Raw genomic sequence first — 162,708 nt, forward strand, 5'->3', positions numbered from 1 at the left:
CACCCACCCAGCCCTCAGGCGGATCGCGCTGCCGGTCTGTGCGGACTTAGCGCACACGCTGGAGGCGCCGATGCGATCCATGCGTCCCGCAGACAGGCACGCCACCGCGCAAGCGCTCCTTGGCGCTGCGGGTGGATTAGCCTGATGGAGCGCCCGTCACGCGGCGGGCACTGCGAATGCGTGGCATTCGCTGCATCCGCCCCGAATGACGTGATTCACAACGCAATCGCTTGCCAGGGGTCGACGCCCCAGAAGCCGCCTGCCTTTGATCGCCTGGCTTACAAGGGCCGCAACCTTGCTTCAACGACGCAAGGACTTCCGCGCCGTCGCCAACCCGCTTCTACAAGCGGGCAAAACTTCATGACAAGTGCCCTTGTCGCTCCAATCCTCATGTGAAGCGATCCGGCTCCGTCAGATGGACCCTGGGCCCAAGCGGACAAGGATCAACTGCGTGCGAAAACAAATCCCCTTCGATCATGCGAATCGCGGCGACGATCCAACATGCCAAACCAGAACCGGACGCCACAGATCCGTTCGCGAAATCGCAGCAAATGGAACCCCAGAAACGACAAAAGCCAATCCGAAGATTGGCTTTTGCTTTAAAGGACTTGCGTCCCGCTGTTCTTTGGCTCCCCGACCTGGGCTCGAACCAGGGACCTACGGATTAACAGTCCGGCGCTCTACCGACTGAGCTATCGGGGAACAGCGAAGACCGCAAGTATAGACATATTTTTCGCCTGTGCAAGCGTGCTGTGGTGTTTCCGACCAATTCAGCGCGCAAATCGCGGGCTTTCAGCTGCGCATGTCGAGCCCGTTGTCAGCGCGGCCGACAGGCCATGCACTGAACGATTCGGTTACCCTTTCCCGCTTCGATACTCTGCATGGCTTGTCCATGAATGACCCGCTAAGTCGATCCCAACGCCTGCGCTCGCTTGGGGAGCCGATCAGCACTGAAAAGAAGTTGTCGTTCTTCGAGCGTCTGTCGTCGCTTCTGCTGCGCGAGCCGGAAGACCGCGAGCAATTGCTCGAAGTGCTCCACGCCGCCCACGATCGCGAACTCGTCGACGACGATGCGCTGTCGATGATGGAAGGCGTGCTCCAGGTCAGCGAACTGGCGGCGCGCGACATCATGGTTCAGCGCGCGCAGATGGACATGATCGACATTGCCGACCCGCTCGACAGCATCGTGCCCTTCGTGGTCGAGACGGCGCATTCGCGCTTTCCGGTGTTTGAAGGCGACCGCGACCGGGTCATCGGCATCCTGCTGGCCAAGGATCTGCTGCGCTGCTTCTCCAGCGGCTCGCCGCGCGATTTCGATCTGCGCGGCATCCTGCGGCCGGTGGTGTTCATTCCCGAGTCCAAGCGCCTCAATGTGCTGCTGCGCGACTTCCGCGCCAATCGCAACCATCAGGCGATCGTGGTCGACGAGTACGGCGGCGTCGCCGGCCTCATCACCATCGAGGATGTGCTGGAGCAGATCGTCGGCGACATCGAGGACGAGCACGACTTCCACGAGGACGACGACATGATCGTGCTGGCCGGCGAAGGCCGCTGGCGCGTGCGCGGTCTGACCGGCATCGACGACTTCAACGAGCGCTTCGGCACCCAGTTCGAGTCGGAGGACATCGACACCATCGGCGGCCTGGTCACCAACGAGCTGGGCCATGTGCCGCATCGCGGCGAGACGATCCGGCTCGGCCCGATCGCCTTCGAGGTGCTGCGTGCCGATGCGCGCCAGCTGCATGTGCTGCTGGTCGAGCCGCTGCCGCCGGATCAGCGGGCCGACGACTGACCGCCGCGCCCGGGGCTTCAAGCGCCGGGCTTCACGCCGCCCAGGCGCCGCAGCCCGGCACGGTGGCTGGCAAGTCAAGGCCGGGCCAGCGCCCGCAAGGCCTCACCAAGCTTCTCGCGATCCTTGCCGACGACGCTGGCCAGCGTCGCATCGTCGCCGACCAGCGTCACGCCAGCCTGAGCCAGCTGGCTGCGCGCCTGCTCGGCGGTCTTGCCGAACAGCGGCGCCACCGTGGCGATGGGCGCCCGCGCGATGGCCTGCATCGCCAGCGCCGGCGGCGACGCCTCGCTGGCGCCGCCCGGCAGCACGATGAAGCTGGCCAGCAGCAACGTCACGCAGGCACCGATCAGCGCCGGCCCCTTGCCCGGCAGCTGGAAATAGCGCTTGAGCGAAGCCCAGTTGACGAAGCCGTGCCCCGCGACCGCCGCGACCATGAACCAGCCGCCCCATTCGTGCACCGACTTCTGCAAGCCGCGGTCGAGGTGGAAGAACATCAGCAGCCCGGTTGCCGCCATCAGCGCGAAGGCGCCAATGGTCAGCGAGGTGGCCCATTCTCTTGTCAGCTTGTTCATGTGCTTGCAGTGGTGATGTGGATCGGTTGCGGCGGACATTGCCCGCCCCGAATGCTCCGCAGCCGGGATGTCTGCAATGCAAAACTGGCTGCGCGCATGTGAACCGATCCTTTCGGCCCGATCCAACTCACCCAGGTTTTACGCCATGACCGACAGCCTCCCCGCCCTGCCGCCCGACGCCCTGGCGCGCGTGCACCAACTGCTGGCCGGCGACGGCCGGGTGCTGCTCGGCTTGGCTGGCGCGCCGGGCAGCGGCAAGTCGACGCTGGCGCTGGCGCTGCAACAGGCGTTTGCCGAGCTGGCGGTGGTGGTGCCGATGGACGGCTTTCATCTGGCCAATGCCGAGCTGGCGCGGCTGGGCCGGGCCGGCCGCAAGGGCGCGCACGACACCTTCGACAGCGCCGGCTATGTGGCGCTGCTGGAGCGGCTGCGGCGGCAGCGCGCCGACGAAACCGTGTACGCGCCCGAGTTCCGGCGCGAGATCGAGGAGCCGGTGGCCGGCGCCATCGCGGTGCCGCCGCAGGCGCGGCTGGTGATTACCGAGGGCAACTATCTGCTGCTCGACGACGGCCACTGGGCCCGCGTGGCGGCGCTGCTGGACCAGCGCTGGTATGTCGAAGCCGACCCGGCGCTGCGGCTCGAACGGCTGGCCGGCCGGCATCGCCAGTTCGGGCGCAGCCAGGCGGCGGCGCTCGACTGGATTGCGCGCACCGACGAGCCGAATGCGCGGCTGATCGAGACCACGCGGGCGCGCGCCGACCATGTGTTCCGCTGGGACGCGCCCGCCGCCGGCTGAGGCCGGCCCGGCAGCAGTTCATCGCGCCGGGCCGCTGTGCGCGCCTGCGCGCCCGACGCGCCCCGGTCAGTCGCGCGCAAACGCCAGCAAATCCTCGTTGAGCTGCTGCTTGGCGGTCGCGGCCAGACCGTGGCCGCCGCCCGGATAGATCTTGAGCGTGCCGTTCTTCACCAGCTTGACCGCCAGCACGGCCGAGTTGGCGAGCGGCACGACCTGGTCGTCGTCGCCGTGGATGAACAGCGTCGGGATGGTCATGCGGCGCAAGTCTTCGGTGAAGTCGGTTTCCGAGAACTGGCGGATGCAGTCGAACTCGGCCTTGAGCGAGCCTTGCATGCCCATCAGCCAGAACGCGTCCTTCATGCCCTGCGACACCTTGGCGCCGGGCCGGTTGGCGCCGAAGAAGGGCTCGGTCAGGTCCTTGAAGAACTGCGAGCGGTCGGCCGCGACGGCGGCACGGATGCCGTCGAACACTTCCTTGGGCAGCGCATCCGGATAGGCGGCCGACTTCATCATCGTGGGCGGCACCGCGCCGACCAGCACCGCCTTGCCCACGCGCGCCGTGCCGTGGCGGCCGATGTAGCGCGCCACTTCGCCGCCGCCGGTGGAATGGCCCACGAGCACGGCGTTCTTCAGGTCGAGCGCGTCGATGAGCGCGGCCAGGTCGTCGGCATAGGTGTCCATGTCGTTGCCGTCCCAGGTCTGGCTCGAACGGCCGTGACCGCGCCGGTCGTGGGCGATCACGCGGAAGCCGTGCTGGCCCAGGAACATCATCTGGTCTTCCCAGGCGTCGGAAGTCAGCGGCCAGCCGTGCGAGAAGACGACCGGGCGGCCCTTGCCCCAGTCCTTGTAGAAGAGTTGCGCGCCGTCCTTCAGGGTGAGCGTGTGCATGGTCTTGCTCCGGTTCGGGGTGGATTGCGGGCTGGCACTGGCGGCGGCGGCCGGCAGGCTGATGGCTGCGGCAGCGAGTCCGGCGGTCGTCGAGAGCAACTGGCGCCGGGCGGTTTGCGCGGGCGCGCCCGATGAGTCTTTCTGCATGGCGTCTTTTCCTTGGTGTGGGGAGGCGTGCCGCCGCAGTGCCGGCAGCGTCGCCAAGGCTAGAAAGCGCCGGCCGCACCCGCCACGCCCGCAATACCGGCCGGCGCTAGGCCTTCGGGAGGAGGACGCCGGCCCGACCGGCGCCGATAATCGCGCGCTACCCCACCCGCTCCCGGACCCGACATGACGCTCTCGGCCGCCGCGCGCCGGCTGCTGTCGCGCAGCTGCTGCCTGCTCGCGCTGACCTGCGCCGCCCTGCCCGCGCAGGCGCTCGATCCGGCGCGCCGCCTGGCCCAGCTGCATCACACCGCCTGGCGCGCGCAGGACGGCGCGCCATCCGACATCGTGGCCATCGGCCAGACGCCCGACCGCTTCCTGTGGCTGGCGACGGTGGACGGCCTGTGGCGCTTCGACGGCCTGCGCTTCGAGCGCATCGACCTGGCCGGCGCCGACGCCCAGCGCTCGCAGAACCTGGCCGGGCTGCATGTGGCGGCCGACGGCTCGCTGTGGATCGGCCTGCGGCTGGGCGGCATCGTGCATCGCAGCGCGACGGAGACCGTCTGGTACGGCACCGACAGCGGCGCGCCCGACGGCAGCGTGTTCGCGCTCGCGCAGGACGGCGCCGGCCGCAGCTGGGCCGCCTCCAATCGCGGCCTGTTCCGGCTCGACGGCGAGCGCTGGAACCGCGTCGACGACCGCCTCGGCTATCCCGAGCGCTATGCCGGCGATGTGCGCCTGGACGCGGCCGGCACGCTCTGGGTCGCCGGGCGCGGGCGCTGGTATGCGCTGGCGCCCGGCGCCGAGCGCTTCGAGGCCCATCCCGAGTTCGACCGGGCCGAGGACGTGGACTTTGCCGCCGCGCCCGGCCCCTGGGTCTGGACCGGCGACCATCGGCTGCGCCAGCCCGGCGGCAATCCGCGCCAGCGCGCCGGCTGGCGCGCCGAGGCGAGCGGCGGCGGACTGATGCACGACCGCGACGGCGGCCTGTGGATCGGCAGCTACGACCGCGGCCTGCTGCGGCTGGCCGCGCCCGACAGCGCCGGCGCCCGGGTCGAAACCTTCGGCGCGCGCGACGGCCTCAGCAGCGACCGCGTGATGTCGTCGTTCGAGGACAGCGAGGGCAATCTGTGGTTCGGCACCGCCAACGGGCTCGACCGGCTGCGCGACAACCGGCTGGTGCTGGCGCCGTTCGCGCAGGGGCCGGATCTGGGCACGCTGGTGGCGGCCGGCGGCCCGGCGGTGCTGGCCGGCTCGATCCGGCACCGGCCGGTGCGCATCACGCCCGACGGCGCCAGCGCCGACCTGCCCGGCGACTACGCCGCCCATGCCACCACCTTCGGCGCCGCCTGGCGCGACGACGACGGCTCGGCCTGGTTTGGCGCCGTGCCCGAGCTCTATCACCTCGAAGCCGGCCGGCTGCGCCGCATCGACGCGCCGGCCGAGGTGCCGGCGCATCAGCCGGTGCAGGCGATCGCGCGCGACGCGCGGGGCTGCCTGATCGTCTCCTTCCTCGGCGCCGGCCTGTTCACCCGCTGCGCCGAGCGCTGGCAACCCGGCCCGGCGCTCGCGCCCGGCGAAAACGCAATGACGCTGCAACGCGGGCCCGACGGCGCGCTCTGGATCGGCAGCTCGGCCGGCCGGCTGCTGCGGCGCGACCGCGACGGCGGCGCCGACTTCGGCCCGGCCGACGGTCTGGCGCTCGGCAAGCTGCTCGCCATCCATGCGGCGCGCGACGGCCGCGTCTGGCTCGGCGGCAGCCTGGGCGCGGCGCTGCTCGACGGCGGCCGCATCGCGCCGCTGCGGCTGGCCGACGGCCCGGCGCCGCGCACCGTCTCGGCCATCGTCGCGGCGGCCGACGGCGATCTCTGGCTCAACGAAGCCGGCGGACTGCTGCGGCTGCCGGCGGCCCAGCTGGCGCGCGTGCCGAACGCGCCCGTCGATGCCGAGCGGCTCGACTGGCGCGACGGCCTGCGCGGCAACGTGCCCGAGGTGCGGCCGCTGCCGTCGGGCCTGCGCGCCGACGACGGCCGGCTCTGGTTCACGCGCAACAGCGCGATCTTCTGGCTCGACCCGGCGCGCCATCCGGCGCCCGCCGCGCCGCCGCCGGTCAGCATCACCCGGCTGGTTGCCGACGAGGTCGAGCTGCCGCTCGGCGCGGTCGGCGCCATTCCCGCCGGCACCCGCACCCTGCGCGTGAGCTATGCCGCGCCGGTCCTCGGCATGCCGGCGCGCACCCGCTACCGCGTGCGCCTGGGCGACGACAGCCAGCCCTGGGAAGCCGCCGGCGAACGCCAGGAAGCCACCTTCACCCGGCTCAGCCCGGGCCGGCACCGGCTGAGCGTGGTGGCCTTCGATCCCGGCCACTGGACCTCGGCGCCGGTCACGCTCGAGCTCGACGTGGCGCGCGCGCCCTACCAGACCGCCGCCTTCCGCGCCGGACTGGTCGCCGTGCTGATCGGCCTCGGCTGGCTGGCGCATGAATGGCGCATGCGGCGGCGCTGCGCCCGCATCCGCGAACGCATCGAGGCGCGGCTGCTGGAGCGCGAACGCATCGCGCGCGAGCTGCACGACACGCTCATGCAAAGCACGCTGGCGCTGTCGATGCAGCTCCAGGCCAGCCTCGAACTGCTGCCGCCCGGCGACCCGCTGCGCAGCGATTTCGCGCGCGCGCTCGACCAGGCCGATGCCACGCTGACCGAGGCGCGCGAGCGGGTGCAGGACCTGCGCCGCCATCAGGACGATGCCGAACTCGGCCTGGCGCTGCGTCAGGCGGTGCTGGAACTGCGCGGCGCCGCCGGCCAGCCCGAGGTGGTCGCGCAACGCAGCGGCCGCGAACGCCCGCTGCGCGAATCGATCCGCGCCGAGGCCTACCGGCTCGGCCTCGAAGCCGCGCACAACGCGCTGCGCCATGCCCGGGCGCGGCGGCTGCGCATCGTCACCGGCTATGGCCGCGCCGCCTTCACGCTCGCCATCGAGGACGACGGCGTGGGCATGCCGGCCAGCGCCCCGGCCGACGCCACGCGACCGCATTTCGGGCTGATCGGCCTGCATGAGCGCGCGGCCCAGATGGGCGGCCGGCTCGACATCGTCAGCGCGCCGGGCGCCGGCACCGCGATCCGGCTGCGGGTCGAGGCGCGCGGCGCCTATGAAAGCGGCGACTCGCCCTGGTTGCGCTGGTGGACCCGGCACCGGCGCCGGCAGCAGGCGCTGCTGGCCGGCGAGGACTGAGCGCCGGCCTCAGCCGGCCAGCCGGATGATTCCGCGCGTCAGCGCAATCGTCACCGCATGGGTGCGGTCGCGCGCATCGAGCTTGCCGAGGATGAGCTTGAGCCGCGACTTGATCGTCTCCTCCGACAGCGCCAGCCGCTGCCCGACCTCGCGATTGGTGAGGCCGCCGGCCACCAGCTCCAGCACGCGGATTTCGCGCTCGGTCAGCGCGTCCTGCAGCGCCAGTGCCGACACCTCGGCGGCCAGATCGGCCGGCAGCCAGCGCTGGCCGCGCGCGGCGCAGCGGATCGCATCGAGCAGCTCGGTGCGCAGCAGGCTCTTGAGCAGAAAGCCGGCCGCGCCGAGCCGCAGCGCGCGCCCGGCCTGCACATCGCTGCGGTAGGTGGTGAGCATGAGCACCCGCGCCTCGGGCACGGCGCGGCGGATCGCGCACATCGCCTCGATGCCGTCGATGCCGGGCAGCGCCAGGTCCATCAGTGTCACGTCGGGGCGCAGCGCGGCATGCGCGGCGATGGCCTCCTCGCCGCTGGCGGCCTCGCCGACCACGCACACATCGGCATGGCGCGAGAGCACGGCGGCAATGCCTTCGCGCAGCAGCGGATGGTCGTCGACGGTGAGGATGCGGATCGGCACGGGCAGGCAGCGGCAGAGGTTGGACAGACCGTGCGGCACCACGTCCGCCCGGCGGCAGCGGCAACTCTAGCCCCGGCGGCGGCGCACGCCGCCACGGTTACGGTGAGCGGCCGGATTTACCCCCGAACGGGGGAAAAATCCTCCCCCGGACGGGGCTGGCAGGCCGGCGCGGCCAGGGCAAGGATGCAGTCCGCACGGCAATCCGCCGTCCGCAGCCGCGCCGGCCGCCGCTGGCGTGCATCCAGGAGAACGACGATGACGACACCCCGGCTCACGACCGCCTCCGGCATTCCACTGGCCGACGACCAGAACTCGATCACCGCCGGCCCGCGCGGGCCGGTGCTGCTGCAGGACTTCGCGCTGATCGAGAAGCTCCAGCACTTCAACCGCGAGCGCATTCCCGAACGCGTGGTGCATGCCAAGGGCTCGGGCGCCTACGGCAGCTTCACGGTCACGCACGACATCACGCGCCACACCACCGCCCGGCTGTTCGGCGCCGTCGGCAAGGTCACCGACGTGTTCGCGCGCTTTTCCACCGTGGGCGGCGAGCGCGGCAGCGCCGACAGCGAACGCGATCCGCGCGGCTTTGCGCTGCGCTTCTATACCGAGGACGGCAACTGGGATCTGGTCGGCAACAACACGCCGATGTTCTTCATCAAGGACCCGATCAAGTTCCCCGACTTCGTCCACACGCAGAAGCGCGATCCGCAGACCAACCTCAAGTCGCCCACGATGATGTTCGACTTCTGGAGCCGCGCGCCCGAGTCGCTGCATCAGGTGACGATGCTGTTCAGCGACCGCGGCACGCCCGACGGCTATCGCCACATGGACGGCTTTGGCAGCCACACCTACAGCCTGATCGACGCCGGCGGTGCGCGGGTCTGGGTCAAGTGGCATTTCAAGACGCAGCAGGGCATCCGCAACCTCACCGGTCCGCAGGCCGCGCGGCTGGCCGGCGAAGACCCCGACCATGCCCAGCGCGACCTGTTCGACGCCATCGCGCGCGGCGACTTTCCGCGCTGGAACGTGTTCATCCAGGTGATGACCGAGGAAGCCCGGCTAGCCTGGGAGGCACGCACCGGCTGGAACGCCTTCGACCTGACCAAGGTCTGGCCGCATGCCGACTTTCCGCGCCAGCCGGTCGGCGTGCTGGAGCTCAACCGCAACCCGATCAACTATCACGCCGAGGTCGAGCAGGCCGCGTTCAGCCCGGCCAATGTGGTGCCGGGCCTGGGCCTGTCGCCCGACAAGATGTTGCAGGCGCGGCTGTTCGCCTATCACGACGCCCAGCTGCATCGCGTCGGCACCAATCATCAGCAGCTGCCGGTCAATCGGCCGCGCTGCCCGGTGCACAACCATCAGCGCGACGGCGCGATGGCCTTCGACAACGGCGGCGCGGCGCCCAACTACAACCCGGTCGAGGCCGGCGGCACGCAGCCGAGCGGCTTCGGTCACGGCGACCCCGGCTGGCCGGTGCAAGGCGTGGCCGGCCGTCACGACCCGCGCGGCCAGGACGACGACTTCACCCAGGCCGGCAACCTGTTCCGCCTGCTGCCGGCCGACGAGCGCCAGCGCCTGTGCGACAACCTGGCCGGTCCGCTCGCCAAGGTGGACACGACGATCCGCGAGCGCATGCTCGGCCTGCTCGACAAGGCCGACCCGGCCTACGGCGCCGGCGTGCGCGCGGCCGTCGCGGCGCGGCTCGCATGAACGCGGCGCGATCCGCCCTGGCGCGCGACAGCGCCCTGCCCGCCCTGCACCGCAGCCGCGTGCTGATTGCGCATGCCAGCCCGCTGCTCGCGGCCGGCCTGCAAGCCGCGCTGGCACCGGAGTTCGAGCTGATCGACACGCCGCCGGCCGGGCTTTGCGCGAGCGCGGCCGATGTGGTCATCGTCGACGAGCACGGCGCCGCCGACTGGAGCGCCGCGCGCTGCGCCGGCGCCGCGCAGGCGCCGCGCTGTCTGGTGGTGAGCCGCGATCTGCGCGGCGCCAGCGTGCGCCGGGCGCTGGAGCGCGGCGCCCACGGCTACGTCGGCATGGACAGCGCGCTGGCCGACATCGCGCACGCGGTGCACAGCCTCTGCCAGGGCCGGCGCTATCTGTGCGCGACCGCGTCGCTGCACATCGCCGACAGCTTTGCCGACGACGCGCTCACGCCGCGCGAGCTGGAAGTGCTGGAGCTGATCTGCGCCGGCCTGTGCAACAAGTCGATCGGGCTGCGGCTGGGCATTGCGCTCGGCACGGTGAAGGCACATGTGCGCACGGTGCTGGCCAAGCTCGGCGTGGCCAGCCGCACCCAGGCGATCGCGACGGCACAACGGCGCGGCCTGCTGCCCGACGACGAACTGGCCGAGGCGGCCCAAGGCGCGGACGCGGCAGCGGCAGACCCGGCGCCAAGGCCGCGCGCCCGGCCGGCCAAGCCGCCGGGCCGCCCGCTCAGCCCGAGCGCAGCGTCGGCGGCACCACGCCGGCCATCGCCGGCATGTGCTCGCGCATCAGCGCGATGAAGGCGCGCAGCCGCGCCGGCAGCCAGGGCGCCGGCGGATAGACCAGATGCACCGCCAGCGGCGCCGCCTGCCAGTCGGGCACCAGATGCAGCAGCCGGCCCTCGGCCAGATCGTCGACCACGGTCCAGGCCGAGACGATGGCCACGCCCAGGCCCGCGAGCGCCGCGCTGCGCAGCGCGAACAGGCTGTCGGTGGCCAGGCGCGGCGCGAAGGCCAGCTCGGCGACCGCGCCGCTGCCGGCGTGGCGCAGGCTGGTGGCGCGGTAGTAGTAGGTCTTGAGCGCCAGCCAGGGCAGCGCGCCGAGCGCATCGATGCCGGGCGGCACGCCGCCGCAGCATTCGGCAACGAGGGCCGGCGCCGCGACCACCACACGCGGCACCTCGGCCAGCCGGATCGCCACCAGCCCTTCGTCCTCGACCGGGCCGACATGGATCGCGCAATCGACGCCCTCGCGCGCGAAATCGGGCGCGCGGTCGTGCAGCAGCCATTCGATCGACACCTGCGGATGGGCGCGCAGGAAGGCCACCAGCGGCCCGATCAGCTGGCCCTGGCCAAACGCATGCGGCGCCACCACGCGCAGCGGGCCGCGCGCCACCTCGCCGCCGGCGCGCAGGTCTTCGGTCATCTCGGTCCAGCGCGCGACCAGATCGCGGCTGCTGGCGGCGCAGCGCGCGCCGTCCTCGGTCAGCGTCACGCCGCGCGTCGAGCGCTGGAACAGCCGCAGGCCGAGCAGACGTTCGAGCAGTTGCAGCCGCCGGCTCACCGTGGGCTGGGTGCTGCCCAGCCGCAGCGCGGCCGCCGACAGCGAGCCGGCATCGACCACGGCAAGAAAGGTTTGCAGCAGGCCGAGCCGGTCGACGCCGGCCTGGCTGGGGAAATCGGCTTCATCGGTCATGCGCCAAGCGTATAGCCCGTGTGCGGGCCGCGCGTCTACCGGCGCGCCGCTCCGGCACCGACACTGCGCGCATTCCTTCTGCGGAGATTCAAGCCATGTCAGCCATTCCCGTCACGCATGACACGCCTTCGAGCGGCCTGGTGCTGCTGCTGGCCTCCGGCGCCGGCCTCGCGGTCGCGTCGCTCTATTACAGCCAGCCGATCCTGGCCGATCTGGCGCGCGACCTGGGCGCCAGCCCGCGCCAGATCGGCGCCGTGCCGATGCTCACCCAGCTCGGCTATGCGCTCGGCATCCTGCTGCTCACGCCGCTCGGCGACCGCTTCGACCGGCGCCGCGTGATCCTGGTGAAGTCGGCGCTGCTCACGGCGGCGCTGCTGCTGAGCGCCGTGGCGCCGGGCATCGGCGCGCTGCTGGCGGCCAGCGCGGCGCTCGGTCTGGTCGCCACGCTGGCGCAGGACATCGTGCCGGCCGCCGCCGCGCTGGCGCCGGTGGCGGTGCGCGGCCGGGTGGTCGGCACGGTGATGACCGGGCTGCTGCTCGGCATCCTGCTGTCGCGCGTGGCCAGCGGCCTGATCGCGGCGCAATGGGGCTGGCGCACGGTGTATGCGGGCGCGGCGGCGAGCATCGTGCTGATCGGTCTGGCGTCGGCGCGCTGGCTGCCGTCGATTCCGCCGACCAGCACGCTGTCCTGGGGCCAGCTGCTGGCTTCGCTGGGCGGACTGTGGCGCCAGCAGCCCGAGCTGCGCCGCGCGGCGCTGGCGCAGGGGCTGCTGTCGCTCGGCTTCAGCGCCTTCTGGTCGACGCTGGCGGTGATGCTGCATGCCGACTTCGGCCTGGGCAGCGCGGCGGCCGGCGCGTTTGGCCTGGCCGGCGCGGCCGGTGCGCTGGCCGCGCCGCTGGCCGGCCGGCTGGCCGACAAGCGCGGCCCGGCGCGAGTCACGCGGCTGGGCGCCGGGCTGGCGGCGCTGGCCTTTGCGGCGATGGCGCTGATGCCGCTGCTGCCGGCGCCGCTGCGGCTGGCGCTCATCGTGGCCAGCGCGGTCGGCTTCGACTTCGGCATCCAGGCCACGCTGGTCGCGCATCAGACCATCGTCTACGGGCTCGATCCGGCGGCGCGCAGCCGGCTCAATGCGCTGCTGTTCGGCGGCGTGTTCCTGGGCATGGCGGCCGGCGCGGCGCTCGGCAGTCTGGCGCTGGCGAGCCTGGGCTGGATCGGCGTGGTGGCGCTGGCGACGGCCGCGAGCCTGGCGGCGCTGGCGGTGCGGCTGGCGCGCTGAAAAGGCGGGCCGGCAGCGGCGCCGCCCGCCGCCGGCATCCGCCCTTGGGACTAGCGCGCCTCGGCCCGGCATGCGATGCGGCGCCGGCCGCGCGCCAGCACGATGACCCGGTCCCTGCCCCTGGCGGCAGGCATCGCAACCACCGACGAGAGGTGTCTCATGGCCATCACCGCCCAGGCCGTCCCCGGCCCCCTGCTGCTCAGCCCCAAGGACCACACGCTCATCCTCATCGACTTCCAGTCGCAGATGGCCTTCGCCACGCATTCCATCGACGCCGTCCTGCTGCGCAACAACGCGGCGCTGGTGGCGAGCGGCGCAGCCGGCTTCGGCGTCTCGACCATCCTCACCACCGTGGCCGAGAAGAGCTTCTCGGGCCCGATGTTCGACGAGATCACCGCGCCCTTCCCCGGGCAGAAGCTGTTCGACCGCACCTCGATGAACACCTGGGAAGACGCCGCCGTGATCGGCGAGGTCAACCGACTCGGCAAGGAGCGCATCGTGCTGGCCGGGCTGTGGACCGGCGTCTGCATCGTCGGCCCGGCGCTGTCGGCAATCGCCCAGGGCTTCGAGGTCTACTTCATCGCCGATGCCTGCGGCGACGTGTCGGACGAGGCGCACGAGCGCGCCGTGGCCCGCATGATCCAGGCCGGCGCCCGCCCCATGACTTCGCTGCAATACCTGCTCGAACTCCAGCGCGACTGGGCCCGCAGCGAGACCTACGACTTCACCACCGGCGTGGCGCGCAAGTACGGCGGCGCCTACGGCCTCGGCGTCACCTACGCCAAGACCATGTTCAACGCGCACGAGGGCTGATCGGCCCAGGCCGCGCGAGGGCGCGGGCCCTGCCGGAGCGATCCGGCGGTGCCCGCGCCCTCGTTGTTTCAGCCGCGCGGCTTGTTGTCCTCGCGCGCCACCGGCGCGCAGGCCGGCAGCTGGCCGAACACATGCGGCTTCACCTGCTCGTGCAGCCAGCTCTGGCGCGCCGCCGGCGTGCCGAAGTGATCGCGGAAGAACGGCGGAATCTGCTCGCCGAGCAGGATGCCCAGCAGCCCGACCAGCGCCACCACCGGCGGCGCCGGCGAACGCACATTGAGCAGCGCATACACCACGCCGACGAGCAGCCCCGCGGCGAGCGAGGCGAGATAGGTCTTCATGCGGCCAACTCCGGAACAGAGAACGGGCCGGCCCCGGCGGCCGGCGCTGCGCGGCTTCGAGCCTGTGCCCGCGCCGGCCGGCGCCGAACCCCCGTCGGGCCGGCCGGCACTCGTCCGAAGGGACGATGCGCGCGCATCCGGCGCCACCTAGCCTGACCCGATGCCCATCCCGAGCGCCCAGCCATGACCACTCCCTCGCCCGACCTCGTCCTGTTCAACGGCCGCTTCACCACGCTCGACCGCGCCAATCCGCAGGCCAGCGCCGTCGCCATCGCCGACGGCCGCTTCGTGCGCGTGGGCGACGACGCCGAGGTGCTGGCGCTGGCCGGCCCGGCCACGCGCCGCATCGACCTGGGCGGCCGGCCGGTGCTGCCCGGCCTGATCGACAACCATCTGCACCTGATTCGCGGCGGGCTCAACTTCAACCTGGAGCTGCGCTGGGACGGCGTGCGCAGCCTGGCCGACGCGATGGCGATGCTGCGGGCCCAGGTGGCGATCACGCCGGCGCCGCAATGGGTGCGCGTGGTCGGCGGCTTTACCGAGCACCAGTTCGCCGAAAAGCGCCTGCCGACGCTCGACGAGCTGAACGCGGTCGCACCCGACACGCCGGTGTTCCTGCTCCATCTCTACGACCGCGCGCTGCTCAATGCGGCGGCCCTGCGCGCCGTCGGCTACGACCGCAACACCCAGGCGCCGCCCGGCTGCGAGATCGCCCACGACGCCGCCGGCAACCCGACCGGCCTGCTGCTGGCCAAGCCCAATGCCGCCATCCTCTACGCCACGCTGGCCAAGGGCCCGAAGCTGCCGCGCGAATACCAGGTGAACTCGACGCGCCACTTCATGCGCGAGCTGAACCGGCTCGGCGTCACCGGCGCCATCGATGCCGGCGGCGGCTTCCAGAACTATCCCGAGGACTACGAGGTGATCCGCGAACTGGCCGACGCCGGCCAGCTCACCGTGCGCCTGGCCTACAACCTGTTCACGCAAAAGCCCAAGGAGGAGAAGGCCGACTTCCTGCGCTGGGCCGCGTCGTCGACCTACAAGCAGGGCACGGACTACTTCCGCCACAACGGCGCCGGCGAAATGCTGGTGTTCTCGGCCGCCGACTTCGAGGACTTCCGCGAGCCGCGCCCCGAACTCGCGCCCGGCATGGAAGACGACCTCGAAGCCGTGGTCCGCGTGCTGGCCGAGAACCGCTGGCCCTGGCGCATGCACGCCACCTACGACGAGAGCATCGCGCGCGCGCTCGACGTGTTCGAGAAGGTGAACCGCGAGGTGCCGCTGGCCGGCCTCAACTGGTTCTTCGACCATGCCGAGACGATTTCGCAGCGCTCGATCGACCGGATTGCCGCGCTCGGCGGCGGCGTGGCGGTGCAGCACCGCATGGCCTATCAGGGCGAGTACTTCGTCGAGCGCTACGGCGCGCGCGCCGCCGAGGCGACGCCGCCGGTGCAGGCGATGCTGGCCTCGGGCATTCCGGTGTCGGCCGGCACCGATGCGACGCGCGTGGCCTCGTACAACCCGTGGGTGTCGCTGAGCTGGCTGGTCACGGGGCGCACCGTGGGCGGGCTTCAGCTCTACCCGCGCCATCTCTGCGTCGACCGCGACACCGCGCTGCGCATGTGGACCGAGAAGGTCACCTGGTTCTCGGCCGAGGAAGGCCGCAAGGGCCGCATCGAGGCCGGCCAGCTCGCCGACCTGATCGTGCCCGACCGCGATTTCTTCAGCTGCGCCGAGGCCGACATCGCCGACACCAGCGCCCTGCTCACGGTCGTGGGCGGGCGCGTGGTCTGGGGCGCGGGCGCCTTCGCCGGGCTGGACGAAGCGCCGCCGCCGGCCATGCCCGACTGGTCGCCGGTGCGGCGCTGGGGCGGCTACGGCGCCTGGGGCGAGGCCGACGGCGCGCCCTTGCAGGCCCGGCTCGACCGGCGCGCGCTGGCCGCCTGCGGCTGCGGCACGGCCTGCGGCGTGCACGGCCATGCGCACGGCAAGGCCTGGCTCGGCGCGGCGCCGACGAGCGACAGCGCCGGCTTCTGGGGCGCGCTCGGCTGCGCCTGCTGGGCGGTCTGAGCATGGGCGTCGATCTCTCGTCGCGCGGCGCGCGGCTGCTGCTGGTGCTGCTCACGGCGGCCTACTGGCAGGGCGGCGCGCTCAAGCTGCTCGACCACGCCGGCGCGGTCGCCGAGATGCAGCACTTCGGGCTGGCGCCGGCCGGGCTGTTCGCGGTCGCGGTGCCGGCCTTCGAGCTGCTGGCGGCGCTGGCGGTCATCCTCGGCCCCGGGCGCCGGCCGGCCGCCGTGGCGCTGGCGTTGTTCACGCTGGCCGCGTCGGTGCTGGCCAATCCGTTCTGGGCCCAGACCGGCCCCGGCCGCGCGATGACGATGAATGCCTTCTTCGAGCATCTGGGCCTGGTGGGCGGGCTGCTGCTGGTGGCGCACCGCCCGACCGACCGGGACCGCTGAATGCAGCCCGCCGGGTCGGATGCCGCCACGCTGTGCGGCCTGCCGGCCTGGGGATGGCTGGGCGGGCTGGCGGTGGCGCTGCTGCTGGCGGCGCTGGCCTGGCGCCGCCGGGCCGCGCGGCAGGCCGCCAGCGCCTGCCCGCCCGAGCTGCTCGACTTCGTGCTGCAAGGCTTGCAGGGGCTCACGCTCCAGCTGCATGCGATTTCGGAAGACCTGCCGGCCGGCACCGTCGCCCAGGGCCGGCTGCGCGAGCTGCTGCTGTCGGCCGATCAGCTGATCGCGCTTGGCGCGGACGCCCAGCCGGCGCTGCCGCCCGCCGCGCGCCGCATGGCGCAGCTGCATGTGGTGGCCGGCGTCAGCGACGGCGACCCGGCCTGGCTGAAGGCGGCGCTGCGGCGGTTCGAGGCCGCGCGCCGGCAGCGCTTCAGCGCCGCCGCCGGCGAAGTGCTGGAGGACATCGTGCGCGAGGCGCTGGCCGCCGACGACCGGTCGGGCCGGCTGTGCTTCGAGTTCATCGATCTGGGGACGGCGCTGTGCCTGCGCCTGCATCGCTGCGCCGGCGACAGCGCACCCGACGCACTCCCCGGCCCGAGCGGCACGGCCGACGACTGCGCGCTGCGGATCGCGGCGCTGGCGCGCACGCTCGGCGGCTCCAGCCATGCGCGCAACCTGGGCGCCGGCGGGCTCGATCTGACGATCGGCTTTCCGGCCGCGCGCTTGCAGGCGAGCGACCGGGCGCGCCGGCGCCGCTGATCAGAGCGAGCAGGCTTCCTTGCAGCTGGCGGCGGCCGAGCCGGCATCGGGCCCCGGTGTCGCTGCCGCCGGTCGGTCGGTCAGTGCGCCGGCCAGCGCGGCCAGCACGGCCAGGCGCCAGAACCAGCGCCGCAGCTGCGGCACTCGAATGCGGTCCATGTCTTGCCCTTTCGCGACCCGGGGTCGCGCGCGATCGAACATGGCCGCAGTGTCGGCAGCCGCGCGGCGCGGGTCTTGAAGCCTTGGCGCCGGCTTGAACGAAAGTGCGCTAGCCGCGCGCCGCGCGACGCCAGGCGCCGGGCGTGCAGCCGGTCGCGCGCGCGAACACCCGGGTGAAATGGCTCTGGTCGGCAAACCCGGCCTCGGCGGCAATCTCGGCCAGCGAACGGTCGCTGGCAGCCAGCAGGCCGCGCGCGCGCTCCACGCGCTGTTGCAGCAGCCACCGATGCGGCGTCTGGCCCAGGCTGTGCCGGAAGGCGCGGATGAAATGCGCCCGCGACAGCGCGCAGGCTTCGGCGACGGCGGCGATGCTGGTCGCGCCGCCGCCCGTCAGCAGCAGCTCGGTCGCGGTCGCCAGCTGGCTGCGCGACAGCCGGGCCGGCGCGGCCGGCGCCGGCGCTCGGCCCGGCCGCGCGAGCCGCAGGCCGATGGCAATGCCCAGTTGCTCGACGAACAGCGCCTCGTCCGGCCGGGGCCGGTCGAGCGCCGGCAGCAGCGCCTGCGCCAGATGGGTCAGCACATCGTCCTGCCGCAGCAGGCTGCAATCCGGCTGGCCGCCGCCGATGCGCTCGAAGAACTGCGGCGGGAATTCGATGAGCAGGAAGTCGAAGCCGCTGCAAATGTCGGCGCGGTAGTCGGCGCTGAAATCGCGCAGGTAGTAAGCGCCGCGCTGGAATTCGCAAGTGCGCGCGGCCCGTCCGCCGAGCACGCGGCGCCGATGGCCGGGCGCCAGCGACAGGCCGAACAGATGGCCGCGATCCGAGCCGTCGGTGGCGACATGGCCGAGCTGGCGGCTGTCGTGGCGCTTGCGATAGAGCCGCAGCTCGCCGGCCACGAGTTCGCGGTCGAGGCTCAGGCTCGACTGGCTGCAACCGAGCGAATCGGCCGGTCGCGGCGCGGGCAGCGATTGGGGCAGGACGGCGGCTTGAATGGGCATGCGGTTCTCCTTCCGGGGCCGCTGCGAAACGGCGCGCGACCGACCGGTGTCGACTGCGACCGAGCCTAACCGACACGGGTGACAGCGTGCCGCCGGTTGCAGGCGCCGACCTCAGAAGCCGAGCGCCAGCGTCAGCCGCGCCGAGCGCGGTTCGACCGGATGGAAATGCCGGTCGGCCACGCCCTCGGCCGGCTCGCCGGCCAGCCGCGATGCGTAGAAGTAGTCGATGTCGCTCGCCTTGCGGTCGAACAGATTGAACAGGTCGAGCGCGAGCCGCAGATCGGGCCCGAGGCGCCAGCCGAGCCGCACCGACGCCAGCGTGGTGCTGGCCGAGCGCACGCTGCCGTCCTCGACCAGCGGGCGCGGGCCGAAGTAGCGCAGCTGCATCTGGGCGCTGAACGGCCCGCGCTCGCCGGCGATGCCCAGGCTCGCCACCTTGTCGATGGCGCCCGGGATGCGGTCGCCTTCCGGCGCCGGCCCGCGATAGCGCGCGCGCGATGCCGACAGGTCGAGATCGACCGCCAGACCCTCGGCAGCGCGGTAGTGATTGCTCCATTCCACGCCGCTGCGGCGGCTGGCCCGGCTCGCTTCGGTATCGCCGGCATCGCCGACGAACACCAGCTCCGAGGCCAGGTCGAGCCGCCACAGCGCCAGCGAGCTTTGCAGGCCGTCGATCCATTCGCTGCGCGCGCCCAGCTCCAGCCCCTTGCTGCGCACCAGCGGCGTCACCGGGCTGGTGGGCGTGCCTTCGCGCGGCGCCACCGTCGCCACGGTGCCGCGCGCATCGTTGCTGTGAAAGCCGCTGCCGGCATTGGCGAACAGCTCGGTGCGCGCCCACGGCCCGGCCACGAAGGACAGCTTGGGCGAGGCCAGCGTGGCCGAGCGCGCGCCGCTGTTGCCGGCCACGCTGCTGCTCACGTCGAAGTCGGCATGGTCGACGCGCAGGCCGGCGATGCCGCGCAGCCAGGGCGCGAGCCGCAGCGTGGTCTCGCCGAAGGCGCTGGTGAGCGTCTGCCGCACCCGGCTTTCCTGCGTGGTGGCGGTGCGTTCGCGCGCCACGGTGCTGTAGAGCCCGACCGGATCGAGCCGGTCCTGGCGCAGTTGCAGGCCGAGCCGATGGGTGGCCGGCAGCCCGAACAGCGTGCCGCCCTCGAAGCCGCGCACCAGCGCGCCGCCCAGCACGCGGCGCCGCTCGGCCTGCTCGAACTGGTCGCCCTGCGCCGGGTTGTCGAGGAAGAAGGTGAAGTTGGAATACAGGTTCAGCCGCGAGCCGATCGCATAGGCGCTGGCCTGCCAGTCGCCGTCGTCGAGTTCGCGCCGGTGGTTGAACGACAGGCTGGCGCGCGCGCTGCGGCCGCCGTCGCTCGGGTCGAGGCTGCCGAAGCGGTCGAGCGCGCCGCTGGCCACGGCGCGCGCCGGAATCTGGTCGGTCGCGGTCCAGTGCGCGCGGTAGAGCATCGCGGTCGCGCTGGTCTGGCTGTCGCCGTCGCTGCGGCTCCAGCGCAGCAGGCCGCCAAACTTGGCAAAGCGTTCCGGCACGCGCCAGGGGCCATCGTTGCCGCCGACGTCGATGGCATAGAGCAGCGTGCCGTTGCGGCCGGCATCGGTCGCCGCCGCGTCGGCCGCGCCGAGCTCGATGGAATCGGCGAGCAGGCCGCGCCGGTAGCCGCCGCTGCCGGCCGTGAGCTGGGCCAGTCCGCGCGGCAGCCGATCCACCAGCGCAATCCGCGCGCTGCCGGCCGAGGCGAAATCGCCGTCCTCGGCCCGGTACGGCCCCTTGCGATAGTCGATGCGCCGGACCAGCTCGGGGCTGAGGAAGTTGAGATCGCTATAGCCCTGGCCGTGGGCATGCGTGGGCATGTTGACCGGCATGCCGTCGACCCAGGTGGCGAAGTCGGTGCCGTGGTCGAGATTGAAGCCGCGCAGGAACATCTGGTTGGCCTTGCCGTCGCCGCTGTGCTGGGTCACGACCACGCCGGGCACGAATTCGAGCAGCTCGCCGGTGCGCTGGAGCGGCCGGCTCTCGATCAGCGCGCCGGTCACCGCGCCTTCGCTCGCGGCATCCGAGCTGCCCACGCCGTTGTCGTAGTGGATGCGGAATTCGCGCCGGTCGAGCTGGGTTGCGGATTGCGCATGGGCCAGCGCCGGACCGGCCGACAGCAGGGCGATGAGCGTGAGACGCCAGGATGGGTTCATGTGCGCTTGTATGATGTTTTTCAAAAATCTCATATGAACGGCCGAAGCATCGCAGCTCCGGGCGCTGCCGTGGGCGTTTCAGGCGCCGGCGGCAGTCATGAGCGCGCCGGCCGGTGCGTAAAAGCCACTCACACGAAGCCCGCCGCCAGCCAGGGCGCCAGATCGAAGGCGCGCTCGACGAACCAGAGCGCCGCCAGCAGCGCAATCGCCGCCGAGCCGGCGCCGAACACGCCGCGCCGGTAGAAGCGCCCGTGCCGCAGCAGCAGCGCCAGCGGAAAGAAGCCCGCGACGATGGCCAGCTGCCCGACCTCCACCCCACCGTTGAAGCCGGCCAGCGACAGCGCCAGCGCGCCCGGCGCCAGGCCCAGCTCGCGCAGCGCGGTCGCAAAGCCGAAGCCGTGGATCAGCCCGAAGCCGAAGGCCGCCGTCCAGCGCCCGCGCCGCACCACCGGCCACAGGTTGTTGAGCGCCGCGAGCACGACCGTGAGCGCGATGGCCGACTCGACCAGCCGCGACGGCAGCGCAATCCAGCCGAGCACGGCGAGCGTGAGCGTCACCGAATGGGCGACGGTGAAGGCGGTGACGATCTTGAGCACGTCGACAAGCGCGGCGCGCGGCTCGGTCACGCCGCGCCAGCCGTCGGCGCCACGCACCAGCACCGAGCCGAGCAGCAGGCAGAGCAGGAACAGCACATGGTCGTAGCCGCGCCAGATGTGGGTCATGCCTTCGCGGCCGAATTGCAGCAGCGTGGCGAGGCCGTCGGTCTTGCCGCCGGCACGGTCGGCAAGCAGGCGCGGGCTGGCCGGCCCGAGCACCGCGCTGCGTTCGCTGCCGTCGGCCGCGATCAGCCGCACGATGCCGCGATGGCTCGGATCGGCGAGCGCGAACAGGCGATAGTCGACATCGGGCAGGCCGGCGCAGGCATAGCCGCGCTCGATGACGAGATAGGCGCCGTCGCTGTGGTTGTCGATGCGGTGCTCGGGCGGGCCGGCCGGCGTGCAGTCGCCGGCGCCGCCGTGCAGGCCGAGGCTGGCGAAGGCGAGCGCGTCGATGGCGCCGAGCTGCTCGCGCAATTCGCCCCAGCTGAGCTGGCCGTCGTCGTTGCCGTCGAGGCCGAGCTGGTTGTCGAGATCGCGCAGCGCGATGTCCCAGCGCAGTTGCAGGCGCGGGTCGGCGCCGGCGCGCAGCGTGAGATAGCTGTCGCTGGCCTTGTGCGCGGCGGCGGGCGCGGCCAGGCCAAGCAGCAGCGCGAATGCGAACAGCAGGCGGTTCATGCGGGCCTCCGGGCCGGCGTGGCGGCAAACGCGCCGAGCCGACGGTCGGCGATGCGGTTGCGGGCGATGAAGTCGCGCGCGTCGGCGAGCGCGGCGTCGGCGCCGTCGCAGCCCGGGCAGGCGGCGGCGCTGTCGATGAGCAGGCGCAGATCGGCCGGCTCGCGCTGCACGCGCCAGTTGCTGCGCGCAAGCGCCAGCGCGGCGCCGGGGTCGTCGGCCAGCGCGAGGCGGAAGCGCGCTTCCTCGCGCCGGTGCACGGTGTCGCCGCGCAGCCGGGCGGCGGCGAAGCGGTCGGCGAGGTCGGCGCGCGCGGTCTGCCAGCGCGGATCGCCGAGCGCGCGCCAGGCGATGCCGAGCCGCAGCAGCAGCGCATCGGCGCGGCGGTGGTCGTCGAGCAGGCGGGCGGCGTCGGCGGGCCGGCCGGCGTCGAGCAGGAAGTCGGCATAGGCGCCGAGGGTGTAGGCATCGCGGCCGGCGACAAGCGCGCGGCGGAAGGCGACGTCGGCGCGCGCACTGTCGCCCCGGCGCTCGGACATCTCGGCGTCGAGCAGCGCGAGCCAGCCGCCGTCGTCGTCGGCGGCGCGGCCCGGGCGGGCGTCGAGGTCGGCGCCGGCGAGCGCGGCCAGTTCGGCGGCGCCGCGTTCCGGCTCGCCGCGCAGGCTGGCGAGTTCGGCGCGTGCGGCACGGGCATAGCGCGCCGCGGCGGGCTGGTCGGCGAGCCGGTCGAGATCGCGTTGCGCCTCGTCATAGCGGCCCTGCACTTGCAGCACCGAGGCGCGCACCAGCCGCGCCTGGGCATCGTCGGGCGCGCTGCGCAGCACGGCATCGAGCGCGGCCAGCGCCGCATCGAAATCGTGATTGGCCTGAAGCAGGATGGCTTGCAGCACGCGCAACGGGCGCGGCGCGTCGGGCCGGTCGCGCCAGGGCGCGAGCGCGGCTTCGGCGGCGCCGAGAAAGCGCGGATCGCCATCGCGCCGCGCCAGGCCGATGGCGGCCTGGGCGGTGGCGGCGGCCAGCGCGGCGTCGTCGGGCCGCGCCGCGAGCCGATGCTTCATCAGCTTGTAGGCATGCAGGTCATCGTCGCGCGGCTGCTCGCGCAAGCGCTCGACGATGACGCTGTCGTTCGCCGGCAGCCAGGGCTCGGCCCCGGCGGCGCCGGCCAGCGCGAATTGCGCCGCGATGAAGGCGCCGAGCCACAGCGCCTCCACGGCCAGGCTGCGCAGCCGCGCCCGCGCGCTGCCGGCCGACGGCGCCGGCAACCGGCCGGCAGCGGTGCGGGGCTGGGGCTGCATCGCGGGCTCCGATCAGAGGGCGCCCGGCTCGGCGCTGTCGTCGCCGGGCGCCATGTCCTGGCCCAGCGCGATCGGCTCGCCGTCCTCGCTGGGCGCCAGTCTGGCGATGAAGCCGGCGAAGGCCTGGGCGCTGGCGAGCGCCGTGGCCGGCAGCGCGCTGGCGTCGGCCAGCGGCGCCGGATCGCTGCCGCCCGAGCCGCCGCAACCGGCCAGCAGCGCGGCTACCGCGAGCGCCGCCACAAAGATGCGTCTGGTTTGCATGTTCCCGGCTCCGGCGCGCATCAGTTGGCCTTGGCGCCGGCGAGCGGTGCCTTCAGGTAGGGAAAGCCGGTGTCGAAGAAGCCCGCATTGACCTCGGCGCCGTCGGTGTACGGCAGGCCGCCGGCCTTGGCATCGCCCGCCTTGCAGCCAAACACCGACGGTGCATCGAGCGTGCACAGCACGCCCATCGCCACCCGCAGCGTCGCATCGACCACGTCGTCGCCGGGCCGGCGGCCGTTGGGGAAGCCGGCGCTGTCGCTGGCCAGCACGCCCAGGCTGCGCTGCTGGTCGGCCGGCTTCGGCGCGATGGACGTGTTGAGCCGCAGCATCTCGGCCGGCGTCACCGACTTGGGCTGGTTCACGCCCTTGATGCCGGTGAGGAAGGTGGCAACGATGTCGGCGCGCGGCGTGCTGGTCGGCGCCGGCACGTTGAACAGGGCTTGCAGAATCGTCGGCAGCGTGGGGTTGGTGACGTAGGTGGCGAACTGGCCGTCGTTCTGCGGCCTGGAGGCGTTGAAGCGGTCCTTGTCCTTCAGCCCGATGACCAGCTCATTGACCAGCGGCATGCCGAGGCGCGACACCTGGGTCCAGGCGCCGCCGGTGAGTTCGGCGCGGTTGTTGCCGCTCGGCGTGGGATTGAGCAGCCGGCCCTGACGCAGGCTGGCGGTGGTCCAGCCGCCGATCACCGGATCGCCGTTGGCCACCAGGCAGGCGGTCGGGATTTCCAGCTCCAGCGCGGTCACGTTCTTGTAGGCGAGCTTGTCGGGATTGGCCGTCGGCGACCCCACCGGGTTCAGGTTGAACTGGTCGAAGGCCTGGCCCAGCGCCACCACGAACGGGTCCTTGCGCTGGCCCACGAACACCCGGCCCGGCCCGGCGGCGCAGCCCGGGATGTTGATGCTGTAGACGTACTGGCCGGCGTACTTGGCATAGGCCGCATCGCTGCCGAAGGTCTTGTCGCCGACATAGTCGAGCGGCTTGGTGAAGGTCTTGCTGCCGTCGGCCGCATTGGTCACGGCATCGCGCCGGCCGCCGCGCCGGTCGCCGCGCACGATGTCGAGCGTGAAGCTCTCATTCACGTTGATGCGCGAGCTGTCGCCGGCCGCCACGCTGCCCACCGTCGTCACCAGCGGGATGGCCACGTTGGCGCCGGCGATCGGCAGGCTCAGATCCTTGAGCGTGTTCTTGAAGCGGAACTGGAAGGTGATGTCTTCCTTGCCGTCGCCGGTGTTGTCGACGTGGATCTCGTAGAGCGCGTTGGGGTCGAGCGAGAAGTAGTTGGGGCCGCCATACGGGTCTTGCAGCGGCTCGTAGTCGGCGATGAGCGTGGTGTAGGCGGAGCGGCCCGACTCATAGCTCTGGAACATGTAGAAGTCGGTGCCGTCGACCTTGGGCGCGGTGGTGATGAACGGCGCCTCGCGGTGGCTCGATGCGAGCGCGCTGCCGGCGCCGGCCATGCCGATGGCGGCCAGTGCAATTGCGAGCGCGGCGCGCACCGGGCGACGCGAGGATTCCGGCAGCGCCGGGCAGCGGTTCTGAAGCAGGACGGGCATTGCAATCTCCGGGGGATCGGGCCCGCCGGGATGACGGGCCGCCTACCCGTCAATACGCAGCCACTGCATTTCCGGATGCACTTGCGAACATCGTGCAATCCCTTGCAACGCACCGGTCACAGATGACCGAGCGCGCCCGCATCGTCGGCGCCGTGCACAAAGAACAGCGCGCCGCCATCCGACATCACCTCGCCGTGAACCGCGCCCGCGTCCACGCTCTGGTAGTCGCCGGCGCAGACCAGGATGTCGCCGAAGTAGGCGTCGCCGTCGAGCATCACGCACTCCTCCAGCGCGGCATGGCCGTGGCCGGGGCAGACCGCGCCGGCCTCGAAGCGGTACAGGCGCGAGCTGTAGCCGTCGCGCGCCCAGAGCTTCTTCTCGCGCACGCCGGGCATGAAGTCGCGCCAGCCGTCGTCGCCGGCAAACACCGTGGTGGCGTGCTCGCGCGAGCCGGGCAGCCAGGCGCCGATGACTTCGCGCACCGCGCTGCCGTGGCTGCCGATGGCGGCGCCGCGCAGATAGATGAGCGCGCCGTCGGGCGACACCAGCCCCGAATGGCGGCTGCGCGCCGGCGCGACGTGATAGTCGCCGCGCCCGAGGCGCAGATCGCCCATCACCAGGCTGCCGCCGAGCACCACGCACTCTTCATGCTGGGCATGGCGGTGCGCCGGCAGCGTGGCGCCGGGCGCGAACTCGACCAGCAGCGAGCGCGCATCGGGCGTGTTGCGCAGCAGCTTGTAGCGCACGCCCTTCACATAGGGCTGCCAGCCGCCGTCGCGCCGGCGCACCGTGTGCACGCCGTGGCTGGCGGCACGGCTTTGCGCGGCGCGTTCGAGCAGGCGGGCACGCAGGGCGCCGGCCTGCGGCGCGGCCGGGACGATGGGCGCGAGCGCATCGGCCAGCAGGCCGGTGGCGAGTGCGTCGTCGGGCCGCGGTGCGGCCGGCTGGGGCGAGGAATTCAGGTCTTGGCTCATGGCGCGGATACGGCGGTGGCGAGGGTCTTGCGCAGTTGCAGCAGCGTCCGGCGCAGATGGGACTTGACGGTGCCGAGCGGCAATCCGGTGTGACTGGCGATCTCGTCGTGGGTGAGGCCCTGGAAGAAGGCCAGCGCGATCAGCTGGCGCGGCAGCGCATCGAGGCGGGCCAGCGCGGCATGCAGCACATGGCCGCTGCGGGTGGCGGCGAGCAGGTCCTGCGGATCGTCGGCGACCGCAGGGTCGGCGTCGGCCGGCGCGAGCTCGGCGGTGTCGGCGACGCATTCGGCGCGGTCGACGCGACGCAGCGCATCGAGGGCACGGCTGCGCGCGATGGTGAGCAGCCAGGCCAGCGCCGAGCCGCGCTCGGGATCGAAGCGCGGCGCCTGGCGCCAGACCTGCCAGAACGTGTCTTCGGCGACTTCCTCGGCGGTCTGGGCATTGCGCACGATGCGCAGCGCCAGGCCATGCACGCGGCCGACGGTGGCGTCGTAGAGCTCGGCCAGCGCCTGTTCATCGCGCTCGACGATGCGGGCGATCAGGCCGCAGAGCGCGGCCTCGTCGGCGGAACGCGGCAGCGCAGCGGCCAGCGCCAGCGTGGCGTCGTCGCGCGCTTCGGGCGGCGGTTCATCCTCGAACTCGGCAGTGCCGCAGCCGGCGAACGACGGACTGGGAAGGTCGGCGACCATGAACTCGCTCTCGCAGGGGAAGGTCGGGCGCAGCAGCAGGCGCGGGTCGATGTGGCGCCGCGCGCAGGGCGCCGACGGGCAGGCGGAAATCATGCACCGCCACCCGGCAGGGCTGCGCGCCTTGGCCGACGGCGCAACCGGCCGCGACGACCGGCGGCGGAGAAGGGAAACGGAAAGCTGGCTTGCATGGCAGAGGTCCTCGGGCTGGCGGGTCGGCCCGAATGGAGCCCCCTGCCCCAGTACGCGCGCCGCGCCGATCCGGATGCAGTCGGCCGGCCCTGGCGTCAGCGCCGCTGCAACACCAGCCCCAGCTCATGGCCGGCCGTGGGATGCACCACCCGCGCATACGGCGGCTTGGGCCAGTGCCAGCCGGCCTCGGGCAGCAGCGCGCGCATGGCGTTGATGTCGCAGTGATAGGGCGGGCCTTCGATCACGCCCTCGTCCACCGCCGCCGGCCGCAGCCGCTGCATGAACAGCGCGAACAGCCGACCGCCCGGCGCGAGCCAGCGCCCGAGCTGGGCCGCATAGGCGACCCAGTGCTCGGGATGCAGCGCGCACAGGCAGGTCTGCTCGTAGATGGCATCGAAGGGCGCGGCCGGCGCGTAGGCCAGCACGTCGGCCTGGATCACCTCGGCGCGCAGGCCGGCGGCCTGCAAGCGGGCGCGCGTGCTTGCCACCGCCGCCGGCGTGTAGTCGATGCCGGTCACCTCGAAGCCGCGCCGGGCCAGCTCGGCCACCTCCCAGCCGTTGCCGCAGCCGGGCACGGCGATGCGGCAGGGCGCGAGCGCGCCGCTGTCGAGCCAGTCGAGCAGCTGCGGGCTGGGACCGCCCCGGTCCCAGCCGGTCTGCTGCGTTGCGAAGCGTTGCTGCCAGAAGTCGGGCGTGGGGCCGGTCATGGTCGGTTCCGTGGGCGGGTGAGGAGTCGAATGCTGCATCAGCGGCGGGTCGCGATTTCGAAGGCGTAGCTCGCTTTCGCGCGTGCGAAGCCATTTGCCTCATAGAACCGATGCGCCGCCTCGCGCTGGGTGCCCGAGCGCAGGCGCACGCGTGCATAGCCGCGCGCGCCTGCCCACTCGACCGCATGCCGCAGCAAGGCGCGCCCCACGCCCCTGCCCCGACAGGCTTGCGTCACCACCAGCGCCTGCACTTCCGCATAGCCGTCGCTGGCAATGAGCCGCACGCCCTGCACCTGGCAAAGGCCGACCGGCAGGCGATCGAGGCAGGCGACAAAGGCGCATTGATCCGGCCATTGCTCCAGCTGAGTCAGCCGCCGGGCCACGTCCGCCGGCGTTGCGGGATAGCCAAGCTCTTCCAGCAGTCCCGCCGCCGCGACGGCGTCGTCGGCGGCGAGATTGCGTAGCGAGAGGATGTTCGGGGCAATGCTTGAAGTGGGCGGCATGGGGCGGCTGACGAGGTGAGATGAAGTGGCGCCGAACCGAGTCTGCCGCAGTCGACCGCGTCCAGCGCATCCTTTCCTCATCCGCCCACCGCGCCACCCAAGCCATGAACCCACGCCCGCTCCTGCTCGCCCTCGTCCTCGCGCTCGGCGCCTGCGCCAGCCTGCCCGGCAGCCGGACCGGGCCGCTCGCCGGGCGCGAGGTCGAGTACTTCGCCAGCCACCATGCGGCGCCGACGCTGGTGTTCGAGAGCGGTCTCGACGGGCGCATGGAGTGGTGGCGCGAGGTGCTGCCGGCGCTGTGCGGCGAGTTCAGCTGTCTGGCCTACAACCGGCCCGGGCTCGGCCGCAGTGCGCCGGCCGGCACGCCGCGCGACGCCGCCACCATCGTCGAGGAGCTGCGCGCGACCCTCGCCGCCGCGCGGCTCGGGCCGCCCTATGTGCTGGTCGGCCATTCGCTCGGCGGGCTGTATGCGCAGTACTTCGCGCGGCGCCATCCCGACGAGGTGGCGGCGCTGGTGCTGGTCGATTCGACCCATCCGCGCCAGACCGACGGCGACGGCGCGCTCGAGCGCCAGCCGCTGTGGGTGCGCGCGGCGCTCGGCGGGCTGGTCAGCGCCACCGGCAAGGCCGAGCTGGCCGAAATGCCGCGCAACCGCGACGAGCTGCTGGCGCTGCCGGCGCCGGCCGGGCTGCCGGTCACGGTGCTGAGCGCGGGCAAGGACGAGGACAGCGGCACGCCGGCCGGCCGTTATGCGGCGGCGCTGCGGCGCGACATCGCCGCGCTCTATCCGGGCTCGACGCAGCTGTGGGTCGACAGCGGCCACGGCATTCCGCTGGAAAAGCCGCAGGCGGTGATCGATGCGGTGCGGGCGGCGGCGACCGCGCGGCGCTAGCCGCGCGGCCACTCGGCCAGCCGGTGGCGCGGCTGCCGTCAGCCCAGCGCGGTCGCGATCACGCTGCCCATCGGCGTCGGCTCGGCATCGTTCTGATGCCACACGGCATTGACGGCCCACTCCTCCAGCCGCACCCGGTCGCGCTCGAAAATCATCATGTGCGTCGAGCCGCCGAACTCGAAATGCCCGATCTCGGTGCCGCGCTTGACGATCACCGGCTCGGCGCCGTTCTCGACGGTGAATCCGGGCGCGATCACGCAGGTCGAGACCTCGACCATGCCGATGCAGACCAGCGCCACATGGCCGCAGGTCTCGTGCTCGAAGATGAAGATGGCGCGCGCCGCGACATGGCCGAGATAGGGCTGCGACTCCGTGCCCTCCCAGGTGCCCTTGCCTTCGCGCTGCCAGGGCCGCTGCGCAAAATAGGTGCCCGGCTGGACCCAGGAATGCACCAGCTTGCCGTCGAGCGGGGCGCTCCAGCGGTGGTAATGCGTCGCCGACAGGAAGCCTTGATAAAGCTGGCCGCCCTCGAACTTGCGGGCCCAGCGCTCATGTCCGGCAAAGATGTCGAGCAGCGAATAATTGACATCCTTGACCCAGAATTCGGCCTGCGGACCCAGATTGTTTTCGTATTGCCACGGCGTGGTTTCGCAGCCGATATTGATCTGGTATTTCGCGTCGCCCTTGAACGGGCGGGCGCCCGGCACGAATTGGCGAATGAAGAAGGAATTCCAGGAATCGAAACCGTAGCCCGGCTGGCTGGCATCGTGAACCATCTGGTCCCACACCCCGGCTTTCCAGGCTGCGGCCGAAATCCAGGAGCCTTCCTTTTCGGGATCTTCGATATCGAGCTTGTCGAGCGAGGCGCCGCTTTTCAGGAAGGCATTCCAGGCATCGAGCACTTTCTTGAATTGCGCATTGAAAGTCGTGTCGTGGAACAGCGCGGTGCCGGACGGCGTCGCCATCGAGACCGCGAGCAGGCCGTTCATCGGTGTGCCGACCATCGCCGTGGTGTTGAACGCCGGCGAGGTCGTGACGATCTCGTTGAGGATCTCGAACAGGCTGTCGAAGCTCTCGATCCAGAGCGCGTCCCCGTCGCCGGCGATCTCGTGCCGGGCCTGCTCATCGAGCGAGCGCACGAACTCGTTGGACTCCTCGATCATCGACGTGACCCACATGCGGTACACGGCATGCCGGGTGACCCAGGCCTGGAATTCGGCGACCGCGGGGGTCATGGGCGTGAGGGTGCCGGCGGCCCTGCGCGCGGCGATCGACTTGCGCAGCGGCACCAGATAGCGCGCGGTGGCCCAGACCCGATTGGGCACCCAGAAACCCATTTGCACCGGACCGGCATTGGCGAGCGAAAGCAGATTCGACTGTTCGCCCTCGATGGGCGCTGGGTGATGGCTGGCCGGCAAGCCATTGCGGTCGGCGTGTGTCATGTCTCGTCCTCTTTTATTGCGCCGCCGCAATTGCGGCAAGCACTTGACCAGGGTTCAATCGTGAAAAATCGAACTGACCGGACTGGACATTTCGAAATCACGACAGTCGGGCATTTCGCTCGCAATTATTGAATTGCCAGCAGAAACTGCGAGGACAATACCCCCCGGCCAGCGGCGCGTTTCGGCCGCCGATCCGATGTAACCGTTACGCGGCATCCGGCATGACATTTCCAATTCACGGCAAATACCCCAATTGCCGGGCCGACCGATCGCTCGCGATTCGAATCGACAAAATGCGGAAATCGTCGGCGCGGAATCGATCGGCGCCGATCGGGCGGCGCGGGTCGACCGCCGTCGCCGCCAGGCGCTGGCGCGGCGCACATCCACCTCGTGCGAGAAGCCGCCGTGTGCCGGCGCGATGTCACGGGACGGTTCGCCTCGCCTCGGTGCCGGCCGCCCGATGCAGCACTTCGCGCAACCAGACACAGCCGGCATCGGCGTCCTGCGATGCCTTCCATTGCAACAGCTCGGTCAGCGGCGGCAGCGCGATCGGCATCGGCAATACCTGCAACGGCAGACGCTGGGCCAGCAACACCGCCAGACGTGCCGGCACCGTGGCGATGCAATCGGTGCTGACCACCACGTCTCCGAGCAGGTTGAAGCGCTCCACCACCGGACCGACACGACGCGTGAGCCCCATCTGCTGCAAGGCGCGCGTGTCCATCATCGATCCACGGCCCTCGGCCAGTTCGACGACCGCATGCAGCGATGTCCGGTACTGGAGCGCGCCGATGGCTTGGCGAACGGTCGGATGATCGATGCGCGCGATGCAGCGATAGTCGTCCACCATCAGCACCTCCGAGCGATGCCGCTCGGAATGGGCACCGGCCGGTACTACCGCAAAGTCGTACTGGCGTCGCTCCAGCGCCTCGGTCGTCGGCTGATCTTCGGCATTGACGGGCGTCGGCGTTGCGCGCAGCGAAAGCTGTACTCGCGGCGCCTCTTTTGCCAGCAGCGCGATCACGGCCGGCATCAGCACCGTGCTCGTGTAGTCCGACACCGCGATGCTGAAGCGGCGCGCGGTCGACGCCGGATCGAAGCTGGCCCGCGTGTGGGCAATCGTCTCGGCCTGTTGGAGCAGTTCGCGCACCGGGCCGGCCAGGCTCAGTGCCAGTTCGGTCGGCAGCATCGCGCCGGCCGAACGGACGAACAGCGGGTCGCCGAAGTACTCGCGCAGACGGGCCAGGGCGGCACTCAAGGCCGGCTGGCCGACGTTGAGTCGGGCCGCTGCCTTGCTGACGCTGCGGTGTTCCACCAGCGCATCGAACACCAGCAGCGCATTGAGATCGAGTCGATGCAGACGCATTCGGCGATTATCGATTCGGTTGATATTTTTCAGCAATACGTTCGATTTGCGCCGGCCAATCTGCCTCCCAACAATGCCTGCTTCCCCATGCAGGCCAAGAGGAGACAGAGACATGAATATCGATGGAATCAATATGTTGCCGGGCTGCGCCGAGTACCCGCTGAACCAGTGGTACGTGATCGCGTGGTCGGACGAGATCGCGCCGGGCAAGTCGCTGGCGCGCGATTGCTGCGAGGTGCCGCTCATCGTTTACCGCAGCCAGGCCGGCATCGCCCACGCGATGTTCAACCGCTGCCCGCACCGCGGAATGATGCTGACCAGCGCCACCGGGCGGGTCGAGGGCGACACCGTGCGCTGCGGATATCACGGCGTGCGGCTCGACTCGAACGGGCGGTGCGTCGAGGTACCGAGCGGCGGCCCGCTGCCCGCGAAGATGTGCGTGCGGACCTATCCGGTGGTCGAGAAATGGAAGTGGCTGTGGGTATGGATGGGCGACGCCCGCCTGGCCGATCCGGCCCTGATTCCCGATCACGAATACCTCGGCCTGGAAAACAGCCCGATGTTCAGCGAGCCGGGCATCCGCCTGTCGGTCAAGGCCAACTACCTGATGCCGCTGGAGAACCTGGTGGATGCCACGCACATCACCTATCTGCACCATGGCCTGATCGATTCCGGCAATGTGGCCGCCACCCCCAGCCAACTGGTCGTCGACGGCACTCGCGTCGCCTCGGTACGCCAGTTCAGCAACGAGCTGCTGCCGCCCATGCTGTGTGCCGCAATGGGCCTGAAGGGCAACCGCGTCAACCGCACGCTGACCCTGAGCGCCTTCGCCAATCATCTGTGCGAGATCCGCCAGGACTTCGTGGAAGTCGGCGACGAGCATGCGCCGCCAAAGCGCATCAACCTCATCGTGTCCATCACCCCCGCCCGGCGCACGCAGACCGACCACTTCGCGCTGTTCTCGACCAGCTTCCAGAACACGCATCCCGGGCGCTTCGACGACCTGCGCAATCTGCTGATGGAAGACGTCGTGGTGCTGGAAGAAATCCAGCAACTGTTCGAGCGCCTTGGTCATGCGCACGCGCCCGAGATCAGCATCAAGGCGGACGAAGGCAGCATCCGCAGCCGCCGCATCATCGCCGAGCTGATCCGGCGCGAGCGCCAGGCCGAGCCGGCAACCGCGCCGACGCATCGACAACCGGCATGAGGCGCGACATGGCGAACTCGCAAGACACCGTACTCATCTCGGGCGGCGGCATCAGCGGCCTGACCCTGGCCTGCGCCCTGCGCCGGCACGACATCCCGGTCGAACTCGTCGAACGCAAGTCCGACCTGTCCGACGACGGTGGCGTGGGCCTCTCCCTGGTCGGCAACGCCTTGCGCGCGCTGGACTCGATCGGCATCGCGCGCGCCCTGATCGCGCTGGGCTTGCCCGCCGACCATCTGGAGATCGCCACGCCCGAGGGCCGCGTGGTCGCCAGATCGTCGACCGACGAGCAGTGGGGTGACGGCATCCCGGGCCATTGCAGCATTTCACGGCCGGCGCTGCATCGGCTGCTGGCCGAGCGTGCGCGCAATGCCGGCGTGCGCATCCGCACCGGCCTGAGCATCGCCAGCAGTACGCCGGTGGGCGACTGCGTCGAGGTCGGCTTCTCGGACGGCGGCAGCGCTCGCTACCGGCTCTGCGTCGCGGCCGAAGGGCTCCATTCGGCGACCCGCGAACGGCTGTTTCCGGGGCTGCATCCCGCGCACTCCGGCCAGGCCTGCTGGCGCGCCCGCGTGCCGCGCCCGGCCGGGCTGCTGACGACGCGGATTCATTTCGGCGGCCGCCTTGGCGTGGTCGGCATCTGCCCCATCTCGCGCGATGACGCCTATCTGTATGTCGTCGAGGCTGCCGATGCCCGGCATCGCGAGGATGAAACCCGCACGCATCTGGCGCTGCGCGAACGGCTGACCGGTCACTACGGCGGGCTGGTCGCCGATCTGCTCGAGCATCTGACCGATCCGGCGCAGGTGAGCTATCGGCCGTTGCCGGTCTTCCTGCTGCCGGCACCCTGGTATCGCGATGGCGTCGTGTTCATCGGCGATGCCGCGCATGCCAATCCGCCGGTGCTGGCGCAGGGCGCGGCAATGGGCATCGAGGACGCCGTGGTGCTGGCCGAGGAACTCGCGTCCGCGCCGGCAAGCCTGGACGCCGCCCTCGCCGTGTTCATGGCGCGGCGCTTCGAACGGGTGCGCAATGTGGTCGAGACCTCCCGCGATCTGGCGCGCTGGCAGGTCGAGCAGCGCCGGGATGTGGACATCGGCGGCACGATGAAGCGGGTGGCCGTGGCCTTGACGGCGCCCATCTGAGCCCGCCGGACTGAAGCGCGACCGAGGGGTGACGGCGGCGGTCTCATGGCGGCGTCCTCCGCACCGGCCGCCGCCCTGCCCTCAGCCGCGCGCCTGCCCCAGCGCGGCCAGCACGAGCCGGCAGGCATCGCCGTCATGACGAAAGCCGGCCGCCTCGGCCAGCGGCGTGGCGAGCGGCGGATAGCGGCCGAAATTGGCTTCGAGCGCGGGATCGCTGCCCCAGCTCACCAGCCGGTCGACCGCCACGCCGAAGGCCGTGCCGACCGCGCCGGCCAGCGCGCCAAAGCTCAGGTGCAGCGCCGGCAGGGTGCAGACGCGCGGCTCGCCGAGCAGCGCGCCGTCGGCGGTCGCGGCATGCAGCAGGTTGTCGACGGTACACGGCACCGACATGAGCCAGGCCTGGCAATCGGCCGGGATCGGGCAGGCGAAGGGGCGACCGGCGGCCAGCTCGCGGATCAGGTCGCTCATGAAGGCCGACAGCAGGCCGCTCGGGCCGGCCGGCCGCGCGACGATGCCCGCGAGCCGCAGCGAGCGGCCGTCGATCCAGCCGCGCCGCGTGGCATCGGCGATGAGGATTTCGCAGGCGAGCTTGTGCGCGCCATAGCTGAGCCTGGGCCGGCACGGCGTGGCGTCGTCCACGCCCTGGGCCGGCAGCGGCGCGCCGAGCACGGCAATGGTGCTGGCGAACACGAAGACCGGCGCCGGCCGCGTGGCGGCTTGCAGCCGGGCCGCGTCGATCAGCGCGACCGTCGCATCGAGATTGACCTGGCGGCCGAGCAGCGGATCGCGCTCGGCCGCGCCGCCCGGCACGCTGGCCAGATGGAACACCAGATCCACCGGCGTGGCGAAGGCGGCGGCGATCGGCGCGGCGTCGGTGATGCTGCCGGCCAGCTGGACGACGCGCGCATCGGTGGCCGGCGCCGGAAAGCCGAGATCGAGCAGCGTGAGCCGGTCGAGCCCGGGCAGTGCGCCATCGAGCAGCCGTGCAACCAGGGCCTGGCCGACGAAACCCGCCGCGCCGGTGATGAGGACATGCATGTGCTTGGGGGCCGCAGGCCGCGGCAGGAATCGTCGGGAAGGCGATGCTAGGCCGGCAGTGCGCCGGCCAAAAATCGTTTGCGCCGATGCAGGCCATCGTCGCGACGAATGCCAGCGCGGCGCAGGCCGGCTCAGGCCGGTTGCGCCGTTGCCGGGGCTGCTGCGGCGGCGGCTTCGGCGGCGATCATGGCCTGCAATATCCGGCGTGCCCGCATGGCGGCCGCGTCGCCGGCCAGCAGCACCGGCTTGAGCGATTGCAGATCGTTGGTGCCCATGCGCCGTGCCACCGCTTCGACGATGGGCTTGTCCTCGTTCTGGAACGGCCCGCGCAGCGCCGCGATGTTCTGCGCCGCCAGCGTCTCGGCCATCGGCCCGAGCGCGCGCGGAAAGCCGATCGCGAAGAAGTAGTGCGTGCCGGTCTCGCTGGCCGGCGTGAACAGGTGGGCCGAAGGCGTGACGCGGCCTTGCTCGCGCGGCTGGCCGGCGACCGCCGCACCGGCCCACAGCGCAAGCTGGGCCGGCGCATTCCAGCGCACATCGAGCCAGCGATCGGCCCGCGCGCCCTCGGGAATGCCGAAGGCCTGGCGCAGAAACGGCGGCAGGTCGTCGTCAAGCATCGTGCGCCTGGACCAGACCGTGCTGCCGTCCTGCACGCACTCGATCTCGCCGCGCCGTACCGCCGCGCTCGAAAAGATCGGATGCAGAAACTCGATGTGGCTCAGGTCGAGGATGTTGTCGCTCTCCAGCTCGTAATGCGCATCGACGAGCATGTGGTCGGTGCCGACCGCCCAGTGCTCCGGCACCAGAAAGTCGAACTCCGGAATCAGCGCCGGATCGGCCTCGGCTTCATCGCCAAACCAGATCCACAGCGCGCTGTAGCGCTCGACCAGCGGATAACGCCGCACCCGGGCCGCCTTGGGAATCGTGCCGCCCTGGGGATTGAGCACGCAGCTGCCGGCGCTGTCGAAACGCAGGCCGTGGTAGGCGCACTCGACGGCCTTGCCGCCGTCGCACAGCCTGCCCATCGACAGCGGCGCGAAGCGGTGCGGGCAGCGATCCGCAAGCGCATGCACCGCACCGGCGGCGTCGCGGAACATCACGACCGGCTCGCCGAGCAGCTGGCGCGCCAGCAAGGTCTCGCCTTCCAGTTCACCGGCCCAGCCGGCCACATACCATGCGTTGCGCAGGACGTTCTTCATTCGGAATGCTCCGTGCATTCGGCGCGGTGCCGGACGGGTCGCCCATCGATCCGCCCAACTTTCGCGCCCTATGTAAACACCGATAACATCGAGCCGCATGAAACCTTCGTCAATGAGCGCGACTACCGATATGGCGTCGCGCAGCTATCACCACGGCAGCCTGCGCGACACCCTGGTCCAGGCGGCGCTGGCGGTCATCGAGCGCGACGGCCACGAAGCCCTGTCGCTGCGCGAACTGGCGCAGGCAGCCGGCGTGTCCAGCGCCGCGCCCTATCGCCACTTCGCCGACCGCGCGGCCGTGCTGGCCGCGGTGGCCTGCGCCGGCTATGAAGACCTGCGGCGCGACTGCGAGGCGGTCGCGGCCGATCCGGCGCTCGACCCGCCGGCACGACTGCGTGCGCTGGCGCGGGCCTTCATCGCGTTCTCGCGCCTGCGGCCCGGCCTGTTCCGGCTGATGTTCGACGGCCAGCCCCCCGGTGCCGACAGCGACCCGGCCCTGCTGAATGCCGAAGCGGAGTGCTATGCGGCCGTCGTGGCGGTGGCGGCACCGGCCCTGCCCCGGCTCGATGCGCCGGCGCTGCGGCTGCGCATCGTCACGCTGTGGGCGACGCTCTACGGCTACTCGATGGCCGGCCAGCGCCACCGCATGCGGCCCTACATGACCGAGGGACTCGACGAGGCAGGCATCGACGCGGCGATCGTCGAGGCCGCGATCGGCCCGCTCGACGACCTGCCGGCGCGCTGATCGGCACGGCCGGCCGCGTCACTCGACCGGCCCGTGCAGCCACAGCCCGCCGTCGGCCTCGACCGTCACCTCGACCGCCAGCAGCTGGCTGCCGACGCAGGGCCCGCGCAGGCAGCGCCCGGTCTCGATGTCGAACTCGGCGCCGTGGGCATGGCAGACGATGCGGCTGCGCGCGGCATTCAGATAGGCATGGCGGCGCCAGGCCATGCGCGCGCCGTCGATGTGCGGACAGGCGTCGCGCCAGGCAAACACGCGCTCGCCCCGGCGCACGATGAACAGGCTGTCCTGCCCGCTGGCGGCCGGATCGAAGCCGCGCGAGTCGCCGTCGGGCAGATCGGCGAAGGCGCCGAGACAACGGCGCGGCGGCGTCATGACGATGCGGCGCCGGCGCGCACGACGCGCTGCTCGATCGTGCCGAACGGCCCCTCGCTGCCATCGTCGAAACGCGCCTGCATGCGCACCGTGTCGCCGAAGCGCATGAAGCCGGTGCTGGCCGCGCCGGCATCGATGATCTCGATCACGCGGCGCTCGGCAATGCAGGCCGAGCCGGCACTGCGCGCCACGTTGGACACGGTGCCCGAGCCGACGATGGTCCCGGCCGTGAGCCGGCGGGTGCGCGCCGCATGCGCGACCAGCTCGCCAAAGCTAAAGTTCATCTCGCTGCCGTGCGGCTCGCCAAACCGTTCGCCGTTCCATTGCACATGCAGGCGCAGGGCCACGCGCCCGTCGCGCCAGCCGGCGCCGAGTTCGTCCGGCGTGACCGCCACCGGCGCAAAGCTGGTCGACGGCTTGGCCTGGAGAAAGCCGAAACCGGTCTTCATCTCATGCGGCCCGAGCGCGCGCAGGCTCCAGTCGTTGATCTGCACCACCAGCCGCACGCAGTCGAGCGCCTGCGCCGGCGTCGCGCCCATCGGCACCGCGCCCAGCACCACGCCGAACTCGCCTTCGAAGTCGATGCCGTCGGCCTCGCTCGGCAACGGCATGTCGTCATGCGGCCCGAGAAAATCGTCGCTCGCGCCCTGGTACATGACCGGCACGGTGTCGAACTGCGGGATCGGCGGCGTGTTGAAGGCGCGCTCCATCAGCCGGCCGTGATTGAGGAAGGCCGAGGCGTCGCACCATTGCGGGCTGCGCGGCAGCGGCGCCGCGCAGGCGCGCGGATCGAAGGCGAAGGCATCGGGCTGCCGGCCGCGATTCAGCGCGTCATAGGCCGCGCCCAGGGCCGGCGCGACCGCCTCCCAGCGCCGAATGGCGTCATGCAGCGTGGGCGCGACGGCGGGCAACGCGACCGCCTGGCGCAGGTCGCGCGACACGACGATCAGACGGCCGTCGAGACTGCCGTCGCGCAGCGTGGCGAACTTCATCGGAATGACTCCTGAGTGGAAATGGGAAGGCGCGGACTCAACTGCCGTCGCCGATGGTGGTGCCGCCGTCGACGACCAGGGTGTGGCCGGTGATGAAGCCGCCGGCCCGGCTCGCGAGCATTGCCACCACGCCCGCGATCTCGTCGGGCTCGCCGACGCGGCGCAGCGGCGTGGCCGCCAGCCGCCGCGCCATGAAGGCTTCGTCGGCGATCAGCCCGGCGGCGAGCGGCGTGCGCACCAGGCCGGGTGCAATCGCGTTCACGCGCACGCCGCGCGGGCCCCATTCGACGGCGAGGTTGCGCGCGAGCTGGGCCAGCGCCGCCTTCGACAGGCCGTACAGGCCGATGGCGCGGTTGCCGCGCAGCCCGGCGATGCTCGACATCAGCACCACGCTGCCGCCGCCGCGCGCCGCCATGCCCGGAATGACGCGCGACGTGAGTGCGGCCGGGCCGCGCAGATTGATGTCCATCACGCGCTGCCAGTCGGCATCGGTGGCGGCGTCGAGCGGGCCGACCGGGCCTTCGATGCCGGCATTGCAGACCAGCAGGTCGATGCGGCCGGCGAATGCGAGCGCGCGTTCGACCAGCCGGTCGAGCTGCTCGATGCTGGCGACATCGCAGGCAATGTCCAAGGCGCATGCGCCGCGCGCCACCAGCGCCTCGGCGACCGCCGCGCAGCCGGCGCCATCGATGTCGCTGACGATCACGGCCGCGCCCTGCGCCGCCAGCGTCTCGGCGATGGCGCGGCCAAGCCCGCGCGCCGCGCCGGTCACGAGCGCGACCTGGCCGCTCAGGTCGAACAGGCCGGCGTCAGTGGTCATCGAGCGCGGCGCGCAGCGTCGGGTCGTACTGGCCGTCGACCAGCACGAACAGCATCCGGCAGGGCTGGCCCGAGCGATTGGCCCAGGCGTGGTTGCTGCCGCGCTGGATGACGATGTCGCCGCGCGTGAGCCGCGTCTCGCCGGCATCGAGCACCAGCGTCATCTCGCCGTCGAGCACGATGCCGTAGTCGATCGACTCGGTGCGGTGCATCAGCGGATGCGGCGAATCGGTCTTCACGGTCGAGGCGGCGGCATCGCCGATCTGCGCGAAGGCGGCGCTCATGCGCTCGGCGCCGTGGTTCAGGAACTCGTCGGTATCGGGCGGAATGTCGACCACGCGGATGCGGGTGCCGTGGCGCGGCGGCGGCAGCATCAGCGGCGCGAGCGTGGGATCGGGGCCGTTGTCGACCGGCGCCGGCGTCGCCGCCGTGCTCCAGATTTCATGGAAGACGGTGCCGGGAATCTTCTCGATCGGCACGACGGTGGGCAGCGGGCCGGCCTCGACGATGACGGACCGGCCATCGGCATCGTGGCCGGTGACCACGCGACGCAGGGGTGGGAAGGACATGGGGACTCCGGGGCTAGAGATCGATGACCAGGCGCGCCGTCCGCGCGCGCGAGCAGCACGGCGTGAAACGGTTGCTGGCTGCCTGTTCGGCGGGGCTGAGATAGAGATCGCGGTGGTCGGGCTGACCCGCGAGCACCGGCACGAGGCAAGTGCCGCACACGCCCTGTTCGCAGGACAGCGGCAGTTCGATGCCGGCCTCGGCGAGCGCCGCGGCGGCGGTCTGGTCGCGCCGCACGGTCACCACGCGACCCGAGCGCAGGCATTCGAGCTCGAACGGCGCATCGCCGTCGCGCGCCTCGGCGGCGGCCGAGCCGAAGTGCTCGTGATGCAGCCGGGCTGCGTCGATGCCGGCGGCCTGCGCGGCGGCGATCACCGCATCGAGATAGCGCTGCGGTCCGCAGGCATAGACATGGGTGCCGGCCGGCGCCGCCGCCAGCACGGCGGCGATGTCGAGCCGCTGTGCATCGGACCCGTGGCTGAAATGCAGCCCGACGCGGTCCGCGTAGGCGCACTCGCCGAGCCGCGCCGCGAAGGCCGCGTGCTCGCGCGACCGCGCCGAATAATGCAGATCGAACGAGGCGCCCTCGGCTGCGAGCTGCTCGGCCATCGCGAGCATCGGCGTGATGCCGATGCCACCGCCGAACAACAGGCTGTGATGGTCGCCGGCGACGAGCGGAAACAGGTTGCGCGGCAGGCCCACGTCGAGCAGGTCGTCAGCGTTGACCTGCGCGTGCAGCGCGGCCGAGCCGCCGCGCGAGGCCGGATCGCGCAGTACCGCCACCACGTAGCGATGACGCTCGGCCGGCGCGTTGCACAACGAGTACTGGCGCACGAAGCCGCCCGGCAGATGCAGGTCGACATGCGCGCCGGCGCTGAAGGCCGGCAGCGGTGCGCCAGCCGGATCGACCAGCTCCAGGCTCACGATGTCGTTCGCCTCCTGCCGCCGGTGCGCGACGCGCAGCCGCAGCAGTGCATTGCCGGCCGTCACGCCGCCGCGCCTTCAAAGATGGCGACCGCGCGGGTCCAGCCGGCCGAGCCGCCGCGCACCTTGTGCGGAAAGCAGCTGATGAGAAAGCCGTCGGCCGGCAGCGCTTCGAGGTTGTGCAGCTTTTCGAGATGGCAGTAGCCGATGTCGCGGCCGGCCTTGTGGCCTTCCCAGATCAGGCTGGTGTCGCCGGTCTCGGCGATGCGCTGCGCGGTGTAGGAGAACGGCGCATCCCAGCTCCAGGCGTCGGTGCCGGTCAGGCGCACGCCGCGCTCGAGCAGATACATCGTGGCCTCGTAGCCCATGCCGCAGCCGGCACCCAGATAGTCGCGCTGGCCGTAGCGCGCGCCGGCGCGGGTGTTGACCACCACGATCTCCAGCGGCTGGAGCCTGTGGCCGATGCGCGCGAGTTCGGCCTCGACCTCGGCGGCGGTGACTACATGGCCGTCGGGCAGATGGCGGAAGTCGAGCTTCACGCCGGGCTGGAAGCACCACTCCAGCGGCACCGCATCGATGGTGATCGACGGCCGGCTGCCGCCGTTCTTGGCGTCCATCGTCGAATGGAAATGCCAGGGCGCATCGAGATGGGTGCCGCTGTGCGTGGTCAGCGTGACCCATTCGGCAGCGGCGGCCTCGCCGTCGGGATAGTCGGCGGCCTGGGTGCCCGGCAGCATCGCCATGAACTCGGGCAGCGTGTCGGCATGGCTCTGGTAGGTGATCTTCGGCGCCAGCGGCGGCGGATCGGAGAGCACGTCGTTCTCGAGATAGATCGACAGATCGACGAAGCGGCGGGGCGTGTTCATGCGTGGGCCTCGATGGGAGTGACCGGCGCCGGCACGCGGCGCAGCCGGGAGTAGCAGACGACCGCGACGGCACCGATCGCGACGGCGGCGAGGCCGACGCTGGCGTAGCCGAAGGACTTGATGAGCGTGCCGCCGAGGATCGGGCCGACGGCGGCGCCGGTCATGAGCATGGCCGGCGTGGCGGCCAGCGCGCGGCCGCTCGGCTCAAGCCGCGCGAGCAGCCCGAACACGAAGGTGTGGACGAAGATCTGCACCGCCGCGAACACCGAGGTGGCAACCGCATAGGGCAGAAAACCGGTCGAGCTCATGACCGTCACGCACAACACGGCCTGCACCACCGGCCCGGCGAGCAGCACGCGATGCGCCGGGATGCGCCGTTCCAGCAGCCCGGCGAGCGCGCCGGAAAGCAGGTTGACGAAGCCGAGCGCCACCAGCACGCCGGCCACCGCGCCGGCGCCGAATCCGCGATCGATGCCGACGCGCTCGACGAAGGAGAAGGTCATCGACTGGACGATGGTCATGCAGCTGATGCCGACGATGCCGAACCAGACCGCCGGCGCCAGCCGCGGCGCCGGCGTGGCCGCCGTCCGCGTCGGCGCATGCAGGCGCGGAAAGCCGAGCGCCGCCAGCGCAGCCGCGACCAGGAACACGCCGGCAAACAGCCGGAACAATCCCGGCCCGCCGGCGGCCGCCACCAGCGGCGGCGCCGCCGCGTAGAACAGGATGGCGAACACGCCGAGCGCCACGCCGGCGACGGCAAAGCTGCGATGCGGCGCCGCGTCGCGCGCCATCGTGCCGTGCACCATGCTGAGCGCCGCGCCCGCGCTCAGGCCGGCCAGCGCATGCAGCGGCGCCAGCGCGGCAAAGCTGTCGACCCAGGAGGCCGCGCCAAAGGCCAGCGCCGCAAGGGCAAAGCCGCCCAGCGCCATGCGCCGCGCATCGATGCGCCCGAAGCGCGGCGCAACCAGCGTGCTGGCCAGCACGGCGCCGACCAGAAACAGCGTGGCGAGCAGCCCGGCCTGCTGCGAATCGAGGCCGTAGTGCGCCACCAGCGCGCCGACCCAGACCGGCAGCGCCACCAGATCGATCATGCCGGCGCAATGGCCGGCCAGCAGCGCGACACGGCCGCGCGACAACAGGCGAGCGTTCATGGTCGGCATCAGATCGGCTCGGCCAGCGCCATCATCGAGGCCCGCATGATCTGCGCGTGTTCTTCCTTGCTGCCGTTCTCCATCTCGATCTCGCCGAGCCGGGCCGAGTTCTCCACCACCATGCGACAGCGCTCCCAGCGCCGCGCCTCGAAGGCGGCGATGGCCTGGTCCAGGCTCTCGGCGCGCCCCACTTCCTCGGCCAGCACCATGCCGTCCTCGATGCCGATGCAGGCGCCCGAGGCCAGATGCGGCGTGGTCGCATGCACGGTGTCGCCGATCAGCACCACGCGGCCGCGATGCCAGGGCAGCGGCATGAGCAGGCCTTCGAGCGGGCGGTACACGATGCTGGAATCGGGGCCGATCATGTCGCGGATGGTGCGCAGCGTCGGCGCCGTGAAGCCGTCGAGCAGCGCGCGCAGCTTGGGCACGAAAGTGGCCGGATCGACGCGGTCGTTGGTCGGCCGGTGCTCGGTGACGAACAGGTACATCTCGTCCTTCGACACCGGATTCACGCCCGGCTTGTTGCCGGCGCCGACCCAGAAGTGGCAGGTCGTCACCTCGGGCGGGCGCGGCAGCACGGCGCGCCACACGGCCTGGCCGCTGTAGGCCGGCTTCGGCGCGTCGGGGAAGACCGCCTCGCGCACCTTGGAGTACAGGCCGTCGGCGCCGATCACGAGGTCGTAGCGCGCGCTCGTGCCGTCGGTGAAGCCGACCGTCACGCCGTCGGCGTCCTGGTCGATCGAGGTGAAGGTGCAGCCCAGACGCACCTTTGTGCCGGCCTTGCGCGTGGCCTCGGCGAGGATGGCCGCGAGCACCGGCCGCATGATCGCGCCGCCGCCCGGCACGTCGTCGCCGGCGATGCGCGGCGTGGGCAGGGTGCCGATGTGCTGGCCATGCGGCAGGAACAGCTCCACGCCGTCGCTGGCACTGCCGCGTTCGAGGAAGGCATCGAGCACGCCGAGCTGGCGGAAGGCGCGCAGCGTCGCGCCGCCGAGGCTGATGCCGGCGCCATACGAGCGCCAGCCCGGGTCGATCTCGACGATCTCGACCTCGACGCCGAGCCGGCGCAGCTGGATGGCCGCCGTCATGCCCGAAAAGCCGCCACCGATGATGAGAATGCGAAGGTTCTGCTGGTTCATTCCTGTCTCCTCCTGGGACGCGGCCCTGCCGGCGTCCGGTTTTTTCTGGGATTGGCGCTGGGCCGGGTCAGTGCGCTGCGGCGGGCTTGCCGCCGGGCGGCGGGCCGCTCGGGAACCAGCGCTCGCGCGGCTGGAACAGGAAGACCTGCGAGCTGTCGGCGCTCGCGGCGGCGACGCGCGGCTGCCAGCTCGCGTCATGCAGGTCCATGTCGGCGTCGTATTCCACATGGCAGCCGAAGGGGCTGTTGAAGTACCAGAACCAGTTCGAGCCGAACTTGTGCCGGCCCGGGCCCCAGAACGACTGATAGCCCTTGGCGGCAAAGCGGTAGCCGGCCTGGAGCACATCGGTCGGCCCGGCCATGTGGAAGGTGAAGTGCTCGATGCCCTTCATGAACGGCGGGGTCTGGATCAGGAACAGCGTGTGATGGTCGAGCGTGCCCGGCGGTTGCAGGAAGGGGCCGGTGCCCTCGAAGCGGTCGGTGCAGCGAAAGCCGAGCCGCTCGGCATAGAAGGCTTCGGCCCTGGCCACGTCGGGCACGAAGTACACGACATGCGACAGCGTGCGCGGGCGCGCTACGCGGTCCTCGCTCACGCCGATCACGTTGGGTCCGCGCTGGGGCGCGGCGCCGGGCGCGTTGACCGGCTCGGCCGGCAGGTCGAGCGCGCGGCGCACCGTGAGCTGGAAGCCGAGCGCGAAGCCCATGTCGTCGACGGTTTCGAGGCTGCCGTCGGCGAGCAGCTTCACCTCGCGGTCGCTGCGCAGCTCGGCGCCGATGGCGTCGAGCGTGGCCTGGTCGGCCACGCCGTAGACGGTCTTGCGCAGGCTGCTGCCGGTCTCCAGCGGCGCGGGCAGCCCGGCGGCGTCGCGGCAGCGCACGACGATGGCCGTGCCGTCGAGCGCCTCGAAGCGGCCGCCGGCGGCGGTGACGCCGACCGGCGCGAGGCCGTAGTCGGTCAGGTATTGCGCGCAGGCGGCGACGTCGTCGACGCCGAACACGAGTTCGTCGGGTCCGAGGATCTGGAGGGTCATGGTGTCAGCTCGAAAGTGGGAATCCGGTGCCGGCATGCAGCACGGCTTCGGTGGCGATCAGGAAGAAGCTGGCGTCGGCCAGCGCCAGGCCGGGGCGGACGAGGGCGTCGTCGACCCAGGCCTGCCACTGCGCCGCCAGCGAACGGGCGGCGGCTTCGTCGGCGAGCCAGAACTCGTCGATGCCGTCCACCGTGGCGGGCGGTCCGGGGGCGGCCAGCACGTCGTTCTGCACATGGCCGAGCGCCGGCGCGAATGCGGGCGCCTGCGCCCAGGCTTGCCGGAACCGGTCCGCGTCCACGCCGGGGGCCTTGCGGACAAGGCCGAAGAGCTTGAAGGCGGCCGTCGCGACCGGCTGCAACACGCGCGCGTGTACCGGCAGGAAGACGACCGTGGCCTGGTCGACGAAGTTGTCCTCGTCGCCCTTGAGGTGCTCGCGGTAGAAGGCCGTCTCGCGCGAGCGGCCGAGCGCGGCGAAATCCGGCACCCAGATCTCGGTGACGAAATCGCGGTTCAGCGCAAACGCATCCGTGCCGGGCGCGCTGGCGCGGAAGCTGCCGTCGAACACCGCGTTCTGCACATAACGCCGGGGCGCGTTGTCGGGATCGGTGGCGACGTAGCGCAGCACCCGTTCGCCATGCACATCGCGGATGTGATGGCGGTGCTCGGCCAGCGTGCTGCCGGGCCGACGGCGGCCGACGATCATCAGCTTCAGGCCGAAGGGATCGGGCGTGTCCATGGCGCTCAACCCCGCGTGGCGGCAATGCGGCCGCCCAGCGTCTCGGCGACCCAGTCGGCGATGTAGGCGCCGGCATTGGCCGAGTTGTCGAAGCTGGAGTGCTGCACCCCGCCCTCGCGCTCGGTGAAGATCTTGAGTTCGCGCCTGGGGCTGTTGACCAGCTGGTCGTAGGTGCGCTGCGCCCACTTGAGCGGAATCTGCGAATCCTTCTCGCCGTGGGTCACGAGGAAGGGCACCTTGATGCGGTCGAGCACGCCGTCGAGATGCACGTTCTCGGCGATCTTCATGAAGTCGTCGATGTCCTTCGCGCCCCAGACCCAGCACACATGGGCCCAGTAATGCGGCACCGGCAGACTGCCTTCGCGGTCGAGCCGGCGCTTCTGCACATCGCGCCAGTCGTGGTTGGCGCCCCAGACCACGCCGCAGGCAAAGCGCGGCTCGAAGGCCACGGCGCGCGGGCAGTAGTAGCCGCCGAGCGAGACGCCTTCCATGCCGATGCGCCCGGCATCGACCTCGGGCCGCGTCTCCAGCCAGTCGACGATGCGGCTGGCCCAGTGCTCGCTGTCGAAGCGCGCGGTCAGGCCGCGCAGGCGCAGCGCATCGCCGGTGCCGGGCTGGTCGACGATCAGCGACGCCACGCCACGCCGGGCCAGCCATTGCGGCAGGCCGACCATGTACTTCATCTCCTTGGTCGAATCGAGGCCGTTGACCTGTACCAGCAGCGGGGCCGGACCGTCGACGCCCTCGGCGCGCACATAGAGCGCGCTGAGCGTGCTGCCCTCGTAGGGAATCTCGACGATCTCGCAGTTGTCGCCGGCGAGCCGGATGCCCTTGGCGAACACGTCGAGAAAGCGCTTGTACAGCTCGACGCGGCCCGGCGCGCCGTGGGCCTGCAAGCGCTCGCAGGTCAGGTAGTAGTTGGCGGCGCGCTTGAGCTTGTCGCCGGCCGAAAGCTCGCGTCCGCGCGCCTCGTCGTCGGCCGCCAGCTCGCCGAGCTTGTCGGCCATGCGGGCCCAGGTGGCGCGGAAGGCCTGGGTGGCCTCGGCGTCGGGGCGGGTCGCGGCCTCCTGGAGCGGCGCGCACATTTCCTCGATCTCGCCGATCTTCGCGCCCATCTCGATCGACAGGTCGACCGACAGGTTCCAGACGTAGTTGGTGGGGAAGTACTTGAACATGACTGTCCTCGGAATGCGTTCCTGACGCGGTTGGGGCGGGTGTGGATTCAGGCGCCCGCGCGGGAGACGGGCGCGGGCGGCGCGCCGGCGCCGTCGCCGCGGACCGGAGCGGGCCGCGTCTCGGCGACGCGGTCGGTGGCCGGCCCGGGGCGCAGCAGAAAGTGCGCGAGCGCGGGCAGCAGCACGAGGGCGCCGAGCATGTTCCAGAGGAACATGAAGGCCAGCAGCAGGCCCATGTCGGCCTGGAACTTGATGGGGCTCGCGACCCAGGTGACGACGCCGAGCGCGAGCGTCACGCCGGTCAGCATCACCACGCGGCCGGTGAACAGCAGCGCGCGGTAGTAGGCCTCGGACAGGCTCGCGCCCTCGCGCAGCCGCGCCAGCGTCACGCTCAGGATGTAGAGCGCGTAGTCCACGCCGATGCCCACGCCGAGCGCGATGACCGGCAGCGTGGCCACCTTCACGCCCATGCCGAGCGCGACCATCAGCGCCTCGCACAGCACCGAGGTGAGCATCAGCGGCAGCACCGCCACCAGCACCGCGCGCCAGGACCGGAAGGTGATGAAGCTCAGCAGCAGCACCGCGCCATAGACCAGCAGCAGCATCTCGTGCCATGCGTCCTTCACGACGATGTTGGTCGCCGCCTCGATGCCGGCCGAGCCGGCCGCCAGCAGGAAGCTGGCATCGGCGCCGTCGTTGTCGCGGGCAAAGGCCTGCACATGGTCGACCACGCGGGTCAGCGTCTCGGCCTTGTGGTCGCGCAGATAGACGTAGAGCGTCAGCAGCGAGCAGCTGTCGTTGTAGAGGCCGCGCGGCGCGCCGGCGGTCACGGTGTTGAGCATGTCCTGGTTGGGCAGGAACTCGTACCACTTGGGATTGGCCTCGTTCAGCCCCGACAGCACGCGGCGGTTGAGCAGCGCCAGCGAGCCGGTGCTTTCCACGCCGTCGAGCTGGCGCAGCTGCCATTCGAGCGCGTCGACCTTGTTGAGCGCGCCGTACTGCGAGCAGGCGCCGTCGGGCGTCTTCACCATCACCGCGAGCACGTCGCTCGATGCGCCGTAGGCGGCGTTGGTGAAGGCGACATCGCGGTTGTAGCGGCTGTCGGCGCGCAGCTCGGGCGCGCCCGGGTCGAGGTCGCCGATGCTCAGGCGGGTGCTCACCGCATAGCCGGCCGCCGCGAGGATCAGCGCGCCGGTCACGGCGGCCGTCGCCGCGCCGCGTTGCGTGAAGCGGTCGAGCGCGGCCCAGGCCGGATGCTTCGCGAGGCCGGCGGCATCGGCCTGCTCGGCCCTGAGGCTGCGCGCGGCGGCCGTCGCGCTCACGCCGGTGTAGCTGAGCAGGATCGGCAGCAGGATCAGGTTGGTGAAGATCAGCACCGCGACGCCGATCGACGCCGCCACCGCCAGCTCGCGGATGACCTGGATGTCGATGACGAGCAGCACCGCGAAGCCGACCGCATCGGCGAGCAGCGCCGTCAGCCCCGCAAGAAACAGCCGGCGGAAGGTCAGCCGCGCCGCGACCAGCTTGTGCGCGCCCCGGCCGACGTCCTGCATGATCCCGTTCATCTTCTGCGCGCCATGGCTGATGCCGATGGCGAACACCAGGAAGGGCACGAGGATCGAGTACGGGTCGAGCGACTGCCCGAGCAGCGGCAGCAGGCCGAGCTGCCACACCACGGCCACGAGCGACACCGTCACCACCAGCGCGGTCGAGCGCCAGCAGCGCGTGAACCAGAACACCGCCGCCGCCGCGATCGCCACCGCGACCGCGAAGAAGGCGAGCACCGCGCGCACGCCGTCGATGAGGTCGCCCACCACCTTGGCGAAGCCGGTGATGTGCAGCTTCACGCCGCGCGCCTCGTACTTGGCGCGCAGGGCTTCGAGCCGGTCGGCGAAGGCGCCGTAGTCGAGCGCCCTGCCCTCGGCATCGGCCGACAGCAGCGGCAGCTGGACGATGCTCGACTTCGCGTCGAGCGCGACGATCTGGCCGATCTCGCCGGAGCGCGCGACGTTGGCCTCGAGGGCTTGCAGGTCGCCGGCGCTGCCGGTGTAGCCGTCGGGGATGACCGGGCCGCCTTCGAGGCCGTCCTCGGTCACGCCGACCCAGCGCACATTCGGCGTCCACAGGCTCCTGAAGCCGGTGCGCGCGACGCCGGGCAGCAGGAAGGCTTCGTCGCTGAGCTGACGCAGCGTGTCGAGATAGGCCGCGTCGTAGATGCTGCCGGCCGGGTTCTCGACCGCGATGCGCACCGCGTTGCCCAGGCCCTGCAACTCGTCGCGGTGCTCGAGATAGTTGTGGATGAAGACGTGGCGCGCCGGGATGGTCTTCTCGAAGCTCGCGTTGAGCGTGAGCCGCGAGGCCTGCCAGCCGAGCGCGAGCGTGACGAGCAGGCAGAGCGCGAGCACCAGCCAGCGATGGTTGAAGATCGCGCGCTCGACGAGCGAGCCGGAACGGGCGTCGAGGTCGCCGGGCGCGGGCAGCGCGGCGGGCGGATGCAGCGGGCTCATCGCGGCGCTCCCTGGCCTGCTGCGGGCAGGCTGACCGGGCCGGCGAGGCCGAGGGTGAGAACCGAGCCGTCGGCGCGCGGCAGCAGCGCGGCAAGCGACCCGAGCGGACGCGGATTGACGGGCGCGACGCCGTCGCCGGTCGCGCGCAGCACGAGGCCGGCCTGGTTCGCCAGCAGCAGGCCGCCGCGCGCGTCGAGCGCCGAAGCGGTAATGCTCGCGGCGACCGGCACATCGAGCCGGGCCCAGCTCGCGCCGCCGTCGGCAGAGCGCCAGGCGTTGCCGCGCAGGCCGGCGACGACCAGCTCGCGGTCGGACAGGAATTCGGCGGTGAAGAAGCTGCCGTCATAGGGCACGGCCAGGCGCCGCCAGGCGTGGCCGCCGTCGTCGGAGCGCAGCACGAGGCCCTGCTCGCCCGCGACGAGCAGCGCGTCGCCGCGCGCGCGGATCGCGTACAGGTGCAGCCCCTTCGGATTGGGCATGCCGCCGGCGATCCAGCGCCAGCTGCGGCCGCCGTCGTCGGAGGCGAGCGCGAGGCCGTAGGCGCCGACGACGACGAGCCGGTCGCGGCCGGCGAGCAGCAGGTCGAGCAGCGGCTTGTCGGGGCCGTCGGCGCCGAGGCGCCGGGCGTCGGCCTCGGCGCGGGCATCGCCGGTGGCGAGCGCCGCCTCCAGGGCGAGTCTGGCGATGCGCTGGCCGTCGAGGCGGCGGGTCCAGGTCTGGCCGCCGTCGTCGGTGGCGAGCACGACGCCGCCGTGCCCGACCGCATAGCCGGTCTTCGCGTCGGCGAAGCGCACCGCCGTGAGGGTGATGCTCACCGGCACGCTCGCCTGGCGCCAGCGCGCGCCGCCGTCATCGGACAGCGCGACGATGCCGCGCTCGCCCACCGCGACCAGGCGCTCGCCGGCGGTGGCGACGGCGAGCAGGTTGGCGCGCTCCGGCGCCCGCACCGCGATGGCCGGGCGGTCGAGCGCGTCGCCGACCGGCGCGGCCGCCGCGCCGCCGGCGAGCAGCGCAAGCGCTGTCATCGCGACGGCCGGCAGATGCCGCGCGGCGGCGGGCGTCGTGCTCATCGCACGCCCTCGCCGGCCAGCGCCTCGGGCGTGAACACGCTGTCGGCAAAGCGCGGCTTGAGCGGGTATTGCGCGGACCGGCTGTTGAACAGGTTGCCGATGTAGGCGCTGCCGTTGGCGAAGTCGTTCATCGTGAACGCGCCGATGACGGTGCCCGGCAGATCGGGCGCGACGAAGGTCTGGGCCGACAGCGTCTTCCAGAGCTGGCCGTTCGCATCCCAGCGGTCGCCGAGCACGCAGTTCCAGGTGTCCTCGTCGCAGTAGTAGCGGCTGCGCGCGGCCTGGTGGCGCTGGCCGGCGCGCAGCGTCGCTTCCACCACCCAGACGCGGTGCAGCTCCCAGCGCACATGGTCGGGGTTCAGGTGATGCGCGCCGAGCACGGCCGCGTCGGTGGTCGGCTGGAGCAGGCGGTTGCCGTTGTAGGGAATGAGCAGTTCCTGCTTGCCGACCAGCTTCCAGTCGAAGCGGTCGAGCCGACCGGCGAACACCTCGATCTCGTCGAAGCTCATCAGGCCGGCGGTCGCGGGCGTCGGCGTGTCGCAGCAGGGGTTGGGCAGCTTGCGCACGCGGCGCTGGCCCGTGAGATAGACCCAGGCCTGGTCCTTCGCGCCGTCGAGCTGGTTGCGCCCGAGGATGGCCTCGCCCGCGCGGATCGGCGGGCCCGAGTTCACGAGCTTCACGAACGAGTACTCGTTCGCCTTCACGAAGTCGGCGAGGTTGCCGTCGGGCATGTAGTAGGGCACCTGCTGGTCGATCACGCCCTCGGTCGAGAGCACGGCCTTGCCGTCGGCGGTGAGCTGGTACTGCGTGACCGGCTCCTGCCACGACGTGCCGCGCCAGCGCAGCACATGGTTGGCGATCACCTCGGCGCCGCCCTTCGGGATCGGGAAGGGCAGCCCGCCGTAGGCCTCGGTCACGACGCCGTCGACCAGCTTCGCGCGCGTCGCGTTCTTCAGCGTGTTGTCGTAGACCCATTGCGGCGCGGCGGCGGTGCGGTGGGTCCTGTAGACGTCGAGGCGGAAGCTGTCGGGATACTTCTTCAGCATCGCCTGCACGCCGTCGCTGAGCTTGTCGGCGTACTGCGCCGCGTTCTGGGCCGTGACGGTGTAGAGCGGCTTCTCGTCCTTGAACGGGTCGCCGCGCCGGCCGCCCGGCTTGTCGCCCGCGATCGGCGTGGTTTGGCCGCCGGTCCAGGCGGGGATGCTGCCGTCCTTGTTGCCGGCCTTCTCGGCGCCGAACGGCGTGAGGTCGGTCTTGAGCTTGGCGGCCTCGTCGGCGCTCACGGCGGCGACGGCCGGCAGGCAGGCGGCGACGGCCATGGCGAGGGCTGCCGCGCGCAGCGGAAGATGCTTGTTCATTGCGGGTTCTCCGGAGGGGCGCGGGTCAGAAGCTGCGGCGCAGCGAAAGCGCGAGGTAGTCGCGGTCCTTGAGCGACTGGCCGAAGCTGTAGTCGCTCGTCGCGTCGAGGAAGGGGCTGAGGCCGCCGTAGTAGTGGGTCCAGGTCAGCGAGAAGCGCCAGGCGTCGAGGTAGGCCCCAGCGATGCCGAGGTTCATGTCGCCGCCGCGATGCGTGCCGAAGCCCGACACCGCGCCCGACTTGCCTTTCGGCGAGTAACTGATGCCGACCGGTACCGACAGGTCCAGGCCCGGCAGCACCTGGCGATAGCTCGGCTCGTACACGACGCGCATGGCGAGTCCGTCACGCGTTGCGTTCCGCGACAGCTGGGCGGCGTTCTTCGTCACGCTCAGCACACGGTTCGCCGCAATCTCGGCTGCGAGCGAGGCTTCGCGCGCGATGAACGACGGCCCGAACGACGCGATCGTCGAGAACTGGAGATGCGCCGTGTTGCCGACCGCGAACAGCGGGTTCGCGGCGTCGATGACCGTGCCGGGCAGGACCGTCGCGGCCGGCGTCACGAGCGGCGCGCCACGCCGCAGCGAGGCTTCGCCCGCGACATTGAAGTCGTCGACGCTGGTCGAGAAGCTCGCGCCGAAGGCCCGCACGCCCTGGGCATAGGCCGCCTGATAGACGCCGATCTGGCCCGTGACCGGGTTGAAGATCGTCGGGTCGAGCACGACGGGCACGCCGTTCACGGTCGTCACGCCGGGGCGTGCATAGACGTTCGGATTGCGGTCGTGATAGCGGATCGCGTAGAGCCCGAAATCGGTGTCGAGCCCGGTCGGGCGCCAGCGCAGTTGCAGGCCGCCCTGGCCACTGTCCTTCGGCTTGATGTCGGCGCCGCGGAACAGGGCCGCCGCGCCGCCGCCCGGCACGAGCGGCGCGCCGGCCAGCAGCCGTTCGGCGCCCTTGTCGAGCGGGTCGGAGGCCGAGAAATAGCTGCCCGAGGCGGGGAGCCGGTTCGCCTCCCAGCGGAACTGGTAGAAGGCGCCGACCGCGACCTCTGGCGAGAACTGCGCTTGCGCCGAGACCTGGGGCACGGGCCGGACCACTTCCTTGAACTGGGCGTTGGGCACCGACAGCAGCTTGACCACGTCGGTCGGCGCCATGCCGCCGGCGATGCCGTTGGCGCCGTAGAACAGGCTCTCGCCCCAGAGCAGGCCGTGGCGACCGAGGCGCCAGGTCACGCGCGTGTCGCCGACGCCGAAGCGGCCGAAGGCGAAGGCGTCGAGCAGCTCGGCCTGACGCCCGTGCAGGTTGCGCGTGGCGGTCGTGAACTGGTTGGACGCCACGCTCGATGAATTGACGGTCGTGGGCGAATCGTTGCGGTTGCCGCGGTTGTAGACCGCGTCGTACCAGCCGGCGCCGCTCAGGCGCAGCCCGAGGTCGTTGTTCCAGCTCGCATCGAATTCCGAGAACAGGTCGAGCCGCTCGGAGGTGATGCCGCGACTGCCGAAGTTGCGGTCGCCGTCGTCGAGATTGGCGCAGGCGGCGCAGTCGACAAGGCCGGCGCTCGGATTCTTCAGGCGCAGCGCGGTGCTGAGCTTGACCGTGTTGTCCCAGCGCAGCTTGAGTTCGGGCACGTCGGTGTCGATCTCGAACGCCATGACGGCCGGACTGCTTGCCAGCGCGGCGAAGGCGCCGGCAGCGATTGCGTGGCGCCGGCCGAAGCCGGTCGCACCCGCCACGCGAGTGGGGTGTCGTCTCATGTCTCCATCCTCTTTATTGGCTGGTTGCGCCTGGCGCCTTGCCGGTCTTGTGCCGGACTCGTTCGACAGGTCGCGCCCAAGGCGACGGCCACCGTTGAAGCGGTAGCTGAAATGCCGGTTATTCCGGTTTCGCCTTGATGCGGAGCAAGGGTATGTCTCGGCTGACGATGCGAAAAATCGTTAATTACGATTCCGACCATCGGCCATACCGATGGCCGGACAGCGCCGAACAAAGTCGGCGCCGGTCAAGCCGGATCAACCCAAAGCACAAGAACGATGAACTTCAAGCGACTCGACCTGAACCTGCTCGTCGCACTCGACACCCTGCTGCACGAGCGCAACGTGACCCGCGCCGCCGAGAAGCTGCACCTCACGCAATCGACGATGAGCGGTGCGCTCGGTCGCCTGCGCGACTACTTCAGCGACGAGCTGCTGCTGCCGATCGGACGCCGCATGGCGCTGACCCCGCTGGCCGAGACGCTGGTCGAACCGGTACGCGACGTACTGCTTCGCATCGACTCGACCATCGTGCGGCGGCCGGAGTTCGACCCGGCCGTCGCCAGCCGCACATTCCGCATCGCGGCTTCCGATTACATCGAAACCGTGCTGCTCAGCGCCGCGATCACCCGCGCCGCCGAGCTGGCGCCCGGCATCACCTTCCATCTGCAACGGGTCGACGCCGGCGTGCTCGATGCGCTGACCCAGGGCAATGTCGACATGGTCGTGATGCCGGCCAACTACATGCGGCCGGAGCATCCGCTCGAAGTGCTGTTCACCGACAGCTACAGCTGCGTCGTGTGGATGGGCAATGCGGCGATCGGTGACCGGATCGACTTCGACGACTATCTGCGGCTCGGTCATGTCGTGACCCGGATCCGGAATGCGCCGTCGGCGATGTTCGATCAGGAGATCCTCGAGCGCTGCGGTTCGGCGCGCCGCATCGAGGTCGTGGTGGAGAGCTTTGCGGCGCTGCCGCAGTTCATCCTCGGCACCCACCGCATCGCCACCATGCAGACCCGGCTCGCCCATCACTGCGCGCGTCAGCTGCCGCTGCGGGTGCTGCCCACGCCGTTCAAGACTGCCGGGCTGGAGGAGGCGATGCAGTGGCATCGCTACCAGGACGGCGATCCGGCGATGCAATGGCTGCGGACGCTGCTGCGCGACGCTGCGGCGCAGCAGCGCTAGGCGTGCCGCTTCGGCAGCCTGTTCCGGTGTCGGTCCGGATCGGCCGCAGTCAGCGCGAATCGCCCGCGCCGGCGCCGCCGTCGTCCGCCGCGAGCTGGGCCTCGACCCGCTGCACCGCATGCCGCAGCGCCGGCAGATGGCGCCGCGCCGCCTCGTCTGACTTGAGCGCGCGCGCCAGATAGACCACGTTGAGACTGCCGAGCGGCCGGCCCTGGTGCATCACCGGCAGCGCGATCGCGCCGATCTTGCGCTGCGCATCCCATTCGGCATCGTTGGCGCCGTAGCCGCGCTCGCGCGTGCGCTCCAGCAGCCGAGCCACGAAGCGCTCGTCGCGGGCCAGCCGGGCCTGCTCGTCGTCCTGGTCGCGCATCAGCGCCAGCAGGCTGTCGAGCACATCGGGCGGGCAATGCGCGAGATAGGCGCGGCCGGCGGCGGTCGTGAGCATCGGCATCGACTGGCCGACCATCGCGCGGTGGAACGACAGCTGACTGAAGCGGTGAGTGGATTCGCGGATGACCATGCGCGCGCCCTGCGGCGTGCTCACGTCCGACGGCCACAGCACCGCGGTCAGCAGCTCGGCCAGCGCCGGCGCCGCCAGCGACGAGATCCAGTCGTCGTCGGTGAAGCCCTCGCTCAGCGAGCGCACGCGCAGCGCCAGGCAGTAGCGGCCGTCCGATTCGCTGCGCCGCACGTACTGCTCGGCGATCAGGGTTTCGAGCAGCCGGCGCACCGTCGTGCGATGCAGCCCGGTCTCGCGCACAAGGTCGGCGAGCGTGCAGCGGCCGCCCTCGAAGGTGTTGAGCGCGCGCAGGAGATCGAGCCCCCGGACTAACCCGCGCACGGTCGCGTAATCGTTGGCATCGCCCGAAATCACCGCAAAAACTCCTTTTGAATCAACGCTGTGCAACAGGCGGACACTAGGCCAGATTCTTGTGTCCGTCACTCGGGCTCTTCCTAGAATCGCCTCCATTCCAACACCGCCACGACGGAGACGACATGGGCGCAAGCGCTTTCAAGAGCATCTGGGCCGAGCTGCGCGGCACCAGTTTCAGCCAGGGCTGGATCGATGCCGGCGGCATCTCGACGCGCTATCTGCACAGCGGCGACACAGCCAGGCCGCCGCTGATCCTGCTGCATGGCGTGGGCGGCCATGCCGAGGCCTACATCCGCAATCTGAAGTCGCATGGCGAATGCTTCTCTGTCTGGGCGGTCGACATGATCGGCCACGGCTGGACTGACAAGTCGCTGGAGCCGGTGGAGATTCCGCGCTACATCGACCACCTGCTGCGCTTCATGGATGCCGCGAAGATCGAGCGCGCGCACTTCTCGGGCGAGTCGCTCGGCGGCTGGGTCGCGGCGCGCATGGCCATCGACCATCCCGACCGCGTCGACCGGCTGGTGCTCAACACCGCCGGCGGCTCGCAGGCCGACCCCAGGGTGATGGAGCGGCTCAAGACGCTGTCGCTGCAGGCCGCGAGCGATCCGAGCTGGGAGTTCATCAAGGCGCGGCTCGAATGGCTGATGGCCGACAAGTCCAAGGTCTTCGACGACCTCATCGCGACGCGCCAGGCCATCTACGCCCAGCCCGGCATGAAGGAGGCGATGCCCGCGAACATGATCCTGCAGGAGCTTGAGGTGCGCCGCCGCAACATGCTCTACGCCGACGACTACGCGCGCATCGAGGCGCCGACGCTGGTGCTGTGGACCTCGCACGACCCGACCGCCGACGTGTCCGAAGGCCGCCGCATGGCCACGATGATTCCCGGCGCGCTGTTCACGGTGATGGACGGCTGCGGTCACTGGCCGCAGTTCGAGGACCCGGAAGTCTTCAACCGCATCCATCTGCAATTCCTCGCCGGCGGCGTGCCGCCCGAAGCCGAGCGCGTGGGCTGAACGCCCGCGCCGCCGCCGCGCGACGCCCCATCCACCGATCACGAAGAACGACATCCGGCAGACGGAGGGGGCAACTCGTCCCGCCATTCCGGAGCATGAGGAGAGAACGCAATGAGCATCACGGAGCAATACGACTTCGACGTGATCGTCGTCGGCGCCGGACCGGTCGGCCTGACGATCGCCAACACGCTCGGCCTGCACGGCGTGCGCGCGCTGCTGGTCGAGCGCGGCGAGACGCTGATCGACTATCCGCGCGGCGTCGGCATGGACGACGAATGCCTGCGCAGCATCCAGGGCATCGGGCTGGTCGACGCGGTGCTGCCGCACATCACGCCGCATCACTGGATGCGCTTCGTGACGAAGCGCGGCTACTGCTTCGCATCGATCGAGCCGCGCACCGACGAGTTCGGCTGGTCGCGCCGCAATGCCTTCAACCAGCCGGCGGTCGACCGCGAGCTGCTCGCCGGGCTGGCGCGCTTCGCGTCGGTGAGCGTGCAGCTCGGCACCGAGATGGAAGGCTTCGAGCAGGACGCGCGCGGCGTGACCGTGCGGCTGGCGCGCGCCGGCCAGACCACCGCGCTGCGCTGCCGCTATCTGGTCGGCAGCGACGGCGGCCGCAGCGCGGTGCGCACTGCGCTCGGGGTGGAATTCGGCGGCATCACCGACAAGTCGAAATGGCTCGTCATCGACATCCGCAACGATCCGCTCGGCGTGCCCAACATCTACATGCACTGCGATCCGGCGCGGCCCTATGTGAGCGTGGCGCTGCCCGACTCGGTGCGGCGCTTCGAATTCATGATCTTCGAGGGCGAGACCGAGGAGGAGATCACCCGGCCCGAGCGCATCGCCGAACTGATGCGCAAGGTGCTGCCGCCCGATGTCGATCCGCTCGCGCTCGACTACATCCGCAAGCGCGTCTACACCCACAACGCGCGCATCGCCGACCGCTGGAAGGTGGGCCGCGTGCTGCTCTCGGGCGATGCCGCGCACATCATGCCGGTGTGGCAGGGCCAGGGTTACAACACCGGCATGCGCGACGGCACCAACCTCGCGTGGAAGCTGGCGTATGTGGTCAACGGCCGCGCCGACGACCGCCTGCTCGACACCTATCAGGACGAGCGCCCGCCGCATGCCAAGGCCATGATCGACCTGTCGGTGACGGCCGGCCGCATCTTCTCGCCGCGCAATCCGCTGGTGGCCAGCGCGCGCGACATCGCGGTGCGCGTGCTCAACCTGTTCCCGGCCGCGCGGCGCTATTTCCTGGAGATGCGCTACAAGCCGATGCCGCGCTACGAGCGCGGGCTGGTGGTGCCCGAGCCGGTCGCGCGCGCCGCCTCGCCGGTCGGGCGCATGTTCATCCAGCCGCAGGTGCGCACCCGCGACGGCGAGATCCGGCTGCTCGACGACGTGCTCGGCAAGGGCTTTGCCGTGCTGTCCTGGGGCGTCGATCCGACGCGCTGGCTCACGCCGTCGAGCCGCGCCATCCTCGCCGCGCTCGACGCGCGCCGCGTGACGGTCAAGCCCATCACCCAGCTCCGGCGCGAACTCGACATCAGCGACGAGGCGCTGCTCATCGGCGACGAACAGGGCCGGCTCAAGGAATGGTTCGGCGCGCATCCGGCGGCGGTGGTGGTGCTGCGGCCCGACCGCTTCGTCGCGGCCATCTGCTACCCGGTGCAGATCAACGAGACGCTGGCCGCCGTGGCCCGCGCCGCCGGCCTGCGCACCGATGCCGTGCCCGCGCCGGCGCCTGCCGCCGGCACGCGCGCCACCGCGCCCGCCCTGCCCGAGCTGGCCGGAGCCGCGCAGTGAAGCGGCATCTCGTCTGCCTGTCGCACACGCCGCTCAAGGGCCATGTCGATCCGCTGCCCGAGGTGGTAGCCGAGGTCGGCGACGCGGTGGCGCAATTGCGCGCCGAGGTCGAGCGCTTCGAGCCCGAACTCGTCGTGCTGTTCGCGCCCGACCACTACAACGGCTTCTTCCTCGATCTAATGCCGCAGTTCTGCCTCGGCGTGGCGGCGCAGTCGGTCGGCGATTTCGCGTCGCGGCCCGGTCCGCTCGACGTGCCGCGCGCGCTCGCCGAAGCCTGCGCCGAGGCGGTCGTCGCCGACGGCATCGATCTGGCGGTGTCGTGGCGCATGCAGGTCGATCACGGCTTCGCCCAGCCGCTCGAAGAGCTGACCGGCGCGCTCGACCGCCATCCGGTGCTGCCGCTGTTCATCAACTCGGTCGCGCCGCCGCTGGTCGACTTTCGCCGCGCGCGCGAGTTCGGCGCGGCGGTCGGCCGCTTCCTGCGCAACCTCGACCAGCGCGTGCTCGTCGTCGGCTCGGGCGGGCTGTCGCACAACCCGCCGGTGCCGCAGCTGCGCAGCGCCGCGCCCGACGTGGCCGAGCGGATCATCGCCGGCCGCAATCCCACGCCCGAGGCGCGCCAGGCGCGCCAGGCCCGGACCATCGCCGCCGCGCGCGCCTTTGCCGCCGGCTCGAACGAGCTGCGCGCGCTCAATCCCGACTGGGACCGCCGCTTCATGCGCGACATCGAGACGCGCGACTGGAGCGCGCTCGACGCCTATCGCAACGACGCCATCAGCGCCGACGGCGGCGCCTCGGCCCACGAAGTGAAGACCTGGGTCGCCGCCGCCGCCGCCTTCGACGCGGCCACGGCCGGCGCCGGCGCGCTGCGCCGCCGCTACTACCGCGCCATCCCCGAATGGGTGGCCGGCTTCGGCGCCATCAGCAGCGCGCCCTGACCACCGCACACATCACAACGACACGGCGCAACCCGAGGAGACGACGCATGACCCTTTCCCTTCAACCGGCGGCCCGCAGGCTGGCCGCGCTGGCGCTGCTCGGCGCCAGTGCCGCGCCCGCGCTGGCCGACATCAACATCGGCGTCATCGCCTCGCTCACCGGCCCGGCTGCCGCGCTCGGCAACGAGACGCGCAAGGCCGTCAGCCTGATGCCCGCCAGCCTCGGCGGCGAGAAGCTCAACTTCATCGTGCTCGACGACACGACCGATCCGACCGCCGCCGTCACCGACATCCGCAAGCTCATCGGCGAGCACAAGGTCGACGCGGTGCTCGGCCCCAATCTCATCAGCAACGGCAACGCCATCGCCGACGTGGCCAATCAGGAGAAGGTGCCGCTCATCTCGGTGGCGCCGATCGACGTGAGCGGCGACAAGCGCCGCTACGTGTTCCGCAGCGAGCCGGGCGCCGACCTGATGGTCAAGCGCATCGTCGACGACATGGTGGCGGCCGGCGCGAAGACCGTCGGCTTCATCGGCTTCGCCGACTCCTGGGGCGACACGCTGTTCAACGCGCTCAAGGCCACGGTCGAGGGCTCGGGCCTGCGCATCGTCGCGGCCGAGCGCTACGGCCGCACCGATCCGAGCGTGCAGGCGCAGGTGCTCAAGACGCTCGCGGCCAAGCCCGACGTGGTCTTCGTCGGCGCCTCCGGCACGCCGGCCGCCATGCCGCAGATCACGCTGCGCGAGCGCGGCTTCAAGGGCGCCATCTATCAATCGCACGGCGTCACCAGCAAGGAGTTCCTGCGCGTCGGCGGCGCCCGGGTCGAGGGCGCGCTGGTGCCGGTCGGCCCGGTGCTGGTCGCCGAGCAACTGCCCGACGGCCATCCGGTGAAGAAGGTCGGCAGCGCCTTCGTGCAGGCGCTCGAAGCCAGGTACGGCCCCGAGTCGCGCTCCACCTTTGCGGGCGCGAGCTGGGATGCTTGGCTGCTGCTGCAGAACGCCATCGGCAGCGCCCTCAAGACCGCGCGGCCCGGCACGCAAGCCTTCCGCGACGGCCTGCGCGATGCGCTCGAAAACACGCGCGGCCTGGTCGGCAGCAACGGCGTGTACAGCACCACGCCGGCCGATCACGCCGGCTACGACCCGAAATCGGTGGTGCTGGTCAAGGTGGAAAACGGCGCCTGGAGATTGGTGAAATGAGCGCCGACCTGCTCTCCGTCGACGCCGCCGCCAGCCTGCTGCGCGACGCCGCCGCGCGCGGCACGCCGGTCCCGCCGCTGCGCGACCGCGTGGCCGCCGCCGACCTCGACACCGCCTACGCAATCCAGGCCGCCAACACCCGCGCCCGGCTGGCCGAGGGCCGGCGCATCGTCGGCTACAAGATCGGCCTCACCTCGCGCGCGGTGCAGGCTCAACTGGGCGTGGACCAGCCCGACTTCGGCGTGCTGTTCGACGACATGCCGGTCGGCGACGACGCGCCGCTGGCGCGCGCCACGCTGCTGCAACCCAAGGTCGAGGCCGAGATCGCGCTGGTGCTCGGCCGCGACCTCGGCTTCGAGCGCCACGGCTATGCCGACATCCTCGGCGCCACCGCCTATGCCCTGCCGGCCATCGAGATCGTCGACAGCCGCATCGCCGACTGGAACATCCGCCTGTTCGACACCGTGGCCGACAACGCATCGAGCGGGCGCTTCGTGCTCGGCTCGCGGCCGGTCGCGCTCGGCGCCTTCGACCTCGCCGGCTGCGCGATGGAGATGACACGCGACGACGCCAGCGGCACCGCCGTCGTCTCGCGCGGCGGCGGTCGCGCCTGCCTCGGCAATCCGCTCAACGCCGCCGTCTGGCTCGCCGACACCATGGTCCGGCGCGGCCATCCGCTGCGCGCCGGCGACGTGCTGCTCACCGGCGCGCTCGGGCCGATGGTGGCCGTGGCCGCCGGCGATGTTTTCACCGCCCGCATCGACGGACTCGGAGAAGTCCGCGCGCGTTTCGAATGACCTTTCCCCAAGGCGAAACCCCATGAAGAAGATCAAGTGCGCGCTGATCGGCCCCGGCAACATCGGGACCGATCTGCTCTACAAGCTCAAGCGCAGCCCGGTGCTGGAGCCGGTCTGGATGGTCGGCATCGACCCGAATTCCGACGGCCTCAAGCGCGCCGCCGAGATGGGCATGAAGACCACCGCCGACGGCGTCGACGGCCTGCTGCCGCATGTCGCCGAGGACGGCATCCGGATCGCGTTCGACGCGACCTCGGCCTACGTCCACGCCGAGAACTCGCGCAAGCTCAACGAACTCGGCGTGCTGATGATCGACCTGACGCCGGCCGCGATCGGCCCGTTCTGCGTGCCGCCGGTGAACCTGCGCCAGCATGTCGGCCAGCGCGAGATGAACGTCAACATGGTCACCTGCGGCGGCCAGGCCACGATCCCGATGGTGGCCGCGATCAGCCGCGTGCAGCCGGTGGAATACGGCGAGATCGTCGCCACCGTGTCGAGCCGCTCGGTCGGCCCGGGCACGCGCAAGAACATCGACGAATTCACCCGCACCACCTCGGGCGCGGTCGTGAAGGTCGGCGGCGCCAGGACCGGCAAGGCCATCATCATCATCAACCCGGCCGAGCCGCCGCTCATCATGCGCGACACGGTGCATTGCCTGACCGAGACCGAGCCCGACCGCGCCGCGATCACCGCCTCGGTGCTCGCGATGATCGAGGAAGTGCGCAAGTACGTGCCCGGCTACAAGCTCGTCAACGGCCCGGTGTTCGACGGCAGGCGGGTGTCGGTCTTCATGGAAGTCGAAGGCCTCGGCGACTACCTGCCGAAGTACGCCGGCAACCTCGACATCATGACCGCCGCCGCCGCGCGCACCGCCGAGATGTTTGCCGAGGAAATCCTCGCCGGGCGCCTGTCGCTCGACGCCGCCGCGGGCGCCGCGCCCGTCACCGCCCCGATCCCCGCCTGAAGGAGCCCGCGATGACTCTCGCCGGAACCCGGATCCGTCTGCACGACATGACCTTGCGCGACGGCATGCACCCCAAGCGCCATCTGATGACGCTCGAACAGATGCAGAACATCGCCACCGGCCTCGACGAAGCCGGCGTGCCGCTCATCGAAGTGACCCACGGCGACGGCCTGGGCGGCTCGTCGGTGAACTACGGCTTTCCGCTGCATACCGATGCCGAATATCTCGGCGCCGTCATCCCGCTGATGAAGCAAGCCAAGGTCTCGGCGCTGCTGCTGCCCGGCATCGGCACCGTCGAGCATCTGCGCATGGCGCACGAGATCGGCGTGCACACGATCCGCGTTGCAACCCATTGCACCGAGGCCGACGTGAGCGAGCAGCACATCGGCATGGCGCGCAAGCTCGGGCTCGATACCGTGGGCTTTCTGATGATGGCGCACATGGCGCCGGCCGCGAAGCTGATCGAGCAGGCGCGGCTGATGGAAAGCTACGGCGCCAACTGCGTCTACGTGACCGACTCGGCCGGCTACATGCTGCCCGACGAGGTGCGCGAAAAGCTCGGCGCGGTGCGCCAGGCGCTCAGGCCCGAGACCGAGCTTGGCTTCCACGGCCATCACAACCTCGCGATGGGCGTGGCCAATTCCATCGCCGCCGTCGAGGCCGGCGCGCGGCGCGTCGATGCCGCCGCCGCGGGTCTGGGCGCCGGTGCCGGCAACACGCCGATGGAAGTGCTCGTCGCGGTCTGCTCGCGCATGGGCATCGAGACCGGCGTGGACGTGGCCGCGATCTGCGACGTGGCCGAGGACCGCGTGGTGCCGATCATGGACCACCCGATCCGCATCGACCGCGACTCGCTCACGCTCGGCTATGCGGGCGTGTATTCGAGCTTCCTGCTGTTCGCCAAGCGCGCCGAGCAGAAGTACGGCGTGAAGGCGCGCGACATCCTCGTCGAGCTGGGCCGGCGCGGCATGGTCGGCGGCCAGGAAGACATGATCGAGGACACCGCCATGACCCTGGCGCGCGAGCGCGCCGGCAATGCCGCAGTGCAAGCGGCCTGAGCCTCCACCGACACAACGACAAACCCGGTCCGCCAGCGTTGCGGACCCGGAGGAGACTTCATGGACATGGCGATCGCGCTCCTGCTCGGGCAGGACGGGCTCGCCAATGGCGCGGTGTACGCGTTGTTGGCGCTGGCCCTGGTACTGGTGTTCGCGGTGACCCGCGTCATCTTCATTCCCGAAGGGGAATTCGTCGCCTGGGGCGCGCTGTCGCTCGCGGCGATGCAGGCCGGCCATGCGCCGGGCACGGCCTGGGTGCTGCTCGGCTGCGGCGCCGTGGCCAGCGCGCTCGACCTGCGCTGCCTGCGCGGCGACCGGCCCGCGCTGCTGCGCGCGCTGGGCTGGCAGCTCGGCTATCCGGCCGCGCTGCTGGCGCTGCTGCATGCGCTGCCGCTGGCCGCGCTGCCGATGGCGGCGCAGGTGGCGCTGGCGTTCGCGGTGGTGGTGCCGCTCGCGCCACTGATCTACCGCCTGGCCTTCCAGCCGATCGCCGATGCGACGGTGCTCACGCTGCTCATCGTGGCGGTGGCGGTGCATGTGGCGATGGTCGGCTTCGGGCTGCTGCTGTTCGGCCCCGAGGGCGCGCGCACGCCGGCCTTCTCCGACGCCAGCGTCAGCCTCGGCACGCTCGAATTCACCGGCCAGTCGCTCGCGGTGTTCGGCTGTTCGCTGGCGCTGATCGCGGCGCTCTACCTGTTCTTCGAGCGCACGCTCTGGGGCAAGGCGCTGCGCGCCTCGGCGCTCAACCGGCGCGGCGCGCGGCTGATGGGCATCTCGCCGACCATGACCGGGCGGCTCGCCTTCGGCCTGGCCGGCGCCATCGGCGCGCTGTCGGGCGTGCTCATCGCGCCGGTGACCACGCTGTACTACGACAGCGGCTTTCTCATCAGCCTCAAGGGCTTCGTCGCCGCCATCGTCGGCGGACTGGCGAGCTATCCGGCGGCGGCGCTCGCGGCGCTGTGCGTCGGCCTGCTCGAATCGTTTTCCTCGTTCTGGGCCAGCGCGTTCAAGGACGTCATCGTCTTCACGCTGATCATTCCGGTGCTGGTCTGGCGCTCGCTGCAATCGCAGCACATCGAGGAGGAAGCATGAGTTCCCTGCCTACGGTCGCGCCGCGCGCGACGCCGTCCGCGCCCGCGCCCGCGCTGCTGCCGCGCCTGCTCGGCCTGATCGCCGGCGCAGCGCTGCTGGCCGCGCCGCTGCTGCTGCCCGACTTCTACGTGACGCTGCTCAACTACGTGGGCCTCTACAGCCTGGTGGCGCTCGGGCTGATGCTGCTCACCGGCGTGGGCGGGCTCACGTCCTTCGGGCAGGCGGCCTTCGTGGGGCTGGGCGCCTACACGACGGCGCTGCTCACGACCGGGCCCTGGCTCGGCTCGCTCGGCCTGCCGGCCTCGCCGTGGATCGGGCTGATCGCCGGGCTGCTGCTCACGCTCGCGGTGGCGGTGCTGCTGGGCTCGCTCACGCTGCGGCTGTCGGGCCATTACCTGCCGCTCGGCACCATCGCCTGGGGCATCAGCCTGTACTACCTGTTCGGCAGCGTGGACTTCCTCGGCGGTCATACCGGCATCACCGACATTCCACCGGTGACGCTGCCGGGCCAGCCGCTCGACGACGCGCGGCACTTCTTCTACCTGATCGCGCTGTTCGTCGCGGCCGGCATGTTCACCACGCACAACCTGCTCGATTCGCGCGAGGGCCGGGCCATCCGCGCGCTCAAGGGCGGCCGGGTGATGGCCGAGGCGATGGGCGTCGACACCTCGCGCGCGCGCATGGTCATCTTCGTGATCGCGGCCTTGCAGGCGAGCGCGGCGGGCTGGCTCTATGCCCACATGCAGCGCTTCGTGAACCCGACGCCGTTCGGCATGCATGCCGGCATCGACTACCTGTTCATGGCAGTGCTCGGCGGCGCCGGCCATGTGTGGGGCGCGCTGGTGGGTGCGGGCGTCATCACGGCGGCGCGCCAGTGGTTGCAGGACTGGCTGCCTCGGCTCGTCGGCATGCCGGGCAACTTCGAGACCATCGTGTTCGGGCTGGCGATGGTGCTGGTGCTGCAACGCGCGCGCCACGGCCTCGCGCCGCTGGTGGCGCGGCTGCTGCCCCGGCGTCATGCCGCGCGCCGCGTCGACGACCATGCCGAGCCGCTGCCGCGCCGCGCCATGCCGGCCACCGGCGAGACCATTCTCGAAGCCGAGCAGGTGACGCGCCGCTTCGGCGGACTGGTGGCCAACAACGCCATGGACCTGCGCGTGCATGCCGGCGAGATCGTCGCGCTGATCGGCCCCAACGGCGCCGGCAAGAGCACGATGTTCAACCAGCTGTCGGGCGTCGACACGCCGACGTCGGGCGCGATCCGCTTTCGCGGCCGGCCGGTGGCCGGGCTCGGCGCGCGCGCCATCGCGGCGCTCGGCATGAGCCGCAGCTTCCAGCATGTGCGCATGCTGCCGGCGATGAGCGTGCTGGAGAACGTGGCCATCGGCGCGCACCAGCGCGGCCGGCGCGGCGTGTTCGCGGCGGCCTGGCGGCTCGACCGCGACGAGGAGGCGCGGCTCATCGCCGAGGCCGCGCGCCAGCTGCGCCGCGTGGGCCTCGACGAGCGCATGCATGCGGCGGCCGGCACGCTGTCGCTCGGTCAGCAGCGGATCATGGAGATCGCCCGCGCGCTGTGCAGCGACCCCTGCCTGCTGCTGCTCGACGAACCGGCCGCCGGCCTGCGGCATCAGGAGAAGGCCGCGCTCGGCGAACTGCTGCGCCGGTTGCGCGCCGAAGGCATGGCGGTGCTCATCGTCGAGCACGACATGGACTTCGTGATGGGCCTCGCGGATCGCGTGGTGGTGATGGAATTCGGCCAGAAGATCGCCGAGGGTCTGCCGCAGCAGGTGCAGCAGGATCCGAAGGTGCTCGAGGCCTATCTGGGCGGGGTGGCGTGATGGCGCGCAATGTTCTGGAAGTGCGCGGCCTGTGCGTCGCCTACGGCAAGGTCGAGGCGGTGCACGACGTGGATCTGGCGGTGCCCGAGGGCAGCATCGTCACCGTCATCGGCCCCAACGGCGCCGGCAAGACCACCACGCTGGCGGCGCTGATGGGCCTGCTGCCGATGCGCGGCAGCGTCGGCTTCGACGGCCGGATCGATGCGCGCCCGACGGTCGAGCGCCGGGTGGCGGCCGGCCTCGCGCTGGTGCCCGAATCGCGCGACCTGTTCAGCGAGATGAGCATCGAGGACAACCTCCGGCTCGGTGCCTTCCAGCGCCACCGCGACGGTCATCGCGATGCCGCGACCACGCTGCGCGAGGTGTACGCGCTGTTCCCGCGCCTGCTGGAACGGCGCACGCAGGCGGCCGGCACGCTGTCGGGCGGCGAGCGCCAGATGCTGGCGCTGGGCCGCGCGCTGATGGGCAAGCCCCGGCTGCTGATGCTCGACGAGCCCAGCCTCGGCCTGGCGCCGCTGATCGTGCGCGACATCTTCCGGATCATCGTGCAGCTGCGCGCGCGCGGCGTGTCGGTGCTGCTGGTGGAGCAGAACGCGCGCGCCGCGCTCCAGGTGGCCGACTACGCCTATGTGCTGGAAAACGGCCGCGTCGCGCTCGAAGGCCCGGCCAGCGAACTGGCGACCGACCCGCGCGTGGTCGAGTCCTACCTGGGTCTGTCGGGCAAGCACCAGGACATGCTCGCCACCTGAGCGCGGCGGGCGGTCCGCACCGTCTTGCAATCCCTTGCAAGCGCCCGCGCCGGCGCCACGGCGCCCATCGAAAACACAACAACAGGAGTGAGACCCATGGCATCCATCGCCAGGAACCCGTTCGCCCGTTCGAAACGCGGCTCGGCCGCGCTGGCCGCCGCGCTGGCCCTGCCCGGCCTCGCCGCCGCCCAGCAGGTGACGCTCTACGGCTCGATCGACACCGGCATCGAGCACATCCGGCATGCGCGCGCCGATGGCGGCCCGTTGACCCGCGTGCCGTCGGTCACCGGCACCCAGGCGTCGCGCGTGGGCCTGCGCGGCGAGGAGGATCTGGGCGACGGCAACCGGGCGTTGTTCGTCGTCGAGAACGGCTTCAACGCCGACACCGGCAGCGCCGGCCAGGGCGGCCGCATCTGGGGCCGGCAGGCCTTCGTGGCGCTGAGCTCGGCGCGCTGGGGCCAGCTCGGCATCGGGCGCCAGTACACGATGATCAACTACCCGCTCATCACCGGCGACATCCTCGGGCCCAATCTCTACGGCCTCGGCTCGCTCGACAGCTATGTGCCGGCGGCGCGCTCGGACAACACGCTGGCCTACCGGCACCGCGTCGCCGGCTTCGGCTTCGGCGCCACCTACTCGACCGGGCGCGACGCGGTCGGCGGCTGCGCCGGCGAAGGCGCGGCCGGACCGCTGGCCTGCCGCCAGGTCTCGGCGCTGCTCCAGTACGACGCCGACGACTGGGGCGTCGGCTATGCGCTCGACGAGCAGCGCGGCGGCGGCACGGCGACCGCGAGCTTCTACAACGGCGCGCCGGCCATCGCGCTGAGCGCGCCGTCGGACAAGGACCTGCGCCATCTCGCGACCGCCTGGGTCAGGCTGGCCGGCGTCAAGGTCGCGGGCGGCTGGCTCGGCCGGCGCGTCAGCAGCGCCGCTGCCGACGCCGGCTCGAACCTGTACTTCATCGGCGCGGCCGTGCCGGTGACGGCGGCCTGGACCGTCGACGGCATGGCGTTGCGCATGCTCAACACCGACCAGGACCGCAGCGCCTCGATGCTGGCGGCGCGCGCCAGCCATGCCTTCAGCCGACGCACCGCCGCCTATGTGCAGCTCGCCTGGCTCGACAACGGCAAGCGCGCGCAATACCAGGTCAGCTCGGGGGGTGGCGGCACCGTGCCCGCGCCGGGGACCGGCCAGCTCGCCAGCTTCGTGGGCCTGCGCCACAGCTTCTGACGCCGCCCCCGTGCCTGCGCCCGCATCGAGCTGGCGCGCAGGCCGAAATGAGCGCCGATTGTCAGCGCCGGCAGCGCCCCGGCGTTAGCCAAAAGTCGGCCGCTTATCGCCGCCATTTCTTTCGATGACGGCGGCGGCAAACGCGATTCCATGCGCCTCGGCCTACACCGAACGGTGAAGGGGTCGCGGACGCCGCAAGCACCGCCATCCCGCCAGTGACAGAGCCACCCAGCACGAATGCGGGAGTTGCCATGCAGCCGGTCCGTCGCCGTCGCAACCCCCGCTTCACGCATCTCGGGCATCGCTTGCCCGACCATTCCTGTGTGAGAGGTTTCGATGGCAGATAGTCTCCAAAAATGGGTCGGTCGCAACCGTCCGCCCCGCGTCCAGATCACCTATGACGTCGAGATCGGCGATGCCGCCGAGAAGAAGGAACTGCCGCTCGTCGTGGGTCTGCTGGCCGACCTGAGCGGCCAGCCCAAGACCGCGCTGCCCAAGCTGAAGGAACGTCGCTTCGTCGACATCGACCGCGACAACTTCAACGCGATCCTGACCAAGATCGCGCCGCGCCTCGACCTGTCGGTGCCCGACACCTTCAAGGGCGAAGGCAATCTCAAGGTCGAACTCAACTTCGCCGACTTTGCCGACTTCCGGCCCGAGGCCATCGTGCGCCAGGTGCCGCGTCTGGCCCGCCTGCTCGAAGCCCGCCAGCAGCTGCGCGACCTGCTCGCCAAGCTCGACGGCAACGACGAACTCGACGCCCTGCTCGACGCCATCGTCAACAACAGCGAGGAGCTGCAATCGCTCAAGAGTCAGGCCGGCGCCGCCGAGCCCGTGACCGAGTGAACTTCGCCGCCTCCCAATCGCATCGTCCGATCCCCCACTGAGCATCCATGGCAACCGAACTTGAAACCGAAGGCGGCGCCGGCGCCGCGACGCTTGAGCTGAGCCTGCTGGACCGCATCGTCCACGAAGGCCACATGGCGATCGACCCGTCGCAGGGCCAGTACGCCAAGAAGCTGCTGGGCCAGCTGGCCACGCAGATCCTCGACGAAGGCATGAAGACCAGCCCCGACAAGAGCGTGGTCGCGGCCATCAACGAACGCGTCGCCGAGATCGACAAGATCCTGACCGACCAGGTCAACGCGATCATGCACGACCCCGCCTTCCAGGCGCTCGAAGCCTCGTGGCGCGGTCTGCACGACATGGTGCACGGCACCGAGACCGGCCCCGGCCTCAAGCTGCGCCTGCTCAACGTGAGCAAGAAGGAGCTGCTCAAGGATCTGGAATCGGCCGTCGATCACGACATGAGCGTGCTGTTCAAGCACATCTACGAAGCCGAGTACGGCACCTTCGGCGGCCAGCCCTATTCGCTGCTGATCGGCGACTACGAGTTCGGTCGCCATCCGCAGGACATCGCACTGCTGGAGCGCCTGTCGAAGGTGGCTGCCGCCGCGCATGCGCCGTTCATCTCGGCGGTCGCGCCGTCGATGTTCGACCTCGGTTCGTTTGCCGATCTGGGCGTGCCGCGCGACCTGTCGAAGACCTTCGAAAGCCTGGAGCTGGCCGGCTGGCGCGCCCTGCGCGAGAGCGAGGATTCGCGCTATCTGGCGCTGGTGGTGCCGCGCTACGCCGCCCGCCTGCCCTATGGCGAGAAGACCGTGCCGGTCGAGGAGTTCGGCTTCGAGGAAGACGTCGACGGCAGCGAGCACGACAAGTATCTGTGGGCCAACGCGGCCTATCAGCTCGGCCTGTGCATCACCGACTCGTTCGCCAAGCACGGCTGGACCACGGCGATCCGCGGCGTGGAAGGTGGCGGCAAGGTCGGCGGCATCGCGGCCCACGCCTTCAAGACGGCCGAAGGCGACGTGGCACTCAAGTGCCCGACCGAGGTGACCATCACCGACCGGCGCGAGAAGGAGCTGAACGAACTCGGCTTCATCGGCCTGGTGAATTCCAAGGGCTCGGACGTGGCGGCCTTCTTCGGCGGCCAGACGGTGAACAAGCCCAAGCTCTACAACAAGGACACGGCCAATGCCAATGCGGCCCTGTCGGCGCGCCTGCCCTATGTGCTGGCAGCCTCGCGGTTCGCGCATTACCTCAAGGTAATCATGCGCGACAAGGTCGGCAGCTTCCAGACGCGCGGCGAGATCGAGGACTACCTCAACAACTGGATCGCCGACTACGTGCTGCTCAACGACAGCGCGCCGGCCGCGACCAAGGCCCGCTTCCCGCTCGGCGAGGCGCGCGTGGACGTGACCGAGGTGGCCGGCAAGCCGGGCGCCTATCAGGCCACGGTCTTCCTCAAGCCCCACTTCCAGATGGAAGAACTCACGGCCTCGATCCGGCTCGTGGCAAAGCTGCCCAACACCTGACGGCCCCGGGCCATTCCGCCGGCCTCGCCATGACGGGGCCGGCCCATTCGACGCATACAGGGAAACTTCCAGATGGACGTGATCATTCTTGAAATCAAGGACGTCAAGGGCAACTGCCAGATCGACAAGTACCAGGGGCAGATCATCATCCAGTCGTTCAGCCAGGGCGTGATGCTCCCGCTGCAGATGGACACGTCGAACACCGAGCGCACCGCCGGTCGTCCGGTGTTCCAAGAGATGAGCTTCTCCAAGATGAGCGACATGTCGACGCCGGTGCTGTACGCCGCCTGCGTGCAGGGCAAGAAGCTCGGCGACGCCAAGATCCACATCGGCCGCAACGAGAACGGCGTGTTCATGTCGGTCATCGAATACGTGCTCACGAGCGCCATGGTGTCGAACATCAGCACCACCGGCGGCGGCGGCATTCCGGTCGACAGCTTCTCGCTCAACTTCACCAAGATCACCATGGACTTCACGCAGCAGAAGTCCGATTCGACGAAGAAGGGCACGGCCAACTTCGGCTGGGACCTGGAGACCAACAAGGCCGCCTGAGCGGCATCGGCGCGGCCCGCCGGGCCGCTGCCCTCCTCTTCTAGCGACCTCCGTCCACCATGCACGCGCTGCTGCCTGTCGCCCCGATTCCGCTGTTCGACCGCCTGTGCGCCGACGCCGACGCGGCCAGCGGCGCAACGCTCGATGCGGCGGGGCTCGAGGCGTCGATCGCCTGCGATCTGGCGCGACTGCTGGGCACGCGCTCGCGGCTCGGCTTCGACGCGTTCCTGGCCGCCGATCCGACGGTCGTCGACTACGGCCTGCCCGACATCAGTGCGCTGTCGGCCGGCTCGGGCGACGATCTGGCGCTGCTCAGGCGCGCGGTCGAGCAGGCGATCCGGCGCTATGAGCCGCGGCTGCTCGATGCACGCATCGCGGTCGCACCGGTCGCCGGCGCACCGCATCTGGCGCAGCTGCGCATCGATGCGGCAATGCGGCTCGGCGGCGAGTTGCGCCGGGTGCGCTTCGAGCTCGATGCCGAGCCCGGCTCGGCCCGCGTCGGAGCCGCCTGATGCGCATCGACGACGATCTGCTCGGCTACTACGAACGCGAGCTGGTCTATCTGCGCGACCGGGGCGCCGAGTTTGCCGAGCGCCATCCGCGCGTCGCCGGCCGGCTCGGCTTCGGCGCCGCCGAATCCACCGATCCGCATACCGAGCGGCTGATCGAGGCCCAGGCCTTTCTCGCCGCGCGCGTGCACCGCGACCTCGACCGCGAGTTCCCGCAATTCGCCGCCGCGCTGCTCGACAACCTCTGCCCCACGCTCAACCAGCCGCTGCCGTCGATGTCGGTGGCGGCGCTGCGCCACGATCCGGCGCAGGGCAAGATCACCGCCGGCTTTGCGGTGCCGCGCCACAGCGTGCTGGTCGCCAGCGGCGGGCGCGATGCCCAGCCCTGCCGGCTGCGCACCGCCTGGGACAGCGTGCTGTGGCCATTGCAGGTGACCGACACCCGGCTGGTCGATGGCCGCGAGCTGCGCGTGCGCCTGCGCTGCGAGCCCGGCACCGATCTGGCCGAACTCGAACTCGACACGCTGCGGCTGCATCTGCACGGCGAGCTGTCCCAGACCATGCCGCTCTACGACCTGCTGGTGAGCGGCGTGGCCGGCATCGTGCTGCGCACCGCCGGCGGCACGCAGCAGCGGCTGGCGCTGCGCCACTGGCGCGAGCTGGGCTTTGCCGCCGACGAGACCGTGCTGCCGCTGCCGCCGCATGCCGACCCGGCCTATGCGCTGCTCCAGGAGTACTTCGCATTTCCGCGCAAGTTCCATTTCTTCGAGCTGGGCGGGCTGGCCGGCCGGCTCGGCAGCGGCAGCGAATTCGAGTTCGCGCTCGAACTCAAGCCCAGCGCCGCGCTGCCGCGCCAGCTCGATCCGCTGGCGCTGCGCACCGGCTGCGTGCCGGTCATCAACCTGTTCGAGCGCACCAGCGAACCGATCCGCGTCGACGGCCGCCAGCATGAGTACCAGCTGGTCGGCGACCGCCAGCGCGAGCCGCAGACCGAGGTGCATTCCATCCTCGCGGTGCATGCGAGCGACCCGGAGGCCGAACGCAGCTGCATCGTGCCGCCGTTCGCCGCGCTCGATCCCGAGGCGCCCGAGGCGGCGGCCGGCCTGTTCTGGTCGGCCCGGCGCGAGCCGAGCGGCCGCGCCGGCCTGCCCGGCAGCGAGCTCTGGCTCGGCTTCGTCGACCTGGGCCATGCGCCGGCGCGACCGACCAGCGCCGTCGTGCATGCCGACCTGCTCTGCACCAACCGCCGGCTCGCCGAGCAGCTGGCGCCCGGCACCGCATTGCGCGCCGAGGGCCTGTCGTCGGCACTGAGCGCGCGCTGCCTGTATCAACCGTCGCCGCAGCGGCCGGCGCCGCGCTCGGCCCAGGCCATGTGGCAGCTGGTGTCGCTGCTGCGGCTCAACCACGGCGCGCTGTTCGAGGCGAATGGCGATGCGGCCCGGCTGCGCGCCCTGCTCACGCTGTTCAGCGACGGCAGCGCGCACGACCAGGCGCAGATCCGCGGCCTGCGCCGGCTCGCCGCGCGGCCCGGTCTGGCCCAGGTCGGGCAGGACGCCTGGCGCGGTCATCGGCGCGGTACCGACATCGACATCGAGTTCGACGACGAAGCCTTTGCCGGCGGCTCGCCGCTGCTGCTGTCCGCCGTGCTGGCGCGCTTCTTCGCGCTGTACACCACCCTCAACGCATTCGCGCGCCTGACCGTGCGGCGCCGCGACGAAACCTGGCAGCAATGGCCACCGATCGCCGGACGTCAGCCCCTGCTCTGAATCCGGCGCTGCAACGCCTGCTTCAGGGCGCCGACCTGTTCCAGGCCATCGGCCTGCTCGAACGCAGCGCACCCGACGCGGCACCGCTCGGCCACGGCAGCGGCCGCGGCGAGGCGGTGCGGCTGGCCGGCCAGATCACGCTGGCCTTCGCGCCCGGCGATGTGGCCTCGGTGCGCGCGCTCGATGCCGACAGCGCCCAGCGCTGGGAGCTGAGCACGCCGGTGCTGGCGCTGGCCGGCGCGACCGGCCCGCTGCCGCTCGCCGATGCAGAGCGGCTGCTGGAACGCCGGGGCCAGGCCGGCCGCGCGCCGCTCGATTTCCTCGACGTGTTCCATCACCGCTGGCTGAGCTTTCTGTATCGCGGCCGCAAGCTGCATCGCAGCAGCCTGCAATGGGAGGCGCCGGCGAGCCGGCCGCTGGCCCGGGTGCTGGGCGCGCTGGCCAATCTCGGGCCGGCCGATGCCGCAACGCCGGCCGCCGACGCCAGCTGGCTGCGCCATGCCGCGCTGCTCGGGCCGGCGCCGCGCTCGATGGCGCGGCTGGAAACGCTGCTGACCGACCGGCTCGGCCTGCCGGTGCGCGGCACGTCCTTCGTCGGCGGCTGGCTGGCGCTGGCGCCGGATCAGCTCACGCGTCTGGGACGCGGCGCCGGCCTGGGCCAGGGCGCGCTGCTGGGTCGGCGCGCCTGGGACGACAGCGCCGGCATCGCGCTCAGCGTCGGGCCGGTGCCGGCGGCGCGCTGGGCCGGCTTTCTGCCCGGCGGCAGCGATCTGGCCCGGCTGCACCGGCTCACCGGCCGCCATGCGCAGCAGGCGCTCGATGTGCAGGTCGAGCTGCTGCGCGCGCCCGGCCTGGCCGGCGCCGCCGCGCGGCTGGGCCAGAGCCGGCTCGGCTGGCAGGGCTGGCTGACCGGCGCGCCGCGTCCGCCGGCATCGGCCGCGACCGCGACCGCGACCGCGACCGCGACCGCGACCGCAACCGCAACCGCAACCGCAACCGCAACCGCAACCGCAACCGCCGACGCCGCCGACGCGCCGCCGCCCGCAGCACCTGCCAAGCCCGCGCCGCCCGCCAAGCCCGTCCTCAGCCTGCCGCCGGTCCGACTGCGCCTCGGCGCGGCGGCCGCCTTTCCGTCTGCCGTCTGAAGAACCCGCTCATGGACATCGACATCCGCACCCTGCTCGCCCGGCTCAATGCCGAATGCAAGCTGGCCATGACCCGCGCCGCCGAGCTCTGCGTGCGCGAGACCCATTTCAATGTCGATCTCGAACATCTGCTCGCCAATCTGCTCGATCCGCTCGCGCCCGATCTGGCGCTGATCCTGCCGGCCTATGCGGTCGCGGTGGAGACGGTGCAGGCCCAGCTGCGCCACAGCCTCGAAGGCTTCAAGCGCGGCAACGGCCGCACGCCGGCGCTGTCGCCGCATCTGGCGCCGCTGCTGCAGGAAGCCTGGCTCATGAGCTCGATGCTGCTCGGCGAGCAGCAGGTGCGCTCGGGCACGCTGCTGCTGGCGCTGCTGGAGGTGGACAGCCTGCGCGGCCTGCTCATCGATGCGGCGCCGGGGCTGCTGACGATTCCGCGCGCCCAGTTGCGCGAGCGGCTGGCGGCGCTGCTGGCCGACTCGGCCGAGCATGGCGGCGGTCATGCGCCGGCCGCCGGCGCCGGCAGCGCCACGCCGGCCGCCGCACGCATGCCCACGGCCGCGCCCGCCACCGCCACGCCCGCGCTCGACCAGTTCACCGTCGACGTCACGCGGCAGGCGCGCGAAGGCAGGCTCGATCCGGTACGCGGCCGCGACGGCGAGATCCGCCAGATCGTCGACGTGCTGCTGCGCCGGCGCCAGAACAATCCGATCCTGGCCGGCGAGGCCGGCGTCGGCAAGACGGCGGTGGTCGAAGGCTTTGCCCAGCGCATCGTCGCGGGCGATGTGCCGCCGGCGCTGCGCGACGTGTCGGTGCGCGCGCTCGACCTCGCGCTGTTGCAGGCCGGTGCCGGCGTGAAGGGCGAGTTCGAGCATCGGCTCAAGTCGGTCATCGGCGAGGTCAAGGCCTCGCCGACGCCGATCATCCTGTTCATCGACGAGGCGCATCAGCTGATCGGTGCGGGCGGCGCCGAGGGCCAGGGCGATGCGGCCAATCTGCTCAAGCCGGCGCTTGCGCGCGGCGAGCTGCGCACCATCGCCGCGACCACCTGGGCCGAATACAAGCGCTATGTCGAGCGCGATCCGGCACTGGCGCGGCGCTTTCAGGTGGTGAAGGTCGACGAGCCCGAACCCGAGGTCGCCATCGAGATGCTGCAAGGCATCGTCGCCACGCTCCAGCGCCATCACGGCGTCGAAATCCTCGACGAGGCGGTGCGCGAGGCGGTGCAGCTGTCGCATCGCTATGTGTCGGGCCGGCAACTGCCCGACAAGGCGGTCAGCGTGCTCGACACCGCCTGCGCGCGCGTCGCGCTCGGCCAGAGCGGCACGCCCGCGCCGCTCGAAGCGCTGGCGCGCGCCATCGAGACCGAGCGCATCAAGCTCGGCGTGCTGCGCCGCGAGCAATCCACCGGCGCCGATCACGCCGGCGCCATCGCGCTCAAGGAAGCCGAGCTGGCAAAGCTCATCGCGCGCCAACGCACGCTGCAAGCCAAGCTCGATCAGGAGCGCCAGGCCGTCGCCGAGATCGTCGCGCTGCGCCGTCGCGCGCAAGCCGAGGCCGAATCGGGTGCGGCCCGCGACGACGATGCGCCCGACCTCGCGGCCCAGCTCAAGCGGCTCATGAAAGGCCTCGAAGCCTTGCAGGAAGACGACCCGCTGATCCCGATCCATGTCGATGCGGCCGAGGTCGCCGAGGTGATCTCGGGCTGGACCGGCATCCCGGTCGGCCGGATGCTCGCCGACGAATTGCACACCGTGCTGCATCTCAAGGAGAAGCTCGCCGAGCGCGTGGTCGGGCAGGACTCGGCGCTCGACGCCATCGCGCGCCGCGTGCGCACCTTCCGCGCCGAGCTTGACGATCCGGGCAAGCCGGTCGGCGTGTTCATGCTCGTGGGGCCGAGCGGCGTCGGCAAGACCGAGACCGCCTGCGCCCTCGCCGACCTGCTCTACGGCGGCGAACGCAACATGGTCACGATCAACATGAGCGAGTTCCAGGAGGCGCATTCGGTGTCGAGCCTGAAGGGCGCGCCGCCGGGCTACGTCGGCTACGGACGCGGCGGCGTGCTGACCGAAGCCGTGCGCCGTCGGCCCTATTCGGTGGTGCTGCTCGACGAGATGGAGAAGGCCCATCCCGACGTGCTGGAGCTGTTCTTCCAGGTGTTCGACAAGGGCACGATGGACGACGGCGAAGGCGTGCAGGTCGACTTCCGCAACACGCTGATCCTGCTCACCTCCAACGCCGCGCAGGACGTGATTACCGATGCCTGCGCCGGTGGCCGCCGCCCGCCGCCCGAGGCGCTGGCCGCCGGTCTACGGCCGGCGCTGCTGCGCCAGTTCAGCCCGGCCTTTCTCGGCCGCATGGTGCTGGTGCCCTACTACCCGCTCGGCGATGCGCAGATCCGCCGCATCGTCCAGCTCAAGCTCGGGCGGCTCGCGCAGCGCTTCGATGCCAATCACCACGCGCGCTTTGCCTGGGACGACGCGGTCGCCGACGCGATCACGCGGCGCTGCACCGAGGTCGATTCGGGCGCGCGCAATGTCGACGACATCCTCACGCAGTCGGTGCTGCCCGAGCTGTCCACGCTGGTGCTGGAGCGGCTGTCGCTGGCCGAGAGCTTCGACAGCGTCCACATGAGTGTCGGCGCCGACGGCCGCTTCGCCTTCCGGTTTGGCGGAGCGCCGGCATGAGAGACGGCTTTGTCCAGACCGGCGCCTTTCTGCGCGTGACCACGCCGTTCGGCGCCAACACGCTGCTGCTCGATGCGCTTGAGGCGACCGAAGGCATCTCGGAGCTGTTCAGCATCACGCTGCACATGCGCTCGGCCGATACCGCGCTCGACGCGGCCAAGATCATCGGCAAGAGCGTGACCGTGACGGTGCAGGTGCAGGACGCGCCGGCGCGCTATTTCAACGGCATCGCCAGCCGCTTCGTGCATACCGGCGGCGACCGCGAGTTCGCGCACTACACGGCCGAGCTGGTGCCCACGGCCTATCTGCTCACGCTGAGCCGCGACCGCGCCGTGTGGCAGAACAAGAGCGCGAGCGACATCGTGAAATCGGTGCTCGGCACTTACGGCGTGACCGTCAGCGACAAGCTCACCGGCAGCTACAGCGCAATCGAGTACTGCGTGCAGTACGACGAGACCGCCTTCGAGTTCGTGTCGCGGCTGATGGAAGCGGCCGGCATCTTCTACTTCTTCACCTTTGCGAGCGGCGCGCACACCATGGTGCTGGCCGATGCCGCCAGCGCCCATGCCAGCTGCACCAATGCCGCGACGCTGCGCTTTCTGCCCGAGACCGACGAGCGCCATCCGATCGACACGGTCACCAGCTTCGCGCTCGAAGACCGGCTGGTGCCGCTCAAGCATGTGCTGAGCGATTTCGATCCGCTCAAGCCCAGCACCTCGCTCAAGGCCGAGGCCAGCGGCAGCGTCGGCAAGGGCGAGGTCTTCGACTGGCCCGGCGGCCATGCCACCGCCGCCGCCGGCACCGCGCTGGCCAAGCTGCGGGTGCAGGCCAGCCAGGTCGACAGCCATGTGCTGCGCGGCGAGAGCCATGCCTATGCGCTTGCGGCCGGGACCAAGTTCACGCTGAGCGGGCATTTCCGCAGCGCGCTCAATTGCGCCTATGTGCTGCGTCGGGTGCGCCACACCGCGCGCAACGAGGAGTACGGCAACCGCTTCGAGGCCTTTCCGGCCGCGACCACCTTCCGGCCGCCGCTGCTCACGCCGCGCCCGCGCGTGCAGGGCAGCCAGACCGCGACCGTGGTCGGCCCCAAGGGCGAGGAAATCTGGTCCGACAAGTACGGCCGCATCAAGCTCCAGTTCCACTGGGACCGGCTCGGCAAGAACGACGACAGCGCCTCGTGCTGGGTGCGCGTCGCGCAGTCGGCGGCGGGCGCGGGCTTTGGCGCGCTGTTCCTGCCGCGCGTGGGCCAGGAGGTGGTGGTCACGCATGTGGACGGCGATCCCGACCGGCCGCTCGTGACCGGCTGCGTCTACAACGGCGAGCACACGCCGCCCGTGACGCTGCCGGCCAACCAGACGCAATCGGTCATCAAGACGCGCTCGTCCAAGAAGGGCACGGCCGGCAACGAGATCCGGCTGGAGGACAAGAAGGACGCCGAAGAGCTTTATCTGCATGCCCAGAAGGACATGAAGATCGAGATCGAGAACGCGCTGACGACCACGCTGACCAAGGGCGCCGAGACCCACACGCTGACCGAGGGCGACCGCACCATCGAGCTGAAGAAGGGCAAGGAAACCCACAAGGTGAAGGGCACGCGCACCCTCACCATCACCGGCGACGAGACCCATACCAACGAGGCCGATTTCAAGCAGACGGTGAAGGGCAACTACACGCTGACCGTCACCGGCAATCTCACGCTCGACGTGACCGGCGGCATCACCATCAAGGCCGGCAAGGCGGTGTCGATCACCGCCGGCACTAGCGTCACCGCCAAGGCCGGCAGCTCGCTGACCAACCAGGCCGGCACCTCGCTCACCAATCAGGCAGGCACCTCGCTGACCAACAAGGCCGGCACGGCGCTGACCAACCAGGCCGCGACCTCGCTCACCAACAAGTCGTCGCTGGGGCTGGTCAACCAGGCCGGCACCACGCTCGACAACAAGGGCGCAATGATCACCAGCAAGGCCTCGGGCATGCAGACCGTCGACGGTGGCGGAATGCTCACGCTCAAGGGCGGGCTGGTGAAGATCAACTGAGGCCGCGATGACCGACGAACTCACCGCGCCCGAAGACGACAGCGCGCCGCCGACCGAGATCACGGTCGAGGAGCATGACGACGCCGGCAATCTGGTCGCGCGCACCGTGCTGTTCGACGGCCTGCCGCATGGCCGCATGCAGCGCTTCTGGCCCGACGGCCGGCCACAGATGACCGCCGATTACGTGGCCGGCCAGCTGCACGGCCAGCTCGTGCTCTGCGACGAACAGGGCCGGTCGGTGCAGATCGCCGACTACCGCGACGGCTTGCAGCACGGCGTCACGCGCATCTTCGATGGCGGCCGGCGGCTGGCCGAGCAGCACTACGCGCTCGGCCAGCTGCATGGCGACAGCCTCAATTTCGACGAGGCCGGCGCGCTGGCGGCCCAGCTGCCGTTCCGCGCCGGCCAGCTCGAAGGCAAGGCGCGCTACTGGGCCCAGGGCAAGCTGGTGCGCGAGGCCGAGTACCGCGCCGGCCTGCTCGACGGCGTGGCCACCGACTACGACGCCGAGGGCGGCGTGGTGCAGGTGGCGCACTACCGCGCCAACCTGCTGCACGGCGCGCTGCGGCGCTACTGGCCCAACGGCGAGCCGATGGAAGAAGCCAGCTATCGCGCCGGCCAGCTGCTGGCGCCGCCGGCGCGCTTCGATGCCAAGGGCCGGGCGCTGGCCGCCGACGAAGCCACGCCGGGCGTGATCGCCCGGCTCGAGAAACTGATCCGGGGATAAGCCATGGGACAGCAGGTGTGTACCGGGGCATTGACCAAATGCACCTTTGGGATGATGCCCAGCGCGCTGATGGTCCTGCCGATCAGCCGGACCATGACCGGCGCACCCGCCGCCAACATCATGGACAACAAGCCAATGGTCAATGTGCTGCCCTTCGGCATGTGCCAGTCGATGGCCAACCCGATGGTCGCTGCTGCCAGCGCCGCCGCGATGGGCGCGCTGGTGCCCATGCCCTGCATCCCGATGACGATGGCGCCCTGGCTGCCGGGCTCGCCCAAGGTGCTGATCGGCAACCTGCCGGCGCTCAACAACAGCTCCAAGCTCATGTGCATGTGGGGCGGCGTCATCGGCATCAACATGGCCGGGCAGTTCACGGTCATGGTTCCGTGAGGCTGCAATGACCTATTGCTTCACGCTCACGCCACGGCTGCTGTTCGTGGCCACCGCCAGCCTGATCGCGCTGCTGGCGCTGCTGTTCTTCCTGGGCATCGAGATCGGCCGCCAGCTCGCCGCGCCCGAGGCCGGTGCGCTCGCCGGCACCGTGGCGCACGAGGCCGGCAACGGTCTGGCCGCCGCGCTGCCACCTCCGCCCGCCCTGCCCGCCAGCCCGCTCGCCGCCGCACCGGCGGCGCATTGACGCCCTTCCTCCCGCAGGCATCCCAAGCATGAGAACTCACGCCCCTTCACCGCCGCCGCCCGGCCGGCGGCTGCGCCACTGGCTCGCCGCCGCCGTTGCGCTGCTCGGCCTGCATGGCGCGGCGCCGGCCACGCCGGCCTCGACACCGGCCGCCGTGGCCGCCGTCGCCACCGCGCCGCTGATGGTCCCGGCGCCAGCCAGCGCCGCCGGCGATCTGGTGCGGGTGGCCGACGGCCGCCTGCTCGCGCCCGACATCGCGCGCATCGTCGAGCGCGGCGAGCTGGTCGTCGCCATGCTCGGCAGCGACATGCCGCCGTTCTTCGAGGAACGCGACGGCCAGCTCGTCGGCCTCGAAGTGGACATGGCCAACGACCTCGCGCGCGAACTCAAGGTGGCCCGCGTGCGCTTCGACCGCAGCGCCAAGACCTTCAACGAAGTGGTCGACGTGGTCGCGCGCCACGAGGCCGACCTGGGCATCAGCAAGCTGTCGCGCACGCTGGCGCGGGCCCAGGTCATCCGCTTCTCCGAGCCCTATCTGCGGCTCAACCATGCGCTGGTGCTCAACCGCGTGGCCTTCGCCAGGCTGGCGCTCGACCGGCCGCTCACCTCGGTGGTGCGCGACTTCAACGGCAGCCTCGGCGTCATCGGCAAGTCGTCGTTCGCCGACTACGCGACGCGCAATTTCACGCGCGCCAAGTTGCAGCCCTACCCCAGCTGGGACGAGGTGGTCGCCGCCGTGCGCAAGGGCGAGGTCGTCGGCGCCTACCGCGACGAGTTCGAGATCAAGCGCCTGCTGCGCGCCGACCCGACGGCCTCGCTTACGCTGCGCACCGTCACGCTCAAGGATCTGGAAGACACGCTCGGCATCGCCGTGAACATGCAGGACCCGGTGCTGCTGGCCTTCGTCAACCAGTTCCTCGAACAACGCCCGGCCAAGCTCGACATCGACAAGGTGTTGCAGGCCGTCTCCAGCCACTGAACCGGGACGCTCGTGAAAATCGGCATCAAGCAACTGCAATCCCTTGCACTCAATCCCTGGATGGTGCTCGGCAGCCTCGTCGCCGGCTTCTGGCTCGGCAGCATCGCGCCCGGATTCGCGCTCAAGCTCGCCTTCGTCGGCGACATCTATGTCGACCTCATGAAGATGATCGTGCTGCCCTTCATGGTGTCGGCCATCATCTTCAGCCTGCAACGGCTGTTTCAGGAAGGCGGCACGGCGCAACTGCTGGGCCGGGTGGCGGTGGTGTTCCTGAGCTTCGCGGCGGTGTCGGCGGTGGTGGGCGCGCTCACGCTGCTGGCGATGCAGCCCGGCAGCGGCCTGTCGCAGGACACGCTCGAAACCTTCGGCCGCATCGTCGGCAACGACATCGGCTCGAACGACACGGTGATGGAGCTGCGCGGCGTCGATGCCGCGGCGGAACACGGCAGCGCCGCCGACATCCTGGTGAGTCTGGTGCCGGCCAACATCTTTGCCGCGCTGGCGAGCGGCGACACGCTCAAGTCGCTGGTGTTCGCGCTGCTGTTCGGCTTTGCGGTCGGCCAGGTGCCGAGCCGCGTGTCCGACGGCCTGACCAGCGCGCTCGAAACCGTCTACCGCAGCTGCCAGACGCTGACCCACTGGCTCAATCTGCCGCTGCCGATCGTGATCGCCTGCATGAGCGCGGCCCAGCTCGCCAAGACCGGCCAGGGCCCGCTGCTGGCCATGACGCAGTTCGTGCTGGCGTTCTTTGTGGCGAGCCTGCTGGCGCTGGCGCTGGCGCTGGCGGTGCTGTGGCGCCGCAGCGGGCTGCCGCTGGCGCAACTGGTCGATGCGTTGCGCGGTCCGTTCGCGCTGGCCATCGCCACCCGCAGCAGCGCGACCTGCATGCCGGTGATGATCGAATCGCTGGCCGACCGGCTCGGCTTTGCGCGGCTGCGCGTCGAGCTACTGGTGCCGCTCAGCGTGTCGCTGCTGCGCATCGGGCCGGTGCTGTACTACGTGTGCGCCACGCTGTTCATCGCCCAGCTCTACGGCCATGCGCTCGGCTTTGGCGAGGTGCTGCTGGTGATCGCGGCCTCGGTGCTGGCCGGCTTTGCGTCGGCCGGCATGAGCGGGCTGGTGACCATCTCGCTCACCGGCATGGCCTGCGCCTATCTGGGCCTGCCGTTCGAGGCGGCCTTCATCCTGTTCGTCGCGGTCGATCCGCTCTGCGACATCCTGCGCACGCTGGTCATCGTCATCGGCAACACCGCGGCGGTGGCGCTGATCTGCCCGCAACCGCTCAAGGTCTGACGCCATGCACGCGCACACGAACTGCATCGGCGTGCTCGGCGGCATGGGGCCGGCCGCCACGGTGGACTTCATGTCCAAGCTGGTCTCGCTCACGCCGGCCAGCTGCGACCAGGACCATCTGCCGGTGGTGGTGGCCAATCTGCCGCGCATTCCGGACCGCAGCGCCGCCATCCTCGGCTGCGGGCCGACGCCGCTGCCGGTGCTGCGCCAGAGCATCCAGCTGCTCAACGAGGCCGGCGCCGGCGTCATCGCCATCCCGTGCAACTCGTCGCACCACTGGTATGCCGAGCTGTGCGAGGTCAGCCTCGCGCCCATCATCCACATCGCCCAGGCCTGCGTGCGCCGGCTGCCCGCCGGCACCCGGGAAACCCTCGTGCTCGCCACGCGCGGCACGCTGGCCTCGGGCTTCTACCAGCGCGAGCTGGACGGCCGCGGCTTTCGCTGGTCGGTGCCCGACAGCACCACCGAGCAGCCGCTGGTCGACGACTGCATCCGGCAGATCAAGTGCGGCGACCGCGCCGCCGGCAGCGCGAGTCTGCAAGCGCTGTTCGACCGCGCCCGCGAGCGCGGCATCGACACCGCCATCCTCGGCTGCACCGAGCTGCCGCTCGCCGCGACCGGCACCGAGAGCGCCGGCCTGCTGCTGATCGACTCGACGCTCGAACTGGCGCGCAGCGTGGTCGACTTCGGCCTGCGCTGCGGCTGGAACCATGGCTGAGCGCGCCGCGTGAGCTGGACCCGCCATCCGCTGGTGCTGCTGGCCTGCCTGCTGGCCGGCGCCGCGCTCGGCGCGCTGAGCCCGCTGGCGAGCACGGTGGCGGGGCTGGTCGGCCGGCTGTTCGGCAACCTGATGGAAATGGCGGCGCTGCCGCTGCTGGGCATGGCGACGGTGTTCGGCGTGCGCAATCTCATGGCGCTGCCGCACCGGCGGCGCCGGCTCGCGCTGATGCTCGGCGCGGCGGCGCTCGCGCTCTGGGGCTGCGGCCTGCTCGGCGCCTTTGCCGCCGCCTGCGCCGGGCTCGGCCGGCATCTGGATGAGAACGCGCTGCGCGGCCTGGGCCAGCTGGTGCTGCAAGCCGGCGGCGCCAGCGGCGGCGATGCCTTCGCCCTGCTGCCCAATGCCGCCGAGCGCGCCGCCGAAGCCGCGTCCGGCCCGGAGCGCGCGCGCTTCGACAACGTCTTCGCGCTGCTGGTGCAGGGCAATCTGCCGGCGCTGGTGATCTGCGCCGGCGTGTTCGGCCTGGCGCTCGCCAGCCTCGGCCGCGAACGCAGCCGCGTGCTCGCCACCCAGCTCGAGGCGCTCTACCGCGCCTGCGAAAAGCTGATCGCGCTCGCCATCCATCTGCTGCCGCTGCTCGCGCTCGGGCTGGCGGCGCAGATCACCGCCACCGTCGATGCGCACACGCTGGCGCTGCTGGCCGGGCCGCTGCTCACGCTGCTGGGCGCCGGGCTGGTGGCGATGCTGCTGGCGCTGGCGCAGATCTGCCGCGTGGCGCGCTGCGGCCCCTTGCGCGCGCTGGCCGCGCTCAAGGCGCCGATGTTCATCGCGCTGGTCGCGCCGTCGCCGGTGGCGGCGATTCCGGCCAGCATCGTCGCGCTCAGCGAGAAGCTGGGTCTGGCGCGCGGCATCAGCGAATTGCTGGTGCCGGCCGGCACGGTGCTGCTGCGTTGCGGCACCGCGCTGCATGCGGCGCTGGTCGCGGTCTTCGTCGCCGGGCTCTACGGCCAGCCGCTCGATGCGCCGATGCTGGCCACGGTCGGCACGCTGGCCGCGCTGGCCAGTCTGGCGCCGCTGCCGGCCGGGCTGGCGGCGACCTCGCTGCTGCTCGGCTGGCTGCGCCTGCCCGGCGATGCGCTGCTGCCGGTGCTGCTGCTGGTCGACCGCCTCTGCGTCGGCCCGCGCCAGCTGGTGGCGCTGTTCTGCCTCGGCGCGGTGGTCGCGCATGCAAGCGCCGGCCTGCCTTCGGAACGACGAGAAGCCGGTCCGTCTGCCGCTTCCACACCGCTTTGCCTGAGTCTGTCGCGTGCCACGCTGGGCCTTGCCGTCGGTTGCGTCCTGCTCGCAGCCGTACTGAGCATCGTCGTCGGCGTCGGCGTCGGCCTGAGGGTTGGCGGCTGACCGGCGTTCAAGAATCGTTCATCAGGAAACGGTCAATGGAATTCCGCAGCGGGTGCAGCCTGCGCCTGTCACGGCGGCGCTGGCTGGCGCTGGCCGCCACCAGTGCGCTGGCCAGTTGCAGCACGGTCGGCGACATGGCCTCGGTGGTCGCGTCGTCCACCGCCAACGCCTTTACCGGCCCGGCGTCGCCAGCCTATCTGCGCTGGAAGGGGCTGCTCGTGGTGGCCGAGCCCGACGCCAACGACAACACCGCCGTCGCGCTCGACATCGTGTTCGTGCGCGATGCCGCCACCCTCGAACGCCTGCTCGCCCTGCCCGCCGCGCGCTGGTTTGCCAGCCGCGCCGAGCTGCTGCGCAGCTATCCCGCCGGCCTCGCGGTGCGCAGCTATGAACTGGCGCCCGGCCAGTCGCGCCGGCTGACCGACAAGGAACTCGACGCGCCGCGCGTGGTGGCGGTGCTGCTGTTTGCCGACTACCGCGCCCCCGGCGAGCACCGCCTGCGCCTGCCGCCGGTCCGCAATGGCGGGCTGGTGAGCCTGGAAGCCCGCGACTTCTCCGTCACCGAATACCGGCTCTGAACCGAAGAAATCATGATCTCCAGCCCGACCGCGATTCCCGACCGTGTGCAGTGGCATGAAGGCATGCTGCTGAGCCCCCAGCATTTCCAGCAATTCCAGGCCCGCGTCGATGGACTGCATGCCTGGCATCTGCTGGCCGCCGCGCCGCTGGCCTGGGGCGTGGTGCAGTGCGAGATCGAGCCCAATCTGCTCGCCGCCGGCCTGCTGCGGGTGCAGCGGCTGGAAGCCGTGATGCCGGACGGCAGCGCCGTCTGGCATGACGCGCGCGATCCGCTCGACCGGCCGCTCGAACTCGATCTGCGCACCGAAGCCCATGCCGCCGCGCTCGACGCCGGCCCGCTCGACATCCATCTGACGCTGCCGTGGTCGCGCTCGATGCGCGATCCGGCCGCGCCGGCGCGCTTTCGCAGCGTGAACGCGCCGCCGGCGCAGGACGAAGTCTCGGAGGCCGAGCCGACTGCGCTGCCGCTGCTGCGGCCGATGCTCGATCTGGCCGCCGGCGCCGCGCCGCCCGCGCTGTGGCAGCACCTGCGGCTGGCCACGCTGGTGCGCGACAACGGCCAGATCCGGCTCGGCGACGAACTGCCGCCGCTGCTGCGGCTGGCCGAACGCCATGCGCCGTATCAGCGCGCCTGGACGCTGTGCCGCCAATGGCGCGCCAAGGCGGCCTATCTGGCGCGCCAGGGCCAGCTGCCGTCGTCGCGGCTCGAAGACCGGCTCGCGATGCTCGAAGACCGGGCCCGGCTCGGCGCGCTGCTGGCGCCGCTCACCGCGCTCGAAGCCGTGCTCCAGACCCAGCCGCTGCATCCGCACACGCTTTATCTGGCGCTCTGCGCCGCGCTCGGGCCGCTGGCCTCGCTGCGCGCCGGCGCCCTGCCCGCGCTGCCGCCGGCCTATCGGCATGACGCGCCGCGCGCCGCCTTCGACACCCTGCTCGATGCGATCGAGGACGCGCTCGGCGAGGTGAGCCTGGAACACCGGCTGCTGCCGCTGAGCCTGGCCGACGGCGTGTTCACGCGCGGCATCGCGCCGGGGCTGGCCGGCAAGCGGCTGGTGGTCGGCCTGCGCGGCCAGCCCGAGCGCGATCTGGTGGCCTGGATGGAAGCCGCCGTGATCGGCAGCGATGCCGACTGGACCTCGCTGCGCGAGCGCCGGGTGCTGGGCGCCGCGCGCGGCCGCATCGAGGCCGCGCCCGAGCTGGGCCTGCGCGGCGGCAACGGCTACACGCTGTTCCAGATCGACGCCGCCGCCTTCGCCCAGGGCGGCACGCTGCGCATCGCCAATGCCAACGAAACCGCCGCCGCGCGCCGGCCGCATGAGCTGGCGTTGTTTGTGAAAGGCGCCGAATGAGCCTCGCCATCGAAGCCCTGAGCGACGAACTCGACGCCGATTTCCGCCGCTTTTACGAGGAAGTCGACAGCGCCCGCCGGCAGGCCGGCGAGTCGGACGACCCGACCGCCGCCGACGCCGCCGCGCGCCAGCTGCACCACCATCTGCGCAACCTGATCGAGTTGCAGGACATGCAGGCGCGGCGCGGCGCCGGCCGCAGCGCCAGCGGCCATGCCGAGCAGCTGCGCTACCTGAAGGCCGCGCTGGCCGATGAAATCCTGCTCAACCGGCCCTGGGCCGGGCGCGCGGTCTGGCCCGGTCATCTGCTCGAGGCCGCGCTGTTCCAGACCAGCGTCGCCGGCGACCGCGTGCTCGATGCGATCGAGCGCCTGCTGGCCGACCGCGAACCGGCGGCGCGCCCGCTCGCGCGGCTCTATCTGTTTGCGCTGGCGCTCGGCTTCGAGGGCCGGCTGCGCGGCGCCGACGGCGCCACCGCCACGCTGCGCGGCCTGCGCGGCGAGCTCTACCAGTTCGTCTACCAGCGCGAGCCGGGCATCGGCGAGCGCGGCCAGCTGCTGGCGCCGCAGGCCTATGCCAACACGCCGTCGCATCTGGCGCCGCGCCGCCAGCGCCGCGTCGCGCGCTGGGCCGTGGTGTGGCTGATCGGCCTGCTGGGCCTGCTCACCGTGTCCGAGCTGCTCTGGCTCTGGCCGACCTGGCCGCTGCGCCAGGCCATGAACGGCAGCGCGCAATCGCTGCATCCGGAGAACCCGCAATGAGCGCCGTCCTGTTCCTCAAGGATCAGCTGGTGCTGATCGCGCTGCTGGTGCTGGTGGTGCTGGTGCTGCTGGTGCTGGCGCTGGTGGTGCGCGCCGCCACCCGCAACGACGATCCGGCCGTCAAGCGCCGGGGCGCCACCCGGCTGCGCTCGGACACGCTGCGCAATTCCTTCCGCCAGGCGGTCGAGCTGATCGAGGCGCATCTGGCCACGCGGGCCCAGCGCTACAACCTGCCCTGGGTGCTGGTGCTCGACGAAGGCAATGGCGACGCGATGCTGCCGCTGGGTCAGGCCGGCATCGCCAGCGCGCTCGGCACCGATGCCGCCGGCAGCGCCGCGACCGAAGGCCTGAGCTGGCATTTCTTCGACAAGGGCGTGGCGGTCGATGTGCTCGGCGCCTGCCTCGGCGGCGCCGACAGCGACGACGGCAACGAGCGGCCCTGGGACGAGTTCCTGGGCCTGTGCCGCGACTACCGGCCCGAGCGGCCGTTCGACGCCATCGTGCTCACGGTGCCGGCGGCGCTGCTGCTCGACAGCCATCCCGATGCGCGGCTGGAGCTGGCGCGGCTCGCCAAGCGCGCCAACCGCCGGCTGTGGCTGGCGCAGAACCGCTTCGCGATGCGCTTTGGCCTGTACGTGGTGGTGTCGGGCTGCGAGCGCATCGCCGGCTTTCCGGCCTGGTCGCGCGCGCTGCCCGAGCTGCTGCGCGGCGGCATGCTCGGCTGGTCCTCGCCCTACGACCTGTCGATCAACTACCGGCCCGACTGGGTCGAGGATGCGGTGCGCCAGACCGTGCGCACCGTCACCGACTCGTCGGCCGAGCTGTTTGCCGGGCTGGCCGGCGACGACGGTGCCGCCGACTACTTCCTGCTGCCGAGCCGCATCGACGGTCTGCGGCCCCAGCTCCAACTCTATGTCGATGAGCTGATGCGGCCGAGCAGCTATCACGAGCCGTTTCTGCTGCGCGGCCTCTACTTCTGCGGCGATGCGAGCGAGGCGGCGCAGATCGTCGCGCGCGGCGTCATGGCCGACGGCGACGACTTCGCCGCCACCGATGCGCCCGAGGCCGCCGCGCTGCCCGCCAGCGCGCGCCAGCCGGTGTTTCTGCGCGACCTGTTCGAGCAGAAGGTGTTCGCCGAGATCGGCCTGACCCGCCCGTCGGGCACGCAGACGCTCGGCCGGCCGGCGCTCGGGCGCGGCCTGCGCTGGACCGCCTGGGGCATCGCCGGCGCCTGGGCGCTCGGCCTGTGCGCGGCGACGGTCATCGTCCATGCGCAAAGCGCGCGCCTGCAGGAAGTGCTGGCCAGCCTCGACGCCGACAGCGAAACCCAGCTGCGCGCCGCGCGCGAGGGCCAGACCCAGGCCGCCGAGACCCGGCGCCGGCGCACGCTGGCGCTGGTGCATCTGATGGGCCAGCTCGACAACCGGCGGCTGTGGTCGGTGTTCATGCCCGGCTCCTGGCCGATCTTCGATCCGCTGCCGCAGCGGCTGCGCCAGCGCTTCGAGGACAGCTTTGCCGAAGTGGCCGTGGCCAGCCTGCGCCAGAGCCTGTACGACCAGGGCGCGCGCCTGAGCGGCGTGGCGCAGGACCCGAGCACCGGCGAGCCGATCATCGGCGCGCCCTGCGGCAACTCGCCCTGGCTGGCCGAGCGCGTGGCGCGCCCGGGCCAGCCCACGCTCGGCTTCGAGGACCTGCGCGAATTCACCGACTGGCTCGATTACCTGAGCGCGGTCGAGCAGCTCGACCAGGCCACGCTGGCGCTGCAACGGCTGTTCGATGCGCGCCGGCCGGCCGACGGCCGCGATCTGGCGCTCGCGATCCGGCTGCTCTACGGCGTGGAGGTGCCGGGCAGCTCGGATCACACGGCGACGCTGTTCCGCACCGCCGCCGCCGGCCGCGCCAGCCTCGGCACGCGCGCGCTGGCCGGCGCGCTGCAATGCGGCCAGCGCCGGCTCATCGTGGCGCTGCGCGAACGCGCCTTCGACCGCAACGATCTGGTCGGCGCGCTGCGCGACGTCAACAACCGGCTCGCCGCGCTCGAGGCCGCCGCGCCCGGCAACCAGCTGCAAGCCTGGCGCGAGCTGCAGGCCACGCTCGACGGCCTGAATGCGCTCATCGCCCACGGCGGCGGCGGCTGGCTGCGCAAGCCCGGCTTCCAGCCCGGCCCGGCCTGGGATCGGGCGCTGGCGCGGGTCAACGCGTCCTACCTGCTCGGCGCCGACGGCGTGCGCGTGGCGCATGACGAACTCGACGCCGGCTATCCGGCCTTCGCCGCCAACGTCGCCCAGGCGGTGCATGCCGACCAGCTCGCCGACGTGGCCTGGAACGACAAGGAAGCGCGCTGGGAAATCGCGCCCGCCATCGTGGCGCTGCGCGGCGCGCTCGCCGATCTGCTGGCCCAGCCCTGGGCCGGCCATGCGGCCGACGACCAGTTCGCCAGCGTCGGCAGCGAAGCGCTGGTGGCCTGGGATGTGACCCGGCTCGATCAGGCGCTGACCGCGACCGATCTGCGCAAGCGCGCCCAGGCCGAGCTGCTGCCGCGCTTTCCGGCCGATGTGCGGCCGGCGGCCGAACGCCTGGTCGATGAACAGCTCGCGGCCTTCGTCGGCGACCAGCTGGCGGCGGCGCTGATCCCGGGCGGCCATCTCGGCGACGGCGCGCCAGCGGCCCTCGATGCCGAGCGCAACCGCCTTGCGCGGGTGCAGCTGCTGCTCGACGAACTCGGCGCCCGCGCGCTCAACGAGCAGCTGCGCATGGTGCTGGCGCGCGACAGTGCGGCGCGGCTGCGCCGGCTCGACAACCTGCTCGACCGCGCCGAGCTGTACACGCCGCAGGACGGCGGCTTCCGCGGCTGGCAGGGCGAGAAGGGGCCGGTGCTGGTGGCCTTCGGCATGCCCGACGCTGCCGCGCTCGGCGCCTATCTGGGCCAGCAGCGCGCCCGCGTCGAGGCGCTGTCGGCCGAGGCCGATCTGCTGCTCGCGACCACCGGCAGCACCGAGCAATGGCGCGCGATCGGCCGCGACCTGGAGCGCTACCGGCTGCACAACCCCAACAGCAGCCTGCTCGCGCTGGAGAATTTCCTCGGCACGATGGGCGGCGACGTGGACGGCGGCAACTGCGCCGAACGCCTCGGCCGCGTGACCTTCGCGCGCAGCGGCGACTTCTTTGCCCAGCGCCAGCAGCAGCTGGTGCTGGCGCTGCGCCAGCGCTGCGGCGAGCTGCGCAACCGCGAGCAGCGCGAGGCCTGGCAGAGCTTTGCCGGCCTGTTCAACCGCAGCATCGCCGGCCGGCCGCCGTTTGCCGGCCCGGGCAGCGCCGCCGATGCGCCGGCGCTCGATGCCGACGAGATCGCCGGCCTGCTCGGCGCCTACGACCGGGCCCAGCGCGCGCTGCGCGATCTGGCGGCCGATCCGCGTGCCGCCAGCGCCGCCGGCCCGCGCCGCTTCCTCGACCAGTTCGAGCGCGTGCGCGGCTTCCTGCAACCGCTGATCCCGGCCGACGATGTCGCGCCCGGCTACGACCTGAGCGTCGAGTTCCGCGCCAATCCGGCCGGCGAGATCGAGGGCAACAAGATCATCGACTGGAGCATCGACGTCGGCGGCCAGCACCTGGGCTGGCGCGATGCGCCGCGCCCGCTGCGCTGGGAGCCGGGCCAGCCGATCGCCTTCAACTGGCGGCTGGCCAAGGACGGCCCGGCCCAGCCGCTGGCCGACGAGCGCCAGCCCGGGCTGCAGGTGGGCAACCGCAGCGTCAGCCTGCGCCAGAGCGACGGCTGGGCGCTGATGAGCCTGCTGGCGCAATACCGCGAGGCCGCCGGCGGCACGCGCGGCGATGTGCGCGGCCAGCTGCTGCGGTTTGAATTCCCGCTCGCGGTGCAGGCCGACACGCCGGCCGGCGCCAGCACCGAAACCCGCGCCCGCGTGTATGTGCGGCTGACCGTCAGCGCGGCCGGCAAGCGCCTGCCGCTCGCCTGGCCCGGCGCCTTCCCGAGCCGCGCCCCCGAGGAGTTCCTGCCGTGAACGACACCCTGCTTGCCCCGGCCGCCGAGGCCCCTGCCGATGCCGCGCTCGACTACGACAGCCTCGCGCGGCTGCTGCGCCCGCTGCCCGAGGGCGACGGCTGCGGCCCGTCGCTGCGCTACGACGCGGTCATGACCCGCATCCGCCAGGCGCGCGAAGAGGACGACCCCAGCCTGCCGATGGGCGACTGGGAACGTCCGCTCAAGCTCGCCGACTGGCCGCAGGTCAATGCGCTCTGCACCCAGCAGCTGGTCACGCGCAGCAAGGATTTGCAGATCGCCGCCTGGTGGCTGGAGTCGGCCGTGCATCTGCGTCAGGCCGAAGGGCTGGTCGAGGGTCTGCGGCTGCTCTGCGGGCTGGTCGACAACTTCTGGGCCGGGCTGCATCCGCGCATCGACGACGGCGATTGCGATGCCCGCGTCGCGCCCTTCGCCTGGCTCAACGAGACGCTGCCGCTGCTGCTGCGGCTGCATCTGGCGATCCTGCCGCTGCCCGGCCGCAAGCCGCCGCGCCTGTCGCTCGACGACTGGGAGCGGCAGGCCGAAGGCCGGCCCGATCATCCCGACCTGAGCGATGAGCAACGGCTGCCGCCGCGCGATGCGCTGATCGCGCTGGCCGGCCGCTCGGGCAACGGCGCCCATCTGCGCCGGCTGCGCGAGCGGCTCGCCGAAGCCGCCGCGCTGTGGACCCGGCTCGGCGCCAGCCTCGATCTGCATCTCGGCGCCGACAGCCCGAGCCTGCGCCGCGTCGACGAGATGCTGGCGCGGCTGCGCCATGCCGCCGATGCGCTGCCGGCCGAGGCGGCGCCGGTGGTTGCGCCGGTGACGGCCGCGGTCGCGCCGGTGCTGGCGCAGACCGACGGCGCGAGCGCCGCGACAGCGGATCGCGCCGCGCCGCCTGACGCGGTGCCCGTCCAGCCCGGTGCCGCCGCCACGCCGGCGGAAACCGCCCAGGCCGCCACGCCCGCCGAGCCGCCGCTCGCCGAGCCGCCCACGCTCTCGGCGCTGGCCGCCCTGCCCGCCGCCGCCGAGCTGGCCGAATGGAGTACCGGCGCCACCGTCTGGCCCTCGCGCGCGGCGGCCTACCGCTCGCTCGAAGCCATCGCCGACTACCTGCAGCAGGTGGAGCCGCACAGCCCCACGCCCTACCTCATCCGCCGCGCCGTCAACTGGGGCCGTCTGCCCCTGCCCGAACTCATGCAGGAAATGCTGCGCGAGGAAGGCGACATCAACCGGCTGTTCCGTCTGCTCGGCGTGCAACAGGACGCCTGAGCCCCTTTCACCGACCGACGCTCCCTTTCCTGGAGAACCGCAGATGTCCGGCAACCAAGCCATCAATATCGCGCTCGCCGCGATGAACCAGGCCCGCAACGGCGGCGACTTCAACGAGCTGTTCCGCGGCCGCAAGCTGGCGTTCAAGCTCAGCGGCCTGCGCGACGCCGCCTGCGAGATCCGCGACGCCGCCAACGAGGCCGCGAGCGAAGTCGGCCCGGTACTCGCCACCGCCAGCAGCCCGATCGTCGATGCGGTGATCGCGGTTGCACGCGTGATCCGCGACGGCGGCACCGCCATGCTCGGCGCGCTCAAGAGCGCCTTCCAGCGCCTGATCGACGTGTTCACCAGCCTCAAGGAAGCGCTGGTCGATGCCTTCCAGCCGCTGCTCGGCGCGATGGGCATGGCCATCGACGCGCTGGTGAATCTGCTGTTCGACCTGCTGCCCAATGTGTTCGTCGAATTCGTCAAGGGCATCGTCGCGGCGATCCTGCCCTTCATCGGCCAGATCAAGGCCTGCGCCAGCATGCTGCTGGCCGTCGGCGGCGTGGTGCGCTCGGCGATCGAGCGGCGCCGCCTCGTGCGGGCCGCCGGCGCGCTCGACGAGCGCAACCGCTTCTCGACGGCAGCGCGCACCGCCATCCTCGGCACCATCGACGACGAGCTGCGCAGCGGCATCGCCGACGCCGCGATGGAGACGGTGAACGCCGGCGTGTCGGTCGCCGGGCTGGTGTTCACCGGCCATGCGGCGAGTCTGGTGTCGGGCATCGCGACGGCGGTTGCAAAGCTTTGCATCAAGGTCGCCGGCCTCGTCAACCAGTGCCGGATGCTGATGCGCGGCAATGCGCTGCTGGCAAGAATCACCGCCGATCCGGCGCATGACGTGAACCCTTCGGCGCTGTTCACCGCCGCGCCCATCCTCGGCTGCCATTACCTGGTGAGCGCGACGCAGAGCAGCCTGATCGCCAACACCGGCTTCGCCACGTCGATTCGCGCCAAGCTGGCCACCTCGGCGCAATCGTGGCAGGCGCAGTACCAGGCCAAGGCGGCGCAACTGTCGCCGCTGCGCACCAAGGCCTTCGAGCTGTGCAAGGCCAGCCCGCTCGAACTCACGAGCGAATCACGGCTCGGCATCTACTTCGACCTCAGCCTGAAGGACGAGGCGAAGGAAAAGCTGTCGGGCGCGGCCGAGAGCTTTCTGGGGCAGACCGTGTCGGCGTCGGTGATGGCGCGCATGGCCTGAGGGGGCGGCAAGCGACGCGGCGGCCACCTGGGGTCTGGCCGGCGCAATCCGGGAAAGAGCGAGAATCCGGCCCCCGCTGCGGCGCGCCGGACGATCTCCGTTCACGTCCCCGACCGCCTGCGCTCAAAGAACATCGCCGCCCATCGGGCCCCTGAGATGAATCATCAAGCCCTTTCCTCCTTCATCTGGTCGGTCGCCGACCTCCTGCGCGGCGACTACAAGCAGTCCGAATACGGCCGCGTCATCCTGCCGTTCACCGTACTGCGCCGGCTCGACTGCGTGCTCGCCGCCACCAAGCCCGCCGTGCTCGCCGAGTTCGAGGCCAAGACCAAGGCCGGCCTGAATCCGGAACCCTTCCTGCTGCGCAAGGCCGGGCAGCGCTTCTGCAACACCTCGCCGCTCGACCTCGTCAAGCTGCTCGGCGACCAGGACCACATCCGGCAGAACCTCTACGCCTATGTGCAGGCCTTCTCGCCGGCGGCGCGCGACATCTTCGAGCGCTTCGACTTCTTCACCCAGGTGGAGCGGCTGGCCAAGGCCAACCTGCTCTACCTCGTCACCGAGAAGTTCGCCAACATCGACCTGCATCCGGACGTGGTCGACAACGCCAGCATGGGCGCGGCGTTCGAGGAGCTGATCCGCAAGTTCGCGGAAATCTCCAACGAAACGGCCGGGGAGCACTTCACGCCGCGCGAAGTCATCCGCCTGATGGTGAACCTGCTGTTCATCGAGGACGACGAGGTGCTCACCGCCGGCAATGCCGTGGTCCGTACCCTCTACGACCCCACGGCCGGGACCGGCGGCATGCTGTCGGTGGCGGGCGAATTCCTGGCCGAGCACAACCCGCAGGCGCGGCTGACCATGCATGGTCAGGAGCTCAACGACGAGAGCTACGCCATCTGCAAGGCCGACATGCTCATCAAGGGGCAGGACGTGGCCAACATCGTCGCCGGCAACACGCTGAGCGACGACGGCCACGGCGGCCGGAAATTCGACTACATGCTGTCCAACCCGCCCTTCGGCGTGGAATGGAAGAAGGTCGAGAAGCAGGTGCGCCAGGAGCACGAGCAGAAGGGCTTCGACGGCCGTTTCGGCCCCGGCCTGCCGCGCGTCAGCGACGGCTCGATGCTTTTTCTGATGCACCTGCTGAGCAAGATGCGCCCGGCCGCCGACGGCGGCAGCCGCTTCGGCATCGTACTGAACGGCTCACCGCTGTTCACCGGCGGCGCCGGCAGCGGCGAGAGCGAAATCCGCCGCTACGTGCTGGAGAACGACCTGGTCGAGGCCATCGTCGGCCTGCCGACCGACATGTTCTACAACACCGGCATCGCTACCTATGTGTGGGTGCTGTCCAACCGCAAGCCGAGGTACCGTGAGGGCCAGGTGCAGCTCATCGATGCGAGCGGCTACTGGCAGAAGATGCGCAAGAGCCTCGGCAGCAAGCGCCGCGAGATGAGCGACGAGCACATCGCCACCGTCACGCGGCTGTTCGGCGATTTCACCGAGGCCGAGCTGGTGACGGTGTTCGACGCCGCCGGGCAGGCGCTAGGCGAGCCGGTGCTGGTCACGCGCAAGGACAGCGCGCCGGAGGCGCCGGAAGGCGGCCGCATCAAGCGCGTGCCCATCGCGCGCATCTTCCGCAACCGCGACTTCGGCTACACGACCATCACGGTCGAACGCCCGCTGCGCGACGAGGCCGGCAAGGTGGTGGTCGGCACCAAGGGCAAGCAGAAGGGCAAGCTCCAGCCCGACAGCGCGCTGCGCGACACCGAGAACGTACCGCTCGCCGAGGACATCGGCGCCTACTTCAAGCGCGAGGTGCTGCCGCATGCGCCTGATGCGTGGATCGACGAGGAGAAGAGCAAGGTCGGCTACGAGATTCCGTTCAACCGGCATTTCTATGTATTTGAGCCGCCGCGCAGCCTGCATGCGATTGACGAGGAATTGAAGACGGTGACGGCCAGCATCATGAAGATGTTGGGGGAGTTGGCGGAATGAAGCTGCCTAGGTATAGGGAGTACAGGGATAGCGGTGTGGAATCGCTTGGACTTGTGCCGAGTCATTGGCAAACCTGTGCTGCAAAACGATGGATTACATCCAGAGCCGGAGGCACCCTTATCAAAGGGGAATGCCCGTTAGAACCAGCCGAAGGCCTATTCCCAGCTTTTAGTGCTTCTGGTCAAGATGTTTGGATTTCCGAACCCATGTATTCGGCACCGGGAATTGTCTTGAGTGCTGTTGGCGCACGGTGCGGAAAGACATTTAAGGCGGATGGCGAATGGGGAGTGGTCGCCAATACTCATTGTCTTTTTCCACTAAAAAATGCCAGCCGGGATTTCCTCTGGTATTTGACAAATCAAGAAGACTGGTGGGAACGAGGTGGTACCGCTCAACCGTTCATTAAGGTATCGGAGACTCTCGCGCGGACTTGGATATTTCCCCCGCATGAGGAGCAAGCCGCCATCGCTACATTCCTCGACCGCGAGACTACCAAGATTGATGCGCTGATTGCCGAGCAGGAAAAGCTCATCACCCTGCTGGCCGAAAAGCGCCAGGCCACCATCTCCCATGCCGTCACCAAGGGCCTCGACCCCAACGTGCCGATTAAGAATTCGGGTGAAGCGTGGTTGGGGGAAGTGCCGGCGCATTGGGACATCGTGCGAGTCAAGGCGCTCAGTCAATTCACGACAAGCGGCCCGCGCGGATGGTCAGAGCGCATTGCGGAAAGCGGCAGCTTGTTTATCCAAAGCGGCGACCTGAACGACTCGCTTGGACTGGAGCTTGAAACGGCCAAACGTGTGAATGTCGGTGACGACGTAGAAGCGGCGCGAACACGGTTGAATCAAGGTGACGTGGTGATTTGCATCACGGGTGCCAAGACCGGAAACGTGGCTCTTTGTGAATCGCTGTCAGAGCCGGCCTATGTCAATCAGCATTTGTGTCTCGTCCGCCCCTCGGAACACATCAATGGGCGTTTTCTGGCGCTCGCACTTAAGAGCCGTGTCGGGCAGACCCAAATGGAGCTTTCCCAGTACGGACTTAAGCAGGGCCTCAGCCTGGAGAACATTCGCGAACTGTGGGTGGCCTGCCCGCCGCGCGCAGAACAACAAGCAATCGTTGATTTTCTTGATTCGGCGATAAACAAACTCATTGCACTCGCGCAGACCGCAGCAGCCGGCGTGACACTGCTTCAAGAACGCCGCTCCGCCCTAATCGCCGCAGCCGTCACCGGCCAAATTGATGTGCGCGGCGTCGTGAATACATCAGCCGCCGTTCCTGCCGAAATCGCCGAATAAGAATCGTCGCTGGCAAGGCACACACCATTCCCAAAACGCCCAAAGGCAAGTGCCAAACCGCCGCCTGCGAGCACGAGTGCCACCGGCTGCCTACGCAGGCGAAGGCGGCGCCCCCCTCGCCGCCCCTTCCTCCAGCCGCCCCAACCCGCCATCCCGCGCGACTCCCACCCCAGCGGCAGCGCGGCAAGCCTCCTTGCCAATCACCCCCGCCTCGGCAATATTCGCAATTCGCGAATAGCGAATATCTGCGAAGGCCCCGATGGAACTGAAGCCTCAAGACCTGCTGCTCCTGCTCAAGGTGGCGGCCCATCCGCCGCAGCGCTGGACCTATGCGGCGCTCGGCGAAGCGCTCTCCATGAGCGCCTCCGAAGCCCATGCGAGCGTGAAACGAGCCGTGGCCTCGGGTCTGGCCGTGGCGCCGGCGCGCGGCGAGTGGTCGCCGGTGCAGCCCAACCTGCTCGAATTCGTGCTGCACGGCGCGCGCTACATCTGGCCTGCCACGGCCGGGCCGGTGAAGCGCGGCGTGCCGACGGCCTTCGGCACCGAGCCGCTGGCCAGCCAGTTGACGGCGGCGCCGGGCGAGGCGCCGGTGTGGGCGCATCCCGAGGGCAAGGCCAAGGGCCCGTCGCTGTCGCCGCTCTATCGCACCGCGCCCCAGGCCGCGCTGGCCGACCCGGCACTGCATCGTCTGCTGGCCCTGCTCGACGCCTTGCGCACCGGGCGCGCGCGCGAGCGCAGCCTCGCCGCCACGCTAATGGAAGCCGAACTCATGCAGTCCAGCGCGGGAGCGAGCGATGCGGGCCGATGACCCCAACCTGCCCCACCTGCGCCGGATTGCCGAGGCGCTGGGCGACCTGCGCGAGCAGGTGGTGTTCGTGGGCGGCGCGGTGGCCGGGCTGCTGGTGACCGACCCGCTCTCCGACGGCGTGCGCGCCACCCGCGACGTGGACGCCGTCGTCAACGCCAACCGCCTGCTGTTCCAGCGCATCGAGGAAGCGGTCGCGCAGCGCGGATTCGCGCGCGACGTGACCAGCGACGTGATCTGCCGCTGGGTGCACAGGGAGTCCGGCGTGCTCTTCGACCTGATGCCGATGCAGCCCGAGGTGCTGGGCTTCTCCAACCGCTGGTACCCCTACGCGGTCGAGACGGCGCAACCGGTGGAGCTGGGCCCGGACATCACCATCCGGCTGGTCCGCGCCGTGGCCTTCATCGCGACCAAGCTCGAAGCCTATGCGGGCCGGGGCGGCGGCGACTTCATGGCCAGCCACGACCTCGAAGACGTGCTCAACATTGTCGACGGCCGCGAAGAACTCCTCGGCGAAATGGCCGACGCGCCGGCCGACCTGCGCGCCGCCGTGGCCGCCGCCTTCAAACCGCTGCTGGCGAACCCCGACTTTGCAAACGCCCTGCCCGGCCTGATTGCCGAACCCGAACGCGCGGGCCTGGTCCTGCAACGCCTGAAAGCCCTGTGCTCATGAACCTGCATCAGGAACACCACTTCGAAGCGGAAATCTGCCAGCACCTCGCCGCCCACGGCTGGCTCCATGCCGACGGCGACGCCGCGCTGTGCGACCGCACCCACGGCCTGTTCCTGCCCGACCTGCTCGCCTGGGTCGAGGCCACGCAGCCCGACAGCTTCCAGCGCCTGACCAAGACCCACGGCGCCGCGCTGGCCAGCGTGCTGGCCGAGCGCGTGCGCAAGAACCTCAACGAGCGCGGCACCCTCGACGTGCTGCGCCGTGGCGTCGAGATGCTGGGCCTGAAGGAGCCGCTGGCGCTGGCGCCGTTCAAGCCGGCGCTGGCGATCAATCCGGCCACCCAGGCGCGCTACGCGGCCAACCGCCTGCGGGTGGTGCGGCAGGTCGCGCACTCGCCCAACAACCCGAAGGCGGAGCTGGATCTGGTGCTCTACCTCAACGGCATCGCCGTGGCGACGGCCGAGCTGAAGAGCGACTTCACGCAGAGCGTGCATGACGCCGTCGACCAGTACCGCTTCGACCGCAACCCGGCGCCCAAGGGCGGCGTGACGGAGCCGCTGCTGGGCTTTCCGGGTGGCGCGCTGGTGCACTTCGCGGTCAGCCAGTCGGAAGCGATGATGACCACGCGCCTCGCCGGGCCGGCCACCACCTTTCTGCCGTTCAACCGGGGCAATGCCGGTGGCGCCGGCAACGCGCCCAATCCCGACGGTTTCGCCACCGCCTATCTGTGGGAAGAGGTCTGGGCACGCGAGAGCTGGCTCGACATCCTGCACCGCTACTGCATCGGCAAACGCGACGACAAGAAGCAGCTCAGGAGCGTGATCTTTCCGCGCTACCACCAGCTCGACGCGACGCGGCGGCTGGTGGCCGACGTGCTGGCCAACGGGGCCGGCAAGCGCTACCTGATCCAGCACTCGGCCGGCTCGGGCAAGACCAACTCCATCGCCTGGACCGCGCACTTCCTGGCCGACCTGCACGACGCCGACCACCGGAAGGTGTTCGACAGCGTGCTGGTGGTGTCGGACCGCAATGTGCTCGACGCGCAGTTGCAGGAGGCCATCTTCGACTTCGAGCGCACGACGGGGGTGGTGGCCAGCATCACCAACGAGCACGGCAGCAAGAGCGCCCAGCTTGGCCAGGCGCTGAAGGACGGCAAGAAGATCATCGTCTGCACCATCCAGACCTTTCCGTTCGCGCTGGAGGCGGTGCAGGAACTGGCCGCTACCGAGGGCAAGCGCTTCGCGGTCATCGCCGACGAGGCGCACAGCTCGCAGACCGGCGCGTCGGCCGCCAAGCTCAAGCAACTGCTCTCGGCCCAGGAGTGGGCCGACCTGCAGGACGGTGGCGAGGTGGACACCGAGGCGTTGCTGGCCGCGCAGATGGAGACCCGCGCCAACGTGAAGGGGCTGACCTACGTCGCCTTCACGGCGACGCCCAAGGGCAAGACGCTGGAGCTGTTCGGCTGCCCGGGGCCGGATGGGCTGCCGATGCCCTTCCACGTGTACTCGATGCGGCAGGCCATCGAGGAGGGCTTCATTCTCGACGTGCTGAAGAACTACACGAGCTACAAGCTCGCCTTCAAGCTGGCGCACGACGGTCAGGAGTACGACGAGAAGCAGGTGGAGCGCAGCACGGCGATGAAGGGAATCATGCAGTGGGTCCGGCTGCACCCGTACAACATCGCGCAGAAGGTGCAGATCGTGGTCGAGCACTACCGCGAGAACGTGCAACCGCTGCTGGCCGGGAGCGCCAAGGCGATGGTGGTGGTGGCCAGCCGCAAGGAGGCCGTGCGGTGGCAGAAGGCCATCCGCGGTTACATCGCCCAGCGCAACTACGCGCTGGGCGTGCTGGTCGCGTTCTCGGGCGACGTGGACGACCCCGAGAGCTTTCCGCAGGCGGTGAGCGAAACCAGCAAGGAGCTGAACCCGGGCCTGAAGGGCCGCGACATCCGCGACGCGTTCAATGAACCCGACCATCACCTGCTGCTGGTCGCCAACAAGTTCCAGACCGGCTTCGACCAGCCGCTGCTGTGCGGCATGTACATCGACAAGATGCTGGGTGGCATCCAGGCGGTGCAAACGCTTTCACGCCTGAACCGCGCGCATCCCGGCAAGGACACAACCTACATCCTCGACTTCGTCAACGATGCCGGCGACATCCTGAAGGCCTTCAAGACCTATTACGCGACGGCCGAGCTTGAGGCCGCGACGGACCCGCATCTGGTGTACGACCTGCGCGCGAAGCTGGACGCGGCCGGCCACTACGACGACTTCGAGGTGGACCGGGTTGCCAAGGTGGAACTCGACCCCCAGGGCACGCAGAAGCAGCTGGATGCCGCCATCGCGCCCGTGGCCGACCGGCTGCTCAAGCGTTACAAGGCGACGCAGCAGGAGATGGTCACCGCCGCCGAAGCCGGCGACGAGAAGGCGGCGACGGTGGCCAAGGACGCGCTCGATGCCCTCGTGCTGTTCAAGAACGACATGGCCGCGTATGTGCGCCTGTATGCCTTCCTGAGCCAGATCTTCGACTACGGCAATACCGACATCGAAAAGCGCTTCCTGTTCTTCAAGCGGCTTGTGCCGCTGCTCGACTTCGGCCGCGAGCGCGACACGGTGGACCTGAGCAAGGTGGTCCTGACACATCACACGCTGAAGAACCAGGGCAAGCAGCCCATGGGCCTAAACCAGGACGGCAGCTACAAGCTGCCGCCGCTGGACGCGGTTGGCAGCGGCGCGGTGCAGGCGAAGCAGCAGGCCTATCTCATCGAGATCATCCGGAAGGTGAACGGCCTGTTCGAGGGCGAGCTGACCGACGACGACCAGCTCGTGTATGTGAACGGCGTGCTCAAGGGCAAGCTGCTTGAGAACGAGACACTTGTGCGGCAGGCCGCGAGCAACAGCAAGGAACAGTTCTCCAGCTCGCCCGACCTGAGCAAGGCGCTGCTGGACGCCATCATGGATGCCTTCGAAGCGCACCAGAGCATGAGCACCCAGGCGCTGGAGTCCGAGCGGGTGCGGGATGGTCTCAAGGACATCCTGCTCGGCCCAGCGCAGTTGTATGAGGCGCTACGGGCACGGTCGGATGCCGGCGCTTCGGCCCGCTAGAACGCGCGGGTTGCTCCGGCTTTCATGGACATGAGAGGTTGCCTGGGCTGACCCGTGCAGCGCGCGCTGTAGTGGGACGTTCTGACACGTCTTAGGAAGCAAAAAGCCCCTGCTTCCTAGGGAGAGCGGGGGCTTTCGGCAAGAAAAAAGCCGTCCTGGGACGGCTTGGCACTGACTTGTGGCGGAGAGAGCGGGATTCGAACCCGCGGAGGGCTATTAACCCTCACACGCTTTCCAGGCGTGCGACTTAAACCGCTCATCCATCTCTCCGCGGCAAGCGCGCGAGTATATCAGCGCTCTGCCAGCCTTTTGGCGGACGCGGCGGCAACCCAACACTCGGGCCGCCGCCGCAGACCGATTACAGGCTTTGCTTGAGCTGGTCGAGGATGGCCGGGTTCTCGAGCGTGGACGTGTCCTGCGTGATTTCCTCGCCCTTGGCGATCGAGCGCAGCAGGCGGCGCATGATCTTGCCCGAGCGCGTCTTGGGCAGGTTCTCGCCAAAGCGGATGTCCTTCGGCTTGGCGATCGGGCCGATCTCGCGGCCAACCCAGTCACGCAGCTCCTTGGCGATGGCCAGCGCTTCCTGACCTTGCGGGCAGGTCTGCTTGAGCACGACGAAAGCGCAGATCGCCTCGCCGGTCAGATCGTCGGGGCGACCCACGACGGCCGCTTCGGCCACCAGCGGATTGCCGACCAGCGCCGACTCGATTTCCATCGTGCCCATGCGGTGACCCGACACGTTCAGCACGTCGTCGATGCGGCCCATGATCCAAAAGTAGCCGTCGAGGTCGACGTTCGCACCGTCGCCGGCGAGGTAGTACTTGCCGCCGAAATCGGCCGGGTAGTAGCTCTTCTTGAAGCGTTCCGGATCGTTCCAGATCGTGCGGATCATCGACGGCCAGGGCTTCTTGATGACCAGGAAGCCGCCGTTGCCGCGCGCCACGTCGGCACCGGTTTCATCGACGATGGCCGCCGCAATGCCCGGCAGCGGCTGGGTGCACGAACCCGGCTTGAGGCCGTGGACGCCCGGCAGCGGCGTGATCATGTGGCCGCCGGTTTCGGTCTGCCACCAGGTGTCGACGATGGGGCAGCGCGCGCCGCCGACCACGTTGTAGTACCAGATCCAGGCTTCGGGATTGATCGGCTCGCCGACCGAGCCGAGCAGGCGCAGCGACGACAGGTCGTACTTGGCCGGCAGGTCGCCGCCCGACTTGATGAGCGAGCGGATCGCGGTCGGCGCCGTGTAGAAGATCGTGACCTTGTGGTCCTGGATCATCTTCCAGAAGCGGCCGGCATCCGGATAGGTCGGCACGCCTTCGAACACCACCTCGGTCGCGCCGCAGGCCAGCGGGCCGTAGGCGATGTAGGTATGGCCCGTGACCCAGCCCACGTCGGCCGTGCACCAGAACACGTCGGTCGGCTTGAGGTCGAAGGTCCATTGCAGCGACAGCTTGGCCCACAGCAGATAGCCGCCGGTGCTGTGCTGCACGCCCTTCGGCTTGCCGGTCGAGCCCGAGGTGTAGAGGATGAACAGCGGATGCTCGGCGCTGACCCATTCCGGCTCGCATTCGCTCGGCTGGTTGGCGACCACATCCTTGAGCCACAGATCGCGGCCTTCGACGAACGGGATCTTGCCGCCGGTGCGCTGGTAGATGACCACGTTGCGGATCGAGCCGCAGTCGCCGAGCGCGATGGCTTCGTCAATGGCGGGCTTGAGCGGAATGTTCTTGCCGCCACGCACCTGTTCATCGGCGGTGAGGATGAGCACGGCGCCGGCATCGACGATGCGCTCCTGCACGCTCTTGGCCGAGAAGCCGCCGAACACCACCGAGTGGATGATGCCCAGACGCGCGCAGGCCTGCATGGCGACGACCGCTTCGATCGACATCGACATGTAGATCAGCGCGCGTTCGCCCTTCTGGTAGCCGAGCGCCTTGAGGCCGTTGGCCAGCTGGCAGACGCGGGCATGCAGTTCACGGTAGGTGATCTTGGTGACTTCGCCGCCGTCGGCCTCGAAGATGATCGCGACCTTGTCGGCATTGCCGTTCTGCAGGTTCACGTCGAGGCAGTTGTAGGAAGCGTTCATCACGCCGTCCTCGAACCACTTGTAGAACGGGGCATTCGACTCGTCGAGCACCTTGGTGAACGGCGTCTTCCAGCTCAGGTTCTCGTTGGCCAGACGACCCCAGAAACCTTCGAAGTCCTTCTCGGCTTCGGCGACCAGCGCCTCGTAGCCGGCAATTCCTGAAACGCGGGCCTGCCTGACGAAATCTTCAGCGGGCTCGAACACGCGGTTTTCTTGAAGGGAGGTTTCGATCGATCCCATGTCATGTCTCCGTTGACGGGCGGTTGGTCGAGTGCGGAAAGCTGCTTGATCGAGGTCGCTCGGCGCGGTGCGGCGACCTTCTGATTTGTGCTGGCCTGCGCGTGCGGGTGACGCGACGCATTGCCAAAAGGAGGGTGGCAGCGGCCTGCGAGAACGCTAGGGTTGACCACTTACCCACCACTTACATAGTAGGACGCTCAACCCTCGGCCACAGCTAGAATCCGCCCCGCCTTTCAACCACCTTTATTACAGGCCATGACCGACTCCTCCAGCCCCGCCACCGCGCCGCGCCTCGGCCTCGTGCCCCGATTGATATTCGCGAGTCGCTGGCTGCAATTGCCGCTCTATCTCGGACTGATCCTCGCGCAGGGCGTGTATGTGGTGCATTTCTGGGTCGAGCTGCTGCATCTGCTCAAGGCCGCGATGGGCAGCGGACCCGATGCCGTCGCGCTGATCTGCTCGGTCACGCCGGGCTCGGAGGAATGCCGCGCCGGCCTCGCCGCGCTGGCCGATGCCGCCGCCGGCGGCCATGCCGGACCGCGCCTCACCGAGACGCTCATCATGCTGGTGGTGCTGGGGCTGATCGACGTGGTGATGATCTCGAACCTGCTCATCATGGTGATCGTCGGCGGCTACGAAACCTTCGTGTCGCGGCTCGGCCTCGAAGGTCATCCGGACCAGCCGGAATGGCTGTCGCACGTAAACGCGTCGGTACTCAAGGTCAAGCTGAGCACCGCGATCATCGGCATCTCGTCGATCCATCTGCTCAAGACCTTCATCAACGCCGCCAACTACGACACCAAGGTGCTGATGTGGCAGACGCTGATCCATGTGGCCTTCCTGGTGTCGGCGCTGGCGATCGCGTCGGTCGACCGCATCCTCGGCACGGCGGCGCATCCCGAGGCGCACTGAGCGCCGGCGGGTCGCCCGGCCCGCCCCACATCAGCGCTGCGGCGCGCTCGATGCCACGGCAGCCTCCGGCGCGCGCCCGGCCAGCAGCAGCACGCCGCAGCCGAGTGCCGCCGCAATCACCGACCCGGCGAGCACGCCGAGCTTGAGCTGCTGCTCGTAATCGCCGCCGGCGCCGGCAAACGCCAGTGAGCCGATGAACAGGCTCATCGTGAAACCGATGCCGCACAGCACCGCCGCGCCCAGCTGCTGCGACCAGCGCATGCCGTCGGGCAGCCGGGCGATGCCCAGCGCCACCGCCAGCGCACTCGCGCCGAGCACGCCGAGCGTCTTGCCGACCACCAGCCCGAGCACGATGCCGAGCGCCACCGGCGCCAGCAGCGAGTCGACGCTCACGCCGGCGAGCGACACGCCGGCATTGAGGAAGGCGAACACCGGCAGCACGAGGAAGGCGATCCACGGCGCGAGCGCATGTTCGAGCGCTTCGAGCGGCGGCTCCTCGCCCGGCTTGCCGTCGCGCAACGGCACCGCCAGCGCGGTCGCCACGCCGGCCAGCGTCGCATGCACGCCCGACTTCAGCACGCAGACCCAGAGCACCGCGCCCACCAGCAGATAGGCCGACAGCGCGCGCACGCCGAGCCGGTTGAGCGCGAACAGCAGCAGCAGGCAGACGGCCGAGCCGGCGAGCATCGGCAGCGACAGGTCGGCGGTGTAGAACAGCGCGATCACGACGATGGCGCCGAGGTCGTCGATGATGGCCACCGCCGTCAGAAACACCCGCAGCGACGCCGGCACGCGCGAACCCAGCAGCGTGAGCACGCCGAGCGCGAACGCGATGTCGGTCGCCGACGGAATCGCCCAGCCCTGGATCGCCAGCGCGTCGGCGCGATTGATGAAGGCGTAGATCGCCGCCGGCACCACCATGCCGCCCAGCGCCGCGAGCGCCGGCAGCGCCAGCCGCGACGCCGACGACAGCTGGCCGACCAGAATCTCGCGCTTGATCTCGCAGCCCACGTAGAGGAAGAACGCCGCCATCCACAGGTCGTTGACCCACACCAGCGCCGGCTTGGCGAGCACGAAGCTGCCGACGCGGATCTCGCCCGGCAGCGCGAGCAGCGCCTCGTAATGGCCACTCCACGGCGAATTGGCGATGACCAGGCCGGCGACGGCGGCCAGCATCAGCAGCGTGCCGCCGGCGAGTTCATGGGCAAGGAGTCGACGCAGGGTACTGAACATGGCGGGAGCGCGAGGAAGTGGCGGGGCCGGCAATGCTGCCGCAGAAATGCGTCGCGGGCGCCAGTCAAGAGAGGGTCAGTCCGGCCCGATTAAAATCGCCGGCTTCTCGGCGCGCATCCCCGCAGTCTGCGGTAGGCCCTAGGCCTGCGCGCGCCGTCACGAGCGACGCGGGAAGCCCGCGACGCGTTGATTGCTCCCCTTCTTCAAGGCGCCACGGCCATGAGCACGATCAAGCAGGAAGACCTGATTCAAAGCATCGCGGATGCCTTCCAGTTCATCAGCTACTACCACCCGATCGATTACATCCAGGCCCTCGGCGCCGCGTATGAACGCGAGCAAAGCCCGGCAGCGCGCGACGCCATCGCGCAGATCCTGACCAACAGCCGCATGTCGGCCGAAGGCCATCGCCCCATTTGCCAGGACACCGGCATCGCGACCGTGTTCATCAAGGTGGGCATGGACGTGAAGTGGGAAGCCACGCTGAGCCTGGCCGACATGATCAACGAGGGCGTGCGCCGGGCCTACAACGGCTATGCCGAGAACGTGCTGCGCGCGTCGGTGCTCAACGACCCGGCCTTCGGCCGCAAGAACACCAAGGACAACACGCCGGCGGTCATCCATTACGAGATCGTCCCGGGCGACCATGTCGAAGTCATCTGCGCGGCCAAGGGCGGCGGCTCGGAAGCCAAGACCAAGATGGCCATGCTCAACCCGAGCGACAGCATCGTCGACTGGGTGGTGAAGACGGTGCCGTCGATGGGCGCCGGCTGGTGTCCGCCGGGGCTGCTCGGCATCGGCATCGGCGGCACGCCCGAGAAGGCGATGCTGCTGGCCAAGGAATCGCTGATGGCGCCGGTCGACATGGCCGAGCTGCTCGCGCGCGGCCCGGCCAACAAGCTCGAAGAGCTGCGCATCGAGCTGTACACCAAGGTCAATGCGCTCGGCATCGGCGCGCAGGGCCTGGGCGGCCTGACCACCGTGCTCGACGTCAAGATCCTCGACTACCCGACCCACGCGGCCAACCTGCCCGTGGCGATGATCCCCAACTGCGCCGCCACGCGGCACTGTCACTTCCACCTCGACGGCAGCGGCCCGGCCGTGCTCACGCCGCCGTCGCTGGAAGACTGGCCGAAGGTGACGTGGACCGCCAACACCGAGCAGAGCAAGCGCGTCGACCTCAACACGCTCACGCCCGAGGAAGTGGCGTCCTGGAAGCCGGGCCAGACCCTGCTGCTCAACGGCAAGATGCTCACCGGCCGCGACGCCGCGCACAAGCGCATCGCCGACATGCTGGCCAAGGGCGAGAAGCTGCCGGTCGACTTCACCAACCGCGTCATCTACTACGTGGGCCCGGTCGATCCGGTCGGCGACGAAGTGGTCGGCCCGGCCGGCCCCACCACCGCCACCCGCATGGACAAGTTCACCGACACCATGCTCGGCCAGACCGGCCTGATCGCGATGATCGGCAAGAGCGAGCGCGGCCCGGGCGCCATCGAATCGATCAAGGCGCACAAGCGCGCCTACCTCATGGCGGTGGGCGGCGCGGCCTACCTCGTGAGCAAGGCGATCAAGGCGGCCAAGGTGGTCGGCTTCGAGGACCTGGGCATGGAAGCCATCTACGAATTCGACGTGACCGACATGCCCGTGACGGTCGCGGTCGATTCCACCGGCGAATCGGTGCACAACACCGGCCCGGTGAAGTGGAAGGAAATCATCGCGAACTTCCCGGCCAAGGCGGCCTGATGCCCGAGGCAGTTGCCGGCCCCTCGGGGCTGGCCGCTCCGGCAAGCGCCGACGGATCGGCGGACGCGGCGCAAGCCGGCGCTCCGCTGACCGTCGGCGTTTTCGATTCCGGGCTGGGCGGCCTGTCGGTGCTGCGCGAGATCCGCGCCGCCCTGCCCTCGGCCCGGCTGGTGTATTTCGCCGATTCGGGCCATGCGCCCTACGGCGGGCGCAGCGATGCCTTTGTGCGCGAGCGCAGTCAGGCGATCGCCCACTGGCTGGTCGGGCGCGGCGCCCAGGCCATCGTGGTGGCCTGCAATACCGCCACGGCGGCGGCCATCGACGGGCTGCGCGACATCCACGGCCTGCCCATCGTCGGCGTCGAGCCGGGGCTCAAGCCGGCAGCGGCGCTCACGCGCAGCGGCACGGTCGGCGTGCTGGCCACGCGCGGCACGCTGGCCAGCGCGCGCTATGCCGGGCTGCGCGACCGCATGGCGGCGGCCAACCGCCATGTGCGGTTCGTGGAAGCCGCCGGCGCCGGCTGGGTCGAACTGGTCGAGCGCGGCGAGGCCGGGACTGCGGCCGCGCGCGCCCGGGTGCGCGCCGTGGTCGAGCCGCTGCTGGAACGCGGCGCCGACACGCTGGTGCTCGGCTGCACCCACTATCCGTTTCTGATCGAGGCCATCGCCGAGGCGGCAGCGGGCGCCCGCATCGTCGATACCGCGCCGGCCATTGCGCGCGAGCTGCTGCGCCGGGTGCAGACGGAGATCGCGCCGCCGGCCGGGCAGCTCGTGGCGCCCGCCGCAGGCGTCGAATTCACCACCAGCGGCGATGCGCAGCGCGCCTGGCCGGTGGTGCAGCGCCTGCTCGGCGCCGATGCGGCGACCGCGCTGGCCGTGGCCGGTCAGCCGGCCGCCTGAAGGCTCGGCGCGAGCCTCGCCGCTCGGCGCGACGCCTCGTGACGAGCGCTCAGCGCGGCGCGTGGCGGTAGGTGGCGCTGATGTGGAACCAGGCCAGCGCGGCCAGCTCGCGCAGCAGCGCACGCGACGTGCCGAGCGCATCGGCGGTCGGCAGCCATTCGCGCGGATTGATCGGATTGGGCAGGCGCGGCGGCACCGGCGCCGCATAGACCGTGAAACCGGCCTCGGCAAACGCCGCGCGCGCGCGCGGCATGTGCACCGCATCGGTCACCAGGATGATGTTGCTCATGCCGGCCGGAATCAGCATCCGGGCCACCCGCGAGGCGTTGCCGGTGGTGCTGGTCGAATCCTCTTCCACATAGCGCGCCGGCAGCGCGAAGTCGTCGCTCAGCACGCGCGCCATGATCGCCGCCTCGGACCAGTCGCCGCCCTCGGGCCGGCCGCCGCTCACGGTGATGGGCAGCCGCGTGGCGCGCGCCACATGCACCGCCTGACGCAGCCGCGCGATCGAGGCATCGCCCAGATCCTCGGTCTGGCCGCGCTCGCCGGCGGCGCGCAGCACCCGCCCGCCGCCAAGCACCACGATGGCGGTCGGCCGGAACTCGGGCTTGAAATGCGGCAGCGTGGCCGGGTCGAAGGGCCGCACGCCGTTCAGATAGATGCGCTGGGCCGACAGCGCCACATAGTTGGTGGACGCCAGCCAGAGGAAGGTGAAAGCCAGGATGAGCAGCAGCCAGCCCAGATTGGGCCGACGCGGCATCAGGCCGATGGACGCCGCGATGAGCAGCAGCGGCGAGGCCGGCGGCAGCAGCAGCGTGCTGACGAGGCTGGACCAGAACCAGCCGGAGAGAAGCCAATCGAACATGTCGGGCCAGTGGCGCAAAGCCGCGTTGAAGGTGCCGGATTGTAGGAGGCATCTTCAACGCGGGTGACCCGCATCGATCAGTCGCGGCCGACCGCCGTGCGCAACTGCTGCAATGCGACGGGGTCGTCGATGGTGGTCAGATCGCCCGGATCGCGGCCTTCGCACAGGGCCTGCATGGCACGGCGCAGCAGCTTGCCCGAGCGCGTCTTGGGCAGCGCGGTCACGAAGTGAACCCGCGACGGCCGCGCGACCGCGCCGAGCTGGCCGTCGACCACCTTGAAGATCTCGGCTTCGAGCTTCTTGGCGCCTTCGGGCGTGGCGACGAGCGCGGCGTCCTTGACGATGGCGAAGGCCACCGCGACCTGGCCCTTGAGCTGGTCGGCGACGCCGACCACGGCCACTTCGGCGACCGCGTTGTGGCTGCTGATGCTTTCCTCGATCTCGCGCGTGCCGAGACGGTGGCCAGCGACGTTGATGACATCGTCGGTGCGGCCCAGCACGAAGAAATAGCCGTCGGCATCGCGCAGGCCGTAGTCGAAGGTCGAGTAGAACTGGGCGTTCGGGAAGCTCGTGAAGTAGGTCTTCACGAAGCGCGCGTCATCGCCCCAGATGGTGGTCATGCAGCCCGGCGGCAGCGGCGGCACGACGGCGATCACGCCCTTCTCGCCGGCGGCGGTTTCCTCGCCCTGCTCGTTGAGCAGCTTGACGTTGTAGCCGTAGGTCGGCCGACCCGGCGAACCGAACTTGATCGGCATGTCGGCTTCGACGCCGCGCGCCACCGACAAAATCGGCCAGCCGGTTTCGGTCTGCCAGTAGTTGTCGAGGATGGGCTTGCCGATGCCATCCGAAATCCATTGCGCGGTCGGCTCGTCGAGCGGCTCGCCGGCCAGGAACAGCGCGCGCAGCGAGCTGAGGTCGTACTTGCTCAGCAGCGCCGGGTCCTGCTTCTTGAGCACGCGGATCGCGGTCGGCGCCGAGAACATCAGGCTGACCTTGTACTTCTCGACGATCTGCCACCAGATGCCGGCGTCGGGGCGCAGCGGCGTGCCTTCGTACACGACCGTGGCCATGCCGGCCAGCAGCGGCCCGTAGACGATGTAGCTGTGGCCCACGACCCAGCCGATGTCGCTGGTCGAGAAGAAGGCTTCGCCCGCCTTGCCCTGGTAGATGTACTTGATCGACGCGGCCAGCGCGACCGCGTAGCCGCCGGTATCGCGCTGCACGCCCTTGGGCTTGCCGGTCGTGCCCGAGGTATAGAGGATGTAGCTCGGCTCGTTCGACTCCAGCCATTCGACCGGCACCTCGGCGTCGGCATGCTCGGCGACGATGGTCGCGTAGTCGACGTCGCGGCCTTCGACCGGCGCGTACCTGGCCAGACCGCGGTCGACCATCAGCACCTTGGGCGGCTTGTGCGCGGCCAGGTCGATGGCGGCGTCGAGCAGCGGCTTGTATTCGACGACCTTGCCCGAGCGCGCGCCGGCGTCGGCGCTGACGATGAGGGCCGGCGTGGCGTCGTCGATGCGGGTCGCGAGCGAATGGCTCGCGAAGCCGCCGAACACCACCGAATGCACGGCGCCGATGCGCACTGCCGCCAGCATCGCGAACAGCGCCTCGGGAATCATCGGCATGTAGATGAGCACGCGGTCGCCCTTGCCGACGCCCAGCGCCCGGTAGGCCGCCGCCACCTTGTTCACCTCGCGGTGCAGCTCGGCAAAGCTGTAGGTCCGCTCCACGTCGACCTCGGTCGAGATGAAGATCAGCGCCGGCTCATTGCCGCGCTCGGCCAGATGGCGGTCGACCGCGTTGTGGCACAGGTTGGTGGTGCCGCCCACGAACCAGCGCGCGAACGGCGGATTCGAGAAGTCGAGCACCTGCTGCGGCGCGTCCTTCCAGTCGATGAGGGCGGACTGCTCGCCCCAGAAACCTTCGGCGTCGTCGATCGAGCGTTGGTGGAATGCCTCGTAGGCGTTTTGCTGCGACATCGTGTGTCTCCCCAGACTTGGCCCGACCGTTGCGGCAGGGCCGACCCTCCCCGTTCCATTCGGGGCTGTATGGGCGGGGAATGTGACCGGACGGACTTACTGCCGACTGAACGTCTCGCCCTGCTGCTCCAGCAGCCGCACCAGCGGCCCGATCTGCCCTGACAGCAGCTTGAGATAGGGCAGCACCTCGCGCTCGCGGCCGCGCGCAATCAGGTTGAGCGCCTCGGCGATGGTCATGGGCGGCAGCTCGAATTCATCGGCTACCGGCGCGCCCTGTTCGAGGCTTTCCTCGACCATGCCGACCACCCGGCCGCCGCCGGCGCGCTGCGCCACCAGCGCGCGCCGCACCGCGATGTCGCGCAGGCCGGACGGCGTCTGCACCTCCGACTGGCTGGCCGCCGCGATGCCGAAGCTGGCGGTCACGGTCAGCTCATGGCCGCCGTGGCTCACGCGCGCCCGGGCGATGGCCTGCGACAGCCGCTGCGCGAACTTGATGGCGCCGATCGGCGAAATGCCCATCGTGCCGACGATGAACTCGCTGTCGCCGGCGCGGGTCACGCAATCCTCGGTGCGCACCGCCTTGTTGAGCATCTCGGCGATGAAGCCGAACACCCGCTCGGTGATCGCGCCGCGCACGCCGGCCAGCTCGGGCGCGAGGCCGCGAATGTCGTCGAGCCGCACGCACATCACGATGAAATCGATGCCGTGGCGGCGCGAGAACGCCCACATCTTGTCGGCCTGGGCGTCGAAGTAGGCGCGCGAGGCCAGACCGGTCGCGCCTTCCACCATCAGCGGCTGGGCCTTGGCCGACTCGATCTCCTGCCACTGCCGCGCCAGCCGCACCAGCACATGCAGCCGCGCGATCAGCTCGACCGTGAGCACGCCCTTGGTGATGAACTCGGTGGCGCCGAGCGCGGCGGCGCGTGCCGCCTCCTCCTCGTCGCCCGACATGATGACCACCGGCAGCCGGCGGATGCGCGCATCGGCCGAGCCGCGGATGCGTTCGAGCAGGCCGTAGCCGTCGAGTCGCGGCATCGCCAGGTCGGAGATGACGACGCGGATGGTCGGGTCTTCGTTGAGCAGCGCCCAGGCGGCCTCGCCATCGTTGGCCTCGACATGGTCGAACACGCCCTTGAGGTGATTGATGATCGAGGTGCGCACCAGCCGCGAATCGTCCACCACGAGGATGCGCACATCGCCTTCGGCGCGCGGCGGGCGGTGTTCGGGCACGCTCGGGAAGGTGTCGATGACGCTGGGAAAGCCGCTGGATGCCATTGGGTGACCGAGTGAATAAGCGCTGTGATCGAGCTTACACGGCGCCAGATGGGCTCAAAAGCGCAAAGTAAGCCGCGATCAAGCTTCTGGCTGGACATCTTTGACAGGGTCGGCCGGTTTCGCCTAGAGTCCGCCGACCCCAAAGCCAGCCCGCCGACGCTACCGCCGCCGGTTCCGGGCACCAAGACGCAAGAAAGCCGGATGCAGAACACGCCCGCGACCCGCCCGATGCCAGCCCGCCGCGCCCGCCAGGGGATTGCGGCTTTCGCGTTCATCGGCGCGGTTGCGGCGCTCGGCGCCCTGCCCGCCACCGGTTTCGCACAGCAGATGCCCGAGCCGGCCAGTGCCGCACCCGAGTTCTCGCAGGCGCTGCCGACCACGCCCGAGGGCTGGGCGCGCTACCTCGGCAGTCCGCCCGACGCCGCCGCCACCACGCAACCGGCCGGCAACGGCAAGCTGCCGATCGTCGCGCGCGCCGGCGAAATGCTGTCGAACGCGCTGTCGCTGATCGGCGTGCGCTACCGCTACGGCGGCACCTCGCCCGAATCGGGCTTCGACTGCTCGGGGCTGGTGCGCTGGACCTTCATGCGCACCTGGGGCGTGGTGCTGCCGCACCGCGCGTCCGACATGGCCGACATCGGCTCGCATGTGGGCAAGGAAGAACTCAAGCCGGGCGATCTGGTGTTCTTCAACTCGCTGCGGCGCGCCTTCTCGCATGTGGGCATCTACCTCGGCGACGGCCGCTTCGTGCACGCGCCGGCGAGCGGCGGCAAGGTGCGCATCGACGACCTGGGCGACGAGTACTGGAGCAAGCACTGGAACGGCGCGCGCCGCATGTTCCAGGGCGCGGTCGATCCGGCGGCACTCGGCCGGCTGACCGACGACAAGGGCGCCAAGCCGGGCAAGTCGGCGCACTGAGCGCCCCGGCCGGCGCCGGCCCGCTAGCGCGGTGCCGGCTCGGTGGCCGCAGCCACCGGCCCCGCGCGCCGCGCCGCCAGCTTCTGGCGCAGCTCGGGCAGCGCCGCCGTGGCGGCCCGCTCGCCCGCCAGCACCGCCTGATGGCGCGCCGCGAAATCGGCCGAGCCGCTGGTGATCGCCGGCCGGATCACCACATCGGCCTCGCCCAGCTCGAAGCGGTTGATCGACTTGCCCATGATCGTGAAGGTTTGCAGCAGCAGATCGGTCACGCTGGCCACCGGCTGACCGGCTGGGTCGGACGAGATGTCGACCGCGATCACGAAGTCGGCGCCCATGCGGCGCGCCGCGCGCACCGGCACCGGCGAGGTCAGCCCGCCGTCCACGTACTCCACGCCGCCGATGGTCACCGGCGCGAACACGCCCGGCACCGCCGACGACGCGCGCACCGCAGCGCCCGCATTGCCGCGCTGGAACAGCACGCTCTCGCCGTTGGACAGCCGGGTCGCGACGATGCCGAGCGGCCGCTTGAACTGCTCGATCGTGCGGTTGCCGACGCTGCGGTTGATCCAGCCGGCGATGGCCTCGCCGCGAAACATCGAGCGCCCGCCAAGCGCCCAGTCGGCGAACAGCGATTCATCCATCGTCAGCGCCAGCTGTTGCAGGCCGTAGCCGTCGAGCCCCGAGGCGTACAGGCTGCCGACCACGCTGCCGGCGCTGGTGCCGGCGATGTAGTCGACCGTGATGCCCTGGGCCTCCAGCACCTTGATGACGCCGATGTGGGCAAAGCCGCGCGCCGCGCCACCACCGAGCGCCAGCCCGATGCGCGGCCGCGCCACTGGCGCTGCGCCAGCCGGTCGCGCCGGATCGCTGCCGGCAGCGGCCACCGGCGGATGCGCCGGCGCAGTGACGGTCGGCGTGGCGGGTGCGGATGCGGCGGGCGTCTGTGCCGGCGCGGTCACCGGCGCTTGCGGCGTGGCCGCCGATCCGCCCAGTCCGGCGCAGCCCGGCAGGGCCGCCAGCAGCGTCAGCGCGGCTGAGAAAACAAGGCGCCGACCCAGGTCGGCGCGGAAAGCAAGACGGGAAATCGAGATGGGTTTCATGGCGGCGGCGATGATCGCACGCAGCCCTGCCACGGGCCGCGACGCGCTCAGGCCGCGACCAGCACCCGGTTCTTGCCCGCGCGCTTGGCGGTGTACATCGCCGCGTCGCAGCGCTCCAGCGCCTCGGCCAGGCCGAGCAGCACATTCACATCGGCGACGCCGGCCGAGAAGGTGACCAGCAGGCGCTGGTTGTCGTGCATGAAGATGCGCCGCGTCAGCTCGCGCTGGATGCGCTGCATCGTCGCGGCGGCCTCGTCGGGCCGGGTGTTGGGCATGAGGATGGCGAACTCCTCGCCTCCGTAGCGACCGATCGCATCCACCGGCCGCAGACAGGCGCGCATCACGTCGGCCAGATAGCGCAGCGCCATGTCGCCGGTCTGGTGACCGTGCTGGTCGTTGATGTTCTTGAAGTCGTCGAGATCGAGCAGGCCGACCGCGATCGGCTCGCCGCTGCGCTCGGCGCGCGCCAGCTCGACCGCATAGGCCTCCTCGAAACCGCGCCGGTTCAGCGTCTCGGTGAGCGGATCGGTGCGCACCAGCGCGCTGATGCGTTGCAGCTCGCGCTCCAGCGATTCCACGCGGTTTTCATGCTCCTGAACGCGCTGCTTGGCAAAGCTGATCTCGTCGCGCGCGCGGGTCATGTCGGTGGTGAGATGGCGCGTGTCGTCGAGCAGCCGGCGCACCACGTCGGTCAGTGCCGGCAGGTCGCTGGCCTGGCGGATCGAGCCGGCATAGCGGTCGAGCCGCTCGGTATAGCCGCCGGTGGTGTCGGCCATGGTGGCGAGCCGCGCAATCATGATCGCGACCATTTCCTTGATCGCCGCCTTGGCTTCCTCCACGCGCTGACGGATCGCCGCCTGCCGCACCATCAGCTGGCGCAGCTGGGCCTCCACCGCCGCCAGCGCCTCGGCGGTGAGCGGCACCGCCAGCGCATCGCGGATCTGCTCCACCTGGCCTTCGAGCAGCCGGTGCTCGGGCGTGAGCCGGGCGATGTTGTCGAGCACCAGCGAGAGCAGGTCGCGCAGCTTGTCGGGGATGGCCGGATTGTCGAGATTGCCTTCGAGGATGTTGGTCGCCGTGCCGACCGCGGCGGCGACGCCGAGCCCGGCGGCGCTCGCGGCGGCCTCGCGGCTCAGTCCGGCCAGCGTGGCGGTGCTCCGGGCCGCCGGCTCGGGCGTGGTGGCGGTGCTGCGGCTCCAGTCGTCGATCACGCCGGCGATGCGCCCGCGCAGCTGGGTCGGATCGGGATCGGCGAGGCAGAGCGCGCGCAGCAGCGCCTCGCGCTTGCGCGCGCCGTCGCAGGCCGGATGGTGGCGATCGAGCTCGCGCACCAGGCGCAGCAGCAGCGCCGACCAGGCCTGCGCCTCCTGGCGCGGATCGGCCGGCGCGTCGGCGGACGGCGGCGCGGCCGGACGCGCGGCAGCTTCGATCCGCGCACCGTCGGCCATGCCGTCGAGCGCCGCGGCATCGGCCGGGCGCCGGTTCAGATCGACGCCGAAGCGGCGATAGGCACGCATGTTTGGCTTTCTGTCGATCATTGGTGGGCTTTGTTTCGCAGGAGACGCGGGAGGGAGGGGACGGCGGTGCGCGGCAGCTGGGCCCATTCCGGCAGTCCGCCCTCGCGCTGCTGGCGGATCAGCAGGCCGGCAAACTCCTCGGCCGGTTGCGGTCGGCCGAACAGGAAGCCCTGCATCACATGGCAGCCCACGCGGTACAGCAGCCCGGCCTGCTCGGCGGTTTCCACGCCCTCGGCAATCACCTTGAGGTGGAGCGTGCGGGCCATCGCGATGATGGCTTCGATGATGGCCTCGGCATCCGAGCCGTTGCGCAGGTCGTGCACGAAGGAACGGTCGATCTTCAGCGCATCGAGCGGAAAGCGTCTGAGGTAGGCGAGCGAGGAATAGCCGGTGCCGAAGTCGTCGACCGCCAGCTTCACGCCCAGCTCGGTCAGCTCGACCAGCGCATCCACGGTGCGCGACAGGTCCTGCATCAGCATCGATTCGGTGATCTCGAGCTCGATCAGGTCGGGCTGGATGTCGGCGTCGCGGCAGGCCTCGCGCACGGTCTTGGACAGGTCGGCGCGCTGGAAATGCATGCTCGGCACATTCACCGCCACCCGCAGCTGGCCCATGCCGGCATCGCGCCAGCGGCGGATTTGCAGCGCGGTCTCGCGGATCGCCCATTCGCCCATCGGAATGATGAGCCCCGACTCCTGCGCCACCGGGATGAACTGGGCCGGCGAAATCTGCTCGCCGCGCCGGTTCCAGCGCATCAGCGCCTCGGCGCTCACCACCAGGCCGCTGCGCACGTCGATCTGCGGCTGGTAGTGCAGCACCAGCTCGTTGCGCTCCAGCGCCTTGTGCAGGTCGCTCTCGATCTCCCAGCGCCGCACCCGCTCGGCGATCAGGTCGGGCGAGTAGGCGCGCAGCGCATCGCCGCCGGCCGCCTTCACCGCATACATGGCGGCATCGGCGCAACGCATCAGCGTCTCGGCGCTCTGGCCGTCGTCGGGATAGCGCGCCAGTCCGACGCAGCCGGTGACGAAGTTCTCCACGCCCTGGATCACGAAGGGCTCGCGCAGCCGCGCCAGGATGTCGGCGGCCACCGACTCGGCCATCGCGGCGCCGGCCTCGCCCTGGAGCAGCACCACGAATTCATCGCCGCCGAGCCGCGCCACCAGATGGTCGGCGGCGCGCGCCGGATCGTTGCGCCGCACCGCGTCGGTCAGGCGCCGGGCCACCTCCACCAGCAGCGCGTCGCCGCCGGTATGGCCCTGGGTGTCGTTGACGTTCTTGAAGCGGTCGAGATCGAGGAACAGCAGCGCCACATGGCCGCCCACGCCCTGGCGCGCGATGCATTCCTCGATGCGCATGTTGAACAGCCGGCGATTGGGCAGCCCGGTCAGCACATCGAATTCGGCCAGCGCGCGCACCCGCTGCTCGGCCTCCTTGCGCTGGGTGATGTCGAGGCAGGTGCCCGAGATGCGCACCACCCGGCCGCCCTCCTCCGCATCGACCTCGCCCTCGCATTGCACATGCACCAGGCTGCCGTCGTCGCGCAGCAGGCGCAGCTCGACCTGCTGCGGCGCGCGCGTCACGCAGATGCGCTCGATCATGCCGCGCATCGGCGCCACATCGTCGGGATGCAGCCGCGACAGAAAGCGCTGGCGGTCGATGCGGCCGAGCCGTTCGGGCAGGCCGAGCATGCGGAACACCTCGCGCGAGGCATGCAGCTGCTGGCCGCGCACATTCCAGTCCCAGTTGCCCAGACGCGCCAGCGCCTGCGCCTTGGCCAGCCGGGCCCGGCTGCGCTCCAGCTCGACATGCAGCCGCGCCGAGCGCAGCAGATAGCGCACCCGGTGCGCCAGCAGCATCCATTGCTGCGACTTGACGAAGAAATCGGTCGCGCCGGCCTCGTAGGCCTGCTCGATCGAGCGCTCGTCGTCGAGGCCGGTCAGCATCAGCACCGGCACATGCCGGCCATGCGGCAGACGGCGCAACTCGCGGCAGGCGGCAAAGCCGTCCAGCCCGGGCATGACGGCATCGAGCACGACGCAATCGGGGCGCACTTCCTCGAAGCTGTCGAGCGCGGCCTGACCGGAATCGACCTCGACGACGCGCAAATGCTGCGCGCCGAGCACGGCCGCCGTCAGCGCGCGCGCCACCGGATCGTCATCGACGAGCAGGACGCATTCGTTTGCCGCGCGGCTCACTTGTGGCATGGGGGATTTCCTCGCGTGTTGTCCGGCGCGTGACACCACACGGCGCGCGCCTCAATCGGGTGATCGGCAGGTCACCGGAAAACTGGAGCGCGAGAAAGGACGAACAGGCCTGCCAACGGCGGCAACCGGCGGCGCTGGCCGGCGGGCATGCCGCGATGCAGCATCGCCCCTGCGCTTCAGCGCGCGAGCGAGTCGATGAGGCGCACCGCCTGAGCCAGCTGGGCGGCCAGCTGCTCGACCGGGCAGCCGAGCGCCGCCGCCTGCTCGGCGATGCGCACGCGTGCGGTATCGAGATCGAGACGATGGCGCTCGGCCACCGCCTGCGCCGCCAGATCGAGATCGGGCAGGCCGGCGGCGTCGGCCGCACGCGGCTCGCGGCGCTGGCGCTGCTCGGCGGCGCGACCGAGCGCGGCGCGGATGGCCGGCACGATCTGCTTGATTTCGAGCGGCTTGACCAGATAGCCAAGCGCGCCGAGCGCGGTCGCCTCGCTGACGATTTCGGGATCGCCGAAGGCCGACAGGAACATGAAGGGCACGCCGGTATGCGCCTTGAGATAGCGCGCCACGTCCATGCCGCTCAGGCCGTTCATGCGCATGTCGAGCAGCGCGATGTCGGGATCGACCTCGCGCGCCAGAAGAATGGCGTCGTCGCCGTTGTCGGTCTCGGTCACATGAAAACCGGCGTCGGTCAGCCCGTTGACCAGCGTGGCGAGCACCAGCCGATCGTCGTCGACGACCAGGATGTGGGGCTTGCTGTCTTGTGCATCGGTCATGGAGCGCCAACCTGCCTGCTGCGGCTCAGGGCGGGCTGCCCTCCGCACCGCCAAGCGTGAAGAAAAACGTCGCGCCCTGGCCGGTGCGCGCATCGGCCCAGATGCGGCCACCGTGGCGTCTGACGATGCGACTGACGGTCGCCAGACCGATGCCCGTTCCGGGAAATTCGTTTTCGCCATGCAGCCGCGAAAACAATTGGAAAAGCTTATCGCTTTTGGCGAGGTCGAACCCGACCCCATTGTCACGAACGTAATAGACCAGTCCGCCGCCCTGCATGCGGGCGCCCAGCTCGATCTCGGCGAACGGGCAGTTGCGGGTGAATTTCCAGGCGTTGCCGAGCAGGTTCTCCAGCAGCGCCTTCATCATGTTGGCGTCGGCCCAGGCGACCACGTCGCCGCGCACCGTGAGCCGGCCCTGGCGCTGCGGTTCGGTGTCGATCAGGTCGGCGCAGATCTGGCGCGCGATGCGGCCCAGATCGACCGACTCGCGCGCGAGCGCATCGGCGGCGCCGCGCGACACCGCCAGCAGGCCGCTGCACATGCCCAGCATCAGGTCGCAGAGCGATTCGATGCGCTGCACATAGGCATGGCCATGCTCGGGCAGCAGCTGGGCGAAGTCTTCCTCGATGAGCCGGGCGAAACCCTGGATGCGCCGCACCGGCGCGCGCAGGTCGTGCGACACCGCGTGATTGAAGCTCTCGAGTTCATGGCGCAGCGCGGCGGCCTCGGCCAGCTCGCGCCGCAGCGCCTCGTCGCGCTCGTAGCCGGCGCGCAGATAGACCGCCAGCGTGCGCAGCGCGCGTGCCGCAAACGCGTAGAGCGCGCCGGCATCGGCATCGGCTGCCACGTCGAAGCTGAGCAGCGCGGCATGGCGCTGGCCGGTCTCGGCCACGGTGCGCACGGTCAGGATCTCCTCGTGCGACAGCCAGCGCCGCAGCGCGTCGGTCACGCCGTCGAAGGCCAGCGCCACCTCGCGCAACCGATGACCGCCCCACAGACCTTCGCCGTCGCCGGCGCCGGCAATGCGCTCGGGCCGCTCGCCGTCGCGGAACACCACCAGCATGCAGCGCGCACAGCCGGCCGCCATGAGCAGCTCGCGCAGCCGGTCGAGCATGCGGGCGAGCGGATCGCGCGCCACCACCACTTCGAGCAGTCGCGCCGCCGCCGCCTCGCCGCCGAGCGCCAGCCGGTCGAGCGGCTCGCCCGCCGTGCGTGCTGCCGCCAGCGCCGGGCTCGGCGCCTCGTCCCCGGCATTGCCCTCGCCGGGCCGTCGACCCACCATGTCGTTCCGATCAGATGTAGTTGAACAGGTTCTGCTTGGACACCGACGACACCACCTTGCTCAGCGCCTCGTAGCCGGTCTGCGCCGCCGACAGCTGCGACGCCGCCGCCGCCATGTCCAGATCGACCACGTCCGACAGCCGGCCAGCCACGTCGTTGCTGCGCAGCGCATTGATGTCGGACTGGCGGTCGATCTCGGCCAGCTGGTTGCCGAAGCGGTTGCGCACCTGCTCGATACGGTCGAAACCGCGATCCAGATTCGCCAGCCCGATGCGCAGCGAATCGCTCAGCACCGAATCGCTGATCTGCCCCGACGACCATTTGTCGACCGCATCCGACACCGCACGGATGGTAGTGAAAATGTCGCGCGTCTGCGCCGGGCCCACGTCGAAGCTGTCGCCATTGTTGGGCGTGCCCTTGATCGACACCGACAGCGCCGGCCCGACCGAAATCTGGCTGCCGTCGTTGTAGGGCGCGCCCGACACCAGATTGGCGCCGGTGCTCTTGTCGATCACGTCGTAGGTGGTCACGCCGGCAGCGACCTTGAACTTGATGCTGTAGGCCGCGCTGGTCAGCGCCGTCGGCGTGCTGACCATGCCGGCATCGATCTTGGCCGCGCCGGTGTTGCCGCTGGCGGCGGCGGTCTCGATCACGCCATTGCCGCCCTTCACGTCGAAGAACAGCTCCGAGCCCGAGGTGTTGGTGGTGGTGCTGACGGTGCTCGACAGGTCGAGCTGCTTCTGGCCGTTGTCGCCGGTGTAGTTGGCGATGCCGCCCGAGAACTGCACCGGCCGGGTGTCGTCGCGGTAGCCGGCAAAGATGTAGCGGCCCGACTCGTCCTGGGTGTTGGCCAGATTGACCAGCTCGTCGAGCTTGCCGCGCATCGCGGTGGCGATCTGCTTGCGGTCGCTGCCGGCGAGCGCGGCATTGCCCAGTTGCAGCATCGATTCGCGCGCGCCCTGCACCGTGTCGCTGATGTTGGCCAGCACCGAGTCGGTGAACTGCATGGTGTTCTTGGCGTTGGCGATGTTGCGCGCGTACTGGCCGGTCGTGTCCTTCTGCACCGTGAGCTCGGCGGCGCGCACCGCGCCCGACGGGTCGTCGGCCGCCGAGTTGATGCGCTTGCCCGAAGCGAACTGGAGCTGGGCCCGGTACAGCTCGCTCTGGCTGCGCGAGATGCCGGTGGCGCCCAGCTGATTCATGGTGACGGTTGCGATGCGCATGGGAATCCTCGGTCGGTCAGCCGGCCAGCGTGAGCCAGGTCTTGAACATGTCGTCGGCGATCGAAATCGACTTGGCCGCCGCCTGATAGGCCTGCTGGTACTTGAGCAGGTTGGTCGCTTCCTCGTCCAGATTCACCGCCGAGACGCTCTGCTCCTCGGTGGTGATCTGGTCGAGCAGATGGCTGCTGGCCGTGGTCTCGATCGCCATCGAGGCGGCGCGGTTGCCGACGGTGCCGGCCAGCTCGGTGTTGAGGCTGGTGAGCGTCTGGTTGTCGGCCACCGGGTTCTTGGCGATGGCCGCCATCGCAACCAGATTGCGGTTGTCGCCGGTGCTGTTGGCCGTCGGGCCGATGGTGAAGCTGTCGCCGCTGCGCGCCACGCCGGCCATCGTCAGGCTCCAGCCGTTGAGGCTGAACTTGCCGTTGGCGTCGAGCTTGCCCGACTGGGCCGTGCCGCCGTTGACGCTGTAGGTGAAGTCGGTGGCGCTGGTGAAGTTGAGCGTGACCGGTTGCAGCAGATTGGGATCGCGCGTCGGCCCGTCGACCGTCACCGCGGTGATGCTGCCGGTGCCGGTGTTGGTGCCGGTCGCCTGGCCGATCACCGGATTGGACGAGGCCAGCTTGGCGGTATCGCGCAGCAGCATGCGGAAGTCGGATGCCGCCTCGCGCGTGGGTTGCAGGATGAACACGTCGCCGGCCTGCGCATTGACCGAGCCCACATCCACCTTGATGCCGTCGGACGAGGTGATGGAGCTGGGCGACGGCAGGCCCGAGAAGGTGGTGGTGACGCCATCGGTCAGCCGGGTCATCGACCACTGGCTGCCGTCGTAGGCGAGCCGGTAGTCCGAGCCCTTGAGCTGGGTCGGATCGCTGATGCTCATGGTCACCCGGCCGGTGGTGGTGGGCAGCGCCACCACCCGGGCCGGGCCGAGCGAGAACATCGGCAGCCCCGCATTGCCCTCGGCGTCGTTGCCGAGCGCCTGCTGCACATTGAAGGCCGAGCCGACCGAGGCCGCGATGCGGCCGATGTTGTTGCGCGCCGAGGCGATGTCGCTCTGCACCAGCAGGTCGCCGCCGATGGTGCCGCCCAGATCGATGCCGTCCTTGAGCTGGTGCGACGCGCCGCCGGTGCCGGCGCCGGCAATGGCGATCGCATAGCTCGACGGATCGGAATCGCCGGGCTGCACCGACAGCCGGCCGACCGAGCCTTGCAGCACCAGCGGATCGCCCGAGGCCAGGAACAGCTGCACCCGGCCGTCGGGCATTTGCAGCGAGTTCACCTTGATGTCCTTCGACATGTCGCGGATCAGCGAGTCGCGCTGGTCGAGCAGATCGTTCGGCGTCAGCCCCGAGCCGACCTGGGTCGCGATCTGGTCGTTGAGCTGGGCGATCTGCTGCGCCATCGCATTCACGCGCACGACCGAGGTGTTGAGATCCTGGCCGATCTGCGCCGTCATCGAGCCGAGCTGGGCATCGAGGTCGGAAGTGCGCACCGCGAACGAGTTGGCCTTCGACAGCACCGACTGGCGGTCGGCCTGGCTGGTCGGGCGCGCGGTCGCGTCCTGGATCGCGCCGAAGAAATCGTCGGCGGCCTGGGTGATGCTGGTCTCGGTCTGGGTCAGCAGATCGGCCACGCGGTTCAGCAGGTTCTGCTGGGTGCTGGCCGAGCTGGCCGCCGCGGTCGCGCTGTTCACCTGGGCGGTGATGAGCGCGTTGGCGGCCCGGGTCACGCCGGTCACGTCCACGCCGATGCCCTGCACCGTCGACCCGCTCTGCGAGCCGATGGAGGCGCGCTGCGTGATCTGCTGGCGCGCATAGCCCGGCGTGTTGACGTTGGCGATGTTGTGGCTGGTGGTGGCGATGCCCATGCTCGCGGCATTCAGCCCCGACCGGCCGATCGACATCAGGGATGCGGTCATGCTCGTCGCCCTCGAAGGTTGGCGGGATGGGCGCGGCGTGCGCGCCCGACGTCTGTGATTTCGGCCGCCGGCGCCGGCTCTGTAGCCGGCCCGATCGATGGAACAGCGGCCCGGCTCAGGCGGTGCGCGACAGCCGCAGCGCGGTGTTGATGGTGGCGGTCAGCTTGTCGGCATAGGCCGGGTCGGTGGCATAGCCGGCGGACTGGAGCGCGGTGGCAAAGCCGCGTGCCGAGTTCTGCTGGAGCGCGGCCGCATAACGCGGCTTGTTGCCGACGATCTGCGCATAGTCGGCAAACGAGTCGGCATAGCTGTCGTAGGCGCGGAACTTTTCCGTGCGCTGCACCGCCTTGCCGTTGACGTACTCGGTCGTCACGGCATCGACGGTCTTGCCCTTCCAGTCGGGCGTGGCCTTGATGCCGAACAGGTTGTGGCTCGGCGTGCCGTCGCGGCCGACGATCTGCTTCTTGCCCCAGCCGGTTTCGAGCGCCGCCTGGCCGATCATGTATTGCGCCGGCACGCCGGTGCGCGATTCGGCCTCGCGCGCCTCGTTCCACATCTGGCGCACGAAGCCCTGGGCGCCGCCGGTGGCCGGCGTGGTGGCGTTGGCATTGGCGGTCGCGGTGCTCACCGCGCCAAAGCTCGCGCGGCGGCCGTTCTTCTGCACCGTGCCGGCGTCGGCGCCGTTGTCCTCGGCGCCACGCGTGGCGGCCTCCAGCTTCTGCAGCCGGGCCGAATCGGGCTCCTCGACATGCAGGCCCTTGGCCAGCTGCTGCACCACCATGTCGGCCAGCCCCACGCCCTTGCCGCCGTTGGCCTTGCCGAGCGAGGCCACCAGTTCCTGGTCGAACATGCCCTGATAGGTCTTGGCCTCGTTGCCGCCGCTCAGCTCGCCCTGGGGCACGGTGTCGCGCATGCTCTTGACGAGCGTGTTCATGAACACCGACTCGAACTGCTGGGCCGCGCCGCGCAAGGCCTTGTTCGGATCCTTCGAGGCATTCGCGCGCAGGCTGTCGAGCGTGCGTGCATCGGTGGCAAGGCCATTGCCGGAACTGGTGTCGATCGCATTCGAGAAAGCCATTGCGGGTCCGCCCTTCGTCAGATGATTTCGAGTTCGGCGCGCAGCGCGCCGCTGGCCTTGAGGGCCTGGAGAATCGCCAGCAGGTCCTGCGGCGTGGCGCCCAGCGTGTTGAGCGCCTTGACCACGTCGGCCAGCTTGGCCGCGCCCGGCAGCAGGATGAGCTTGCCCGGATCGGCCTTGATGGAAATGTCGCTCTGCTGCGCCACCACCGTCTGCCCGCCCGACAGCGCATTGGGCTGGCTGATGACGGGCGTGGAGCTGATCGTGACCGAGAGGTTGCCGTGGGCGATGGCCGCCGGCTCCAGCGTCACGTTCTGGTTCATCGCGATCGAGCCGGTGCGCGCGTTGATGACCACCTTGGCCGCCGAGCCGCTCGCATCCACGTTGATCTCTTCGAGCTGGCCGAGGAAGGCCACGCGGTCGTTCGACTCGACCGGCACCCGCACTTCGATGGAACGGCCGTCGAGCGCGCGCGCCGTGCCGGTGCCCAGATTGCGGTTGATCGCATCGACCACGCGGCGCGCCACCGAGAAGTCGCTGCTGAACAGATCGAGTCGCAGGCTGTCGCCCTGGGCAAAGGGGCTGGCCACCGCGCGTTCCACCGTGGCGCCGCCCGGAATGCGCCCGGCCGCCAGATGATTTACCTGCGCCTTCGAGCCGCCGGCCGAGGCGCCCGCGCCCGCCACCACCACATTGCCCTGGGCGATCGCGTACACATTGCCGTCGGCGCCCTTGAGCGGCGTCATCAGCAGGGTGCCGCCCTTCACGCTCTTGGCATTGCCCATCGACGACACGGTCACGTCGAGCGGCTGGCCCGGCGCGGCAAACGCCGGCAGCGCCGCCGTCACCATCACCGAGGCCACGTTCTTGAGTTGCAGCGACTGGCCCGGCGGCAGGTTCACGCCCATCTGGCCCAGCATGCTCTGGATGCTCTGCACCGTGAACGGCGTCTGCGTGGTCTGGTCGCCGGTGCCGTCGAGGCCCACCACCAGGCCATAGCCCACCAGCTGGTTGTCGCGCACGCCGGCAATGCTCGCCACATCCTTGATGCGGTCGGCGCGCGCGTCGTGCGCCCAGCCGAAGCCGATCGCGACGGCCAGCACAAAGAGGTAGAAGCGATTCATGTATTGCACGGCGACTCCGTTCAGTACGGCGACCAGGTATTGAAGAAACGTTGCAGCCAGCCGGTCGTCTGCGCATCGTCGATGCTGCCCTTGCCGCGGGTTTCGAGCCGCGCGTCGGCGATCTGCGTCGACGCCACCACATTGCCGTTGAGCACCGTGGCCGGATTGACCACGCCGGTCAGGCGCAGCACTTCCATGTTCTGGCCGATGCCGACCTGCTTCTCGCCGGCAATCACCAGGTTGCCGTTGCTCAGCACCTCCATCACGGTGCAGGTGACGGTGCCGGTGAACAGGTTGTCGGCCGCCGCCTGGCCCTTGCCGTCGAACTTGCTGTCCGAGCCGACGGTGGCGCTGATGCCCGGCACCTTGAGCGGACCGAGGAAGCCGGTGATCGACGGCGAGCTGGCCGTCATGTCGGTCTTGCGCTCGGAGTTGGTCGACTGCTTGCTCGACGCGGTGGTCTTTTCCGAGATCTGCACGGTGATCGTGTCGCCCACGTAGCGCGCGCGCCGGTCCTCGAACAGCGGCCGGAAATTGCCGCCGCCACCGGCCTGATAGATCGAGCCGGTCGCCAGCGCCAGCTGCTGCTGCGGCTGCGGCCGCACCGTGGTCGGCGTGGTGATTTCCACGCGCGGCGGCAACCCCGAGGCACAGCCGGCCAGCAGCGCTGCGCAGCCAAAGGCGCCCGCCAGCGGCAGCGCGCGCCACGACGGCAAGACAAGAAGAAACGACGTGCGGAACCTGGACATGGCGGCAAGCGGCGCGCGAACGCCGACGGAAAGCTTCCTACGGCCATGGTCGCCAATGCCTTAATCGGCAAAGCGGCGAAAAGCGGGGTGGTTCCGGCCCTGGCACCGACGCCGGCCCGCCAGCAACAGAAAGACCCCGGCACCGACACGCGGCGACGGGGTCCGAAAACGCGCCCTGCTGCCGGCGCGCCAGAGTTTTCTTGCTTGTTGGAAGCCGATACCGCCGCTCCCGACCAAGCCCGCGCTAGATCTGCGTGAGCTTTTGCAGCATCTGGTCCGAGGTGGTGATGGACTTGGAGTTGATCTCGTAGGCGCGCTGGGTCTGGATCATGCTGACCAGCTCTTCCACCACGTTCACGTTCGAGGTTTCGACATAGCCCTGGTTGATCGTGCCCATGCCGTTGGCGCCCGGCGTGCCGGTCTGCGGCGTGCCCGAGGACGCGGTTTCCGAATACAGATTGCCGCCCTTGCTCTCCAGCCCGGCCGGATTGATGAACGACGCCAGCTGGAGCGCGCCGATCTGGGTCGGCGTGACCGTGCCCTGCTGCTGCACCGTCACCGTGCCGTCCGAGCCAATGCTGATGCTGGTGGCATTGGGCGGCACCGTGATCGCCGGCGACACCGGAAAGCCCTCGCCATTCACGATCTGGCCGTTGGCGTCGGTATGAAAGCTGCCGTCGCGCGAATAACCCGTGGTGCCGTCGGGCAGCTGGATCTGGAAGAAGCCGTTGCCGTTCACCGCCAGATCGAGGTTGTTGTCGGTCTTGTTGAGATTGCCCTGGGTATGCACCCGCGTGGTCGCGAGCGAGCGCACGCCGGTGCCGATCTGCAGGCCCGCCGGCACCGCGCTCTGCTGGGTGCTCTGCGCGCCCGACTGGCGCATGTTCTGGTACAGCAGATCCTCGAACACCGCATTCGACTTCTTGAAGCCGTTGGTGCTCACGTTGGCCAGGTTGTTCGAGATGACATCCATCTTGGTCTGCATGGCATCGAGACCGGTCTTGGATATCCAGAGTGAACGCATCATGGTGCGGCTCCTGCGGTTAACTGTTCGACAGCAGCTGCTGCGATTTCTGGCCGTTCTCGTCGGCCTTCTTGATGAGCTGCATCTGCACCTCGAACTGCCGGGCCAGCGCAATCATGTCCACCAGCGAGGCCACCGGGCTCACGTTGCTGCCCTCGACCGAGCCCTGCACCACCTTCACCGCCGGATCCGGATCGGCCGGATTGCCGTCGCGCGTGCCGATGAGTCCGTCCGGGCGCTTCATCAGGTTTGTCGGCTCGGGATTGACCATCTGTAGCCGGCCGAGCTGCTGAATCTGCTTCACGTCGCCGCCCGACACCGCGCTGATGCTGCCGTCGCGGCCGATCACCACGCGCGCGTCCTGCGGCACGGTGATCGGGCCGCCCTCGCCGAGTACCGGCAAGCCTTCGCGCGTGACCAGCTGGCCGTTGCTGTCGATCTCGAAGCGGCCGTCGCGGGTGTAGGCCTCGCTGCCGTCGGCGGCCTGCACCGTCAGCCAGCCCGGCCCGTCGATCGCCACGTCGAGCGGCCGCTCGGTCTTTTCGACCGGACCGGGCGTCACATCGATGCCGGTCGTGCTGTCGACCGCCAGGTAGCGCGTCATCTGTCCCTCGCCCGGCCGGCCCGGAATCACGGGCGCGGTGCGGTAGGCAACCATCTCGGCCCGAAAGCCGGTGGTGCTCGCGTTGGCGAGGTTGTTCGACACCGTTGCCTGACGATCGACCAGCGTGCGGGCGCCGGTCATCGCGGTGTAGATCATCCGGTCCATGCGTCAGCCTCAGCGCATGTTCACAAGCGTTTGCAGCATCGAGTCCATGGTCTTCACGGTCTGCGCATTGGCCTGGTAGGTGCGCTGCGCGGTAATCATGTTGACCAGCTCGGAGGTGAGGTCGACGTTGGCCTCTTCGAGCGCGCCCGACTGCATCATCCCGAGGTTGCCGGTGCCGGCCTTGCCCACCACCGGCTGGCCCGACGCGGTGGTCTCGGCCCACTGGTTGTCGCCGAGCGCCGCCAGCCCCTGCGGATTGGCGAAGTCGGTCAGCACCACGCGCCCCTGGGCCTTGGTCTGGCCGTTGGTGTAGCGGCCCTGGATCGTGCCGTCGTTGGCGATCGAGAAGCCCGCCAGCGTCCCGGGCGAATAGCCGTCCTGGGTGATCGAGGTCATGCCGAAGGTCGCGCCGTACTGGGTCGAGCCGGCGAAATCGAGATTGAAGGTGAAGGCGGCCGCGCCATTGGCCGCCGGCACCGGAATGTCGAACTTGGTGGTGGCGGTGGACGGCAGCAGCCCGTTGGCGAACGACAGCGTGCCGACCGCCGCGCCGTTGTTGAGCGTGGTGCCGTTCTCGACCGCGTACACGTTCCAGTCGCTGGTGGTCGAGTCGGGCCGGGTGAAGTACAGCTGCACCGCATGCGAATTGCCGAGGTTGTCGTACACCGTCATGCCGCTGGCGTTGTTGTACGTGCTGCTGTCGACCGGATTGAACGGCGTGTTCGGCACGGTGGTGGTGCGCGAATCGAAGTTGGCGGTGGCGGTGGCGCGCGCCGTGATGTTGGGGCCCATCGCCGAGGTCGACAGGCGCAGCCGGCCCGGTGCGGCATCGGTGATGCTGCCGTCGGGCCCCGCCACATAGCCGGTCACATGCTCGCCGCCCGAGGTGACGAGGTACTGGTCCTTGTCGACCTGGAACTGGCCGTTGCGGGTGTAGGTGACGACGCCGTTGTTTTCCAGCCGGAAGAAGCCGCTGCCGTTCACCGCGATGTCGAGCGGATTGGACGACACGCTGATGTTGCCCTGGTTGAACTGCTGGCTGATGGCCGCCACCCGCGTGCCGATGCCCGGAATGGTCTGCGAATTGCCGAGCATCGAGTTGGCGAACATGTCGGCGAACTCGGCGCGCGCGCCCTTGTAGCCGATGGTGTTGGCGTTGGCGACGTTGTTGCCGATGACATCGAGGTTCTTCGACGCGGCATTGAGGCCGGAAAGTCCTTGCTGGAAGCCCATGAGCTGAGGTCCTGTCAGTACACCGAGCGAACGTCGGTTTGGGGGTGATAGCCGAGGCCGCCCAGGTCGAGCAGCGTGGTGACGCTGCCGTCGGTGGCGGTGCTGCGCTTGATGCCGTCGACGCGCGCGATCGACAAGGCCGTCGCGCCCACCGAACTGGTGTTGCCGTTGGCCATGTTGCTGGCCACGACCTTGAAGCTGTAGTAGCCGTCCTTGGCGTCGGTGCCGGCGCTGTTCTTGCCGTCCCAGGCAAAGGTCTGGGTGCCGGCGGCGGTGCTGCCGAGATCGACGGTATCGACCAGCGCACCGGCGCTGTCGTAGACCTCGACCTTCACGTTGGAGGCGGCATTGGCCAGCTCGAAGCCGCCACCCGCCACCCGGCTGCCGTCGCTCGCGGTCGACAGCTGCATCTTGGCGCCGTCGACCAGCACGCTGTGGCCGATCAGCGAGGTGGCGTTGAGCTGCTGGCTCGCGCCCACCTGGGCCAGCAGCGAACTCATGGTGTCGTTGAGCTTGGAGATACCGTCCACCGTCGAGATCTGGGCCATCTGGCTCGTCATCTGGGCGTTGTCGGCCGGGTTCAGCGGATCCTGGTTCTTGAGCTGGGCCACCAGCAGCTTGAGGAAGCGGTCCTGCGATTCCGACGAGCTGCTGGTCTTGGTGCTGCTGGTCGAGTCGGCCGTGGTGGTGACCTTGCCGGCGCTGTTGATGGTGAATTCGGTCGCCATGCTCAGCCGCCCATCTGCAAGGTCTTGGAGAGCAGCGACTTGGTGGTGTTCAGCACCTCCACGTTGCTCTGGTACGAACGCGAGGCCGAGATCATGTTGACCATCTCCTCGACCGCATTCACGTTGGGATAGGTGACATAGCCGTCCTCGCCGGCCATCGGGTTGGCCGGGTCGTGCACCCGGCGCGCCGGCGTGGTGTCTTCGACGATCTTGGCCACCTTCACGCCGTTCTCGCCCTTGTCCTTGCCGGGCACGGTCTGGAACACCACTTGATGCGCGCGGTACACATTGGCCTCGTCGGCCGACGCCGATTCGGCATTGGCGAGATTGCTGGCCACGACATTGAGCCGCTTGGACTGGGCCGCGATGCCCGAGCCCGAGATGTCGAAGATGTTGAACATGGACATCTTTCAACTCCTTGAAGGTTGCCGGTCAGGACTGCTGACCGCTGATGGCGCTGGTCAGCGTCTTGATCTGGCCGTTCAGGAAGCGCAGCGAAGCCTCGTAGCGCAGCGTGTTGTCGGCGAAGCGGGCCTGCTCCACATCGGAGTCGACCGTGTTGCCGTCGATGCTCGGCTGGGTCACCGAGCGGTATTTCATGGCCGGCGCGTCGGGCGCGGCGGTGGAAAGCGTTCCCGCCAGATGGCCGGCGTCGGTGCGCGCAAGGCGGCCGGTCGCGGCCAGCACCGTGGCGGTAGAAGGCGCGGCGGCGGCGGCGCCGCCGGATTCGGTCGCCGCGGCGGACACGGGCGACGCACCCTGGCCGGCGCGCGCCAGCGCCAGCACCGGCAGATGCACCGGACCGGTGCCGGCCAGATTGGCGGCCGGGCCGGCCGGTGTCGGACGGTTCGTGCCGCGCCCGGTGGCCGCCGCCAGCGCCTTGCCGAAATCGAAATCGACCGCCTTGTAATTGGGCGTGTCGGCATTGGCGATGTTGGCCGCCAGCGCCTTCTGGCGGTCGGCGCGCAGCCGCAGCGCCTGCGCATTGGCGTCCAGCGATGAACCCAGCTTGTCGAACATGCCCGCTCCCCGGAATCGGTCGGTGCGTCGGATTATCGAAAGCCGGCGCCACTTCCTGAGCCCGATAAGCCCTGCCTTTGCGCGGGTGTTCGGTGCTTCCCGGGGCAAGGGCAAACCTAGAGTCGGCCTCGGACTTCCGCCGTTCATCACGCAGGATTCATCGCCGTTCGCGCCCGCCATGCCCAGCCACCGCCGTCTCGCCCGCCCTGCCCTGCTCGCCGCGCTCTGCCTGGTGACGGCGCTCGCGGCCGCGCCTGCCGCCGCCGCCGAGCCGGTCGCCGACGCCAGTTGGCGCACGGCCGTGGACGCGGCGGTACGGGCCCGGCTGCCGGCCGGCGCGGGCCGCATCGAGATCGAGGTCGGCAAGCCCGATGCACGGCTGCCGGCGCCGCCCTGCGCCAGCGTCGAGGCCTTCGTGCCGCCCGGCGCCCGGCCCGAGACCGGCCGCCTGAGCGCCGGCCTGCGCTGCGCCGCCGGCACTGCCGGCGCGGCGGCGCCGAACTGGACCGTCTATCTGCCGGTGACCGTGAAGCGCTTTGCGCCGGTGGTCGTGGCGGCGCGCGACATCGCCGCCGGCACGCCGCTTGCACAGGCCGATCTCGCCATCGAGGAACGCGAACTCGCGCGCCTCGGCACGGCCGCCGTCACCGACGCCGCCAGTCTCGCGGGCCGCAGCCTCACCCGCGCCTTCGCCGCCGGCCAGCCGCTGTTGTCGAGCGCGCTCAAGCGCGATCCGGTGATGGCGCCCGGCGATCCGGTGCAGGTGCTGCTGGTGGGCGCAGGCTTCAGCATCCGTGCCGATGGCGTGGCGCTCGACCTGGCCGAAGCCGGCCAGACCGTCAGGATCAGGCTCGACAATGGCCAGCGCGTGCAGGGCATCGCACGCGCCGGCCACACCGTCGAATTGCAGTTATGAACCGGCCGCACCGCTGACACCGTGCAGCGGCGCCCGGCCCTCGGACACTCAAGTTCCGGTTCGATCCGCCGAAAGAGCGGGAGAGATCGGTTGAAGGAGTCATCATGAAGATCGGGAAGTCCACCGAAGCGTTCAGCAGCGAAGGCATGGCGCAAGCCAAGGCCAAGACCAAGAGCAGTGCCGACGCGGGCAAGACCGCGCCGGGCGGCGAATCGGTCAAGCTGTCCTCGCTTTCCAGCACGCTCAAGAGTGTCGAGGCCGACATCAAGGAACCGGCGTTCGATTCGGCCAAGGTCGAATCGATCAAGCAGGCGATCCGCGACGGCAAGTTCGAGGTCGACAGCTCGGCCGTGGCCGACAAGCTGATTTCGGGCGTCAGCGACATGCTGGCGCGCAAGTCGAGCTGAGTCGGGGAGAGTCGCCATGACCACGCCCATCGACCGCCTGCTCGCGGAAAGCGCCCGCCTCGTGCCGGCGCTGCACGACGTCTGTGCCCGCGCCACCGTGGCCGCGCCCGACGAGCTGGAGGCGCTGGCGCTGGAACATGCCGGCCTGACCCAGGCGCTGGCCGAATGCATTGCCGACGTGCGCCAGGGCATCGCGCCCATGACGCTCGCCGAGGCGCTGGCGCGACATGCGCTGGCCCATCCCCAGGCCGCGAGCGATCCGCAGCGCGGCGACTGGGTCGAAGCGCTCGAAGGTCTGCGCCGCGCGAACGCGGTGGCGGGACGGGTGATTCTCCAGCGGCTGCATCTGACGCAGGCGCTGGCGCGGGTGGTGAATGAAGCGCGCGGGGCGAACGACGGGGCGGGTTTTGCCGATCCGTCGGGCGGGCCGTTCAAGCGCAGCAGCGGCGGCACCGGGCTGAGTCGCGCCGTCGCCTGAAGCGGCTTTTTCTTGAGCACGGCGTCGGGCGGGGATGAGGCCGGGTGCCGCAAGCGCGCGTGCCCGCCGCTGAACGCGGCGGGAACCTCGCAGAGCCTTCCGGCTTGCAAGCCGGAAGGCGCTCCGGCGGGGCTGCTGTCGCAGCCTTTTTCCGCCTCCGCCCTTCGGTAGCCCGCCGGCCGGGGCAGAACTCGGCCGCCTTGCGGCGACCTCAAACAATCTGCCCCTGAGCGCCTGTGGCGCTCACCGGCGTCTACCTCGTCGGCTCGGCACGCGCGCCAATGCGGCACCCGGCCTCATCCCCGCCCGACGCCTTTCAAATTTCGGTGGCAGCTGGTGCGGAGAACGAATGCCGCACACCACCAACGCCAACAGCGCCTCGCAGAGGCGCAATCGACCGTGACGAGAAAAGCGTCGGGTGGGGATTGGGGCGGGCGGCGCATTCGGGCGTGCCGAGCGCACGAGGTAGACGCCGGAGAACGCCGCAGGCGTTCAGGGGCAGATTGTTTGAGGTCGCCGCAAGGCGGCCGAGTTCTGCCCCGGCCGGCGGGCTACCGAAGGGAGCGAAGGGAAGCCGCCGCGTCCAGCGGCGGCCACGCCCGCATGCGCCGCCCGCCCCAATCCCCACCCGACGCAGCAGCGCTACCAAGCCTTGAGCTTGCTGCGCAGCCGACTCACCGCCTGGGTATGCAGCTGGCACACGCGCGACTCCGTCACCCCCAGCACCGCCGCGATCTCGCGGAAGTTCATGTCCTGCTCGTAATACATGCCCATCAGATGCCGCTCGCGCTCGGGCAGTTCGTCGATCGAGGCGATCAGCGCCTTGCGGAAACGGTCGTCGCGCATCTGCTCGAACGGATCGCCGGCCTTGTCCGGGCAATGCCGGTCGAGATAGTCGTCGTCGTCCTCGCCGCCGCTGAAGTCCTCGATGTGCACCAGTTGCAGGCCGCGCGCGTCGGCCAGCATCGAGTGGTACTCGTTGATGCCGAGGCCCATTTCCTTCGCGATCTCGGTCTCGGTCGGCGCGCGTTGCAGCTTCTGTTGCAGCGCGTGGATGGCCGACTCGATGCCGCGCTGGTTCTTGCGCACGCTGCGCGGCAGCCAGTCGGCGGCGCGCAGCTCGTCGAGCATGGCGCCCTTGATGCGCTGGGTCGCATAGGTCTCGAACTGCGCGCCCTGGTTGTCCTCGTAGCGGTTCACCGCGTCCATCAGGCCGATCAGGCCGGCCTGCACGATGTCGTCGAGCTCCACGTTGGCCGGCAGCTTCGCCAGCATGTGATGGGCCATGCGCTTGACCAGCGGCGCGTACTGCTTGATCGCCGCCGTCTTGTCGAGCCTTCCTGTCGTTGCGTACATCTCGTAGTTCTCCGCGTCAGGCCAGGTTCATCGTGGTTGCCGATGCCGGGATCGGAAACTCGGCCGGACACCATTCATGCACTGCCGCGCGCAATCGCGCGGTCAGGGCGCTTCCCGGGGTGCGCCGGTCCTCGCTTTCGGGCAGCGCCAGGCCGAAGCCCAGCGGCAGGTCCAGAAACCGGTCTGCGGTCGCGGCAAGTCGCTCGAACATCCGGCGCCCGGCCAGCTCGTCGCGCGCGAAGGCGGCGATGCGAAGGTTGGACCTGAGGCCGTCCCCCGCGACCGCCTTGATCCGCGAATACGTCTCGCGGACCGAGCCTGGGTCGTCGTGCACGGCTAGCACCAGGTCGCCGTTCGCGTCCATTAATTCAGCGGCGAGCTCAAGCGACTGCGTATTGATTAGAAGCCAGTCGGGCGGTTCGGCAAGCGCCAGAAAGCCGCCGAAAAGATCGGCTTTTTGCGCCTGACCGGCGGCCACATGCGCCAGGAAGACATCGGCGCCGTCGCGCGCCGACAGCAGCGCCAGCCGCTCGCTCACGCGCACCACGGCATCGGCGAATTCGAGGCTGCCGGCGAGCAGATCGGCCAGGTCGCCGCGCATGCGGCGCTGGAAGCGCGTGCCCATGTCGGGCGCCGAGTGGTCGAGCACCAGCACGTCGGCCTCTTCTGCAAGGGCTTGCGCGAGCCAGCAGGCCAGCCGGCCGGAGCCGACCACCGGCAGCACGCGCATCGTGCGATGGGTCGGCTCGAACAGCTGGCGCAGGCCGGCGGCCTGGTCGGTGCGGCTCATGAGGGCGGCGTCACGCATGGGCCGGACGGATCGGAGCGGCGCCGAGCGGATCGGGGCTGCGGTCGACATAGGTCATGCCCACTTCATCGTCGCTGACGCGAAACGGCCGCGCCGGCGCATGCGCCAGTGCGCGCGTGACCAGCGAGCCGGCCGAGGCCGGCGTGATGTCTTCGGGCACGCGCTGGCCGGTGGTCTCGTAGTACAGCGGCAGGCGGTGGCGGATGAGCACATCGAGCGCCTGGCCGAGCCGCACCGCCTCGTCGGTCTTGGTGAGCACGGCGCCGGCAAAGCCGGCCACGGTCTTGCCGCTGGCGCTGCTGCCGGCCAGCCGGTAGCTGGCCACCACGTCTTCCAGCGTCTCGGCATGCGAGGCGGCGTTGAGCACCAGCAGCCGCTTGATGGCGCCGGCGCCGACCGCGTCGAGCAGCTCGGCCACGCGCTCGTCGCGCTGGCCGAGGCCGAGGGTGTCGATCAGCACCAGCTTCTTGCCGGTGAGGCCGCGCAGCACGCCGAGCAGGCTCTCGCGGTCCTGCGCGGTGTGGACCGTCACGCCGAGGATCTTGCCGTAGATGCGCAGCTGGTCCTGGGCGCCGATCCGGTAGCTGTCGATGGTGACCAGGCCGACCGAATCGCGGCCGTACTTGGCGGCGCAGCGCGCGGCCAGCTTGGCCACGGTGGTGGTCTTGCCGACGCCGGTCGGGCCGACCAGCGCATAGATGCCGCCGGTATCGACGATGTCGTGGGCATTGCCCATCACATGCAGATTGCGTTCGAGCACGGCGCGGGCCCAGCCGCGCGCCTGGGCCTCGTCGGTGAGCTGCTCGGGCAGGCGCAGCGCCAGATCGCGCGCCAGCAGCGGCGAGAAGCCGTCCGCGAGCAGCATCTTCTGCATGCTGGCGGCGACCGGCCGGCGGCGCTGGCGCTCGCTGAAGGCGATGGTGTCGAACTGGGCCGACATCCAGCCGCGGATCGATTCGAATTCATTGCGCAGCTCGGCGCGCAGATGGGTCTGCAATTCGCGCTTGATGTCGCTGCCCAGCTCTTCGCGCAGCGAGGCGGTGAGCTTGTCGCGCAGCGCATCGGCCAGATCGAGGGCGGCCAGATCGGGCACCGGGAGCATCGAGCCCATCGGCAGGCCGAGTTCGCGGTCGTCATGCAGGTCGGGCAGATCGCGCGGATCGATCTCGGGCGCACGCGGCGCGCGCGCCGGCGCGGTCGGCGGGCTGCGCAGAAAGGCCGGCGCGAGCGGTGACGGCTGGCCGGCCGGCAGCTCGGCATGCAGCGGCATGCGCGGCACCGCCGGCTGGGTCACCGAGGGATGGGCGGCGGCATGGCGCAGCGGCTCGCGCGCGGGAGCCGGCGGCGCCGGCTGCGGCACGGCGCGGCGTTCGGCCGCCGGCGGCTGGGGCGCAGCGGCGCGGGCGGCGGGCTGGGCGGCGGCCGGCGGGCGCTGGCCCGATTGCGTGGCGGTCGGGCGCAAGCCGGACTGGGTCGCGGTCGGGCGCGCGGCGGTCTGGGCCGGTGCCGGCTGGGTCGCCACCGGCGCCGGCTGGGTCGCGGTAGGCCGGCGCAGATAGTCGAGAAACGGCACGGCCGGCGCGCGCGGCGGCACGGCGGGCGGCGCCGCCGGTTCGGTCTGGCGCACCCGCTCGGCAAACGACGGCCGCTGTGGCGCGCGCGGATTGCGGATCACGCTCGGCAGATCCTCGGGCTCGTCGGCCGGCTCGGCCGGTGCCGGCGCGGCCACGATGCGGCGCGGCGGGCCGCCGCTGCCGGGCCGCCCGGCGGTGAGCTTGGACAGCTCGGCCTCGGAGGCGGCCACCACTTCCACGCCCGACCCGGTGCGGCGCGTGGAAATGACGACCGCATCGTCACCGATGGCGCGGCGCGCTTCCATCAGCGCCTCGCGGCTGGTGGCACCGAAGAATTTTCGGAGGCTCATGAGTTAGCTCCCAGGATGGCTTGGACGCGAATCGAATGCGATTCCGGAATTTCGGCATGGGCGATCACGCGCAGACGCGGCGCGAGACGGCGGAACAGACGGGCGAGCGGCAGACGGATCGCATCGGGCACCAGCAGCGTGGCCGGCTGGCCGATGGCTTCCTGGCGCTGGGTCACGTCGCTGGCATTGCGCAGCAGCGCCTCGGCGAGGCCGGGTTCGAGACCGATCGGTTCGTTGGCGCGCTGGTTGCCGAGCGCATTCGACAGCACGCGTTCGAGTTCGGGCTCCAGCACGATCACGCCCAGCTCGCTCGCATAGCCGTAGATCTGCTGGACGATGGCCGGGCCGAGCGCGACCCGCACGGCGGCGGTGAGTTCGACCGGGTCCTGCGTGCGGGCGCCGGCGTCGGCCAGCGTCTCCAGCACGGTGCGCAGATCGCGGATGTGCACGCCCTCCAGCAGCAGCCCTTGCAGCACCTTGTGCAGCACCGCCACCGGCACGATCTTGGGCACGGTGTCTTCCACCAGCTTGCCGCCGTTCTTGCCCACATGCTCCAGCAGCTGCTGCACCTCGGCGCGGCCGAGCAGCTGGGCCGCATGCATTTGCAGCACATGGTTGAGGTGGGTCGCGGCCACGGTCGACGCATCGACCACGGTGTAGCCCGACACCTGAGCGGCGTGCTTGTGCGAGTTGTCGATCCATACCGCCGGCAGGCCGAAGGCCGGATCGGTCGTCATGGTGCCGGGCAGCTTGGCGGTCACGCCGCCCGGGTCGATGGCCAGATGCATGCCGGTGACGGTCTCGCCCTCGGCCACGGTCGCGCCCTTGAGCGTGATGCGGTACTGGTTGGGCTTGAGGTCGAGGTTGTCGCGGATGTGCACCGGCGGCGGCAGAAAGCCGATCTCCTGCGCGAACTTCTTGCGGATGCCCTTGATGCGCTTGAGCAGGTCGCCGTCCTGGCTCGCGTCGACCAGCGGAATCAGCCGGTAGCCCACTTCGAGGCCGAGCATGTCGACCGGCTCCAGATCGTCCCAGCTCGCCTCGTTGCCGACCTGCACCTCGGGCGGCGGCGCATCCGGCAGCGGCTCGGCGGCGCGCCGGTCGCGCCGGTCGAGCCACCAGGCCATGTAGCCGGCGCCGAGCGCCAGCATCAGGAAGGGCAGATGCGGCATGTTCGGGATCAGGCCCAGCAGCGCCATGATCGCGGCGGTGATGGCCAGCACGCGCGGCATGTTGAACAGCTGGTCGATCATCTGCGCGCCGAGGTCTTCGCCGGTGCCCACGCGCGACACGATCAGGCCGGCCGCGATCGAGATGATGAGCGACGGAATCTGCGCCACCAGGCCGTCGCCGACCGCCAGCAGCACATAGGTCTCGCCGGCCTGGCCGGCGCTCAGCCCGTGCTGGACCATGCCGATCACCAGCCCGCCGATGATGTTGATGAACAGCACCATGATCCCGGCCACGGCATCGCCGCGCACGAACTTGGATGCGCCGTCCATCGAACCGAAGAACTCGGCTTCCTGCGCCAGCTCCGAGCGGCGCTTGCGCGCATCGGCCTCGCCGATCAGGCCGGCGTTGAGGTCGGCGTCGATGGCCATCTGCTTGCCGGGCATCGCGTCGAGGGCGAAGCGCGCCGCGACTTCGGCGATGCGGCCCGCGCCCTTGGTCACCACCACGAAGTTGATGACCACCAGGATGATGAACACCACCAGCCCGACGGCGAAGTTGCCGCCCACCAGGAAGTGCGCAAACGAGTCGATGACCTTGCCGGCCGCGTCGGGGCCGGTGTGGCCGTCGAGCAGGATCTTGCGGGTCGAGGCCACGTTGAGCGACAGCCGCAGCAGCGTGGTGATGAGCAGCACGGTCGGGAAGGCGGCAAATTCCAGCGGCCGGCGCGTATAGGCCGACACCAGCAGCACCACGATCGACATCGCGATGTTGAAGGTGAAGAACACGTCGAGCAGGAAGGCCGGCAGCGGCAGCACCATCATCGCGAGCACCAGCACGATGAAGATCGGCGCGGCGAGGGCCTTCACATCGATACCGGTGGCTCGGAGACGGGCAATCAGATTCATGCGGCTGGGCGGAGGTTTTGCCGGATGGCGCAATGCCCCGGCTTTCAAGGCCCATTCTCGAAAACCTGAGGGTTTGTCATGCCGCGATTAGCGGCAGTAACCCGAGGCTTATCGGTCGCGCCGGACCGCCCCGCCGCAGGCACCGGCGCCGTGCCGGCAGGCCGGCAATTTGCGGCGGATTGACAGCGCTGTTTGCGTGAACGGCCACACCGGCAGGCCGCAAGACTCGGCGCACTGCGGCCTGACGGCCGTTCACCAACAGCGAACGACAATGATCAAGAGCTTTCTGCGCCCGGGAGAGCGCGCCATGCAACGGCTGCGCATGCCGGTGAAATTCGCGCTCGTCTGCGGCGCCTTCATCGTGCCGCTGACGCTGCTGCTCTGGTTCTATCTCGATCGCGCGCGCGCCGACATCGACACCACCCACCACGAGGTGGCCGGCGCGGCCTATCTGGCCGCCGCGCTGCCGCTGGTGAGCGGCGTGCAGGAGCATCGCGGCCAGGCGCTGCTCGGGCTGCTCGGCAAGAGCGATCCGGCGCGTGCCGCCGACGCCGCCCGCACCATCGACATGGAGCTCGACGTGCTGACCGCCATGACCGCCAGCGACGGCGATGCGATGAGCATCGGCCCGGCGCTGGGCCAGCTGCGCAGCGCCTGGAGCGAGGTGCGCAACGCCAGCCATACCGACCCGGCCAGCGTGACGGCGCGCTATGCACCGATGCGGCTGGCCATCGCCGAGCTGATGACGGTGATCGCCGAGAACTCGACCATCGCGCTCGACCCCGATGCCGACAGCTATTTCCTGAGCCAGACGGTGTTCGTGCGCGGCTGGACCGCGCTCAACTCGCTCGGGCCGCTGCGCGGCTATTCGGCCTGGGCCGAGCACACGCCGACCGACGTGACCGCGCTGGCGCGCACCGCACAGTTCGGCGCCGTGGCCCAGCATGAGCTGGAATGGCTCAAGAACCAGTTCAGCCAGTACGCGCGTGCCAATCCGGCCTCGGCGGCCCGGCTCGACCTGGCCGGCATCGATGCCGCCGCCGCCTATGCGGGGAAGATGATCCGGCACTCGCAGCAGCCCGATACCGCCGGCGATGCCTATGGCGAAGGCAGCCGCGCCATCAATGCGCTCGAGAGCTTCATCGCCGCCGGCAACGCCGAGTTCATCAGGCTCATCGAGGCGCGCGAGCAGGCCAAGGTGAACGGGCTGATCGGCATCGTTTCGCTGGTGGCGGCATCGCTGGCGATCGCGGGCTACATGCTGCTGGCGTTCTATGTGTCGTCGGTACGCGGCTTCGATGCCATCAGCCACCGGGTCGACCGGCTCGGCGAGGGCGACCTGACCGAGACCTTCCCGTCGCGCGGCACCGACGAGATCGGCAACACCATCGATGCGCTGCGCGGCCGCGTGATGTCGCTGCGCGACATCATCCACGGCGTGCGCGATGCGGCCGATGCCATCTCCCATTCCAGCCAGGAGATCGCGTCGGGCAACCAGGATCTGGCCCAGCGCGGCTCGCGGCTGGCGGCCACGGTGCAGGAAACCGCCGCCACCATGACGGCGCTGACCGAGACCGTGATGCGCAACCAGGAGCACGCGCGCGATGCCTCGCAACTGGCGGCCACTGCCATGAGCACGGTCGAGCGCTCGGGCGCGGTGGTGGCGCAGGCGGTCGAGACCATGGGCCGCATCACCGGCTCGTCGAAGAAGATCGGCGAAATCATCCAGGTGATCGACGGCATCGCCTTCCAGACCAACATCCTGGCGCTCAACGCGGCGGTCGAGGCGGCCCGCGCCGGCGAACAGGGGCGCGGCTTTGCGGTGGTGGCCAGCGAGGTGCGCAGCCTGGCCCAGCGCTGCGCCACGGCAGCGCGCGAGATCAACACGCTGATCGCCGAGTCGATCGGCACCATCCAGACCGGCGCGCGCTACGTGAACGAAACCGGCAGCACCATGAAGGACGTGATGGCCTCGGTGAACGACGTGGCGGCGCTGATCGGCGAGATCGAGGCGGCGACCGAGAGCCAGACCGGCGAGATCCGGCAGGTCGCGGCGGCGATGCACGACATCGACACCAGCACCCAGCAGGACGCCGCGCTGGTGGAGGAAACCGCCGCCGCCGCCAGCGCACTGAAGGATCGGGCGCAGACGCTGGCCGACTCGGTCCGCACCTTCCGCGTCGCCAACTGAGCGGCCGGCGGCCAGCAACCGGGCCGCATCAATCGCGCAACATCGGGCGAGCAAACAGCAGGCTCTACAGCCAAGAACCTGCCTCCGCCCATGTCATCGCACTTTCTTCAGCGCCTTACCTCCTCCCCTGCAGCGCCGCGCGCCCGGCTGCCCATCGATCTGGCGCTGGCCTCGGCGCTGGCCGCCGTCATCGGCCTGCTCGGCGGCTGCCTGGGCACCGCGTCGGGCAGCTATACCGTGGGCGGCACCGTCACCGGCCTGACCAGCAATGGCCTGGTCATCGCCAACGGCAGCGACACGCTGTCGGTCGCCTCGGGCAGCAGCAGCTTCACCTTTGCCACCGAGGTCGATACCGGCGACACCTATGAAGTGACCGTGACCACCCAGCCCGACGGCCAGACCTGCTCGGTGACCAACGCCAGCGGCACCATGGCCAGCGCCAAGATCACCAATGTGGCGGTCACCTGCCGCAGCTATGTGGCGCTGGTGGCCGACAGCGGCGAGGCCAAGGTGAGCAGCCATCTGCTCGGCGACGACGGTGCGCTCGGCGCGGCGGTGAACGCCACCGCCGCCAGCAAGCCGTCCGGCATCGTGCTGTCGCCCGACGGCAAGTACGCCTGGGTGACCAATGCCGGCAGCGGCACGGTCATCAGCTATGCGGTGGCCAGCGACGGCAGCCTGTCGATGCTGGGTACGGTGAGCGCCGGCAGCGCGCCGGTCGGCATCGCGGTCACGCCCTCGGGCGACTATGTGTACGTGGCCAACGGCGGCGGCACCACGCTGTCGCAGTACGTGGTGGGCGATACCGGCACGCTGAGCGCGCTGTCGACCGCCTCGGTCAATTCGGGCAGCAAGCCGCTCGGCGTAGCGGTGGCGGCCAGCGGCGCCTATGCCTATTCGGTGAACTCGGGCGCCAACACGCTGGCGCAATACACGGTGGGCAGCAGCGGCGCGCTGAGCGCCATGAGCACCGCCACGGTCGCCACCGGCTCGGTGCCGCAGGCGGTGGCGGTGCATCCGACCGGCGTGGCCGTGTATGCGGTCAACTACGGCGGCCACAGCATTTCTCAGTATTCGGTCGGCACCTCGGGCGCGCTGACCGCGATGTCGGTGGCGACGGTCTCGGCCGGCACCAATCCGGTCGCGATGGCGCTGCGGCCCGACGGCAAGTACGCCTATGTGGCCAATGCCGGCAGCGGCACGGTGTCGCTGTACAGCGTGTCGAGCACCGGCGCGCTCACCTCGGCCGGCAGCTATGCCACCGGCAGCACGCCGAGCGGCGTGGCGGTCAGCCCGGACGGGCTCTATGTGTACGTGACCGACAGCGGCGACAACACGGTGTCGCAGTACAGCATCGGCAGCGGGGGCAAGCTGGTGGCGCTGTCGAGCGCGACGGTGGCGACGGGGACGACGCCGCTGGGCATCGCGGTGCGGTGAGGTTTTGGGGGCTTGCAGGTCCGGGCCGAGGGTGGCCGGGGCCGGAACGGGGCGCCCGCTGGCGTCGGCCTTTCGCTGCGCGAAAGGCTGCCCTCGCTCCTTCGCTAGCCCGCTGGCCGGTCCGCCAACTCGCGCCCCTTGCGGGTCGCTCAAACAGGCGGACCTGAGCGGCTGCGCCGCTCGCCAGCGTCTACCTCGTCGCTCGGCGCGCCAGAGGGCGCCCCGCTCCGGCCCCGGCCACCCTCGGCCCTGCGCCTTGCTGCGGTTGAGGGGGCTGGTTCGATCACGGGGCTTGCAAGCCGTGCGCGCTAACCTGCGCGCGCCTGCTTTCTGCCCGCGTTCTCGCCAGCCTTCTCCGATGCCGCCCATGACCGATCTCTGCCCTGCCCTCGCCTTCCCGCGCCTGCCGGCGCTGCGTGCGCTGCCTGCCGCGCTGCTTGCGGCGACCGCGCTGTGCTGCGCCCTGCCCGCGCAAGCACGCGGGCCCGCGCCCGGCCGCGATGAAGCCGCCACCGCGCGCTACTACGGCCAGCTCATCGCCGGCGCCGAGCCGCGCAGCGCCGAGCTCACGCTGTTCACCACCCAGCTGCCCAAGGGCGGCGATCTGCATCACCACTATTCGGGCGCGCTCTATGCCGAGACCTATCTCGACTGGGTCGGCAAGGCCGGCGCCTGCGTCTGGCGCGAGGATGTGGCCGGTGTCGCCGGCGCCCAGCGCTTTCGCATCGAGAGCAAGCCGGCCGCCCTGCCCGCCGAGGCGCGCGCGCATTGCCTGGATGCCGGCGCGGTGCTGGCCGACAACGGCTTCTATCGCCAGCTGCTGATGCGCTGGTCGGACAAGGATTTCGCCAATCATCCGCATGACGCGCTGCCGCCCGATCAGCAGTTCTTCGACACCTTCGGCTACTTCGGGCCGATCTCGGGCTGGTCCTATCGCGACGGTCTGGCCCTGCTCAAGCAGCGCGCGCTCGACGAGAACGTGCAGTACCTGGAGACCATGCTGCGCAGCGCGCCCCGGCTCGGGCCGCGACCGCTGATCGACGCGATCAATGCGCTGCCGCCCGATGCCGACGATGCGCAGCTGTTCGCCGCGCTGGCCGCGCTGGCCGATGCGATCGAGGCCGATCCGGCCACCGCGCGCCAGATCGCCGACTACGCGGCCCAGCTCGCCGATGCCGCCGCCGGCCTCGACGACGACCGCTTCACGCTGCGCTTCCAGACCTATGTGGTGCGCGGCTTTGCGCCGGGCGAGGTGTTTGCCAGCCTGGTCGGCAGCTATCTGGCCGCCCAGGCCAGCCCGCTGATCGTCGGCGTGAACATCGTCGGGCCCGAGAACGGCTACATCGCCATGCGCGACTACGGCCTGCACATGCGCATGTTCCGCTTCCTCAACCAGCGCCATCCGGGCGTGCGGCTGGCGCTGCACGCGGGCGAGCTGACGCTGGGCATGGTGCCGCCCGAGGGCTTGCAGGATCACATCCGGCAGGCAGTGGAAGTGGCCGGCGCCGCGCGCATCGGCCACGGCATCGACGTGCTGCACGAGCGCCAGCCCTGGGCGCTGCTCGACGAACTGCGTGCGCGCGACATCGCGGTGGAAATCAACCTGAGCAGCAACGACTTCATCCTGGGCGTCGCGGGCGCGGCGCATCCGGTGGTGCTGTACCGGCGCGCCGGCGTGCCCTTCGTCATCAGCACCGACGATGCCGGCGTGTCGCGCAACAACCTGAGCGGCGAGTACGCGCTGTTCGCCGCGCGCTACAAGCCGAGCTATGCCGAGCTGAAGCAGGCGGCGTATTCGAGCATCCGCCATTCCTTCCTGAGCCCGGCCGACAAGGCGCAGCAGATCGGCCGGCTCGATGCGCGCTACAAGGCCTTTGAGGCGAGCGTGGCGGCGATGCTGAGCCGGACCGGCCAGCGCTGAACGCCGGCGCCGGTCAGGCCGCTGCCGGCGCCGCCTTCTCCGCCGGATCCAGCCCCGGCGGCACCGGCACCTCGCCCAGCTCGCCGGCCGCCATGCCGCGCCGGATGCGATACACATAGGCCAGCACCTGGGCCACGGCGCTGAACAGCGCGCCCGGAATCTCGGCCTCGAGTTCGGTGTTGGCATAGAGCGCGCGCGCCAGCGGCGGCGCCTCGACGATCATCACGCCGGCCGCCTCGGCAATCTCGCGGATGCGCGCGGCGGTGATGTCCACGCCCTTGGCCACCACCTTGGGCGCGCCCAGGTCGCCGTCCTTGTAGGCCAGCGCCACCGCGTAATGCGTCGGGTTGGTCACGATCACGTCGGCATTGGGCACGGCGGCCATCATCCGGCGTCGGGCCAGTGCGCGCTGCTGGGCGCGGATCTTTCCCTTCACTTCCTGATTGCCCTCGGCCTCCTTCATTTCCTGCTTGAGCTCCTGCGGCGACATGCGCATGTCGCGCGAGTGCTTCCACCAGGCGATCGCGCCGTCCACCGCGCCGATGCCCACCAGCGGAAACACCAGCAGCAGCAGCGCCGTGCCGATGCGGTCGGCCCCGGCCGCCAGCGCCGAGCGCACATCGCTGGCCGCCAGCGCCGGCAGCTCGGCAAAGCTGCCGCTCGAATAGCTGAGCGCCACCGCGCCCAGCAGCAGCACCGCCACCATGCCCTTGCCGATTTCTGCAAGCGTGTGCATCGACAGCATCCGGCTCAGCCCGCCGAGCGGATCGAGCCGCTCCAGCTTGACGCCGAGCGGCTTGGTGGTGAAGTTCCAGCCGCCCAGCGCCAGCATGCCGACGATGGCGCCGACGAAGGCCACGGCCATCATCGGCGCAAACACCCACAGCGCCTCGATGCCGAGCTGGCCGAAGCGCAGCGCCATCTGGCCGGTGTCGTCGACGGCGCGGCGGTCGAAGCTGAGGCCGTGGCGCAGCACCTCCTGCATGCCCTTCGACAGATCGCCGGCGGTGAACAGCAGCGTCGAGATGCTGCCGCCGACGATGCCGATGGTGGCCAGCTCGCGCGAGCGCGGCAGCTGCCCTTCCTCGCGCGCATCGGCGATGCGTTTCTGGGATGCGGGGAGGGTGCGGTCTTCCTTGTCGCTATCGGCCATGGTCTGGCGGTTCGGGAGTCATGACAGCGCCCGATGCTGCCGCGCCCGGCCGATCCGGATCGGTCGAGCAGCGGCCGTCAAGTCAGTTTCATTGCCGCAAACCACCGCACGGCCGGCTTCGCCAAGGGCTTTTCCCTAGGAATTGCGATTGCGCTGCAAATCCCCAGCAATTCCATCGGATTGGCCTCCGACTTTTCATATGCCTATCCATTTCATTCAGGATTGGCGTGTTACCTGAGCCGCCGGAGTAACACGGAATCAGCATGCTAATTTGCGCCGCATTCCGGATACCCAATGGTCCTTCGTACAGGACCGCGTCAGGACACCGGTAATTCAGACAGCCCCCGATTTCAATTGCGCCAGTTTCGGCGCGGGGCCGCTTATTGCCTGAAGAAAGGGAATTGACCATGTCGGCCATCGAGAATCTCCGCAAGTCCAGCGGAAAGCACGCACAGCTGCGTCACAAGCTGTTTCAGGCACTTGACAATCATCTGGCGGAAAAGCAATCGCAACGCGAAGCCGCCGGCCGGGCCGCTCCGCGCGCAGTGGTGGGGCGCACGCCCAAATCCGAACTGAGCATCGGCATCGTCGGTGGCGGGCAGGCCGGCATGTATGCCGCGCTGCTGCTCGATCAGCTCGGCATTCGCCATCACATCATCGAAGCGTCGGGCGAACGGGTCGGTGGCAGAGTGCTGACTCACTATTTCGACAATGCACCGCACCAATATGCCGAACTGGGCGCGATGCGCTTTCCGCACAGCGAATTGCAAAGCCGGCTGTTTTCGTTCTGGCAATACCTGAACGAAACTGCCGGATCGGTGGCGGGCGCGCGCGAAATCGTCGAGATTCCCTATGTGCTGTTCGACGCCAATCCGGCGGCCGATGCCGGCAATCTGCTCTGCTACAACGGCCGCACGCCGGTCACGCGCAATCTGGCCAAGGCCGACAATTCGCTGCTGGGCTTCGACCAGTTCTTCGTCGGCCCGGAATGGGACTATTTCAAGGCCGACGGCAAGCTCAAGCCCGCCCAGCAATTGCTCGACAGCGCGCTCGAACGCTTCAACGCGCTGCTCGAAGCCGAGGGCATCGACCGCGCCTGGGCCGAAATCCTCAAGTACAACGGCCATTCCGGGCGCTCCTACCTCATCGAGATCGGCGACGGCGTGCGGCCCTATCCCACGCCGATCGTCGATTACATGGAAACGGCGCTCACCTACACCGGCATGTACGGCCTGTCGTTCATCGAAATGCTGCTCGACCATTACAGCTTCGACGACACCTCGACCTGGTCGGCAATGGATGGCGGCACCGACCGCATTACCCAGGAAATGATCAATCGCATTCCGCGCGAGCGAATCACGCTGGGTGCCGAAGTATTCAAGCTGGAGGAAAGCGGCGGCAAGGCGGTGGTGCATTTCCGCAATGGCGCCGGCAGCCTGAGCCAGACGCTGACTTTCGACCGGGTCATCGTGACGCTGCCCTTCAATGTATTGCGCGGCATCGAAACGCCGGCGAGCTGGTCGGCCGGCAAGTACGAGGCGATCCGCATGCTCAAGATGACCAATGCGGTGAAGATCGCGCTGGGTTTCCGCAGCCGGTTCTGGGAACAGCCCGGCATTTATTCGAGCGGCATGCGCGGCGGCCAGAGCAATACCGATCTGCCGGTGCGCAGCGTGGTCTATCCGTCGTTCGGCATCGGCGAGCCGGGTCCGGCCTATCTGCTCGGCAGCTATTGCTGGGAAAACGATGCCGACAAGTTCTCGCATCTGAATGAATCGGCCATGTTCGATCTTGCGCTGCGCTCGGTCGTGCATCTGCATGGCGCAATTGCCGAGCAGGAATATCTCGGCCACGGCGCGGCGGTGGTGTGGAATCAGCGGCCGCTGGCCGGCGGCGGATTCGCCTATTTCGGTCCGGGCCAGTTCGGCGAGAAATTCCTGGCCGGCCGCGAACCCGAAGGTCTGTTCCATTTCGCGGGCGAGCATCTGGACATCGTCCATTACTGGATTGCCGGCTCCTACAACTCGGCATTCCGCACCGTGTGGGAAGCGCTGATTCTCGAAAACCTCGACAGCCGGGGCAATCTCGAAACGCTTTTCAGCGCGCTCGGCGGCGGCAAGATTTTCCCGTCGATGATTCCGCAATTCGGCCGTCATTCCCTGCCGGAAGCGCTTGCGCTTGCCGATTCCGTCCAATCCGCCGCCTGAACTTCCGGAGCCCGATCATGAGCAATTCGCATTCGACCGCCCCGCTGGCCAATTACTGGGCCCGCCTGCTCACCCCGGCCGGCGCGCCGGCCGCGCCGCGCGCCCGGCTGGCGGCGGCCGCCGCCGCCCTGCCCGGCTATGTCTTCCAGTACCTGGCCAGCGATCTGGCCTATGGCACGCCCGAGTACGCCGCCAGCGGCAGCTTTGCCGCCGTGCTGCCGCCCTGGCTCAACGACCTGTCCACGGTCACGCCCGACTGGCGCTGGACCGCCGCCGACAATGCAGCCAGCGCCGCCCGCGCGGCCCAGGGCAGCGCGCAGGACAGCTGGCTCCAGGCCAATGTGCCGGGCCAGACCTATTCGAGCGACGCCATCACCGCGATCCAGCAGCGCTATGCCAACGGCGTGCTCAGCCCCGAGGTGTTCGGCGCCAGCGCGGTCGCCACCATGACCGCCAACTGGGTGAACGACGACGCCGAATTCGCGCGCCAGCGCCTGGGCGGCGCCAATACCGACGTGATCGCCAAGTACCGCGGCAGCAACGATGCGCTGGCGGCCTGGCTCGGCGCCGCCGCCGGCAGCCACGACAGCGCCGCCCTGCTCGCCACGCTGCAGGCCGCCAACAGCGCCGGCACGCTGTTCGTCTGCGACTACGCACCGGTGCTCGGCAACGTGGCGCCGGCCGGGCTGGTGCGCAGCGGCCAGTACTTCGCCGCGCCGTTCGCGCTGTTCGCGGTGAGCGGCGGCGCGCTGCTGCCGCTCGCGATCCAGGTCGACTCGGTCGGCCGCGGCTATGTGTTCACGCCGCAGGACGATGCCAATGCCTGGCTGCTGGCCAAGCTGTGGGTCGGCAGCGCCGATGCGCAGTGGTGGTTCAGCGGCGCCCATCTGTTCAACACGCATACCGTGGTGATGCAGTTCGCCATCGCCGCCGCCGCGCTGGCCGAGGCCGGCACGCTGGCCGCGGACCATCCGGTGCTGGTGCTGCTCAAGCCGCATCTGGCCAAGGTGTTCGACATCAACACCGCCGTCTACAACCTCCAGGCCAGCGGCAGCGCCGGCGCCGGCATCTATCAGGCCGGCCAGTTCTGCGACCAGTTCCTGCCGACCGGCCGCATCGGGCTGTACCAGATCGTCAGCAACCTGTTCGCCGACTACAGCTTCGACGCCGCCGCCTTCGACAGCAGCCTCGCCGCGCGCCAGCTCGACACCGGCAACCTGCCGGTGCCCTTCCCCTATCGCGACGACGGCACGCCGTGGTGGAACGCCATCGCCAACTTCGTGTCGGGGGTGATCGAGGCCAGCTATGCCGACGACGCGGCGGTCGCCGCCGATGCGCCGCTCAACGCCTGGTTCGGCGCGGTGCAGGCCGCGTTCAACCATGACGGCGTGCCGCGCTACACCTGGACGCCGACCAAGGCCGGCCTCAAGCGCAGCGCCACCGTGCTGTTCCACATGGCTGCGGTGCAGCACACGGCGGTCAACAACAGCATGTTTCCGCACTGGGGCTATCTGCCCAACGGCGCCTTCGCGATGACCGCGCCGCCGCCCGCCGGCCCCGGCGTGACCGATGCCCAGCTGCTCGCGTCGCTGCCCGATCCGCAGGCCCAGACCGCCTACGGCGGCAACAGCTACTACGCCTGGCCGATCCAGAACCAGATCGACTTCGTGGTGGCCGGCACCTCGGCGGTGGACGATGTCGCGGCCGGCGACGGCAGCCTCGCCAGCCTCGACGCGGTGTATGCCGGCTTTGCCGCCGGCAGCGGTCAGGCGGCGGCGGTCGCCGCCTTCCAAGCCGCGCTGTGGGACGGCGCCGATTCGGCCAGCGCGCGCATTGCGCAGAACCAGTCCGCGCGCATCGCCGCCTTCCGCCAGGCCAATCCCTCGGCCGCCACGGTGCCCAACAGCGTCTCGTACTACTACCTGAGCCCGGCCGTCGCGCCGGCGATGAACCTGAACGCGCCCGTCATGAACGGCATCCAGATCTGAACCGGAGACCGTCATGCTCAAGAGCAATCTGCTGCCGCCACGCCTGTTCGAGCGCGAATTCCGCGCCGGCCGGCCGACCGGCAACACCGGCCGCGCGCGCCTGCAGGCGGCCGCGGCCAGCGCCACCGGCGAGACCGTCGCCACCTATCTCAACAAGCGGCTCGCCGAGATCGGCTGCAAGCATGTGTTCGCGATCCCGGGCGACTACATCGCGCCCTGGGTCGAGACGCTCGACGGCCCGGACAACGCCGGGCTGGTGCGGGTCCATCCCAACAACGAGATGGTCGCGGCCTATGCCGCCGACGGCTACGGCCGCGCCGCCAACGGCAGCACCGTCGGCTGCATGGCCTTCACCTACGGCGTGGGCGCCATGAATGCGCTCCAGGCCGTGGCCGGCGCGCATGTCGAATATGTGCCGGTGGTGCTCGTCAACGGCTCGCCGTCGCCGGCGCAGTTCAATTCGCAGCGCGACCAGGGTGTGCTGTGGCATCACATGTTCGACGGCTCGTACACCGATCTGCGGCTGTTCCGCGAGGTCACGGCGATGGCGGTGCGGCTCGACAATCCGGCCTATGCGCCCGACCTGATCGATGCCGCGCTGACCGCCTGCATCACCCAGAGCCGGCCGGTCTACATCGAGATCGCGGTGGGCATGGAGAACTACGACTGCCAGCCGGTCGCAAGCCGGCCACGGCTGAAGCCGGCGCCGCTGCCGCAATCGGCCAGCTCGCTCGACGAGGCGCTCGGCATGGTCATGCAGGTGCTGGTCGGCGCGAAGAGGCTGGTGGTGCTCGGCGGCGTCGAGATCGCGCGCGCCGGCCTGCAGGACGCCTTCGCCACGCTGGTGCAGAAGCTCGGCGCGCCCTATGTATCCGACCTGCTCGGCAAGAGCCTGCTGAGCGAGTACCGCGACGACATCAATTTCTCGGGCGTGTACAACGGCCGCAATTCGCAGCAGAACGTGCAGGACCTGATGCGCGGCGCCGACATCATCCTGGCGCTCGGCGTGCACGAGACCGACTTCAACTTCAGCGGCGTGGCCTCGACCGACTATGCGCCGGGCAGCGCGCCCGGCCTGCCGCTGCCGCTGGTCGGGCAGATCGAGGCGCGGCTCGGCGCGGTGCTCATCAACAGCACCGCCAGCCCCACGCTCGAAGGCGAGCTCTACTGGGGCGACATCCAGCTCGGCCCCTTCATCGCGGCGCTCACCCAGGCGGTCGCGGCGCTGCCCGGCGGCGCGCTGCCCAATGCCGCCGGCTTTCCGCGCCTGGTCGGCAGCCCCTGGGACATTCCGCCGCCGTCGAGCTTTGCGCCCGAGGCCCAGATCACCTGGGACAGCTTCAAGTCGGCGCTCCAGCACGACTATCTCGACAGCTTCGACGAGAGCCAGGCGCCGGCGCTGCTGGCCGACACCGGCGCCACCTTCTATTCGCTCAACAACCTCAAGGTGCCGCGCAACGGCTACATCGCCCAGCTGTCCTGGGGCGCCATCGGCTATTCGCCGGGCGCGATCGGCGGCGTGCAGCTGGCGTTGCGGGCGCGCGGCGACAACCGGCGCGTCATCAGCATCTCGGGCGACGGCGCCTTTGCCGAGAGCGTCAATGCGCTCGGCACGCTGGCCGAACTGGGCCTCGACTGCGTGGTGTTCGTGATGGCCAACGGCGTGTTCGCGATCGAGCAGTTCCTCATCAATCCGCAGGCCTTCGCGCCCGGCTCGGGCGTGCAGTTCAGCGCGCTGACCCAGGTCGCCCAGACCTCGCTGTGGAACTGGCGCGCGCTCGCCGCCGGCTTTGGCGGCGTGGGCTACGAAGTGACGACCAATGCCGAGTTGCAGCAGGTGCTGGCCGAACTGCGCGAGCGCCGGCCCGATCCGGTGCCGGCGCACGGCCCGTGCAGCGGCAGCGCCGCCGGCCCGGGCTGCTGCGACTTCGCGCCCGCCGCCGGCGTCCAGCCGCGCCGCTCCACCTTCACGCTGGTGGCGGTGCGCAATGTGTGCAACGACCTGCCGTCCAACATGCGCTGGAAGCTCCAGCAGTCCTGATCGCACCAGGCGCGGCGCGCTCGCCGCCGCGCGCCCTTCTGCCGGAGACCCGCCATGCCCATTCCCGTACCGGGCGCGCACTACGCCGTGCGCATCCATCCCGCCAACCATGAACTCGACATCGAGCTGCGCCTGACCGGCCCGGCCGCCAGCGGCCGCGTCCGGCTCGAAATCCCCAGCTGGGTGCCGGGCGACTACAGCTTCGACAGCTATGCGCGCGACCTCTTCGATCTGGTGGCGCAGGACGGCGCGACCGGCCGGCCGCTCGCGCTGCGGCGCGTCGGCTGGCAGGCCTTCGAGGTCGACGATGTCGAGGGCGATCTGCTGCTGCGCTATCGCGCCAGCGCCTGCGCGGTCGAGTTCGGCGAACCGGCCGGCATCGTCGACAGCGACTACGCCGTGCTGCTCGGCACGCGCTATCTGCATGTGCCGGCCTACGACGGCACGCTGGAGGTGAGCTATGCGCTGCCCGACGGCTGGGACATCCACCATCCGGCCGGCGCCCGGCGCAGCGGCACGCGCAGCTGGATCTATCCGAGCTACGAAATCCTGCTCGACACGCCGGTCGTGTTCGGCCATTTCACGCGCCTGGTGCGCACGGTCGCGGGCACCGACTTCTTTCTCGTGTTCGTCGACCGGGGCATCGGCTTTGCCGCCGGCGTCGAGCAGTTCGCCGACCGGCTGGCGGCGGTCGCGGCCGAATTCGGCCGCATGTTCGGCGGCTTTCCGTTCGAGAACTACAGCTTCGTGCTGACGCTCAATCCGCAGGCCGACTGGGGCCTCGAACACCTCACCAGCACCATGTGCGGCCTCGGGCCCGACGTGTTCATCCTGCCCGACCGCACCGCCAACGGCGTGCGCGTCTGCGCCCATGAACTCTTCCACGCCTGGAACGTGCGCCGGTTGCGGCCGGCGCCGCTCGGCCATCTGGCCTGCCGGCTCGAACACGGCGCCTTCACCGACGGCCTGTGGGTGGCCGAAGGCTTTACCCGCTACTACGAATTCCTCGCCTCGACCCGCGCCGGCGCCTACGACGTCGACCAGTTCTTCAGCGCCGTGGCCGGCTATCACAGCCATCTCACCGACCTGCCGGCCTACGGCCGGGTCAGCGCGACCGATTCCTCGCTCGCCACCTATCTCAACCACGCCAAGTATCCGGGCCGCTGCAACAGCGCCATCGACTACTACGACAAGGGCATGCTCATCGCGTTCGACGCCGATGTCGCGCTGCGGCTCGGCGGCGCCGGCCAGTCGCTCGACAGCGTCTTCGCCAGCTTCTATCGCGAGTTCGCCGGGCGTGGCGCCGGCTATGCCAGCGCCGACATCTACCGCCATTTCGACGCCGCGCTGCCGGGCCTGGGCGAGCGCATGGAAGCGGCGGCCGCCGCGCCGGGCGGACTGCGCACGCTCGACAGCCTGGAGCGGCTCGGCTTCCGGATCGTGCGCGCCGAGCAGTCGCGGCTCGGACTGCTGTTCCGCGACGGCATCAAGGCCGACATCGACGATGTGCTCGACGACAGCCCGGCCGGCCGCAGCGGCATCGCGCCCGGCGACCAGCTCCTCGCCATCGACGGCTACGCCTTTAGTCCGCAGGCGCTGCAATGGGTTGCAAGCCGGTTCGCGCCGGTACGACTCGATCTGCTGCGCGGCCATCGCCGGCTCAGCCTGAGCCTGACGCCCGAGCCGCACACGGTGGCGACCGGGCTGGTCTGGAACGGCGATGCAAGCCAGGCCGAACGCATCGCCGGCTGGCTCGCCAGTCCCGGCTTCGCGCCGGCACCGGGCCAGCCGTTCAGCCTCGACTTCTACGAAAACTTCCACGGCGTGGAAACCGTGGTGTGAACCCCGGGCCGGCGCGGCCGCCCGGGCGCGCGGCGCCGGCTCAGAAGCCCAGCGAATCCAGCAGCGAATCCACGTCTTCCTGGCCGTGCGCCACGTCGGTACGGGCCTTGTCGACCACCGGGCCTTCGAGGAACTCGGTCTTGGCCTTGGCGCGCTGCTCGGGCGGCGTGGTGTCGAGCAGCAGCTGCACCAGCTGGGTCTCGATGTTGTGCGCCAGATCGGCGATCTTCTTGATCATCTGGCCGGTGAGATCGTGGAAGTCCTGGGCCATCATGATTTCGGTCAGCCGCTGGCGCGAGTTCTCGCTGTGCGTCTGCACCGCCACCGCAAATTCGTGCGCCTCGGTGCGCAGGCTCGGCACCTGCATCGTGCCGAGCTTGGCCGCGATGGCGACCGCGTCGGCACCGAGCTGCTCCTCGGCCGCCATGCCTTCGTCCACGGCGCTCAGCACCCGGTCGGCCGCCTTGCCCGTGAGGTCGGCGATGTACGACAGCCGGGCTCGCGCATCGGGCAGCGCGCCCACGGCCGACTCGATGTTCTGGTCGTAGCCCAGTTCGCGCAGCGCATCGTGCAGCTTGCGCGTGAGCTGGCCGACGCGCACGAACACGTCATAGCTGTCGCCGTTCTCGCGCGGCGCCGGCGCGGGCTCCTCGGCGGCGGCCGCGCCGGCCGGCGCGCTGGCGGGCTGGGCCGGCGCGGCCGGCGTCTCGACCTTCATCTCGCCGCTGGCGATCGCGTCGAACAGGGAATCGATATCGGTATCCACATCGTGCGGTGACATGCGACTCTCCCTGGGTCAGGCCGTGGCCTGGAGTTTCTGGATGATCTTGAGGATCTTTTCTTCGAGGGTGGCCTTGGTGAAAGGCTTCACCACATAGCCGCTGGCGCCGCGCTGGGCCGCGAGGACGATGTCCTCCTTCTTGGCCTCGGCCGTCACCATCAGCACCGGAATGTGCTTGAGGGCGGCGTCCTCGCGGATGTTCTGCAGCAGGTCGAATCCGTTCATGTTCGGCATGTTGATGTCCGACACGACGAAGTCGAAGTTGCCGCCGCGCAGCTTGTTCAGCGCCACCGCGCCGTCCTCCGCTTCATCGACGTTGTTGTAGCCCAGTTCCTTCAGCAGGCCGCGGACGATCCGCCGCATCGTCGAGAAGTCATCGACGATGAGGAACCGCAGGTTTGTGTCGCTCATGTTCACTCCCAAGACAGGTGCTAATTCGGTTTCGGCACGGTGGGCGCCGACTTGACACCGGCGGCCGCGCAGAGAAGAGGCGGGTTAGTCCCGCTGTTCGGACGACGGCCTCAGCGCCGTTCGTTGCGGGCCGCGTTGCGCGCGGCCTGGTCGTTCAGGCGTTCGAGCGGCGACATCTGCCGCCCTCCCGCCGCCTGGCGGTCGATGGCTTCCTGCGCACCGTCCGCATCCGACACACTGGTCTGGTTCTGCTCGCGGTTGTACATGCGGTCCACCGCGACCTTGTTCATCACGATGATCGAGATGCGCCGGTTCATCGGGTCGAGCGGATCGTCGGGATTGAACGGCACCGACGACGCCAGACCGGCGATCCGCACGATGCGGTCGGGCGCGATGCCGCCGACCACCAGCTCGCGCCGCGAGGCGTTGGCGCGGTCCGACGACAGCTCCCAGTTGCTGTAGCCGCCGAGTCCGCCGGCATAGGGCGAGGCGTCGGTATGGCCGAGCAGCGTGATGCTCTGGTCGACATCGTTCAGCACCGGCCCGATCTCGCGCAGGATCTCGCTCATGTACGACTTCATCACCGCCTTGCCCGAGTCGAACATCGGCCGGTTCTTGTCGTCGACGATCTGGATCCGCAGGCCCTCGGGCGTGATGTCGATCTTCACCTGGTTCTTGAACTCGGCCAGGCGCGGATTGTTGCCGATGGCCGCCTCGAGGTCGGCGCGCAGCTTGTCCATCTTGGCCGCCTCGGCGCGCTCCAGCTCGCGCTTCTCCTTGTCGAGCTCGCGCTTCTTTTCCTGCGGCGACATGCCGCGCTTGACCTGCCCGGTCGACTTCGAAAGATCGGCGCCGCCACCCGGGATGACAGCGGTTGCATCGCCCGCGCCCGAGCCGCCCGCGTTCGCCACCTTGAGCGGATTGGCGAAGAAGTCGGAGATGCCCTGAAGCTCGGCCTGGGTCGTGGAACCCAGCAGCCACATCAGCAGGAAGAAGGCCATCATCGCGGTCACGAAGTCGGCATAGGCGATCTTCCACGCGCCCCCGTGATGGCCGCCCGCGACCTTCTTGATGCGCTTGACGACGATGGTCGGCTTGGCCTTGTTGCCACCGGCGGAACTCATCGCGGCCTCCTCACTTCTTCTTCACATGGCCTTCGAGCTCGGCGAAGGTCGGGCGCTCGGTCGAGTACAGCACCTTGCGTCCGAACTCGACCGCGATCTGCGGCGCATAACCGTTGAGGCTGGCCAGCAGCGTGACCTTCACGCACTGGTACTGCTTGCCCTCTTCGTCCACATAGGCCTCCATCAGCGTGGCGACCGGGCCGACGAAGCCGTAGGACATGAGAATCCCCATGAACGTCCCGACCAGCGCCGCGCCGATCGCATGCCCCAGCACCGCCGGCGGCTGGCCGACCAGACCCATGGTGTGCACCACGCCCAGCACCGCCGCCACGATGCCCATGGCCGGCAGGCCGTCCGACACCTTGGTGATGGCATGCGACGGCACCAGCGCCTCGTGGTGATGGGTCTCGATCTCGTTGTCCATCAGGTTCTCGATCTCCATCGGATTGAGATTGCCGGACACCATGAGCCGCAGGTAGTCGCAGATGAACTCGATCAGATGGTGATCGGCGAGCGCCTCGGGATACTTCTGGAACATCGGCGAGGCGTCGGGATTCTCGATGTCGGACTCGATCGACATCAGCCCTTCCTTGCGCACCTTGCCGAGGATGTCGTAGAGCAGCGCCAGCAGATTCATGTAGTGCTCCTTCGACAGCGCCACGCCCTTGAAGGCCGCCGGCACCGCCTTGAAGGTGGCTCCCAGATGCTTCTTCGGCGTGCCGACCACGAAGGCGCCGGCCGAGGCGCCGCCGATCACCAGCAGCTCGATGGGCTGCCACAGCACGCCCAGATGGCCGCCCGACAGCGCGAAGCCGCCGACGACGCAGCCGATGATGATCACGTATCCAACGATGATGAACATGATGAAGCCCGTTATTCGGGTGGAACGGTGCCGCGCGCGAGCATGAAAAAACGGCGCCGGCTTGCATCAAGCAACGGCGCCGTCGGGCGGAAGGAAAGGCCGGGGTAATGGGCAGTCAGGCGGGTTCCAGGACCGGTGTTCCTTGCATTGGCCTGAGGGGCTCAGGCCTCGATCTCGTCATCGGGCAGCGGCAGCTCCACGCCCTGGGCGCGGGCCTGCTCGCGCTGGCGCGCGGTGCGCGCCGCCACGGTCTTGCCGGCGCGCGCCGGCGGATTGCACAGACCGCAGACATAGCCGTCGGTCAGGTCGTAGGCATGCACCACGAAATGCCCGGCGCACTTGGTGCAGCCGGTCAGCCGCAGCATGCCGGCATCGACGAACTTGGTCAGGCGCCAGGCCCGGGTGATGGAGAGCACGCGCTCAAGGTTCTTGGCCTCGATCTGTTCGAGGTACAGACGATAGGCCTTGATGACGGCATCGATCGGATCGATGTCGGTCGCCTTGTTGAGGTACTCGTACAGGTTCAGGAACAGCGAGCTGTGGATGTTCGGCTGCCAGGTCATGAACCAGTCGGTGCTGAAGGGCAGCATGCCCTTCGGCGGCGACTTGCCTTCCACTTCCTTGTAGAGCTTGAGCAGCCGCTCGTACGACAGCTTGGTCTCGGACTCCAGCACTTGCAGCCGGGCACCGAGCTTGATGAGCTCGACCGCGCGCTGCACGTCGCGTGAATCGCCGATGATGCTTTTCCTGGTCATGTTCTTTCCCTCCTGATTGGGCTCTTCGTGGGAGCGCGTTTCCGCGCGTTCCGGCGGCCTGCGGGAATTACTGGCGCGAGGTGGCTTCGGCGAAGTTCGACGCCATCACGATGCTGGCGTGCAGCGCATGGGCGCTGTCTTCGGTGGCGGCCGGCTTGTTGTGGCTGGTGAGCAGGTTCCAGACCATTTCGTCGTCGAAGCGGAAGCGCGACATCAGGGTGGCACCGCTTGCAACCTTGAGCATTTGCGCGGGCGTCAGCGAGTCGATCACGCCGGCCACGTCCTCGGAGATGCCGAGGCGGTAGAGCGCCTGGGCCTTGTCGGCACGAATCAGATGCTGGGCCAGCATCATGTACGAGAGGTTCACTTCGCGAATCTCTTGCATCAGTTGTTCGGTGTTCATGCTGATCTCCTCGATGAAACAAACACGAAGGTGACGGCGTTTGCCGCGTTGCGTGCGCTGTGTGAATCGCACTTCCATGGGTACGCATTGTCGGCAGCGAAACATTGGACATGAATCCGAAACGCGCTGTATCGCGTGTACGAATCGGCTGGCGCCGGCGTGTAGGAAGTTGCCTTACACGCCGGGCCGACCACCGCTGCGCTGCCCTTGCTCCCAGCTACGGCCGATGGCACGGCGTCTTGAGGGCTGATCGCTCGAAAAGCTGTGCGAAATTTCTCGATTCCGCCGGCAGGGCGCCGGCGGCCCTGAAAGCGGTGCTGTCTTGCAAGACAGTCAGGCCGCACGAGTGCTGTTTTATGTGATTTTCATCACACATTTCTCGCTCAAGTTCTGGCGCTTTTGCCGCTTTGCAGGAGCGGACTGCGGCTCCCGCTTGTCGCTGGCTCTCAAGTTTCGGGGCCGGGCCACGTTAACTGGCTCATCGGCACACAACATCAACGTGCCCCAGACCAATCCCCAAGGGAGCCAGCCATGCCCGCAGTCATCAATACCAACGTCGCCTCGCTCAGCGCCCAGCGTTATCTGAGCAGCTCGCAGATGTCGCTGAACACCTCGCTGCAACGTCTGTCGTCGGGTCTGCGCGTCAACAGCTCGAAGGACGACGCGGCCGGCCTGGCGATCGCCGACCGGATGGATTCGCAAGTGCGCGGCCTGACCGTCGCCACCCGCAATGCCAACGATGCGATCTCGCTGTCGCAGACGGCGGAAGGCGCGCTCGGCCAGATCGGCGACTCGCTGCAACGCATGCGTGAACTGGCGGTGCAGTCGGCCAACACGACCAACTCGTCGAGCGACCGCGACAGCCTGCAAGCCGAGTTCACGCAGCTGTCGAACGAAATCGACCGCGTGATCAAGAACACCAACTTCAACGGCACGGCCATCCTGCAGTACTCGGGCAGCATGGACTTCCAGGTCGGCGCGTCGACCGCGACCGACAACCAGGTCAGCATCACCTTCACCAGCGCCTTCTCGGCCCTGGGCGCGGTGTCGGGCATTGCCACCAGCGCCAGCGCCGGCCCCACCGGCGCCGCGATCTCGGGCGTGAGCGGCAACCTGGCCCTGAGCGCGATCAGCGCGATCGACGATGCGATCTCCGCCGTGAGCACGCAGCGCGCCACCTTCGGTGCGGCGCAAAACCGCTTCCAGGCCGTCATCAACACGCTCGCCGTGTCGAAGGAAAACCTGTCGGCCTCGCGCAGCCGGATCATGGATGCGGACTACGCCTCGGAAACCGCCAACCTGACCCGCGCGCAGATCCTGCAACAGGCCGGTACCGCGATGCTGGCCCAGGCGAACTCGGCGCCGAACTCGGTCATGAGCCTGCTGCGCTGATGATCGCGCGACGACCCGGCGGTAATCGCCGCCGGGGTCACTCCCCTCGCGCGAATGGCCGGTTCGGGATGGTTCGCGAGAACCGTCCCTGTTCGACCATCCAGCGTCACTCTCTCAAGGCAAGGTGAACGCCATGATTCGCGTCGCCAACGACAGCAGTACCGCAGCGGCACTCGATGTCGCGGCCACCGGGCAGCGGCCGACCGGCCAGGCCCGGGCCGCCCGCGACAGCGCCAGCAGCGCCCCGGCCGAAGCCACCGACAAGGCGGCCGCGACCGAGAAGACCAAGGCTTCGGCCAAGGCCAAACCCGAGGACGTGCAGGACGCGGTCAAGAAGCTCAACCAGTCGCTGGAAGACAGCAACCGGCAGGTGCGCTTCGAGATCGATCCTTCAAGTTCCCGGGTAATCACAAAGATCGTCGACACATCGACCAAGGAAGTCCTGCGGCAAATTCCGTCCGAAGAAGTACTGCGGATGGCAGAAGCGCTGAAGGGCAAGGACAGCTCGTCCTCCTCCAGCGGCAGCAGCGACATTCCGCTGGTACGCACGCGCGCCTGACGGCGCTCAAGCAAGGCTTTTGGAAGGGTGGGAAGCATGGCGACCGGAACGATTTCGAGTGCCGGCATTGGCTCGGGCCTGGATGTGGCGAGCCTCGTGTCGGGGCTGATGCAGACCGAACAGCAACCGCTGAACAACCTCAAGTCCCAGGCTTCTTCCTTCCAGTCCAAGCTCTCGGCCTATGGTCAGATTTCATCGAAGCTCTCGGCGCTGCAAACCGCCGCGCGCGAGATGAAGCGGCCGTCGGATCTGGTGTCGCTGAGCGGCAGCGTGGCCGATACCAGCATCGCCGCGGTAACGGTCGACAGCGCCGCCGTGGCCGGCGACTACAGCCTGGAAGTGAGCCAGCTGGCGCGCGCCCAGCGCACGGCGAGCGCGCCGTTTGCGAGCAGCAGCACCAGCATCGCGACCGGCGCCGGCAGCCTGCACATCGAGTTCGGCAGCTATACCGCCACCGATGTGCTCAACGGCGACGGCAGCGTGAAGACGCCGGCCAACACATTCACCACCAATGCCGACCGCGCCGCGATCGACGTGGCGATTCCGGCCGACCAGATGACGCCGATCGGCATCCGCAATGCGATCAATGCCAGCAAGCAGGGCGTGACCGCCAGCCTCATCAACGACGCCAACGGCACCCGTCTGGTCATCAGCAACGACCAGACCGGCGAGAAGCAGGCGATGAAGATCACCGCCACCGATCCGGACGGCGACAACACCGACGCGAACGGCCTGTCGGCCCTCGCCTACGATCCGACCGCTGCCGCCGGCAGCGGCAAGAACGCCACCCTGATGGCCGCCGCGCAGAACGCCAAGTTCACGCTCGACGGCATGGACATGAGCGCCGCCACCAACTCGGTGACCGACGTGGTCGACGGCGTGACGCTGACGCTGTCGGGCACCAACGTGGGCAAGCCCACCACGCTGTCGGTGAGCCAGGACTCGGGCACGGTGCTCAAGTCGATCAACGCGATCATCGACGCCTACAACTCGGCCAACTCGACGATGCGCAGCCTGACGGCCTACAACGCCGGCACCAAGACGGCGTCGGCCCTGACCGGCGATTCGGCGGTGCGCGGCATCCAGCAGCAGCTGCGCAGCACCTTCACCACGGCCTTCGGCAGCGGCTCGATGCAAAGGCTTGCAGACGCCGGCATCACCTTCCAGACCGACGGCAGCCTCAAGCTCGACAGCACCAAGTTCGACACCGCATTCAAGAACAACCGGGATGCTGTCGTAGGACTGTTCACGCAGGACGCGAGCGGCACGGCGGCCAAGGGACTGGGCGGCGCGCTCGATGAAACCATCGCCTCGATCACCGGCAGCAGCGGCGTGCTCAGCGCACGCACCGACGGGCTCAACGCCAGCCTCAAGCGCAACAGTTCGCGCCAGGACGCCGAGAACACCCGGCTGGCGATGGTTCAGGCGGCCTACCAGAACCAGTTCAACAAGCTGGACACCATCGTCTCGCAGAACAACTCGACGCTGTCCTACCTCACGACCCAGCTCGCGAAGCTCTGATCAGCGCCAGCGGCAAGGGCCAATTCGCTTTCACCAAGGGTCGGCGCACACCTCATGTTCTGGCCGCGCCGGCCGTGATTAACGTCAGTCAGAACGGGAGAATCCCGCATGTTTTCCAGCGCGAACCGCAGCAGCAACTACGCGACCGTGAGCCTTGAAAGCCGCGTGCTCGGCGCCAACCCGATCGGCCTGGTCG

137 protein-coding genes and 2 tRNA genes are annotated in these 162,708 nt (G+C 70.0%); 69 read left to right on the forward strand and 70 right to left on the reverse strand.

The annotated features are described in order from the left end of the window. Positions 1-626: 626 nt before the first annotated feature. Positions 627-702: transfer RNA gene (locus B9P64_RS13055), tRNA-Asn, on the reverse strand. A gap of 190 nt (positions 703-892) precedes the next feature. Between B9P64_RS13055 and B9P64_RS13060 the strand changes: the two genes are divergently transcribed. Next, on the forward strand, positions 893-1,792 hold the full coding sequence (locus B9P64_RS13060; protein WP_085316695.1) for an HlyC/CorC family transporter: 900 nt from the start codon (positions 893-895) through the stop codon (positions 1,790-1,792). A gap of 74 nt (positions 1,793-1,866) precedes the next feature. On the opposite strand, the gene B9P64_RS13065 is transcribed toward B9P64_RS13060, so the two are convergent. Then, complete coding sequence (locus tag B9P64_RS13065; protein WP_085316696.1) at positions 1,867-2,364, reverse strand: DUF4405 domain-containing protein; 498 nt, start codon at positions 2,362-2,364, stop codon at positions 1,867-1,869. Positions 2,365-2,509: 145 nt separating this feature from the next. On the opposite strand from B9P64_RS13065, the gene B9P64_RS13070 reads away from it, so the two are divergent. Continuing rightward, positions 2,510-3,160 (forward strand): nucleoside/nucleotide kinase family protein, encoded by a 651-nt coding sequence (locus B9P64_RS13070; protein ID WP_085316697.1) that lies wholly within the window; start codon positions 2,510-2,512, stop codon positions 3,158-3,160. Positions 3,161-3,226: 66 nt separating this feature from the next. On the opposite strand, the gene B9P64_RS28045 is transcribed toward B9P64_RS13070, so the two are convergent. Continuing rightward, positions 3,227-4,195 (reverse strand): alpha/beta fold hydrolase, encoded by a 969-nt coding sequence (locus B9P64_RS28045; RefSeq protein ID WP_085316698.1) that lies wholly within the window; start codon positions 4,193-4,195, stop codon positions 3,227-3,229. A 183-nt stretch (positions 4,196-4,378) separates the two neighbouring features. Here B9P64_RS28045 and B9P64_RS13080 point away from each other — a divergent pair, with 183 nt between their 5' ends. After that, on the forward strand, positions 4,379-7,423 hold the full coding sequence (locus B9P64_RS13080; RefSeq protein WP_085316699.1) for a sensor histidine kinase: 3,045 nt from the start codon (positions 4,379-4,381) through the stop codon (positions 7,421-7,423). 9 nt (positions 7,424-7,432) lie between these two features. Here the strand turns inward: B9P64_RS13080 and B9P64_RS13085 are convergent, their stop codons facing one another. After that, entirely contained in the window at positions 7,433-8,056 is a 624-nt protein-coding gene (locus tag B9P64_RS13085; protein ID WP_235840002.1) for a response regulator, read from the reverse strand. A 255-nt stretch (positions 8,057-8,311) separates the two neighbouring features. Here B9P64_RS13085 and B9P64_RS13090 point away from each other — a divergent pair, with 255 nt between their 5' ends. Both B9P64_RS13090 and B9P64_RS13095 read left to right on the forward strand, forming a co-directional pair. Continuing rightward, entirely contained in the window at positions 8,312-9,766 is a 1,455-nt protein-coding gene (locus B9P64_RS13090; protein ID WP_085316700.1) for a catalase, read from the forward strand. Then, positions 9,763-10,563, forward strand: a complete 801-nt coding sequence (locus tag B9P64_RS13095; protein WP_085316701.1) for a response regulator transcription factor — start codon at positions 9,763-9,765, stop codon at positions 10,561-10,563. The genes B9P64_RS13090 and B9P64_RS13095 overlap by 4 nt, the downstream gene beginning before the upstream one ends. Here the strand turns inward: B9P64_RS13095 and B9P64_RS13100 are convergent. Next, positions 10,493-11,458: a LysR family transcriptional regulator gene (locus tag B9P64_RS13100; protein ID WP_085316702.1), complete on the reverse strand. Its 966-nt coding sequence runs from the start codon at positions 11,456-11,458 to the stop codon at positions 10,493-10,495. The genes B9P64_RS13095 and B9P64_RS13100 overlap by 71 nt on opposite strands. A gap of 95 nt (positions 11,459-11,553) precedes the next feature. On the opposite strand from B9P64_RS13100, the gene B9P64_RS13105 reads away from it, so the two are divergent. Both B9P64_RS13105 and B9P64_RS13110 read left to right on the forward strand, forming a co-directional pair. After that, complete coding sequence (locus B9P64_RS13105; RefSeq protein WP_085316703.1) at positions 11,554-12,735, forward strand: MFS transporter; 1,182 nt, start codon at positions 11,554-11,556, stop codon at positions 12,733-12,735. 159 nt (positions 12,736-12,894) lie between these two features. Then, positions 12,895-13,548, forward strand: a complete 654-nt coding sequence (locus tag B9P64_RS13110) for a hydrolase (protein WP_085316704.1) — start codon at positions 12,895-12,897, stop codon at positions 13,546-13,548. 68 nt (positions 13,549-13,616) lie between these two features. Here the strand turns inward: B9P64_RS13110 and B9P64_RS13115 are convergent, their stop codons facing one another. Then, a complete protein-coding gene (locus tag B9P64_RS13115) occupies positions 13,617-13,889 on the reverse strand; it encodes a DUF1427 family protein (protein WP_085316705.1) in 273 nt (90 codons plus the stop codon). A gap of 183 nt (positions 13,890-14,072) precedes the next feature. On the opposite strand from B9P64_RS13115, the gene B9P64_RS13120 reads away from it, so the two are divergent. Genes B9P64_RS13120 through B9P64_RS13130 form a run of 3 tightly spaced genes read left to right on the forward strand, consistent with a single transcriptional unit; the run spans position 14,073 to position 17,104 of the window. After that, the gene (locus tag B9P64_RS13120; protein WP_085316706.1) at positions 14,073-15,959 is read left to right on the forward strand and encodes an amidohydrolase; all 1,887 of its coding nucleotides are present in this window, start codon (positions 14,073-14,075) and stop codon (positions 15,957-15,959) included. A 2-nt stretch (positions 15,960-15,961) separates the two neighbouring features. After that, on the forward strand, positions 15,962-16,351 hold the full coding sequence (locus B9P64_RS13125; RefSeq protein WP_085316707.1) for a DoxX family protein: 390 nt from the start codon (positions 15,962-15,964) through the stop codon (positions 16,349-16,351). After that, positions 16,352-17,104 (forward strand): hypothetical protein, encoded by a 753-nt coding sequence (locus B9P64_RS13130; RefSeq protein WP_085316708.1) that lies wholly within the window; start codon positions 16,352-16,354, stop codon positions 17,102-17,104. Here the strand turns inward: B9P64_RS13130 and B9P64_RS25725 are convergent, their stop codons facing one another. From B9P64_RS25725 to B9P64_RS13180, 11 genes are all read right to left on the reverse strand, one after another. Next, positions 17,105-17,263: a hypothetical protein gene (locus B9P64_RS25725; RefSeq protein ID WP_176256831.1), complete on the reverse strand. Its 159-nt coding sequence runs from the start codon at positions 17,261-17,263 to the stop codon at positions 17,105-17,107. It abuts the gene before it with no gap. A 109-nt stretch (positions 17,264-17,372) separates the two neighbouring features. After that, a complete protein-coding gene (locus B9P64_RS13135) occupies positions 17,373-18,260 on the reverse strand; it encodes an AraC family transcriptional regulator (protein ID WP_085316709.1) in 888 nt (295 codons plus the stop codon). A 111-nt stretch (positions 18,261-18,371) separates the two neighbouring features. After that, a complete protein-coding gene (locus B9P64_RS13140) occupies positions 18,372-20,456 on the reverse strand; it encodes a TonB-dependent receptor (protein ID WP_085316710.1) in 2,085 nt (694 codons plus the stop codon). 128 nt (positions 20,457-20,584) lie between these two features. Further along, on the reverse strand, positions 20,585-21,730 hold the full coding sequence (locus B9P64_RS13145) for a HupE/UreJ family protein (RefSeq protein ID WP_085316711.1): 1,146 nt from the start codon (positions 21,728-21,730) through the stop codon (positions 20,585-20,587). Beyond that, positions 21,727-23,022, reverse strand: coding sequence for a tetratricopeptide repeat protein (locus B9P64_RS13150; RefSeq protein ID WP_139826313.1), 1,296 nt, complete (start codon positions 23,020-23,022; stop codon positions 21,727-21,729). The genes B9P64_RS13145 and B9P64_RS13150 overlap by 4 nt, the downstream gene beginning before the upstream one ends. A 12-nt stretch (positions 23,023-23,034) precedes the next feature. Then, a complete protein-coding gene (locus B9P64_RS13155; protein ID WP_085316713.1) occupies positions 23,035-23,283 on the reverse strand; it encodes a hypothetical protein in 249 nt (82 codons plus the stop codon). A 20-nt stretch (positions 23,284-23,303) separates the two neighbouring features. Then, a complete protein-coding gene (locus tag B9P64_RS13160; RefSeq protein WP_085316714.1) occupies positions 23,304-24,836 on the reverse strand; it encodes a DUF4331 domain-containing protein in 1,533 nt (510 codons plus the stop codon). A gap of 116 nt (positions 24,837-24,952) precedes the next feature. Continuing rightward, a complete protein-coding gene (locus tag B9P64_RS13165; protein WP_085316715.1) occupies positions 24,953-25,810 on the reverse strand; it encodes a cupin domain-containing protein in 858 nt (285 codons plus the stop codon). Next, positions 25,807-26,592 (reverse strand): sigma-70 family RNA polymerase sigma factor, encoded by a 786-nt coding sequence (locus B9P64_RS13170; RefSeq protein ID WP_217808690.1) that lies wholly within the window; start codon positions 26,590-26,592, stop codon positions 25,807-25,809. Before B9P64_RS13170 ends, B9P64_RS13165 begins: the two co-directional genes overlap by 4 nt. 191 nt (positions 26,593-26,783) lie before the next feature. Continuing rightward, on the reverse strand, positions 26,784-27,395 hold the full coding sequence (locus B9P64_RS13175; RefSeq protein ID WP_085316716.1) for a methyltransferase domain-containing protein: 612 nt from the start codon (positions 27,393-27,395) through the stop codon (positions 26,784-26,786). A gap of 38 nt (positions 27,396-27,433) precedes the next feature. Continuing rightward, a complete protein-coding gene (locus tag B9P64_RS13180) occupies positions 27,434-27,898 on the reverse strand; it encodes a GNAT family N-acetyltransferase (RefSeq protein ID WP_176256832.1) in 465 nt (154 codons plus the stop codon). A gap of 104 nt (positions 27,899-28,002) precedes the next feature. Here B9P64_RS13180 and B9P64_RS13185 point away from each other — a divergent pair, with 104 nt between their 5' ends. Beyond that, positions 28,003-28,791: an alpha/beta fold hydrolase gene (locus B9P64_RS13185; RefSeq protein ID WP_085316718.1), complete on the forward strand. Its 789-nt coding sequence runs from the start codon at positions 28,003-28,005 to the stop codon at positions 28,789-28,791. A 38-nt stretch (positions 28,792-28,829) separates the two neighbouring features. Here B9P64_RS13185 and B9P64_RS13190 read toward each other — a convergent pair whose 3' ends face one another. After that, a complete protein-coding gene (locus tag B9P64_RS13190; RefSeq protein ID WP_085316719.1) occupies positions 28,830-30,233 on the reverse strand; it encodes a phosphatidylserine decarboxylase family protein in 1,404 nt (467 codons plus the stop codon). Between the two features lie 421 nt (positions 30,234-30,654). Then, positions 30,655-31,845 (reverse strand): LysR family transcriptional regulator, encoded by a 1,191-nt coding sequence (locus B9P64_RS13195; protein WP_085316720.1) that lies wholly within the window; start codon positions 31,843-31,845, stop codon positions 30,655-30,657. On the opposite strand from B9P64_RS13195, the gene B9P64_RS13200 reads away from it, so the two are divergent. Then, complete coding sequence (locus B9P64_RS13200) at positions 31,733-32,806, forward strand: aromatic ring-hydroxylating dioxygenase subunit alpha (protein WP_235840003.1); 1,074 nt, start codon at positions 31,733-31,735, stop codon at positions 32,804-32,806. The genes B9P64_RS13195 and B9P64_RS13200 overlap by 113 nt on opposite strands. Before the next feature lie 8 nt (positions 32,807-32,814). Further along, on the forward strand, positions 32,815-33,951 hold the full coding sequence (locus tag B9P64_RS25730; RefSeq protein ID WP_176256834.1) for an FAD-dependent monooxygenase: 1,137 nt from the start codon (positions 32,815-32,817) through the stop codon (positions 33,949-33,951). A gap of 81 nt (positions 33,952-34,032) precedes the next feature. On the opposite strand, the gene B9P64_RS13210 is transcribed toward B9P64_RS25730, so the two are convergent. Beyond that, positions 34,033-34,989: an NAD-dependent epimerase/dehydratase family protein gene (locus B9P64_RS13210; RefSeq protein WP_085316722.1), complete on the reverse strand. Its 957-nt coding sequence runs from the start codon at positions 34,987-34,989 to the stop codon at positions 34,033-34,035. Positions 34,990-35,120: 131 nt separating this feature from the next. After that, on the reverse strand, positions 35,121-36,188 hold the full coding sequence (locus B9P64_RS13215; protein ID WP_085316723.1) for an aromatic ring-hydroxylating dioxygenase subunit alpha: 1,068 nt from the start codon (positions 36,186-36,188) through the stop codon (positions 35,121-35,123). Between the two features lie 112 nt (positions 36,189-36,300). On the opposite strand from B9P64_RS13215, the gene B9P64_RS13220 reads away from it, so the two are divergent. Further along, positions 36,301-36,933: a TetR/AcrR family transcriptional regulator gene (locus B9P64_RS13220; protein ID WP_176256835.1), complete on the forward strand. Its 633-nt coding sequence runs from the start codon at positions 36,301-36,303 to the stop codon at positions 36,931-36,933. Between the two features lie 18 nt (positions 36,934-36,951). On the opposite strand, the gene B9P64_RS13225 is transcribed toward B9P64_RS13220, so the two are convergent. The 15 genes from B9P64_RS13225 to B9P64_RS13295 all read right to left on the reverse strand — a co-directional run bounded on the left by B9P64_RS13225 (position 36,952) and on the right by B9P64_RS13295 (position 53,389). Further along, entirely contained in the window at positions 36,952-37,305 is a 354-nt protein-coding gene (locus B9P64_RS13225) for a Rieske (2Fe-2S) protein (protein ID WP_085316725.1), read from the reverse strand. Continuing rightward, the gene (locus B9P64_RS13230; RefSeq protein ID WP_085316726.1) at positions 37,302-38,297 is read right to left on the reverse strand and encodes a fumarylacetoacetate hydrolase family protein; all 996 of its coding nucleotides are present in this window, start codon (positions 38,295-38,297) and stop codon (positions 37,302-37,304) included. Before B9P64_RS13230 ends, B9P64_RS13225 begins: the two co-directional genes overlap by 4 nt. Positions 38,298-38,334: 37 nt before the next feature. Continuing rightward, a complete protein-coding gene (locus B9P64_RS13235) occupies positions 38,335-39,117 on the reverse strand; it encodes an SDR family NAD(P)-dependent oxidoreductase (protein WP_085316727.1) in 783 nt (260 codons plus the stop codon). Then, positions 39,107-39,685 carry a cupin domain-containing protein gene (locus B9P64_RS13240; RefSeq protein WP_085316728.1) on the reverse strand — a complete coding sequence of 193 codons (579 nt, stop codon included), beginning with the start codon at positions 39,683-39,685 and terminating at the stop codon, positions 39,107-39,109. Before B9P64_RS13240 ends, B9P64_RS13235 begins: the two co-directional genes overlap by 11 nt. 13 nt (positions 39,686-39,698) lie before the next feature. Beyond that, positions 39,699-40,673, reverse strand: a complete 975-nt coding sequence (locus B9P64_RS13245; RefSeq protein WP_139826315.1) for a PDR/VanB family oxidoreductase — start codon at positions 40,671-40,673, stop codon at positions 39,699-39,701. Continuing rightward, positions 40,670-41,473 (reverse strand): cyclase family protein, encoded by an 804-nt coding sequence (locus B9P64_RS13250; RefSeq protein ID WP_085316729.1) that lies wholly within the window; start codon positions 41,471-41,473, stop codon positions 40,670-40,672. Before B9P64_RS13250 ends, B9P64_RS13245 begins: the two co-directional genes overlap by 4 nt. Continuing rightward, positions 41,470-42,624: an MFS transporter gene (locus tag B9P64_RS13255; RefSeq protein WP_085316825.1), complete on the reverse strand. Its 1,155-nt coding sequence runs from the start codon at positions 42,622-42,624 to the stop codon at positions 41,470-41,472. Before B9P64_RS13255 ends, B9P64_RS13250 begins: the two co-directional genes overlap by 4 nt. An 8-nt stretch (positions 42,625-42,632) precedes the next feature. Further along, complete coding sequence (locus B9P64_RS13260; RefSeq protein WP_085316730.1) at positions 42,633-43,763, reverse strand: FAD-dependent oxidoreductase; 1,131 nt, start codon at positions 43,761-43,763, stop codon at positions 42,633-42,635. 67 nt (positions 43,764-43,830) lie between these two features. Further along, positions 43,831-44,793, reverse strand: a complete 963-nt coding sequence (locus B9P64_RS13265) for a VOC family protein (protein WP_085316731.1) — start codon at positions 44,791-44,793, stop codon at positions 43,831-43,833. Between the two features lie 4 nt (positions 44,794-44,797). Continuing rightward, the gene (locus B9P64_RS13270; RefSeq protein WP_085316732.1) at positions 44,798-45,529 is read right to left on the reverse strand and encodes an EthD domain-containing protein; all 732 of its coding nucleotides are present in this window, start codon (positions 45,527-45,529) and stop codon (positions 44,798-44,800) included. A 5-nt stretch (positions 45,530-45,534) separates the two neighbouring features. After that, positions 45,535-46,704, reverse strand: coding sequence for an alpha/beta hydrolase family protein (locus B9P64_RS13275; RefSeq protein WP_085316733.1), 1,170 nt, complete (start codon positions 46,702-46,704; stop codon positions 45,535-45,537). 47 nt (positions 46,705-46,751) lie between these two features. Next, positions 46,752-49,211, reverse strand: a complete 2,460-nt coding sequence (locus B9P64_RS13280; RefSeq protein ID WP_085316734.1) for an efflux RND transporter permease subunit — start codon at positions 49,209-49,211, stop codon at positions 46,752-46,754. Further along, on the reverse strand, positions 49,208-50,281 hold the full coding sequence (locus B9P64_RS13285) for a WD40/YVTN/BNR-like repeat-containing protein (RefSeq protein WP_085316735.1): 1,074 nt from the start codon (positions 50,279-50,281) through the stop codon (positions 49,208-49,210). Before B9P64_RS13285 ends, B9P64_RS13280 begins: the two co-directional genes overlap by 4 nt. Next, the gene (locus tag B9P64_RS13290) at positions 50,278-51,639 is read right to left on the reverse strand and encodes a DUF1329 domain-containing protein (protein WP_085316736.1); all 1,362 of its coding nucleotides are present in this window, start codon (positions 51,637-51,639) and stop codon (positions 50,278-50,280) included. Before B9P64_RS13290 ends, B9P64_RS13285 begins: the two co-directional genes overlap by 4 nt. Before the next feature lie 25 nt (positions 51,640-51,664). After that, positions 51,665-53,389 carry a DUF1302 domain-containing protein gene (locus tag B9P64_RS13295; RefSeq protein WP_085316737.1) on the reverse strand — a complete coding sequence of 575 codons (1,725 nt, stop codon included), beginning with the start codon at positions 53,387-53,389 and terminating at the stop codon, positions 51,665-51,667. 276 nt (positions 53,390-53,665) lie between these two features. Here B9P64_RS13295 and B9P64_RS13300 point away from each other — a divergent pair, with 276 nt between their 5' ends. Continuing rightward, positions 53,666-54,574: a LysR family transcriptional regulator gene (locus B9P64_RS13300; protein WP_085316738.1), complete on the forward strand. Its 909-nt coding sequence runs from the start codon at positions 53,666-53,668 to the stop codon at positions 54,572-54,574. Between the two features lie 49 nt (positions 54,575-54,623). Here B9P64_RS13300 and B9P64_RS13305 read toward each other — a convergent pair whose 3' ends face one another. After that, positions 54,624-55,448, reverse strand: coding sequence for a DNA-binding transcriptional regulator (locus B9P64_RS13305; protein ID WP_235840004.1), 825 nt, complete (start codon positions 55,446-55,448; stop codon positions 54,624-54,626). A gap of 122 nt (positions 55,449-55,570) precedes the next feature. On the opposite strand from B9P64_RS13305, the gene B9P64_RS13310 reads away from it, so the two are divergent. The 37 genes from B9P64_RS13310 (at position 55,571) to B9P64_RS13490 (ending at position 102,063) form a co-directional block, all read left to right on the forward strand. Then, positions 55,571-56,467 (forward strand): alpha/beta fold hydrolase, encoded by an 897-nt coding sequence (locus tag B9P64_RS13310; RefSeq protein ID WP_085316740.1) that lies wholly within the window; start codon positions 55,571-55,573, stop codon positions 56,465-56,467. A 111-nt stretch (positions 56,468-56,578) separates the two neighbouring features. Then, complete coding sequence (locus tag B9P64_RS13315; RefSeq protein WP_085316741.1) at positions 56,579-58,279, forward strand: bifunctional 3-(3-hydroxy-phenyl)propionate/3-hydroxycinnamic acid hydroxylase; 1,701 nt, start codon at positions 56,579-56,581, stop codon at positions 58,277-58,279. Further along, on the forward strand, positions 58,276-59,217 hold the full coding sequence (locus tag B9P64_RS13320; RefSeq protein WP_139826316.1) for a 3-carboxyethylcatechol 2,3-dioxygenase: 942 nt from the start codon (positions 58,276-58,278) through the stop codon (positions 59,215-59,217). The genes B9P64_RS13315 and B9P64_RS13320 overlap by 4 nt, the downstream gene beginning before the upstream one ends. Before the next feature lie 47 nt (positions 59,218-59,264). Further along, positions 59,265-60,416 carry an ABC transporter substrate-binding protein gene (locus tag B9P64_RS13325; protein ID WP_085316743.1) on the forward strand — a complete coding sequence of 384 codons (1,152 nt, stop codon included), beginning with the start codon at positions 59,265-59,267 and terminating at the stop codon, positions 60,414-60,416. Further along, positions 60,413-61,213, forward strand: coding sequence for a 2-keto-4-pentenoate hydratase (locus B9P64_RS13330; RefSeq protein WP_085316744.1), 801 nt, complete (start codon positions 60,413-60,415; stop codon positions 61,211-61,213). The genes B9P64_RS13325 and B9P64_RS13330 overlap by 4 nt, the downstream gene beginning before the upstream one ends. 22 nt (positions 61,214-61,235) lie before the next feature. Beyond that, entirely contained in the window at positions 61,236-62,177 is a 942-nt protein-coding gene (locus tag B9P64_RS13335) for an acetaldehyde dehydrogenase (acetylating) (protein WP_085316745.1), read from the forward strand. Between the two features lie 11 nt (positions 62,178-62,188). Next, positions 62,189-63,235: a 4-hydroxy-2-oxovalerate aldolase gene (gene dmpG, locus B9P64_RS13340; protein WP_085316746.1), complete on the forward strand. Its 1,047-nt coding sequence runs from the start codon at positions 62,189-62,191 to the stop codon at positions 63,233-63,235. Positions 63,236-63,295: 60 nt separating this feature from the next. Beyond that, entirely contained in the window at positions 63,296-64,327 is a 1,032-nt protein-coding gene (locus B9P64_RS13345) for a branched-chain amino acid ABC transporter permease (protein ID WP_085316747.1), read from the forward strand. Beyond that, the gene (locus B9P64_RS13350; protein WP_085316748.1) at positions 64,324-66,165 is read left to right on the forward strand and encodes a branched-chain amino acid ABC transporter ATP-binding protein/permease; all 1,842 of its coding nucleotides are present in this window, start codon (positions 64,324-64,326) and stop codon (positions 66,163-66,165) included. The genes B9P64_RS13345 and B9P64_RS13350 overlap by 4 nt, the downstream gene beginning before the upstream one ends. After that, entirely contained in the window at positions 66,165-66,914 is a 750-nt protein-coding gene (locus B9P64_RS13355) for an ABC transporter ATP-binding protein (RefSeq protein ID WP_085316749.1), read from the forward strand. Before B9P64_RS13350 ends, B9P64_RS13355 begins: the two co-directional genes overlap by 1 nt. Positions 66,915-67,010: 96 nt before the next feature. After that, positions 67,011-68,144: a porin gene (locus tag B9P64_RS13360; protein ID WP_085316750.1), complete on the forward strand. Its 1,134-nt coding sequence runs from the start codon at positions 67,011-67,013 to the stop codon at positions 68,142-68,144. Positions 68,145-68,480: 336 nt separating this feature from the next. Beyond that, positions 68,481-68,990: a type VI secretion system contractile sheath small subunit gene (gene tssB / locus B9P64_RS13365; RefSeq protein WP_085316751.1), complete on the forward strand. Its 510-nt coding sequence runs from the start codon at positions 68,481-68,483 to the stop codon at positions 68,988-68,990. Between the two features lie 47 nt (positions 68,991-69,037). Next, positions 69,038-70,519 (forward strand): type VI secretion system contractile sheath large subunit, encoded by a 1,482-nt coding sequence (gene tssC / locus B9P64_RS13370; RefSeq protein WP_085316752.1) that lies wholly within the window; start codon positions 69,038-69,040, stop codon positions 70,517-70,519. 72 nt (positions 70,520-70,591) lie between these two features. After that, positions 70,592-71,071 (forward strand): Hcp family type VI secretion system effector, encoded by a 480-nt coding sequence (locus tag B9P64_RS13375; protein WP_085316753.1) that lies wholly within the window; start codon positions 70,592-70,594, stop codon positions 71,069-71,071. A 59-nt stretch (positions 71,072-71,130) separates the two neighbouring features. Continuing rightward, entirely contained in the window at positions 71,131-71,583 is a 453-nt protein-coding gene (tssE, locus tag B9P64_RS13380; protein ID WP_085316754.1) for a type VI secretion system baseplate subunit TssE, read from the forward strand. Then, positions 71,583-73,346, forward strand: coding sequence for a type VI secretion system baseplate subunit TssF (tssF, locus tag B9P64_RS13385; protein WP_085316755.1), 1,764 nt, complete (start codon positions 71,583-71,585; stop codon positions 73,344-73,346). The genes tssE and tssF overlap by 1 nt, the downstream gene beginning before the upstream one ends. Continuing rightward, on the forward strand, positions 73,310-74,491 hold the full coding sequence (tssG, locus tag B9P64_RS13390; RefSeq protein ID WP_085316756.1) for a type VI secretion system baseplate subunit TssG: 1,182 nt from the start codon (positions 73,310-73,312) through the stop codon (positions 74,489-74,491). The genes tssF and tssG overlap by 37 nt, the downstream gene beginning before the upstream one ends. Positions 74,492-74,502: 11 nt before the next feature. Beyond that, positions 74,503-77,175, forward strand: coding sequence for a type VI secretion system ATPase TssH (gene tssH, locus B9P64_RS13395; RefSeq protein WP_085316757.1), 2,673 nt, complete (start codon positions 74,503-74,505; stop codon positions 77,173-77,175). After that, positions 77,172-79,211, forward strand: a complete 2,040-nt coding sequence (locus tag B9P64_RS13400; protein ID WP_085316758.1) for a type VI secretion system Vgr family protein — start codon at positions 77,172-77,174, stop codon at positions 79,209-79,211. The genes tssH and B9P64_RS13400 overlap by 4 nt, the downstream gene beginning before the upstream one ends. Before the next feature lie 7 nt (positions 79,212-79,218). Then, positions 79,219-79,938, forward strand: a complete 720-nt coding sequence (locus tag B9P64_RS13405; protein ID WP_085316759.1) for a toxin-antitoxin system YwqK family antitoxin — start codon at positions 79,219-79,221, stop codon at positions 79,936-79,938. A 3-nt stretch (positions 79,939-79,941) separates the two neighbouring features. Next, a complete protein-coding gene (locus B9P64_RS13410) occupies positions 79,942-80,328 on the forward strand; it encodes a DUF4280 domain-containing protein (RefSeq protein WP_085316760.1) in 387 nt (128 codons plus the stop codon). 7 nt (positions 80,329-80,335) lie between these two features. Continuing rightward, positions 80,336-80,575: a hypothetical protein gene (locus B9P64_RS13415; RefSeq protein WP_085316761.1), complete on the forward strand. Its 240-nt coding sequence runs from the start codon at positions 80,336-80,338 to the stop codon at positions 80,573-80,575. A gap of 28 nt (positions 80,576-80,603) precedes the next feature. Further along, complete coding sequence (locus B9P64_RS13420) at positions 80,604-81,554, forward strand: ABC transporter substrate-binding protein (protein WP_085316762.1); 951 nt, start codon at positions 80,604-80,606, stop codon at positions 81,552-81,554. 18 nt (positions 81,555-81,572) lie between these two features. Beyond that, a complete protein-coding gene (locus B9P64_RS13425; RefSeq protein WP_139826321.1) occupies positions 81,573-82,847 on the forward strand; it encodes a dicarboxylate/amino acid:cation symporter in 1,275 nt (424 codons plus the stop codon). 4 nt (positions 82,848-82,851) lie between these two features. Continuing rightward, positions 82,852-83,565, forward strand: a complete 714-nt coding sequence (cuyB, locus tag B9P64_RS13430) for a cysteate racemase (RefSeq protein WP_085316764.1) — start codon at positions 82,852-82,854, stop codon at positions 83,563-83,565. Between the two features lie 9 nt (positions 83,566-83,574). Continuing rightward, positions 83,575-84,966 carry a cation:dicarboxylate symporter family transporter gene (locus B9P64_RS13435; protein WP_085316765.1) on the forward strand — a complete coding sequence of 464 codons (1,392 nt, stop codon included), beginning with the start codon at positions 83,575-83,577 and terminating at the stop codon, positions 84,964-84,966. Positions 84,967-85,001: 35 nt separating this feature from the next. Continuing rightward, entirely contained in the window at positions 85,002-85,544 is a 543-nt protein-coding gene (locus B9P64_RS13440; RefSeq protein ID WP_085316766.1) for a hypothetical protein, read from the forward strand. 12 nt (positions 85,545-85,556) lie between these two features. Next, positions 85,557-86,894, forward strand: a complete 1,338-nt coding sequence (gene tssK, locus B9P64_RS13445; protein ID WP_085316767.1) for a type VI secretion system baseplate subunit TssK — start codon at positions 85,557-85,559, stop codon at positions 86,892-86,894. Further along, a complete protein-coding gene (locus B9P64_RS13450; RefSeq protein ID WP_085316768.1) occupies positions 86,891-87,652 on the forward strand; it encodes a DotU family type IV/VI secretion system protein in 762 nt (253 codons plus the stop codon). Before tssK ends, B9P64_RS13450 begins: the two co-directional genes overlap by 4 nt. Continuing rightward, positions 87,649-91,671 carry a type VI secretion system protein gene (locus tag B9P64_RS13455; RefSeq protein WP_085316769.1) on the forward strand — a complete coding sequence of 1,341 codons (4,023 nt, stop codon included), beginning with the start codon at positions 87,649-87,651 and terminating at the stop codon, positions 91,669-91,671. The genes B9P64_RS13450 and B9P64_RS13455 overlap by 4 nt, the downstream gene beginning before the upstream one ends. Further along, positions 91,668-92,942 carry a type VI secretion system protein TssA gene (gene tssA / locus B9P64_RS13460; RefSeq protein WP_176256836.1) on the forward strand — a complete coding sequence of 425 codons (1,275 nt, stop codon included), beginning with the start codon at positions 91,668-91,670 and terminating at the stop codon, positions 92,940-92,942. Before B9P64_RS13455 ends, tssA begins: the two co-directional genes overlap by 4 nt. A 43-nt stretch (positions 92,943-92,985) precedes the next feature. Continuing rightward, positions 92,986-94,185 (forward strand): hypothetical protein, encoded by a 1,200-nt coding sequence (locus tag B9P64_RS13465; RefSeq protein ID WP_085316771.1) that lies wholly within the window; start codon positions 92,986-92,988, stop codon positions 94,183-94,185. A 156-nt stretch (positions 94,186-94,341) separates the two neighbouring features. Then, positions 94,342-96,183 (forward strand): type I restriction-modification system subunit M, encoded by a 1,842-nt coding sequence (locus tag B9P64_RS13470; protein WP_085316772.1) that lies wholly within the window; start codon positions 94,342-94,344, stop codon positions 96,181-96,183. A 206-nt stretch (positions 96,184-96,389) separates the two neighbouring features. Beyond that, positions 96,390-97,481: a restriction endonuclease subunit S gene (locus tag B9P64_RS13475; protein ID WP_176256837.1), complete on the forward strand. Its 1,092-nt coding sequence runs from the start codon at positions 96,390-96,392 to the stop codon at positions 97,479-97,481. Positions 97,482-97,740: 259 nt separating this feature from the next. Beyond that, the gene (locus tag B9P64_RS13480) at positions 97,741-98,289 is read left to right on the forward strand and encodes a hypothetical protein (RefSeq protein ID WP_085316774.1); all 549 of its coding nucleotides are present in this window, start codon (positions 97,741-97,743) and stop codon (positions 98,287-98,289) included. Then, a complete protein-coding gene (locus B9P64_RS13485) occupies positions 98,276-98,959 on the forward strand; it encodes a hypothetical protein (protein WP_085316775.1) in 684 nt (227 codons plus the stop codon). Before B9P64_RS13480 ends, B9P64_RS13485 begins: the two co-directional genes overlap by 14 nt. Next, positions 98,956-102,063 carry a type I restriction endonuclease subunit R gene (locus B9P64_RS13490; RefSeq protein WP_085316776.1) on the forward strand — a complete coding sequence of 1,036 codons (3,108 nt, stop codon included), beginning with the start codon at positions 98,956-98,958 and terminating at the stop codon, positions 102,061-102,063. Before B9P64_RS13485 ends, B9P64_RS13490 begins: the two co-directional genes overlap by 4 nt. Positions 102,064-102,242: 179 nt before the next feature. On the opposite strand, the gene B9P64_RS13495 is transcribed toward B9P64_RS13490, so the two are convergent. Then, a tRNA-Ser gene (locus B9P64_RS13495) sits at positions 102,243-102,333 on the reverse strand. Between the two features lie 88 nt (positions 102,334-102,421). Then, positions 102,422-104,389, reverse strand: coding sequence for an acetate--CoA ligase (gene acs / locus B9P64_RS13500; protein ID WP_085316777.1), 1,968 nt, complete (start codon positions 104,387-104,389; stop codon positions 102,422-102,424). A 255-nt stretch (positions 104,390-104,644) separates the two neighbouring features. Here acs and B9P64_RS13505 point away from each other — a divergent pair, with 255 nt between their 5' ends. Further along, positions 104,645-105,301, forward strand: coding sequence for a TIGR00645 family protein (locus tag B9P64_RS13505; RefSeq protein ID WP_085316778.1), 657 nt, complete (start codon positions 104,645-104,647; stop codon positions 105,299-105,301). A gap of 30 nt (positions 105,302-105,331) precedes the next feature. Here the strand turns inward: B9P64_RS13505 and nhaA are convergent, their stop codons facing one another. Continuing rightward, positions 105,332-106,534 (reverse strand): Na+/H+ antiporter NhaA, encoded by a 1,203-nt coding sequence (nhaA, locus tag B9P64_RS13510; protein ID WP_085316779.1) that lies wholly within the window; start codon positions 106,532-106,534, stop codon positions 105,332-105,334. A 219-nt stretch (positions 106,535-106,753) separates the two neighbouring features. Between nhaA and B9P64_RS13515 the strand changes: the two genes are divergently transcribed. Beyond that, the gene (locus tag B9P64_RS13515; RefSeq protein WP_085316780.1) at positions 106,754-108,277 is read left to right on the forward strand and encodes a fumarate hydratase; all 1,524 of its coding nucleotides are present in this window, start codon (positions 106,754-106,756) and stop codon (positions 108,275-108,277) included. Next, positions 108,277-109,176 carry a glutamate racemase gene (gene murI / locus B9P64_RS13520; RefSeq protein ID WP_085316781.1) on the forward strand — a complete coding sequence of 300 codons (900 nt, stop codon included), beginning with the start codon at positions 108,277-108,279 and terminating at the stop codon, positions 109,174-109,176. Before B9P64_RS13515 ends, murI begins: the two co-directional genes overlap by 1 nt. Positions 109,177-109,225: 49 nt before the next feature. Here the strand turns inward: murI and B9P64_RS13525 are convergent, their stop codons facing one another. The 3 genes from B9P64_RS13525 to B9P64_RS13535 form a co-directional block, all read right to left on the reverse strand. Beyond that, on the reverse strand, positions 109,226-110,041 hold the full coding sequence (locus B9P64_RS13525) for a YdcF family protein (RefSeq protein WP_085316782.1): 816 nt from the start codon (positions 110,039-110,041) through the stop codon (positions 109,226-109,228). Between the two features lie 77 nt (positions 110,042-110,118). Beyond that, entirely contained in the window at positions 110,119-112,023 is a 1,905-nt protein-coding gene (locus tag B9P64_RS13530; protein WP_085316783.1) for a propionate--CoA ligase, read from the reverse strand. Positions 112,024-112,119: 96 nt separating this feature from the next. Next, positions 112,120-113,298, reverse strand: a complete 1,179-nt coding sequence (locus B9P64_RS13535) for a GGDEF domain-containing response regulator (protein WP_085316784.1) — start codon at positions 113,296-113,298, stop codon at positions 112,120-112,122. Positions 113,299-113,526: 228 nt separating this feature from the next. On the opposite strand from B9P64_RS13535, the gene B9P64_RS13540 reads away from it, so the two are divergent. Next, positions 113,527-114,216 carry a C40 family peptidase gene (locus B9P64_RS13540; RefSeq protein WP_235840005.1) on the forward strand — a complete coding sequence of 230 codons (690 nt, stop codon included), beginning with the start codon at positions 113,527-113,529 and terminating at the stop codon, positions 114,214-114,216. A gap of 23 nt (positions 114,217-114,239) precedes the next feature. Here the strand turns inward: B9P64_RS13540 and B9P64_RS13545 are convergent, their stop codons facing one another. The 16 genes from B9P64_RS13545 to B9P64_RS28050 all read right to left on the reverse strand — a co-directional run bounded on the left by B9P64_RS13545 (position 114,240) and on the right by B9P64_RS28050 (position 131,957). Further along, positions 114,240-115,274 carry a patatin-like phospholipase family protein gene (locus tag B9P64_RS13545; protein ID WP_407919689.1) on the reverse strand — a complete coding sequence of 345 codons (1,035 nt, stop codon included), beginning with the start codon at positions 115,272-115,274 and terminating at the stop codon, positions 114,240-114,242. Positions 115,275-115,363: 89 nt separating this feature from the next. After that, the gene (locus tag B9P64_RS13550) at positions 115,364-116,833 is read right to left on the reverse strand and encodes a GGDEF domain-containing protein (RefSeq protein WP_085316786.1); all 1,470 of its coding nucleotides are present in this window, start codon (positions 116,831-116,833) and stop codon (positions 115,364-115,366) included. A 17-nt stretch (positions 116,834-116,850) separates the two neighbouring features. Then, positions 116,851-119,037 carry a putative bifunctional diguanylate cyclase/phosphodiesterase gene (locus B9P64_RS13555; protein ID WP_085316787.1) on the reverse strand — a complete coding sequence of 729 codons (2,187 nt, stop codon included), beginning with the start codon at positions 119,035-119,037 and terminating at the stop codon, positions 116,851-116,853. Positions 119,038-119,213: 176 nt separating this feature from the next. Then, positions 119,214-119,810: a response regulator gene (locus B9P64_RS13560; protein WP_085316788.1), complete on the reverse strand. Its 597-nt coding sequence runs from the start codon at positions 119,808-119,810 to the stop codon at positions 119,214-119,216. A 25-nt stretch (positions 119,811-119,835) separates the two neighbouring features. Further along, complete coding sequence (locus B9P64_RS13565) at positions 119,836-121,092, reverse strand: sensor histidine kinase (protein WP_085316789.1); 1,257 nt, start codon at positions 121,090-121,092, stop codon at positions 119,836-119,838. A 10-nt stretch (positions 121,093-121,102) separates the two neighbouring features. Beyond that, positions 121,103-122,314 carry a flagellar hook-associated protein FlgL gene (gene flgL / locus B9P64_RS13570; RefSeq protein ID WP_085316790.1) on the reverse strand — a complete coding sequence of 404 codons (1,212 nt, stop codon included), beginning with the start codon at positions 122,312-122,314 and terminating at the stop codon, positions 121,103-121,105. A gap of 16 nt (positions 122,315-122,330) precedes the next feature. Then, positions 122,331-124,232, reverse strand: coding sequence for a flagellar hook-associated protein FlgK (gene flgK, locus B9P64_RS13575; RefSeq protein WP_085316791.1), 1,902 nt, complete (start codon positions 124,230-124,232; stop codon positions 122,331-122,333). A 115-nt stretch (positions 124,233-124,347) separates the two neighbouring features. Beyond that, positions 124,348-125,310: a flagellar assembly peptidoglycan hydrolase FlgJ gene (gene flgJ, locus B9P64_RS13580; protein WP_085316792.1), complete on the reverse strand. Its 963-nt coding sequence runs from the start codon at positions 125,308-125,310 to the stop codon at positions 124,348-124,350. 17 nt (positions 125,311-125,327) lie between these two features. Further along, positions 125,328-126,434, reverse strand: coding sequence for a flagellar basal body P-ring protein FlgI (locus B9P64_RS13585; RefSeq protein WP_085316827.1), 1,107 nt, complete (start codon positions 126,432-126,434; stop codon positions 125,328-125,330). 20 nt (positions 126,435-126,454) lie between these two features. Continuing rightward, the gene (locus tag B9P64_RS13590) at positions 126,455-127,183 is read right to left on the reverse strand and encodes a flagellar basal body L-ring protein FlgH (protein WP_085316793.1); all 729 of its coding nucleotides are present in this window, start codon (positions 127,181-127,183) and stop codon (positions 126,455-126,457) included. 244 nt (positions 127,184-127,427) lie between these two features. After that, positions 127,428-128,210 carry a flagellar basal-body rod protein FlgG gene (gene flgG, locus B9P64_RS13595; protein WP_085316794.1) on the reverse strand — a complete coding sequence of 261 codons (783 nt, stop codon included), beginning with the start codon at positions 128,208-128,210 and terminating at the stop codon, positions 127,428-127,430. Between the two features lie 16 nt (positions 128,211-128,226). Further along, a complete protein-coding gene (gene flgF / locus B9P64_RS13600; RefSeq protein ID WP_085316795.1) occupies positions 128,227-128,976 on the reverse strand; it encodes a flagellar basal-body rod protein FlgF in 750 nt (249 codons plus the stop codon). 9 nt (positions 128,977-128,985) lie between these two features. After that, positions 128,986-130,209: a flagellar hook protein FlgE gene (gene flgE / locus B9P64_RS13605; RefSeq protein WP_085316796.1), complete on the reverse strand. Its 1,224-nt coding sequence runs from the start codon at positions 130,207-130,209 to the stop codon at positions 128,986-128,988. Positions 130,210-130,223: 14 nt separating this feature from the next. Next, positions 130,224-130,937 carry a flagellar hook assembly protein FlgD gene (locus B9P64_RS13610; protein WP_085316797.1) on the reverse strand — a complete coding sequence of 238 codons (714 nt, stop codon included), beginning with the start codon at positions 130,935-130,937 and terminating at the stop codon, positions 130,224-130,226. A 2-nt stretch (positions 130,938-130,939) separates the two neighbouring features. After that, positions 130,940-131,344: a flagellar basal body rod protein FlgC gene (gene flgC, locus B9P64_RS13615; protein ID WP_085316798.1), complete on the reverse strand. Its 405-nt coding sequence runs from the start codon at positions 131,342-131,344 to the stop codon at positions 130,940-130,942. Positions 131,345-131,369: 25 nt separating this feature from the next. Next, a complete protein-coding gene (locus tag B9P64_RS28050) occupies positions 131,370-131,957 on the reverse strand; it encodes a flagellar basal body rod protein FlgB (RefSeq protein WP_235840006.1) in 588 nt (195 codons plus the stop codon). Between the two features lie 178 nt (positions 131,958-132,135). Here B9P64_RS28050 and flgA point away from each other — a divergent pair, with 178 nt between their 5' ends. The 3 genes from flgA (at position 132,136) to B9P64_RS13635 (ending at position 133,758) form a co-directional block, all read left to right on the forward strand. After that, the gene (gene flgA, locus B9P64_RS13625) at positions 132,136-132,873 is read left to right on the forward strand and encodes a flagellar basal body P-ring formation chaperone FlgA (protein ID WP_176256838.1); all 738 of its coding nucleotides are present in this window, start codon (positions 132,136-132,138) and stop codon (positions 132,871-132,873) included. Between the two features lie 104 nt (positions 132,874-132,977). Then, positions 132,978-133,280 carry a flagellar biosynthesis anti-sigma factor FlgM gene (gene flgM / locus B9P64_RS13630; protein WP_085316799.1) on the forward strand — a complete coding sequence of 101 codons (303 nt, stop codon included), beginning with the start codon at positions 132,978-132,980 and terminating at the stop codon, positions 133,278-133,280. A gap of 16 nt (positions 133,281-133,296) precedes the next feature. Further along, complete coding sequence (locus B9P64_RS13635) at positions 133,297-133,758, forward strand: hypothetical protein (RefSeq protein WP_085316800.1); 462 nt, start codon at positions 133,297-133,299, stop codon at positions 133,756-133,758. A gap of 642 nt (positions 133,759-134,400) precedes the next feature. On the opposite strand, the gene B9P64_RS13640 is transcribed toward B9P64_RS13635, so the two are convergent. From B9P64_RS13640 to flhA, 4 genes are all read right to left on the reverse strand, one after another. Beyond that, positions 134,401-135,114, reverse strand: coding sequence for an RNA polymerase sigma factor FliA (locus B9P64_RS13640; RefSeq protein WP_085316801.1), 714 nt, complete (start codon positions 135,112-135,114; stop codon positions 134,401-134,403). A gap of 16 nt (positions 135,115-135,130) precedes the next feature. Next, the gene (locus B9P64_RS13645; protein ID WP_139826318.1) at positions 135,131-135,844 is read right to left on the reverse strand and encodes a P-loop NTPase family protein; all 714 of its coding nucleotides are present in this window, start codon (positions 135,842-135,844) and stop codon (positions 135,131-135,133) included. 70 nt (positions 135,845-135,914) lie between these two features. Next, the gene (gene flhF, locus B9P64_RS13650; RefSeq protein WP_085316803.1) at positions 135,915-137,846 is read right to left on the reverse strand and encodes a flagellar biosynthesis protein FlhF; all 1,932 of its coding nucleotides are present in this window, start codon (positions 137,844-137,846) and stop codon (positions 135,915-135,917) included. Beyond that, on the reverse strand, positions 137,843-139,924 hold the full coding sequence (gene flhA, locus B9P64_RS13655; protein WP_085316804.1) for a flagellar biosynthesis protein FlhA: 2,082 nt from the start codon (positions 139,922-139,924) through the stop codon (positions 137,843-137,845). The genes flhF and flhA overlap by 4 nt, the downstream gene beginning before the upstream one ends. Positions 139,925-140,231: 307 nt before the next feature. Between flhA and B9P64_RS13660 the strand changes: the two genes are divergently transcribed. The 3 genes from B9P64_RS13660 to B9P64_RS13670 all read left to right on the forward strand — a co-directional run bounded on the left by B9P64_RS13660 (position 140,232) and on the right by B9P64_RS13670 (position 145,473). Continuing rightward, positions 140,232-142,115: a methyl-accepting chemotaxis protein gene (locus tag B9P64_RS13660; RefSeq protein WP_176256839.1), complete on the forward strand. Its 1,884-nt coding sequence runs from the start codon at positions 140,232-140,234 to the stop codon at positions 142,113-142,115. Positions 142,116-142,205: 90 nt separating this feature from the next. Then, on the forward strand, positions 142,206-143,552 hold the full coding sequence (locus B9P64_RS13665) for a lactonase family protein (protein ID WP_085316806.1): 1,347 nt from the start codon (positions 142,206-142,208) through the stop codon (positions 143,550-143,552). Positions 143,553-143,919: 367 nt separating this feature from the next. Beyond that, positions 143,920-145,473: an amidohydrolase family protein gene (locus B9P64_RS13670; RefSeq protein WP_085316829.1), complete on the forward strand. Its 1,554-nt coding sequence runs from the start codon at positions 143,920-143,922 to the stop codon at positions 145,471-145,473. A 13-nt stretch (positions 145,474-145,486) separates the two neighbouring features. Here B9P64_RS13670 and B9P64_RS13675 read toward each other — a convergent pair whose 3' ends face one another. Further along, the gene (locus tag B9P64_RS13675) at positions 145,487-146,626 is read right to left on the reverse strand and encodes an EscU/YscU/HrcU family type III secretion system export apparatus switch protein (protein WP_085316807.1); all 1,140 of its coding nucleotides are present in this window, start codon (positions 146,624-146,626) and stop codon (positions 145,487-145,489) included. 548 nt (positions 146,627-147,174) lie between these two features. Here B9P64_RS13675 and B9P64_RS13680 point away from each other — a divergent pair. From B9P64_RS13680 to B9P64_RS13695, 4 genes are read left to right on the forward strand one after another with little or no spacing between them, the layout of a single operon-like run. Beyond that, the gene (locus B9P64_RS13680; protein WP_176256840.1) at positions 147,175-148,833 is read left to right on the forward strand and encodes a flavin monoamine oxidase family protein; all 1,659 of its coding nucleotides are present in this window, start codon (positions 147,175-147,177) and stop codon (positions 148,831-148,833) included. Between the two features lie 17 nt (positions 148,834-148,850). Further along, positions 148,851-150,821 (forward strand): lipoxygenase family protein, encoded by a 1,971-nt coding sequence (locus tag B9P64_RS13685; RefSeq protein ID WP_085316809.1) that lies wholly within the window; start codon positions 148,851-148,853, stop codon positions 150,819-150,821. 13 nt (positions 150,822-150,834) lie between these two features. Further along, positions 150,835-152,862 carry a thiamine pyrophosphate-binding protein gene (locus B9P64_RS13690; RefSeq protein WP_085316810.1) on the forward strand — a complete coding sequence of 676 codons (2,028 nt, stop codon included), beginning with the start codon at positions 150,835-150,837 and terminating at the stop codon, positions 152,860-152,862. A 54-nt stretch (positions 152,863-152,916) separates the two neighbouring features. Next, positions 152,917-154,704, forward strand: coding sequence for a M61 family metallopeptidase (locus tag B9P64_RS13695; protein ID WP_085316811.1), 1,788 nt, complete (start codon positions 152,917-152,919; stop codon positions 154,702-154,704). A gap of 40 nt (positions 154,705-154,744) precedes the next feature. Here B9P64_RS13695 and B9P64_RS13700 read toward each other — a convergent pair whose 3' ends face one another. The 6 genes from B9P64_RS13700 to flhD form a co-directional block, all read right to left on the reverse strand. Continuing rightward, a complete protein-coding gene (locus tag B9P64_RS13700) occupies positions 154,745-155,485 on the reverse strand; it encodes a protein phosphatase CheZ (RefSeq protein WP_085316812.1) in 741 nt (246 codons plus the stop codon). Positions 155,486-155,500: 15 nt separating this feature from the next. Beyond that, positions 155,501-155,896: a chemotaxis response regulator CheY gene (gene cheY / locus B9P64_RS13705; protein ID WP_085316813.1), complete on the reverse strand. Its 396-nt coding sequence runs from the start codon at positions 155,894-155,896 to the stop codon at positions 155,501-155,503. A 110-nt stretch (positions 155,897-156,006) separates the two neighbouring features. Next, complete coding sequence (motB, locus tag B9P64_RS13710) at positions 156,007-157,020, reverse strand: flagellar motor protein MotB (RefSeq protein WP_085316814.1); 1,014 nt, start codon at positions 157,018-157,020, stop codon at positions 156,007-156,009. Positions 157,021-157,030: 10 nt separating this feature from the next. Beyond that, positions 157,031-157,882: a flagellar motor stator protein MotA gene (gene motA / locus B9P64_RS13715; protein ID WP_085316815.1), complete on the reverse strand. Its 852-nt coding sequence runs from the start codon at positions 157,880-157,882 to the stop codon at positions 157,031-157,033. Positions 157,883-158,043: 161 nt separating this feature from the next. Next, the gene (gene flhC, locus B9P64_RS13720) at positions 158,044-158,637 is read right to left on the reverse strand and encodes a flagellar transcriptional regulator FlhC (protein WP_085316816.1); all 594 of its coding nucleotides are present in this window, start codon (positions 158,635-158,637) and stop codon (positions 158,044-158,046) included. A gap of 67 nt (positions 158,638-158,704) precedes the next feature. Next, positions 158,705-159,040 (reverse strand): flagellar transcriptional regulator FlhD, encoded by a 336-nt coding sequence (gene flhD, locus B9P64_RS13725; RefSeq protein ID WP_085316817.1) that lies wholly within the window; start codon positions 159,038-159,040, stop codon positions 158,705-158,707. Between the two features lie 531 nt (positions 159,041-159,571). On the opposite strand from flhD, the gene B9P64_RS13730 reads away from it, so the two are divergent. The 3 genes from B9P64_RS13730 (at position 159,572) to fliD (ending at position 162,512) form a co-directional block, all read left to right on the forward strand. Beyond that, positions 159,572-160,432 carry a flagellin N-terminal helical domain-containing protein gene (locus tag B9P64_RS13730; protein WP_085316818.1) on the forward strand — a complete coding sequence of 287 codons (861 nt, stop codon included), beginning with the start codon at positions 159,572-159,574 and terminating at the stop codon, positions 160,430-160,432. Positions 160,433-160,565: 133 nt separating this feature from the next. Further along, complete coding sequence (locus B9P64_RS13735; protein ID WP_085316819.1) at positions 160,566-160,991, forward strand: flagellar protein FlaG; 426 nt, start codon at positions 160,566-160,568, stop codon at positions 160,989-160,991. Between the two features lie 36 nt (positions 160,992-161,027). Continuing rightward, positions 161,028-162,512 (forward strand): flagellar filament capping protein FliD, encoded by a 1,485-nt coding sequence (gene fliD, locus B9P64_RS13740; RefSeq protein WP_085316820.1) that lies wholly within the window; start codon positions 161,028-161,030, stop codon positions 162,510-162,512. Positions 162,513-162,708 lie beyond the last annotated feature (196 nt).

The organism is Derxia lacustris (assembly GCF_002105195.1).
GTDB classification, from domain to species: Bacteria; Pseudomonadota; Gammaproteobacteria; order Burkholderiales; family Burkholderiaceae_E; genus Derxia; species Derxia lacustris.

Bases quoted from the DNA above. Each gene is read 5' to 3' on its own strand.
- B9P64_RS13285 (WP_085316735.1), bottom strand. From the start codon at position 50,281: ATGAGCACGACGCCCGCCGCCGCGCGGCATCTGCCGGCCGTCGCGATG.
- B9P64_RS13645 (WP_139826318.1), bottom strand. From the start codon at position 135,844: ATGCGCGTGCTGCCGGTGGTCGGCTCCGGCCGGCTGGCCTGCTGGCTC.
- B9P64_RS13260 (WP_085316730.1), bottom strand. From the start codon at position 43,763: ATGAACCAGCAGAACCTTCGCATTCTCATCATCGGTGGCGGCTTTTCG.
- B9P64_RS13165 (WP_085316715.1), bottom strand. From the start codon at position 25,810: ATGAGCCAAGACCTGAATTCCTCGCCCCAGCCGGCCGCACCGCGGCCC.
- B9P64_RS13475 (WP_176256837.1), top strand. From the start codon at position 96,390: ATGTATTCGGCACCGGGAATTGTCTTGAGTGCTGTTGGCGCACGGTGC.
- B9P64_RS13550 (WP_085316786.1), bottom strand. From the start codon at position 116,833: ATGCGTGCCTATCGCCGCTTCGGCGTCGATCTGAACCGGCGCCCGGCC.
- B9P64_RS13660 (WP_176256839.1), top strand. From the start codon at position 140,232: ATGCAACGGCTGCGCATGCCGGTGAAATTCGCGCTCGTCTGCGGCGCC.
- flgG (WP_085316794.1), bottom strand. From the start codon at position 128,210: ATGATGCGTTCACTCTGGATATCCAAGACCGGTCTCGATGCCATGCAG.
- flhD (WP_085316817.1), bottom strand. From the start codon at position 159,040: ATGAACACCGAACAACTGATGCAAGAGATTCGCGAAGTGAACCTCTCG.
- dmpG (WP_085316746.1), top strand. From the start codon at position 62,189: ATGACTCTCGCCGGAACCCGGATCCGTCTGCACGACATGACCTTGCGC.
- B9P64_RS13540 (WP_235840005.1), top strand. From the start codon at position 113,527: ATGCCAGCCCGCCGCGCCCGCCAGGGGATTGCGGCTTTCGCGTTCATC.
- B9P64_RS13485 (WP_085316775.1), top strand. From the start codon at position 98,276: ATGCGGGCCGATGACCCCAACCTGCCCCACCTGCGCCGGATTGCCGAG.
- B9P64_RS13635 (WP_085316800.1), top strand. From the start codon at position 133,297: ATGACCACGCCCATCGACCGCCTGCTCGCGGAAAGCGCCCGCCTCGTG.
- tssF (WP_085316755.1), top strand. From the start codon at position 71,583: ATGCGCATCGACGACGATCTGCTCGGCTACTACGAACGCGAGCTGGTC.
- B9P64_RS13160 (WP_085316714.1), bottom strand. From the start codon at position 24,836: ATGCCCGTCCTGCTTCAGAACCGCTGCCCGGCGCTGCCGGAATCCTCG.
- tssB (WP_085316751.1), top strand. From the start codon at position 68,481: ATGGCAGATAGTCTCCAAAAATGGGTCGGTCGCAACCGTCCGCCCCGC.
- B9P64_RS13355 (WP_085316749.1), top strand. From the start codon at position 66,165: ATGGCGCGCAATGTTCTGGAAGTGCGCGGCCTGTGCGTCGCCTACGGC.
- B9P64_RS13555 (WP_085316787.1), bottom strand. From the start codon at position 119,037: ATGCCACAAGTGAGCCGCGCGGCAAACGAATGCGTCCTGCTCGTCGAT.
- flgJ (WP_085316792.1), bottom strand. From the start codon at position 125,310: ATGGCTTTCTCGAATGCGATCGACACCAGTTCCGGCAATGGCCTTGCC.
- B9P64_RS13675 (WP_085316807.1), bottom strand. From the start codon at position 146,626: ATGGCCGATAGCGACAAGGAAGACCGCACCCTCCCCGCATCCCAGAAA.
- B9P64_RS13185 (WP_085316718.1), top strand. From the start codon at position 28,003: ATGAACCCACGCCCGCTCCTGCTCGCCCTCGTCCTCGCGCTCGGCGCC.
- B9P64_RS13215 (WP_085316723.1), bottom strand. From the start codon at position 36,188: ATGAAGAACGTCCTGCGCAACGCATGGTATGTGGCCGGCTGGGCCGGT.
- B9P64_RS13375 (WP_085316753.1), top strand. From the start codon at position 70,592: ATGGACGTGATCATTCTTGAAATCAAGGACGTCAAGGGCAACTGCCAG.
- B9P64_RS13065 (WP_085316696.1), bottom strand. From the start codon at position 2,364: ATGAACAAGCTGACAAGAGAATGGGCCACCTCGCTGACCATTGGCGCC.
- B9P64_RS13280 (WP_085316734.1), bottom strand. From the start codon at position 49,211: ATGAGCCCGCTGCATCCGCCCGCCGCGCTGCCCGCGCCCGGCGACCTC.
- B9P64_RS13150 (WP_139826313.1), bottom strand. From the start codon at position 23,022: ATGCAGCCCCAGCCCCGCACCGCTGCCGGCCGGTTGCCGGCGCCGTCG.
- B9P64_RS13690 (WP_085316810.1), top strand. From the start codon at position 150,835: ATGCTCAAGAGCAATCTGCTGCCGCCACGCCTGTTCGAGCGCGAATTC.
- B9P64_RS13275 (WP_085316733.1), bottom strand. From the start codon at position 46,704: ATGTTCAAGTACTTCCCCACCAACTACGTCTGGAACCTGTCGGTCGAC.
- B9P64_RS13235 (WP_085316727.1), bottom strand. From the start codon at position 39,117: ATGACCACTGACGCCGGCCTGTTCGACCTGAGCGGCCAGGTCGCGCTC.
- B9P64_RS13290 (WP_085316736.1), bottom strand. From the start codon at position 51,639: ATGAACAAGCATCTTCCGCTGCGCGCGGCAGCCCTCGCCATGGCCGTC.
- nhaA (WP_085316779.1), bottom strand. From the start codon at position 106,534: ATGTTCAGTACCCTGCGTCGACTCCTTGCCCATGAACTCGCCGGCGGC.
- B9P64_RS13080 (WP_085316699.1), top strand. From the start codon at position 4,379: ATGACGCTCTCGGCCGCCGCGCGCCGGCTGCTGTCGCGCAGCTGCTGC.
- B9P64_RS13240 (WP_085316728.1), bottom strand. From the start codon at position 39,685: ATGTCCTTCCCACCCCTGCGTCGCGTGGTCACCGGCCACGATGCCGAT.
- B9P64_RS13465 (WP_085316771.1), top strand. From the start codon at position 92,986: ATGTCCGGCAACCAAGCCATCAATATCGCGCTCGCCGCGATGAACCAG.
- B9P64_RS13225 (WP_085316725.1), bottom strand. From the start codon at position 37,305: ATGACGCCGCCGCGCCGTTGTCTCGGCGCCTTCGCCGATCTGCCCGAC.
- B9P64_RS13315 (WP_085316741.1), top strand. From the start codon at position 56,579: ATGAGCATCACGGAGCAATACGACTTCGACGTGATCGTCGTCGGCGCC.
- B9P64_RS13560 (WP_085316788.1), bottom strand. From the start codon at position 119,810: ATGACCGATGCACAAGACAGCAAGCCCCACATCCTGGTCGTCGACGAC.
- flgE (WP_085316796.1), bottom strand. From the start codon at position 130,209: ATGGGCTTCCAGCAAGGACTTTCCGGCCTCAATGCCGCGTCGAAGAAC.
- B9P64_RS13140 (WP_085316710.1), bottom strand. From the start codon at position 20,456: ATGAACCCATCCTGGCGTCTCACGCTCATCGCCCTGCTGTCGGCCGGT.
- B9P64_RS13195 (WP_085316720.1), bottom strand. From the start codon at position 31,845: ATGAGCGGCACCTCGCAGCAATCGCGCGCCAGCGACTTGCCCGGCGCG.
- B9P64_RS13400 (WP_085316758.1), top strand. From the start codon at position 77,172: ATGAGAGACGGCTTTGTCCAGACCGGCGCCTTTCTGCGCGTGACCACG.
- tssC (WP_085316752.1), top strand. From the start codon at position 69,038: ATGGCAACCGAACTTGAAACCGAAGGCGGCGCCGGCGCCGCGACGCTT.
- B9P64_RS13125 (WP_085316707.1), top strand. From the start codon at position 15,962: ATGGGCGTCGATCTCTCGTCGCGCGGCGCGCGGCTGCTGCTGGTGCTG.
- B9P64_RS13735 (WP_085316819.1), top strand. From the start codon at position 160,566: ATGATTCGCGTCGCCAACGACAGCAGTACCGCAGCGGCACTCGATGTC.
- B9P64_RS13490 (WP_085316776.1), top strand. From the start codon at position 98,956: ATGAACCTGCATCAGGAACACCACTTCGAAGCGGAAATCTGCCAGCAC.
- B9P64_RS13295 (WP_085316737.1), bottom strand. From the start codon at position 53,389: ATGAGACGACACCCCACTCGCGTGGCGGGTGCGACCGGCTTCGGCCGG.
- flgK (WP_085316791.1), bottom strand. From the start codon at position 124,232: ATGACCGCATCCCTGATGTCGATCGGCCGGTCGGGGCTGAATGCCGCG.
- B9P64_RS13565 (WP_085316789.1), bottom strand. From the start codon at position 121,092: ATGGTGGGTCGACGGCCCGGCGAGGGCAATGCCGGGGACGAGGCGCCG.
- B9P64_RS13210 (WP_085316722.1), bottom strand. From the start codon at position 34,989: ATGCATGTCCTCATCACCGGCGCGGCGGGTTTCGTCGGCCAGGCCCTG.
- flhC (WP_085316816.1), bottom strand. From the start codon at position 158,637: ATGACCAGGAAAAGCATCATCGGCGATTCACGCGACGTGCAGCGCGCG.
- B9P64_RS13330 (WP_085316744.1), top strand. From the start codon at position 60,413: ATGAGCGCCGACCTGCTCTCCGTCGACGCCGCCGCCAGCCTGCTGCGC.
- B9P64_RS25730 (WP_176256834.1), top strand. From the start codon at position 32,815: ATGGCGAACTCGCAAGACACCGTACTCATCTCGGGCGGCGGCATCAGC.
- flhF (WP_085316803.1), bottom strand. From the start codon at position 137,846: ATGAGCCTCCGAAAATTCTTCGGTGCCACCAGCCGCGAGGCGCTGATG.
- fliD (WP_085316820.1), top strand. From the start codon at position 161,028: ATGGCGACCGGAACGATTTCGAGTGCCGGCATTGGCTCGGGCCTGGAT.
- B9P64_RS13525 (WP_085316782.1), bottom strand. From the start codon at position 110,041: ATGTTCGATTGGCTTCTCTCCGGCTGGTTCTGGTCCAGCCTCGTCAGC.
- B9P64_RS28050 (WP_235840006.1), bottom strand. From the start codon at position 131,957: ATGTTCGACAAGCTGGGTTCATCGCTGGACGCCAATGCGCAGGCGCTG.
- B9P64_RS13095 (WP_085316701.1), top strand. From the start codon at position 9,763: ATGAACGCGGCGCGATCCGCCCTGGCGCGCGACAGCGCCCTGCCCGCC.
- B9P64_RS13130 (WP_085316708.1), top strand. From the start codon at position 16,352: ATGCAGCCCGCCGGGTCGGATGCCGCCACGCTGTGCGGCCTGCCGGCC.
- flgF (WP_085316795.1), bottom strand. From the start codon at position 128,976: ATGGACCGGATGATCTACACCGCGATGACCGGCGCCCGCACGCTGGTC.
- B9P64_RS13420 (WP_085316762.1), top strand. From the start codon at position 80,604: ATGAGAACTCACGCCCCTTCACCGCCGCCGCCCGGCCGGCGGCTGCGC.
- B9P64_RS28045 (WP_085316698.1), bottom strand. From the start codon at position 4,195: ATGCAGAAAGACTCATCGGGCGCGCCCGCGCAAACCGCCCGGCGCCAG.
- B9P64_RS13670 (WP_085316829.1), top strand. From the start codon at position 143,920: ATGACCGATCTCTGCCCTGCCCTCGCCTTCCCGCGCCTGCCGGCGCTG.
- motB (WP_085316814.1), bottom strand. From the start codon at position 157,020: ATGAGTTCCGCCGGTGGCAACAAGGCCAAGCCGACCATCGTCGTCAAG.
- B9P64_RS13300 (WP_085316738.1), top strand. From the start codon at position 53,666: ATGAACTTCAAGCGACTCGACCTGAACCTGCTCGTCGCACTCGACACC.
- B9P64_RS13265 (WP_085316731.1), bottom strand. From the start codon at position 44,793: ATGACCCTCCAGATCCTCGGACCCGACGAACTCGTGTTCGGCGTCGAC.
- cheY (WP_085316813.1), bottom strand. From the start codon at position 155,896: ATGAGCGACACAAACCTGCGGTTCCTCATCGTCGATGACTTCTCGACG.
- B9P64_RS13060 (WP_085316695.1), top strand. From the start codon at position 893: ATGAATGACCCGCTAAGTCGATCCCAACGCCTGCGCTCGCTTGGGGAG.
- flgA (WP_176256838.1), top strand. From the start codon at position 132,136: ATGCCCAGCCACCGCCGTCTCGCCCGCCCTGCCCTGCTCGCCGCGCTC.
- B9P64_RS13110 (WP_085316704.1), top strand. From the start codon at position 12,895: ATGGCCATCACCGCCCAGGCCGTCCCCGGCCCCCTGCTGCTCAGCCCC.
- B9P64_RS13480 (WP_085316774.1), top strand. From the start codon at position 97,741: ATGGAACTGAAGCCTCAAGACCTGCTGCTCCTGCTCAAGGTGGCGGCC.
- B9P64_RS13640 (WP_085316801.1), bottom strand. From the start codon at position 135,114: ATGTACGCAACGACAGGAAGGCTCGACAAGACGGCGGCGATCAAGCAG.
- murI (WP_085316781.1), top strand. From the start codon at position 108,277: ATGCCCGAGGCAGTTGCCGGCCCCTCGGGGCTGGCCGCTCCGGCAAGC.
- B9P64_RS13070 (WP_085316697.1), top strand. From the start codon at position 2,510: ATGACCGACAGCCTCCCCGCCCTGCCGCCCGACGCCCTGGCGCGCGTG.
- acs (WP_085316777.1), bottom strand. From the start codon at position 104,389: ATGGGATCGATCGAAACCTCCCTTCAAGAAAACCGCGTGTTCGAGCCC.
- B9P64_RS13180 (WP_176256832.1), bottom strand. From the start codon at position 27,898: ATGCCGCCCACTTCAAGCATTGCCCCGAACATCCTCTCGCTACGCAAT.
- B9P64_RS13350 (WP_085316748.1), top strand. From the start codon at position 64,324: ATGAGTTCCCTGCCTACGGTCGCGCCGCGCGCGACGCCGTCCGCGCCC.
- B9P64_RS13190 (WP_085316719.1), bottom strand. From the start codon at position 30,233: ATGACACACGCCGACCGCAATGGCTTGCCGGCCAGCCATCACCCAGCG.
- B9P64_RS13255 (WP_085316825.1), bottom strand. From the start codon at position 42,624: ATGAACGCTCGCCTGTTGTCGCGCGGCCGTGTCGCGCTGCTGGCCGGC.
- B9P64_RS13230 (WP_085316726.1), bottom strand. From the start codon at position 38,297: ATGAAGTTCGCCACGCTGCGCGACGGCAGTCTCGACGGCCGTCTGATC.
- tssE (WP_085316754.1), top strand. From the start codon at position 71,131: ATGCACGCGCTGCTGCCTGTCGCCCCGATTCCGCTGTTCGACCGCCTG.
- B9P64_RS13145 (WP_085316711.1), bottom strand. From the start codon at position 21,730: ATGAACCGCCTGCTGTTCGCATTCGCGCTGCTGCTTGGCCTGGCCGCG.
- B9P64_RS13610 (WP_085316797.1), bottom strand. From the start codon at position 130,937: ATGGCGACCGAATTCACCATCAACAGCGCCGGCAAGGTCACCACCACG.
- B9P64_RS13270 (WP_085316732.1), bottom strand. From the start codon at position 45,529: ATGGACACGCCCGATCCCTTCGGCCTGAAGCTGATGATCGTCGGCCGC.
- B9P64_RS13345 (WP_085316747.1), top strand. From the start codon at position 63,296: ATGGACATGGCGATCGCGCTCCTGCTCGGGCAGGACGGGCTCGCCAAT.
- B9P64_RS13585 (WP_085316827.1), bottom strand. From the start codon at position 126,434: ATGAATCGCTTCTACCTCTTTGTGCTGGCCGTCGCGATCGGCTTCGGC.
- B9P64_RS13410 (WP_085316760.1), top strand. From the start codon at position 79,942: ATGGGACAGCAGGTGTGTACCGGGGCATTGACCAAATGCACCTTTGGG.
- flgL (WP_085316790.1), bottom strand. From the start codon at position 122,314: ATGCGCATCGCAACCGTCACCATGAATCAGCTGGGCGCCACCGGCATC.
- B9P64_RS13170 (WP_217808690.1), bottom strand. From the start codon at position 26,592: ATGATTTCCGCCTGCCCGTCGGCGCCCTGCGCGCGGCGCCACATCGAC.
- B9P64_RS13515 (WP_085316780.1), top strand. From the start codon at position 106,754: ATGAGCACGATCAAGCAGGAAGACCTGATTCAAAGCATCGCGGATGCC.
- flgM (WP_085316799.1), top strand. From the start codon at position 132,978: ATGAAGATCGGGAAGTCCACCGAAGCGTTCAGCAGCGAAGGCATGGCG.
- B9P64_RS13535 (WP_085316784.1), bottom strand. From the start codon at position 113,298: ATGGCATCCAGCGGCTTTCCCAGCGTCATCGACACCTTCCCGAGCGTG.
- B9P64_RS13590 (WP_085316793.1), bottom strand. From the start codon at position 127,183: ATGTCCAGGTTCCGCACGTCGTTTCTTCTTGTCTTGCCGTCGTGGCGC.
- tssK (WP_085316767.1), top strand. From the start codon at position 85,557: ATGATCTCCAGCCCGACCGCGATTCCCGACCGTGTGCAGTGGCATGAA.
- B9P64_RS13440 (WP_085316766.1), top strand. From the start codon at position 85,002: ATGGAATTCCGCAGCGGGTGCAGCCTGCGCCTGTCACGGCGGCGCTGG.
- B9P64_RS13470 (WP_085316772.1), top strand. From the start codon at position 94,342: ATGAATCATCAAGCCCTTTCCTCCTTCATCTGGTCGGTCGCCGACCTC.
- B9P64_RS13175 (WP_085316716.1), bottom strand. From the start codon at position 27,395: ATGACCGGCCCCACGCCCGACTTCTGGCAGCAACGCTTCGCAACGCAG.
- B9P64_RS13120 (WP_085316706.1), top strand. From the start codon at position 14,073: ATGACCACTCCCTCGCCCGACCTCGTCCTGTTCAACGGCCGCTTCACC.
- B9P64_RS13310 (WP_085316740.1), top strand. From the start codon at position 55,571: ATGGGCGCAAGCGCTTTCAAGAGCATCTGGGCCGAGCTGCGCGGCACC.
- B9P64_RS13335 (WP_085316745.1), top strand. From the start codon at position 61,236: ATGAAGAAGATCAAGTGCGCGCTGATCGGCCCCGGCAACATCGGGACC.
- B9P64_RS13415 (WP_085316761.1), top strand. From the start codon at position 80,336: ATGACCTATTGCTTCACGCTCACGCCACGGCTGCTGTTCGTGGCCACC.
- B9P64_RS13090 (WP_085316700.1), top strand. From the start codon at position 8,312: ATGACGACACCCCGGCTCACGACCGCCTCCGGCATTCCACTGGCCGAC.
- B9P64_RS13325 (WP_085316743.1), top strand. From the start codon at position 59,265: ATGACCCTTTCCCTTCAACCGGCGGCCCGCAGGCTGGCCGCGCTGGCG.
- B9P64_RS13505 (WP_085316778.1), top strand. From the start codon at position 104,645: ATGACCGACTCCTCCAGCCCCGCCACCGCGCCGCGCCTCGGCCTCGTG.
- B9P64_RS13220 (WP_176256835.1), top strand. From the start codon at position 36,301: ATGAGCGCGACTACCGATATGGCGTCGCGCAGCTATCACCACGGCAGC.
- B9P64_RS13665 (WP_085316806.1), top strand. From the start codon at position 142,206: ATGTCATCGCACTTTCTTCAGCGCCTTACCTCCTCCCCTGCAGCGCCG.
- B9P64_RS13730 (WP_085316818.1), top strand. From the start codon at position 159,572: ATGCCCGCAGTCATCAATACCAACGTCGCCTCGCTCAGCGCCCAGCGT.
- B9P64_RS13405 (WP_085316759.1), top strand. From the start codon at position 79,219: ATGACCGACGAACTCACCGCGCCCGAAGACGACAGCGCGCCGCCGACC.
- B9P64_RS13250 (WP_085316729.1), bottom strand. From the start codon at position 41,473: ATGAACACGCCCCGCCGCTTCGTCGATCTGTCGATCTATCTCGAGAAC.
- B9P64_RS13685 (WP_085316809.1), top strand. From the start codon at position 148,851: ATGAGCAATTCGCATTCGACCGCCCCGCTGGCCAATTACTGGGCCCGC.
- B9P64_RS13135 (WP_085316709.1), bottom strand. From the start codon at position 18,260: ATGCCCATTCAAGCCGCCGTCCTGCCCCAATCGCTGCCCGCGCCGCGA.
- B9P64_RS13450 (WP_085316768.1), top strand. From the start codon at position 86,891: ATGAGCCTCGCCATCGAAGCCCTGAGCGACGAACTCGACGCCGATTTC.
- motA (WP_085316815.1), bottom strand. From the start codon at position 157,882: ATGTTCATCATCGTTGGATACGTGATCATCATCGGCTGCGTCGTCGGC.
- B9P64_RS13200 (WP_235840003.1), top strand. From the start codon at position 31,733: ATGTTGCCGGGCTGCGCCGAGTACCCGCTGAACCAGTGGTACGTGATC.
- tssG (WP_085316756.1), top strand. From the start codon at position 73,310: ATGGCCACCGATCGCCGGACGTCAGCCCCTGCTCTGAATCCGGCGCTG.
- B9P64_RS13695 (WP_085316811.1), top strand. From the start codon at position 152,917: ATGCCCATTCCCGTACCGGGCGCGCACTACGCCGTGCGCATCCATCCC.
- B9P64_RS13360 (WP_085316750.1), top strand. From the start codon at position 67,011: ATGGCATCCATCGCCAGGAACCCGTTCGCCCGTTCGAAACGCGGCTCG.
- flhA (WP_085316804.1), bottom strand. From the start codon at position 139,924: ATGAATCTGATTGCCCGTCTCCGAGCCACCGGTATCGATGTGAAGGCC.
- tssH (WP_085316757.1), top strand. From the start codon at position 74,503: ATGGACATCGACATCCGCACCCTGCTCGCCCGGCTCAATGCCGAATGC.
- B9P64_RS13155 (WP_085316713.1), bottom strand. From the start codon at position 23,283: ATGCAAACCAGACGCATCTTTGTGGCGGCGCTCGCGGTAGCCGCGCTG.
- B9P64_RS13455 (WP_085316769.1), top strand. From the start codon at position 87,649: ATGAGCGCCGTCCTGTTCCTCAAGGATCAGCTGGTGCTGATCGCGCTG.
- B9P64_RS13530 (WP_085316783.1), bottom strand. From the start codon at position 112,023: ATGTCGCAGCAAAACGCCTACGAGGCATTCCACCAACGCTCGATCGAC.
- B9P64_RS13115 (WP_085316705.1), bottom strand. From the start codon at position 13,889: ATGAAGACCTATCTCGCCTCGCTCGCCGCGGGGCTGCTCGTCGGCGTG.
- B9P64_RS13105 (WP_085316703.1), top strand. From the start codon at position 11,554: ATGTCAGCCATTCCCGTCACGCATGACACGCCTTCGAGCGGCCTGGTG.
- flgC (WP_085316798.1), bottom strand. From the start codon at position 131,344: ATGTCCATGTTCAACATCTTCGACATCTCGGGCTCGGGCATCGCGGCC.
- B9P64_RS13100 (WP_085316702.1), bottom strand. From the start codon at position 11,458: ATGACCGATGAAGCCGATTTCCCCAGCCAGGCCGGCGTCGACCGGCTC.
- cuyB (WP_085316764.1), top strand. From the start codon at position 82,852: ATGCACGCGCACACGAACTGCATCGGCGTGCTCGGCGGCATGGGGCCG.
- B9P64_RS25725 (WP_176256831.1), bottom strand. From the start codon at position 17,263: ATGGACCGCATTCGAGTGCCGCAGCTGCGGCGCTGGTTCTGGCGCCTG.
- B9P64_RS13700 (WP_085316812.1), bottom strand. From the start codon at position 155,485: ATGTCACCGCACGATGTGGATACCGATATCGATTCCCTGTTCGACGCG.